Origin of the sequence: Lolliginicoccus suaedae, assembly GCF_008312885.1 — a bacterium.
Lineage (GTDB): Bacteria > Actinomycetota > Actinomycetes > Mycobacteriales > Mycobacteriaceae > Lolliginicoccus > Lolliginicoccus suaedae.
Genome location: NZ_VSSO01000003.1, coordinates 286,107 through 516,792, shown reverse-complemented (window position 1 = coordinate 516,792; position 230,686 = coordinate 286,107). Strand labels below are relative to the sequence as shown.

The following is a 230,686-nucleotide window of genomic DNA, read 5'->3' as shown; positions in this document are numbered from 1 at the left end:
CATCAGCTCGGGGCCGTCAATCTCCGCGGCCCCAACCAGTACCAGCTCACCGCGTCCCTGCTCGCCTGGGCGGCCGTCGTGGAGGCGCACGCGAGCACTCGTGCCGTTCATCGCCGCACCGGCGTGCTCGGCGCGATCCAGGCATTCGGCCTCGGGGCGATCCGCGACACCTGCCGGCACTACGGCCTCGACGACGAGGACGCTGGCCCCGGGGCGGAGGCGCCCGCACCACCACTGCTCATGGCTGATGGCGAGGAATAGTCGAGCGCTAGCGCGGGTAGGCGCACGGGCCGCACACCAGGCGCGCTAGCCTCGGGATGTGCGCCAACTGATGCGGAAGCAAGCATCCGGGCAGGATCTCACGGACCGCCCACTGCATGCCCTCGTGGGCGTGGTCCGCATGCCCAAGCTCGATCGCAGCCCCCTGGGCGCCATCACCTGGCGCATCGTTGGCGCGGCGATCGCCGTGGTGCTGACCTCGCTCGTCGTCTATGCCGACCGGGACGGCTACAGCAACTCCCTCGACACGCCCCTGACCTATCTCGACTGCCTCTACTACGCGACGGTCAGCCTCTCGACCACTGGCTACGGCGATATCGCGCCATTATCCCAGTTCGCGCGCGCCACCAACATCTTCCTCATCACCCCGCTGCGGGTGATGTTCTTCATCCTGCTCATCGGCACCACCCTGGAAGTCCTCACCGAGACTTCGCGACAGGCGTGGCGCATCCAACGCTGGAGGGAACGCGTGCGCAATCACATCATCGTTGTCGGATATGGCACCAAGGGCCGCACCGCGGTCGATGCGATGATCGGTGACGGCATCCCCGCCAGCGATATCGTGGTCGTCGACACCGAGAGCGCCGTGCTCGAAGCAGCATCCGCGCGCGGCCTGGTCACCGTGCATGGCTCCGCCACCCGCGCTGATGTGCTGCGGCTCGCGGGGGCGCCCCATGCTCGCTCCATCATCATCGCCACGAACCGCGACGATGCCTCCGTCCTCGCGACGCTCACCGCACGGGAGATCGCCCCGCGCGCGAAGATCATCGCCGCCATCCGGGAGTCCGAGAACACGCACCTGCTCAAGCAATCCGGTGCCGACTCGGTGGTCGTCTCCTCGGAGACAGCTGGCCGACTGCTCGGGATCGCCACCACCACCCCCACCGTCGTGGAGATGATCGAGGACCTGCTCACCCCCGAGCTCGGCTTCGCGATCGCCGAGCGCGCCGTCACCGACGAGGAGATCGGCAGCTCCCCGCGCTCGCTGAAGAACATCGTGCTCGGGGTCGTCCGCGCCGGGAAGCTGCACCGCGCCGACGAGGACATCGCCATGATCGAAGCCGGTGACCGGGTGCTGTTCCTGCGGCACGCGCACCACGAGGCACAGCGGGCCAGCGAGAAGCAGGACACTCGATGAGCTGGCGGGCCCTCGCCCTCGCTCACACCCCGCTGCTCTCCCGCGCCGGGCTCGAGCGGGCCGCCTGGCTGCGTGCCGACCCCGTAGCGCTGCGCGACGGCTGGTCGAGTGCCCTCGTCCTGCGCATGGACGACACCAACCGCGTCCCCATCGACAATGGCGCGCTTCATCTCCAGGCAGCCCTGTCCATCGCTGACGCGCCTCCGGCCGAAGCCGTGCTGATCGCCGTGCTCGATACCGGTGGCGCGCGCCACATCTGGGCCGTCCGGGAGAGCAGCCCGAGCGGGAGCCTCGCTGACCTGCGCTCCACCGGGGCGCTGCTCGACGCGCGAGATGCAGGGCTCTGCACCACGGCGCAAGCAGTCCTGAATTGGCACCGCCACGCACGGTTTTGTCCTCGCTGCGGCGGCACCACCGAACCAGTGCAGGCCGGATGGGCGCGCCGCTGCGTCTCCTGCGGCCGCGAGGACTATCCGCGCACCGACCCGGCCGCTATCTGCCTGGTCCACGACGGCGCCGATCACGTCCTGCTCGGTCGCCAGCCCGCATGGCCGGCGGGCCGCTACTCGCTGCTCGCAGGCTTCGTCGAAGCGGGCGAGTCCGCGGAGGCGTGCGTCGTGCGCGAGGTACGCGAGGAGATCGGGGTCACCGTCGACGACGTCCACTACCTCGGCAGCCAGCCCTGGCCGTTCCCGCGCTCCCTCATGCTGGGATTCCACGCCCGCGCCGACCGACGGGCCCCCGTCGTGCCCGACAGGGACGAGATCGAGGATGCCCGCTGGTTCCACCGCGACGACGTGCGCTTGGCGCTGGCCACAGACGACGACTGGACCACCACCAGACCCGGGCTGCCGTTCACCGCGCCCGGATCGATCTCCATCGCGCGCGGCATCCTCCAATCCTGGGTGCAGCACGAGTAGTCACGGTTCTCCGGAAAGTGAAGATCCAGCCACGTCCGGCGTGGCTGGATCTTCACGATTCGGGTCCGGGACTAGCTGTCGATCAGCGCCTTGACCTGTGCCAGCGACGGGTTGGTCGCGGTCTTGCCATTGGGGAAGCGAAGCGTGGGCACGACGTGGTTGCCGCCATTGATCGAGCCGACGAACTCCGCGGCCTCGGGCTCGAACTCGATGTCGACCTCGGTGAACGCGATGCCAGCCTCGCTCATCTGCTTCTTCAGGCGCAGGCAGAAGCCGCACCAGCTCGTGGTGTACATCGTGACGGTATTCGTAGAGGTCATACCGGCAGTGAACCACGATCCGGGCGGCGCGTATTCCCGCAGCGGCTTCGAAGTGTCAGGGATCGCTGCCATGATGGAGGCCATGTCTCGCCCAACCACCGCCGCGACCCTGCCGCAGGACGACCTTCTCGATGGCCTCGACCCGGAGCAGCGGGCCGCGGTCACCGCGCCCCGTGGACCACTGTGCGTTCTCGCTGGCGCTGGAACGGGCAAGACCCGCACGGTCACCCGCCGCATCGCCCACCTCATCAGCGCGGGGCACGTCTCCGCCGGGCAGGTCCTCGCCGTCACGTTCACCAGCCGCGCGGCAGGGGAGATGCGCACCCGGCTGCGGGAACTCAGTGCCTCCGGTGCCGCCGACCCCACCGCGGGGCTCGTGCAGGCCCGGACATTCCACGCGGCGTCGATGCGGCAGCTGAGGTACTTCTGGCCGCGCGTGATGGGCGAGGTGCCGTGGCAGCTGCTCGACCGCAAGTTCCCCGTCGTGCGGCAGGCGGCGCAGCGCGCGCGGGCCACCACTGATCCCGAGAGCGTGCGGGACTTCGCCGCCGAGATCGAGTGGGCGAAGGCATCGCTGATCGCCCCGGAGGACTATCCCGCGATCGTCGCTGGCCTCGACAGGCAGGTCCCCGCGCCCCCGGAGGTCGTTGCCGCGGTCTACGAGAACTATGAAGCCATCAAGTCCAGCGGCGACACCATGTACCTCGACTTCGATGACCTTCTGCTGTTCACCGCCGGGGCGCTCGAGGACAACGCCGTGGTCGCCGAGGAGTTCCGCGACCGCTACCGCTGCTTCCTCGTCGACGAGTACCAGGACGTCACGCCGCTGCAGCAGCGCGTGCTTGATGCCTGGCTCGGCGGGCGCGATGACCTGACCGTGGTGGGGGACGCCAACCAGACCATCTACTCGTTCACCGGCGCCTCGCCCCGCCACCTGCTCGACTTCACCCGCACCTATCCGGACGCGACGCTCGTGCGGCTGGTGCGTGACTACCGCTCCACCCCGCAGATCGTCGACCTGGCCAACACGGTCATCGGTCAGGCCACCGGCCGCATCGCGGGCATGCGCCTCGAGCTGATCGGCCAGCGCCCGGCCGGGCCCGCGCCGCAGTTCACCGAGTTCGATGACGAGCCCGCCGAGGCCAAGGACGTGGCCCGTCGCATCAGCAGTCTCCTCGCCAGCGGCACCCCGGCCTCCGAGATCGCGATCCTCTTCCGCATCAACGCCCAGTCGGAGGGCTACGAGCAGGCACTGACCGATGCGGGCATCCCGTTCCAGGTGCGCGGCGGCGAGGGATTCTTCCAGCGCGCCGAGATCGTGCAGGCCATGGCCGCGCTGCGGGCCGCCGCCGAGCGCGAGGACCTGCCCGAGGACGCGCCGCTGCCCACCCTCGTGCGCGCGATCCTCGCACCGCTCGGACGCACGCCCCAGCCGCCCTCTGGCCAGCAGGCCCGCGCCAAGTGGGAATCGCTTGTTGCCCTCGAGCGCCTCGCCGAGGAGATCCAGGGGCTTGGTGAGCCATTGAACCTCGTCACGCTCGTCCGTGAGCTCCAGTCCCGCGCCAGCTCGCGGCAACCACCCGTCGTCGACGGCGTCACGCTGGCTTCCCTGCACGCGGCGAAGGGCCTCGAATGGGACGCCGTGTTCCTCGTCGGCATCACCGAGGGAACGCTGCCGATCAGCCACGCGCTCGGTGAGCGCGGCAGCGGCGGCCTGCCCGAGGCGATCGAGGAGGAACGACGACTCTTCTACGTCGGCATCACCCGGGCCCGCGAGCACCTCGCCATTTCCTGGGCGCAGTCGCGCAGCGCGGGCGGCAGGCGCACCCGCAAGCCCTCCCGGTTCCTCGACACCCTGCTGCCCCAGCAGCGCGCAGCCACAGCCGCCAAGAAGCGCCCCGCGCGCAGCGTCACCGTCCCCGAGATGGACGAGGGACTGTTCGCCGCGCTGAAGGACTGGCGCCTCAACGCCGCGAAGGAGCAAGGCGTGCCCGCGTTCGTCGTGTTCACCGACGCCACGCTCTCCGCCATTGCTGCGGAACGCCCGGGCTCCGAGTCCGAGCTCGTGGCGCTGCCTGGGATCGGCCCCGCCAAGCTCGAGCGGTATGGCGCCGACGTGCTCGCCGTCGTCGCGAACTACTAGCCGGGGCGGGACCTGGTGCCGCGGCGGATCGGTGCCGCTGGTGCGGGAGCTGGTGCCGTCGGTGCCGCTACGGCTGGAGGTCCGCCAAATGCGATAGAAGCTGCCGGAACCCTGGCTCGATTTCTATCGCGTTTGCCAGTTTCCGGTGCTTCTGCCGCCGCGCATCACCGGGCCGACCGCCGCGCGAGGTCCAGCGGCAGTCCTGTGCTAGTCGCGTTATTGCAGGTCAAAAATGGGTTGTGCCGTCCGCGGCGCCATCGTAATGTTGAAGACACCACCGCGGCGCACACGCGTTCGCAGCGTGGAAACCCCATCCCGTCCTTGGGAAACCCGCACTGGGCCTCGAAGCCCCAGGCAGGACAACGGCAAGGCACGGAGAGCGAGAAGGAGACAACGACATGAACAGTGCCAGCATGCACGCGGTCAATGGCGCCAACGCCACCGCCGGTGTTGCAGCTCGCGCTATCGTCGCTGCCCTCCCGCCCCGTACCGAGGTACCCGTAGGAGCCCAGCACGTTCGGCGCGGCACGATCGACGCCGCCCGTGTGCGCACCGGTTTCCCAAGGTCCACAGAGCCGTTCTTCCTGCACCAACGCTAGCCAGACCAGCACTAGAGGTCACCCTAGCGGTGCGGGGGGCGCTCGAAGCCTCCCGAGCATGCTCGTCAGCGCAGCTCAGCGCGACGCTCCCCGGAGGCATCCGCCCCACCGGTTCCTGATGCGACCTTGGCATTCACTGGCCCTTTCACTGCCTCGAATACCAAGGACATCCCCATGCATACTCTTGTTGACGACCATTCCACTGATCTGCACCAGCTAGGCAAGCTGCTCACCATGGCTCGCCCCGCGCGGGCGCTTCCTTGCCACACCGCCGACCCCGACCTCTGGTTCGCGGCCGACCCGGCCGACCTCGAGCGGGCTAAAGCACTGTGCACCAGTTGCCCCATCAAGCAGCATTGCCTGCAAGCCGCCCTCGACAGGGAGGAACCGTGGGGCGTGTGGGGCGGTGAGATCCTCGACCAAGGTGCCATCATCGCCCGGAAACGGCCGCGCGGCCGACCCCGGAAGGCTGCCTGAGGACTTGCCTACGCCGAGCCTGCGAGCTCCGGAACCCGGTGCCGCATGATCGCGCCCATCGGCACGGAGGCCTCGAGCTGGCACAGGATCGCCACGGTGCTCACCAGCACCCGGTGGATCATCATGTACTGCGCGGGCATCGCGAATGCCCGCGCAGTACGAAATTCAGTACTGCGCCAGTCCGCGTACAGGCCGGACATGCCGCGCATCCAGTCACGGGTGAAATCGAACATCTCGTCGCGCAGCATGTTCAGCATGGGATCGAGGAAGCCCGCTAGATCCGCCGGATCCGGGCCGCGATCGGCCCGCAGGTACCCGGCATCGACCAGCGCATCGATCAAGCCGCGGAAGTCACTGGCCAGGCCCAGCTTGATCAAGCGAACCAGCTCGGGCGGGAAGCCACCCGGAGTGCGGATCACCGCGCCGAAATCCAATACGCCCAGGCGTCCATCCGGGCGAATCATGAAGTTCCCCGGATGCGCATCCACATGCAGCATTCCCGCCACTCCGGGGGAGGACAGCACGAAGTCCGCGAGCAAGCCCGCCGCGTGCGCCCGCTCCACCTCGCTGCCCCGCGCGATCACCCGGGACAGTGGCACGCCCTCCATCCACTCCGAGACCATCACCTTCGGCGAGCTCGCCACCACACGTGGCACCCGCACTCCCGCGCTGCTTGCATAGGACTCGGCGAACGCGCGCTGATTGTCGGCCTCGAGCCGGTAATCGAGCTCCTCGACGGTACGGTCGGTCAGCTCATCGACGAGCGCGCGCACATCAACACCAGGAGCGAAGGGCTTCATCAACGGCGCGAGCCGCCGGATCTGCCGCAAGTCCGAGCGCAATGCCTCATCAGCCCCCGGATACTGCACCTTCACCGCCACCTCGCGGCCGTCATGCCACGTCGCGCGATGCACCTGCCCAATGCTCGCCGAGGCCGCGGGCAAGTCCTGGAAATCCGTGAACCGCTCCGGCCAGCGCCTCCCGAGCTGCTCATCGAGGACGCGATGCACCTGCCGAGAGGAGAGCGGAGGAGCATCACGCTGCAATCGCGTCAACGCATCCCGGTATGGCCCTGCTAGCTCCTCGGGCACCGCGGCCTCGAACACGCTCAGCGCCTGGCCGATCTTCATCGCCCCGCCCTTGAGCTCGCCGAGGACGGCGAACAACTGCTCCGCTGCCTTCGCCGACATCTCCGCCGATACCTGGGCGCCGTCCTGGCCCGTCAACCGGCGCCCCCAGCCAGCGGCAGCCCGCCCGGCGTAGCCAAGCGGGAGACTGGCCAGGCGGGCCGAGCGCGCAGCACCACTACGAGGAATCTCAGACACACACCCATCATCCAGGAAACATCCGCGCCTGCCCATGAGCGCCACGGCATCATGTGGCATCCCAGCACCGGCAGAGCGGGTGGCGCGGCCATTGCCGCAGCGTCGTCGAGCCATCGCGCGGGTCGATCTCCACGGTGCTGCCGAGCACATCCAGATTGGGCCAGCGCATCGCTCGCGCATCTGTGGCCTCGCGACAGGCGTGCGCCACGGCGTCGATCTGCGCGAGCGCGTACCCGATGGTGGTGTGGAGGGTGGCTGGGCCTGCCGCCGCGGTGGTGCTAGCGAGCTGTGCGGCGACATAGGGCCAGGCCGGGTCCTTGTCGGTGCGGAAGAGGTCCGCGCACCGCGAGCAGCTCGTGTTGCCCGGCAGCACGAGCGGGCCGATCATTCCTTGCTGGTCGCGTGTGCGCACGAGAAGGTGCGGCAGCCCGGCGATGGCGAGCATGTCGGTGAGGCGGGGCGGGAACAATGGCTGGTCGGCCAGTATCACGAGTGCGGTGGCATCCTCTTCGATCAGGTGCTGCGCCCGATCGGGCTCGGGATAGCGGCGCACGCGAATGCCGAGCCGTGGCAGTGCCGTGCCCAGGGCGTCGGATAGTGGCCCATGCCCGACCACACTCATGCTGATCGGGGGCTGGTGGCTGTTCCGCTGCGAACGGGAGACAGCGATGCCGAGATCCGCTAGTGCCTCGAGGGCGGTGAGGAGAAGTTCCTGGGGCACTCCTGCTTTCCGGGCGCGGGCGAGCAGCTGGCTCAGCGGGCGGCTGCCATCGGCGAGGCGGAGCAGCCGCGCGACCACCTCGGGGGGCACGTCCGAGGGGATGACGATCGATGCAGCGGTGTCCGGGTTCCAGCCCACCTGCACCATCGGACCGGGTCGCACAAGGACGGGCCGCGCTGCGTCGATGACCGGGAACTGGTTCATGCCAGGGACCGGGGCCCCGATGCTGCCAGTGGCATCCGTGTGGCTTTCAGGCCCGGCAGGGGAGGGGCGGATCGCTGTCATGGTCAGCAAGGATTGCATGCCCGATACCTGCGAAAGCAGGGTTATCCACAGCCTTGTGGCAATGCCGTGAGTTGTCCACAAATTCTCTGAGACGGAACCACGCGCGGGGCGTGCCTGTGCCGGGAGCGCGCAGATCTATATCCTGTGTGTCATGAGTGACGGCGCGCAGCATGATCGCACGGCCGCAGGCGCACGGCCCTCCACGTCGAAGGCAGTCCGCGAGCAGCATTCCTCGCCCGAGCTGACGCTAGCAGCGGTGACCAGCCTCGACACCCAGGAAGCTCGCGATGACCACGGGAGACCTCCAGCATTGCAGGACGCCACGCCTGCGCCTCCAGCGGTGGAGGTGCGGCGTAGCACGCGCAGGCGCAAGACAGTGAGCGCGCGGCGCGAGGGCGATCGGATCATCGTCCTCGTGCCGAGCGGGCTATCGACGGCGGTGGAGTCCGAGCTCGTTGATCGGATGATCTCCAAGCTGGAGAAAGCCGATCAGCGGCGGGCGCTCGGCAATCACGGCGACGACAGCGAGCTCCACGATCGTGCAGTGCGACTATCGCAGCGGTGGCTCGGCGGGACGGCCGTGCCCCGGAGCGTGGTGTGGGTACCGGCGATGCGTACCCGCTGGGCGTCATGCACGCCTGACGATGCCACGATCCGGGTCAGCTCGCTGCTGCGGGCCGTTCCGGACTATGTGCTCGACTACGTCCTCGTGCACGAGCTCGCTCACCTCGTGGTCCCAGGTGGCCATCCGCCCGAGTTCTGGGAGCTGGTGGATCGCTACCCGCGCACCGAGCGCGCGATCGGATTCCTCGAGGCATACTCGCGCATGAGCAGCATGTCGACCGCGAGCGATACCGCCGTGGGCTAGGTGGTCGCGACGCAGGGGCCTTTCCTCGTGGAAAGGCCCCTGGGAGGCGAGAAGCGAGGCAGCTCGGCTGGTTCAGCCCCGGGGCTGCTCGCCGCCGTTCTCGTCGCTGCCACTGTCGTCGCCGCCACGGTTCTCGTCGCTGTCGCTTTCCCGGCCCTGCTCTTCCTGGCCCCGCTCTTTCCGGCCCTGAGCTTCGCGCTCGGAGCGTTCCCGCTCCTCGGTGCGCTGCAGCTCAGCGATTGGATCGTCGAACGCCGAGGTGTCGCCGCCGCCGACGGTGCGGTCGACGAATCCAGCAGGGTCGTTGAGATCGCTGGAGTCAGGCAGCAGGTCAGGGTGCGCCCACACGCCGTCGCGCTGCTCCAGGCTGCCGAAGGCGGCAAGCTGGGACCATAGCTGGGTTGCTTCCCGGATCCGGCGTGGCCGCAGCTCGAGGCCAACGAGGTTCGCGAACGTCTGCTCCGCTGGACCACCCGAGGCGCGGCGCCGGCGCAGTGTCTCGGCGAGCGCCGAGGTCGACGGGATCCGGTCATGCAGCGCGCTGGTGACGACAGCCTCGACCCATCCCTCGATGAGGGCGAGCATGGTCTCGAGACGGTCGAGCGCGGCCTTCTGCTCGGGCGTGGTCTGTGGCTCGAACACGCCCTGCGAGAGGAGGTTCTCGATCTCGGCGGGATTGGTCAGCGCGGACGGGTCGATGTTGCGCGCTGCTTCCTCGATGGCGCTGATATCGATGGTGATGCCGCGGGCGTATTCCTCGACGGCAGCGAGGATGCGGCTGCGCAGCCACGGCACATGGCTGTAGAGGCGCTGGTGGGCTGCTTCACGGGCCGCGAGGAACACGAGGACCTCGCGGTGCGGCACGTCGAGCCCCTCGCTGAAGCCAGCGATGGCCTCGGGCAGCAGCGCCGCGGTGCCGGCCGGGCCGAGCGGGATCCCGATATCGGTGGAGGACAGGACGGACTTCGCGAGGTGGCCGAGCCCCTGGCCGAGCTGTGAACCGAACGCCGCGCCGCCCATCTGCCGGACGATGCCCATCATGGGGCCGATCAGGTTCTTGGCCTCCTCCGGCATCGCGCCGACCCACATGCCCGACATCTGCTCGGCCACGGGGTCGCATAGCTGGGGCCAGGTGGGCAGTGTGTTGTCGAGCCAGTCCACGGGGGTCCAGGCAGCGGTGCGCTGGGCGCCCGATGGCAGCGTGGTGACGCCGTCGAGCCAGACATCCGCGAGCTTGACGGCTTCAGTGACCGCCTGCCGCTGCGACTCGCTCACCGGCGAGAACGAGCCCAAGTGCTGCCGCGCGACGTTCTGCGCGAGCGAATAGTTCACCGGGCTACCTTGCTCGCCGCCGCCCTGGCCCATGCTGCTGCCCATCCCGGAGAGCATCTGGCCGAACTGGCTGAGCATCTTGCCGAGCGACGCGGGATCGAAACCGCCAGCGCCGCCGAGGCCGAACTGGCTGAACGGATCACCAGCGGGCCCGCCGCCTGTCCCGCCCGTGTCGCCGCCCTGGCCGCGGCCGGAGCTGCCCGACCCGGACGAGCCGCTCTTGTCCTTGTCGCGGCGCTCGGGGTCGTCGTCGGGGTTGGAGAAGCCAAAGGGCGAGTCGGTCATGTTTCCACGGTACAAGGCACCGCGGGGCCTCCGCCGCCCCCGCTCGGGATTACCGTGACGCCCTGCGCGAACACCTGCGCCTCGGCCGCCCTAGGGCACGGTGCCAGCCGTGCGGCGCAGCGTGGAGGCGGATCGAGCCCGCGGCCCGCAGTGGTGTTGTTCACACTGCATCGCGGCGCCGGAGCGCGACACCGCGCGGACCCTCTACCCTGGGCAGGGTGAACCGCCGGATCGTGACGCTCATCGTAGCGCTGGTGCCCATCGTTGTCTTCGGACTCATCGGGGCCAACGCAACCGTTCCCTATGCAGCGATGGGGCCCGGGCCCACGATCAACGCGCTCGGGGATCTCGATGACAAGCCCATCATCGCGCTCGAGGGCGTGGAGTCCGACGAGACGGCCGGGAACTTCAACCTCACCACGGTGGCGGTGCGCACCGGGCTCACCTTGTTCGACGCGGTCGGGTTCTGGCTCAGTGGCCGCGATGGGATCGTGCCGATCGACGAGGTGATCCCACCTGGGCGCACCAACGATGAGATGCGCGAGATCAACAGGCTGGAGTTCGAGCGCTCGGAATCCACTGCGGAGGTCGCCGCGCTGCGCTACCTCGACTATCCGTTCGTCGTCACGGTCGCGGGATTCATCGAGGACAGTCCCTCGTCGAGCCTGCTCAAGGAGGGCGACATCCTCACCAGCGTCAACGGGGAGCCTGTGGTGTCGGCGGTGGACGTCCCGGACCAGCTCGCGGGGTTCGCGCCGGGCGAGCCCGTCACTGTCGGGTTCACACGCGATGGCGTCGCGGGCGAGGCGACGATCCCGCTGGGCTCGCACCCGGAGGAGGATAAAGGCATCCTGGGCATCTCGGTGGCCGACGAGCCCCTCGTCGACTTCGACGTGACCTTCAACGTCGATGGCGTGGGTGGCCCGTCTGCGGGCCTCATCCTCAGCCTGGCCCTGATCGACAAGCTCTCGCCGGGCGAGCTCAATGGTGGTCGCTTCATCGCCGGCACCGGCACCATCGATTCCGCGGGCAACGTCGGCCCGATCGGTGGCATCCGCTACAAGCTCATCGCGGCGAAGGAAGCCGGGGCGAGCGAGTTCCTCGTGCCCGCGGATAATTGCAGCGAGGCAAGCGCGCATGCTGTGGAGGGGCTCGAGCTCGTTCGGGTGGAGCGGCTCGCCGATGCAGTCGGTTTCCTCGAGGATCTCGAAGCTGGCCGGGACGTCCCCACCTGCTGACGCGCGAGCCCGGGACGCCAGTCGAGCGCGGTGCCGTGCAGGATCTGTCGCATTCCGTACAGTTGTGGGTGACTAGTGATCGCAATCGCGGCGCCTAGGCGCCGCCAGGAACGTATGGAGTTGCACTCGTGGGCATACGGCCCCCTTCAGGTGTACCGTCCTTGTCCCGCCGCAGCCGGATCCTGATCGTGCTGGCCGCCATCGGCGGCATCTTGCTCGCGGTGGGTCCCCGGTTCATCGACACCTATGTCGATTGGCTGTGGTTTGGCGAGGTCGGCTACCGCAATGTCTTCACGACCGTGCTGGTATCGAGGCTCGTGCTGTTCCTCGCTGTCGCCGTGATCGTGGGGCTCATCATCTTCGCCGCGCTCCTCGTGGCCTATCGCACCCGGCCGGACTTCGCGCCGAGCAATCCCAACGATCCCGTCGCGCGCTATCGCGCTTCGGTGAACTCCCGGCTCAAGCTGTTCGGCATCGGTATCCCCGTCGTGCTCGGCGCGATGGCGGGGCTTGTCGCGCAGGGCAACTGGACGACGGTGCAGTTGTTCCTCAACCGCCAGGAGTTCGGCATCGATGATCCCGAGTTCGGGCTCGATGTCGGCTTCTACGCTTTCTCGCTGCCGTTCTACCAGCTAGTGCTGAACTGGTTGTTCGTCGCCGCGGTCATGGCGTTCTTCCTCAACCTCGTCGCGCACTACATCTACGGCGGGCTGCGCCTCGACACCACTGATCGCAAGCTCACCAACGCTGCCCGCATCCAGCTCGCTGTGATCGCTGGCACGTTCGTGCTGCTCAAGGCAGTCGCCTACTGGTTCGATCGCTACACGCTGCTCTCGAGCAGCCGCAAGGAGCCCACCTTCACCGGCGCGGGCTTCACGGACATCAACGCGGTGCTTCCGGCCAAGCTGATCCTGCTCGCGATCGCCGTGATCTGCGCCCTTGCCTTCTTCGCCGCGATCGTGCTGCGCGACCTGCGCATCCCCGCCCTCGCGGCCGGGCTGCTGCTGCTGTCCTCGGTCGTGGTCGGCGCGATCTGGCCACTGCTGATGGAGCAGTTCTCCGTGCGGCCCAACGCGGTCGAGCGCGAGAGCCCCTACATCGAGCGCAACATCGACGCCACGCGCGATGCGTATGGCATCAATCCGGACCGCATCGACTACGTCGACTACTCCGGGGTGGGCACGCAATCGCCGACCGAGAGTCAGACGGATATCACGACGATCCAGAACATCCGCTTGCTGGATCCGAACGTCCTTTCTCGGACCTTCACGCAGCAGCAGCAGCTGAAGAACTTCTTCGGCTTCCCTGAGCAGCTCAGCATCGACCGGTACGAGATCGATGGCAAGCTGCAGGACTACATCGTCAGCGTGCGCGAGCTCAACCCCACCCAGCTAGCCGCGAACCAGCAGGACTGGATCAATAAGCACACCGTGTACACCCACGGCAACGGCTTCGTCGCGGCTCCTGCGAACCGGGTCAATGCAGCGGTGCGCGACGCCGAGAGCTCCGACAGCGGCTACCCGATCTACACCGTCAGCGATATCACCGCCGACGAGCGCGACAACCAGGTCATCCCGGTGGATCAGCCGCGCATCTACTTCGGCGAGCTCATCGCGCAGATGGATCCCGATTACGCCATCGTTGGACACAGTGACGGCGCGACCGCGCGCGAGTACGACACCGATGCCCTGCGCTACACCTACACCGGTGAGGGCGGCGTGCCCGTCGGCAACTGGGTCAACCGGCTCGCGTTCTTCGCGAAGTACTCCCAGCGCAACATCCTGTTCTCCGAGGTGATCGGACCGGACTCGAAGATCCTGTTCAAGCGGGATCCCCGGGACCGTGTCGAGGCCGTCGCGCCGTGGCTCACCCCTGATAGCAAGACCTACCCGGCCGTCATCGACGGGCGCATCAAGTGGGTAGTCGATGCATACACCACGCTGGACAACTACCCGTACGCGCAGCGCTCCACCCTCGACAGCCTCGTGCAGGACAGCCTCAGCGCGGATGCCGTCCGGCCCTTGCCGCCGAAGGAGGTCTCCTACATCCGCAACGCGGTCAAGGCCACCGTCGATGCGTATGACGGCTCCGTGACCCTGTACGAGTGGGACGAGGAGGATCCCGTCCTGCAGGCATGGATGGGAGTCTTCCCGGACACGGTGCGCGAGAACAGCGAGATCAGCGATGATCTGCGCGCGCACTTCCGCTACCCCGAGGACCTGTTCAAGGTGCAGCGCGAGATGCTCGCCAAGTATCACGTCGACGAGCCCATCGAGTTCTTCACCAACAACGCGTTCTGGTCCGTGCCCAGCGATCCCACCGTGGAGACCGGGCGCCCTGACCAGCCGCCGTACTACGTGCTCATGGGTGACCCGGGCGGCGGTGCCTCCTTCCGGCTGACCAGCCCGATGGTGGGCTTCAACCGCGAGCTCCTCGCCTCGCACATCTCGGTCAGCTCGGACCCCGGCAACTATGGACGGTTCACGATCCGCGAGCTGCCCACTGATACCCAGACGCAGGGCCCGCAGCAGGCGCAGAACGCCATGACATCGGATACCCGAGTTGCCTCGGACCGGACGCTGCTCGAGCGATCGAACAACCTGATCTACGGCAACCTGCTCACCCTGCCGATCGGCAATGGCGGCATCCTCTACGTCGAGCCGCTTTACACCGAGCGAAAGGTCAGTGGCAACACCGCGTTCCCGCAGCTCGCCCGCGTCATGGTCAGCTACCGGGGCCAGGACGGCCGCATCCGCATCGGATACGACTCCACCCTCGCGGCAGCGCTCGGCCAGGTGTTCGGTCCCGAGACCGCGGGCATCGCGACTGCTCCCGGTGGTGACGTGACGCGCAGCGAGACCGCGCTCGAGGCCGGCGAGGACCTCGAGGGCGACCTGCCTGCCGATCCGGAAGCGGGGAGCACGGAGGACGAGGGCACCGAGGAGCAGCTCATCGCACCACCACTGGATTCCGCGCCGGACGATGTGGTCGCCGAGCTCGACGCCGCGCTCGAGAACCTGCGCAACGCGCAGCGCGACGGCAACTTCAGCGACTTCGGTGCTGCGCTCGAGCGGCTCGACCAGGCCGTCGAGGCGTACCAGAACTCCGGAGGGAACTGATCGCACGACAATGATCCGCTAGCGCGGGGCACTGCGGCCACTGGTCGCGGTGCCCCGTTCTGGTGTGGTGGGGAAATAGGCGGCTCGAACGCATGATCCGACCCTGGCCGGAACGCGGTGCGATGACGGAAAAACGGCCCTGAACAGTGGTTTTCGCACCGATTTGCAATGGGTCGGAGCCTCCATGTAACGTTGCATTCACCAACGCGGGGTGGAGCAGCTCGGTAGCTCGCTGGGCTCATAACCCAGAGGTCGCAGGTTCGAATCCTGTCCCCGCTACTCAACGAAGACCCCCTCCCTACGGCATGCAAGTGCCCGGGGAGGGGGTCTTTCGCTTTTTGTGAGGCCACTCCGTTCTCACCGGTGACATGCAAGCGTGGGTGTTGACCGAGGTGTGCAGTTCTGTGGCAATGCCCCCACACTGTTGCCTGGACACGTCGTCCGTGTTCCCTGTGGTACGGTGCCGCGATCCAGGCATGGAGCGATAGAGAGGATGCTCATATGGGCCGCTACCCGCGGATTCCCTTCGACGATGCCATCGTCGTGCTCGCTGGCGTGCTGGACAGCGCCACGCGCACCCTTGTCGAGGAGCTCCACGAGCTCGGTGCGATCGTGTGGCTCGGTACCGACGATGTCGCGCATGCGGCAGCCATCGCGGACGAGCTGGGCCCCGGCGTCTTCGTGCACGAGGTGGATCTAGCATCCAGTCAGTCCTGGGAAGGCTTCCGGGGGCGCGTGCTCGACGTCCACGACCGCATCGATGCAGCTGTCCTGAACCCTCCCGTTCCCGCGCCGCGCAGCTTCCTCGAGGACACGGGCGACGCGGGCGATGTCGGCGCCGACGAGATGGTGCGGATCGTCACGCTGGGACTGCGTGCAATGGCTCGGGCCATGGCGCGGTCCGGCCGGGGGCACGTGGTCGCTCTAGCGCCGGTCAGTGGTATCTCGCTTGCTCCGGGCCAGGCGGCGAGCGGAGCGGGGGCGGCAGGAATCCTGGCGATGTGCCGATCGGTGCGGCTCGAGCTGCGTGCCGCCGGCGTGAGCGTCACCGCTTTGCTCGCGGCGAGCGGGCCGGAGGACGTCGCGCACGCTGTGCTGAGGTCCTGGGAGGCGCGACCAGCGCAGATGGTGGTGCCGCGCTACATGCGGGCGTGGGCGCTCGTGCAGCGATTGCTTCCTGATCCGCTCGTCATCGCCATCGCGCGCCGCTGGTCGGTCGCGCAGCCCCAGGGCGCGCTCGTGTGACCTGGCCCTTGTAGGCGGGGAGGTGTCACGGTTCACACACGATTCGCGTACTGTTATCACGAATCGGCAGCGCTCAGCAGCAATGTCCGTTATCGTTTCGTGATGGTTCGAGGTGAAGGGGGCACTCCTTGGCGGGCAGCGTGAACGATGGCCAGACCGATCCAGGTCCGGCCGATCCCGGGGCGGCAGGCACGAATCAGCGTGCCGCATCGGACGCAGGCATCGTGACGGCAACCGTTGCGGCACCACCCGCCCGAGCGCGGTTCCGGATCCCGACGACCGTTCTCGCGGTCGCCATCGCCCTCAGTTCCACCGCAGTAGCAGGGGTTCTCGCCGCCCAGGTATCCGGGAGCAGCGGCGGGGCGCAAGCCGTTGTGGCCCCACAGGAACCCACGCGCGGAGCAGTGAGCGCCGCGAGCGCTAGCGGACCGCTGCGGCCAGACCAGCCCGCCCCCGGCAACCACCAAGGTGCTGCGCCCGCCGCCCCCGCTGAGAATGCGGAAGGCGCGGAAGCGGCAGAGGCCCCTGCCGGCGAGCCGACCGAGGCTGCAGCTCCAGTCGAACCTCCAGCGCCGAACCAGGTTCCAGCTCCCGGCAATATCGCCCTGCCCGAAGCGGTAGCCAGGCCCTTCGCCATCGGCCCCACATACGGTGGCATCCTTTCCTCGGACTTCGGCCCGCGCTGGGGCGAGTTCCACTACGGCATCGACATCGCCGCTCCGCTCGGATCCGCGGTCCTCGCCGTCACCGATGGCGTCGTCCTCGAGGCCGGGCAGGCGCAAGGCTTCGGCCTCTGGGTGCGCGTCACCCAGGACGACGGAACCGTCGGTGTCTACGGCCACGTTGATCGCTATCTCGTCCAACCGGGCCAGCGGGTCCAGGCAGGCGACATGATCGCCACCGTCGGCAACCGCGGCCACTCCACCGGACCCCACCTGCACTACGAGGTGCGCAAGACCGATGGCACGCCCATGAGCCCCCGTCACTGGCTCGCCCAGCGCGGTGTCTGGCTGAACTAGCTCGGCCGGTGGCTGGTGCCCTGGCGGCGGCTGGGTCGCCGCAGGGCCGCCGGTGGCAAAAGCACCAGAAACTGCTAAACGCGATAGAAGTCCGACTGGGATTTCCCGCATCTTCTATCGCGTTTGCGGCCGAGGAGCGGCGCGCAGGCCCCACGCCAGGCCAAGCCCCGTTCAGCGCCGCTGGGGCTCCGGCAGTTCCAGCCCACGCTCGACCAGCACCTCGCGCAGCACGTCGGGGTAGTCGGTGATGATGCCGTCCACTCCGTCATCGAGGAGCTTGCGCATCGTCGCCGCATCGTTGACCGTCCACGGGATCACTTCGAGGCCTGCCCCATGGGCGCGATCCACGAGGTCTGCGGTCACGAAGGGCTCATAATCCTCGTCGGTCACTGCACCGTCCTGCGGGAAGCCGTGCACGGGGGAGATCGCTGCCGCGCCGATCGAGGCAGCAGCGGCCACCAGATCGCCGGCGAAGTCGTCGATATCGAGGCCCCCGAGCCACGGCGATGCCCCAGGCTGGTCGACCTCGAGGAAGTCCCCATTGGTGAGCGCGACCAGTGGCAGCTCGGGGAACTCCGCGCGCATCGCGGTGAGCGCGCCCCAATCGAAGCTCTGGATCATCACTTGATCGGCCATGCCGCTGGCGCGGACCTCGTCGGCGACCACCTCGACGAACTGCTCGCGCGGCGCTGTCTCCCCGGGCGCGGCCGCCTCCACCTTCGTCTCGATATTGAGCATCACGTCGGTGGCGCCATAGTCACGGACGAGCGCGAGCACATCGGCGAGCAGCGGCATGCGCTCGCCGGGCACCACCACTTGGCCCGTGCGGCCCGTGAGAGCGAGGCTGCCGCAATCGAGCGTCTGTACCTGCGCGAGGGTGAGGTCACGGATGTACTTGCCCACGTAGGGGAACTGGGGATCGTCGGCGCGAGCGGGCGCGGTGTCCTGGCACTTGCTGGGGGAGACCTGGCGGTCGTGGGTCACGACGGCCGCCCCGTCCGCGGTGATCTGCACGTCGAGCTCGAGAGTGCTCACACCTAGCTCGAGGGCGTTGGCGAACGCGGGGATCGTGGATTCCACCATGAGGCCGAGGCCGCCACGGTGCGCCTGGATGTCGAATCGCTCGGTGGGTGACCCGGACGCGGCTTCTGGCTCAGGCGTGGCGCCTGGCGAGTTGTCCGAGGCATCAGCGCACCCAGTGGCAGTTCCGGCAGCGAGCAGCAGGCTGGCAGCGATGAGGACGGGACGAGGCATCATGGTTGCTGATCCTGCGGGGTCGCTTCGTCGCCGGGATGAACGTGGCATGGCCCCGGAATGACGATTGCCCCGCCCCTGGTGCGGGGCGGGGCAATCCGGGCGTCACTACCGTTGCTGGTCCTCGATGGACTAGCGCTAGCGGGCGTGGCCCGCAGGGATCACTTCAGCTCGGCGGAGGACTTGCCGAGGAGGCGGCGAGCCACGATGAGCTGCTGGATCTGCTGGGTTCCCTCGAAGATGTCGAGGATCTTCGAGTCGCGCGACCACTTCTCGAGCAGCGGACGCTCGGAGTAGCCGAAGCTGCCGGCGAGCTCGACGGCGCGGAGGGTGACCGCGGTGCCGGTGCGGCCGGCCTTCGCCTTGGCCATGGAGGCCTCGAGCGAGTTGGGCTTCTTGTTGTCGGCCATCCAGGTTGCCTTCATCGACAGCTGGTAGGCGGCTTCCCAGTCGGACTCGAGGGTGAGGAACTCGGCCGCGGCGGCGTGCTGCGAGAACGCGGGGGCGTTGTAGTCGATCTCGACACCGGCTTCGCTGAGGATGCTGCGCAGCTCCTCGAGCGCGGCGCGGGCACAGCCGATGGCCATGCCAGCGACGAGCGGCCGGGTGTTGTCGAAGGTGGCCATGACGCCGCCGAAGCCCTTCTTGACGTCAACCTCGGGGCTGCCGAGGATGTGGTCGAAGGGGATGCGGCAGTTCTCGAGCATGATCGTCGCGGTGTCGGACGACCGGATGCCGAGCTTGTGCTCGAGTCGCGCGACGGTGATGCCGGGGGCGTCCTTGGGGACCACGAACGACTTGATGGCGGCGCGGCCCTTGGACTTGTCCACCGATGCCCACACCACGACGTGGGTGGAGCGTCCGCCGGCGGTGACGAAGATCTTCTCGCCGTTGAGGACCCACTCGTCGCCATCCTGGACGGCGGTGGCGGTGACGGCGGCCGAGTCGGAGCCGAAGCTGGGCTCGGTGATGGCCATGGAGGCCCATACCTTGCCGAACTGCTCGAGCTGCTCATCAGTGGCGACCGAGGCGATCGCGGAGTTGCCGAGGCCCTGGTAAGGGATCGACAGGGTGAGGCCGACGTCGCCCCAGCAGGTCTCGATGACGTTCATCAGGGCGGACATGTTGCCGCCGTTGATGTTGCCTTCCTTGGTGGGCTTCCCGTCGCGACCGAGGGTCGCGCCAGCCGCGCCGCGGCCAGCGTCGGCCATGCCCTCGACGAGGCTGGCCATGGTGTCGAGCTCGACGGGGCGCTCATGCTCGGCGAGGTCGTACTTGCGGGAGATGGGGCGGAAGATCTCCGCCGCTGCCTGGTGGGCCTGGTTGGAGGCCGCCACCAGCTTCTTGGGGAGTTCGAGATTGATCATGTTGAGTCTCCAGGCTTTTCAGGAGGGAACGGCTAGAGGACGACGACGCCTTCGGCGACACCGATGGCGCGCAGGTCGCGGTACCAGCGCTCGACGGGGTGCTCCTTCGTGAAGCCGTGGCCACCGAGGAGTTGGACGCCGTCCAGGCCGATCTGCATGCCCTTCTCGGCCGAGATGCGGCGGGCGAGGGCTGCCTCGCGGTCGAAGGAGAGGCCCTGCTCGGCGCGCGAAGCGCCGCGCCAGGTCACCAGGCGCATGCCCTCGAGCTCGATGCCGATGTTGGCGACCATGAATGCCACGGACTGGCGGTGGCTGATCGGCTCGCCGAAGGCGACGCGCTCGTTGACGTAGGGGATCACGTAGTCGAGGACGGCCTGGCTGGTGCCGCAGGCGAGCGAGGCCCAGCCGAGGCGGGACAGCTGGATGATGTCCTGGTAGTCCTTGGCGCGGCTGCTGGCATCGCCATCGCCGAGCAGTGCCGACTCGGGCACGACGACGTTGTCGAGGTTCAGGCGGCCGATGCCGGCGGCGCGCAGGCCCATGCTGGGATCTGCTTCGACGGTGAGGCCGGTCGCGTCGGACTCGACGATGAAGAACGCCGGCTTTCCGCCGAGGTCAGCGGCGACGAGGAACAGCTCGGCCGAGGAGGCGATCGGCACGAGGCTCTTCACGCCCTGCAGGGTGTAGCCGCCCGCTGCGCGGTTGGCCTTGGTCTGCAGATCGAACGGGTTGAACAGCGCGCGGGGCTCGTTCACGGCGACGACCGCGCCGGGAACGTTCTCGCCGGCGAACGAGGGCAGGAAGGTCTGCTGCTGCTCGTCGTTGCCGAACTGGGTGAGCGCGACAGCGAAGCCGCTGGGCGCGAGGATCGGCAGGGCGAGGCCCATGTCGCCGTGGGCGAGAGCCTCGGCGACGAGCGAGTTGGTGATCGCTCCCCGCTCGGAGGCAGCGCCCTCGAGCTCCTCGGGCACGTTGATGAGGGTGATGCCGAGCTCGGCGGAGCGGGCGATCAGGTCAGCGGGCGCAGCGGCTGCCGCGTCGGCGTCGTGGGCGGCCGGGCGCAGGATCTCTCCAGCGAAGTCCTTCACCGTGTCGACGATCATCTGCTGCTCGTCGCTCGGGGTGAGGTCGTAGAGGCCCTTCTTCTTGGCCTCGGAGTCGGGGAGCCGCTTGGGCTGCCCGCCGCCGGAGACCTTCTTGAAGGTCCGGGTGGCCGAGCCGAGGGTCTGGAAACCAGTCTTGGTGGCCTGGTACGCGACCCGATCGATCGGCTTGCGGAGGTTGTACTTCTCGGCGAGGCTCGACCCGGTCAGGGTGGTCAGCACGCGCATGGCGGTGCCGATAGCGTCACGCTTGACGGGGTTGAGGCCCACGGCGGAGGTGGAGCTTTGCGAGGCACCACCATTTGGGTTCTTCTTGCTCATGATCTCCAGCTATTCGTGAGAGAAGGGTCAGTGTGCTCGCTATCTTACCCATGAGTAAGTTATGTGCGCGAGGGGCTCGCCAATCTTGCCTGGACGTGTTGGCGAACTCACTTAAAGCTATCGAGTGTGACGGCGTGCAGGAGGCCGTTTGAGCCAACCGCGCTTCCGCCGTGCGGGCCAGGTGTCCCGTCGAGCGATGTGAAGGCCCCGCCAGCCTCGCGCAGCAGGATGTCGAGGGGGGCGAGGTCCCATAGGGACACCTCGGGCTCGGCGGCGATATCGACGGCGCCCTCGGCGACGAGGCAGTAGGAGTAGAAGTCGCCGAAGCCGCGCACGCGCCATACCGCATCGGTCAGGTCCAGGAGCTGCTCGCGGTTGCCGCGCTCCTTCCAGCCGCTGAGGCTCGAGAGCGAGAGGCTGGCCGAGGCGAGGTCGGCTACGGCGGACACCTGGATTCGGCGGGCGGGGCCGCCGAGCGCGGTCGCGTGGGCGCCCTGGCCGGAGCTTGCCCACCAGCGCCGCGACAACGCGGGCGCGCTGACCGCTCCGACCGTGGGGATGCCGTCCTCGAGCAGCGCGATGAGGGTCGCCCAGACCGGCACGCCGCGCACGAAGTTCTTGGTGCCGTCGATGGGGTCGATGATCCATTGGCGGCCGGCGAAGGTGGCGGTGCCGCCGAACTCCTCCCCGAGGATGGCATCGCCGGGGCGCTCGGTGGCGAGGGTGTCGCGAAGCGCGCGTTCCACGGCGAGGTCGGCGTCGGAGACAGGGGTGAGGTCGGGCTTGCTGTCGATGCGCAGGTCGAGGGCCCCGAACCGGTCGAGGGTGATCGTATCGGCCTGGTCGGCGAGAGCGAGGGCGAGGGCGAGATCGGCGGCGAGGTCGGTCATGGGGAGCACGCTACTCGCAGGGTCGCGCGGCCCGGGCTTGTGCATGAGGAATGAAAACCATTATCGTTAATGGGGTGAACGCAGCCCCCGCCATACCTGTCACCGTGCTCTCCGGCTTCCTCGGCGCCGGCAAGACCACCCTGCTCAATCATGTCCTCGCCAACCGGGAGGGCCGCAAGGTCGCCGTCATCGTCAACGACATGAGCGAGATCAACATCGACTCCCAGCTCATCGACGGCCCGATAGCGGGGGAGGCCCGCCTCGACCGCACCGAGGAACGCCTCGTCGAGCTCACCAACGGCTGCATCTGCTGCACCCTGCGCGAGGACCTCGTCGAATCCGTCGCCGCGCTCGCCCGCGCCCGGAAGTTCGACCACATCCTCATCGAGTCCACCGGCATCTCCGAGCCCATGCCCGTCGCCGCTACCTTCGAATGGACCTTCGAGGACGGGTTCCGGCTCGGCGATCTCGCGCGCATCGACACCATGGTCACCGTCGTCGACGTCTCCACGTTCCTCGGCGAGCTCGCGCGCGGCAACCGGCTCGCCGACCGCGGCCTCGCCGCCGGGGATGGTGATGAGCGCGGCATCTCCGACCTCCTCGTCGACCAGGTCGAGTTCGCCAACGTCATCGTGCTCAGCAAGACCGACCTCGTCACCGAAGGCGTCGCCGGCGTCGTGGAATCCACCATCCGCCACCTCAACCCCCGCGCCCGCATCCTGCGCGCCAGTCATGGCCGCGTCCCGCTCGCCGAGATCCTTGACACCGGCCTGTATGACCCCGGCGCCGCTGCCGAGGCCGACGGATGGGCCGAGGAGCTCGCCTCCGGCCACACGCCCGAGACGGAGGAGTACGGCATCAGCAGCGTCATCTTCCGGGCGGACCGACCCTTCCACCCCGAGCGGCTCGCCCGCGCCATCGACGGGCTCAAGGGGGTACTGCGCAGCAAGGGATTCTGCTGGCTCGCCAGCCGGTCGGAGCACGCGGCCGTCTGGTCACAGGCCGGGCCCAACCTCATCATCGAGCCAGCCCAGCCCTGGGACTCCGTGGACATCCCGCCCGGCCAGGAGATCGTGCTGATCGGGCTCAAGCTCGACCGCAACGATCCCCGCGAGCTCCTGCGGGCCGCGCTGCTCACCGATTCGGAGCTCGCGAGCGGTCCAGCAGCCTGGCGCGGATACCCCGACCCGCTGCCCGCCTGGGTGGCCCATGCGCACGCGCGATGAGCAGCATGCAGGGCATCCGCCGTGGGTTAGGTAGGCTGGGGGACTGTGCAACCTGACGTTTCCGCAGACATCGCTGACCTCGACACCACGCTGAAGACCGTCGAGGCGGTCGTCGACGTCGAGGAGCTGCAAACCCGCATCCGGGAGCTCGAGGACCAAGCCGCCTCGCCCGACCTCTGGGACAACCAGGAGCACGCCCAGCACGTCACCAGCCAGCTCGCCTACGCCCAGGGCGAGATGCGTCGCCTCTCCGGGCTCCGCCAGCGCCTCGACGACCTGCCCATCATGTACGAGCTCGCCGAGGCCGAGGAGGGCGACGCCGCCAGCGAGGCGCTCGCCGAGGCCGACGCCGAGCGGACAGCGCTGCGCGGGGACATCGAGCTGCTCGAGGTGCGCACCCTCCTCTCCGGCGAGTACGACCAGCGCGAGGCCCTCGTCAACATCCGCTCCGGCGCCGGGGGCATCGACGCCGCGGACTGGGCCGAGATGCTCATGCGCATGTACGTCCGCTGGGCCGAGAAGCACGACTACAAGGTCGAGGTCTACGACATCTCCTACGCCGAGGAAGCCGGCATCAAGAGCGCCACCTTCGCCGTCAAGGCCCCCTACATGTATGGGACCCTCTCGGTGGAGCAGGGCACCCACCGGCTCGTGCGCATCAGCCCCTTCGACAACCAGGGCCGCCGCCAGACCTCCTTCGCCGAGGTCGAGGTGCTGCCCGTCGTCGAGACCACCGACCACATCGAGATCCCCGACACCGAGCTGCGCGTCGACGTCTTCCGCTCCTCCGGCCCCGGTGGACAGTCCGTCAACACCACCGACTCCGCAGTGCGCCTCACCCACCTCCCGACCGGCATCGTCGTCTCCTGCCAGAACGAGAAGTCGCAGCTGCAGAACAAGGCCGCGGCGCTGCGCGTGCTCCAGGCCAAGCTGCTCGCCCGGAAGAAGCAGGAGGAGCGGGCCGAGCTCGACGCGCTGAAGTCCGACACCGGATCCTCCTGGGGCAACCAGATGCGCTCCTACGTGCTGCACCCCTACCAGATGGTCAAGGACCTGCGCACCGAGCTCGAGGTCAACAACCCCTCCACCGTCCTCGACGGAAACATCGACCGCTTCATCGAGTCGGGCATCCGCTGGCGCATGCGCGATACCTCCGCCGAGTAGCCACGCGTACGAGGGGTCCAGCGCTCCAAGGTGCCCCAGGAGCGCGCGGGACTATACACTCGGCGGCGTGATCACCCTGTCCGCTGTGTCGAAGCGTTACGGAAACGCGACACATGCCGCTCTCGACGGGGTCACCCTCGACATCGCCGAGGGCGACTTCGCCTTCCTCGTCGGGCCCTCCGGCTCCGGCAAATCCACTCTCGTCCGACTGCTGCTGCGTGACGAGAAGCCCACCGACGGCGATATCCACGTGGCCGGATACCACCTCAACACCATGCCCGGGCGCCAGGTGCCCAAGCTGCGCCAGCGCATCGGCTGCGTCTTCCAGGACTTCCGGCTGCTGCCCCGCAAGACCGCTGGCGAGAACATCGCCTTCGCCCTCACCGTCATCGGGCGCAAGCAGTCCGAGATCCGCAGCGCGGTCCCCGAAGCGCTCGCGCAGGTCGGGCTAGAGGGCAAGGCAGACCGACTCCCGCACGAGCTCTCCGGCGGCGAGCAGCAACGCGTGGCCCTCGCCCGCGCCATCGTCAACAAGCCGCGACTGCTCCTCGCCGACGAGCCCACCGGCAACCTCGACCCCGTCACCAGCCAGGACATCATGCTGCTGCTCGAACGCATCAACGCCACCGGCACCACCATCGTCATGGCCACCCACGACACCCACCTCGTCGACCGGGCACGCCGCCGCGTCATCGAGCTCGATAACGGGCGCATCGTCCGCGACCACGCCTCCAGCGCCTACCTGGCGGACCAAGCATGAACCTCGTATTCCTCGCCCGCGAAGCCATCACCGGCCTCGCCCGCAACATCACCATGACCGTCGCGATGATCCTCACCACCGCCATGTCCCTCGGACTGCTCGGCGGCGGCCTCCTCATCGCCGACATGACCACCCGCACCCAGCAGATCTACCTCGACAACGTCGAGGTCGAGATCTTCCTCACCGAGGACATCAGCGCCGCCGACCCCGACTGCGCCACCAGCATCTGCACCACCCTCGCCGACGACCTCGCCGCGTTCCCCGGAACCGACACCGTCACCTACATCAGCCGCGACGAAGCCGTCGAGATCTACCGGCAGACCTTCGCCGACGACCCCGAGATCCTCGAGCTCGTGCGTGCCGAAGCGCTGCCCGCATCGTTCCGCGTGCGCCTCGACGACCCCCGCCAGTTCGCGGCGATCTACGACGAGTTCCTCCTCTATCCCGGTGTCGAATCCATCCGCAACCAGGAAGAACTCGTCAAGCGGCTCTTCACCATCCTCGACGGGCTCCGCAACGGCGCGTTCGCCATCGCCGCCGTCGCCGGTGCCGCCGCGCTCCTGCTCATCGGCAACATGGTCCAGATCACCGCCTACACGCGGCGCGAGGAAGTCAGCATCATGCGCCTCGTCGGCGCGACCCGCTGGTACACCCAGGTGCCATTCATCCTCGAAGCATTGCTCGCGGCCCTCCTCGGCGCGGGCATCGCCATCGCGGGCCTCTTCGTCGCCAAGGGCGCGATCGTCGACGGCATGCTCGCCGCCGTCTACGAATCCAACATCATCGCGCCCATCACCACCGGATCCGTCGCCGCCGTCGCACCCGTTCTCCTTGGCCTCGCCGCCACGCTGGCTGCCGCGACCGGCTACGTCACTCTGCGGTTCTACGTGCGCGACTAGGAGAGTGGGCGTGGAGCGGGTGGGGCGAACTGGCGGAGCGCGGGACTCCGCGCAACACGGCGCAGGCGCTGGACAGCCGCCGGAACGGCCACCAGGCGCGAGGCCGAAGATCCGAGCAACCAACCTCCTGGCCTCAGGAAGCGAGCTAGATTGGAGTTCCTCGGTTCCACCCTGGTTCAACGATAAGTAGGTCATCGAGTTCATGTTTCCGGCATGATTCCGCAAACTCTGCAGCGCGTGAAACGTCATGCAAGTATTCCAAATACCGAGTCTCGTCGATACTGTAGTACTCCTCGTAGTCGACTAGCCCGTTGCTGACCGGAATGGCAAGATAATAGCCGCCAGTTTTGCTGTCGATTCCTATTGATACTCTCATTTCGATCGAGGTCTTCGTGTCAGTGAACCTGCTCATCTGATCGTCTCCCCTATCTGATCGTTGTTGTTGAAAAGTCGCCTGAGGTCAGGCCTCCGGCATCTAGAACTGCTTCGCGCCCTCCTCCTGGAAGCACGCCACCTGGTAACCATAGATCATTGGCCCCAGCCTCATTCCCAGAAGGAATTCTCAAGTCATGCTCACCTGGATGGTGGATATCGACCCGTACGAGCTTATTTTCTTCAAGAAATCCCTCCGGTAGGCCTAATTCGTGCTCAAGCTTTGCGGGATCTCCCTCGGATCGGGCCACCATTGCATCGAACTCATCCTTGGGCATAACAAATGCGGTTCCGTCCCGCTGCGCTATTCCATATTTGTCTAGATTGGAAGCTGTGGTGAACCGGGTGGCACCTTCTTCGAAGTGAGCAAGGTGCTGTTCTATGTACTGCGGCGGGAGGTAGTCCTCGGGCTTGGGGCGCTCGCCCTTCTCGATGGATCTGATGTGGTCAATCTCGCCCTGCGTGAGTGGAACGGCGGATTCTGGCCCGCTGTATTGGGGTGAAGCGGTCGAAGCATCGATCAGATCATCTGGAGCCTCTACTGAGGAATTCGGTGAAAGCGGGGGTTTTCCCTGGTCCTGCGTGTAGACAGGCCGCAGGGGAGTGGACAGCCCAGGCTTGATGTCGGGGTCGAGGTTGAGCAGGGACCTGTTGCCGTCTGGCCCGTTGAGGTGGCTGGCGCCGAGGTCGAGTCCGGCGGGCCGCACTGCGGGGTCGGGCCCGTTGTTCCCGATGTCGGGGATGAGCCCGTCCAGTGCCCCGAACGCGCCGGTTCGGATTGCCTGCTGGACGTTGAACCCGCCCCGTCCGCCTTGGAGGACCTGGATTCCTTGGATGATCCCATCGAATGCGGCGCTGGCGGCGACGCCGGCGGCAGCGTTGCGCAATGCGGCGAGGACCAGTTGCCGCAGGATCGTGCGAACCGCGATCTGGGTGGCAAGGATGGCGGCGCCGCTGCCGAGGAGGCTGCCGCCGAGGGTGGGGATCGCTGCTGCGGCGAGCGCAGCCAGTTCGACAGCGAGGAGCGTGAGCGCCCCGATGATGGCGATCTTGGCGTACTCCACTTCGGTGGCGAAGTCCTCACACGCTTCGGCGAGGTCGTCGAGCGCTGTCATCAGTTCGGTGAAGGTTCCGCCGTCGCCGAGGAACTGGTCGAGGTACTGCGCCATCTGGTCGTGGATGTCACCGGAGATCGTGCCCAGCGCGGCGGTGGTCGCGGATCGTGCGTCCCCTTCGATCTCGTCGAGTGCCGAGGTTGCGGTCCGCCACGCTTCGGCAATCCGGCGCAGCGATGATTCATCGGCCTCGGGCCAGTCCGCGCCTACCGCGATGGACCCGACCTCTTGCAGCCAGCCCGGGATCTGGATGCCCATCAGGACGTCCCGCCGAAGGTGGCCGCCGAGCCGTGATCGGTTTCATCGACCAGGTCAGCGGTGGATAGGGCCACTTCGTGGACTCCGTTCATCGCGTCCCTGATCGTTTCTGTGGCGCTTGCTGCTGCTTTCGCGGCGGGCGCGTACCCGGACCCGAAGGAGGTGCCGTTCTCGTCGCGGCCCCAGGACTCGCCTTCTGCCGCGAGAGCGTCGGTCAGCTGTCCCAGGATGTTGCTGATGCTGTCCGCTATGTCGGTGAATCGTGGCGCCACGGCGCGCAGCCGGTCGGGGTCAAGCTCGAGATTGCCGCTCACCGGAGCACGTCGCTGAAGTTCGGAGTGCCAGGCACGAGGTCGGACAGGTTCATGGGCACGTTCTGCGGGGCTGCACCGTGAAGGATCTCGTTGGCCTGCTCGCGTGCCCGCGCGGCTGCGGACTTGGCGGTCCGTGTGATCGCGGAGCCAAGCGTAGTGGTGTTTGCCCTGCTGAGCGCCCACGACGCGATGCGCACGTCGATGATGGCGCCTACGGCATCAACAACCACGGTCACCAGTTCGTCCTCGGAGCGTTGCTCCACCCGAATCTCGGCCACGAGCTGCTGGGCCGCGCGCAACCGCTAGGAGCTTTCCGCAAGCTCCACAGACATCGCATCAATGGTGTCCTGCAATGCTGCGCTGCGCGCCCGTAGCGCTTCGCGACCAGTTGGCGCTGCCATGGCTTCCCCCTTGCCTACTGCTGGCTTCGGAGGAATAGGACGCACGCAATCTGATACCGGTTCCGGCTGGTCCGAAAGTGTGAGGCACGCCACTGGGTGGTCAGCGGCGCCGGAACGATTCTGTCGTCGGGTCGAGATTGATGCGAACCACGCCGACCGGAGCGATCTTGGCAAAGTCGAGGCGGTCGTCGCGCAGCAGCGAGTTGTCGGTGATGAATGCGAGGTTCACCCAGAGGTCCTTCATATCGGGTGCTATCTGTTGCCCGGCGAAGCGGGAGCACATGACCACGGCGTACACCAGGATCACGGGGGTGCCGTCATCGTCGTGGCGCAGGAACTCGGGCTCGATCGTGGAGGCATCGAATCCCTCGGGCGGGCGGAAGATCGTGCGATTCTCCAGCAATGCCAGGCAGTAGTCCGGCCTGTCGGGCCCGGGCAGGACTTTCAGCAGCTCTGCGCGAGCGGGGATCTGTGCCGCGAGCTCAGGAGGAGCGGCCTCCACGTCGTCGAGAATCACTACTGGCACGGGTCCTCCCCCGGTCGATCCCCTCGTGGCAGGTCATGCCTTCACCGCTCACTCTAGTTCCGGCGCAGCGGCTCCCCGGGTTCTCTGGCGAATCCGGGTTGGCAGCAATCGACTTGCGCGGACCCGTATCGTTGAAGGGCTAGGCAGGGCCTGCCCGATCGCGGGGCGGGCATGCGCGAGAACGATCATGAAGGGACCATGAGGTGAAGGAGAAGGGCCGCAAGGTCATCGCGACCAACAAGAAGGCCCGCCACAACTACTCCATCCTCGATGTCTATGAGGCTGGAGTGGCCCTCCTGGGCACCGAGGTGAAGGCTCTCCGTGAGGGCAAGGCGTCACTCGTGGATGCGTTCGCCACCGTCGATGATGGCGAGGTGTGGCTTCGCGGGCTGCACATCCCCGAGTACAACCGGGGCACCTGGACCAACCATGAGCCGCGCCGCACCCGCAAGCTGCTGCTGCACAAGCGTGAGATCGAGCATCTGGTGGGCAAGACCCGCGAGGGCAACCTGACTCTCGTGCCGCTATCGATGTATTTCGTCGACGGGCGCGTGAAAGTGGAGCTTGCCCTGGCCCGCGGCAAGCAACTGCATGACAAGCGGCAGGACATGGCGCGGCGCACCGCGGAGCGGGAAGCCACCCGTGAGCTGGGACGACGCATCAAGGGCATGCGCGGATAGGTGTTTCGGCTCACCCCTGCGCGAGAACGTGGATGACACTGCCCGCGCTTGTCGTTACACTGGGGGAACCTGATCCCAGGGACTACGGGGCTGATCGGTTTCGACTGTGTACGTAGCGCTGGGGGAAGCGTGCCGGTGCAGGCAGGAGACCACCGTAAGCGTCGCTGCAAACCTATAAGCGCCGAGAACACTCAGCGCGACTTCGCTCTCGCTGCCTAAGCGATAGCAAGTCCGTCAGACCGGGAGCGCCCTCGGCCCGGACCCTGGCGTCGCAAGAGGGACAAACCTTACAGCCCGGTCACGGGGTTGTAGGGGACATCAAACAGTGACTGGGATCGTCATCACGACTTGTCCGCGAGATTGTGAGATCCGAGTAGAGGCATAGCGGACTGCGCACGGAGAAGCCCCAGCAAAATGGCACAGGACCCGGGTTCAATTCCCGGCAGCTCCACAGGTACGGAAGAAGGCCAGAGGCACCAAGCCTCTGGCCTTCTTCCTGTTCCGGGGGACCGTTCCCGGCCACTTGTGCCTGGCCCCAGAGGTTCCGCCCCGGGCCCGTTCTCATCACATTTCCCGCCCTTCCGGTTGCGGCGCTGCCCACCGCGGGCGAAGGTGAATCATTCGCCGCGCAACCACTGCCAGCGGGGGAGCGGGCACCACGGAAGGGGCAGGACCGTGCACTACGTCATCGGCATCATCGGGCTCATCGTGTTCCTCGCACTGGCCTGGGCCGCGAGCTATGACCGCCGCCTCGCACTGACCCGGCTCAAGTACGTCGGCATCATGCTCGTCATCCAGGTGCTCCTCGGACTGTTCCTGATCCGCACCAACGTCGGCCAAGCCATCATCGACGGCATCTCCACTGCCTTCTCCGCGCTCCTCGGCTACGCCTTCGAAGGCACGAGCTTCGTCTTCGGAGGCCTCGCCGGCGACCCCGACGCCACCAACGGCCTCACCCCGTCGTTCTTCATGGTCGTGCTCATGCCGATCGTCTTCATATCCGCGCTCATCGGCATCCTCGAATGGTCCCGCATCCTGCCCGTCTTCATCCGCTACCTCGGCCTCGCCGTCGGCAAGGTCAACGGCCTCGGCAAGCTCGAGTCCTATGGTGCCTCCGCCTCCGTGGTGCTCGGCCAGGCCGAGGTGTTCCTCTCCCTCAAGCACCAGATCACCCATCTCGGCGAGCGGCGCCTCTACACCCTCGCCGCGGCCGCCATGTCCACCGTCTCCGCCTCCATCATGGGCTCCTACATGGTTCTGCTCGACCCGCAGTACGTCGTCACCGCCATCGCCCTGAACTTCTTCGGCATCTTCATCGTCGTCTCCCTCATCAACCCCTACGACCTGCCTCCCGAGGAGGACGTCGCCATCTGGCCCGATGTGGAGCGCCGCACCTTCTTCGAGACGCTCACCGAGTACATCTGGGACGGCTTCCGCGTCGCCGTCACCGTCGCCGCCATGCTCATCGGCTTCGTCGCCCTCATCGCGCTCGTCAACGGTGCCTTCACGGGCGTCTTCGGCGTGACGTTCCAGGACGTGCTCGGCTACGTCTTCTCCCCGCTCGCCGTGCTCGCCGGAGTGCCCCTGAACGAGGCAGTCGACGCCGGCAGCCTCATGGCCACCAAGCTCGTCACCAACGAGTTCGTCGCCATGACGCAGATCGCTGCGGGCGACTATGAGCTGAGCGATCGCACCTACGCCATCGTCGCGGTATTCCTCGTCTCCTTCGCCAACTTCGCCTCCATCGGCATCATCGCCGGATCGGTCAAGAGCCTCGCCAGCGCCCAGGGCGACACCATCGCCCGGTTCGGCCTGCGCCTCGTCTACGGCGCCACCCTCGTCAGCTTCATCAGCGCCACCATCGTCGGCCTGCTCGTCTAGCGGCAACGGCTAGTGCTCGCGCCGGGCGGTTATTGATCCGAGAATCTGCTGGTTGATGTCATCGTCCGGAGAGGTGTGTCGCGGCGTGTCGCGTGACAATAGCCAGCAGATCTCACGCGGGGGCGTGGCCAGCAGTCCGCGGATCTGCTGCTTCGCGGTGCCGTCCCTGCACCCCGGGCCTAGCGAGGTTGCCAACCAGCTCCGAACTCGGGCACTGTAGCGTCGACGCGCCGCGCCACCACCGCGAAAGGACACCCGTGAGCTCCCGACGATCACGCCACAACCGATCACCCCGTACTGCGAGCTACACGCCGGAGAAGCCCTCAAACCGCGCCACCTACATCCTCGCGATCCTCGCGGTCATCCTCGCCACCGCTGGCGTCATCGGCATGATCCTCTGGCTGCAGCGCACCAGCACCCCCGTCGATGAGGGCTACGGACCTGTTCGCGACGCTGCGGTAGCCATCACCGAGGACGGCAGCGTACGACTCGGCGACCCCGCAGCGCCCGTGCAGCTCCAGCTCTTCGAGGACTACATGTGCCCCGGCTGCCGCGACTTCGCCCACCTCTACGGCGACCACATCGCCCGCCACATCGACGACGGCAACGTCACCATCGAGTACCGGCCCCTCAACTTCCTCGACACCGTCTCCAGCGACGGCACCTACTCCACCCGCGCCGCCGCGGCCGCAACCTGCGTCGCCCAGCACAGCACTGCCGCCGCCTACAGTGCCTACCACGCGGCCCTCTACGACAACCGGCCCGAGAACGGCAGCACACTCACCGACGACGAGCTCGCTCAGCTCGCGCGCGACAACGGCGCCGACCCAGCCACGATCGACTGCATCACCAGCGGCGAGCACCTCGACACCATCCGCGGCAACGTCGACACCAACCGCCAGGCCATGATCGACGCCGGCGGCGAAGGCACCCCCACCGTCGTCCACGACGACACCACCATCGACTTCCTCAACCGGCACTGGCTCGACAACCTCGTCGCGGACGCGGAGGCTGCTGCGGAGTAGGCGGGGCGCGGGCGCCACCTCCGAGCGACCCGCCCTGCGATTTGGCGAACAATCCGGCCGTGGTGTAACTTCGATCAGGCAGCGGAACTGCACATCACAGACCGCACGGGGCTATGGCGCAGCTGGTAGCGCACCACACTGGCAGTGTGGGGGTCAGGGGTTCGAGTCCCCTTAGCTCCACTTCACAACCTAATATTCGAGCCACTTCATCGATTCGGTGAGGTGGCTTGTTTCTTTGGGGGCGCCACTCGGGCGCGCCTCATGCCAACTGCGGTTCAATCTCGACGCGCATGCCATCCGTGCTCCCCTACAATTGGAGTACATCGAGCCTCGACGATCGGGGAGGCGTTCGGATGCCAGCGACCACGGATGCGCGGAACGCGGTTGTCGAGGCGCGCATCGCCGCCTCGGGCGGTGACTGGGCGCGTGCATTCGATCTCTTCTCCATCGCGGACGAGTCCGGTTGTCTCTCGCCGCCCGATCTGGTGCTTTTCGCTGATGTCGCGCAGGCGGCGGGACAGCTCGACACGACAATTGCAGTGTGGGAGCGCATTTATCGGCTGTGCAGCGCGGCGGGAGACACGGTTGGTGCCGGTGGAGCGGCTGCGCGGGTCGCCATGCACCTACTCTTCGACACAGCCATGATGGCCCCAGTGCGCGCGTGGCTGCGCAAGTCGGAGCAGCTCCTCGCCGCAGTCCCGGATTCGGCAGCGCATGCCTGGTGCGCGGTCGTTCGGTCCTACGAGCGGCTGATGGCAGGCGATATCGACGCGGCGCGCGGGGCGGCGGATCGAGCGGTGGCGATCGGCGACGAGTCCGACGTGGCTGCGGCAGCTATCGGGCGAATCGTCCAGAGCCGCGTGATGATCCTGACCGGCGAGGTAGAGGGCGGCCTCGGGTTGCTCGACGAGGTCGGTGTCGCAGTGCTCAGCGGGGAGCTTGATCCCCTCGCAACGGGTGTCGTGTACTGCGAGCTTGTGTGCGTGCTGCAGGGGCTGGCGCAGTACGATCTCGCCGAGCAGTGGACAGCGGCGATGGAACGCTGGTGCGCTACCGATGCGGTTGGCAGCCTGCACGGGCGGTGCCGTGTTCATCGTGCCGAGATCCTGCGGCTGCGGGGCGGGTACGAGCAGGCTGAAGCGGAGGTTCTCGCTGCGTGCGAGGAGCTGAGACCAGTATTGCGGCGAGAACTTGGCTGGCCACTGGTGGAGCTTGGCCAGATCCGCCTGCGCCGTGGCGATATCGCTGGTGCTCAGGACGCGTTCGCTGAGGCAGACAGCGTCGGCTGGGATGCCGCTTCCGGGCTCGCGCTCGTCCAGCTTGCTCGGGGCGCTGTGACCGCGGCCTCGGCGACCATCCGGGATGGCCTCGCGCATCCGCGCCGCGTTCCGTCGAAGGAGCGACCACCGCACAGTGCGCTCGAACGCGTTCCGTTGCTCGAGGTCGAGGTTCAGGTCGAGCTTGCGAATGGCGACACCGCCGCTGCTAGGGCCGCCGCCGCCGAGCTAGGCATCATCAGCAGCACGTTCCGGAGCAAAGCGCTGGCCGCGATCGCCGCCTACGCGGACGCCCAGGTGCGGCTAGCTGATCGAGACCTGGCAGGCGCGCTGGCCCGCTTCGCCGAGGCCGCCGACAGCTGGCAGGACATCGGCGCTCCCTATGAGGCTTCACTGGCGTATCGGGGACTCGCCGACGCGCATCGAGCGGCTGGCAACCTGGTACAGAGCCAGCGCGATCTCGACAATTCCCGCAGGCTATATGAGCAGCGCGCGTTCGAGAGCCCGCCGAGCGGGCGGGGCAAGCCATTGGTCCATGCCTCGCTCGCGAGGGAAGGCGAGTACTGGTCGGTCACCTTCGAGGAGAGAACGATTCGGGTCAAGGCTCTCCACGGGCTTGCTTACCTGGCTCGGCTCCTGGGCGAACCGGGCAGGGAGTTCCACGCCCTCGATCTCAGCAACTCCGGGGAGATCGGGGATGCTGGGAAGACCCTCGATGACGAAGCACGCACTGCCTACCGGCGCCGCCTCGCGGAGATCGACAGCGACATCGATGAAGCGAGCATGACGGGGGATCCGCAGCGTCAAGCACAAGCGGAAGCCGAGCGCGATTTCCTGGTTCGCGAACTATCTCGGGCTTTCGGAATCGGCGGCCGCCAACGACGATCGGGTTCCTTGTCCGAGCGTGCCCGTGTCCGCGTCACGCGGTCCATCAGGTCGGCGATCGCCCACGTCGCCGACCATCATCAAGCGCTCGGCGCGCATCTCAACCACGCGATCCGCACTGGCACATACTGCTCCTACTGCCCGGACCCTCAGCTCGTGGTGGTGTGGAGTATCCGTTCCCTCGACTGAATCGGATGCTCGGCGAGGAACCTGGACAGAGCGTGGGCAACCTGCTCGGGTTGTTGGATCTGTAGCAGGTGCCCTGCGCCGGAAATGCGTGCTTCCTGAATGTCGTGCACGTTCTCGCGCAAGAACCCGGCGACCTCGACCCACAACGGCAGCGTGTCGCTGCCCAGGACGGAGAGAACCGGTTGCGACAGCTGTGCGGCGCGCTCGGCGCTCAGTGACCATTCGGCCAGCGACGGTAGCTCGATTCCGAAGAAGGTGTCCGCGTCCTGCACCGATTGCTCGACGACGCCGGGAATGCGTTCGGCCAGGAGAGCATGGCACTCGGCCCAGTCCAGGCCACTGACGGTGCTCATGAACGCCGCGAACGCGCCAGCCGAATCGCCGCGGGCGTAGCTCTGCAGCACCGGCCCCGCGCCCTGCAGGAACTCCTGCCCACAGGGCAGTGACAGCAGTGACAGCTCCAGCAGTGTCACCGAGCGAACCTTGTCGGGCGCGCGAAGCGCGAGCTCAACGGCCACAGCGGCCCCGCTCGAATGGCCCGCGACGTGGGCGGCAGGGATACCAAGCTGTGCCAGCAATTCGCGGGCATCGTCAGCATGCTCGGCAATCGTGACCGGCTCTCCAGTGTGAGTACTGCCAGCCCAGCCCCGGCGGTGATAGTTGATCATCGTGTAGCGCGACGAAAGCGAGGGGATGTCCAGCAAGGGCCTGAACCCGTCGGCCAGCACCGGGCTGATGAGCAACAGTGGCTCGCCATCCTTCACCCCTGAAACCTCGTACTCGAGCTCGACCCCATTGACCTCAGCGATGCGCATGATTCCTCCTCGGTAGTGGAAAGTCCTCTCACTGATGAAGGCGTAACTCCCAGTGTTACGGGGGTAATGTAGGCGGGCTTCGGCCCTGCAGTGACCCAGATCGCTGTCGCGCAGGCGGTGTGATCCAGGAGGCGTCCGTGTTCACCTGCATTCCGGGGCAGCGCGTCGCGGTTCGCGCTAGGTTTGGATGATGGCTGGTGAAGCGGGTGCACAGGGTGGTGCGCAGGGTTCCGGGTACATGTCCTACGAGGAGTTCGCGCTGGCGTTCTTCCAGCGGGCGATCTCGCGGGAGCGGATCCTCGAGGCGGTGTCGAGCATCACTGGGGCGCCGATCGAGTTCGGCCCTATCGGCGCTGGCCCGGGGCGGATCGCGAAGGTCACGGCGCATGGAGTAGTGCGCGATCCGGAGGTGGAGCGGGTCTCGGATACCGAGCCGTTGCGCTTCGTGCTGAGTATCCCCGTGGACCTGCGGTTCGTGGTGCGCCTGACCGGAACGGTTCATCGCTTCCGGGCGGATGTGCAGGCTGACCTGCGATTGACCGCTCATGCCGCATCGCCGTTGCGGGTGGTGGTCGAGATCGATCCGCCATCGCGATCGGATGTGACGGTCGCGCTGCGCGCCGAGGGCGTGGCTTCGAGCGTGCTCCAGCTTGTCTCTGGCATGGAGGCGGAGGTGCAGCGCTTCGTGGCGCGGTATATCCGGCAGGAGATCCAGAAGCCGCACATCATGGCGGCGCGCGATGTGGATCTCGGGCCGATGATCGACGCCGCCGAGCTGTAGCTAGCGCGGCCCCGGCGAGCGGTGCCGCCACCGAGCTGCGGTTGTGTGACGTTCTGCACCCTCCGTCCGCCGAAACAGGGTGCAAAACCTCACTCTTCCGGAAGCCAGGCCGCAGCCAGCCGCGGACGCCCCGCCGCGGCTGGCCCGCCACTCCGCCGCGGATAGCCCCCGACCACCCCGAGACACAAGTGGCCCCCACCGCGAGGATGGGGGCCACTCGTGTCTAGCAGGTGACTAGGTCTGGGAGTCGTAGCCGAGGGAGATGTTCGGCATCTCGATCCCGCCGTCGGCGAGCTCGTCCCAGTGCTTGGCCATGTAGGCGGCGAGCCCGGCGAGGCCGAGCGCGCCCGCCGTGCCGATCAGGATCTGCGCGGCGCGGACCTTGCGGGACCGGCGTGGCTTGCTGGCCTTCGTGGCCTTGGGCGCGTTGTCGGCGTTGTCCTTGTTGGACTTGCGGAGCTGGCGCGCGGCGAGCAGGGATAGCTGCACGGGTGCGCTGGTGGCGACGGTTCCTGCCTGCTTCACCTTGTCAGTGAGCGTGGAGGAGTCGTCTTGGGTGCTGGTGTCGGGCTTGGTTTTGCCCAGGATTGCGGTCATTGTCTACCTCTCTGCGGACGGCAACGCTTCCAGCGTGCCACGACAGATATGGGTGTGGTGCCGGATTGGTGCGCTTCGCCCGGAGCAAGTTTCATGAATCCGGTCGATCGCTGGCTGGCCGCTAGCTCCCTGGCCGGGCCGGGTGCTGGGCGATGAAGTCACGGGTGGCGGCGGCAAGCTCGGCGGGGTGGGAGAACGGTGCCCAGTGGCCGGAATCGAGCGGGGTTCGGGTGAGCCGCGGGACGAATCGCGCGTAGTGGTCGTAGTGGCCGCGGAGGACTGCCCGATCGCGCTCGTTGATGATGGCTTGCACCGGGATGGTGACGGTGCGGGGCTCGGGTCGGCGGAGCGTGGGGGCGAGGTTGGCGCGGTAGCGGTTGACGCCGTTGGCCATGTCGTCCGCGAGGGTGTCGGCGGTGTGCACCTGGGCCGGGTCGAGGCCATCGAACTTGCCGAGGAAGCGGGGCCAGCGCTGGGAGAACCCGCGCCGGAGGACGAGCTCGGGGATCTTCGGGAGCTGGAACAGCCCGGTGTAGTAGGACGCGAGGAGTTGCTTGAGCGGTCCGGCGAGGTTGCGCGGGGTGGGCCGTGCGAGGTTCTCGTGCGCCCAGGACGCGAGGATGTCGAGGTTGGGACCCGAGGTGACGGTGAAGCTCGCGATGCGCTCGGCGGCCCTAGGCGATGCGGCCGCTTCCCATACTTCGACGCCGCCCCAGTCGTGGGCGAGCACATGCACTTTCTCGGTGGGGCTGACGGCATCGATGACTGCGTGGAAGTCGTCGGCCAGCAGGGGGAGCCGGTAGTCGGCGCGCCGTTCGGGGACGGTGGATGCCCCCGCGCCCCGGGTGTCATAGCTGATGACGCGGAATGTGTCGGCGAGCAGCGGTGCGACGTGGTGCCACAGCTCGTGGGTGTCGGGCCAGCCGTGGACCAGCACGAGTGTCTCGCCGCTGGGGTTGCCCTGCTCGAAGACGGCGAGGTCGATGTCGCCGTTGCGAACGGTGCTGCGGATTGGCGTGGTACTCAACGGTGGTCTCCGCTCGTGGATATGAGTGGGTGGCTGTGGCTAGGGGGCGGGGCGTTGCCAGGGCTTGGGCAGGAATCGGGTAGCGACCGTCGGTGGTCGCAGGATGATGGTGGGTCGCCGCAGGGTGCGCGCCCCCCATTCGCCAAGCACGACGCCGGCGGCGAGCGCGACGCCGATGGCGAACGCATTGCCGAGGTTGGTCAGGCCAGCCACCCGATCATCAGCGATGAGGTTGTAGAGGCCACGATAGACCGAGAGGCCGGGCAGCAGCGGGGTGATACCGGCGACAGCGACCACGAGCGGGGGAGTGAGAGCGCGCCGCGCCATGAGGCCACCGGCGAACCCAACGAGGATGGCGGCGGTGCCACCGGCGGCGACGTTGCCGGCTGATGCGCTGAGCGCCAGCAGGAACGTCAGCATTCCGGCACCTCCACCGAACGCGGCCGCGGTGAGGGCGCGGAGCTCGGCGTAGCTCGCGAGCGCGAAGAACATTGCGGCGGCAGCGGCCGCGGCGACCTGGACGGGCAACCGGATGAAGCCTTGCATGAAGCTGGCGTCGACCATGGGCAGCTCGATGCCGATCTGCTGGGTGATCTGCAGCGTCAGGGCCACCCCGGTGATGATGCCGCCGGTCATCATGACCACTTCGAGCAGGCGGGCGGATGCGGTGATCGGGGCGCCGGTGATGGCGTCCTGCACCGAGCCGACGAGGGAGAGCCCGGACAGCAGCACGACGATCCCGGTGGCGACGATCTGCGAGGGGAGCACGGTGATGCCGAGCACGTCCTGGAGCGAGTACATGACGGGCGCGGGGACCGTCGCGATCATGCCACCGACCACCTGCTGGTAGAACATCGGCAGTCCGAGCCGGTTGAGGTAGAGGTTGGTGCGATAGATCGCGATGGTGGTGAGGAACGATGCGAACGCCACGATGGGGCCCGCGCCGAGGAGGACAGCCACGGATGCGGCCATCCCCGCCCAGGCAGCGGTCGCCACCCAGCGGGGATAAGGGTGGGGCGCGGAAACGATCGTGTCGAGGATGCGGTGCGCCTGCGCGGGGGTGAGGAGCCGGTTGCGCATCTGCCGGATGAGGTGATCGACCGCGGCGAGCCGGGTGAAGTCGAGGGAGCGATGGTGCACCACGCGCATGGTGGTCGCTGGCGGCAGCGTGGGGCCGCGGTGCGCGGTGATGATGATCGAGTTGTAGGTGACATCGACCTCGCATTGCTCGAGGCCATAGGTCGACGCCACGAACTGGGTCTGCCATTGGGTGTCGATGGCACCGGTGCCGGAGTCGAGCAGCACGGAGCCCACGCGTACCGCGAGGTCGAGTGCTTCGGTGACGGCAGCGTCATCGGTGAGGTCGATGGGCTGCAGGGGGAGGATGGCTGGGGTCGCTGCGGTGTCGATGGTGGCGTGCGTGCCACCGGCTCCGCGGCCCAGTTTCCGCATCCAGTTCATTCTGGTGGGGATCCCCTTCCACGCGGGTGATCGCGTCTTGTGGTGTGCAGGTTCCATCATGTCTGGAACCCGGCCAAGAAGCTAAACCAATCTCTGGCGGGCTCGTATCCGGACATGCCCCGGCAACGGCTCGGGCAAAAGATGTCAGACCGGTAACGTACTGTGCACTCCGACTAGTCCCCGGTTCTCCGGGGAGGAGCAAGCACGGGACGATCGGTGGAGGTGCCAGGGTGGCTGAGCAGTTGACCTGCTTGGAGATCTGCGCGGGAGCAGGAGGCCAGTCACTGGGCCTGGAGCAGGCAGGGTTCGCGCATGAGCTCGCGGTGGAGCTCGAGCCGGAGCCGTGCGCCACGTTGCGCATGAACCGGCCAGGCTGGACCGTGCACGAGGGTGATGTGCGCGAGATCAAGGGCCGGGATTATCGCGGCATCGATCTGCTTGCCGGGGGAGTGCCGTGCCCGCCGTTCTCGATCGCCGGCCAGCAGCTTGGCGCGGACGATGAGCGTGATCTGTTCCCGGAGGCGCTGCGCCTGGTCGCGCAGGCCCGCCCGGCCGCGGTGATGCTGGAAAACGTGCGTGGCCTGTCCACAGCGCGCTTCGCGCCGTACCGGCAATCGATCCTCGAGAAGCTTGATTCCTTGGGCTATGACGCGGACTGGCAGGTACTGAACTCCTCCGAATTCGGCGTGGCGCAGCTGCGCCCCCGGTTCATCCTGGTGGCGGCGAAGCGTCGCTACATGAAGCGGTTCGAGTGGCCGGGCGCGAAGGGCACGCCGCCCACGGTGGGCGAGGCGCTGTACCCGATCATGGCGAGCAAGGGATGGCCCGGCGCGCAGCAGTGGGCGAAGCAAGCGAAGGGGATCGGGCCAACCATTGTTGGCGGATCCCGAAAGCACGGCGGCCCCGACCTCGGGCCGACCCGGGCGCGGGCTTCCTGGCTGGCGCTCGGCGTGGACGGCAAGGGAATCGCTGACTCGGTGCCCGGCGAGGACACCCCGGCCGACCATGTGCCAAGGCTCACCCTCGAAATGGTGGCCGCGTTGCAGGGCTTCCCGCCCGAGTGGCAGTTCTCCGGCCGCAAGACCGCGGCCTACCGGCAGATCGGCAACGCTTTCCCGCCGCCTGTCGCTGCCTCCATCGGTGCTTCCATCAAGCGGATGCTCGTCGCGAAGCCCGCGACACGTGTCCGCCGCCCCGCTGCTCCGAGGCATCTGCGCGCAGTCGGCTAGTGGCCTAGGACGCGCGCGAGTGTGGCAGCGCGGGCGCTGGCACGGAAGGGAGCTCCCCGGGCTGGGCCATCCGCCAGCGCTGCCGATCGAGCTCCACGGCTGGCAGACGGTCCTCGGGCCCGGCAGGCACCACCGCGAAGCTCACGAACTCGCCGGGACGCGGCACGACCGTCCCGAGGTCGGCTGCGATCTGCCGGTGAGCCTGGTAGTCACCGCCCGCGATGACGATTCCCTCGGCCTGCAACGTCGAGCGCGCTCCACCGTTGGCGCGGACCCTCTTCATGTAGTCGTCCTGCTCCGCCACGGTCGCCACTGTGTTCCTGCCGATGCGTCGGCCGGTGACGAGGCGGAACAACTCATTGACCCGGCGCTGCCCGGTCCGTGCCGCGAAGATCCGATCCACGATCTGCCGATCGACCCGCAGCAGCACGTTCGGGGGCAGCTCGGCATCGCGGAACAACCACACCACCGAGGCCACTCCTGCCGGTGTGAACGTCGTCTTCCCATCACGGTTGACACTCGTGCGGCACAAGCCGGGCATCGCCCGCGCCACCCCGAGGCTCCACGTGCCGTCCTCGTCGCTGGCGGTGCAGACCAGCACGAGCTGTCCCAGGGCTTCCGGCGGCAGCATCCAGCCACCCATGCGCTGCGAGAACTTGCAATCGACATCCAGGCCCTGGATGCGGTAGTCCAGCAGCGCCCCGTCCTCGAGCACGTCGCGGAACTCCCGCCGCAGATTGATCTCGATCAACGTGCCGAAATGCGTCTTCTCCGTCTTGTACAACTGGTCCCAGCGGTAGCGGCCCGTATGCTGCCCGTCGTACAACTGGTCGAACGTCGAGCGGAACACCGCGGCAAGCCGCTCGCCACCAGGGTCCGCGCCCCGCAGTGCCTCCACCACCACGTGGAGCGCCTCATCATCGGGCAGGACGACCGCGGGCCCCTGCCCGGGAGGCGCGAGATCCGAGGCGGCGAACAATGCCAGGCCGTCATCCTCGAGGCCCGCAGCGGGAATCGCCCCCGGAGCCGGTGCGGGCGAAGGGAGTGGCCATAATCCGTCGTTCACCCCCGACACTGTAGAGAACACCGCGACGCGGGCGAAACAGCCAGCAATACTGGACGTAGCGAAAGGAGCACTGCCCCGATGAAGCCTTCCCCGCTTGCCGCGAGCGAGCCCGCCGACCCGGATGACGCTGCCGGGAGCATGTATCTCCACACGGGCGGCGCGCGCATCCACTACGTGGTGCGCGGTGATGCTGCGGCTGAGCCGTTGGTGGTGCTGCACGGCAACGGCGAGGACCACACCACCCTCGAGGCGCAGATCGCTGCGTTCGCCCAGGAGTTCCGGGTGATCGCCATCGACACCCGCGGGCACGGTCGCTCCACCGCTGGATCAGCGCCCTGGGACTTTCCGCTGCTCGCGCGGGACACGTGCGCCGTCCTCGATGCGGAGGGCGCGCGCTCGGCCCGGTTCTTCGGCTACAGCGACGGCGGCAACATCATCCTGCAATTGCTTCTCGATCATCCGCAGCGTGTCCATTCCGCCGTGGTGGTCGGCGCGAACCTCGATCCGGCGGGCCTGCACCCCTGGGCACGCGCTTCGATGGTGGTGCAGAAGATGCTGCTCGGGGTGGTCTCGCGGAGGCTGCCGTGCGTGCGCCGGTCCGTCCGCAGGCTCGCGCTGATGACCGACCATCCGCGGATCGATCCAGTCCGCCTGCGACGCGCAGAGGTTCCCGTGCTCGTGATGGCGGGGGAGCGCGACGTCATCCGTGCAGGCCATACCGCGCTGATCGCACGGTCGCTCCCGGCCAGTGAGCTGCACATCCTCGCCGGTGCCGGGCATGACATCCCGATGGCGCGGGCAGGGGAATGCTCGCAACGAGCGCTGGAGTTCCTGCGCGCTGCCTGAGCCGGGGTCAGCGCCACCAGGTGTCGGCCGGGGTGACCGGCACCGTGCGCTTGTGCCGGGTGGCGAGGAACATGCCCTCGAGGCGCTCGGCGACCTGCTCGGAGACGTCCTTGCCCTCGAGATAGTCGTCGATCTCGTCGTAGGTCATGCCGAGGGCTGCCTCGTCGGGAAGAGCGGGCCTGCCGTCCTCGAGATCGGCGGTGGGGATCTTCGTCCAGATGCTGTCGGGGGATCCGAGGTGCTGGAGCAGTTGCCGTCCCTGGCGCTTGGTCAGCCCGGTCAGGGGAGTGAGGTCGACGCCTCCGTCGCCATGCTTGGTGAAGAATCCGGTGACGGCCTCGGCGGCGTGATCGGTGCCGACGACGAGCATCCCGAACTGCCCGGCGATGGCGTACTGGGCGATCATGCGCTCGCGAGCCTTGATGTTGCCGCGGACGAAGTCGCTGATCCCGTCGGCGCCGCCGGGCACCGCAGCGATGGCGGTGGAGCATTCGGCGCTGGAAGCGTCGGCTGCGGGCTTGATGTCGACGGTGATCGACTCGTCCGGCGCGATGAACGCGAGCGCGGTCTGGGCATCGTGCTCATCGGCCTGGGTCCCATGCGGGAGCCGGACCGCGACGAAGCGGGCATCGTGGCCGTTCGCGCGTAGTTGCTCGGCCGCGAGCTGGCACAGCTTGCCGGCCAGTGCGCTGTCCTGGCCGCCGCTGATGCCGAGGACGAAGCCGCGCGTGCTGGTGCTGATCGCGTAGTCGGCGAGGAAGGCGACGCGCCGCTCGATCTCGGTGGCGGGGTCGATGGCGGGGGCGACGTCGAGCTCGTCCTGGATGTGCTGCCGCAGATCGCTCATGGCACAACTCTAGTGCGCGCCGCGCTCGGCTTCAGGGCGCAGGTGGTCTCGCAACGCGCGGAGGGTGGAGAAGAACGTGTCGCGCTGCTCGGCGGGAATGCCGTCGAGGAAGCGCTTCTCGACGATCTCGAGGTGTCCGGGCAAGGTGTCGGTGAGGTGCGCGAGCCCGTCCGCGGTGAGGGCGGCGGTGGTGCCGCGGCGGTCGTCGGGGTTGGTCTCGCGGGCAACGAGGCCGCGGTTCTCGAGGCGGTCGACGAGGCGGGTGGCGCCACTGTTGGTGAGGCCTGCCTGCGCGGCGAGGTCGGACATGCGGAGCCGGTGATCCTGGTTGCGGCTGAGACGCAGGAGTGCTTCGAACTCGGCGGGGGCTAGCTGGTGGCTGGCGAGCTGTGCCGCGGTGTGGTCGGTGAGGGTGTTGTAGGTCTCCGCGAACAGGCCCATCAGGGTGATGCGGGGGTCGTGGAGGAGCTCGCGGTTGTCAGCCATGCTTCGATGCTAGGCCAGCAAGCCGCGAGTGTTATTGCTCCGGCAAAGAGATGTTGGCGGTGTCACATGACGAATTAAGTGATCGGCATATCTGCTGGACGAGGAATGACCAGGAACCGATGACCTCGTCGAACGTCTGGTTCTGGACGTGAACCTGGTGCAGCACAACGGGTGCGCTGATGACCGCGAGCAGCGACGTGGCGAGAATCGTCGGGCGGGGCACGGTGCCGAGCTGCCTCAGCAGGTGGGCGAGGTGCGCGTGATCGAGGTGGCGTGGCGGGGCGCCGAAAAGGTTCGCTGGGTCGCGGTCGGCGGCGCGCTGCAGCTCGCCGTGCTGGCGGAGGAACTCGATCCGGGCGGTGCCGAACGCCACGAGACGATGCTCGGCCGGGGCGCCGGGACCGAGCGGAGGGGGACCTGCGAGGAAGCCGTGCTGGAGCTCCCGCTCCTCGGTGTCGAGCAGCGCCTGCAGCAGTCCGGCGCGACTGCCGAAGCGGCGGAAGATGGTTCCCTTGCCCACGCCCGCGGCCTGCGCGAGGCAATCCATGGTGAGGCTGTCGGCTCCTCCCTTGGCGAGGAGCGTGCGCGCGCTATCGAGGATGCGCTGCCGGTTGCGCGCGGCATCGGAGCGTTCGCCCTCGGCCTCCTGGCCCGCGAGGGGCCGGGGCTCGGGCAGCAAGGGGAGTGCATCCACGCCGTCATGGTAACGGGGCGAGCGGAATGTGATTCGCGGCACACCTGGCGCCGGAGCGGAAGTAATCGGACTGCGGTCCGGTTGAAAGTTTCGAAAGGGGCCAGGCGATCCCGCCGCCAGCCACCACCCCCAGTTTCACGGAGGAAGCCATGACCGCATCGACCACCATTGCCGTCCTTGTCGGAAGCACCCGCACCGACTCGCTGAACCACCAGCTGGCCCGCCTCGCCGCGGACAACGCCCCCGGTTCCGTCACCGTCACCGTCGTGGACGGGCTCGCGTCCGTGCCCTTCTACTCCGAGGATCTCGACAGCCCCGCCAGCATCCCCGCCGCCGCTGCAGCTCTCCGTGAAGCAGTGGGCGCCGCCGATGCGGTACTTCTCGTCACCCCCGAGTACAATGGCACCTTGCCCGCTGTTCTGAAGAATGCCATTGACTGGGCCTCCCGACCCTTCGGCGAGGGAGCCATCAAGGACAAGCCCGTCGCCGTGGCGGGAATCTCGGCAGGACAGTACGGCGGGAAGTGGGCTCATGACGATGCCCGCAGGTCGGCCGGAGTGGCGGGCGCCCGAGTGGTCGAGAACCTTACCCTCTCCATCGGCGGTGCCTACCAGCGCTTCGCCGAGAACGGACCTGCGGACGATGCCGAGCTCGTGGACCAGATCCGCGAGGTCGTCGCGGAGCTCGCGAACGCGGTAGCGGTTGCGGCATAGCCGGGACCCTTCCGTGGCCGATATAGTGTCAGCCGACATCGCTAAGCGGAAGAGGGATCCCCATGAAGGTTCGTAAGTCATTGCGCGCGCTCAAGCAGAAGCCCGGCGCCCAGGTCGTCCGGCGGCGCGGCAAGGTGTACGTCATCAACAAGAAGGAGCCGCGCTTCAAGGCTCGCCAGGGCTGAGGCCACGTGAAGCACCTGGCTCGAGAAAGCCGGCTGTTGTTCACGTGTGACCCAACCACGCCTCGCCGAGCGCCCGCGTGCGGTAGACAAGGACCAGGAGTTCGCTGATCCCCGAAACCGCGCGCGGGCGCTTGAGCGAGGAGACCAAACGGTGAGTAGATTGCCCGGCGCCAAAGGTGCCTTCCCCGGGTTCGTGGCAACAACACCACGCGCCCAGCATTGCCTCACCGTGCTCATCCGCGGCGGCGAGTTCCGCAGCGGAGATTTTGTCGTACCCATCAGCGACGGTGGCCTCAAGATCAGCGGCGGAGTCACCGACGGGAAGTTCGTCCCACCATCCGACGGCAGCCACGGCATCTACGGCGAGTCGCTCGTGGTCCCCGGCGGAGTCACCGGCGTCAACGCCGTCTCCCGCTTCCTCGGCAACATGGGCACCGTCACCTCGCGCGTCGAGGCGGTCAAGCCACTGGTCATCAATGACCTCCTGGCCTTCGACCTGACGCTTTTCCTCCGCATCCACGTCCACAACCCCCTCGTGGGCGGTGACTGCTACATCGGCACCCATGCCAAGCCCCTGATCGTGCGCATGCAGCGCTTCGAGGGCGCCGAGAACATTCCCCGGCTCATGCGCAAGGGCATCCCCGGCAGCGTCATCGGCATCACCAACGTCAACGTCGCCGCCAAGGGCTTCCCCGTCCCGTCCGTGAGCGGAGCCGGCCCGATGGGCGCGTTCAATACCGTCGTCAATCTCCGCGCGAGCCTGCCCAACGCGGGAACCACCTCGAAGCTGTCCGTTCGCACCGAGGCCTTCCTCGCGCAGAACCCCGACTTCACCGGCGACTGAGCCGCGCTGCCTGGCGGGCTCGCGGCCCGCTCGCGCGTTGCCGGGGTGAGCCGCGCCCACCACCGTGAGTGTGCGAAAAACGACGCGAAAGTCGCGAGAAGCTGTCGTTTCTCGCACACTCGTGGGGCCAGTGGGGCAGGTGAGTTCAGGGGCGCGCGCCAGGTCCCGCCGCGAGCGCACCCTCGCCGGGACGCCCTAGCCCTGCTCGTCCCGCCGCGGCCGACCAGGCCGGTTGATCGGCCGCGCATCGCGCGGTTCCCGGCCCGCATCGCGCAGTGCCGCGCGCAATAGGTACTCGACCTGCGCGTTCGTGCTGCGCAACTCGTCCGCCGCCCACTTCGCTATCGCATCGTGAACGGCGGGATCGAGCCGCAGCAGGATCTTCTTCCGCTCCATGGCTACTGGTAGAGCGAGCCGGTGTTCACCACGGGCTGCGCGTCGCGATCCCCGCACAGCACCACGAGCAGGTTCGAGACCATGGCAGCCTTGCGCTCCTCGTCGAGCTCGACGACCGAATCCGCCTCGAGGCGGGCGAGCGCCTGCTGCACCATCGTGACCGCGCCCTCGACGATGAGCTGCCGGGCCGCGATGACCGCACCGGCCTGCTGGCGGCGCAACATGGCCTGGGCAATCTCCGGAGCGTAGGACAGCCGCGTGATGCGGGACTCGATGACCTCTACCCCGGCCGAGGTGACGCGCGCGGCGATCTCCTCGGCGAGCTTCGCGTTGATCGCGTCGGCGTTCTCCCGCAGCGAGAGCTGGCCCGATGAATCGTATGGATAGCTGCCGGCGATGTGCCGCACCGCGGCCTCGGTCTGGAACGCGACGAACTCGACGAAGTCATCGACCGCGAAGACTGCCCGGGCGGTGTCCTTGACCTGCCACACCACCACGGCGGAGATCTCGATGGGATTGCCGTCCACATCGTTGACCTTGGACTTCGTGGTCTCGTGATTGCGGATGCGCACCGACACCCGCTGCCGCTGCGTCAATGGATTGACCCAGCGCAGGCCCGGGATGCGCACCGATCCGCTGTAGTTGCCGCCGAGCACCTGCAGCACGCGCGCCTCGTTGGGCTCGACGAGCGTGAGGCCCACCAGCATGAAGATCGACGCGATGATGACGAGGATCCCGATGACCGCCAGCGCGATGCCTGGTGCCGCCGCATCCTGGCCGAGCGCCACGCCGCCGAGGAGCATCGCCACCCCGGCGAGGATGCCGACGATCCCGCCGCCGAGGATGGGCCAGCCGTTGAGGTTGAGGGCATCCCGCTCGCTGATGGACGGGGCTGGGATGACTGGGGTGCCCGCGGTGCTGTCGGGCGCCGTGCGTGATTCAGGCATGGAAGGCTCCTTTCCGAGCTGCTGATGCCAATATGATATCACTTTTCACAGCTTTGTGAAAAGTGTGAGCATGGCTGCCCGCTCGCGAGCCCCAGTCGCCGAGCCCCAGCCACGCGAGCCCCAGCACCCGAGCCCCAGCCTCAGGGCTCCTTGCGCACGATCGCGAGGATCTCGGGCCCGCGATCATCGAGCATGCGCGTCGCGAGGCGCCCACCGTAGAACCACGCGGCAGCGCCCGCTCCACCGCCGATCGGTACCGCCAGCCACGCCAGCCAGCCGCCCGGGGCGGTCAGCGCGAGCATCATCACGAACACTCCCACCACCAAAGCGATGGCAACGATCCCGGACAGCAGCGCGGAACCATTGAACGAGCCGCGCGTGGAGAACGGATTGCCCTGCTTCGCCGACGGCACCGGATACGGCGCGGCAACAGAGGCCACCACCACGATCGCGGAACCCATCCCGAGCGCGAGCAGCGAGGATCCCGCATCGAAGGCAAGCGCATCGATCCCGCGACCAAAGAACACGTAGCGCACGAGGATCGTGCCCAGCAGCACTGGAGCTGCCAGGATCAGCCACGCCAGTTGCTTGCCGCGCACGTCCACCCGCGCCCCGCCGGGTGAGACCAGTACCTGCCACAGCGATGGGCCGTCGAGGCCATAGAGGTTGAGCCAGGCGCTCACCAGCAGGATCGTCAGGATGAAACCGGCCATCGCTAGGTATCCCGCGAACGCCTCGGATATCGACGGACCGGCGAAGATCACCAGCAGGAAGACCGGCACGATCAGCATGAGCGCCTTGCGGCGCGGATCGCGCCACGAGAGAAGCAGTTCCTTGCGCGCCGCTGCCACGACAGGCGCCGACGCGCCGGAGAGCCGCGAGGAGCCATGCTTGGACGACTCCGCGCCACCCTGCTCGGGCCACCGCAGTTGTCGCGCGAACAGGGGAGCCCAGGCCGCGGCGAGCACGGTGATGAGCGCGGCGAGCGCCAGCACCATGCCCAGGGCCGGTCCCCAGTGTCCCGACTCGGCGAGCGCCGAGGCCGTGGTCGCCCAGCTGAACGGCATCGCGCGCAACGCTGTGCCCAGCCACGGGGGATCGCCATCGACGACGAGCGGAACGATCAGCTGCAGGCCCACGTAGAGCAACCACAGCACAGCGCCGAGAGCAACGGTGACGATCATCGCGGCATCGCGGGCCCGGCGGCTCGTCGCCGCTCCGGCGAGCAGCAGCATCACCAGGCGCGAGAGCCCCACGATGAACAAGGCCTGCAGCGCGACCGCTGGCACCGCGACCAATAGCGCGAGCGGGGCGTGGACCAGGGCATGCAGCGCCGGGGCCGCGAGGCCCACGATCGCCAGGGCTGCCGGGACCGTCAGCAGGGAAGTCGCGAGCATGGCTCGGGCGAGCGGCCTCGCGGGCAGTGGGAGCAGTGCGAAGTGCACGGGCCGCAGCCCGCCCCCGGAGATGCCGGCGACCATCGGCGCGAAGATCCACGCCAGGCCCCAGCCGATCGCGATCAGGGCAAGGAGGTCATGATCGGCGCCGGGGCGATCGAGCGAGACGAGTCCCACCGAGAGGGATGCCAGCGCGACCACTACCCCCAGGAACCCAGCCAGCACCTTCACCACGAGCGCGTTGCCGGTGAGCTGGTGGCGCGCCATCCTCCAGCGCATCGCCAGCACCGTCCGAGCCAGCCCAGCCTGGTCCAGCGCGGGTTGTCCCATGGTCGGCTGTCCGGGTGCAGGTCGTTCTAGCGCAGCCATTGCAGTTCTCCCTCATCATCGGTGCGGCCACCGACGAGGCGGACGAACGCATCCTCGAGGGAGTCCGCTCCGCGCACCTCGTCGAGGGAGCCGCGCGCGACGATCGAGCCCTCGGCCATGATCGCGACATGGCTGCACAACTGCTCGACCGTGGCCATCACGTGGCTGGAGAGGATGACGGTTCCCCCGCCGGCCACGTAGCGCTGCAGGATTCGCCGGATGGTCGCCGAGGACACGGGATCGACAGCCTCGAAGGGCTCGTCGAGCACAAGGAGCCGGGGGGCATGGAGCATCGCTGCGGCCAGGCCGATCTTCTTGGTCATCCCCGCGGAGAAGTCGGCGACGAGCTTGTCGCGCGCCTCGGCGAGCCCGAGCACGTCGAGCAGCTCGGTCGTCCGCTGATCAACGACTGCGGGAGCCATGCCGCGCAGGAGCCCCTGGTAGCGCAGCAGCTCGGCGCCGGTGAGGCGGTCGATGAGCGTGAGCCCGTCCGGGAGCACTCCCGTCAGCGATTTCGCTGCCACCGGGTCCCGCCAGGTGTCGTGGCCGAACACGCTCGCCCGCCCGATGTCGGGACGCAGCAGCCCCGTGCACATTGCCAGGGTGGTGGTCTTGCCCGCCCCGTTGGGACCGACGAGCCCGAAGAACGATCCCGCTGGAACGTCGAGAGTGATGGAGCGGACGGCTGGTTGCTGGCCGTAGGACTTGGCGAGCCCCGCGATCTCGAGGGCATGTGCGCCTGCCATGGGGAGGCCTCCCGGTATTCGTGACAGTGTGTGTTCCTCTGTGGATCCTCCCTGCCCGCGTACGGGTCCGCCACTCGAGGGCGATGCATGGGGCTTGGAACATCGATATGCTGATCATGCATCGAGCGATGTGATCCACGACATAGCATCGAGGGATGCTGGGCCAGGGCGGAGGCCGTGCCCTCGGCTGGTCGTCCCGAGTGGCCCACGTCTTGCTCAGCAGATCGAGAAGAGGAGAACGATGTTCGACAGCAGCGACGAAACACATGCCCGGCTCGAGCGCGCGCGGGCGGCGGAAGTGGTGCGCGGCCGCCATCACTGCGACTGGATCCCCGAGATCAAGAAAATGTCGGACGACGAGGCGCTTCCGCTGCTGCTGGAGATTATCTCCGCCGCCGAGGAATCCACCAAGATCGCTGGCTGGGCAATGCCCCGCATCTATACCCACATGGCTGCGGACATCTATGAGCGCCAGGGCCAGAAGGGCAAGGCCGTCGAGATCTGTGATCGTTATCTCGATCATGTGGAGAAGTTCCGCAAGCATGAGCCCGAGGGCGGCGATCGGGGAGTGGCAGAAATCATTGAAGTGCGCGATCAAATGAAATCCTGATGTGGTAGCGATCCGCTGACGGCCACGACCCGCGCAGTCCTGCGTTGCGAGCCCGCGACCGGTCGGCCGGAGGGCCAGCTGGCGCAGTGATCGCAGGGGTCGGCCAGGAAACCCGATGAGGCCCGCTGCATCGCATGGACGTTCATGCGATGCAGCGGGCCTGCTGCTGCGCGGGGGGCGTCGTACTGCAGCCCGCGGGCCGGGAAGGGCGCCTCATCGTGATTGCAGGTGCGCTTGCCGGCTGCCGCGGCAGCCCGCTGGGGCAAGTGGCCAGGTCACGCCTGGTGGCGCTCGCGGGGTGGCCCGTGGCACCGGGCAGGGGCCGAATGACACCCGTGTCATTCACCTCGTCGCAACATCTGGGACACCCGGCGTGGCGACACGCCAGCATTGGCCTTGGCGGGGGCTCGCGACCTGCGAATATCAGGATTGTCATTACAAGATATGCGATTCGCTTGCAGTGTCAGGCACTAGGTGTAGTGTCTACGACAGAGCAGCACCCCCAAGGGTGGCGGTCGGAGGGGAAGCCGATCGGAGGCCTCGAAAGGTGCCGCTCAGCCGGTCCTGGGCCGGCTTTTGTCCGCTGTAAGGCGGGCTGAGGACACTGGAGCGAGCGCCGATAGGCGCCGAGATGAAAGAGGTCGGCAGCAGATGAGCATCACTGTCTACACCAAGCCCGCATGCGTGCAGTGCAACGCGACCTACCGCGCCCTCGACAAGGAGGGCCTCGAGTACGAGGTCATCGACATCACCGAGGACGACAGCGCGCGTGACTTCGTGATGGCGCTCGGCTACCTCCAGGCCCCCATCGTCGTGGCGGGCGACAACCACTGGGCGGGCTTCCGTCCGGATCGGATCAAGGAGCTCTCCGCCGTCGCGGCTTGAGGCCAGCGCGCGGTGGGCATGCCCCGCGCAGCGCGCTGGGGAGCCAGCGCGAACTGGGTGCCGGGAGGCGCGCGGGAGGTCGGGCAATAATTACGTGGCGGTGAGAGCAATGGCAAATATTGTTTACTTCTCCAGCATTTCGGAGAATACGCACCGTTTCGTGAAGAAGCTCGGCCTTCCTGCTTTTCGGATACCCACTCACAGTGAAGGCGAAGTTCTTGAGGTCGACGACCCCTATGTGCTGATCCTCCCCACTTATGCGGGCGGAAAAGACGCGCAAGGTCGACACCTGGGGGCTGTGCCTAAGCCGGTTATTCGGTTTCTCAACAATCCGCATAACCGGGAACTTATCCGTGGCGTCATTGCTGCGGGAAACACCAACTTCGGCGATGCCTTCGGCGTCGCCGGGGACATCATCTCGACGAAGTGCAAGGTGCCCTACCTGTACCGGTTCGAGCTGATGGGCACAGCGGAGGACGTGCATCGCGTCCGCGAGGGATTGGAACAGTTTTGGCACCGACACTCACCACTCACATGAACCCGGCACCCGTGCGCCAGGACGAGCCAGAGCTCGACTACCACGCGCTCAACGCCATGCTGAACCTGTACAGCCCTGACGGCAAGATCCAGCTCGAGGCTGACACCGCCGCCGCGCGGCAGTACTTCCTGCAGCATGTCAACCAGAACACCGTGTTCTTCCACGACCTCGACGAGAAGCTCGACTACCTCGTCGAGAAGGACTACTACGAGCCCGAGGTCCTCGACCAGTACGACCGCGAGTTCGTCAAGTCGCTGTTCCAGCGCGCGTACAAGAAGAAGTTCCGGTTCCCGACGTTCGTCGGCGCGTTCAAGTACTACACCAGCTATACCCTCAAGACCTTCGACGGCAAGCGCTACCTCGAGCGCTTCGAGGACCGTGTCTGCATGGTCGCGCTCAGCCTCGCCGCGGGCGACACCGCGCTCGCCGAGCGACTCGTCGACGAGATGATCTCCGGCCGCTTCCAGCCCGCCACCCCCACCTTCCTCAACGCGGGCAAGAAGCAGCGCGGCGAGCCGGTGAGCTGCTTCCTCCTTCGCATCGAGGACAACATGGAGTCCATCGGGCGCTCCATCAACTCGGCGCTGCAGCTGTCCAAGCGCGGCGGGGGAGTGGCACTGCTGCTGTCCAACATCCGCGAGTATGGCGCGCCGATCAAGAAGATCGAGAACCAGTCGTCCGGCGTGATCCCGGTGATGAAGCTGCTCGAGGACTCGTTCTCCTACGCCAACCAGCTCGGCGCGCGGCAGGGCGCGGGCGCGGTCTACCTGCATGCCCACCACCCCGACATCTACCGCTTCCTCGACACCAAGCGCGAGAACGCGGACGAGAAGATCCGCATCAAGACGCTCTCCCTCGGCGTGGTGATCCCCGACATCACCTTCCACCTCGCGAAGAAGAACGAGGACATGTACCTGTTCTCGCCGTACGACGTCGAGCGTGTCTACGGGGTGCCCTTCGCGGACATCGACGTCACCGAGAAGTACTACGAGATGGTCGACGACCGGCGCATCCGCAAGACCAAGATCAAGGCGCGCGAGTTCTTCCAGACCATCGCGGAGCTGCAGTTCGAGTCCGGCTACCCGTACATCATGTTCGAGGACACCGTGAACCGGGCCAACCCGATCAAGGGCAAGATCACGCACTCCAACCTGTGCAGCGAGATCCTCCAGGTCAGCACGCCGAGCCGGTTCAACGACGACCTCTCCTACGCGGAGATCGGCAAGGACATCTCCTGCAACCTCGGCAGCCTCAACATCGCCAAGACGATGGACTCGCCCGATCTCGGCGCGACCGTCGAGACCGCGATCCGCGGGCTCACCGCCGTCTCCGACCAGACGCACATCAACTCGGTGCCGTCCATCGAGCATGGCAACAATGAGTCTCACGCGATCGGCCTCGGCCAGATGAACCTGCACGGCTACCTCGCCCGCGAGTACATCCAGTACGGGTCCGACGAGGGCATCGACTTCACCAACATCTACTTCTACACGGTGCTCTTCCACGCGCTGCGCGCCTCCAACCGCATCGCGATCGAGCGGGGCAGCTACTTCAAGGGCTTCCCGGAGTCCAAGTACGCCTCCGGCGAGTTCTTCGACAAGTACACCGAGCAGGAGTGGAAGCCCAAGAGCGCGCGGGTGCAGCAACTGTTCGAGAGCGCGGGCATCCACATCCCCACCCCGGATGACTGGCTCGAGCTCAAGGCATCGGTTCAGGAGCACGGCATCTACAACCAGAACCTGCAAGCAGTGCCGCCGACGGGATCGATCAGCTACATCAACCACTCCACGTCGTCGATCCACCCGATCGCCTCGAAGATCGAGATCCGCAAGGAAGGCAAGATCGGTCGCGTCTACTACCCGGCGCCCTACATGACCAACGACAACCTGGAGTACTTCCAGGATGCGTACGAGATCGGCTACGAGAAGATCATCGACACCTACGCGGCGGCTACCCAGCACGTGGACCAGGGCCTGTCGCTGACGCTGTTCTTCAAGGACACCGCCACCACGCGCGACCTGAACCGGGCGCAGATCTACGCCTGGCGCAAGGGCATCAAGACGCTCTACTACATCCGGCTCCGCCAGATGGCGCTCGAGGGCACCGAGGTCGAGGGCTGCGTGAGCTGCATGCTGTAGCGCTCCGCCAGAACTGTCGGAGTGATCCTGTAGACCTATCCGCGTGACCCCACGCCAAGGCTCGGGATCCCGGTCCCGCCCGCTGCCCGGGCTGCAACCCAGGCAGCGGGACCGGGACCACCGCACACGGAACGACCGCACAAATGAACAAGGCCCGGCTGCTGCAACAGCCGGGCCCCCGGCCCCAGCACGCGCCAGGACCCATTCAGAGAACACCAGGGTAAGCGAGCACGGCCCCGTCAGCAATACGACGGGGCCGGTATGGGGCATATCCATGCGAAAGGAATGCCAACCCGTGACCACCGCGATCACCCGGCCCGCAGCCGCGCACTACCTTGTCGGCCAGCATCCCAGTAGCCCGTACCGCAGCCCCGTCACCGGCCGCACCGACCGGGGCCCCGGGTTCCAGCGCCGCATCCCTATCGCGGGCACCGCCGAGTTCAAGGAACGCATGCAGCCGGTGCTCGACCGGCTCCGCCCCTACTGCTCCGGGCAGCCCGCAGACGACGCGGCCCGCTACCTCGAGCAAGCCTGGGCGAGCGCCACCAGCGAGGTTCTGCCGCAGGACCTGCGCTCCACGATGGCCGCGATCCTCGCCTGGGGCGAGCGCGTCGTACTGGTGTAGGGGACGGCAGGCTCACCGCAAACGCGATGGAAACCGCCGGGATCCTCGCGCGGCTTCTATCGCGCTTGGCGATTTCCCTTGCTTCTGCCCTGGCTCGGCCGCGCATTGCAATCTCCCTGCGCTCGCATACGATCGGACCCATGGCGCATGACGTGATCATCGTGGGGGCCGGGTTCGGCGGCATGGGTGCCGCGATCGAGCTGGACAAGATGGGTATCGACGACATCGTCATCCTCGAGCGCGAGGACGACCTGGGTGGCACATGGCACGTCAACCGCTACCCGGGCCTCGCCGTCGACATCGCGTCCGTCACCTACTCGTACTCGTTCGAGCCCAATCCGAACTGGTCGCGCCTGTACGCGCCAGGCTCGGAGCTCAAGGCATACGCGAGCCACGTCGCCGACAAGTACGGCCTGCGCCGACGCATGCGATTCGGAGCCGACGTGACCGGCGCCACCTGGGATCCGGACGAGGCCGAGTGGGAGGTCGCACTGGAGGGCGGCGAGACCCTGCGTGCGCGGTACCTGATCACCGCCACGGGGTTCCTCAGCCAGCCCAAGCTGCCCGACATCGAGGGCATCGAGGACTTCGCCGGCACGGTCATCCACAGCGCGAAGTGGGACGACGAGGTCGACCTCGCGGGGCGGCGGATCGGCGTGATCGGCACCGGCGCCACCGGTGTGCAGCTCGTGCCGGAGCTGGCCAAGGTCGCCCAGCACCTCACCGTGTTCCAGCGCACGCCGATCTGGGTGGTGCCGAAGGTGGATTTCTCGATACCCGCGCCCGTGCGTACGGTTTTCGGCGCGCTGCCGATCACCCAGCGCGCGGCCCGGTTCGCCAACTCGGTCGCGCTCGAGGCGCTCAACACCGTGGGCGTGCTCAACTACAAGCACGGCCACCGGTTCAATGATCTCGCCGCGTTGCTCGCCAAGGCACACATGTTCGCCCAGGTGCGTGAGCGCCGGACCCGCGCCGCGCTGACCCCGCGATACTCGTTCGGTTGCAAGCGGCCCACCTTCTCCAACACCTACTTCCCCGCCTTCGCGAGGCCCAATGTCACGCTGGAGCCCACGTCGATCCGCCGGGTGCTCCCGGGCGGTATCGAGATGGCCGACGGGACCGTGCACGAGATCGACACCCTCGTTCTAGCGACGGGCTTCTCGCTGTGGGAGAAGAACTTCCCCGCGATCGAGGTCACCGGCCGCGACGGCTGCAACCTGGGCGAGTTCTGGCGCGCGACTAGGTTCCAGGCGTACGAGGGCATGGCTGTGCCGAAGTTCCCCAACTTCTTCAGCCTGCACAGCCCCTACAGCTACACCGGGCTGTCGTACTTCTGGACCATCGAGACGCAGATGGTGCACCTGCGGCGCGTGTTCGAGGAGATCGATCGCCGTGCAGCGCGCACCGTCGAGATCACCGAGCAGGCCAACGCGGCATTCCTGGAGACCATGACGGGCCGCCTGGGCCGATCGGTGTTCCAGCTGGGCTCCTGCGAGGGCAGCCGCAGCTACTACTTCGACCCCCACGGCGAGGCGACCCTGCTGCGCCCCAGCTCAGTGCTCGGGGCGCAGCGCGACGCCCGGACCTTTCCCATCGACGACTACGCGTTCCACTGACCGAGCATCGCGAACTGCTCGGACAGCGCGCGGCAGTCACGCCCTAGTTGCTCGTGTAGAGGAACTCCTGGTAGTCGCTGAGGCGCGAATCGACCGTTCCCTCGACCAGGCCCGTCCAGAGACCATTGGCTGCTTCCTGATCGAGGTAGACCACGCTCTGGGTGCCCTCGAAGCCCGTGCCGGTATAGGGAGCGGTGAGGAATGCCAAGGAACTGGTATCGATGTCGCGGAGCTGCCAGGCGAGCTGGAGCATCCGCGTGGTGGTGAGCGTGTCATCGAGGGAGACTGATTGCTGCACCGCATCGATGAAGCTCCGCGCCGTGGTGAAATCGATCAGCGATACGTCGTCCTTGATGGTGCGGAGCATGCCCGCGAGGTAGGACTGCTGGAGCTGTACCCGATCGAAATCACCGCGCGGCAGGTTCTCGCGCTGCCGGACGTAGGCGAGGGCTGTCTCGCCGTCCATGCGCTGGGGCCCGGCACGGAACTCGCGGCCGTGGTAGGTCGAATCGAAGGGCACGGTGACGGTCACGCCGCCCAGCGCATCGGTGATGGTCTCGAAGCCGATGAAGTCCACGATGGCGAAGTGATCGAGGCGGACGCCGGTGAGCTGCTCGACGGTCTGGATGAGCAAGGCCGGGCCGCCGAGCGCGTAGGCAGCGTTGATCTTGTTCATGCCGTGCCCGGGCACATCGACCCAGCTGTCACGCGGGATGCTGACCAGATGCGTGCGGTCGCTGCTCCCGTCGACCCTGGCGAGCATGATCGTATCCGTGCGGGCGCTTCCCTCGCTCGCGGTGGCAGCCTCGCCGGTGGTCGGTCCTGCTGCACGCGCATCGGTTCCCATGATGAGGAAGAACGTGGCCGGGTCTCCGCCGGAACCGCCGGGTGGCCGGGAGTCCTCGTCGAGGTCAGCAAATACACCGTCGATGCGGTCGAAGCCGCCGAGCACGCGGTCGAGAGCGAGCCGTGCGATGAGCGCACCGGCGAGCATCGACACGATCAGGGTGATGGCGAGGATCGCTAGTCCCTTGCGCGACCGGATCATCGCCCGCTCGGGGCGTCGGGGGCGAGGGATGGTGCGGAAGCCATGGGTTGTGCCTATCTCCGTGCGGGGGAGGGGATCGGCACTCAGTATTGCATCAGAGTGTGGGTGTTTTGGGGGAATCCGTGGTGCTTGGCGCAAGCATGCCGAGAACGATATCCACCTTGGCCGCGATCTCCTCCGCGATCCTGCGGTGCGTCGCGGGGCCCTGCCGGAATGGATCGAGGATGTCGGGCGCATCCACCGCCTGGGGCACGCGGGTCCGCGCGATGGCGAGCTCGCGGATCGTCCGGACGCTCACCTGCGAGGCGATGAGCGCTGCCTCGGAGAGGGTGAACGTGCGGAGGGTCGCGGCGGGGGCGGTGGCGAGGACGCGGTCGCGGTGCGCGCGCTCCATCACCAGGATCAGGTCCGCGTTCCTCGCGTCCGTAGTGGTCAGCGCACGGGCAGCAAAGCCATCCGAGGTGCCGCCGAGGGCTGCGAGAGCCTCCGCAGCGTCGGGATCCATGGGGTAGCCGACCAAGGCGTGCGTGCCGACGCTCGTGGCTTCGATCGCCGTGCCGTGCTGCTCGGCCCAGTGGCTCGCGTAGCGCTCGGCGAGGGGGGATCGGCAGATGTTCCCGGTACAGACGAACAACACCCGCATGGTGCTGATCGTACGCGGTGGGGCGCGCCGCGGGGCTGCCGGTGGCGAGCGGGGCTGGGAAAGTCTCTGAATGTGGCGTTCCTGCCACTGGATCTGTGCCTAGGATCGTCTGGTTCGTCCGGTAAAACCCCGAGTCATTGAACGCCCGTGCCTTTGAACCCCTGTGCCTGGATCGCTGGGCCGCGAGACGTCAGGAACCCCGAACATGGCAAACCGCATGGCGAAGGCGCTCGCATCGCGCGTGCTCTCGCGGTTCCTCGGCGCGCTGCTCCAGGCGCTCGCGTTCTTCGTCATCGCGAGGCAGGTCGGCGCGACAGACTTCGGCTGGTTCGCCCAGGGCATGGCAGCGGGCTACGTCGGCGCGGCCCTCGCGGGCCTGGGCCTGGCCAACCGCGTGCTCACCGTCAACGGCCATGACGACCCCACTGGCGTGGCGGGTGCCTTCCTCCACGTCCGGACCGCCACCATCCCGATCGGCGCGGCCCTCGCCGCCGGGGGCATCGCGCTGCTCGGATTGCCGTTCAGCATGATCGTCATGCTCGGCGCGGCGGTCGCGGTGCTCGACAACTATGTCGATTTCCTCCAGTCCGCGCTCGCCGGCCTCACCCGCGACGGCAGGGCTGTCATCGTGATCCTCGCGCAGCGCGCCCTGCCGCTCGCGGTGCTGCTCGCAGCACTGGCCGTGGAGCCCGGGATGATCATCGCTGCCTTCGTCGCGGGCACCGCGCTGAGCGGAGTGGTGGGACTCGTCCTCGCGGCCGCATCCACGACCAGGCCAGCGACGTATCGCGTGGTCCGGGAGAGGGCGATGGGCTTCTGGTTCTCAGGGATCGCTTCGAGCCTGCCGCAGCTGCAGCCAGCGGTAGCAGGCGTGGTGCTCGGGCCCGCTGTCGCCGGTGTGTACGCGGTGGCGGTGCGGGTGACCAGCCCGCTGGCGATCGTCCCGATCGGCATCCAGACGATCCTGGTGCCGCGCATCTCGACCGCGGACCAGGCGCGGGTGCGCGCGGTGACGAAGCAGGCCTACATCGCCTCGGCCTTGTACGCGGTACTGCTCGCGGGGCTCGCCCTGCCGCTGGGCTGGGCTGTGGGCCGGGCCCTGGGCGAAGGATTCGATCATGTTGTCTCGCTCGTGGCAGCCTTCACCGTGATGTCGGGTGCCGCCGCCCTCGCGCAGGTCAACTATGGCCGGCTCATCGCGCGCCACCGGGCCGGGCTCGGCGCCACGATCGTGATCGTCACGACCATCCTCAATCTCGGCTTCCTGTGGCTCATCGGCGACCTCGCCGGGGCAGCCTGGCTGTGGACGGTCCCGTTGATCGGCAGCGTCCTGGGGGTCGCTGCCTTTAGCATCGCCGATGCCCGCACCGCGCCCACCGACCAAGGAGCAACCGATCGTGGCTGATCTCGCCGCCCACCTGTCCGCCGACCTGGCCCGCTACGCCGATGGGCACCGGCTCTCGCTGCCGCGGGCGCTGAAGGTCCTGCTGGCCAATCCGGGCGCGCGGGCATCGCTGCTGCTGCGCTTGCAGGAGAGCTCCGCGCTGTCGAAGTCGGGAGGCTGGCGCAAGCTGCTGCGGCAGGTGACGCTGCTGCTGACCGGGGCGGACTTCGTGCCGGGGTGCCGCATCGGCCCGGGGCTGATGATGCAGCACCCCAACGGCATCGTGATCAGCGGCCGCGCGATCATCGGCGCGGGCGCCACCATCCTGCAGCAGGTCACCGTGGGGGAGGCGATCGGCTCGGACGGAGCGGCGCCGCGAGCACCGAGAATCGGCGATGGCGTGCTGCTTGGTGCGGGCTGCAAGGTGCTCGGCGGGGTCGAGGTCGGGGATGGGGCCGCGGTCGGCGCGAACGCCGTGGTGCTGCAGGCGGTACCTGCTGGCGCGGTCGCGGTGGGCGTGCCCGCTCGGATCATCCCGGCTCGGCGCGGCGCGGGGGCGTAGCGGCTGCAGCCCCGGCCTCCGGCGCAAACGCGATAGAAGCCGCAGAGAAAACCACCGGATTTCTATCGCGTTTACCAGCTTCCAGTGCTTTTGCGGCAAATCCACAAGCCCGCCGCCGCAACGGCGCGGCACAACTACCCGAGGAGCTTGTCGCGGAAGTCGCGGGCACCGTCGCTGTCGAGGATGGGCGGCGCGGGCTCGTCCAGCATCGCTGCCATGGTGGCGCGCAGCGATTCCACGTCGAGGGGGCACCAGCGCGCACCGGTGCCGATGATGGCGACGTCATCGCGCAGGGAGCGTGCCCCGGCGGCGAGGACGCGGGTGCCCGCGCGGGTGGCCTTGGAGAGGATGCCGCTCGACCCCTCGTTGGAGTGGGCGAGCACGACGCAATCGACGGCGGCCACGGCGGCGTCGACCTGCTCGTTCTCGAGGAAGTCATCCACCACGGCTACGCGGGCGCCGGATTCGCGGGCCGTGGTGATGGCGCGGGCGAGCGAATCCGCGATGTCGCTGCTGATCCGCCCGGCGATGAGCAGTCCGGTGCGGCGGTGGTCGAGATGGGCGAGGGCATCGAGCACGAGGTCGACGTTCTTGCGGCCGGTGATGGCACCGATCACGCCGAACCAGAAGCGGTCGTTGTCGAGGCCGGCGAGCGCGCGGAGATCGGCGATGGCGGTGTCGCTGGCGTCGATGATGGCGGGGTCGCTGACCTCGTGCGCGCCGGCGGGGCGAAGGGCGCTCGCGAGGGTGTAGATGGCGGTTCCGGGACGCTTGCGCAGCACGGCCATGATGGTGCGCTTCACCACGGATGCGACCGTCGAGCGGGCTCCTCCCTGGCTGCCGGGGCGCATGACGAGCAGGGTGGCGGGCACGGGGAGGCGGCGCCAGCCGTGGCGGAGGAACCCGGGCAGCAGGGTGTCGGCGTCAGGCACCACGATGCGATCGCAGCGGTGCTCGCGCGCGGCACCGAGGATGCCCGCGACGGTGATCGCGGGATCGGTGACGACGTCGATCGTGTCCTCGATGGGCGCGAGGTGGATGCGGTACTCGGTGGAGGCGGGCGCGTCCGGGTGCAGGAGCACCGTGGCCCGACCGCCCTGCTCGTGAGCGGCCGTGGCGAGCAGCGCGATGTACATCAGCCGGTGGCCGTGGTGGGTGCGCTCGACGAGCAGGGGGCGCGGTGGGGGTGCCATGGTGTTCTGGTCAGATCTTCCCGGCGGCGCGGAGCTGCTCGATCTCGTCGATCAGGGTGTGCATGGCCTCGAGGTGGTCGCGCTCGTCCTGCTCGGTGGGGAACCTGCGCCCTACCTCGCGGGCGGGGCTGCCAGCGACGACGGCGAAGGGTGGCACGTCCTTGATGACGACGGAGCCCGCGGCGACGACGGCCCCATCGCCGATGGTGACGCCGCTGAGCACGGTCGATCCAGCTCCGATGTAGACGTCGATGCCGATGGTGAGGATGTCGTCGGGGGTGAGGTCGCGGTCGCCGATCCAGGGTGTGGCGGGGACGGGCATGCCCACTGCATCGAGGGCGTGGTCGCGGCGGCCGACGATGACGGTGTGGTGGGAGATGCCGCTGAAGGAGCCGATGGTGCCGTTGACCTCGATGCGCGTATCGGGGCCGATCTTGACGAAGTGCCCGATCTCGAGGCTGTGGGTGGCGAAGATGGTGCAGCCGCGGCTCGGCCAGAACTGGTGGCCATGGGTGACCTTGCCGGAGATGGCGGAGCGGCGGATCATCGCGCGCATCCGTTGCTGGAGCGCGGCGGGGAGGCGGGATTGCCGCTTGAGGATGGCCTCGAACCGCTCGACCGTCATGGGGGCCACTGCGGGCCTGGAACCGGGGGTGCTCATCGGGGGTCTGCTCCTCGCAGTGCGGCGATGACGCCAGTGGCCATCGCTTCGGCGGAGTAATTGTCGTGGACGTAGGCGCGGAGATCCTCGCCGTTGATCTGGTCGGGATTGTCGTGAGCGCGGACGAGCGCGGTGGCGAGGCCATCGTCGGTGGTGGCGTCGTAGTAGAGGACGCCACCGGTGCGGTCGAGCTCGATCTCGGGGGCGTGCAGCTCGTTCTCCGAGACCACGATCGGGACGCCGAACCCGAGGCTCTGGGTGATGGAGAGGCCCGCGTAGCCGGGGGAGACGCTGCAGATGGTCTCCGCGTAGAGGGCGCGCAGCGCGGCGGCGTCGTACACGCCGGGGAGGAACTCGGTGGCGGCGGTGATGCCGAGGTCGGCGGCGAGCTTGGCGAGCGCGGGCTTCTCCGGGCCGTCGCCGACGATGGTGAGGGTGGCGCCGCGGTCGGCGAGCCCGGATCGCGCGAACCCGGTGAGCAGGCGGTCGATGGATTTCTCGGCGACGAGGCGGCCGACATAGAGGATGCGGTGGCGTCGCGCGGTCGTGTCGATCGGGGCGAGGTCGGCTTGCCGGTAGAGGGCGTTGGGCGCGACCCAGACCGGCTGGCCGGGCAGCTCGGACTTCGCGAAGTCCACGCTGGCGTAGTCGTAGATGATGGTGCCGTGCGCGAGGCGGCGCATCACTTTCCGCACCCGGGCGGTTGGGGAGCTGCGACCGGCGCGGGGGAACAGGTGCCCCCAGGCGACGGTGCGGCGGCGCAGCAGCCGACGGGCGGCGAGGAAGAACCAGGCGCTGAGGTCGCGCGGGTTGAGATCAACAACGAGCACCTCGGCGGAGATCGCCTCGCTGAAGTGGCCCCATTGCCACAGCACCTTCCGGCCGAGCAGGAAGTGGTTGCGCACCGTGACGAGATTGGGGGACGCGGTGCCGGTGCGCACGGTCTCGGTGATGTGGGCGTCGCCGGCCCAGTGGGTGACGGTATCGCCGAGCTGCTCGTCGATGACGTCGACGCAGGCCTGCCGGTACCGGGGTACCACGGGCAGGTAGATGCCGTGCTTGACGCGCGCGGGGCGGGCCATGGTGTGCCTCCAGTGGCTAGGGGCTGCGGGCTGGAACCGGGGTCTACGCCTTCTCGGCGGGATCGTCGAGTATGGAGCCGACGATGCGTGCGGGCACGCCCATCACGATGGCGTTGTCGGGCACATCCTTGGTGAGGACGGCTCCGGCGCCGATGATGGCGTTGTCGCCGACCCGGATGCCGGGCAGCACGGTGACGTTGGAGCCAAGGAACACGTTCCTGCCGATCACCACGGGCGCCTTGGAATGGGTCTCCCGGTAGAGCAAGCCCTTGCGCGTGGCGCGGGCATCATGCGACTGGGAGGTGATGACGGTGGTGGCGCCGATCATGGTGTCCTCGCCGATGGAGACGCCGCCGCCGCCCCAGATGTGCACGAAGTCACCGATGACGGCGTTGGCACCGAGCGATACCTGGTCGGCGTTGTAGATGATCGAGCTCGGGCCGATCTGGGCGCCGGGGCCGAACTCCTTGAGGGTGCGCGACCACCGGAAATCGCTCAGCCGCCTGCGGGCAGCGCGGGGCAGCCGCAGGAGCAGGGAGAGCAGGGCGTGGAGGGGGGTGAGCATGTCTGGGTTCTCCGGCTCGAGGTGGGAATGCGAACCTTCTGGCTGTGGGTAAACGTACTACGCGCCAGCAGTGTTGTTGACGATTTGCACGTTTGGTCCCGGTTGGTAGATCGCGGCGTCGACGCTCGCGAAGTCGCGGAAGTGGTTCTCCCGGATGATCATGTCGCTCTTGGGCAGGAGGACCCCGAGGTACTGGGTGTCGCTGTAGGGGATCGTGTTCTGCTCGATGACGACCCCGGCGTGCTGGCCGCTGGACTGGTCCTGGATGCCGAAGCCAGCGTTGCCGTCGATGAGGCAGTTGGCCACCGTCGCCTGGGAGGACTCGTCGTTGACGATGACCCCGGCCTCGCCGTTGCCGCGGATGGTCGCGCCGAAGATGCTGCAGCCAGCGGCGAGCCCGATCCCGGCCCGGCCTGCCCCCGTGAACGATCCGCCGGTGATGCGAGCGTTGGAGGCCTCCCCGGGGGCGAGGCGGGCGGCGACGTTGCCCGCGGAGGTCGAGCTGCACTGGGCGAGGGCGACGTTGCGGTTGCGGACCTGGAAGCCCGCGGCGTTCGTGCCACCACCGTGGGTGGAGCAGCCGTCGAAGGTGATGTCGTAGCCGTAGGGGTGGGTGTCCCAGACGGCGAGGCTGTCGGCCCCGGCCCAGCCGGAGCCGCGCACCACGAGGTGGCGGGGATCGCCCCACTGCTCGTTGGCGCCGCCGGAGGAGCCGGGACGCTCGTCGGCGAGGGTGGTGAACAGGTGCCGGCACCCGCCACCGTTGACCTCGGCGGTGGCGTGGGCGCTGGCGCCAGCGACGGCGACGCCGTAGCCGAACTGGTCGTAGTAGCGCGGGAGGGTATCGACCTGCGCGCGGATCGTGGAGTGCATCGAGTTGAGGATGAGCACGCCGCCCCCGGCCTCGAGAAGCGACACATCAACGGTGGGGCGGATGGCCTCGCGGACGAGCACACCACGGATTGGCTGGGCGTGGGCGTCGGTGGCGGTGATGCGGATGCCCTCGATGGTGAAGTCGCGGACCGGCTGGATGATGAATGCCCGGGCGCCTGCTGCCACGGGGTAGTTCCAGATCAATGGTTCGTCGAGGTAGGCGAATGGTCCGCGAACCCGGTCCACCTGGTGCATCTCGAAGGCCCAGCCCTGCTGGCTGGTGCCAGTGGTAGCGGGGCCGGTGGTCTGTACTCGTGCCTCGATGGCCAGCACGGTTCCGGCGGCGACGGAGCCGCGGAGCTCGCCCGGGATGCGGATGCGGGAGCTGCCGCTGCCATGGTCCTCGTCGAGGGGGGCCTTGGTGCCGCTGGTGATGCCGCTGGCGTTGAGCAGCGCGCGGGCGGGGATCGCTGAGGCCACGGTGAGGGTGGTGCCTACTCCGATGAGCGAGCGGCCCCGGAGGTGGACCGCGGAGTGGCAGAGGTAGTCGCCCGGGTCTCCTGGCGGCAGCTCGACGGTGGGGATGCCGTCGGCAGCGGCAGCATCGATCGCGTCCTGGATCACGACGGAGGCGTCCGGTGCGGCGAGAAGTGTGGCTCGGTCGACGATGTAGCGATTGTCCAGGCTGGAGAGCAGGGTGATCCCGCCGGGCCGCGCGGAGAGCAGTCGGGGCCTCGGGCCGGTGACCGCGGGAGAATCGAACGCGTGGGGCGCGATCACGGCCGCGGCAAGGGACGCGCCACCGAGGCGGAGGAAGGAACGTCGGCTGGGTGTTCTGCTGACCACGTCGCGGCCTTTCGGTTACTTGTCGGGTTTCGACTTGGACCGTAGGCGGGATGAAGGGCGACCTGGGGATTCGAAGCGGCATGGTGATGAGGTCGACGCCGCGTTGAGACTTTCATCGTGTCTCGATCGATGGTCGATCAACTGTGGGTATTTCCCACTACTCGGGCCAGATCACGCGTACAGCCTCAATGTGACGCAACTCACATTATTTACGGCAATCTGAAACGTCGCCGCTTCCGAAAAGGGCGGTTCCGCTTGCCTGTCAGCGGTTTCGCGCGAAAGCGACCATTCGGACTTCTGGGCTCCGTGGCGGCAGGACTATTTCTTGCATGCTGACGCTTTGTTGAACTATTGACAGCCTTTGCTACCGTTTTCAATAACGCAAACCGGGCAAGCCTGGCACCCCTGGCCAGGGGTGCCCGGGAACCGCGGATCGCTGAGCCTGCCCTCGGGCAACGGTCGTGCATGCCACGGCGAGACAGCCAGCCAGCACCAGCCCGTCCACCGCTGCGCGTGGACACCGGGATGCAGGTGCCGGCACGAGATCAGCATGAACTTCCTACGGACGGACATCCATGACGGTTATCAAGGGTTCCTTCCCCGTGGGGGCGGCCTCCCGCTCCACGGAAAGACCGTTCCCGGAGCCGAAGGCGACGAGTACTCCCCGCCCGACGGCCGCCGCCCCCAGCGTCCCTAGCCCGGGCCCCGCGGCCCCGCCACTCCCGCAAAGCAGGCACTGGTCCTTCTGGTTCCGCGCTCTCCTCCGCTTCACCGATACCTTCGTCGTCGTCGCGGCAGTGGCGATCGCCCAGATCGTGCGCTTCGGCGTGCAGGGCGGGCCCGTCTACCCGGTTCCCAACATCCTCGGCTATACCGCTGTCTCGATCTTCCTCGTGCTCGCCTGGAGCGCGGCCCTCGCCATGCTCGGCGCCCGGGACGTTCGCATCATCGGAACCGGTGGCGAGGAATACCAGCGCATCGTCCAATCGACCATCATGGTCTTCGGCCTCATCGCGATCATCGCGCTGCTCCTGCGGCTCGAGATCGCCCGCGGCTACCTTGCCATCGCGCTCCCGCTCGGACTGATCGGGCTGCTCGCCTCCAGGTGGCTGGCGCGGCGCTGGCTGAGCAGCGCCCGCGCCCACGGGCACTGCTCGACCACCGTCATCGTCCTCGGCGGCGGGCAGGCCGCGCTGGACATGATGACCGGTTTCCGCAGCCAGCCAGCGCTGGGCTACCGCGTGGCCGGCGTCTGCATCCCTGACTACAAGGGATCCGCCGACCAGCGGGTCACCGTCGGTGGCGAATCCATCCCCATCCTCGGGGACCAGGACGCCGTCATCGAGGCAGTGCGCTCCACCCGGGCCAACACGGTCGCGGTCACCGCTACCGAGCAGATCGGCCCCGAGCGGCTCCGGGACCTCGCCTGGAAGCTGCAGGAGCATGGCGTCGACCTTGTCGTCCATCCCGGCGTGATCGACGTCGCCGGCCCCCGGCTGAAGATCAGGCCTGTCGCGGGCATGCCACTCCTGCATGTCGAGGAGCCGCAGTACGAGGGCGCTATCCGCATCAAGAAGGCCCTCTTCGACCGCGTCGGCGCGCTGGCCGCGCTCGTCGTGTTCGCGCCAGTGATGATCGTTGTCGCGCTCGCCATCAAGCTGCACGACCGGGGTCCTGTCTTCTACCACCAGCTGCGCGTCGGCAAGGCCGGCGAGGACCTCCGCATGTGGAAGTTCCGCTCGATGGTCCCCAACGCGGACAAGCTGCTCGAGCAGACCCGCGCCGCGTGCGGCAAGGAGGACGATGCGTTCTTCAAGGCCGAGAACGACCCCCGCATCACCCCGATCGGACGGTTCATCCGGCGCACCAGCATCGATGAGCTGCCCCAGCTGTTCAACGTCCTGCGCGGCGAGATGAGCCTCGTCGGCCCGCGCCCGCTCGTCAAGGGCGAGGGCGCGCACATCCCCGGCTACGTCGAGCGGCGCATCCTCGTTCGCCCCGGCATGACGGGACTGTGGCAGGTCTCCGGCCGCTCCGGGCTGTCCGACGAGGACCGGGTACGGCTCGACCTCTCCTACGTGGAGAACTGGTCGATGATGCAGGACATCGTCATCATGTGGCGCACGGTGCGCACGGTGCTCAACGGTGACGGCGCGTACTAGCCCGAAGCAGTCCCAGGGACGGCCCGGTCGCCGCTAGGCTCGCGAGGTGGCAGGCAACGATGCGCGAGCGAACCACGTCGCGGGCCGCCGAGCAGTCCTCGGCGGTCTCGCGGCCGGTGGACTAGCCCTCCTCGCTGCGGGCCAGCCCAGCTTCTCGCCCTGGCAGGCACTGGCGCGCTCGCCGGATCGCTACCGGATCCCGCGACGAGCACTGCTCGCCGCTGATGACGCCGCGTCCCTCATCCAGCTCGTGGTCACCGCGGCGCGGCAGGACGGGGCCAGCATTGTCGAGCTTCCGCCCGGCGACCCGGGCGAGTACCTGTGCCGCAGCCCGATCGAGACCCACGGCATCCGGCTGGCGGGTGATCGCACCACGCTGACGGTCGCCGCCGACATGCGCGCGCTGCTCACGGCCACCGGATCACGCGGGCCGGAGCACCGCATGCTCGCTGATCATCGCGCTGGCAGTAGCACCCTCGTGGTGCCGCCAGCGATGGCCGAGGGCATGCGGCAGGGCGATCTCGTTGGTATCGAGAGCCGCAGCATCGTCACCGGACCGCGCACCGTGGGCACCAGCCAGGAAGGCCTCGCCGCGGAGTACCACCGGATTGTGGGCCGCTCGGGTGCCACGCTGGCACTAGATACCCCGCTGGCCTGGGATCACATCCGCGAGGAGGGGGCGCGCGCGTTCCGGGTCGCACCGGTGCGCCAGCCCGTGCTCGAGGGCATGACGGTCACCGCCACGAGCCCTACCGAGCTCTCCTGCCGCGCGGTGCTGCTGCGCGACACCCTGCACGGGGTGATCGATGTTGATGCCGGGCAGGCCGCGGGTGGGATCCACGTGCTCAATAGCATGCATGCCCAGGTGCGATCCACGGTGTGGTCGCTGCCCAACCGCGGCGACCACCGGGGCTACGGGGTGGCCATCAGCGGAACGAGCGCCCATGTCGACGTCGAGCTCAGCGGGGGAGGCTGCCGCCATCTGTTCACCACTCTCGCTGATGAGCGCGAGGCCGCCGGTGGTCGCCGGGAGCAATGGGGCGGCCCCCGCGAGGTGCGCGTCACCGGCCGCGGAACAGGCGATGCACGGAGCCTCGCGATCTGGGACACCCACCCCTACGGGCAGCGGATCCTGTTCGACCGGTGCGAGGCAGTGGGCGGGGGGAGCGAGGCACCCGGGTTCCAGGTGCGGTCGGCCGATACGATCCTCGACCGCTGCTCCAGCACCGGCAGCGGCGATACCGCCTGCAAGCTGCAAGCCGGGGTCGCGCGGGGCGCCCAGGTGCGCGACAGCGTGCTGGAATCGGCCGCGCGCCACGGACTGGGGCTCTGCGAGGAAGCCGTGGTGACGCGCTGCGTGGTGCGAGGCAACGGCTCGGCGGGGATCGTCATCGTCGATGATTGCTCGGGCGCGGTCGTCTCCGATTGCGAGATCGTGGACAACGCCTTCGGGGTCCACGATCAATCCAGTGGCGGCAATCGTGGCGTCGTGGTGCAGCGTTGCACCATCGATCGTGGCGAGCGGCAGGATATCGGCATGCTCACACCCCGCGGCGGCCTCTCGATCACCGATACGGCGTTCCGCGGCTATGCCACGCTGGCGGACGCAGTGCGGGAGCCGGGGCCGGGCGTGCGCATCACCCGCAGCACCCTGGAATGAGCCTGCGACCTGGGAGAGCCAGGCCGGCCAGCGATGCCCAGGACCCGATGCGCTCAGCGGCTCAGATGAATAACAACGTCCAGAGCAGGAAGATCACCGCTCCGAGGACAAGCCCCAGCACGATTGTTCCCGCGACCGCGGCGGGGGAGAAGGTGCTCTGGGCGCGATGCCGCGCGCGACGCCGCTTCCGGCGTGACTTCGAGGCGGTCCGGATCTCCACGATCTCCTTGCCCGCGGCGAGCGGGTGGGTCGATGTCGCTGGAGCGCGTCCGGGAAGGACGAGGCGAGAGTCGGGGCCTGTCCCCAGAGCAGGCGCGTCCGCTCGGGCCTGCTGCTGGGGCGGAGCTGCTGGACCGGGCGCTGGCGGTCCTGGGTGCTCCTGCTCCCGGGGCGGTGCTGGCGACTCGCTCGCAGCACCATCGGCACGGGTGGTGGCAAGCGCTGCTACAGGCGGCGCTGCTGGTGGCGTGGGCGGCGCTGGAGGCGCGGGCGGACGTGGTGGGGTCCACGGGGACAGGAAGTGCAGTGCCCCGAGCGCGGCAGCGGTGCGGTGATCGTGAGGCACCACCACATCGCCGGAGAAGTGCTCCCTGGCGCGCTCGGCCATCGGATCGAAGAACACTCCGGTGCCGAACAGGCACACCACGTCGGGCGTGCTGCCGGACTTCTCGAGCAGCGCATCGATGCGGGTCAGCGCGATGGTGATCTGATCGTCGATGAGCTGGTCGAGCTCGGCCCTCGACACTGAAATGGTGGTGTCGCCCTGGGTGTGCTCGGCGATGTCCTGGTCGTCGAGCTCCGCCCGAAGCTGGGCGGCCCTAGCCGTGCTGATGCGCAGGTAGGGGGCTTTCTCGAGGAGGATCTCCCGGACGTGCTCGTCGATGGCAGTGGTGGTGAGCTGCGAATCGAGCGACATGGTCACCCGCTTGCCCGTGAAGCCGTCGTAGAGCGCCGTGGCGCACCCGTCATCGGTAGCCATGATCATCAGCGCGCGGGGGGCGCCGCGCACGTCGGTATGCATGCGGGCGTAGGCCCACATAGCCTCGTCCACGCGGACGAACTGGAAGGCCGTGACGCCGTGCGCGGAGAGCACCGTGTTGATGGTCTGCTCCTGCCCGCTGGTCATGCAGGCGATGATCACCCGTCCCACGGTGGCGTTGCGCGTCGCGGCGCGGATCCGCATGATCCCGATCAGCGACGAGACGATATCGCCGAGATCGTGCGCGTTGTCACGGCTGAGAGCGCGGTGGCGGTACTCGGTCTCCTCGTCGACGCCGACGAGCGCGGAGTGAACACCGTCGGTGCTGACCACGATGCCCAGGTTCTCCTGCGCTGTCATTGCGTGCCTCCGTGGGGGTAGGTGGTGCGGGGTCCTCTTCTGGTATCGGTTCAGCGCGTCAAAATGTCACATATCCAACCGACATGCATGTCGGCCATTCTCCCTACTTCGTCGAATCGTTGGTCCTATATGCCCGACTTTGCTGTGGGAGCGAGGTATCGGACTCGTAGTAGTAGGAGTACTCATAGCCCGAGGTGGCGTTCTGCGGGATCATCGTCAGCACGGTCCCGAGGATCGTCGCGCCCACCTTGTCGAGGTCGATCAGCGCCCGCCTCAGCTCCTCCCGCTTGGTCTTGCCGTGCCGCACCACCATCAGCGCGCCGTCGCTCATCTTCGCGAGCACGGCCGCATCACTGACCGGGAGCAACGGGGGAGCGTCGATCACCACGTAGTCGAACTGCCCGCGCAGCTCATCAATGATGTTGCGGGCGTGGCTGGAGCTGAGCAGCTCGCTCGGGTTCGGGGGGATCGAGCCGGAACCGATCACGAACACCCCGTTCACCGAGGTGGGCTGGAGCACTTCCTCGAGCGAGGCTTGTCCGGCGAGGACGGTCGTGAAGCCCACCGCTTGGACGAGGCCCAGGTACTTGGTGATGCGCGGGCGCCGCAGGTCCCCCTCGAGCAGGCACACCGAGTGCCCGGCCTCGGCCAGCACGAGGGCGATGTTCGCGGCGGTGGTGGTCTTGCCCTCGCCCGGCAGGCAGCTCGTGATCGTGATGACCTGCGGGGCGTCGTCGATATTGAGGAACTTGAGGTTCGTGCGCAGCGAGCGGTACGCCTCCGCGCCGGTGGACCGGGTGTCGGCGAAGTTGATCGCCGGATACTTCTCCCGGTCCTTCTCGAACGGCAGCGTCCCCACGAGGGCGATCTCGCCGACCTCCTCCAGCGTCTGGCGGTCCTTGATCGTGTTGTCGAGGCGATCGCGCAGCACCGCCAGCCCGATGCCGACCAGCAGGCCCACCGCGAACCCCAGCGCGATGTTCGCCAGCCGCTGGGGCGCGACCGGCTCGTCCGCGATAGTGGCTGCCTCGACGACAGTGACGCGCGCGGGCGGCGGCCCGCCCTCCTCCGGGGACTCGAGCTCCGCGACCATCGCGGTGAACTCGGAGGCCAGCGAGTTGGCGATATCGCGCGCGAGCTCCGGATCCTCGTCACGCACAGTGATATCGATCAGCACCGTCTCCGGCGCCGAGGTCGCGGTGACCCGGTTGGCGAAGTAGGAGGGGTCGACATCGAGATCCAGCTCGTCGATGGTGCGGCGGGCCAGCGTCTCGCCCATGATGAGCTGGCGGTACGAGCTCACCCGCTCCTGGGAGAACCGACCGCCCTGGTACACCTCGGCGGCGCTCGAGACCCCGGAGGTCGAGACGAACAACTGGGATGTCGATGCATAGATCGAGGGGCTCAGCACGGAGAAGATGATCGCGGCGAGCGTCGTCGCTGCGGTCGACGCGGCAACGATGCGCCAGCGTGTCTTGAGAATCCGCAGGAAATCCTGGAGCTCCATGGTCCAAACCCTCCGAGCCGTCGTGACAGCGAGAACTAGTGATTGATGATTGTGTGGCGGCAGGCGGCGTGGATCATGCCCGCGCCTCGGCCCGGTGCTCCCGGTACCAGGCCACCGCGTCCGCGATGCCCTCGCGCAGCGGGATCCTGGGCGCCCATCCGGAGCCCTCGAGCAGGCTGACGTCGAGCAGCTTCCTGGGCGTGCCGTCGGGCTTGGACGTGTCCCAGGTGATATCCCCGGAGTAGCCGACGGCCTCGGCCACGAGGTGCGCGATCTCCTTGATCGTGGCGTCCTTGCCGGTCCCGACGTTGACCTGCGTCGGGCCGTCGTAGTGCTCGAGGAGATGGAGCACTGCGGTTGCGAGATCATCGACGTGCAGGAACTCGCGCCGCGGCGTGCCCGTGCCCCAGTTCTGCACCGTCGTCGTGCCGCTCTCGCGCGCTTCCTCGTAGCGGCGGATCAGCGCCGGAAGCACATGCGAGCCAGTGGGGGAGAAGTTGTCGCCCGGCCCATAGAGGTTCGTCGGCATCGCCGAGATCCACGGCAGGCCATGCTGGCGCCGGACGGCCTGGACCTGCATGATCCCGGCGATCTTCGCGATGGCATACGCATCATTGGTCTCCTCGAGGTGCCCAGTGAGCAGGTACTCCTCCTTGATGGGCTGCGGCGCGAGCTTCGGATAGATGCACGACGAGCCGAGGAACTCGAGCCGCTCCACCCGCTGCATGACCGCCGCGTCCATCACATTGACCTGGATCTGCATGTTCTCCGACAGGAAGTCCGCCGGATACGTGTCATTGGCCAGGATGCCGCCCACCTTCGCCGCGGCGAGCACGACGTACCGGGGCCGTGCCTCGGCGAAGAAGTCGAGCACCGCCCCGCGATCGCGCAGGTCGAGCTCGGCGGAGGTCCGGCCGATCAGGTTGGTGAAGCCCGCGGCCTCGAGCGCCCGCCACACCGCGGAGCCGACCATGCCACGGTGCCCGGCCACATAGAACGGGGCATCGCGATCAAGGGGACCTGGGGTGAAATCAAGCGTGCTCATGCGCCATGCTCCATCCGGGCAGCTCGGGCTGGTCGATCCAGTGGCTGCCCTCGTGCTTGAGTGCCTCGATATCGGCATCGACCATGATGCGCGCGAGCTCCGGGGTGTGCACGCGCGGCGTCCACCCGAGGACGCGCTGCGCCTTGCTCGCATCGCCGACGAGCGCATCGACCTCGGTGGGGCGCAGGTAGCGCTCATCGAAGCGCACATGGTCCTCCCAGTTCAGCCCCGCGTGGGTGAACGCCTCGACGAGGAAGTCCCGCACCGTGTGGTTGCCGCCCGTGGCGAGCACGAAGTCATCGGGCTCATCGGCCTGGAGCATGCGCCACATGCCCTCGACGTACTCGGGCGCGTACCCCCAGTCGCGGACGGCGTCGAGGTTGCCCATGTAGATGAACTTCTCGCGCCCGTCCGCGATGCGCGCGACGGCCCGGGTGATCTTGCGGGTCACGAAGGTCTCGCCGCGGCGCGGGGACTCATGGTTGAACAGGATCCCGTTGACCGCGTACAACCCATAGGCCTCGCGGTAGTTCTTCGTCACCCAGTAGGCATAGACCTTCGCCGCGCCGTACGGCGACCGGGGATAGAACAGCGTGTCCTCGTTCTGCGGGGGCGGCGAGGCACCGAACATCTCCGAGCTCGATGCCTGGTAGTAGCGGCAGTCGACGCCCGCGAGCCGCACGGCCTCGAGCAGCCGGATCGCCCCGATGCCCGTGGTGTCGCCCGTGTGCTCCGGCTCGTCGAAGCTCACCCGCACGTGCGACTGCGCCGCCAGGTTGTACACCTCATCGGGATTGATGCTCGACAACAGCGTGACCAGGCGCGCGCCATCGCTGAGGTCGCCGTAGTGCAGGAACATGCGTGCATCCGGATCGTGCGGATCCCGATACAGGTGATCGATCCGGGAGGTGTTGAACGTGGAGGCACGCCGGATCAGGCCATGCACCTCATAGCCCTTGCCCAGCAACAGCTCGGCGAGGTACGAGCCATCCTGGCCCGTGATTCCGGTGATGAGCGCGCGCTTGGTCATTCTGCTCCTCGCAGGTGGGGGACGGTCGACCCGGATCGGTCGGGGTGGCCAGGGCGGCGCCGGGCGACGAGATCGCGCAGCCAGCCCTCGTACTGGTCGATGGCATGCTCCTGCGACAGCTCCCGGCGGCAGAATTCCTGGCCCGCCTGCCCGAGGCTGCTGGCCCGGCGAGGATCGTCAGCGAGCTCGACGATCGTGCTGGCAAGGGCTGCGGGGTCGGTGGGATCGACCTGGATGCCAGCGCCCGATGAGCGGATCTCGTCGGCGGTGACGCTGGCTGCATCGGTCGCGGCGACGACGGGACGGCCAGTGGTGAAGTAGGACGTGAGCTTGCTGGGCACCGCCATGTCCGACAGGCCCGGTAGCTCGTTGAGCACGAGCACATCGGCGGCCGCCATGGCGAGCCGGAACCCGCGCTCCGGCAGGGGGCGGACGAACGTGACGTTGGGCAGTCCCTCGGCGAGCTGCTCGAGGCGGGGGCGCTGGTTGCCATCGCCGAGCAGTACGAAGCGTAGTCGCGGCGCGGTCCGCAGCGCGCCGCGCGCGGCCTCGATGATGTTGTCGAGGCCCTGCTTGGCGCCCATGTTGCCGGCATGGAGCGCGATGATCTCGTCAGGGTCCCAGCCCAGCTCGGCGCGGGCCTCCGCGCGGGGCGGCAGCTCCATCGGCACCAGGTGCGTCCAGTTGCGGATCACCCGCACCCGGTCCTGCTCCACGCCCAGATCCCGCACCATGTGATCGCGCATGCGCCGGTGGATCGCGGCGACCCCGTCGGCCGCGCGCAGCGTCCGGCCCTCGATGGCGCCGAGCGCGCGAGCAGCGCGCCCGCCCCCGGTGCCCGTCTCCCGCGCGCCGAGCCCGTAGAGGTCCTGCACCCAGACGCCGATGGCGGGCCGGCGTGGCGTCGCCCGAGCCCGGGCGACATTCACGGCCGTGGCGAGCAGGGCCGGGCTGACGCAGAGGATCACATCGGGACGGTGCCAGCGGCCCAGGCTCGAGGCGATTCCAAAGCTGGCCTCCATGCGGGCCCGGTCGAGGGGGGAGAGCGGATCAGGCATGTGCGGCCGGAAGCGCTCCACGGTCACATCGTCGAGGTGCTCGGTAATCCGGCGGCCGGAGTAGCCCTCGGTGATCTGCCACGCGGGATAGTGCGGATAGCCGGTGCGAACGGTGACATGATGACCACGTGCGGCGAGCGCGGCGGCGAGGCCCGAGGTGTAGGGGCCGTTGCCAGACTGCTCGGGGGCGTAGTGCAGCCCGAGCATCAGGATGCGCAGTGGGTCGTCGGTCACACGACGACAATAGCGTGGCGATGTGGGTCTTTTGCCCTCTTTAGTTGAAGCGAGGAGCAACCGTCGCGCGGTCCAGCGAAAGTGTTGGCGTACAACAAGTTTGATATACAGCTATTCCGGCAAACGTAGCAAAGCGGCCACAGTGCACCGTGGATCGCGGTATCCTCCCGGGAAACCGGCAAGCCGCGTCGTGCGAGGAGAGTCCCCCGTGCCTGAACGAATCCTCGCCGCCCCGCCCATCAAGGACCCGGGCAAGCGAAGGCCGCGCCGCATCATCGGCCTCCTCGCCAACGTCCCTATCCTCGGCATGGGAACCCCCCTGGCGGTGATCCCCGTGACGGTCCTGGCGCTGATGCAGACCCGCCTGCCCCGGCACCGTCTCGCCCGCATGTGCATCTTCGCCGCAGTGATCGGCTTCGTCGCCCTCGCCTCATCAGCGGTCTGGCACGACACACGGTTCCCCATCGTCGCCCTGCAGCACTTCCTGGTCTTCGCCGTCATGGTCGTCGGTCTCAGTGGCATCGTGCGCACCTCCGACGAGGCCGTGCACCTGCTCGCCTGGCTCTCCCTGGGGACGGTCGCCTACTACGTCATCATCGGCAACGCCCGTACCGCGGAGAGCATCGAGTCCCTGTGGAAGTTCGGCATCGCGTTCCCCGCCACGATGCTCGTGCTCTACGTCCTGCGAAGGCTCAACGTCTCCCGCTACGCCGTCACCTTCGCCCTCGTCGGGTTCGGCATCTACGGCATGTACCTCAACAGCCGTGCCTACGCCCTGATCTGCTTCGGCGTCGCGCTCTTCGACTTCCTCCGCAGCAGCCGCAAGGGGCTCACCCGGACCCGCGTATGGGTCGGCGTCCTCGGGCTGCTCGGCTTCGGCACGATCATGCCGAGCCTCATCCTCTCCGGAGTATTCGGCGAATCCGTGCGCCTCAAGACCCTCGCGCAGAGCGACGGCGGGGGATTCGCGCTGCTCGACGGCCGCACCGAGCCGCCGCTGGCCATCGCCGCGATCCTCGAGCGCCCCATCCTCGGCTGGGGCAGCGAGCAAGCCCTCACCTGGAACACCATCTACGCCGGCGTGCGCCTGGCCGAATACCTCGGCATGTCGAGCCCCGACGACTACATGAAGTACTGGATCCGCCCGGGCGGGCGCATCTCGATCCACTCGATCTTCTTCGAGAGCTGGATCCAGGGCGGCGTCCTGGCAGTGCTGTTCCCCATCGCGCTGCTCGTCACCCTGGCGCTCGGCTTCATCCGCATGCGTGGCCAATACTCCATCGTCGTCATGCTGGTCTGCGCCCAGTCGTTCTGGGACATCCTCTTCTCGCCCTGGGTCGCCAACAAGTCCATCTACCTCGCGGTGATCGTGCTCGCGGTGACGCTGCCGCTCACTCCGGAGAAGGATGACAAGCCCGAGCCTGCCCCCGCGCACCGGGCGGCCCGCCTGTCGCGGCTCCAGAGGTCCGCAAGCCCGGCGGAATCCGCCGCCACGGAGGGCTCCGTCGAGCCGGAGAGATCCGGATAGCACGAGGCGGCGGGTTTCCGGGCGCGAAACCTTCCGCGCCCAACGGTGGGGGGATACGGTGGAACCATCGGTGCCGTACATGCACGATTGCCAGTCGCGGCATCGAGCCGAGCAGCTACACCGATTGGAGCCATCCCATGCCATCAACGCTTTCGCGCAAGACACTGATCGTCTCCGCTGCCGCGGCCGGCGCCCTCGCCCTCGCCCCTGCCGCCGCCTCGGCCCAGCCGCTGGCGCTCGACCCGGCCCCGGTCGTCACCGGTGGCGACCTGAGCATCGACGTAGCGGTCACCGTGCCCGGCGGAACCGGCTTCCCGAAGAACTGCGATGTCACCGTGGAGAGCCAGGACATGCCTGGCGCGATGATGACCCTGGCCGGAAGCGACATCGGTGGGGAGACCCTCGAGTTCACCTTCGCGCCCCTGATCCCGGGCAGCTACACCGTGGAGACCTACTGCGTGAACACCAACCCGGACCAGGATCCGCCGCGCGAGTGGTCCGACACCCAGACCGGGATCGCCGTGACCGCGCCCACCGACCCCCAGGCGATCATCGATCTGCTGATCACCTACCTCAGCTAGAGCTCATCCGCCGGGACGTCGCGCAGCCTGTCGAGCTGGCGGCGCTCCCGCTTGGTGGGCCTGCCCGCGCCACGATCCCGCCGCGGCACCGAGGCGAGAACCTCCCGCGGCGGGGGAGCCGGGCTGCGATCGAGGTAGGCGCGCTGCGCCACCGGGGCGCCCACCCGTTTCGCGAGGGGCACCACTACCTCGAGGACGCGCAGCGTCCCGTGGTTCCACACCCGCACCTCATCGCCAGGCCCGATGAGCTGCGCCGCCTTCGCCGAGGACCCGTTCACCCGCACGTGGCCGCCCCGGCAGGCCGTTGCGGCCTGGGAGCGGGTCTTGGTGATCCGCACCGCCCATAGCCATGCGTCCACGCGGACGCGGGTGCTTCCGTGCTCGCTCATGCCACCAGGATAGGGGCGCGGGGACGCGTGGCGGGAGGAGCGCGCCTCGTTGAGCGAAGCCAGGCACAGGGGTAGTCTTCGCGGGTAGCCTCGATGGTCCGGCCGCCCGCTCCACGCGGGAACCGTGACGCCAGTTGGTTCGAGGTTCAAGTCTTATTGGGAGTAGAGGATCATGACGGCTCTTTCTGACGCGCACAGCCCTGCTGGTGGTGCTCCGATCAAGCTCGTGAGCCGGGTCTCGGCCATCAACTGGAACCGCGTGCCCGATGAGAAGGACGCCGAGGTGTGGGATCGCCTCACCGGCAACTTCTGGCTGCCGGAGAAGGTGCCGGTCTCCAACGACATCCCGTCCTGGGGCACGCTCACCGAGTTCGAGAAGCAACTGACGATGCGGGTCTTCACCGGCCTCACGCTGCTCGACACCATCCAGGGCACGGTCGGCGCGGTATCGCTGATCCCCGATGCGTTGACGCCGCACGAGGAAGCGGTGCTGACCAACGTCGCGTTCATGGAGTCCGTGCACGCGAAGAGCTACTCGCAGATCTTCTCCACCCTGTGCTCCACCCGCGACATCGATGATGCCTTCCGCTGGTCGGAGGAGAACGTCAACTTGCAGCGCAAGGCGCGGATCGTCATGGACTACTACCGTGGCGATGATCCGCTGAAGCGCAAGGTCGCCTCCACGCTGCTCGAGTCGTTCCTCTTCTACTCCGGCTTCTACCTGCCCATGTACTGGTCCTCGCGGGCCAAGCTCACCAACACCGCGGACATGATCCGGCTGATCATCCGTGACGAGGCCGTGCATGGCTACTACATCGGCTACAAGTATCAGCGTGGCCTCGAGCTCGTCAGCCCCGAGCGTCGCCAGGAGCTCAAGGACTACACCTTCGAGCTGCTGTTCGAGCTGTATGACAACGAGGTCGAGTACACCCAGGATCTCTACGACGGTGTCGGGCTCACCGAGGATGTCAAGAAGTTCCTGCGCTACAACGCCAACAAGGCGCTGATGAACCTGGGCTACGAGCCGCTGTTCCCGAAGGACGAGACGGATGTGAACCCGGCGATCCTCTCGGCTCTGTCGCCCAACGCCGACGAGAACCACGATTTCTTCTCCGGCTCCGGCAGCTCCTACGTCATCGGCAAGGCGGTCAACACCGAGGACGACGACTGGGACTTCTAGCCCCGGCTTGATGCCCGCGCGGAAGTAGGATCCGACGGTGACCGCAATCCTGCTGATCGCTGCGCTGATCGTCGTGTTCGGCCTGGTCTCGGGGCGGTTGCGCGGCAGCCCCGTGACTGCCCCGATCTTCTTTGTCGCCGCGGGCCTGGCCATGGGTGCCACCGGCATCGGGGCCATCGACGAGGCAGCGGATCACGAGGCCATCCGGGTGCTCGCCGAGGCCACCCTCGTCCTGGTGCTGTTCACCGACGCCGCGCGTATCAATCTCGCGGTGCTGCGCCGCGAGTACTCACTGCCGTTGCGCCTGCTGGGCATCGGGCTGCCCCTGATGATCCTGCTGGGCACCGGCGCGGCCATGCTGCTGTTCGACGAGTTCAGCCTGTGGCAGGCAGCGCTCCTCGCAGCAGTCCTCGCGCCCACCGATGCCGCGCTCGGCGCTGCCGTCGTCAGCGACGAGGAGGTCCCGGTACGCATCCGCCAGACCCTCAACGTCGAGAGCGGGCTCAACGACGGGATCGTGCTGCCGGTGGTGCTGGTGCTCGTGGCGCTGGCCGGGCTGAGCAACGAGGATGCCACCACGTCGGGCACCACGACGGACTGGGCGCAGTTCGCTGCCGCGCAGGTCGGCTGGGGAGTGCTCGCGGGGATCGTCATCGGTGCGAGCGGTGGCTGGATGCTGCAGCGCGCGTCGGCCGCCGGATGGGTCACCTCCACCTACCAGCGGCTCGCCGTCGTGGGGCTGGCCGCGGCCACCTATGCCGGGGCCGAGTCCCTTGGCGGCAACGGGTTCATCGCCGCGTTCATGGCCGGGCTCGCCTTCGGCACCGTGGCGCGCCGCGAGTGCCGGCACGTCGATGATTTCGCGTCCCGCGAGGGCGAGCTGCTCACCATCATCACCTTCACCGTGTTCGCCGCGGTCGTCGCGGGCGATCAGCTCGCCGATGTCGAGTGGCGGGCCTTCGCGCTCGCGACGGCGAGCCTGCTCCTCGTCCGCCCGCTGGCGGTGGCGATCGCTCTCGCCGGCACGGGCTTGCGCCTCGAATCGGTGCTGTTCCTGGGCTGGTTCGGGCCGCGCGGGCTCGCCTCGATCCTCTTCGCGCTGCTCGTCGTGGAGCAGGCGGGCGTGGCCAACTCGGCAACGATCCTGCTCATCGCCACCACCACCGTGATGCTGAGCGTGCTCGCCCACGGGCTTTCCGCCGCGCCCTGGGCCCGTGCGTTTGGTGCCCGGGCCAGCAAGCTCGATGCCGCCGCCCCCGAGCAGAAGGACATGGGCGAGCATTATCTGCCGTCGCGGCACCGGTGGAGCATCCACGTCCCGCCCCGGAACAACCAGCACTAGGGGCACGCGCAACAGGGCTGCCGGCTACCGCGCGTCCTCGAACCACGCCTGCGGGCCGGTCGACAGCGCGAGCGTGATGCGCTCCCGGGAGGTCGCCGCGAGATCAGTGGGCAGGCGATCGGGCGGGAACCAGCCGATATCGGTGTTCTCCCCATCGGCCGGGCGGGGGTTCCCGGAGATGTGCCGGGCCGCGAAGCAAATATCGATGTACTGGGCCTGGTCGCCGTTCGGGTAGGCGATGACGGGACTGGTGGTGACGCTGGTGATGCGCTCGAGGGCGATCTCGATGTCGGCTTCCTCGGCAACCTCGCGGGCGATCGCGGGGCCGGGCGATTCGCCGGGCTCGAGGATGCCGGAGATCACCGCCCACTCGCCGCTATCGGCGCGGCGGGCGAGCAGGATCTCCCCGTGCTCGTTGCGCACCACAGCACTGACGCCGGTCAACCACAGCAGCGAGGTGCCCACGTGCTGCCGGAGCTGGAGGATGAACTCGGGGATGGCCACGGAGAACACCTTAGTTTGCCGTCCGCTGCTGCGATTCCGATACTGTGGTGCCGTGCCTGCGCCAACCGCCATCCCCACGCCCTACGAGGATCTGCTCCGTGACGTCCTCGAGCATGGAGTCGCCAAGAGCGATCGCACCGGAACGGGAACGCGCAGCGTGTTCGGCCGCCAGATCCGCTACGACCTCAAAGCGGGGTTCCCGCTCATCACCACCAAGCGGGTGCATTTCCGCTCCGTCGCCTACGAGCTGCTGTGGTTCCTCCGCGGCGATGCGAACGTCGGCTGGCTGCAGGAGCACGGCGTGAGCATCTGGGACGAATGGGCAAGCGATAACGGTGACCTCGGGCCCGTGTACGGCGTGCAGTGGCGCTCCTGGCCGGCCGCGGATGGCCGTCACATCGACCAGATCTCCCGGGTGATGGAGTCCCTGCGGCACAATCCTGATTCCCGGCGCCATATCGTCTCGGCCTGGAACGTCGGCGAGCTCGAGGACATGGCGCTCCCGCCCTGCCACGCCTTCTTCCAGTTCCACGTGGCCGACGGTGCGTTGTCCTGCCAGTTGTACCAGCGCTCGGCGGACATGTTCCTCGGCGTGCCGTTCAACATTGCCAGCTATGCGCTGCTCACCGAGATGGTCGCCCACCAGCTCGGCCTCGAGCCCGGCGAGTTCGTCTGGACCGGCGGCGACTGCCACATCTACGACAACCACGTCGAGCAAGTGCGCACCCAGCTCGCCCGGGATCCCTTCCCGTACCCGCGGCTGCGATTCGCCCGCAAGCCCGCCACGCTCTTCGACTACGAGTTCGACGACTTCATCATCGACGACTACCAGCACCATCCGGGCATCAAGGCACCGATCGCGGTCTAGGGGAGCAGCATGCGGTTGATCTGGGCTCAAGCACGCAACGGCGCGATCGGGGCCGGTGGCACCATCCCCTGGCACATCCCGGAGGACATGCGGCACTTCCGCGAGCTGACCCAGGGGCACCCCGTCATCATGGGGCGCCGCACCTGGGACTCCCTGCCGGAGCGATTCCGGCCACTGCCGGGGCGCGCGAACATCGTGCTCACCCGCGACCCAGCATGGTCGGACGAGGGGGCGCGGACCGCCAGCTCCCTCGAGGAGGCCACCAGCCTCTACCCCGATGCATGGATCATGGGCGGCTCGCAGATCTACGCGCAGGCCCTCGAGCAGGCCAGCGTGCTCGGGGTCGCTGCACTGCACGTCACCGAGGTCGATCTCGATGCCGAGGGTGATGCGTTCGCGCCCTCGATCGGTCCCGAGTGGCGCCCGGTGGCTACCGAGCCCACCGAGGGATGGGCCATCTCGCGCACGGGCATCCGGTACCGGTTCCTGGAATACGCGCGCAGCCAGCCCGTCGGCTAGCCCTGTGGCGTCCTGTGGCACCGACTCCGAGGGGCAGCAACCTGGAGCGATGCACCCACGGGTACCGGCGCCGGGACGCTCGTCCGGCGCCATTTACGACAAAGAGTAGGACCGGTGCACACACTCGGATCCCGACGGTCTAGGATTCTCTGGTAGCGACAGCCAATAGTCCCTCGCCCGATAGAGCCCGGGTCGTGGACGCCGCAGTCAGGAGGATCAGTGACCGCCGTTGCGCCCAAGCCAGTCCTAGACAGGCCGTATCCGCCCAGGCAGGGGCCGAAGGGCTCCCTGATCTATGACATCTTCACGACGACCGATCACAAGCTGATCGGTCTGATGTACCTCACCACGTCGTTCTTCTTCTTCCTCGTGGGCGGGGTCATGGCGCTGCTGATGCGCGCCGAGCTCGCTATCCCGGGGCTGCAGTTCCTGTCGAACGAGCAGTTCAACCAGCTGTTCACCATGCACGGCACGGTGATGCTGCTGCTCTACGCGACGCCCATCGTCTTCGGCTTCGCCAACTACATCCTGCCGCTGCAGATCGGCTCGCCCGACGTGGCGTTCCCGCGCCTCAACGCGTTCGGGTACTGGCTGTACACCTTCGGTGCGCTCATCGTCGTGAGCGGGTTCTTCACCCCAGGTGGCGCCGCCGACTTCGGCTGGACCGCCTACACCCCGCTGTCGAACTCGCTGCACTCGCCCGGCCCCGGCGGTGACCTGTGGATCGCCGGCCTCGCCGTCGGTGGCCTCGGCACCATCCTGGGTGCTGTCAACATGATCACCACGGTCATCTGCCTGCGCGCGCCCGGCATGACGATGTTCCGCATGCCGATCTTCACCTGGAACATCCTCGTCACCAGCGTGCTGATCCTGCTCGCCTTCCCGCTGCTCACCGCGGCCCTCGCTGGCCTGCTCGCCGACCGGCAGCTGGGGGCGAACATCTACGACCCGGCCAATGGCGGTGTGCTCCTCTGGCAGCACTTGTTCTGGTTCTTCGGCCATCCAGAGGTGTACATCATCGCGTTGCCATTCTTTGGCATCGTCTCCGAGATCTTCCCGGTCTTCTCCCGCAAGCCGATCTTCGGCTACACCGGCCTGATCTACGCCACCCTCGCCATCGCGGCACTGTCCATCGCCGTGTGGGCGCACCACATGTACGCCACCGGCGCGGTGCTCCTGCCGTTCTTCAGCTTCATGACGTTCCTCATCGCGGTGCCCACCGGTGTGAAGTTCTTCAACTGGATCGGCACGATGTGGAAGGGGCATCTGACGTTCGAGACGCCCATGCTGTTCAGCGTCGGCTTCCTCGTCACCTTCCTCTTCGGCGGCCTCTCCGGCGTGCTGCTCGCCAGCCCGCCCATGGACTTCCACGTCTCCGACAGCTACTTCGTCGTCGCGCACTTCCACTACGTGCTCTTCGGCACCATCGTGTTCGCCACCTACGCCGGCATCTACTTCTGGTTCCCGAAGATGACCGGGCGCATGCTCGACGAGCGCCTCGGCAAGTGGCACTTCTGGACGACCTTCATCGGTTTCCACACCACGTTCCTCGTGCAGCACTGGGTCGGCAACGAGGGCATGCCCCGCCGCTACGCCGACTACCTGCCCGGCGACGGGTTCACCACCCTCAACACCATCTCCACCGTGGGCGCGTTCATCCTCGGAGCCTCGACGCTGCCGTTCATCTGGAACGTCTTCAAGAGCGCCCGATACGGCGATGTCGTCACCGTCGATGACCCGTGGGGCTACGGCAACTCCCTGGAGTGGGCCACCACCTGCCCGCCGCCGCGCCACAACTTCACCGAGCTGCCCCGCATCCGGTCCGAGCGCCCCGCCTTCGAGCTGCACTACCCGCACATGATCGAGCGGATGCGCGACGAGGCCCACGTCGGCCCCGGCCACGGCCACAAGGCCAACGAGCTCATCGAGGCCGATCGCCACGCCCCGCCGCCCTACCGTCCGAATGCGACACCCGAGGACAAGTAGCACCTCGCACCAGAACGGCCCTGCCTGCACAGCCCGCTGGCAGGGCCGTTGCGGTGCAACACCGCTAGGCTTCACGCAAGGGGCGCGCGCAGCGCTGAAAGGGGAGAAGACCGTGACCACGCCGGAAACCACAGTCCTGATCACCGTTACGGGGCGGGACAAGCCCGGCGTTACCTCCGTGCTCTTCGGCGCGCTCTCGCGGCACGACACGAACCTCCTTGACGTCGAGCAAGTGGTCATCCGAGGTCGGCTCACGCTCGGGGTGCTCCTCACCACCCCCGGTGACGCCGAAGCCCTCCAGGACGAGGTCGAGCAAGCAATGGCGTCCATTGGATTCGACGTCGACGTCGAGATCGGCGCCGACCGCGCCGAGCGACGCAGCCTCTCCACCCACGCGATCGTGGTGCTCGGCAGCCCCGTCACCGCCCGCGCCTTCAAGGTCATTGCCCGCGAGCTCGCCGGCATCGGCGTCAACATCGACACCATCCGTGGGGTCGCTGACTATCCACTCACCGGTCTCGAGCTGCACGTCTCCACCCCCAGCGGCACCGCCGAGGACGACACCAACCTCCGGCACCATCTCGCCGAGCTCTCCGCCGCCGAAGGCGTCGACATCGCCGTCGAGCGTGGCGGCCTAGCCCGCCGCGCCAAGCGGCTCATCGTCTTCGACGTGGACTCCACCCTCATCCAGGGCGAGGTCATCGAGATGCTCGCCGCCCACGCCGGGCGGGAAGCCGAGGTCCGCGCCGTCACCGAGCAAGCCATGCGTGGCGAGATCGACTTCACCGAATCGCTGCACCGGCGCGTTGCCGCGCTCGCCGGGCTCGACGCCAGCGTCATCGAGGCCGTCTCTCAGCAGCTCGAGCTCACCCCGGGCGCCCGCACCACTATCCGCACCCTGCGCCGTCTCGGATTCCGCTGCGGCGTCGTCTCCGGCGGGTTCCGGCAGGTCATCCAGCCGCTCGCCGACGAGCTCGAGCTTGATTTCGTCGAGGCCAACACCCTCGAGATCGTCGACGGCATCCTCACCGGGCGCGTCGTCGGCCACGTCGTCGACCGCGCCGCCAAGGCCGTCGCGCTGCAGACCTTCGCCGACCAGCGGGGCGTGCCCATCGAGCAGACCGTTGCCGTGGGCGACGGCGCCAACGACATCGACATGATCGAGGCCGCCGGGCTCGGCATCGCGTTCAACGCCAAGCCCGCGCTCCAGCAGGTCGCCGACGCCTCGCTCACCCACCCCTACCTCGACGCCATCCTGTTCATCCTGGGCATCACCCGCGACGAGATCGAGCATGCCGACGCCGCCGAGGGGATCGGTCGGCGCGTCCCCATCGCATGACCGCCCCCAGCCTCCCTGACGCGGGATTCATCGAGCGCCATGCAGCGCTCGCCGAGCACTGCCACCCACGCGCGCGCCACGCCGACCATCCAGACCCCGCGGATCCTGCCGATGTGCGGGCCATGCAGATGGTGCTGCATATCCCGCGTGCCGACCCGCCAGCCCGGCACGACCTGCTCGCCGCCGCTGCGGCGTCTGCCCTCGCCGTCTGCCTCCACCCCAGCACCAGCCCGGGAGAGCCCTGGCATGCTCCGCTCCACGCCTGGATGGGAGCGCGGATCCGCAAGGTAGCCCGGCGAGCCCGCGGTGCCGCGTGGCATGCCGTCCAGGAAGTACCGGGCGTCACCAGCACCGCCGGGACCGCGGACGTCCGCGCTTTCGTTCCGGGCCGCATCGGTGATCTCGACCCGCGCATCAAAAAGCTGCAGATCAGCGGCACCGATATTCCGCCCGCAACCGGTGACCCCGATCCTGGCTCGCCAGCTCTGCCCGTGCTCGCGATCAACACCTCGCTCGGCATGACCGTCGGCAAGGCCGCCGCCCAGGCAGGGCACGCCAGCATGCTCCTCGCTGCCACCCTCACCGCCGAGCAAGCATGGGAATGGTCGCGGGCCGACTATGCCTGCACGATCGTCGAAGCGGCGCCCGCGCAGTGGTCCGGGCTGGTGGGCGAGGCGCGGGACGGCCACGGCATTGTCGTGCGGGACGCGGGGTTCACCGAGATCGCACCCGGCTCGGCCACCGTCATCGCGCGCTGGCCTGGTTAGGGCACAGCGAGCGCGGTGGCTGGCCGCTGTGCCCGTCGATGTCGGCCGCGCCGGGCCGCCTTCCGCAAACGCGATAGAAGCCGCCGGGATCCCGGCTCGATTTCTATCGCGTTTGGCGATTTCCGGTGCTTGTGCAGGGGTGCGGAGCCCCGGGGGAGCCCGGTTCGAGAGCAATGCCATGCCGGTCTGCTCCTACCCGGGGATGACCGCAAGATCCATCCCGAGGCTGACGAAACCGCCCCCGCGCGCCGATAGTGTCTAGGGCATGACAACAACGCTGATCCTTGCTCAAGCAACCCAGGTCGACTCCGGCTACGCGGTGAGCATCGGGCTGGTAATCCTTCTCGCGGTCGTGGCGATCGCCGCGCTCGTGCTGTTCATCGCCGCCCTCGTCAGCGTGCTGTCGTCCACCGTGCTCAGTGGCGTGGGCAAGATCGTGTGGATCCTGCTGATCTTCGTGTTCCCGCTGCTCGGCCCGCTGCTGTGGTTCTTCCTCGGCCGCAACGTGCGCATCTAGGCCTCTTTGGCGGCGGGCTGCTGGCCCGTCGGCCGCGCGTCAGCAGCAAGCGCCGTTCGCTGGCCCGTGGGCCCGTCGGCCGCAAACGCGATAGAAGCTGCGTAAATCCCAGGTCGGCTTCTATCGCGTTTGACCGTTTCCCGTGCTTTTGCGGAACCAGCCGCCGACTCGCGCGGCTACTACCCCCAGCCCCAGCCCCTAGCCGCGCGAGTCGCGGATGCGGGCGAGCGCCCCGAGCGCCACGCCGCGATCCATGGTGGACCAGTAGGGCGGCAGGGTGGAGCGCAGGAATCCGCCATAGCGGGCGGTGGCGAAGCGCGGATCGAGGATAGCGATGACGCCCTTGTCATCGACAGAGCGCAGCAGGCGCCCGGCGCCCTGGGCGAGGAGCAGCGCGGCGTGGGACGCGGCGACGGTCATGAAGCCGTTGCCGCCGCGGGACTCGATGGCGCGCTGCCGGGCCCGCCGCAGCGGATCGTCGGGGCGCGGGAACGGGATGCGATCCATGATGACTAGCGACAGGGACGGGCCGGGCACGTCGACGCCCTGCCAGAGGGAGAGGGTGCCGAACAGCGAGGTCTCCTCGTTGTCGGCGAACTCGCGGACGAGTTGGCCGGTGGAGTTCTCGCCCTGGCACAGCACGGGCGTGTTGATTCGCTCGCGGACCTTCTCGGTGGCCTCGCGGGCGGCGCGCATGGACGAGAACAGGCCGAGGGTGCGTCCGCCGCTCGCGGTGATGAGGTCGACGATCTCGTCGATGTAGGCGGGTGGTAGTCCGTCGCGGCCGGGGGCGGGCAGGTGGCTGGCGACGTACAGGATGCCGGATCGGCCGTGGTCGAAGGGGGAGCCGGCGTCGAGGCTGGACCAGCGCAGCGTCTGGACGTCGCTGGGTGCTTCTTTTCCGTTGGCCAGCGCGGGGTCGGCGTCGCGGGTGGTCTCGCCGGGGGTGTTGCTGGTGATGGGCAGTCCCCAGGTGCGGGCGAGGGCGTCGAAGGCGCCGCCGATGGCGAGGGTGGCGGAGGTGAGGATGACGGTGGCGTTGGCGAAGAGGCTGGAGCGGAGCAGCCCGGCGACGGAGAGCGGCGCGACGTGGAGGATGGCCCCGCGGCGGTCATCGGCGGTGATCCAGACGACGTCGCGGCGCTTGGCGGCGTCGGGCTCGCCGAAGTTCTCGAGGATGCGGACGACGGTGTCGTGGATCTCGTCGAGGGCGGAGAGCGCGGCGGCGCGGGCGCCGAGGGCCTCGGGCTCGGCGTTGCCGGCGGAACGGAGGGGGCCGATGGCGGTGCGGGCGTTCCAGGCGGCGTCGCGCACTGCGGCGAGCGCATACTCGGTGCCGTGCGGGAGGGTCTCCCACAGCCCGGCGGGGATGCTGTCGAGGACGTCGCCGAGGTTGTCGGAGGCGGAGTGCAACTGGTCGGAGTCGCGCTCGTCGATGAGCTTGGCGCACTTGCGGACGGCCGCGACGATGGTGCGGGCGGTCAGCTCGGCGGCGGCTGCTCCGGTGACGCGGTCGACGAGCTCGTGGGCCTCGTCGATGACGACCACATCGTGGTCGGGGAGGATCTGCGCGTCGGAGAGGGCACCGATGGCGAGGAGCGCGTGGTTGGTGACGACGACGTCGACGTGCGCGGCCTGGGCGCGGGCGCGCTCGGCGAAGCAGTCCTCGCCGATGGGGCAGCGGGCGGCGCCGAGGCATTCGCGGGAGGTGACGCTGACCTGCCGCCATGCCTGGTCCATCACGCCGGGAGTGATTTCCTCGCGGTCGCCGATGCTGGTGGTCTCGGCCCAGTCGTGGATGCGGCGCACGTCGCGGCCGAGGCGGGAGACGGCGAACGCGTCGAACAGCTCATCCGGCTCGTCGTCGGGCTCGTCGGGGGTGTTGTGGAGCTTGTTGAGGCACAGGTAGTTGTTGCGACCCTTGAGGATCGCGAACTCGGGCGTGCGGCCGAGGTGCGGGGCGAGCGCTTCGACGAGGCGGGGCAGGTCGCGGTCGATGAGCTGCTTCTGCAGGGCGATGGTGGCGGTGGAGACGATGGCGGTCTTGCCGGTCCGTACCGCGTGCTCGATGACGGGGACGAGGTAGGCGAGCGATTTGCCGGTGCCGGTGCCGGCCTGCACGGCGAGGTGCTCACCGATGTCGATGGCGTGGGCGACGGCGCTGGACATGCGCACCTGGCCGTCCCGCTCGGTCCCGCCGAGCGCGGTGACGGCATGGTGCAGCAGGGTGGGAGTGGAGGTGGTCGCCGGTTGGGGCACGCACCGAGGGTACCCGTGGCGGGGGCTGGTCGCTAAAGCCCTCGATGGCGAGCCGGTCTCGCGGCGCTCAGCCCGGCACCCCGGCCGCGGCGCCCGGTCGTCCGTCGAGGGCCACGCCTTCACCGCGCAGCTGCTCGAGCGCGTTCTCGATGCTGCTCGGTGCTACTCCGACGGTGTAGTCGAGCAGGACGGTGGTGCCGAAGCCCTCGCGGGCGGCGTCGAGGGCAGTGGCGCGCACGCAGTGGTCGGTGGCGATGCCGACGATGTCGACGCTGGTGATGCCGCGGGAGCGGAGCCAGTCGGCGAGGGTGGTGCCGTCGGCGCTGGCCCCCTCGAAGCCGGAGTAGGCGGCGGTGTAGGCGCCCTTGGAGAACACTTCCTCCACGCCGTGGAGATCGAGGCTGGGGTGGAACTCGGCGCCGCTGGTGCCCACCTTGCAGTGCACGGGCCAGGTGTCGACGAAGTCGGGCTCGCTGGAGAAGTGCGCGCCGGGGTCGATGTGGTAGTCGCGGGTGGCAACGATCGTGTCGTACCGGTCGGCGGTGTCGGCGATGAGCGCGGAGATCTCGGCCGCGGTCGCGGAGCCACCCTCGACGGCGAGGGAGCCGCCTTCGCAGAAGTCGTTCTGGACGTCGACGACGATCAGCGCGCGATGCTCGGGGGCCGGGGCGTCCTGGCGGTTCGTCATCGTTGGTCCTCCTCGGTCAGGAACCGGGTGGGGATGGCGGGCTCGCCGCGGGAGAGCGCGAGCCCCTCCCACGGCAGGGACCGCAATCCCTTCCGGGTGTTCTCGCGTGCTTCCTCCAGTGTGGCGCGCGCGGCGGTGCGCTCGCCACCCTCGATGAGCGCCTGAGTGACGGTCCTTGAGTGCGGCACGGGCGGCGGGGCCAGCGTGGCGGGGTGGAGGACTTCCTCGACGAGCGTGCCGGTGGGGCGCGCGATGCGCAGCGCGGACTTGGCGCCGCCAATGGTCTCCTTGTTGCTGCTGCGCTTGGCCACGGGCACGCCATCGACCTCGACGAGCTTGTACACCATGCCCGCGGTGGGCGCTCCGGAGCCAGTGACGAGCGAGGTGCCGACGCCGTAGGAGTCGACGGGATCAGCGCGCAAGGCGGCGATGGCATGCTCGTCGAGGTCCCCGGAGACGACGATCTTGGTGCTGGTGGCGCCAAGCTCATCGAGCTGCGCGCGGACCTGGCGGGCGAGCGGCCCGAGGTCGCCCGAATCGATGCGCACCGCGGCGAGGCCGGTCCCCGCGATGTCGATGGCGGTGCGGACGCCCTCGGTGATGTCGTAGGTGTCCACGAGCAACGTGGTGCCGGTGCCGAGGGCGTCCACCTGGGCCCGGAAGGCGGCGGCCTCGTCCGGGCCTTCCGCGGTGGTGTGGACCATGGTGAAGGCGTGCGCGCTCGTCCCGGCGCTGGGCACGCCGTGGCGGCGGGCCGCCTCGAGGTTGGACGTGGCGGTGAACCCGGCGATGTAGGCGGCGCGGGCGGCGTCCACGGCAGCGTCCTCGTGGGTGCGGCGGGACCCCATCTCGATGATCGGGCGCCCGTCGGCGGCAGTGACCATGCGGGCGGCGGCGGAGGCGATGGCGCTGTCGTGATTGAGGATGGACAGGGTGATCGTCTCGAGCAGCACGCACTCGGCGAAGGTGCCGGTTACCGAGAGGACGGGGGAGCCGGGGAAGTACAGCTCGCCCTCCGGATAGCCGGTGATGGTGCCGCGGAACTGGTAGTCGCGCAGCCAGTCGACGGTGCCGGCGTCGAGGAACCGCGATACGGAGGCGAGATCGTCGTCGGTGAACCGGAACGCCTGCACGGCATCGAGGACGCGCTCGGTGCCGGCGACGATGCCGTAGCGGCGGCCCTCGGGGAGCTTGCGCGCGAATACCTCGAAGGTGCAGCGGCGGTGGGCGGTGCCATCGCGCAGCGCGGCAGCGAGCATGGTGAGCTCGTACTGGTCGGTGCGCAGTGCTGTGGAGGCGAGCGGCATGGTCACGTCCTCCACCGTAGTGCGATTGCTGCCGCGGCGGCAGCCCAGCGGCAGCACCGGAGCGGAGTGGTCGTCGTCCGGGAGGTGGGATTGTTGGCCGGTCGCCTAGTGGGGCCCGCGGGGGTCGTCGTACCCTGGTCGTATGCCTGTTCCGATGGAGACCGAGCCCCAGGCCACACCGGGTGGGCTCGTCGAGGAGAGCACGGACGAGTCGAGCCAGCGTCCGTGGGTGACCATCGTGTGGGACGATCCGGTGAACCTGATGCAATACGTCACCTATGTGCTGCAGAAGATCTTCGGGTATAGCCGCCAGAAGGCGACCGAGCTGATGATGAAGGTCCACACCGAGGGCAAGGCCGTTGTTTCCTCCGGAACGCGGGAGAAGGTCGAGGCGGATGTGCGCAAGCTGCACGCCGCTGGGCTGTGGGCCACGATGCAGCACGAGTCGTAGGGTCGCGCGTGGTCGCGTGCCGAGCCGTCGAGAATCGAAGGAAGTCGATATCCAGTGCAGTCCTGGTCCCGGAAGAACACGCTGAGCGGGGTCCGAATCCGGTCGCAGGTGGATCCGCACGAGGCGAAGGTGCTGCGGTCGGTGATCCATTCCGTGGTGGCGATGCTCGACGAGCGGGAATCGGATGGCCCCCACGACGAGCTCGAGGAGCTCACGGGCATGCGCTCGGGCAACAGCGCGCCCCCCACCAATGCCGTCGTCGCCCGGCTGCTGCCGGACTTCTGCCGCCACGATCCCGACCATAAGGACGAGGATCTCGATGCGGCGGGCGTCGCTGAGCTCAATGGCGCGCTGCGCAGCCTCAACGAGCCGGAGATCATCGACGACAAGAAGGCCGCCGCGAAGGCGCTGCTCGACACGCTGCCCGCCGAGGGCGGCAAGATCTCGCTCACTACAGCGCAGGCCGAGGGGTGGATCGCCGCGATCAACGATGCGCGCCTCGCGCTCGGCACGGTGCTCGACGTGCATGACGACATGGCCGAGGAGTTCGATCCGGAGGATCCGCGCGCACCCCAGCTCGGCGTGTACCACTGGCTGACCTGGATGCAGGATGCGCTGATCATCGCGCTGGCCGGGCAGCACTAGATGGATCCGCGCCCAGCGACGCCGGGGCCGCGCAACAGCATCACCGACGTCGCGGGCGTGCTGGTAGGGCAGTGGACGCGCCTCGAGGATGCCGCGCTGGGATCGGGCTGGGCCACGGGCACCACGGTCGTCCTTGCTCCCGATGGCGCTACGGCCAGCGTCGATGTGCGCGGGGGTGGACCCGGCACCAGGGAAACCGATCTGCTGGCGCCGCACAACACGGTGCAGCATGTGCATGGCATCGTGCTCGCTGGTGGCAGCGCGTACGGCCTCGCCGCGGCCGATGGCGTGATGCAGTGGCTCGAGCAGCAGGGCCACGGGCTGCGGATGGGCGGCGACGGGGCGGTGGTGCCGATCGTGCCCGCGGCGGTGATCTTCGACCTGCCCGTGGGCGGCTGGGCGAACCGCCCCGGAGCGGAATCAGGCCGGGCGGCCGCAGCGGCCGCCGGGCTGGACGTGGCGACCGGCTCGGTGGGCGCGGGCACCGGCGCGCGGGCGGGCGCGCTCAAGGGCGGTGTCGGCACGGCGAGCGTTCGCCTCGGTCCTGGTCCTGCGGAGGGGCTCACGGTGGGCGCGCTGGTGGTGGCGAACCCGGTGGGCTCGGTGATCGATCCGGAAACGGGACTGCCCTGGGGGCTCGCGGCCGGGATCGGGGACGAGTTCGCGGCGCCGCGCCCCACCGCTGAGCAGATCGCCGCGCTGCGCGAGCTCGGGGCGAAGGGCACGGTGCTCAACACCACCATCGGTGTGGTCGCCACCGACGCCATTCTCGACAAGGCGGGGTGCCACCGGCTGGCCGTGGCTGGGCATGCCGGGCTCGCTCGGGCGATCCGGCCCTCGCACTCGCCTCTCGATGGCGACACGATCTTCGCGGTGGCGACGGGGACCGCGGAGGCCCCGCCCGGCGTGACAGCGGCGCCGCCCGCAGGTATACCGGGAGGAACAGCCGTGCTCGCGGAGCTGGCCGCCGCCGCGGCGTCGTGCGTGGAGCGTGCCATCGTGCATGCCGTGCTCGCGGCGACCCCGGTCGCGGGCATCCCCGCCTACACCACGATGGTGGCGGGAGCGGCGCACGAGACCGGAGGGGACCATGACCTACAGCCATAGCGCGCCCATGCCGAGCAAGCCAGTGACATCCCCATGGCTGCGCGCGGCCACCGCCAGTGGCGGATTCGTGGCCCTGCTCTTCGTCATCGAATTGATCGACACGCTGCTGAACCAGCGCTTCAACCGGGCCGGGATCCGCCCGCTGGACTCGGACGGGCTCAGCGGCATCCTCGTGGCGCCCCTGATCCACTACGACTGGGCGCACCTGATCGCGAACTCCGTGCCGCTGCTGGTGCTCGGCTTCCTGGTGTTCCTGAGCGCGCTGCGCCGGGCCATCACCGCGACCGCGATCATCTGGCTCGTCGGCGGGGCAGGGACCTGGCTCATCGGTGGCTCCGGCGTGCACATCGGGGCCTCGATCATCGTCTTCGGCTGGCTGGCCTTCCTCGTCGCACAGGGTTTCTTCAGCCGCAACGCGGTGCAGATCGCCGTCGGGGTAGCCGTGGTATTCCTCTACGGGGGCCTGTTCTGGGGCGTGCTGCCCGGGCAGCCGAACGTCTCCTGGCAGGGGCACCTTTTCGGCGCCATCGGCGGGCTGGTGGCCGCCTGGTACGTCACCTCCCGCGAGCGCGAGCAACGGCGCGCCACTCGACAGCGGCCGATGCCGCGCGATGGAATGACGTGGTGAACGCCAGCGGATCGCCGAAGCCACGTATAGCCGGATCGCCCATCGTTGATGCGCCGGGCCCCGAGTCCCCGATCGGGATCTTCGACTCGGGCGTCGGCGGCCTCACCGTCGCCCGCGCCATCATCGACCTGCTGCCCGACGAGAACGTCATCTACATCGGCGACACCGCCAACGGCCCCTACGGGCCGCTGAGCATCCCGGAGGTGCGCGCGCACTCCACGGTGATCGCCGACGACCTCGTCGAGCGCGGCGCGAAAGTCCTCGTCATCGCCTGCAACACCGCCTCGGCGGCCTACCTGCGCGACGCGCGGGAACGCTACTCGATACCCGTCGTGGAGGTGATCCTGCCAGCGGTGCGGCGCGCGGTGAAGGCCACCCACAACGGGCGCATCGGTGTGATCGGCACGCAGGCCACCATCTCGTCGCGCGCCTACGAGGACGGGTTCGCCGCCGCCCGCGACATCGACGTCAGCGCCGTCGCGTGCCCCCGCTTCGTGGATTTCGTGGAGCGCGGGATCACCAGCGGCCGCCAGGTGATGCAGCTCGCCCAGGGGTACCTCGAGCCCTTGCAGCGCGACGGCGTCGACACCGTGATCCTCGGGTGCACCCACTATCCGCTGCTCTCGGGCGTGATCCAGCTCGCGATGGGCGACGACGTGACGCTCGTATCGAGCGCGGAGGAGACCGCCAAGGATGTCTTCCGCGTGCTCACCGAGCGCGACCTGCTGCGTCCCCACACCAGCCCGCCACCGCGCCGCGAGTTCCTCGCCACCGGCGATCCCGAGCGCTTCAGCCGGCTAGCCGCCCGCTTCCTCGGTCCGTCGATCCCCGTGGTGCAGCACATCTAGGCGAAAGCACTGCGGCACAACGATTTCCATATCTCCTTGCTCCGGCAAGGAAAGTGTCCGGATGCTCATATTGCGATTTCGACACGTAACGGAATAGTGGGGATTCGGCGATCAACGCGTCACGACTTGGCGTAGTTCTCGCTTCGGCCTGCAGAAAACGCCAGAGAAGCCAAATGTGAATTGGTGCGGCATGGCAGCATTAGAGGCATGCGCATTACCGTTCTTGGATGCTCCGGGAGCGTCACGGGCCCGAGCTCGCCGGCGTCGGGGTATCTCATCACGGCAGAAGACACCACGCCACTCGTGCTCGACTTCGGTGGCGGGGTGCTCGGTGCGCTGCAGAGGTATATCGATCCGGGCGAGGCGAACCTGATGCTCTCGCACCTGCACGCCGATCACTGCCTCGACATCCCCGGCCTGCTCGTGTGGCGGCGCTACCATCCCGAGCCGCCATCCGGGCGCGCGCTCGTCTACGGGCCCACCGACACCGCGGTGCGGATCGGTGCCGCGTCCTCCGAGGTCGGCGGCCACATCGACGACCTCTCGGACGTGCTCGATGTGCGCGTCTGGGGCGACGGCGAGGCAGTGCAGTTCGGCAGCCTCACGGTGCTACCGAGACGGGTGTACCACCCTCCGGAGTCCTACGGGTTCCGCATCACCGCGCCGGACGGATCGGTGCTCGCCGTCAGCGGTGACACCGGCGTGTGCGACCAGGTGCGCGAGCTCGCCGCCGGGGCAGACCTCTTCCTGTGCGAGGCATCCTGGACCGATTCGCCCGACCGGCCGAAGGGCGTCCACCTCTCGGGCACGGAGGCCGGCAAGCTGGCCCGCGAGGCCGGGGTCGGCGCGCTGCTGCTCACCCACATCCCGCCGTGGACCTCCGCCGATGAAGTATTCGCGGAGGCGAAGGCCGAGTTCGACGGCCCGATCCACGTCGTCAAGCCGGATGACCAGTTCGATGTCGCGCAGGCCCGCCTCATCGAGGAATCGATGACCTGACCTGATGCCCGCGCAGCGTCGCGCGTGAACTACCGGTGGGGAAGCCGCTAGTCTCGAAGGCGTGAGCAGACGAGCAGATGGCAGAGCAGACGACGAACTACGCCCGATCCGGATCACCCGGGGGTTCACCGACCATCCCGCGGGCTCGGTGCTCGTGGAGTTCGGCAAGACCCGCGTCATGTGCACCGCCAGCATCATCGAGGGCGTGCCCCGGTGGAAGGAAGGCAACGGCGAGGGCTGGCTGACCGCCGAGTACGCGATGCTGCCCGCAGCGACGCACTCCCGCAGCGGCCGCGAATCCGTGCGCGGCAAGGTCGGGGGCCGCACCCAGGAGATCAGCAGGCTCATCGGACGGTCCCTGAGGGCCTGCATCGACCTGAAGGCCATCGGCCCGCGCACCATCACCATCGACTGCGACGTGCTGCAGGCCGACGGTGGCACCCGCACCGCCGCGATCACCGGTGCCTTCGTGGCGCTGCATGACGCGATCACCTACCTCGGTGCTGCGGACGCGTTGATCGATCCGAAGCCGCTGTCGTGCTCCATCGCAGCGGTGAGCGTGGGCGTCATCGACGGCCGGGTGCGCCTCGACCTGCCCTACGAGGAGGATTCCCGCGCCGAGGTCGATCTCAACGTCGTCGCCACCGATGCGGGCACGTTCGTGGAGATCCAGGGCACCGGCGAGGGCGCCACGTTCCCGCGATCCACCCTGGACGCGCTGCTCGATCTCGCGCTGAAGGGCTGCGCCGAGCTCGTCCAGATCCAGCGGGAAGCACTCTCCGCCCCCTACCCGGGCGAGCTGCCGCTGCCGAGCCCGAACGCCGCGAAGAAGAAGGCTTTCGGCCACAAATGAGCACCCCCAAGACGCTGCTGGTGGCGAGCCGCAACGCCAAGAAGCTCGCCGAGCTGCAACGCATGCTCGATGCCGCCGGGATCACGGGTGTGGCACTGGTGAGCCTGCGGGACGTGCCGGACTTCCCCGAAGCACCGGAGACCGGGGAGACGTTCGAGCAGAACGCGCTCGCCAAGGCCCGCGATGCGGTCGCCGCCACGGGCCTCGCCTGCGTGGCGGATGATTCCGGGCTGGAGATCGACGCCCTGCACGGCATGCCTGGCGTGCTCTCGGCACGGTGGAGCGGCACCCACGGCGACGATGCCGCCAACACCGCCCTCGTGCTGGCCCAGTTGCGGGATGTCCCCGACGAGCGGCGCTCCGCGGCGTTCGTCTCGGCCTGCGCGCTGGTGCTGCCTGATGGCACCGAGACCGTGGAGCGCGGCACATGGCGCGGAGCCATCGCGCACGAGGCCCGGGGCGAGGGTGGCTTCGGCTACGACCCGGTGTTCATCCCGCTCATAGGGGAGGATCCAGTGCATCCCGTGCTGGCGGATCGCACCGCCGCCGAGCTGTCCCCGCAGGAGAAGGACGCGGTGTCGCACCGTGGCCGGGCACTGGTGCAGCTGCTGCCGTCCATCGCGGCGTGGGCCGCGTCCTGACGATCAGTCGATGAGGCCGTGGATGGTGCGGCGCTAGCTACTCGCCCTCGTCCACGGTCTCGTCCACCGGGCTGTTCCCTGGGTTGCCCTCGGCAGGCTCCTCGGGCACGCGCGGCTCGATGCGCAGCGAGCCATCGATCTCCTGCACGGTCGGCGCGATGGCCTCCGCATCGCGGGACAGCGAGCTCACCCGCAACTGCACCACGTAGGTGGAGCCGTCGATCTCGGCCACGGCCGTGCGCTCCACCACCGCCATGTAGCCATGCTCCTCATCGCGGAACTCTCCCGAGACCGCATACGACGGGAAATCACCCACCATCGTGTCCGCGTCATCAAGGGCGATCTCGAAATCAGTCAGGTTCCGCAGCGCGCCATCGGCATGCTCGAGGATGTCCTCAGCAGGCACCACACGGTCGAGGCGCTGCACGGTGAGGATGGCCGTCGGCAGCGGGCCCGGATCAGCCTCGTAGAACCACTTGGTTCCCAGCGCCACGAAATGCGCTTGCGGATAGATCGCCGGATCAGCCGGCTCCCAGCCCTCCGGGACGTCGAACGCCACGATCGGCCCCGACTCGCTGCCCGGCGGCAGGGGAGTGCGGCCAATGCCTTGCTCGCCGAGAAAATCGTTGATCGTGGTGGCGGACTCCGGTTCCTCCGAAGGCTCTGGCATGGGCGCCGTGGGGGTCGCGGGCGGGATCGACACGGCCACCGTCGTCGGCGGGGCATCGCTCGGGACAGGGTCCTCGCTAGCGCACCCGGCGACGGCCAGGGCGCCCGCAACCACGATCACTGTCCCGGAGCGACGGATCATCATGCTCTCTTGAATATCCCGCCGCCACCGCGATGTCAAAGGCACCATCCGCGACGAGTCACAATCGTTGCCCCGCCCGGGTCTTGCGCGTCACCTTGTGCTCGACGATGAACGACAGGAACGGGATCGTGCCCGCGAGCAGCACACCCAGCGTCGGCAGCGGGCGCCAGCGCGCCTTCACCGCCAGATCCAGCGTCACCAGCAGGAACACGAAATACACCCAGCCATGCACCACCGGGATGATCGCCGCCCACCCCGGCATGTCCAGCTCCAGGATGTACTTCGCGATCATCTCCACCGTCAGCACCAGCAACCAGATGCCCGTGGTGATCGCCAGCACCCGGTAACGGGTCAACGCTGGGCCGATGCGATTCGGCAACGTGCTCGTCGGAGCAGTCACTCCGCGTTCCTTTCGTCAGAATTCCGGGGCTGCTCCCCGGCAAGCTCGGCAAGCAAGCGGTTGTACTCGCGCAACTGCGGATCATCCTCATCCGGCCGCGACGCGGCGCGCGGACGCTGCGGCAACAGATCCTCCGGGATCTCACGCGGCTCCCCGGCCCGCGGATCCACCTCCCCGCGCTCGAGGCGCACGAAACGGAGATACGCATACACGAAGAACCCCGCGAACAACGGCCACTGCAACGCATACCCCAGGTTCTGCGCCGAGCCCGACATCGAGTCATAGCGCTGCCACTGCCACCACCCCAGCCCCAGGCACGCGGCAGCAGCGAGCACCACGAACACGATCAACGCGACGCGATGCGAACGAGAAGGAGAAGTGCCAGCCACACCACCACGGTACCGGCAACCACGCTGTGGGCACGCTCACGCAGGGGCGGGGGAGGCGGGAGCCCACCGCCAGGCCTGGTGCGTGGCGCGGTCGTGGGCGCAGGCGAGCAAGGACCACCTCGGTCCATTCCACGCGAAGATCGCGACCTGCCCGAATCGCAGCCCGAGCTGACGCGCCTCCTGATCGGTGAGGCCGAAGACCGCCCGGCTCTCCTCTGAGTGGTGCCCATTGCGGCTTGCACCCTCCGCTCGGATCGCGTGCAGGCCCTTCGCGCGCAGCTCCTGGTCCAGCACGGCCATGCGCGCGAGGATGTCGCCACGAGTGGGCTTAGGACTGCTTGGATCGGTTTCGGGCTGGATCGCGGTGATCACGTGCAACGGACCCGCGGGCGGATGCTCGCCACCCGGACCTTCGGTGAGCGGCTCGACGGTGCCTACGAGGGGACCGTCGTAGAACCTCACGACGGTGTCCAGGTAGTACTTCCACGGATCGTCCCTGGCTGCCAGCTCGGCCAGCTTGTCCGCCGGGGTCCACGCGAGATCAGAGTGATGGGGCATCGGAGTCCTTGCTGCCAGACGCGGTCGCGTCGATGGTCATGGGTTCCCCTTTCAATGGGTGCTCCTGTGGCAGGCCCGCATACCAGTCTCGGCCACTCTTGAAGCTCTCCCTGCGGTGTCCGCAGAAGCCTATGAAACGAAACTCAACCTCGCCGGAAACGGGGCACATTGTTTCGTTCCATAGGCTTTCGACAGTCAGCCCCTGGTTCGTGCAGCCACCGCGCCCGCCGCGATGGTGAGCCGGTGCAGATCGACGAGCTCGTCGGCGGTGAGGCGGGTGCCGATGTAGCCGCCCGCGAGGACGAACGCGACCGGGAGGGATTCCCGCGCGCAGAACTCGAACACGAGGCGCTCACGCTCGGCGAGGATGTCGCTGGTGATCCCCCGGAGCCCGCCGATGCTGCAGTTCTCGTGCGGATCCATGCCCGCGTTGTAGAGCAGCAGATCGGGCCGGAGCCTTTTCAGCTGTTCGAGCGCGTGCTCGACGCGGCCGAGGTAGAGGTCGGCGCGGTCGACCATCCACAGCGTCGAGTTGCCGGTGTCGGGGTAGGAGTCGAACGAGGACACCGACACGTCCAGCTGCGTGATCCGTGGGTTCCCGCCGATGATGGAGGCGGTTCCGCCGCCGCAGTGAGCATCGAGGTCGAGGATCGCTACCGTTGCCGCTCCCTCGCGAAGTGCCGCCCCGGCCGCGACCGCGAGGCCGTTGACGCTGCAGAAGCCACTGCCCGTATCGCGGCGGGCATGGTGCAGCCCGGACGACAGCGAGCCTGCGGATCCTTCCTCCAGCGCTGTCAGCGCGGCCGCGACCACCCCGCCGGTCGATGCGAAGATGGACGTCCACAGTCCCGGATCCCAGGTAAGGCCCTGTGATTCGGCGACCACGCGGGGCCGCCCGGTGCGGAGCGCGTCGATGTAGCCGGGGTCGTGCGCGCCCTCCAGGTCGGCGGGAGTGATCGGGGCTGGCGTTGCGATCCGTGCTCCGTCGATGGGGCGGGATGCGAGTGAATCGGCGATCCATCCGGATTTCGCGACGGTGTCGAAGCTTTCCTCGGAGGCGATGTAGCGGGCCGAGTAGAAGACTTTCATGGGGTGCCTTTCGCGTTGTGCGGGCATGGCGAAGGTGCGCGTGCTGGAAGGATTTAGGTGCTGGCAGGTTTGGGTCGGCCAGCTGTGGGTGGCTGAAGGGCGCCTAGCGCCGGTTCTTCAGGTAGTCGCAGGGGTTCCAGATGCTGGGGTCGGCGATGTTGAAGTAGGCGTGGCCACCTTCGGGGCTGCGGACCTCGAGGATTCCCCAGCGCGTTTTCCACCATGCTTGACCGTCGGAGAGGAACAGCGCGGCCGCGACGGCGTCCGGATTGTGGTTGCGGAAGCGGAAAGTCTCATCGTCCTTCGTGATGACAATCTGGTCGTCCTCGTCGACGGTGGCTTGCACCTCGACGGGATGCTTGTCCTCGAACGCCTTGCGCGCGTGGATCCAGTGCACGACGTGCCCGCTCTGGTACAAGCTGCATCCGGGTACGCCGCTGCCGATGCGGACGACAGCGACCTCCTTGGCCGGGGTGCCGGGGGTCTCCGAGGTTCCAGCGGATTCGGGTGTGCCGTCGGGTTCAGGTGTGGCGTGGAAATCGTCAGACATCGAGAACTCCTCGATCCAGGGCCCAAAGGGGCCAGCTCCTGCCGCGCGCCGGTCGACGCGAGGCCGCTTCCTCATCCGAGCCACCCGTGAGCATGGGGTTGGCGTGCAGCCCAGTCGGGGCTTTGCGGCTGCATCTCGTGAAGCATTCGTCAGTGTACGGAGGAGGTCTGACAAAAAATTCTGGGAGGGCCAAGCAGTCGTGCTTGAACAGGAAAAACCTGTGACCGGGGGAGCGCTGGCGACACGTCAGCGGACGCGTACCAGCATTCTCGGTCGCAGCGGATAGGCTCGCTGCCGTGCGACGACTCCTGCGACGAACCATCCTGCTCGGAATCCTGGGGCTCGTCCTCATCATCGCGGCATCGAGCGCATGGGTGCAGTGGCAGAGCCGCTCACGCATCGAGACCGGCACCGCGCAGGAATGGGTGATCGTCCTCGGCGACCGCGTGCGCGACGGCGAACCGTCGGACTACCTGCGCGAGCGCCTCGACACCGCAATCGGCATCATGCAGGAGGATCGCGCCACGCAAGTGCTCATCTCCGGGCACGCCGCCTCGAAGAAGGGCAACGAGGTCGCCGCCATGCACGACTACCTCATCGAGCAAGGAATCGACGCGGAAGCGATCACCGAGGACCGTCACGGCGTGACCACTTACAACACCTGCGCCCGCGCCCACGACGTGTTCGGCATCGACAACGCCATCGTCGTCACCCAGGACTTCCACCTGCGGCGAGCCGTCGCGCTCTGCCAAGGCCAAAGCATCGACACCGTCGGCGCGGAAGCCACCTCCGACGCCCGTGCTTACCTCACCGTGCGCAACTGGTTCCGCGAGATCGTGCTCTCCCGGCCCAAGGCACTTCTCGATAGCACCGTCGATCCCGGGCCGCGGACTCGCGAGCGGTGAGTGGGGCGGCGCTTCCCTAGCGGCCAGCTACCCCCGAATCTGCGAGCGTAAGTCAACAGATGTCCGATTCTGGGGCGTGATTTGGTGACTTTCGTTCGCAGACTTCCGTTGGCGGCTGGTGAGCCAGGCCCATCGATCGCCCCCGCCCCGCAAAAGCACCGGCAACTACCAAACGCGATAGAAATCGCGCCGCGTTCGAGCCGGTTTTTATCGCGTTTGCGGGGCGGGGGCGCGAGGCACGGCCGTAAACAGGCCAGCCAGGCCGTCAACCAGGCCAATCCAGCCACCCACCACCGATCTTGTGCGCGAGGGGGGACTTGAACCCCCACGTCCTAGGACACTGGAACCTAAATCCAGCGCGTCTGCCAATTCCGCCACTCGCGCGCGCAGGGCATAGCGTACGGCGTGGCGTGGACTGTCCGCTACTTGGTACTGCGCGGCCCCTCTGCCCCACGCCGCCAAAGTAACGATTCAATAACGCACACCACGCCGTCGAGGACCCCAGCCAGGCCCGTTTATAAGCCCTGAACAGCAAAAACACCAAAACATGAGTGGTTACTCATGATTAACCGTATTGGCTACCGGTCAGTAGCTTGCGCCGCGCCGAAAAAACATGAGGAAAACCTCACGAATGTGTGTCACCCTGGGCTCAGGCCGCATCGAGCCGCGCACCCACGGAGTGCCGCCGGACCCTCGTGCTCAGCCACCTTGACCTTCCCCAGCACACCCCGCACCGGAGCAGCACATGACCTTGAGCGATCACCCCTACGCCCGCGAAGCCGCCACGGCCCACCGCCACCCAGGCCGCACGATGGTCGATGACTTCCGGGCCGGCACCCGCTACGCGATCGCGTTCGGCGGGCAAGGCTCCGACTGGCTCCCTGCCCTCGCCGAGCTCGCCCATGACTCCGGCGCCACCGCCGAGCTCGCCGAGCTCGTGGAGCAGGCCAACACGCTGATCACGCCGCTCGCCGATGACCTGCTCGCCATCCGCCCTGCTTTCGCCCCCATCGCGTGGCTGCCCGGAGCAAACCCGTCGGCAGCGCCCAGCCAGAACCACAACGCGCAAGGACCCACCGCGCAGGAGGCCAGGGGAGCGGCATTGTCTCTGCCGGGAATCCTGCTCGTGCAGCTCGCCACGCTGCGCCTGCTCGCCCTCGAGGGCCTCGACACCCGCGCGATCCCGCCCGTTGCCACCGCCGGGCATTCCCAGGGCGCCCTCGCCGCGGAGGCCGTGCGCCACCACGGCGAGCGCGACGCCGAGATACTCGCGATCGCCCAGCTCATCGGTGCCGCAGCCACCCTCGTAGGCCGCCGCCGCGGACTGCGCGGGCACGGCGAGCATCCCGCCATGGTGTCGATCTCCCGCGTCGATCCCGCCTTCATCGCCAGCGTCGTGGCCGAGCTCGCTGAGGGCCTGCACCCGGCCCAGGCGCCCGTAGTCTCGCTGCGCAACGGTCGCCGCCGCTGCGTGGTGTCCGGCCCGCCCGCCCAGCTCGACCGCCTGCGCCGCCGCCTCGCCGCCATCACCGCCGAGCAGCGCGCCGAGCGCGATGCCCGCACCCGTGGTGGTGCGATCCTTGATCCTGCCGTCGAGCCCGTGCATGCCGAGGTTGCGTTCCACCACCCGGTGATGGCCGAAGCTGTTGACCTCGTGACCGACTGGGCCGCCGACTGCGACCTCGACACCGATCTCGCCCGCAGCCTCGCCACCATCGCGCTCGTTGACCCCGTCGACTGGGTGCGCGACATCGAAGCCCTCGGCGAGGCGGGTGCCACCTGGATCCTCGACATCACCCCCGGTGATGGCCTTGCTCGGATGACCAGCTCCATCACCCGCGGACTCGGCGTCGAGGTCATTGCCGCGAGCACCCGGGGCGGGCACCGCAACCTCTTCACCCCCGGTGCCGCGCCCCGCCCCGCGCCCGCGTGGAGCACCTTCGCACCAGCCCCCATCCGGCTGCCCGATGGCCGCAACGCCGTGGAGACGCGCTTCACCCGCCTGACCGGTCGCTCACCGATCATCCTCGCCGGGATGACCCCCACCACGGTGGACACCGCGATCGTCGCGGCAGCCGCCAACGCCGGGCACTGGTCCGAGCTTGCCGGGGGAGGGCAGGTCACCGCCGAGATCCTGCAGGACCGCATCACCGAGCTCGCCGCCGCCCTCGAGCCGGGCCGCGCCGCGCAGTTCAACGCCCTCTACCTCGACCCGTACCTGTGGAAGCTGCAAGTGGGCGCGCGCCGCCTCCTGCAGAAGCACCGCGAAGCCGGGGCGCCCATCGACGGCATCACCATCACCGCAGGCATCCCCGAGCTCGATGAGGCACTGGGGCTGATCCGCGACCTCACCGCGTCGGGCATCACCCACATCGCGTTCAAGCCTGGCACCACCGCACAGATCCGCGCCGTCATCCGTATTGCCGCCGAGGTCCCCGAGCAGCCACTGATCGTGCAGATCGAGGGCGGCAAGGCCGGCGGGCACCACTCGTGGGAAGACCTCGACGACCTGCTCATCGACACCTACGCCGAGCTGCGCGCCCGGCCCAACATCGTGATCGCCGTCGGCGGTGGCATCGGCACCCCGGAGCGGGCCGCCGAATACCTCACCGGCACGTGGTCGCGCGTCCACGGCTTCCCGGCCATGCCGATCGACGCCGTCCTCATCGGCACCGCGGCCATGGCAGCGCGCGAGGCCACCACCTCGCCCGACGTCAAGCGCCTCCTCGTCAACACCTCCGGCACCGAGCAGTGGATCGGCGCTGGCCGTTCCACCTCCGGCATGGCATCGGGCCGCAGCCAGCTCGGCGCGGACATCCACGAGATCGACAACGCCGCGTCCCGCTGCGGACGACTCCTCGACACTGTCGCCGGGGATGCGGCCGCCGTCACCGCTCGCCGCGACGAGATCATCACCGCCCTCGCCGCCACCGCCAAGCCCTACTTCGGCGATCTCGCCACCATGACCTACCAGCAGTGGCTCGAGCGATACATCGAGCTCACCGTCGGCAACACCGCGCCCCGCTGGGACCTCGGCACCGACCTCGGCGCGGCCTGCGATGAGTCGTGGCGCTCGGTGTGGACCGACCCCACCTGGAAGGACCGCTTCGCGGCGATGCTGCGCCGGGCCGAGGCCCGCCTGAACCCGCAGGACCGTGGCAGGTTCGCCTCCCGCCTCGCCGACCCCACCGCCCCCGCATCCGCCTCGACGAGCGCCCAGCCGTCGCGCCTCGAATGGCCGCACGCCACCATCGGCGCGCTGCTCCAGGCATACCCGGGCGCCGCCAGCACCGCCCTGCACCCCGGCGACGTGCCGTTCTTCCTGCACCTGTGCCGGCAGCCCGGCAAGCCGGTGCCGTTCGTGCCGATCATCGACGCGGACGTGCGCCGCTGGTGGCGCTCGGATTCGCTGTGGCAGGCCCACGATCCCCGCTACACCGCTGACCAGGTGTGCGTCATCCCCGGCCCGGTCTCGGTCGCGGGCATCACCGCCGCGGATGAGCCCATCGCGGACATTCTCGGCCGCTTCGAGACGGCCACGTTCGCGGCCCTGCGTGCCCCGGCCACGCCTGCCATCAGCCGCCGCCGCGTGCCGCACCCGTCCCCGCTGGGCGTCCTGCTCGCTGCCCCCGACGTCGCGTGGGGCAACCGTCGCATCGCGAACCCGCTGCGCCGACTCGCCCCAGCGCACCAGTGGCGACTGCTCGATGAGGGCATCGCCACCGAGCCAATGTCCGGCGCCACCGCTCGCCTCGTCGATGACCGCACCATCGTCCTCGATGTGCCCATGAGCCGCCGCGCGCCGGCCGGGCTGGCGCTGCGCTTCACCATCCCGGCGTCGTGCATCGACGGTGGCGTGCCGCTCGTCACCCGCCAGGACACCGTCTCCGGGATGCGGAGCTTGCTGCGCCTCGCCGGGGGAGGACCGGAGCTGCCGCCCGCGCCGCGCGGCACCGCCAGCCTTGGCGCGTCCCTGGTGCCCGAGGTGTTCGCCGACCATGCCTCCGTCACCGCGCTCGATCTCGGCGCGCACCGCGTGCCCACCAGTGCCCCTGATGCGCTCGTCGGGGCCTGCTGGCCAGCGATCTTCGCGGTCCTCGGTACCGCCCGCACGCCTGGTGGTGACCCGGTCATCGAGGGGTTGCTCGACCTCGTGCATCTCGACCACCACCTCGAGCTCGTCGCCGAGCCGCCCTCCGAGCCGACGTCGATCCAGGTGACCGCCACGCTCCGGTCCGTCACCGACACCACCGTGGGGCGTGTCATCGACGTCGAGGCGCGCATCGACACTGTGCCCGCGCGCGGCGTCCACCGCATCCCGCTCGCCACGCTGCGGGAGCGCTTCGCCATCCGCCACCGCACCGGGGCTGCGCCGCTCGATCCTGCCAGCCCCGTCACCGCTCAGGGCGTCACCGCGGGCGAGACCACCACCACGCCCCGCACGGTGCTGCGCCGAGCCACGCTCACCGCCCCGCGTGACATGAGCGCTTTCGCCCGCATCAGCGGCGACCACAATCCCATCCACACCAGCCCCGCTGCTGCCGCGCTCGCCGGTCTTGACGGGCCCATCGTGCACGGCATGTGGCTCTCCGCCGCCGTGCAGCACCTTCTCGGCGCCGAGGATCTCGGCAGCGAGCACCGCGACATCCCACGCGTCTCCGCCTGGACGGCCCGGTTCCTCGCCCCCGTCGCCCCCGGCAGCTCCCTCGACGTCACCATCGAGCGCACCGGCACTAGCAACGGCGCCACCCTCGTCGAGGCCACCTGCCGTGCCGACGGAACCCCCGTCCTCATCGCCACCGCACGGCTGCAGCCGCCCCGCACCGTCTACGCCTTCCCCGGCCAGGGCATCCAGCACAAGGGCATGGGCATGGCCGCGATGGCCACATCGCCCGCCGCCCGCGCCGTCTGGGAGCGGGCCGACGCCCACACCCGCGAGGCGCTCGGCTTCTCCGTCCTCGCCGTGGTGCGCGACAACCCCACCCGGCTGCGTGCCCGTGGAATCGAGCACCACCACCCCGACGGGGTCCTCTACCTCACCCAGTTCACCCAGGTGGCCATGGCCACCCTCGCCGTCGCGCAGGTAGCCAGCCTCCGGGAGGCCGGGGTGCTCGTCGACGACGCCCTCTTCTGCGGCCACTCCGTCGGTGAGTACACCGCGCTCGCTGCCATCGCCGAGGTGCTGCCGCTCGAAGTGGTCCTCGACGTGGTGTTCCGCCGCGGCTCCGCGATGCATGCCCTCGTCCCGCGCGACGCAGCCGGACGCAGCGACTACCGCCTCGCCGCGATCCGCCCAGCCCAGGCAGGCATCGCCGATGATGACGTCGCCGCGTTCATCGCCCGCACCGCCACCGAGACGGGCGAGTTCCTGCAGGTCGTCAACTACAACCTGCGGGGCAGCCAGTACGCCATCGCCGGCACCGTCGCCGGGCTCGAGGCTCTCGAGCAGCGCATCGACGAGCGTCGTGCCCAGCACGGCGGCAAGCGCGCGTTCATCCTCGTCCCTGGCATCGACGTGCCCTTCCACTCCGATGTGCTGCGCCCCGGCGTGCCCGAGTTCCGGCAGCACCTCGACGAGCTCGTGCCCCACGGCATCGACCCCGCCGTGCTCATCGGCCGCTACATCCCCAACCTGGTGCCGCGCCTGTTCAGCCTCAACCGTGGCTTCATCGCCGAGATCGCTGAACTCGTCGACAGCGAGCCCCTCGACCGCGCCCTCGACGACTACGAGAACGCGCTCGCCGACCCGTCCGCGCTGTGCCGCACCGTGCTCATCGAGCTGCTCGCCTGGCAGTTCGCGAGCCCCGTCCGCTGGATCGAGACCCAGGACCTGCTGTTCAGCGACGACCTCGGCCTCGAGCGGTTCATCGAGATCGGGGTCGGCGCCGCGCCCACTCTCGCCAACCTCGCCACCGGAACCCTGCGGGCCAGCGACCAGCACCCGACGCCGCGCGTGTGGAACTGCGAGCGCGACGCCGCCCTCGTCCTCGCGCAGGACGCCCCCGATACGACGGACGAGCCTGTCGAGACTGAAGCAGCTGAGGCTCCCCAGCCCGCGTCGCAGCAGCCCGTCGCCCAGCCCACCGTCCAGCCCTCCGGCTCGGTTTCCGCTACCCAGGACGCCCCGGACCTGCCCTACACCGCCGGTGACGCCGCCGTCGCGCTGATCGCGCTGTGGACCAAGACCCGGCCCGACCAGATCACCCCCGCCGACACCATCGAGGCCCTCTGCGACGGCGTCTCCTCCCGCCGCAACCAGGTGCTGCTCGACCTCGGCGCGGAACTCGGACTCGGCGCAATCGACGGCGCCGCCGAGGCCGCCATCCCGGCCCTGCGCGGCACCGTCGAGCGGCTCGCCCGCTCCTACAAGCCCCTCGGGCCTGTCCTCGCCGACGCCGTCACCGACAACCTGCGCCGCGCCCTCGGCCCCACCGGCAAGCGCCCCTCCCACATCGCCGACCACGTCACCGGGACCTGGCAGCTCGGCCCCGGCTGGGTGCACCACGTCTCGGCGGAGCTTGCCCTCGCCACCCGCGAGGGAAGCAGCGCCCGCAGCGGCGATCTGGCCACCATTGACGCCACCACCGCCGACGCGATGGTCGACGCCGCGATCACCGCGGTCGCCAGCCGAGCAGGGCTCACCGTCGCCCGCCCCGCTGCTACCAGCAGCACCGCAGTCGATCCGGCAGCGGCGGCCGCGCTCACCGAGGCCCTCACCGGCCCCGACGGCGTGCTCGCCACCACCGCCCGGCACCTCCTCGCGAAGCTCGGCCACGACACCGCCACCGCCCAGGCAACGGACGACGACAGCGCTGCCAGTGACCGAGCCCTCCTCGATCTCATGGCCCGCGAGCTCGGCACCGACTGGCCCCGCATCGTCGCGCCCGCCTTCGACTCCGCCCGCGCCGTGCAGCTCGACGACCGCTGGGCCAGCGCCCGCGAGGACCTCGCCCGCATGTGGCAGGACGGCGCGCAGGCCAGCGGCCGGTTCGACGGAGCAGGGGAGGCCGTGGCACGGCAAGCCCACTGGTGGGCCACCCAGGCGCGGCAGCACGAGCGCCCCGCCCTCGCTGAGGCCTACCTGCGCATCGCCCATCAAGCAACCATGAGCACCAAGGGCGCATGGTCCGGGGAGATCGCCGTCGTCACCGGAGCCAGCGCGGGATCCATCGCCGCCGCCGTCACCGCCGAGCTCCTTTCCGGAGGCGCCACCGTCATCGCCACCACCTCGCGCCTCGATGACACCCGGCTGCGCTTCTACCGCGACCTCTACCAGCAGCACGCCCGTCCCGGCGCAAACCTGTGGATCGTGCCCGCCAACCTCGCCTCCTACAGCGACGTTGACGCGCTCATCGACTGGATCGGCACCGAGCAGCGCGCCACCGTCGGCGCGACCACCACCCTCGTCAAGCCTGCCCTGGTGCCCACACTGCTGTTCCCGTTCGCCGCGCCCCCCGTCCACGGCTCCCTCGCCGACGCCGGACCGCGCGCCGAGACCCAGGCCCGCGTGCTGCTGTGGTCGGTGGAGCGGCTCATCGCCGGGCTCGGCACCCTCGGCGCCACCACCGACATCGACGGGCGCCTCCATGTGGTGCTGCCGGGCTCCCCGAACCGTGGCATCTTCGGCGGCGACGGTGCCTACGGCGAGGCCAAGGCCGCCCTCGATGCGATCGTCGCGAAATGGCGCTCCGAGCGGTCCTGGTCGCAGCGCATCACTCTCGTCCATGCGCTGATCGGCTGGGTTCGCGGCACCGGCCTCATGGCGCAGAACGATCCGCTCGTCGACGCCGTCGAGGACGCCGGGGTGCGCACTTGGTCTGCTACCGGCATGGCCCGCGCGCTGCTCGACGCCTGCACCACGGAAGCGCGCGAGCAAGCCCGGTCCGCCGTGCTCGCCCGCGACCTCACCGGCGGTCTCGCCGACGCTGACCTCGACCTCGCCGAGCTCGCCCGCGCTGCGGCCGACTCATCTGCCGAAGGGTCGATGACTGCGGAGGCTGTGGAACCTGACCACCTCATCGCCGCGCTCCCGCCCGCCCCCAGCGCACCCGCCCTCCAGCGACCGACGTGGGGCACCGTTGGCCTCGACCCCGCCGACATGATCGTCATCGTCGGCACCGGCGAGCTCGGCCCCTACGGCTCATCCCGCACCCGCCACCAGATGGAGGTCACCGGCGAGCTCTCCGCCGCCGGAGTCGTCGAGCTCGCGTGGAGCACCGGCCTGATCACCTGGGAGGACGACCCCCAGCCCGGTTGGACCGACACCGCCACCGGCGACCACGTCCCCGAGGAGGAGATCGCCGACCGCTACCACGACACCATCCTCGCCCATTGCGGCATCCGCACCTACGAGGACGACGGTGCCCTCCAGGACGGCAGCATCCCGCTGCTCGTCTCCGTCTACCTCGACGAGGACCTGCCCTTCACCGTCGGCGCCCGAGCCCAGGCCGAGGCCTTCCGCGACGCCGACCCCGCCCACACCACCATCACCGAGCTGCCCAGCGGCGAATGGCGCGTCACCCGCAAGGCCGGCACCGAGATCCGCGTGCCCCGCCGAGCACGACTCACCCGCAGCGTCGGCGCGCAGATCCCCACCGGCTTCGACCCCACCCGCTGGGGCATCCCCGCCGACATGGTCGCCGCCCTCGACCGCGTCGCCGTATGGAACCTCATCACCACCGTCGATGCGTTCCTCGGCTCCGGGTTCACCCCCGCCGAGCTGCTCCGCTGGGTGCACCCCGCCGACGTCGCCAACACCCAGGGCGTCGGCATCGGCGGAATGCAATCCATGCGATCCCTCTACGTCGACGCGCTGCTCGGCGAGCCCCGGCCCAACGACATCCTCCAGGAGGCGCTGCCCAACGTCATCGCCGCGCACGTCGTGCAGTCCTACATCGGCAGCTACGGCGACATGCTGCACCCCGTCGCCGCCTGCGCCACCGCCGCCGTCTCCGTCTCCGAGGCTGCCGACAAGATCCGCCTCGGCCGCGCCAGCATCGTCGTCGCTGGTGGCTTCGACGACCTCGGCCCGGAAGGCATCACCGGCTTCGGCGACATGAACGCCACCGCCCGCACCAGCGACATGCTCGCCAAGGGCATAGATCCAGGCCGCTTCTCCCGCGCCAACGACCGCCGCCGCGGCGGATTCGTCGAGGCACACGGCGGCGGCACCCTCATCCTCGCCCGTGGCGACATCGCCGCCGACCTCGGACTGCCCGTGCACGGGGTCATCGCCTGGGCCGGGACGTTCGCCGACGGCATCCACACCTCCATCCCCGCGCCCGGCATCGGAGCCACCAGCGCCGCCCGTGGCCGAACCAGCTCCGAGCTGCACCGCGCCCTCGCCAAGCACGGTCTCGCCCCCGATGACATCGCGGTGATCTCCAAGCACGACACCTCCACCCACGCCAACGACCCCAACGAGGCCGAGCTGCACGAGACCATCGCCAGCGCGCTCGGGCGAGACCCCGGCAACCCGATGTTCGTCATCTCCCAGAAGACCCTCACCGGTCACGCCAAGGGCGGTGCCGCAGCCTTCCAGATGATCGGGCTCTGCCAGGTCCTCCGCGGCGGAGCGATACCACCCAACCGCAGCCTCGACTGCGTCGACGACGTCCTCGCCGAGCACGGCCGACTCGTCTGGCCGCGACAGACCCTCCAGCTCGGCGACACCATGCCGCTGCGTGCCGGGCTCGTCACCAGCCTCGGCTTCGGGCACGTCTCCGCGCTCGTCGCCATCGCGCATCCCGAGGCGTTCCTCCAGGCCCTCGGAGCAGCCGCCGACGACTACCTCGACCGGGCCACCCAGCGCCAGCTCGACGGGCAGCGCAGGCTCCTCGCCGCCCAGTGCGGGCAAGCCACCCTCTACACCCGGCCCGCTGACCGGCGCATCCCCGGCGACTCCCGCGCCCACGAGACCGCCATGCTGCTCGACCCCGCCGCGCGCATCGGCGGTAGTGCAGGTGATCGGTCCCGCGCAGGCGGGCAGTCTCGGGCAGGTGAGCGGCGATGAGCACCACCGCTGTGCGGGGCATCGGCTTCGACCTCGTCGATGTGCCCGCCTTCGCCGAGCAGCTCGCCCGCCCCGGCACCACCATGCTGGGCAACTTCACCCCGGCCGAGCGACGGCACGCCGCTGGTGGCACGGCGGGAGTGGAAACTTCTCCCGCCCTGAGCGGAGAAAGTTTCCACTCGCGGGCGGTTGGTGGAAGCTCGGGTGGCTCGGGGCCCGCGAGCGGCGCGGACAGCCATGCCCGCCACCTCGCGGCGCGGTGGGCGGCGAAGGAAGCACTCATCAAGGCATGGTCGGGGTCCCGCTTCGGTCGGCCCCGCTTGCTCGAAGCCGTTGACTACCGGGACATCGAGGTCGTCACCGATCACGATGGGCGCCCGCGCATCGTCCTGCACGGGCCCATCGCCGAGCACCTGCGCGGCGCCACCATCCACGTCTCGCTCACCCACGACGGTGACACCGCCGGCGCGTTCGTCATCATCGAGGGGTAGGAGGGCGGCGGGGGCGCTGGTGCGCCCTCGCCGCCCTCGGTTGTGCGAGGTTTTGCACCCTCCAAGCGCGCGCGGAGGGTGCATTCGGTAACACTTCCGAAGCGCGGCCACCAGCCCCGCCAGCCGAAACCACCCGCCAGCCGAAACCACCCGACAGCGCCGGGCCGCCAGCGCACCGCCACCTACCGCCGGGTGCGGTGGCGGATCTCGCGCTCGGTGGCCTTGAGGTAGGCGTTGAGCATGCGCTTGAGCTCGATGATCGCCTCGGGGTGTGATTGCCCGTCGCGGACGGCGAAGTTGAGCATGGAGTAGACCATGTGCACGCAGACTTCGGCGATCTTCTGGATGTACTCGGCGCTGGCGGTGGGCACCAGCGGCGCGATCACCTTGGCGGCCTGCTGGGCAAGGGTGCGCTCGTAGATGACGGCGGTGGCGCGGGTGGCCGGAGTCGATTGCACGGCGTGCCACACAGCGCGGCGGGAGGGGTCGTGCAGCCAGAGATTGGCGAGGTGATCGAGGAACCGATCGAGGAGCTGCTGCCATTGCAGCGCTGGCACTTCCTCGGCGAAGGCGGCGAGCTCGCGCTGGACGGCGACGAGGTCGTGGCGGTCGAGCTCGCAGACGATGACGTACTTGTTGGCGAAGAACTGGTAGAGGGTGCCGATGGGCACGGCGGCGCGCTGCGCCACCTCCTCGCAGGTGAAGGATTCGAATCCGACCTCGACGAGGAGCTCGCGGGCGGCGGCGAGAATGGCCTCGAACTTGCGGCGGCTGCGTTCCTGGGCGGGGCGGCGCCGGGGGAGCAGTTCCTCGGGCGCGCCGGTGGGCTCGGGGATCGTCGCGATCGCCCGAGCGCCGCCGGTGTGCTTGCTCGCTGCTGCCTCCACGCCCCGAAGGATATAGGGGTTGGCAATCTCGCGCGGCAGCGTCATGGGTGCAGGGCTGCGCTGGGCGTCATACTCCGAGGTCGCGGCGGAGCTTGGCGACATGCCCGGTGGCGCGGACGTTGTACTGCGCGGCGGCGATGGTGCCTTCCTCGTCGACGAGGAAGGTGGAGCGGATGACGCCCTGGACGGTCTTGCCGTACATCTTCTTCTCCCCGAAGGCGCCCCATGCGGCGAGGGTCTCCTTGGTGGGATCGGAGAGCAGCGGGAAGGTGAGGCCTTGCTCGTCGCGGAATTTGGCGAGCTTGGCGGGCTTGTCGGGGGAGACGCCGAGGACGTCGATGCCCTGGCCCTCGAGCTCGGCGAGGTTGTCGCGGAAGTCGCAGGCCTGCTTGGTGCAGCCGGGAGTGCTGGCGGCAGGGTAGAAGTACACGATGACCTTGCGGCCCGCGTAGTCGCTGAGGGATACGGTCTTGCCATCGGCGTCGGGCAGCTCGAGGTGGGGGGCGGTGTCGCCCACGGTCAGCCGGGTGTTCTCGCTCATGCCTTGCAACACTAGGCGACGCGCGCGGCTGGCGTCATGCGGGCCTGCCTGGGTGTTTTTCGGCGGTGCGTCCGCCATGATCGGGACTGGTGTTCTAACGTAGGTGCCGACAGACTTTCCAGCTGATGGAGGACACGTGTCCAGAAACCCCGAAAGCATTGAGCGTGACATTGAACGTGCTCGGGAGCAGCTTGCGAGCACGCTTGACGAGTTGGTGGTGCGGGCTGATCCGCGTCGTGCCATGGACACCGTGAAGGCGCGCGTGGTGGCGAAGTCGGAGGAGCCGGAGGTGCGGATGGCGGTTGCCGGAGTGGGCGTGCTGTTCGTGCTGTTCGTGCTGTGGCGGATCTTCCGCTGATACGAGTGTTCACCAAGCGGGCAGCCGGATGGTTGCCCGCTTGTCGTCTTTCCGGGGGTTCCGGGGACTTTCCACGGGTTCCGGGCGATGGCCTGGCCGGGAGTGTCGGGCAGCGCCGTCGTGCTTGGGCTGGGGCTAGCGGGAGCGCCAGTGCTGGACGCCGAGGGCGATGAGGCGGAGCTGCTTCTCGCCGCGCTGGAGGATGTCGCGCTCCTCGGCGGGGTTGCGGCGGTCGGCGCGCAGCAGGTGGTCGATGAAGTCGAGGATGGTGGCGGTGATGAGGTCAGCGACCCATTCGATGTCGTCGAAGTCCCAGTCGCGCATGGCGGGGGCCCGGCTGAGGTCGGCGGCGAGCTCGCGGCCGAAGATGCGGATCTCGGTAGCGATGGCGCGCCGGATCTCGGGAGCCCCTCCGTAGCGTTCCTGGGTGAGGAAGCGGAATTCCCGCTCGTGGTCGCGCACCTGGCGGACCACGATGGTCAGCGAGGCCTCGATGGCGAGCGCGTCGGTGTGGCGGCGGGCGTCGCGGAGGATCTGGCGCAGGGCCTTGGCGCTCATCTCGACGAGGTTGACGCCGAGGTGCTCCATGGAATCGAAATGCCGGTAGAAGGCGGTGGGGACGATGCCGACGGCACGGGTGACCTCCCGCAAGGACACGCTCGAGAAGCTGCGGTCATCGAGTAGTTCCAATGTCCCGTCGAGGAGTGCCTGGCGGGTCCGTTCCTTGCGTTCGGTTCTGCTTCCGGGCCCTGTCACGAGGATAAGTCTAGGGTGAGCGGCGGCGGTGCACGCATGAGCACTGTCATGTGGATCACGCGGGCAGCTGTTGACAGTGGGGGAGAACCACCCCCAGACTATTGGGTGTACAGACGTTCACTGAAAGTTCGGGCTTGGGTTCGTGTACGGAACCGGGCCTAAGGTTCAGCAACGATGAGGAGATCCCTGTGACCACATCGATTACGCCGCGGGCCCTTCCCACCCGACCTAACCCGCCGCGCTTCGGCAAGAAGCCCGCGCTGCCCAAGGGCCGCCCGTCGCTCGTCAAGCTCTTCGAGGCCCTGGCCACCCCCCACGCGGTGGACCGCTACCTGGAGCTCGTCAACCCCATGGTGACCGTGCGCGACCTGCGCGCGAGGATCACCAAGGTCGAGCGGCACACCAAGGACACCGTCACCCTCGAGCTGCGCCCCACCCGCCAGTGGAAGGGCTTCGAGGCCGGTCAGTTCGTGCAGATCGGCGTGGTCGTCAACGGCGTCCGCCACACCCGTTGCTTCTCGCCGGCCAACTCGGTGCACCGCCCCGACGGTCGCCTCGAGCTGACGATCAAGGCGCACGCCGACGGCTTCGTCTCCCGCTACCTGCGCGAGAACGCCAAGCCCGGCCTGATCGTCGATCTCGCCCAGGCCAACGGCGTGTTCAAGCTCCCGGCCAAGCGCCCCGAGAAGATCCTGCTGCTCAGTGGCGGCAGTGGCATCACCCCGGTGCTGTCGATGCTGCGCACCCTCGTCGACGAGGGCCACCAGGGCGACATCACCTTCCTGCACTACTGCGACACCATCAACGACGTTCCCCACGCCGACGCGCTGCGCGATATCGCCGCCAAGCACAGCAACGTCACCCTGCTCATCGCGTCCACCCTCCCCGGTGGTGGCGGTGACCTCCAGGGATTCTTCGGTACCGAGCACGTGGACATCGCGGCGCCCTGGTTCGCCGACGCCGAGACGTTCCTGTGCGGCCCGCCGCCGATGATGAACGCCATCCGCGCCTACTACGACGAGCGCGGCCTCGGCGAGATCCTGCACACCGAGGAGTTCCAGGTGGCCGGCAGCGTGGCCGCCGACACCGAGGACGCCACCGGCACCATCGCGTTCTCCAGCAGCAACGTGCAGCGCGACAACTCCGGCACCTCGCTGCTCGAGGAGGCCGAGTCCGCCGGGCTGAGCCCCGAGTACGGCTGCCGGATGGGCATCTGCTTCACCTGCACCGCCGTCAAGAAGTCCGGCTGCACCAAGAGCCTGCTCACCGGCGAGATCAACGATCTCCCCGACGAGCCGATCCAGCTGTGCGTCTCGCAGGCTGTCGGCGACGTAGACATCGACATCTAGGCACGACCGGGGCCTCCGCGCAGGCCCCTCCACCCCACGCGAAACCCCAGGACAACACCCGTGACGGTGCCCCCATGCCAAGAACGGGAAACCAGAAGGAGACACATCATGGCTGTCATCAACCTCCCCGTCACCCCGCCCGCGATTCCCGGCCGCGCGCTGCGCCGCAAGGCCACCTCCACCCTCGCGAAGGCGCCCATCGCCGGACGCGCCTTCCGCCCGGCCGCCGAGCGTGCCACCGATGAGCCGGTGCGCCTGACGCCGGAGCAGGTCGAGGAGTTCGGCCGCGAGCTCGAGGCACTGCGCGCCCGCATCGTCGCCGACCTCGGCGACAAGGATCGCGACTACATCTACAACCTCATCAAGGTCCAGCGTGGCCTCGAGGTCGCCGGCCGCGGCCTGATGTACGTCCTTCCAGCATGGCCTCTCGCCGTCGCCTCCCTCGGGGTGGCGAAGATCCTCGACAACATGGAGATCGGCCACAACGTCATGCACGGCCAGTACGACTGGATGAAGGAGCGCGGCCTCAACTCCCGCGTCTTCGAGTGGGACAACGTGTGCCCCGCCGACCAGTGGCGCCACTCGCACAACTACATGCACCACACCTTCACCAACATCCTCGACATGGACCGCGACATCGGCTACGGCATCCTGCGCATGGACAAGGACCAGAAGTGGCACCCCTACTTCCTCGGCAACCCGGTCTACGCGTTCCTGCTGATGGTGCTCTTCGAGTGGGGCGTGATGCTCCATGACCTCCACGCCGAGGAGTTCATCAAGGGCCAGCGCGACATGGGCGAGGTCAAGAAGCTCGCCAAGGGCTGGCTCGGCAAGGCAGGGCCGCAGGCGCTCAAGGACTACGTGATCTTCCCGGCGCTCACCGGGCCACTGTTCCCGACCACGCTCGTCGGCAACGCCGCGGCGAACCTGATCCGCAACGTGTGGGCCTACAGCATCATCTTCTGCGGCCACTTCCCCTCCGGCGTGCAAGTGTTCACCCAGGAGGAGACCGCCAACGAGACGAAGGCGGAGTGGTACCTGCGCCAGATGCTCGGCTCGGCCAACATCACCGGCGGCAAGCTGTTCCACATCATGTCGGGCAACCTGTCGCACCAGATCGAGCACCACCTCTTCCCCGACATCCCGGCGTTCCGGTACCCCGAGATGGCGCCCGAGGTGGAGCGCATCGCCACCAAGTTCGGCCTTCCCTACAACAAGGGTGGCTTCACCAAGCAGATCGGCTCCGTGTGGGGCAAGATCTTCAAGCTCGCCCTCCCGGACTCGCTGGTCAGCCACGATGAGCCCGCTGGCGTGATCATCGAGCGCAAGGCCGAGGAGGCAAAGCAGCCCGCAGCGTGATCCGCGCGGACGCATGAGACAAGGCCCGGGCAGGGCAATCCCCGCCCGGGCCTTGCTGCGTGCTAGGGCGCGGAATCCCTGCTACTTGCCCAGTACGGGCACGTCCTCATGGTCGGTGAGCCACACGTGCGCGAGTTCCTCCAGCTCCCCCGCGTGATGCAGCTTCCGCAGCGCCAGCGACGCGCATTCGGTGAAATCGCTGTCCTTCTCCAGCACGAGGCCGAGGAACTCGGTGACCTCGTTGGGCGCGGGGAAGCGGCCCACGACCACACCGTCCGCGAGCTGGTCGTTCGCGATGCGCACCGCGGTCGGCAGATCCGCCACGAGCGTCTCGATCTCCCCGGCCGCGAGCGCGGTGGCCGCGTCGGCAACGCTGGGGTAGCCGACCGGTTTGGTGTCGGGCTCGATGGAATGCGTCGCCGAGTACATGCTCGTCGAGCCCGCGTCCGCCCCGATCGTCAGGTCCTGCAGGTCGTCGAGCGTCGATGCGTCCGCGGCGGGGGTGCCCTCGATCGCCACCACGGCCTGGGCCACGGCATAGTAGGGCTCGGAGAAATCGACATTCTCGCGGCGCTCGCCCATGATGCTGAACTGGTTGATCGCGAAGTCGAACGTCTTGGGCCCTGGCTCGAGCGCCTCGTCGAACGGGACCCGCACGAACTCTGTCGCTGCGGGGGAGTAGCCGAGCGTATCGGCGACCGCGCGTGCGATGGCAGCCTCGAACCCTTGCCCGCTAGCGGGATCGTTGTCGATGATCCACGGCGGGAAGGCAGGGTCATCGACCGCGATGGTCAAGGCCTCGGCAGCCACGGTCCGTCCGCCGCCGGGACCGCAGCGTGCCGGGATGCCACCCGCATCCTCTCTCGGCAGGCGCAGCGAGCCCTGGGGGGTCTGCGCGAACTCCTCCTCCGGCTCCGGGGCGCTGGACCCGCACGAGGCAGCAACAAGGGCAAGGGCGGCGAGCGGCGCGGCGGCTAGGCGGCGCGAGGGTATCAGCATCGATCACGATTCCTCGACGGGTGCGTCCATGATGGACCCATTATGCGGCAAGGCAACTCGGTCGCGGGGCAACCGGAGAGGAACGTTCGCGGAACCGGGCCGCGGCGCGCGCGGCTGGCCAGCGGGAACCGCGCAAAGCGGTCACTTAGGACAGTGGCGGGATCTCCTCGTCCACGGCCAGCCATTCCGCGGCCAGCCGCTCGAGCGTGCCGTCGTCATACATCTGGTCCAGCGCTATGGTGGCGCACTGGGTGAACGGGCCGCCCTTCTCGAGCACGAGCCCATAGAACTCGGTGACCGAGTTGGGGGCGGGGAACTTCCCCACGACCACGCCGTTGTCGATCATGTTCTCCGCGATCTGCACCGCGGTGGGAAGATCGGCCACGAGCGCGTCGATGTCGCCATCGCGCAGCGCCTCCACGGCATCGTCGAATCGCCCGAAGATCTCGGCATCGTCGGGCCCGATCACCGTCTCGACGGCGAACGCGCTGCTCGAATGCTTGTATGCCCCGACCCGGAGGTCCTCGAGGTCCGCAAGGCTCGACGCGTCCGCGGCTTCCGAGCCCTCCAGAGCCACGACCGCCTGCTCCACGGCGTAGTAGGGGGCCGAGAAATCGATGTTCTTCCGGCGCTCGCCCATGATGGTGTACTGGTTGATCGCGAAGTCGAAGTCCTTCGGGCCGCTCTCCAGTGCCTTGCCGAACGACACCCGGGTGAAGGCAACGCTGCTCTCGTCGTAGCCGAGGCGCTCGGCGACCGTCCAGGCGACCGCGGGCTCGAAGCCTTGCTGGTTCATCGGATCGTTGTCGATGACCCAGGGCGCGAAGGCAGGATCATCCACCGCCACGGTGAGCACGCCGGGAACGACGGTGTTCCCGCCGCCCGGGCCGCATTGCGCGGGGAGCGCCAGTGGTGCCTCGTCCGGAAGCTGCAGCGAGCCTGTCGGCACCGCGAGATCCTCGGCCGGATCTGAGGGGCTGCCGCAGGAACTAGCAAGCACGGCAGCGATCGCCACCGGGACGACGATACGAAATCCACGACCTAGCATCATCGCGCCTGGGATCCTCTCGATGGAAATAGGGCAAATCCGATTATGGACCATCGCGGGGCATCCGGAGGCGCAAGCGGCTGACTGGCGCGGAGGCGATGGCGGTGCCCGGCTTGCGGTAGATGCGATGTTCTGGCAGGCAGTGGGCCCATTGCGGCTGATTTGATCACACATTGTTATGTGGAGTGACCTTGTTCATAGCTGCCTGCTGATTCGATGGGAACTCGGATAGTCTCTAGCAGGCTGGTCGACGATGATCACCGCGTACGACGTGCGCGCGGGCAAGCGAGGGGAGGGCATCATTATGGTGGCTTTGCCGCTGCTGGGGACACCCAGGGCAGTACGAAGCATTCCTGCCCGTAGCCTCTCCGTGGCCCAGTCCCTCGTGGAAACGGTGCCCATCCCCGTGCTCCGCAAGCGCCAGCCGCGCGGCGCCCGCCCTGCCGATGACACCGTCCGCCTCACTCTCGCGCAGGTCGAGGAGCTCGGCCGCGCCCTCGACGAGATCCGCGCCCGCCACCTCGCCGACATCGGCGACCGCGACCGCCGCTACATCTACAACCTCATCAAGGCCCAGCGGGCGCTCGAGATCACCGGCCGCGGCCTGTTCTACCTCGGCTTCATCCCGCCGGTCTGGCTCGCCGCCGTCGCCGCGCTCTCGCTGTCGAAGATCATCGACAACCTCGAGATCGGCCACAACGTCATGCACGGCCAGTACGACTTCATGCACGAGCGTGGCTTCAACTCCCGCGTCTTCGAGTGGGACATGGCCGTCCAGTCCGACCTGTGGCGCTACTCGCACAACTACCGGCACCACACCTTCACCAACGTCATCGACCAGGACCGCGACATCGGCTTCGGTGTCATGCGCATGGACGAGGACCGCCCCTGGCACCCCTTCTTCCTCCTTAACCCCATCCTCGGCGCCCTCATCGTCACGTGGTTCGAATGGCTCACCGCGCTGCACGTCCTCGAGCTCGACCACGCCGTGCTCGGCGAGGAGACCGACACCAAGGCCAGCAAGGTCATCGCGCACTGGTGGGAGAAGATCCTGCCCCAGGCGATGAAGGACTACGTGTTCTTCCCCGCGCTCACCGGGCCACTCTTCCCGCTCACCTTCGCCGGCAACGCCACCGCGAGCATCATCCGCAACCTATGGGTCGGCAACCTCGTGTTCTGCGGCCACTTCCCGGCCGGCGCCCAGACCTTCACCGAGGAAGAGATCGCCGGGGAAACGCGCGGCGAGTGGTACCTGCGCCAGCTGCTCGGCTCCGCGAACTTCACCGGATCCAAGCTCCTGCACATCCTCTCCGGCAGCACCGGCCACCAGGTCGAGCACCACCTCTTCCCGGACATCCCGTCCTGCCGCCTGCCCGAGATCGCCGTCGAGGTGCAAGCCCTCTGCGCGAAGTACAACCTGCCCTACAACACCGGATCCCTGCCCTCGCAGCTGCTTTCCGCCTGGGTCCGCATCTGCAAGCTCTCCCTGCCCAAATCCATCGTCGGCACGGAGAAGATCCGCACTGTTATCGTGGAGCGAGACACCACAGCTTCGGCCTAGCGCCCGCCAAGCCGGAGGAGCGTGGCGCCCAGGCCGCACACCCAGCCCGGAAGAAGGAACCATGGTCGGCAAGCTGGAACAGCGCAAGGACATTGCCCAGCAACTCGTCGAATCCGCCGCCACGCACGTCGGCCGCATCACCGTCATCATTACCGGCGCGGTCGCTGGCGTGGCACGTGAGATCGGCGACTGGATCACCGACGGCTTCGAGATGGCCGAGGCCGCGAAGAAGGCCGGCGAGGATGAGCCCCGGCGCATCGAGCAGCCCGCGCCGCGCGAGATCCTCGACGCCGACCACGACGAGGAGTAGCCGGGGCCGCCCGCCGGCGGGTTCGCCCAGCCCCGCCCGCCGGCGAGTGTGCGATCTGCGACAGGTTTTGCGCTCCGAGCTGTCGTATTTCGCACTCTGAGCGACGGAAGTGGCAAGGGGTCGGCCTCGCGAGGCAGCAGCAGGCCCTCAGCACCCGCCAGCCGCGCGCAGCGCCGCACGCACCTCCTCGACGACGAGATCAGGGCGCCGCATCATCGGACCAGTGATCCGCACGACTCGCCAGCCCGCGCGCAGGAGGCGGTTGCCCCGCTCCGCATCGCGGCGCGCTTGCTCGGGATCGGTGAAGTGATGCGATCCCTCGTACTCCACCGCGACTTTCCACCGCGGCCAGGCAAGGTCGGTGCGCCCGATGAACCTGCCGCGCGCATCCCGCACCACGTACTGCGTGACTGCCCTCGGGAGCCCTGCGCGCAGGAGCAGCAGTCGCAGCTCGGTCTCGCGCGGTGATTCAGCGCCAGGGTCCACGAGCCCCGCTAGTGCCCGCAATCGCGCGGCCCCGGGTGTCGCGCGCAGCGTGCTCGCGAGGCCGAGCAGGTTCGCCGGTGCGAGGTCGGTGGCGCGGCAGAGCGCATCGATGTGCTGGATCGCGCTCTCGGTCTCGTGGCGCCGCGCGAGGTCGAACGCGGTCCGGGCAGGGCTTGTCACTTGCATCCCGAGCCGCTCGGTGATGTGGCAGGGGTGGATGCGGTCGCGGTGCGCCACGAGGCCGCGAACCCGCACGATCCTGTCCACCGCCACCTCGGCGGGAGCATCGCTAGGAAGCCAGCGGGTGCCATGCGCGGCAGCGGCCGAGAGGCCGGATAGCACGCATGCACCGTCCGCCCACAGCCATGCCGCGTGGGCCTTCGCCAGCGCCGTGACGGGCGCCGCGGGATCGAGATACACGCCGGGTAGCAGCCGGGTGTAGTGGCGCTGCGCGGTGCGTGTCGGGATGCCTCGGTGGGCGGGCTTGAACGGTTGCACGTGACATTGGACGCGCGCGTGCGCCGTTTGGATCCGTTCCGGGCGAGATTCCCCGCGAGTGTGCGAAAAACGACAGGTCTCGTGCGTGGAGCTGTCGCTTTTCGCACACTCGTTCAGCCAACCAGCCAACCAGCCAACCAGAGCGCTACATCTTCACGCCGATGTACTTCATCTCGAGGAACTCGTCGATGCCAGTGAGCCCGCCCTCGCGGCCGAGGCCGGATTCCTTCACGCCGCCGAAGGGAGCGGCGGGGTTGGAGACGACGCCCTGGTTGATGCCGACCATGCCGGCCTGGAGAGCCTCGCTGACCCGCAGCCCGCGGCGCAGGCCCTCGGTGTAGATGTAGGCCACCAGTCCGAAGGGGGTGTCGTTGGCGCGGCGGATGACCTCTTCCTCGGTGTCGAAGACGCTGATCGCGGCGACGGGGCCGAAGATCTCGGTGTGGGTCATGTCGGCGTCGTCGGGAACCCCGGTGAGGACTGTTGCGGGGTAGAAGTAGCCGTCGCGGTTGAGGCGCTCGCCGCCGAGCAGGACGTCGGCGCCGCGGCGGGTGGCGTCGTCGACGAGGGACTCGACCTTCTGGATGGCGTCCTGGTCGATCAGCGGTCCAACGATGAGCCCGCTCTCGACGCCGCGAGCGGGGGTGTACTTGCTGAGCTCCTCGACGAGCTTGTGGGTGAAGTCGTTCGCGATGTCGCGGTGGACGTAGATGCGGTTGGCGGCGGTGCAGGCCTGGCCGATGTTGCGCATCTTGGCGGCGATGGCACCGGTGACGGCCTCGTCGAGGTCAGCATCGTCGAACACGATGAAGGGCGCGTTGCCGCCGAGCTCCATGGAGGTCCGCATGACGGTCTTGGCGCACTGGCCGAGGAGGATCTTGCCGACCTCGGTCGAGCCGGTGAAGGACAGCTTGCGGCTGCGGGGGTCGTGGATCAGCGGCGGCATGACCTTGGACGGTTCTGTGGTGAGAATGACGTTGACGCTGCCCGCGGGTGCTCCGGCGCGCTGGAGGATCTCAGCGAGGGCGAGCATGGAAAGGGGGGTGGCCTCGGCGGGCTTGATGATGCTGGTGCAGCCGGCGGCGAGGGCGGGCCCGATCTTGCGGGTGCCCATGGCCATGGGGAAGTTCCAGGGCGTGATGAGCAGGGAAGGCCCGACGGGCTCGCGGCGCACGATGAAGCGTGCTCCACCGGCGGGCGCGTCCATGTAGCCGCCATTGATGCGGACGGCTTCCTCGGAGAACCAGCGGAAGAACTCGGCGGCGTAGGCGATCTCGCCCTTGGCCTCGGCGAGCGGCTTGCCCATCTCGAGGGTCATGATCAGCGCGAGGCGTTCTTGCTCGGCCATGAGGATGTCGTAGGCGCGGCGGAGGATCTCGCTGCGCTCGCGCGGAGGCATCGCGGCGAGGCCGGGCTGGGCCTTGTCGGCGGCATCGAGGGCTGCCATGGCCTCGTCCGGGCTCGCGTCGGCGACCTCGCACAGGGTGGCGCCGGTCGAGGGGTCGGTCACTGCCATGGTGCGGTTGGTCTCGACGAATTCTCCGCCGATGAAGAGTCCGGTGGGGACGGAGGCGATCGCGTCGCGCTCGTCCTGGGGCGTGGGGGCCATCGCATCTCCTTGCGGGCATTGCCTACAGTTCCGCAGTCATGGTATGCCTATTGTCAACAATCCGACAATAGGATGACCCCTTCAAGGATGGAGCTGACCGTGACCCGGCTATCGCCACTTCTCAAGCAAGCCACCCCCGTCACCGTCGAGCGCGGCGAGGGCAGCTACCTCTACGGCACCGATGGCCGTCAGTACCTCGACTTCACCGCCGGGATCGGCGTCACCAGCACCGGTCACTGCCACCCCCGCGTCGTGGAGGCTGCCCAGAAGCAGGTCGCGTCCCTCATCCACGGCCAATACACCACCGTCATGCACAAGCCGATGATCGAGCTCATCGGCAAGCTCGGCGAGGTGCTGCCGCCCAGCCTCGACTCGGTCTTCTTCGCCAACTCCGGCAGCGAGGCCGTCGAGGCCGCCCTCCGCCTCGCCCGCCAGGCCACCGGTCGCCCCAACGTCATCGTCTTCCACGGCGGCTTCCACGGCCGCACCGTCGCCGCGGCCTCCATGACCACCTCCGGCACCCGATTCAGCGCCGGGTTCAGCCCGCTCATGGCCGGGGTGCACGTCGCGCCGTTCCCCACCGCCTACCGCTGGGGCTGGACCGAGGAGGAAGCCACTGCCTTCGCCCTGCGCGAGCTCGACTTCCTCTTCGCCACCATCAGCGCCCCCAACGAGACCGCCGCGTTCATCATCGAGCCCGTCCTCGGCGAGGGCGGCTACATCCCCGCCAACACCACCTTCATGCAGGGCCTGCGCGAGCGCGCCGACAAGCACGGCATCCTGCTCGTCATCGATGAGATCCAGACGGGCTTCGGCCGCACCGGCAAGTACTTCGGCCACCAGCACTTCGGCGTCACCCCGGACATCGTCACCCTCGCCAAGGGCATCGCCAGCGGCTTCCCGATCTCCGGCATCGCCGCCTCCGAGGAACTCATGTCCAAGGCCTGGCCCGGCTCGCAGGGCGGCACCTATGGCGGCAACGCTGTTGCCTGCGCCGCTGCCTGCGCCACCCTCGACGTCATCCGCGACGAGGGCCTCGTCGAGAACGCCGCAGCTCGCGGCACCCAGCTCCTCGACGGCGTGACCAGACTCAAGACCGAGGCCGTGGGGCAGACGCGCGGGCTCGGGCTGCTCGTCGGCAACGAGTTCGTCGACGCCGACGGCAACCCCGATGGCGCCACCGCGGCTGCCGCGCAGAAGCTCGCCGCCAGCAAGGGCCTGCTCCTGCTGATGTGCGGCGCCTACATGAACACCGTGCGCATGATCCCGCCGCTCGTGGTCACCGAGCAGCAGGTCGATGACGCGCTCGGCACCTGGAAGGAAGTCCTCGCCGAGATCTAGCCCGCGGGCGCGGCAACCCCGGTCACGTACAGTGCTGCTCATGCGCTCGCCGATCCCCGACTACATGCTCGAAGTCCTCGACGACTGCCGCGGCGCGGACGGTGGCAGCGTCGCCGACTACATCCCTGAGCTCGCCCGCGCTGACCCCGAGCGGCTCGCGCTGGCCATCGCCACCCCCGAAGGCGCGATGTACAGCGCCGGGGACGACGAGGTCGAGTTCTCCATCCAGTCGATCTCGAAGCCGTTCGCGTATGCCCTCGCGCTCCACGACAACACCCTCGAGCCGGTGCTCGAGAAGATCGGGGTGGAGCCATCCGGCGACGCCTTCAACGAGATCTCGCTGGAGGAGGAGACGGGTCGGCCGCGCAATCCCATGATCAACGCGGGAGCGATCGCCACCCACTCGTTGATCCGAGGTTCCGGCTGGGAGGATCGGGCCGAACGCTTCCGGCGCCGCATGAGCCTCCTCGCGAACCGGGAGCTCGCCTTCGACGACGCGGTATTCGAGTCGGAGATGGACACCGCGCACCGCAACCTCGCGATCGGCTACATGCTGCGCACGGTAGGCATCCTCGAGACCGATCCGATCGACATCGTGCGCGGCTACATCCGCCAATGCTCGCTCAACGTCACCACTCGTGATCTCGCGACGATGGCCGCCACCCTCGCTAACGGGGGCGTGCAGCCAGAGACGGGGCGACGAGTGTTCGGCGACCTGACGGTGCGGCAAGTGTTGTCCGTGATGATGACGTGTGGCATGTATGACGCGGCGGGGGACTGGGTGACAACGGTCGGCATTCCGGCCAAGTCCGGAGTGGCAGGAGGCGTGATCGGCGTGCTGCCCGGGCAGGTGGGCATCGCCGCGTTCTCGCCCCGGCTTGATTCCCACGGCAACAGCACTCGCGCGGTGCGGGTGTTCGAGCGGCTGAGCACCGACATGGGCATGCATTTGATGGAGGTGCCGCCGGTGGGGCAGGCGGTCCTGCGCGGAGTGTCGGACCGTGATGGGGTGGCGGTGTTCCGGCTGCAGGGCTCGATCCGGTTCTCCGGCGCGGAAGCGGTGCTGCGGGAGATCGCGGCGCACGAGGTGATCGACGATGGCGTCGTGCTGGACATGAGCAGGGTGAGCGGGGTCAGTGACGTGGCGCGGCGAATGATTCTCGAGGCTGTGCGCCGCCTGGTGCAGCATGACGGGAAGACGGTGCTGCTGGTCGATCCCGATGCGATGCTGGGGGAGCCCGACGCGGGCGAGGGCGTGCGTCCCGATGTGCATCGCGATCTGGATGAGGCGCTCGCGTCGGTGCGCGCGCGGTAGATGACGCCATCAGTGGCCCTGGCCTGGATACGATGGTGCCCGTCGTGCGCGGATCGAGGAGCGGTGTTTGATGAGCAGTGACACGCTGGTGGTGATCGCTGCTGCCGAGGCCGTGATCATCCTTGCCCTGGTGTTGCTGCTGGTGCGCAGCTCCCGGCAGGTGTCGGGCCTGCGGGACGAGTTGCGGAACCACACGGCACGGAGGCTGTTCGCCGGAAGCCGGGACGCAGTGAAGACTGTCTGGAACACGGCCAATCTCGTGCGCACCAAGGGCTTCGGCGCGGCCGTGCGCTCCTCGGTCGAGGACCTCGCGGGATGGGCGCAGGTGGAGCGGCCCGATCTGGCCCGAATGACCGTCGATGGACGCGTGGTAATCCTGTTCTCTGACATCGAGGGCTCCACCACGTTGAACGAGCAGCTCGGCGACCAGGCGTGGGTGCGCCTGCTGGCCAAGCATGATCGGCTGATCCGGCAGGCGGTCTCGCGGCATCACGGGTATGTCATCAAGAGCCAGGGCGATGGCTTCATGGTGGCGTTCAAGTCCCCGGACGATGCGGTGCTGTGCGCGGCGACGATCCAGGACCAGCTCGGGCGCGTGGGCTGGGCATCGCGAGGCGGGGTGCGGGTGCGCATCGGGATCCATTCGGGACGCTCGGTGCGCCGCGGCGATGACTTGTTCGGCCGCAATGTAGCGATGGCGGCGCGGGTGGCGAGCCAGGCCGGTGGTGGTGAGACGCTGATCTCGGAATCGGTGCGCAAGCGCCTCGATCCGGCAGTTCCCATCGTTCTCGAGGGGCATCGCGAGGCCGAGCTCAAGGGCTTCGAGGGCACCCACGTGCTGCACCTGGTGCGTTCGGGCTAGGGCGCGGGCCGCGTTTTCCCGAGGCGCGCGGACCACTCCGCGAGTGTGCGCTCTCGGCCTCCCGTCGCGCGGACCACTCCGCGAGTGTGCGAGAAACGACACGTTCTGGCGGGTGGATTCAGGTGGTCGTCGCAACACCAGGTGGATCCGGTTCCTCGGACAGCATCCTAGCGAGGGCCTCGGCAGGGGTGGCCCAGCGCAGCCGCTTGCGGGGCCGGTCATTGAGCTCGGCGGCGACCATGTCGAGGTAGCCCGGCCCCCACCGCGACAGGTCCGAGCCCTTGGCGAAGTACTGGCGCAGCAGCCCGTTGGTGGGGGCACCTCCCTGCACGCCAGTGCTTGGGGGAGTCTCGTTGCTGCCCCGCTGCCACGGCGAGTGCGGATCGCAGAAGTAGATGTCGAGCCCCGTCGCCCCAGCGATGCGGGCATGGTCGGACATCTCGCTGCCCTGGTCCCAGGCCAGCGAGCGGCGCAGCTGCCCGGGCAGCCCGCCCATCTTCGCGATCATCGCGTCCGCGACGGTGCCCGCGGCGTGGTCGCCGGGCAGGTGCAGCAGCAGCACGAACCCGGTGGCCCGCTCGACCAGCGTGCCGATCGCCGAGCCCGACGCGACCGACCCGAGGATCAGATCGCCCTCCCAGTCGCCCGGAGCGGCCCGGTCCTCGACCTCGGCGGGCCGCTCAGCGATGTTGACCATGCCCGGGATCCGGCCGCGCCGCTGCCCGGCCCCGCGGCGTGGCCTGCGTACCGCCCGCCCGGTGCGCAGGCTGCGGGCGAGCTCGCGCTTGAGCGCGCCACGGCCCTGCACGTAGATGGCCTGATAGATCGTCTCGTGCGACACCCACATCTCCGGATCGTCGGGGAAGTCCTCGCGCAGCCGCCCGGCGATCTGCTCCGGGCTGTGCTTGCGCTTGAGCCGGTCCTGCACCTCGCGGCGCAGCGGCAGGCAGGCCGCGAGCCGGGCCGGCTTGGGCCTGCGGGCCCTGCCGTCGGCATCGGCCTGCGCGGTCGAGGCCCGGTAGGGGATGCGGTGCCGGTCAGCGGGCGAGCGCCGGTGGGTGACCCGGCGCAGCTCCCGGCTGATCGTGCTCGGGGCCCGGCCGAGCCGCCGGGCGATCTCGCGGACCCCGTGGTCGCGCGCGGCGAGCAGCGCGATCTCCTCGCGCTCGGCGAAGCCCAGCGACCGCGCCCGCTGGCCCGCCGTGGCTGGTGGCATCACTCCGCCACGGTCCCAGAACCATGCTCGCCCCTTCACCCGGGACACGCCAGCGGCAGCGGCGGCGTCCTCGATTCCCCGGCCCTCGCGGATGCTGGCCCAGAACCGATTCTCGTGCTCGGCGGGCACCCGTGGACGGCCGCGACGTGCATCCATGCGCAACACCTCTTCTGCTAGAAGGTGTTGCGACCACCCCTTGAACCCAAGGCGGAAATGCTGTCGTTAATCGCACACTCGCGGCGGCCCGGCGGCCCGGCGGCCCGGCGGCCCGGCGCTCAGAGCCCGGAATCGCGGCAGGCACCAAATGACGACGCTACGCGGGCATCTCGCCGACGGTGGTGGACATGTCGACGAGGCCGAGGGTCTCGCCCTGCGGCGACTGCACGAAGCTCATCCGGCCGTAGGGGCTGTCCGATGGCGGCATGAGAATGGTGGCGCCGAGGCTGGTAGCAGCCTCGACGGCCTTGTCGCAGTCCTCGACGGCGAAGTAGACCTGCCACATCGGCGGCACCTCGGCGGGAGCCATGTCGTTGAGCATCATTCCGGCGACACCCTCCCCATCGATCTCGGCGACGAAGTACGTCATGCCCTCGTCCATGCCGAGATCCTTGTAGGTGTAGCCGAAGAGCTTCGCGTAGAAATCCTTCGCACCGTCGATGTCGCGGGTCTGCAACTCGTTCCAGCACATGCCACCGGGCTCGTTGACCAGCGCGGCTCCCGCATGGTTTATCGGCTGCCACAGGCCGACGAACGCTCCCGTCGGATCAACGATGATCGCCATGCGGCCCTCGGACATCACGTCCATGGGCGCCACCGGGACCTGTCCACCGTTGGCGGTGACGGCTTCGGCGATCGCGTCCACGTCGTCGGTAGCCAGATAGGTCGTCCATGCCGACGGCATCTGTTCCATGCCCTCTGGCTTCCCCATGATTCCCGCGGCGACGTGCCCGTTCTTGCGCGCGATGAGGTAGCCACCAGTCTCGGGCGCTGTCTCCTCGAAGTCCCAGCCCATCACGGCTCCGTAGAACTCCCTGGCGCGCGGCACGTCATCGACCGCGCAGTCGGCCCAGCACGGGGTTCCAGCCGGCCAGCCTCTATCCCGGATCGTCATGATTCCTCCTCGTCAAGCGTGCGTGCGGGAGAGGGTGCGGCGGGAAGCTCTCCCTGTGATGCACGTTACGCAGGCGGTCCGACAAGAATCCCTGGATGGGTTACGGCCGCGCGACGGCTTGGCGAAGAATCGGGTCCTGCGCTTTGCCTCGACCGCCGGCTCGAGCCCGGGAGCGGCGGCAGCCCGCATCACGCCTTGTCACGCGGCCCAGTGTCGAGCGGCCCAGTGTCGAGTGCCCCAGTGTCGAGCGCCCCACTGTCGAGCGGCCCAGTGAGGTAGCGCTGCAGGGTAGGCGCGATTTTGCGGATCACCTCTGCGGCAGGAGCGCTGGCTATCGGCTCGATGCGCACGAGGTAGCGAGTGACGGCGAGGCCGAGCAGTTGCGAGAGCGCGAGGTTGGCGCGGAGGCGCCGCTCCTGCTCGTCGCCATCGAGAGCGGTGATGAGGACGGGGACGAGCTGATGGTTGACGAACTCGCGGATCGCGATGGTCATGCCGTCCTGGGCCAGCACCGCGCGCAGGGTGTGCGCGAGGCCTGTTCCGGCGGGGGAGTCCCACACGCTGACGAAAACCTGGGCGAGGCGGTGACCGAGCTCCGCGGAGGGGCCATCGACAATGCCTTCCACGATGTCGACGGGGTTGACCGGGGCACGCATCGCCGCGATGAACAGCTCCTGCTTGCTGCCGAAGTGATGGTGGATGAGCGCCGGATCGACCTTCGCGCGGGCAGCGATGCGGCGGATGCTGGCCTTGTCGAACCCGTCCTCGGCGAACAGTGCACGTGCTGCGTCGAGGATGCTCTCGCGGGTCTCTGCGGGGTCGCCAGGTCGGCGTCCCCGCTGGCTGGGTGGCGGTTGCTCGGGCATGCTGTCCTTCCTGGTCACGGTGCGCGGAGGCGCAGGGTCACGGCGTGCGTCGGCGCAGGGTGGCTGCGGCGAGCGCGAGGGCGAGCGCGACGACCCCGGCCACGATGCCGATGTCGGTCCAGATCTCGGCGGTGGCGGGGGAGGGCGAGGCGATCTCCTGGAGCGCGCTGACGCCGTAGGTCAGCGGGAGCACGTCGCTAATGTGCTGGAGCACGATATTCATCTCCGCGCGGGGCACGAACAGCCCGCACAGCAGGATCTGCGGGAAAGCGATCAGCGGCATGAACTGCACGGATTGGAACTCAGTGCGGGCGAAAGCGCTGGTGAAAAGGCCGATCGAGACGCCGAGGAGGGCATTGACGATGGCCACGATCGCGACGAGCGCGGTGCCAGCGGTGGGGCGGACGTCGAACGCGAAGTAAGCGACGGTGATGGTGACGGCGGCCTGGGCGGTGGCGGCGAGGCCGAACGCGAGGCCGTAGCCGAAGAGCAGGTCGAGCTTGTGCAGCGGGGAAGCCATGAGGCGCTCGAGCGTGCCGGAGGTGCGTTCTCGCAGCATGGCGATGCTGGTGATGAGGAACATGACGGTGAACGGCAGGATGCCGAGCATGATCGTGGCAATGCCCTGGAACAGCATGGCGTTGTCCTCGTACATGAAGTAGAGGATGGTCAGCAGGAAGCTGGGCAGCAGCAGGATCATCGCGATGGTGCGGTGGTCGCGGCCGAGCTGGCGCAGGACCCTGCGGGTGGTGGCGAGCAGGATGCGGATGTTCATGGTGGCCTCCGGGCGTGCGGGCGGTGGCGTGGCGCGGGGGATTCAGCCGCGGTGGGCGAGGGCGAGGAAGGCATCCTCGAGGTCGTCCTGGCTGGTGGCGCGCCGGATGGCGGCGGGCGTGTCATCGGCGATGAGGTGGCCGTCGCGCAGGAAGAGCAGCCGGTCGCAGCGGCGGGCCTCGTCCATGACGTGGCTGGCGACGAGGATGGTGGTCCCCTCCTCGGCGAGCTGGTGGAACATGCTCCAGAGGTCCTCGCGGAGCACTGGGTCGAGGCCGACGGTGGGCTCGTCGAGCACGAGGATGCGGGGGGTACCGACGAGCGCGCAGGCGAGGGTGACGCGGGTGCGCTGGCCGCCGGAGAGGTCGCGGACGGTCCTGGTCCCGGGCAGGTGATCGAGGTGGACGGCGTCGATGGCTTGCTGCACGTCGTTGTGGCTGCATCCGTAGAGCGACGCGAAGTACTGGACATTCTCGGCGATGGTGAGGTCGTCGTAGACGCTGGCGTCCTGGGTGACGTAGCGGACGGTGCCGCGCAGCGACGGTGAGCCAGCGGTGTCCCCGAGGACGGTGATGGTGCCCGACTTGATGATCTGCACGCCGACGAGGGCGCGGATGAGCGTGGTCTTGCCGCTGCCGCTGGGGCCGAGCAGCCCAGCAACGGTGCCCTCCGGGACGGCGAAGCCGAGCGAGTGGAGGACGGGGTGCTTCCCGCGGTGGACGGTGAGGCCGTCGACCGTGATGGCGGTTGTGGTCATGGCGCGCATCCTTATTTCAACGGTGTTGAAATAAGGATAGCGCGGTGGTCCGCGCGCAGGCAATGGGTGCCGCGCAATGCACTACCTAACGCGTCTACGGTTGCGTAACCACGCCCCCGTCGCCAAAAGTGTGAACCGTGCCGCCAGATCCCGGTGGCGCGGACGACTTGATCGAGACGAAGGAACAACCGGTGGGCCATTACCGCAGCAACGTGCGCGACCTCGAGTTCAACCTGTTCGAATCGCTCCGGCTCGGCGATGTGCTCGCCACCGGCACCTTCGGCGATCTCGATAGCGACACCGTCCGCGAGATCCTCACCGAGGCCGCGCGGCTCGCCGAGGGGCCCATCGCTGACCCCTTCGCCGATGCCGACCGCAACCCGCCCGTCTTCGACCCGTCCACCCATAGCGTCGAGCTGCCTGCGAGCCTCGTCAAGGCCATCAAGACCTGGCACGAGGCCGAGTACTTCCGTATCGGCCTCGACCCCGCGATCGGCGGAGAGCCCGCTCCCTCCATGCTCGGCTGGGCCATCAAGGAACTCATCCTCGGTGCCCAGCCCACCGCCTACATGTATCTCGCCGGGCCCAAGGGGGCTGACATCTTCCACGGCATCGGCAACGAGCAGCAGAAGCGCTGGGCGAAGCTCGCCGTGGACCGCAACTGGGGCGCCACCATGGTGCTGACCGAGCCTGATGCTGGCTCCGACGTTGGCTCGGGCCGCACCAAGGCCACCGAGCAGCCCGACGGCACCTGGCACATCGACGGCGTCAAGCGCTTCATCACCTCCGCCGACTCGGGCGACCTCTTCGAGAACATCATGCACATGGTGCTCGCGCGGCCCGAGGGCGCGGGCCCCGGCACCAAGGGTCTCTCGCTGTTCCTCGTGCCCAAGTACCACTTCGACCCCGAGACCGGCGAGCCCGGTGAGCGCAACGGCGTCTTCGTCACCGGCGTCGAGCACAAGATGGGCATCAAGGCCTCCGCCACCTGCGAGCTGACGTTCGGCCAGCACGGCACCCCCGCCGTCGGCTGGCTCGTCGGCGACGTGCATGACGGAATCGCCCAGATGTTCCGCGTCATCGAGGAAGCTCGCATGATGGTCGGCACCAAGGCCATCGCGACGCTCTCCACCGGCTACCTCAACGCCCTCGACTACGCCAAGCAGCGCGAGCAGGGCGCCGACATGACCCAGATGACCAACAAGGACGCCCCGCGCGTCACCATCACCCACCACCCCGACGTGCGTCGCTCGCTGATGCTGCAGAAGTGCTACGCCGAGGGGCTGCGTGCCGTGTACCTCTACACCGCAGCCCACCAGGACCCCGCCGTCGCCGAGATAGTCTCCGGCGCCGACGAGCAGATGGCCGCGCGCGTCAACGACTTCCTCCTGCCCATCGTCAAGGGCGTCGGCTCCGAGCGCGCCTACCAGTTGCTGTCCGAATCGCTCCAGGTGCTCGGTGGCTCCGGCTTCCTGCAGGACTACCCCGTCGAGCAGTACATTCGCGACGCCAAGATCGACTCCCTCTACGAGGGCACCACCGCCATCCAGTCGCAGGACTTCTTCTTCCGCAAGATCGCCCGCGACCAGGGCGTCGCCGTCGGTCACATCGCCGGGCAGATCACAGCGTTCCTTGACAGCCCCGAAGCCGACGAGCGCCTCGCTCAGGGGCGCGACCAGCTGCGCGCTGCCCTCGAGGACGTGCAGGCGATGCTCGGCGTCATGTTCGGTCACCTCATGGGAGCCAAGGACGAGCCCGGCAACCTCTACACCATCGGGCTCGGCTCGGTGCGGCTGCTCATGGCGGTCGGCGACCTCATCATCGGCTGGCAACTGCTCCGCCACGCCGAGATCGCCCACGCCGCGATCGACTCCGGCGCGCGCGATACCGCCTTCTACCAGGGCAAGATCGCGAGCGCGCGATTCTTCGCCGCCAACGTGCTCCCGATGATCTCGGCCACCCGCTCGGTGCTCGCGAGCCTCGACAACTCGATCATGGAGCTCGACGAGGCCGCGTTCTAGCCGACTGCCCTGGACGCCCCTGCCTCTAACCTCGCGCGTACTCCGCGTGCAGGTGATGGGTCAGGGGCGTCTCGGCATGCGCCATCCACATGTCGAACACCAGGCGATCTCCGTCGAGCACCAGCTTGCGACGTACATCATGGACGGGCTTTGCCTCCACCGACCGCTCGATGCGCACCGGATGGAACTCCAGCACGCCTTCGTGCCAGCGCGTCGCATGGATCTCGGTGAACCCGGTCGGCTGGCTCAGCAACCACTCGATGCTGCCCGACGGGGTGCGACGCAGGTAGCCGCACTCGGTGTGCATGGGTTGCTCGGTCCGCAGGTTCCAGGTGCGGGAGCGATAGAACAGGAACGGCTTGCCACCCGACGGCACGAGCTCGATCTCCTCGCGATAGTCGAACTCCTCGATGGTGGGGTAGTGGCCATGGCCGGTGCCATGCCATGTCCCAGCGAGGGCGGCGAGCTCGTGAAGCGGATCGGTGGGGCTGGTCATCGTCATCTCCCAGGGGCTGGTCGGGGGCCTGCCTCGAGGGTATCGACTCGACCGGGTGGTGCGGGCGGGGTGCGGCGGTTCGGTGCGCGGTCAGTCTGGTTCGGGCCGCGGTTCGCCCCGCTCGAGCCTGCGCGAACCCGCTCGAACCCGCTCGAACCCGCGAGAGTGCGAAAAACGACAGCTCCCGTAAGGAAACGTGTCGTTTTTCGCACAATCATCCGCGTGAAGAGCCCGCACCCGCGCTAGGGACCCGCGCCCGCGCGCTAGGCCCCCGGACCCCTACACCGACAGGACGTGCTCGGCGTAGCGGGCGACGGCGAGCACGAGGTCGTCGGAGTGGCGGGGGCCGACGATCTGCAGGCCGACGGGCAGCCCAGCCTTGGTGGTGCCGACGGGGATGCTGATGGCGGGCTGCTGGGTCATGTTGAACGGATAGCTGAACTGGGTCCACTGCGCCCAGGACTTCATCCCGCTGTCCGGGGGCACGTCGTGGCCGGCCTCGAAGGCGGTGATCGGCATGGTCGGGGTGATGAGCAGGTTGTGGATGTTGTGGAAGTTACCCATCGTGATGCCGAGCTGGGCGGCGACGGCGCGCGCCTCGAGGTACTCGACCGCGCTGTAGCTGTTGCCGGCGTCCCAGACCTTGCCGAGCTCGGGGTCGACCTTGTCGCGCGATCCCTCGGGGAACCCGGCGAGCAGGGCGGCGGCACCGGCGGCCCAGAGCAGCTCGAACGCCTCGAGGGGGTCGCTGAACCCAGGATCGGTCTCGGTGACGGGCAGCCCGGCCTCGTCGAGCTGGCGCACAGCGGCATCGACGAGGCTGGCGACCTCGGGGTCGACGGTGATGTAGCCGAGGTTCTTGGAGTAGGCGACGCCGAGCCCGCGGACGTCGCGGTTCATCTGTCCGCGATAGGTGGTGAAGGTGGGTCCGAGGTAGGTGGGGTCGCGGGGGTCGGGCAGGGACATGATGTCCATCAGCAGGGCGGTGTCCTCCACCGTGCGGGTCATCGGTCCGCCGTGCGCGAGCGGCCCGAACGGGCTCGCGGGGTACATCGGGATGCGCCCGTGGGTGGGCTTGAAGCCGACGATGCCGCAGAACGAGGCCGGGATGCGGATGCTGCCCCCGCCATCGGTGCCGACGGAGCAGGGGCCGAGGCCCGCGGCGACCGCGGCGGCGCTGCCCCCGGAGGAGCCTCCGGCTGTCTTGCTCGGGTCGGCGGGGTTGCGGGTGATGCCGGTCAGGGGGCTATCGGTGGTGGCCTTCCAGGCGATCTCGGGCGTGGTGGTCTTGCCGACGAAGACCATGCCGTCCTCGCGCAGGCGCGCGGTGATGGGGCTGTCGGTGATCCATTCCTGGTCGGGGTCGATGCACTGCGAGCCGCGCAGGGTGGGCCAGCCCTTGGTGAGGAAGATGTCCTTGATGGAGATGGGCACGCCGTCGAGCAGGCCCTTGACGTGTCCGCGGCGGTAGCGCTCCTCGGACTGCTTGGCCTGCTTGAGGGCACGCTCGCTGTCGACGAGGCAGAACGAGTTGATCTCTGGGTCGCGCGCGTCGATGGCGTCGAGCACGGCCTGCGTGGCCTCCACCGGGGAGAGCGAGCCCGCGGTGTAGGCGGTGACAAGCTCGGTGGCGGTCAGCTCTGTGGGGTTCATGCGTGCTCCTTAGCCCGGGACGTAACCACGTTCTTTGTCAACGATATTCAGAAGCTCGGCTCCGCGCGTCCAGCGCTGGAAGTTCTCGACGAACAGGCTGGTGAGGTCATCGCGCCACCCGACGACATCGCCGGCGTTGTGCGGGGTGATCATTACGTTGTGGAGCTCCCAGAGCGGGTGGTCGGTCGGTGGCGGCTCGGGATCGGTGACGTCGAGCGCGGCTCCGGCGATGGTGCCGTCGCGCAGCGCGGCGACGAGGTCGTCGGTGACGGTGAGGTCGCCGCGGCCGACGTTGATGAAGCGGGTGGTGGGCTTCATGGCGGCGAACATCTCCGCGTTGAACATGTGGCGGGTCTGCGGGGTGCTCGGCGCGATGGAGACGACGTAGTCGGCGGTGGCGAGCGCGGCGGGGAGGTCCTCCTGCGCGATGATGGTGCCGAGGTCGGGGTCATTGTCGCGGGCGCGTCGGCCGGAACCTGTGACCTTCATCCCAGCGGCGCGCAGGAGGCGCCCGATGGCCCGGCCGATGGGGCCGGTGCCGACGACGATGACATGCTTGCCGGCGATGCGCTCGGACTCGCGGTGCTGCCATTCGCGCTCCTGCTGCAGGCGCAGGGAGCCGGGGAAGTCCTTCGCGAAGGAGAGGATCTGCCCGAGGACGTACTCGGCGATGTGCGGGTCGAAGATGCCGCGCGAGTTGGTGACCACGACGTTGCTGGCAGAGAGATCGTCGAACATGAAGCGCTCGACGCCCGCGGAGGCGATGTGGATCCATTCGAGGGCGTCGGCCTCGGGCCAGGCCTCGGGCACGGCATGGCTGAAGAAGTCGTAGGCGAAGAGGATGCGCGCGCCAGGGAGGTTCTCGGGGAGTTCCTCGGCGGTGGTGTAGCGGAGGGTGGCGTGCTCACGGACTGGGGCGAGGAGGTCCTCGTCGGGCCGGGTGTCGCCGTGGAGGACCGTGATGATGGGGTTCTCGGTCACGTTGACACCGTATGAGGCACTCGTATGATTGTCAACAATCTGCTTAAATGCAGAAGGAACACCACCGAGTGAAGGCGAGGGCCCGTGTTGGAACTCAACCTCCCCGACTTCGAAGGCCCCATCGCGCAGCGCGGGGTCGGCATCATCGCGCCCTTCGACATGGCCCTCGAGCGCGAGCTCTGGCGCTGGCTGCCCCTCGAGGTCAGCCTCCACCAGGCGCGCACGCCCTACGAGGACGTTGAGGTCAGCTGCGCCATGGCCGAGCTCGTCTCCGACACCAAGCTCATCAAGGCCGCTACCCGCGACATCATGCATGTCGAGCCCGAGGTCGTCGCCTACATGTGCACCTCCGGCAGCTTCGTCAACGGCGTCAAGCACGAGCGGATGCTCCGCGAAGCCATGCTCGAGGCAGGCGCCCCCGACGCCATCACCACCAGCGGAGCACTCGCCGAGGCGCTCGAGCACCTCAACCTGCGCCGCATCTCCGTCATCACCCCGTACGACGCCCCCCTCACCGAGCGGCTCCACGACTTCCTCGGAGAGCTCGGCGTCGATGTCCTCAAGTCCGACCACCTCGGCCTCGGCGGCGGCATCTGGAAGGTCAACTACCGCACCATCGCCGAGCGCATCGTCCAGGCCGACACCCCGGAGTCCGAGGCCATCTTCGTCAGCTGCACCAATCTGCCCACCTACGACCTCATAGAGCCGCTCGAGAACCACCTCAACAAGCCCATCCTCACCGCCAACCAGCTGTCCATGTGGGCCTGCCTCGGCCACATGAAGCTACCCATGATGGGGCCCGGCAAATGGCTCCGCGACGTATTCCAGGGAGAGTGAATGAGCACCACCACCGCCGCCACCGCGCTCGGCTTCATCTACCCGGACCACGCCGCCGAGGACGACTACCCGCTCGCCGAGAACCTGCTCCGCGAGGCTGGGGCCGACGTCGCGCTGCGGGTCGAGCACATCTACGGCACTGATCTGCACGCCGTCCCGGAGCTGCTCGATCTCGGCAGCCCGGACAAGCTCGCCCACGGTGCCAGCCTGCTGGCCGATGCCCAGCCTGCTGCGGTCATCTGGGCCTGCACATCCGGCAGCTTCGTCTACGGGCCCGACGGTGCTCCAGGCCAGGTCGAGGGGCTCGCGCAGGCAGCAGGAACGGCAGCGTCGTCGACCAGCTACGCGTTCGTCCATGCGGCCCGGTCGCTCGGGATCACCAGGGTCGCGGTCGCCGCGAGCTATCCCGATGATGTCGCTCGGTTGTTCGTGGAATTCCTCGCTGCGGCGGGCATCGAGGTGGTGCGCATGTCCAGCGCGGGTATCGATACCGCCGCCGAGGTTGGTACCCTCGCCCCCGACCAGGTCCTGGATCTCGCTACGTCCAACGACCACGCCGATGCCCAGGCCCTGCTGATCCCGGACACGGCGATGCACACCATTGGAGTGCTGCCCCGCCTCGAGTCCACGCTCGGCAAGCCCGTCCTCACCGCCAACCAGGTGACCATCTGGGAAGCACTGCGCCTGGCCGGGATCACGGCGGTGCAGCCCGCGCTCGGAACGCTGTTCCAGGAAAGGCCCCACCATGACGATGTTCGATCTTGAACCCGTCGCCCGGCAATCCACGGCGGAACTGATCGCCGACCGGCTCCGCATCGCCATCATGAGGGGCGCGCTCGCACCAGGCGCGCAGCTCGGCGAGGCAGACCTCGCCGCCTCGTTCGATGTCTCCCGCGGCCCCGTCCGCGAGGCCATGCAACGACTCGTCTCCGAGGGGCTGCTGCACAGCATCCGCCACCGCGGCATCTTCGTCATCGAGCTGACGATGGACGACATCGAGGATGTGTACTTCGCGCGCGCGGCCATCGAGAGGGGCGCGCTGTGCCGCATCCTCGACGGTCGGCGCGAGGCCACCCACGCCGCGCTCGGACCGGCGGTGGAGATGATGCGATCGGCCGCCGACCGGGGCGATGCGGCCGCTGTATCGGACGCCGACCAGCAGTTCCACGAGGTCCTCGTGCAGAGCTCCGCCAGCCCGCGGCTCGTGCGTGCCGCCCGGACCCTGCTCATCGAGACCCGCATGTGCCTCGGCGCGCTGCAAACAACCTATGCCGATGTCCATGAGCAGGTCACGGAGCATTCTTGCCTGCGCGACGCCATCGGGGCCGGGCCGCCGGAGATCGCGTACCAGTTGCTCGCCCACCACATGGCGGATGCCGTGACGCGGCTGCGCCTCCAGCGAGCCAGCGTCAGCGAGACGTCGGCATAGCGACGAGGGACGCCGCGCAGCTCGTGCCATCGAGGAACGCGCCATCGTCGCTCGTGCCCGGGCAGCGCAGCTGCACGCCGGGATCGATATAGGCCTGATGCCGGTCGAACGGTGACATCCCGTCGGCACCGGTGACATTGCCCGCGTCCGCCGGATCGCTGGCCGGGTCGCAGACCGAATCACCAGGGATGCACACCGAGATCACCCGCGGGTTGCTGGCCATCCAGCCGTCCTGCCCGAAGCCGCTCAGCGGAACCATGCGGAAGATGCCCTCGCCCCGCTCGGCGCCCGCCGTGATCGTCGATTGCGCTGCCGAGCGGCTCGGATCGCCGAACAGCACGATCCGCGTCACCAGTCCGAACGCGTCCGTGCCCTGTCCCTGCTCGGTGGCCAGGGCGGTGTTGATGACATCGGCGCCCTGCGAGACGCCCGCCACCACCACTTCGGTGCCACTGTCTCCGCATGCCGCGCTGATCTGCTCGAGGGCGCCTCGCAGGTTCGCCGCGCCCGCATCCACCGAATCCCGGTACACCATCGGGTAGAGCAACAGTCCCTCGCCCACCCGCACCGCCGGATAGTCGATTCCGAAGCCAGCGGGCACGGACTCGCCCGACCGTGCCCGGTAGGTGCCGAAGGACTCGAAGAACGCGTGCACGGTTGGCCCCATGCCGAGCCCCTCGGTGCCCTCCGGGTACACGACGCTTCCCGGCGCAGTGGTGGCGGCCGCGCCCTTCGGCGGCTCGTTCGACCCGCGCACCCCGAGCACATAGGTATCGGCGCACGACTCGCCGATCATCGCGTCGAGTTGCTGCCCGGGGGCTGTTGGTTCTGGCTCATCGTCGCTGACCTGCGCCGCGGCCGAGGGGCTGGCTGCCATCATCGCGCCGATAGCAAGCACGGCGGTCCGTGTGGCGCAGCGCCGGATCCGGCCGCGCGGCGGTGTGGCCTCGGTCCGCGGGCCGCGCCAGTCAGTGATGGGGAGCATTGCGCCCCATTATCCAGGAGGCTACCGGGGATGATGCTGAGGATTCTCCGAGAATTCCGACTCCCGGACTAGCACAGGTCCGCTAGCACAGGTCCGCTAGCGCAGGCCCGGCAGCAGGCTCGTCCAGCGGGTGCCACTCGGCTCTGCCCGATCTGGCAACGACTCGTCCGGGGCGGCGAGCGCGGTGGGAATCGCGAGATAGGTCGGGCTCGAGCGGCCTGGCAGGGTATGCCGATCGATGACCTTCCAGTGGTTCGATTCCGTCGACGATGCGGCGGCGATCGCGCTGCCGGAGGCGACGACCCCGGCCGATTGCCACCGCGCGTGCTCCCCGAGCAGCGCCGCCTCGTTCACCGGGTCGCCTACCACCATGTACTTCGCCCGGTCCGCGGAGCCGATGATCGCGGCGATGACGTGGCCATAGGAGATGCCGATGCCCGCGCGCGGCGAGAAATGGCCGAGCCTGTCCGTGAGCCGTCGCGCGGTGGCCAGCGCGCTGCCCGCCGGATCCTCGAGAGAATCGGGCGCGCCGAAGATGACCAGGGCCGCGTCGCCGGAGAACTTGTTGACGAACCCGCCGCCCTGCCGGGCTTCCTCGACCACGATGGCGAAGATCTCGTCGAGCAGCGCGACCACCTCCTCCGGCGGCCGATGCTCGGCCACGCTGGTAGGCCCCGCCAGATCGATGCACATCGCAGCTACGGCGTGATGGGTCCGGTGCTGACTAGCTGGTGATTCCAGCACATGCCGGGCCAGCTGCTGGCCGAGGTGGCGATCGAACAGGTCCCGCAGGCGGGTGCGCTCGCGCAGCCCGCGCGACATGGAATTGAACCCCGTCTGCAGGTCGCCGAGCTCGGTGCCATCGAAGACAGGGACCTGCGCCTCGAGGTCGCCGGACTCGATCCGGGCCATGCCGTCGCGCACTACTCTCACCGAGGCGACCACCGAGGCTGCGGCCAGCACCGCGAGCAAGGAACCGAACACCAGCACGACCCCGCCAGTCGCCAGGATCGCGAACGCCAGCGTGCCGCGGTCGAGATCGTCGTGCAGCAATGCCTCGGCAGCGATCACCATGAGGGAGACCACCGGTACCGCGGTGCCGACGATCCAGCCGAGGAGGAACCGCAAGCTGATCCTGCCCGTGGTCTTCCTCGCAGCCGGGTTCGCCGCGAGCGCCTTGGCCACGGTGGGGCGCAGCGCGAACTCGCTGAGCAGGTACACCATCACGCTCACCACCACGCTCGTCCCGCCGGCGGTCAGCGCGACCCGGATGCCGACAGAGCCGTCGACCGAGCCGTACCCGAGCGCGAACAGGACCGTGCCGAGGATCCAGAGCGCGGCCTGGATCACGGTCAGGCGCCACGGCATCGCGAGCGCGGATCGCTGCTGGGCATCATTCGGCACCGTGCCCTCGATCGCCCACCGCAGCTCGCGGGTGGCCCGCTGCGTCGCGAACAGGCCGCCCACGAGGAACGCCGCGATCAAGTACGTCGGCACCGCGATGAAGTTCAGCTCCGCGAAGCGCGGAGCGAATACCATCGGGCCGGGCACCACCAGCGTCAGGTAGGCGATCACGCTCGCTACCCCCACGCCGTTGGCGACGAGCAGGAGCGCTGTGAGCAGCAATTGGATGCGCAGCCGGTCGCGCGGATGCTCGGCAGGATCCCCAAGGAGCCACGATCCGGGCACGACGGACGGGGGAGTGTTCATGAAGCGCGGAGCATTCTGATCGGGTGATCCTTCGCGATAGGGCGGAAGTGTCGTCACCTTGATTGTCGCTAGCGAGGGCCAGAAAGTTTCATCCGCAAGTAAAGGATGCGCTGAGGTGTTCGCCATGTCGGGGCGAGGGAGTGAGCGGGGTCACTGCGAGGCTGGAGGGGGATGAGTGCCCCCGACAGGAATCGAACCTGTGGCCTGGACTTTAGGAGAGTCCCGCTCTATCCGACTGAGCTACGAGGGCGTGCGCGGCGCGCGGGAAAGAGTGTACCGCGAGGGCGGGCGGGCTCGCACGCGCGACCCGGAGCGCTGGTGTCGACGGGGGAAGCGGCCGTGTGTCCGTTTCCGCGCGGCCCGAGCGGTGTTACACCACGTGAACAAGTGTCCCGCCTAGTAGTGCATCGGCGATTGTGACAACGAACCTTGTCGCATAAGTGCTCGTCATTTCGGGTTTCCGTTGTCTAGACTCAGCAGGGCGTGAACACAGTGGCGCATATCGTCAACGCTGGGTGAAGAACCGGGCCAGAGAGGCCCAGAGGGACAGTTGGGGATAGAAGTGAGCAACTTGCAATCGATGAATCCTGTGCGACCGACCGTGGACATGCTGCGTCGCAACGAGATCTGCTCGCGCATCCTGGACGCTGCGGAGGAGTGCCTGATGCAGTCTGGCTTCCGCGCCCGGGTGCACGCCGCGATCGCCAAGCGCGCTGGCCTGTCACGACCCACCGTCTACAAGTACTTCGGCGACCAGACCGCCATCATCGAGGCCCTGTTCGAGCGTGAGGTCAATAGCTTCCTCAATCGGTTGCGCCCGGTCATCGAGGGTGGCACCCACGCGAAGGCGCGGCTTGTCGACAGTGTCGTCTTCGTCGTGAGCTATGCCCGCGAGCATGAGCTGCTGCAGAAGTCGCTCAAGGAGGATCCGCAGGTCGTGACGCACCTGCTGACCTCGCAGGGGCAGCCCCTCATCGAGCGGGTCGCCGCGTTCATGTCGCCGTACTTCACGCGCGGCGACGCGGCCGAGATGGATGAGCGTGCCCTCGTTCCGATGGCGGAGTGGATCTACCGCGTCGTCACCTCGTTGATCACCACGCCCGGCGTTGTCGATACCGAGAGCCCCGAGAAGCTGCGCGTGTTCGTCACCGAGCTGATGGAGCTGCCGAGCCTCAGTGGCGCGCTCGAGGCACGCCCGGTTCGCGAGCCCGGAGCAGCCACGCTCGGGTAGCCGCGGGACGGCTTCACGCCAGGCCTGGACCGTCTGGCAGGGTGATCGCCATGCGGACACTACTTGTCATCGGTATCGGCGCGGGGGATCCTGGGCAGCTCACCCTCCAGGCCATCGACGCGATCAAGCGGGCCGATGTATTCCTCATCGTCGACAAGGGCGAGGCCAAGCGCGACCTCGTGGACCTGCGGCGCGCCCTGCTCGCCACGCACCGTCCCGACGCGGGCTACGAGGTCGTCGAGCTCGAGGATCCGCCGCGCGACCGGGCCCCCGATGATTACGAGCATGCTGTTCTGGACTGGCATGCCCGCCGAGCGGCGCTTTTCGCCGACACCATCGCCGCGACGGTGCCCGAGCACGGCACGGGTGCCTTCCTCGTGTGGGGCGACCCCACCCTCTATGACAGCATCCTGCGCATTCTTGAGCAGGTGCAGCACGACGCCCGCGTCCCTCTCGCCGTGGAGGTCGTTCCTGGCATCACCAGCGTCCAGGCGCTCGCCGCGCGGCACCGCATCCCTCTCAATCGCATCGGGGAGGCGATCCACATCACCACGGGCCGCCAGCTCTCGCAGGGATTGCCGCCGGGGGTCGCCAACGCGATCGTCATGCTCGACGCGCGCCACAGCTACGCCGCCCTCGAGGAGCGCGAGCCCGGCGCCTGGCACATCTGGTGGGGCGCCAACCTTGGCACCCGCTCCGAGCAGCTCGTCTCCGGACCTATCGCCGAGGCTGCACCGGCGATCGCGCGGGCCCGCGAGGCCGCTCGGGATGCTGCGGGCTGGGTGATGGACACCTACCTCGTGCGGCGGGACGAACCAGCAGCCCTGCCAAGCTAGAACAGGGCAGAGGGACCGCCGGGGATGCCCAGTCCTGGTTCGTTGCTGTCCCAGCTCTGCGGCACGAGCCCCCACTTCTCCAGTTCCTTGATGACCAGCGAGCGCAGGCCCCGCGAGGTGGGGAAGCGCACCGGGTCCACGCCGTTGACGGCCAGGGTGTAGTGGTCGCCATTGCGCAGCAAGCAGGCGTCGATCACCAGCCGCCCGGCGAGCGCTTCCTCGGCGGGGAACCTCGGGTGGGCGGCCCGCGCCGCGCTGGAGGCCACCGGATACTTGCCGAGATGGGTGAGCGACTCGGGCAGCGTGCCGACGTGCGACGCGACTGCTTCGGTGATCGAGCTCGAGCTCGTTAGCTTGGTGGCCACCCGATCAGGGACGATGTTGAGCGTGGCGAGCGGGAACCCGGCTGGGCGCGCCGCCTCGGGGATCGTGCTCGCGGAGGTCCGCTGGAACGCCTCGCGGGCCTGGTCCCGCAGCAGGAACAGCTCGCCGTAGCGGCTGCCGCGAGGCGCCCACGTGATGGTCGACAACGTCAGTGCATTGGACCGCATCGGTGCGCCGGTGGCTTCGTCGCCAGAGGTATCGAACGGCATGCCGATCGTCACTGGCTCGTGGAGGCCCTTCGCGCCACTGCTGTACATGAGGTTCGACACGACGCACACCAGCAGGCTGTTGGGCGTTCCGTTGGAGCGGGCCGCGACCGCATCCCACTCGCTGGCCATCACGTCGATGATGGTCGTCGCCTCCCGCCAATGGGCCGGCAGCTGGCCCGATCCAGCGATGGTGGCGGCCCGCTTGCGGCGCAGCACGTCCACCCGGTTGCGGCGCATGTGCCGGACGATCTCATCGCGATTGGTGCCCTGCACGAAGATCGCGTAGAAGGCAAGCAGCGATCCGATGAGGAACTGCCAGTACTGGGTGGCAGCATCGCGCAGCTCGTTGCCGAGCGACCGGCGCCGCACGAGGCCCGCGCGACTCTCCTGCTTTCCCGTGACAGCAGCGTCGAGGGCAGCGATGAGGCCACGAGCGTCGGTCAGGGCATGCGAGCACACCAGCGAGATGATCGTGCCACCATCGTCGATGCGGGCCACACTGAGCTCCCAGCCAATGCCATGCTCGGGATTGAGCCGGGTGAGGGTGCGCTCATCGGCCCACTCGATGACCCGGTCGCGCGGGATGGCATGGCGCGTGTAGTGGATGGGCGCGATGCTCGAGCCCAGAGCCCAGTAGTGACGAGCACCTGGGACGAGGGGCTTGATGACGCGCCGATTGAGCGGCCCGCTGGCCAGCCGGCGATGCAGCTGCGACAAGGTGGTCTCGTCGACTGTCTCGTCGAACATCCAGATCCCCTGCATGACCACCGGCATGCCGTGGCCGCGGTGGGTCCGCAGGAAATGCATATCGACGAGGCTCAGGTAGGTGCCTCCGTCACCGGCGAGCGCCATCAGCGGCCGCGCCAGGACCGGTAGCGGGCGATCAGGGCCTCGGTGGAGCCATCGATATCGCTGCCGTGCGTGTCCGCGGTGGCGCCAGTGATGCGTGGCAGAAGCTCCTTGGCCTGGGTCTTGCCAAGCTCGACGCCCCACTGATCGAACGGATTGATGCCGCACACGGTGCCCTGGACCAGTACCTGGTGCTCGTAGAGGGCGATGAGCTGCCCGAGCACTGATGGAGTGAGCCGGGGCGCGAGGATGGTGGTGCTGGGCCGGTTGCCGGGCATGACCTTGTGCGGGACCAGGCTCGGCTCGGTGCCATCGGCGGAGATCTCCTCGGCGGTGCGCCCGAGCGCGAGCACCTGCGACTGCGCGAGGAAGTTTGCCATGAGCAGGTCATGCATGCTGGATCCGTCATCGGTGAGCAGGTCGTCGGTGGGCTCGGCGAAGCCGATGAAGTCGGCGGGCACGAGCCGGGTGCCCTGGTGGAGCAACTGGTAGAACGCGTGCTGCCCGTTGGTGCCGGGCTCGCCCCAGTAGATCTCCCCGGTGCTGCCGTCGACCGCGGTGCCGTCGAGGCGCACTGATTTCCCGTTGGACTCCATGGTGAGCTGCTGCAGGTAGGCAGGGAAGCGGGCGAGATCGTTGGAGTAGGGGAGCACCACGCGGGACTGCGCGCCGAGGAACTCGCTATTCATCACGCCGAGCATCCCGAGCACGACGGGAGCGTTGCGCGCCAGAGGGGCCTCGCGGAAGTGCTGATCTATCAGGTGCATGCCGGCCAGGAACTCGCCGAACCGCTCGCGGCCGATGCGCAGCATGAGCGATAGCCCGATAGCCGAGCCCACCGAGTAGCGGCCGCCCACCCAGTCCCAGAAGCCGAACATGTTGGTGGTGTCGATGCCGAACGCGGCCACCTTCTCGGCGTTCGTGGAGACCGCCACGAAATGCCGCGCCACCGCCGAGTCGTCGCCGCCGAGCCCCTCGATGAGCCAGCGCCGGGCGACCTGCGCGTTCGACAGGGTCTCGAGCGTGGAGAAGGTTTTCGACGCGATGATGAACAAGGTCCGGGCGGGGTCGATCCTCGCGAGCACCGTGGTGAGGTCCGCGGGGTCGACGTTGGAGACGAAGTACGCGGTGATCCCAGCGTCGGAATAGTGGCGCAAGGCCTCGCTGGCCATCGCGGGACCGAGGTCGGATCCGCCGATGCCGATATTGACGACAGTGGTGAGGCGCTCGCCCGTGGCGCCGCGATGCTCGCCGGAGCGCACCCGATCGGTGAAGCCCCCCATGCGGTCGAGCACCTCATGCACCTCGGCGACCACATCGGTGCCGTCGACGATCAGGCTCGCGGAGCGGGGCAGGCGCAATGCGGTATGCAGCACGGCGCGGTCCTCGGTGGTGTTGATCCGCTCGCCGCGGAACATCGCGTCGCGCTGGCCGGTGACGCCCGCCGCGTCCGCGACGGAGGACAGCAGGGACAGCCCAGTCGCGTCGACGCGCTGCTTCGCGTAATCGATGTGCAGGTCGCCCGCGCTGATCCGCATGGTCGCGGCGCGATCCGGCTCGGCGGCGAACAGCTCGCGCAGCGTGCGCGCCCGCACGGTGGGCATGTGGCTCGCCAGCGCGTTCCACTGAGGGGTGCCACGCACTGGCCGTGGCGCGCGCGGGATGGAAACGTCCTGCTCTTCGGGGGTGTGCGTCACCGTGCGCTCCTCGGGGTCTCGTCTGGTCCCGTGCGATCGAGCCTAGACGGTGCGCGACGAGGCTTCAGCGCAACGTGGCTAGCGATCCCGGCCGAGGCGTCCGCGGCCGAGCCGCAGCAGCAGCATCGCGAGGGTGTGGCCCTCGGGGCCGAGCTCGCTGAACCTCTCGATGACCCGCATCTCGCGGTTGTGCACGAGCCGGGGCCCTCCGGAGGCCATCCGCACCTGCCCGATGATGCGGGAGACCTCCGTGCGCCGCTTGATGGCACGGAGGATCTGCGCGTCGAGATCATCGATCTCCTTGCGCAGCTCGTCGATATCGGGCGCGGTGCCCTCGACGGTCGGCTCGCTCGACCCATTCATCGGTGGAGTGTGGTCGGGCGGTGGCATCGTCAACGTCTATCCCCTGTCCTGGCGTCTGTCGAGCTGCCCGGGCTCGTGGCCCGGCGCTCGCGTAGCCCTTTGATTCTGCCACGTCGTTCGCCCGGTTCTCCCCGATCGTGGCGCGGCGGGCGCGCGTGGTGGGCGTTGTCGGTGCACGGCCTTATCCTGGTTGGGTCCGCGACGAGCAGCACGGCATGGGGTGAGGAACATTCTTTCTGGTACAGGCCAGCACGGGTGGGGCAGCAGCGCGACCGGGTCGGCTGGGCAATGGCCCGCCGGGGCGATGCCCTCCACGCCTATGACGCAGCCGGGAGCGGGCGGCGATGCGGTGGGGCAGAGCGCGGTGGGGCAGATCCTCGAGGGCCTCAACCCCGCGCAGCATGAGGCCGTCGTCCATGCGGGCACGCCCCTGTTGATCGTGGCGGGCGCTGGCTCGGGCAAGACGGCGGTGCTGACCCGGCGCATCGCCTACCTCCTCGCGCACCGGGGCGCGCGGCCCTCGGAGATCCTCGCGATCACCTTCACCAACAAGGCTGCTGCCGAGATGCGCGAGCGCGTCGCGGCGCGCATCGGGCCCGTGGGGGCCAGCATGTGGGTGGCGACGTTCCACTCCACCTGCGTGCGCATCTTGCGGTCCCAGGCCGGGCTGGTCGATGGGCTCAATACCAACTTCTCCATCTACGACGCTGATGATTCGCGCCGGCTGCTCGGCATGATCGCCAAGGATCTCGAGCTCGACGTGCGCCGATTCACCCCCCGCTCCCTGGCCGGGCAGATCTCCAACCTCAAGAACGAGCTGATCGATCCCGCTCGTGCTGCCGATGATGCCGAGAGCGCTCCGGGCGAGCTGCCGCGTGTGGTGGCCCGCGTCTACGGCATCTACCAGCGGCGCCTGCGCGAGGCGAACGCGGTGGACTTCGACGATCTGATCAGCGAGACGGTGCGGCTGCTCCAGCAGTACCCCGATGTCGCCGCCTACTATCACCGGCGGTTCCGGCACATCCTCGTCGACGAGTACCAGGACACCAACCACGCGCAGTACGTGCTCGTGCGCGAGCTGTGCGGGGCCGGCACCAACAAGACGGACGGCATCGCCTCTGCTGAGCTGTGCGTGGTGGGCGACGCCGACCAGTCGATCTATGCCTTCCGGGGCGCGACGATCCGCAACATCATCGAGTTCGAGCGCGACTTCACGGATGCGACGACCATCCTGCTCGAGCAGAACTATCGCTCCACCCAGAACATCCTGACCGCCGCGAACTCGGTGATCGCCCGCAACGAGGGGCGGCGGCCCAAGAAGCTGTGGACCGATGCCGGGGCGGGCGAGCTGATCGTCGGCTACGTCGCCGACAACGAGCATGACGAGGCCACGTTCGTCGTTTCCGAGATCGACCAGCTCACCGATGCTGGTGAGCTCGACTACTCCGATATCGCCATCTTCTACCGCACCAACAATTCCTCCCGCGCCCTCGAGGAGATCCTCATCCGGCACGGAATGCCGTACAAGGTCGTGGGCAGCGTGCGGTTCTACGAGCGCAAGGAAGTCCGCGACATCGTCGCCTACCTGCGGGTGCTGGCCAACCCGGATGACACGGTGAGCCTGCGGCGGATCATCAACACGCCGCGCCGCGGCATCGGTGATCGTGCCGTGGCGTGCGTCTCGGTGCATGCCGAGCAGCGGGGGGTCGGCTTCGGCGCCGCTCTTGGCGAGGCGGCTGCGGGCAAGGTCGCCCTGCTCGGCACGCGGGCCCAGCGAGCGATCGGCGGGTTCGTGGAACTGCTCGATGAGCTGCGGGCTCCGCTCGCCGCCGATCGTGATGGCTCCGGCGATGGACCTGCCAGCGGCGACGATCTGGACCTAGGTCGGCTCGTCGAGATGATCCTGGACCGCACCGGCTACCGGGCCGAGCTCGAGGCCAGCAACGATCCCCAGGACGGGGCCCGGCTCGACAACCTCAACGAGCTCGTCAGCGTGGCCGCCGAGTACAGCCACGAGTCGATGCGGCTGCGCGCCGAGGGCGTCACCGCCGCCGAGGGCGAGCCCGAGCCCGGCACCCTGGCAGCATTCCTCGAGCGGGTATCGCTGGTCGCGGATTCCGACCAGATCCCCGAGTCCGATTCCGGTGTCGTCACGCTCATGACGCTGCACACCGCGAAGGGGCTCGAGTTCCCGGTCGTGTTCGTCACGGGGTGGGAGGACGGCCAGTTCCCGCACATGCGCTCGCTGGGCAACAATGATGAGCTCTCCGAGGAGCGGCGCCTCGCCTATGTCGGCATCACCCGCGCGAAGCAGCGCCTGTACCTGACGCGGGCGGTCACCCGGTCCGCGTGGGGGCAGCCCACCGCGAACCCCGAGTCCCGGTTCCTCCAGGAGATCCCCGAGCAGCTGATCGACTGGCGGCGCCTGGCTCCGAGCCCTGCCAGCCAGTTCGGCAGCGCCCAGCTCGGAGCCAGCCACTTCGGGGCCGGGCAGTTCGGCGGGAGCCAGGGAGGCTGGGGGCAGCGCGGGGCAGGCCAGGGCGGCTGGTCCTCGCGCGGTGGAACGGACAAGCCGACCGAGGCGGCTCCGTCCCTGCCCCGGGCGCGGCAACGGCGCCCCATGCTCGAGCTCTCCGTCGGCGACCGCGTCAGTCATGACTCGTTCGGTCTCGGTACCGTCGTCAGCACCGAGGGCAACGGTGCGATGACCCGGGCGACCATTGACTTCCGTGGCGCCGGGACGATGACGCTGATGCTCGCCGGCGGCGTGCCCATGGTGAAGCTCTAGCTCGTGGCGAAGCTCTAGGCCTGCGCGCAGCGCGAGGGGCGCGTGCCCCGGGAATGGCACGCGCCCCTTGTGCTGCTCTGAATGCTAGGTCATGCCTAGCGGATGTCTCAGCTGTTGCCGAAGACGTTGACGCCCTTGCTGGAGAGCCAGCCGATGGGATCGATCTTCTGGTCGCCGTTGATCCACACCTCGAAGTGCACGTGCGGGCCGGTGGAGAAGCCGCGGTTGCCCATCGTGGCGATCTGCTGGCCGGCCTCGACGCGCTGGCCGACCGACACGGTGTTGGTGTCGTTGTGGCCGTAGACGGTGACGGTGCCGTCATCGTGGCGGACACGGACCCACAGCCCGAAGCCCGCGGCAGGACCGGAGTCAATGACCTCGCCACCAGCGACGGCGACGATCGGGGTGCCGATCGGTCCGGCGATATCGATGCCACCGTGGAGGGTGCCCCAGCGCTGGCCGAAGGTGGAGGTCAGCACGCCGATGGCGGGCAGCTGGAACAGCGGCTGGCGCAGCGCGGCCTCGCGGGCGGCACGCTCATCGCTGAAGCGCTGCGCGGTGGCGAGCTGCTGGGCGAAGGCGGAGGGATCGAGTGCCCGGTTGACGTTGAGCACCTGCACGGTGCCGGCGGGGGCACTGGCCTCGGCGGCCACGAGGTCGATGTTGTCGTTCGCGGCGCTCGAGGCGGCGAAGGTGATGTCGTTCGCCCCGGCCGTGGTGTCGGAGAGAAGCACGGCCTGCCCGCCGATCACGGAGGCGCCGATGGTGACGATCGCGAGGGCCATCCGGCCCTTGGGGGAACGCTTCTGGGCATGGGTGTTCAGTGTGGTGCGCAGCATGGGGTATCCAGAAAGGGGTGCGAATCCCTCGGGTCGGTTCCGCCACGGTCTCGCTCAAGACCGCGGTGTCATCCCGGTTGATGACGCCAGCGGCGGTGATGCTTGCCGCTGGTGCACGTTCTCTGTTCTCTTCCGCGGGGCCTTGTGCCTGTCGGGGCGCCCCGTGGTCGTGATCAGATCGTGACTTTCACTGATGAAAAGGTAACGAAACGGTTGCGACGCTTGCAAGCATTTGCGGCCTGCGGGGGCTCTATTGAGAGCGCACTCACAGCGCTGCGTCGCAAAAGCCCAGTTTGCGGCAGTGCAGGGGATATTTAGCCAAGCAAATGGTCCCACTATTTGGAACGCAGTTGGCTGCTAGCTAGCACTCGGGACGATATCGGCACCTAGCGTGGTCGCCGCCCCGCTTGCCGCCCCGCACCCCCTCGCGAGTGTGCGAATAACGACTGCCTCCGCGCTGAAGCTCGTCGCTTTTCGCACACTCGTCGCTCCGCGCACCTACTGCCCGTGGCGTGCCCCCGCCCCCTGCGCCAGCAAGCGCCTCACGATGACCCCCCGCCCCTGGTGAACCCGGCCGGGGCCCCTGATCGACCACCGAAAAACGCCATAACGTCACGATTCGTGGACCCGCGCGATAGGTTGGATTCGCCTAGGGCGTGACGTAGCGCACGTCCGGGCCATGCCTGTGCCACGCGCGCACATGGCCTGGACTAAGGTCCGACTTGGCTCGCCCCAACCCGGGTGAGCGTCACAGTAAATGAGACGGTGAGCACATGGATCTCTTCGAATACCAAGCGAAAGAGCTTTTCGCGAAGCACGGAGTCCCCACCACACCGGGGCGCGTCGCGGACACAGCTGAGGAAGCCGAGCAGGTCGCCGCGGAAATCGGCAAACAGGTCGTGGTCAAGGCCCAGGTGAAGGTCGGCGGCCGTGGCAAGGCCGGTGGCGTCAAGCTTGCTACCGACGCCGCTGATGCCCGCGCCAAGGCCGAGGACATCCTCGGTCTCGATATCAAGGGCCACATTGTCAAGAAGCTCCTCGTCGCCGAGGCCAGCGACATCGCCGAGGAGTACTACATCTCCTTCCTTCTCGACCGCACCAACCGCACCTTCCTCGCGATGTGCTCGAAGGAAGGCGGCGTGGAGATCGAGCAGGTCGCCGTCGAGAACCCCGACGCTCTCGCCAAGGTGCCCGTGGACGCCACCGAGGGCGTCAGCCTCGAGTTCGCCCGCCAGATCGCCGAGCAGGGCAAGCTGCCCGCCGAGGTCCTGGACGCGGCCGCGGAGACCATCGCCAAGCTGTGGGAGACCTTCGTCGCCGAGGACGCGCTCCTCGTCGAGGTCAACCCGCTCGTGCGTACCCCCGATGACCAGATCCTCGCCCTCGACGGCAAGGTCACCCTCGATACCAACGCCGACTTCCGGCAGCCCGACCACGAGCAGTTCGTCGACGCCGACGCCGCGGACCCCCTCGAGGCCAAGGCCAAGGAGAAGGGCCTCAACTACGTCAAGCTCGAGGGCGAGGTCGGCATCATCGGCAACGGTGCCGGACTAGTCATGTCCACCCTCGACGTCGTTGCCTACGCCGGCGAGGACTTCGGTGGCGTCAAGCCCGCCAACTTCCTCGACATCGGTGGCGGCGCCTCGGCCGAGGTCATGGCCAACGGTCTCGACGTCATCCTCGGCGACCCGAGCGTCAAGAGCGTGTTCGTCAACGTCTTCGGTGGCATCACCGCCTGCGACGCGGTCGCCAACGGCATCGTCAAGGCCCTCGAGATCCTCGGTGACGAGGCGAACAAGCCGCTCGTGGTGCGCCTCGACGGAAACAATGTCGAAGAGGGTCGACGTATCCTCGACGAGGCCGCGCACCCACTCGTGCAGCAGGTCGACACCATGGATGGCGCGGCAGCCAAGGCCGCCGAGCTCGCTGCAGCGGCAAAGTAAAGGGGAACGAAGACAATGGCTATTTTCCTTACCAAGGACAGCAAGGTCATCGTCCAGGGCATCACCGGGGCGGAAGGCACCAAGCACACCCGCCGCATGGTTGCCTCGGGCACCAACATCGTCGGCGGCGTCAACCCGCGCAAGGCCGGTAGCGACGTCGACGGCATCCCCGTCTTCGCCTCCGTCAAGGAAGCGATGGAGAAGACCGGCGCGGACGTCAGCGTCCTGTTCGTGCCCCCGGCCTTCACGAAGGCTGCCGTCATCGAGGCCATCGACGCGGAGATCCCCCTCGCGGTGGTCATCACCGAGGGCGTGCCGGTGCACGATTCCACCGAGTTCTGGGCCTACAACCAGAAGAAGGGCGGCAAGACCCGCATCATCGGGCCGAACTGCCCCGGCATCATCAGCCCCGAGCAGTCCAATGCCGGCATCATCCCCGCCAACATCACCGGTGCCGGCAAGATCGGTCTCGTGTCGAAGTCCGGCACCCTGACCTACCAGATGATGTTCGAGCTCGCCGACTTCGGCTTCACCACCTGCGTCGGCATCGGTGGCGACCCCGTCATCGGCACCACCCACATCGACTGCATCCAGGCATTCGAGGATGATCCCGACACCGAGCTGATCGTGATGATCGGTGAGATCGGTGGCGACGCCGAGGAGCGCGCAGCCGACTACATCAAGGCCAACATCACCAAGCCCGTCGTCGGCTACGTCGCCGGGTTCACCGCACCCGAGGGCAAGACGATGGGCCACGCCGGCGCCATCGTCTCCGGCTCCTCCGGCACCGCGCAGGCCAAGAAGGACGCCCTTGAGGCCGCGGGCGTGAAGGTCGGCAAGACGCCGTCCGCCACCGCGGAGCTCGCGCGCGCGATCCTCGAGAACAAGTGACCCTCTAGCGCTGGGTCCTCGGACGCCGCGGTACTGCGACTCGCAGGCCGCGGCGTCCGTGCGTTCGCGGTCGGCGTGGTGATGCCCCCGGCGAGTGTGCGGCCTGCCCCGGCGAGTGTGCGAGAAGCGACAGCTCTCGGCCTCGAGTCTGTCGTTTCTCGCACACTCGTGACCAGGCAGCGGCGCGCCTTTCCCCGTCCGCGCCGGTGAGGTGCCACTCTCGATACCGATGACCGATCTGCAGACACGAGCCCGCGCATCCCGGCAGGATGGCCGCGACAACGAGATGAGCGACATCGCGCGCTCACTCATGAAGGCAGCATTCGTGCCCACCGGGGCAGCGGTGGGTGCCATCACCGTCACGATCGTGGCGCTGCTGCTGGCCTCCAGCAGCGACCTCACCGGTGCGTTCGCCGCCATAGGCGCGTCCTGGCTGGCTATCCATCAGGTGGTGCTGCCGATCAGTGGCGTGCACCTCGGCGTTCTGCCGCTCCTGCTCACCTTCGCGATGCTCGCGATCACATTCCATTTCGTGAGGCGCGCCAGGGGAGTGGCCACGACCACCCGCGAGATGACGCAGCTCATCGCCGCCGCCACCGGCATCCCCGTCGTCATGACCATCATCTCCCTGGCTGTCATCAAGGATGCCTCGACCGTCCTGAAGATCGACACCCCCAACGTGCTGGTCTCGCTGCTTCTCACGGTCATGCTGCACGGCGGAGCCGCCACCGCGGCGCTGCACCCCCTGGTCCGGGAGCGCATCGCCGAGCGATTCACGCCGCCGGAGTGGGTGGCCGTCGCGCTCGAGGCAGCACGCCGGGGCGCGCTCGTGCTGGTGGCGAGCAGCGCAGCGATCACGGTCGCGCTGCTCGTGCTCTCCGCATCGACCGTGCTCGAGCAGCTCCTCGCGTACAACGGCGCCGGTGCCTTCCTCGGCCTCGGCGCGCTCTCGCTGATCTACCTGGGCAACGTCATCGTGGGCGTCGCGTCCGTCGCGGTCGGCGGCAGCGTGCAGCTCGGGGCAGCATCCGCATCACTGTTCGCGACGGAGCCCGCTGCGCTTCCCGGCCTTCCAGTCCTCGCGATCATGCCCGACGGGCCCGCCGAAGCGTGGTGGCCGATCGCGCTGGTCATCCCGGCAGCGGTCGCTGTCGTCACCGGCAAGACCGTGACCCGCTACCACCTCGAGACCCGCGACCAGGTGGCCACCGTACTCGCAGCAGCGATCCTGCAGGCCGGGGGCCTCCTGCTGCTCGCGCTGCTCGCGGGCGGCCCCCTCGGCGCGCTCGGTAGCGCGTCCTACTCGCCGTGGGTCTCCAGTGGCCTGCTTCTCGCCTGGATCGCGATTCTTGGCACCATCGTCGCCACCGGCACCGCGCGGGTGGCTGATCGCCACGAGCGCCGCGAGCGCCGGGAGGAGATCGAGCGCGCCATCGCTGAAGCCCTCGAGGACGAGGCGGCCGGGAGCGCCGAGGCAGAGAAAGCCGATGCAGAGAAGGCCGAGGAATCCGAGCAGGCGGTGGACAAGGCCCAGGATGAGCCGGAGGCAGCGAAGCAGGACCCGGAGACGCCGACGACCTCGCGGTCGCCCCGCGCTGCCATCGCCACCGCGGGCAAGCTGCTCCCCTCGATACCGGGACGAGGTGGCCGCCGGAAGAAGACCGCGCCGACCGAGTCCGCCGATGTTTCCGGGGCGGGATCCACGGGCCCGGCGAAGGAAGCGGATGCGTCCACCGATGGGGCGAGCGGCGAGAAGGGCCCGGCCAGTGGCGCGGACGCCGAGAAGGGCCCTGCAGAGAAGGCGAACGCCGATCCGGCCACCGCCAGCAGGGACGAGCCCGCCAGTAGCACCACCCAGAGGGATGGAAAGAAGGACTCCACGCGCGGGCGGGGCCGTGCCCGCCGGAAGGCGCAATAGCACAGTCCCGGACCCGATGGCGGGGTTCCCGATGCCAGCCACTAGGCTATGTCGCGTCGGTCGGCCCAGCAGGGTCGATGTGCTCGCCTGAACCAGGAGATCCGCGCTGAACCGCCTCGATCATTCCCGGAGCCACCACGGCACCGAGGATGCACCAGCCCGCATCGTCGTGCTCGCCTCGGGCAGCGGCACCCTGTTCCAGGCCCTGCTCGATGCTGCGACGAATGATTTTCCGGCCCGGATCGTCGCCCTCGTCACCGATCGCGAATGCGTCGCCGAGGAACGCGCCCGGCAACGCGGCATCCCCGTGGTCCGCATCGAGCCCGCGGAGCATTCGTCCCGTGAGGCGTGGAACACCGCGCTCGCCGCAGCCGTCAGCGAGCAGGAGCCTGACCTGGTGGTCACTGCAGGATTCATGCGGATCCTCGGCACAGGTTTCCTCCGCGCAGCCACCACCAGCATCGTCAACAGCCACCCGGCGCTGCTGCCCTCGTTCCCCGGGGCCCATGCGGTGCGCGATGCCCTGGCCCACGGCGTGCGGGTCACCGGCACCACGGTCCATCTCGTCGACGACGGTGTCGATACCGGTCCGATCCTGGCGCAGGAAGCAGTGCCCATCAAGCCTGGGGACACCGAGCCTGAACTGCACGAACGAATCAAGGAAGTCGAGCGGCGCCTCCTCATCGAGGTGGTAGCCGATGTGGTGACCCGAGGAGTGGTCATCGATGGACGGAAGGCCATGATCCCGTGAGCAACAGCACCCCACCCACCATTCCCCTCAAGCGCGCCCTCGTCAGCGTCTATGACAAGACGGGCCTCGAGGACCTTGCCCGCGGGCTTGCCGAGGCAGGCGTGGAGATCGTCTCCACCGGCTCGACCGCCAAGCGCATTGCCGACGCGGGAGTCGCCGTCACCCCGGTGGAGGAGCTCACCGGCTTCCCCGAGACCCTCGACGGTCGCGTCAAGACCCTGCACCCGCGCGTGCACGCCGGGATCCTCGCCGATACCCGCAAGGAGGAGCATCTCGAGCAGCTCGACACCCTCGGCGTCGAAGCGTTCCAGCTCGTGGTGGTCAATCTCTACCCGTTCACCCAGACCGTGGCCTCCGGCGCCACGGAGGACGAGTGCGTCGAGCAGATCGACATTGGTGGGCCCTCGATGGTGCGCGCCGCCGCGAAGAATCACCCTTCCGTCGCGGTCGTTGTCGATCCCGCCAAGTACGGGCAGGTCCTCGAGGCCGCTCGCGGCGGCGGATTCAGCCTCGACCAGCGCATCGCGCTGGCCGCCGAGGCATTCCAGCACACCGCCATGTATGACGTCGCCGTGGCGAGCTGGATGACCAGCGTCCGTGCCCGCGCCACCGCCGACAGCCCGTTCCCCGCGTGGGCCGGGGCCACCTGGGGCCGCAGTTCCGTCCTGCGCTATGGCGAGAACCCGCACCAGGCAGCAGCGCTCTACACCTCCCCGGCGGGAGGGGGCATCGCCTCGGCCGAGCAGTACCACGGCAAGGAGATGTCGTACAACAACTACACCGACACTGATGCGGCATGGCGTGCAGCGCACGACCACGATGCGCCGTGCGTGGCGATCATCAAGCATGCCAACCCCTGCGGCATCGCCATCTCGAGCCTCTCCGGCAGCGGAGCGATCGCTGAGGCACACCGCCGCGCGCACGCGTGCGACCCCGTGAGCGCCTTCGGCGGCGTCATCGCCGCCAACCGCGAGATCACCGTCGAGATGGCCGAGCAGGTCGCGGAGATCTTCACCGAGGTGATCGTCGCGCCCTCCTACGAGGAGGGAGCAGTGGATGTGCTCAGCCGCAAGAAAAACATCCGCATCCTGCGGGCAACAGCGCCCGAGCCGCGGGGCACCGAGCTGCGCGCCATCTCCGGCGGGATCCTGCTGCAGGACCGCGATGTGCTCGACGCCGAGGGTGACGATCCCGCGAACTGGACGCTCGCTGTTGGCGAGGCCGCCGACGAGGCCACCCTCGCCGACCTCGCGTTCGCCTGGCGCGCCTGCCGGGCAGTGAAGTCCAACGCCATCCTCCTCGCCCACGAGGGCGGCACCGTGGGGGTGGGCATGGGTCAGGTCAACCGCGTCGATGCCGCGCGCCTCGCGGTCTCCCGCGCGGGCGAGCGGGCACAGGGCAGCGTCGGAGCCTCCGATGCATTCTTCCCGTTCCCCGACGGCTTGCAGGTGCTGCTCGATGCCGGTGTGCGCGCCGTGGTGCAGCCCGGTGGTTCCGTTCGTGACTCCGAGGTCATCGCTGCCGCGAAGGAAGCCGGGGTCACCCTTTACCTGACGGGGGCCCGTCACTTCGCCCACTAGCTGGTCACGAGCACGCCCGCCACGATCATCCAGCGTGGCTGGCGTTGCCGTTCCCGCGGCAAGGGCTGGCGCGGCGAAGGATGCAACGCTAGAGGAGCACCGCGCACGCCGCGATCACCGGCAGCGACAGCACAGTCGTCACGATCGCCGAATCGCGCGCGAGGACCACCCCGCGGCCATACCAGCTCGCGAAGACGAACACGTTCTGCGCGGTGGGCAGAGCCGCGAGCACCACCACCACGAGCAGCTGCTCGCCGTCGAGCCCCAGCAGCCACCCCCCGATCACCCACGCGAGCAACGGCTGCACGACCACCTTGATCGTCGAGGCGAGCAGCACATCGCGGCGCGGGCTGGTGCCACGACGCAGGGCGCGCGTGCCATGCAGCGAGATCCCGAACGCGATGAGCGCGCCCGGCACGGACATGCCACCCACGAGATCCACGGGCTGATCGACGACCTCGGGAAGGCTGATGCCGGAGAGGGCCACGAGCATTCCCAGCCCGGCCCCGATCAAGATTGGATTCCGCAAGGGTGCCACGACGATGCCGACGAGGGAGCGTCGCTGGTGCGGGTCCCGCGTGATGATCTCCAGGATGGCAAGAGCGATCGGGCCGAGGAAGACCACCTGGAACAGCAGCACGGGCGCGATGACAGCCGCATCGCCGAGCACGTACACCGCGAGCGGCAGGCCCAGGTTGACGGAATTGACGTACGAGGAGGCGAGCGCGCCCATGATGCTCTCCGCGACCCGTCGGCGCAGCCACGCCCGCGCGAGCACGAAGTACAGCAGGGCCGCGAGCGAGGCAGAGGCCGCAGCGACGACCAGGCCGGGGGAGAAGACCACCGATAGCTCAGCGTGGGCGAGAGTGTGGAAGAGCATCGCCGGTGTCGCTACGAGGAAGACGAGCCGGGCGAGGACCTGCTCGCCGCCCGCGCCCAGAGCGCCCGTGCGTCCGAGCATGTAGCCCACCCCGATGATGCCGAGGATGACCGCGAAGCCGACCACCACTCCAGACATCGGCGCTCCGTCCTCCCTGGCCGCTGCGAGGCTTCCCTCGCCGCTGTGGCACGCGTGTGGTGCCATGCTAGGCGGGTGGCGCGGGGTGCCGTTATGGCGTGGATCTCTCCTTCAGCGTCCCGGAGGCCCAGCAGCTCGCCGGGTGGCTTCGGGGCGCGGGGGTTCGCCGGGTGACTTCGGGGGGCAGCAGCCACCCATCCAGTGGTCTCCTGCCACCGTTGGAGAGTTGCTGCCACCCTCAATGCGCGATGCCACCGAAATATCGGTGGCATCGTGGTACAACCGTGGCCGCAGCCAGGTTTGGGTGGCATCGTCCGTCCCGCACCGCCGAGCGGAACCGCCGCCCGAAACGGCCAAGCCACGGGAAGGACCGGAAAAGCACGACTAGCCCCGGCAGCATCGATCGGTGCTGCGGGGGCTAGAGCTGTGCTGCTTGGCCTGTTGCGGCTAGCGGCTGGAGAAGGGGAGAAGCGCCATCTCGCGCGCGTTCTTCACGGCGATTGCAACCTGGCGCTGCTGCTGTGGCGTCAAGCCCGTCACTCGGCGTGAGCGGATCTTGCCACGGTCGGAGATGAAGGTGCGAAGCAGGTTGACGTCCTTGTAGTCAACGTGCTCGATACCGGCTGAGATCAGCGGGTTCTTCTTCGTCTTGCGACCCTGGTCTCCGCCCTTCTTCTTTACTGGTGCGGTGCTCTTCTTGCCCATTTACCCTTCGTTCCTCAACGTTTGTCGTTTACCAGCTGGACTTGCTGACACCGGGGAGCTCGCCGCGGTGTGCCATCTCGCGCACGCGGACTCGGGAGAGTCCGAACTTGCGGAAGTAGGCGCGCGGGCGACCATCAACGGCGTCGCGGTTGCGCACCCGGATCGGGCTGGCATTGCGGGGCTGGCGCTGCAGCTCGGCGACAGCATCCATGCGATCCTCATCGGAGGTCGCGGGGCTGCTGATGATCCGCTTGAGCTCGTTGCGGCGCGTCGCGTACTTGGCGACGATGACCTTGCGCTGCTCGTTGCGGGCGATCTTGGACTTCTTGGCCATCAGCGCTCCTCGCGGAAGTCGACGTGCTTGCGTACGACGGGGTCGAACTTGCGCAGCACGATGCGGTCTGGGTTGTTGCGGCGGTTCTTGCGGGTCACGTACGTGAAGCCAGTGCCAGCCGTCGACTTCAGCTTGATGATGGGGCGCACGTCATTTCGCGCCATGGTGTTCCCTTCCTAGATTCGATAGCGGGGTGGTGCTAGACCTTGTCGCCACGTGCACGGATCGCGGCGACAACAGCCTCGATGCCATCCCGATCGATGGTCTTGATGCCCTTGGTGGAAACCTGGAGCGTGACGTACCGGCCTTCGCTGGGCAGGAAGTACCGGCGACGCTGGATGTTCGGGTTCCAGCGACGCGAGGTGCGCTGGTGCGAGTGGGATACGGACTTCCCAAAGCCCGGCTTGCGCCCAGTTACTTGGCAGTGCGCCGACATGGCTACAGACCTCTCGTAAGTGACGTTCATTTTCGACAAAGCCGACGGGACACGGTACCTTTCCGGTAAGGATTCTGACAACCATTACCGATAAGGAGCATCCAGTGACCGATCAGCGCACACCCGTCGTGCTGGTCTGCGGATGGCAAGAAGATGCTAGTCCCATTGCACGCGCATTTCAACGCGAGGGTACCTCAATCGTCCACTATGACCTCGCCGAGGTCAAAACGGGCGTCGTCTGCAGGGCATTGACCACCACTGATGGTGTCAGGCACCGCACGCGAACAACCTTGCTGGCGGCTGCTCCGGGCCAGGCATCCGACGCGATCCGCGAGGATGTCCTGCCCCTGCTGCGTCGGCTGGCTAGCCGGAGCCGTGTAGGTCGGATAATACTCCTCGTCCCCCCACTCCTCGACATCGAGGACCTGCGCCAGGTCATCAGCACCTCGGCCATCACGGGGATGCTCGGCCATCGCGACGGCCCGCTCCTCGACGATGTCCGGATCCAGGCGGTGCTCAGCGTCCTCGGCACCTCGACCTGGTTCGCGGACGCCACGAGCGCCGAGACCCTCGCCGAGCGCGGCATCGACGGTTCCTCGCACGAGCGCTCGGTCGCCAGCACCGTGACCAACTGGGCGCGCGCCGCCGATGGGATCATCGCTCTGCGGGACAGCCAGGGCGATCCCGCGCTGGACCATGATCCGCGGCTCGCCGCCGTGCTGGACCGGATTGCCCCCGGCATCCCCATAGCCTGGCAGGGCAGCGACCTCCTCCCGGACCCCCGCGACCTGCTCGCCCTCCTCCCCGCGGACGCGACCAGCCCGGCCTTCCCTGGAATCCACGACCCCTTGCTGGCGTCGCGGCCACCGCTCGAGGCCGACCACGGCATCGGGTGGCTCGAGTTCGATGCCGCGCGGCCATTCCACCCCCAGCGGCTCCACGAGGCGCTCGACCTCATCCTCGACGGCACCATCCACGCGCGCGGCCGCGTGTGGCTCGCCACAGCTCCAGACGCGGTGCTCTGGCTCGACGCGGCCGGGGGAGGGCTGACGATCAGTGCCGCGGACCGATGGCTCTCCGCGATGAGCGCCGACGAGCACGACGCCCAGCCGCCCGAGCGCACGGCGATGGCAGCAGCGCGATGGAATCCCGGGCACGGCGACCGCCATACCGCGCTGGTCCTGCTCGTCCATGACGGCCATCCCGAGCGCATCCGAGGCGCGCTCGAGGACGCGCTGCTCACCGATCCCGAGCTCGCCGCGGGCCACGAGCTGTGGCGAACGTGGGAAGACCCCTTCGGAGAATGGCACGAGGACCCCTGTGCTGATTTCCCGGGAACCGGCGCCCACATGGGCGCAATTGACATCGACACAAGGAAAGAAGGAGACTAGTGCAACCAGCCATTCATCCTGAGTATCATCCGGTTGTCTTCCAGGACGCCAACACCGGATCCATGTTCCTCACGCGGTCCACCGCTACGAGTGAGCGGACAGTGAGCTGGCAAGACGGAAACGAGTATCCGCTCATCGTCGTCGATGTGACCGCCGAGTCGCACCCGTTCTGGACGGGAGCGCAGCGTATCCTCGACACGGCCGGCCGGGTAGAGAAGTTCCGTCAGCGTTATGGCAACCGTGCCCGACCCGCGGGCGCTCGCAGGAACGCGGGCGGCAAACGAGAGGAGCTTGATAGCAATGGCAGTACCCAAGCGTAGGAAGTCGCGCGCGCGGACCCACCACCGCCGCTCGCAGTGGAAGGCCACTGCGGTCGACCTGGTGCCCGTGACCGTGGGTGGCGTGGCGACCCGGGTGCCGAGCCGCATCGTCAACGCCGTCCGTCGCGGACTGATCGACCCCGACAAGCTCTGACCAAGAGCCATCTCGGGCTAGAAGCTTCGGTGTAGGGCCCGCGCAGCATCGCTGCGCGGGCCCTACGCTGTGCTTGTGCTGCTGACCATCCTGGATCTCTCCGGCATCGCTGCGTTCGCGGCATCCGGTGCGCTCGTCGGCGTCGCCAAGCGGCTCGATGTGTTCGGCATCTGCCTGGTAGGCGTGACCACGGGCATCGGTGGCGGCATCATCCGCGATGTGCTCCTGGGCATTCATCCGCCGTCCTCGCTGCAGACCTGGCCGGCGTTCGCGACGGCACTGTCCGCGAGCATGCTGGGGCTGCTGCTCCATCCCGAGCTGCAACGCCTGCGCGCGGGCGTCCTGCTGCTCGACGCCGTGGGGGTCGGGGTGTTCGCGACCGGCGGCGCGGCCATCGCGCTGGAGGCAGGAGCCGGACCGCTCGCCGCGATCGTGGTGGGGACCGCGACCGCCATCGGCGGCGGGGTGATCCGCGACGTGCTGGTCAACGAGATGCCCCTGCTGCTGCACCGCGATCTGTACGCCGTGCCCGCGCTGCTCGGCGCCGCACTGATCGTCGCGGCCGATTGGCTGACCATCCCCGGCACCCCCGCGCTCGCGGCGGGCGTGGTGCTCGCTGCCGGGCTGCGGCTCGCCGCGCTGCGCTGGGGCTGGAACCTTCCCGCTGCCCCGCGCGCCCCGGAGGCGCCGGGCTAGGAGCGCCCGAGACAGTGCGGCCACTCTTACACATTGTTCAGGTGGGCAGTACACACTAGTGGGCATGCGGATACTCGTTGTCGATGATGATCGGGCGGTGCGGGAGTCGCTGCGGCGGTCGCTCTCCTTCAACGGCTACACGGTGGACCTCGCCGTCGACGGCGTCGATGCGCTCGAGCAAGTCTCAGCGACTGCTCCGGACGCGATCGTGCTCGATGTGATGATGCCCCGGCTCGACGGCCTCGAGGTGTGCCGTCGGCTGCGAAGCCAGGGCGACGATCGCCCCATCCTGGTGCTCACCGCGCGTGATTCGGTGTCCGAGCGCGTGATGGGCCTCGATGCGGGGGCCGACGACTACCTGCCGAAGCCGTTCGCGCTCGAGGAACTGCTCGCGAGGCTCCGTGCGCTGCTGCGGCGCCGCGGCGCGGCGGACGCCGATGATGGTGCTGGCGAGGCGATGGAGTTCGCGGGGCTCACCATGGACCCGGTCACCCGGGAGGTCACCCGCGATGAGCGGCAGATCAGCCTCACCCGCACCGAGTTCTCGCTGCTCGAGATGCTGATGGCCAACCCCCGGCGCGTCCTGACCCGCGCCCGCATCCTCGAGGAGGTGTGGGGCTATGACTTCCCGACGAGCGGGAACGCCCTCGAGGTGTATATCGGCTATCTCCGCCGCAAGACCGAGTCGGAAGGGGAGCCGCGGATCATCCACACGGTCCGTGGCGTGGGCTACGTGCTGCGGGAGACGCCCCCGTGAGGACAGAGGGGTGGCTGCACCCCTCGAGACGTATCGGCCGCACGATGTCCCTGCGCACCCGCGTCACCCTGCTCGCCGCGTTCGTGGTGACCATCGCGGTGGCGCTGATGGCGGGCGCGGCGTTCAGCGTGGTTGCCCGCGCGCTCTACAGCGATGTGGATGACCAGTTGCGCAAGCGTGTCGATCTGATCGTCGCCTCGCACCTGCCCGAGCGGTTCGGCAGCGATGCGGTTACCGCGGCGTCGCTGTTCTCCGACACCCTCTCGGGCACCCTGATCTATCCCGATAACACCGCTGCGCCCATGTCGCCACTGATCGAGCTCGGCGAGCCTGAGTTCGCGGTGATCCGCGGCGAGCAGGAATCGTCGCTGCGCACCATCGGCAACCGGCGCGTCATCGCGCAGCGCTCCAACCAGGGTGCCACCCTCGTCCTCGCCCAGGACCTCGCCCCCACCCAGGAGGTCCTCGACCGGCTCGCCCTCGTGCTGCTGATCGTCGGTGGGTGCGGAGTGATCCTCGCCATTGTCGCCGGCACCGGCGTGGGGCGGACCGGACTGCGCCCGGTAGCGAGGCTGACGGCGGCGGCCCAGCGCGTGGCGCGCACCGACGATCTCACGCCCATCCCCGTCACCGGTGATGACGAGCTGGCCCGGTTGACCGAGGCATTCAACTCGATGCTGCTCGCCCTGCGCGAATCCCGCGAGCGGCAGGCCCGGCTGGTCGCCGACGCCGGGCACGAGCTGCGCACCCCGCTGACCTCGCTGCGCACCAACACCGAGCTGCTGATCGCAGCGAGCAGGCAGGGAGCACCCGCGCTGGACCCCGAGGACATGGAGGGCCTGCAGGAGGATGTGCTCGCCCAGATCGAGGAACTGTCCACACTGGTCGGCGATCTCGTGGACCTCGCGCGGGAGGACTCGACCGAGCCCGGAATGGAACGGGTGGATCTCGCGGAGATCGCCGACCGGGCCATCGAGCGCGTGCGCCGGCGCCGCACCGACGTGGACATCGAGGCATCCACCCTCGGCTGGTGGGTGTGGGGCGATGCCGGCGGGCTGACCCGAGCGTTGCTCAACGTCCTGGACAACGCGGCGAAGTGGAGTCCTCCGGAGGGCCGGATCTCGCTACGGATGCAGCCAGGGCGCGGGCGGAACGTGGACGTGACCATCGAGGACGAGGGTCCAGGAATCCCGCTGGAGGAGAGGGCATTGGTGTTCGAGCGCTTCTACCGCTCCGACGCGTCACGATCCATGCCAGGCTCGGGCCTCGGGCTCGCGATCGTCTACCACGTGGTCCACCGCCACGGCGGGAAGGTCACCATCGACGATGCCGAAGGCGGCGGTGCACGAGTGACGCTGAGCATCCCCGGCGAACCGGTCGGCCAGTGATGTTGCTCTCGTGGCACAATTATCGGTCCAGTCTCAGGAAGCTCTCAGAGCGCCGATGCACCGTGTGGAGAGAGGATCCGACCGGCCACGCCCCCGAGGTGGTCGACTGGAACATGAGGAGCTGATGTCATGACCTACGGAGCTGATGGCACCCCGCCAGGGAGCGATCCATCCGGCCGCGATCCCCGGCACGGACTGGGAAACCCGCCACGGAACTATCCAGCGATGGGCATGGAGCCACCGCCGGGTGGCCAGGGCGGCCCGCCGCCGGGTGCCACTGTGCCGCCGCCGGGCTATCCACAAGCTGGTCCGCCCGTGCCTGGCAACCCCCAGCCAGGATCCCCGCAGTCCGGCGCCGAGCAGCGGCCCCGGTCGCGAGCACCGTGGTTCCTCGTCGGAGCGCTCGTGCTGGCCCTCGCCAGCGGACTCGTTGGCGGCCTGGTGGGCGCGGGGATCGCCGGCCGCGACGGGACCAGCGCGCAACCAACACAGTTCAGCGGCCAGCTACCATCCGTCTCGGACCCGGAGGAGGAAGCACCGCGAGGCTCGGTCCAGTGGGCCGCGGAGCGCGTGCTTCCCTCGGTGGTCAAGATCGATGTGGATACCGCCGCATCCTCGGGCAGCGGCTCCGGCGTGATCCTCAGCAGCGACGGCGTGATCCTGACCAACAATCACGTCGTGGCAGGCTCGGATGGCAGCGTCGAGGTCGCCTTCAATGATGGATCGGCCGCCCAGGGGCGGGTCATCGCCGGGGATGCCCAATTCGATATCGCCGTCGTGCAGGTCGAGGGCCGCACCGATCTCACTCCGGTCGAGATCGGCAGCTCGAGCGCGCTGAGCGTGGGGCAGCCCGTCGTGGCGATAGGCTCGCCGCTCGGCTTGTCCTCCACCGTGACCACTGGAATCGTCAGCGCCCTCAACCGCCCGGTGTACGCGGGCGGCGAGACCGCGGAGGAGACGTCGGTGATCGACGCCATCCAGACCGACGCCGCGATCAACCCGGGCAACTCGGGTGGTGCCCTGGTGAACCTCAATGGTGAGCTCGTGGGCGTGAACACGGCGATCGCGACGCTGGGCCGCGCGGGCATGGGCCAGGGCGGATCGATCGGACTGGGCTTCTCCATCCCCATCGACCAGGCCAAGCGGGTCGCCGAGGAACTGCTCGCTACCGGCGAGGTGCGCAAGGCGACCCTCGGCGTGCTGGTGGACATGCGCGACCCGGAGCGGGGCGCGCTGGTCACCGAGGTCGTTCCGGATGGCGCGGCCGAGCAGGCGGGCATCCCGCCGGGAGCAGTTGTCGTAGGCCTGGATGATCGGCCCATCGCGACCGCGACGGCCCTGATCGCGGCGGTTCGGTCGCAGGTGCCGGGCGATGTCGTGGAGATCTCGTGGATTCCGCCCGGGGGCGGCGCGTTGCAGCGCGCTCAGGTCGAGCTGCGGGAAGGATGACGGTGCGCAACACGACTGTGGGTGACACTGTCGACGATTCCCGTTCCGTGGCGGTGGTCGCGGGCATTACGGTAAGAGGTATGGAGATGCAGACATCGCCGCAGGGCCGGGCGCTCGTGGTCATTGTTGATGACGGGCACACATCGGGCGAGCCCCCTGAATCGATCGGTCCGCTGGTGCGGGAGCTGCTCACGGAGAACGGGTTCCATGTCGACGCGATCGTCGCGGTGCAGCCCGATGAGGTGCAGATCCGCAACGCGCTCAATACAGCGGTTATCGGCGGGATCGACCTGGTCATCTCGATCGGTGGCACGGGCAGCACCGCGCGGGATGTCACTCCCGAGGCGACCGCTGGGGTCCTGGACCGGGAGATTCCCGGCATCGCTGAGGCGTTGCGGGCCTCGGGGCGAGCGGATGGCGTGCAGGATGCGGCCCTGTCGCGGGGCCGGGCCGGGGTCTCGGGCAGCACCGTGGTGGTCAACTTCGCGTCCTCGCGGGCAGCGGTGCGTGATTCGATGGCCACGATCGGGCCGCTGGTGACGCATGTGCTTGCCGAGCAGTCGGATTTCGACAGCGAGGTCGCGTACCGGTGACCGAGCCCGAGGATCCGCGCGAGCGTGCGCGGCGGCGCGCCCGGCTCGATGCGGTGTTCGGTGATGTACTCCCCGAGGAGCGGGCCTCGACCGGCACGCCATCCGGGGCGGACGACTCGCAGCTCGAGCAGTGGTTGCGGGAGAACAAGCCGCCGCATCATTGAGCTGGGTCACTGAGCTGGCGCGTTCGCTCACCAGTGCAGGCCACTAGCAATCAGGCCCCGTCCTCCATGTGTTTCGGAGGGCGGGGCCTGTGCTGTGGGCGGGGTGGTCAGGCTCGCGGGGTCCGGTCCTGCAGGAGGTCGCGGATCTCGGTGAGCAGCTGGATATCGGTGATGCCCGCTTCCTCGTCCGCGACCTGCTCCTTGATGAGCCGCTTCTTGGCGTGGGTGAACGGCACGATCAGCACGAAGTACACGACCGCGGCGAGGATGACGAAGTTGATGACCGAGGTGATCACCGCGCCCACGTCGATGAACGTGGCCTCGATCCCCGGACGGATGGAGAACCCGAGCCCGTTGACATCGGTGTCCGCGCCGATGGCGGCGATGAGCGGATTGATGATGTTCTCGGTGAATGCTGTGACGATAGCGGTGAACGCGGTACCGATCACGACCGCGACAGCGAGGTCGAGCACGTTGCCCCGCATCAGGAAATCGCGGAAACCTTTAAGCATGGGGACTCCAAGTGTGTGCAGTGAGGTGCCGGAAAGTTCTCGGCTGGAAAGAATCCTAGTGCCGGATGCTGGCGGTGAGCCTCTTGATCGGCTCGTGCCTACCGGAGTGTCACGGTCACGATTCCCTGCGCGGCATGAGCGGCCACGGCCACGGCATCGGTGGGGCCGAGGGCGAGCACGGCGAGCGCTCCGCCCGCGTCACCGGCGCTGCTGGTGAACAGGACCGCGGCATCCGTGGCGAGCACGCTCGCGGGCTGCGTTGATCCGGGCGGCACCGCTACGACATCGACCCGGTCCCCGGGCTGGAGGAGACTCGTCACGGCAGGGTCGGAGAGGCGCACGGGAACCGCGCGGGCGCCGGTCGCGTGGCTGGTCTCGTCGACGATCCGCGGTGTCAGCAACCGTGCGTCGGTGATGATCTCGCCCGCTCGGATCGGGGTGGCGGCCCGGGAGTCGAAAGCCTCGTCCGGCGTGACGAGCGATGATGCCGCCAGGCTGGTCGCATCCACGGCACGCAGGGCCACGTTGGCGCTGGTGAACTCCTCGCCCGCTGAGATGCCGCGCAGAGCGATCGTTGCCAGGGTGTGGTCGGGACCACGCTGGAGGAACACGATTACGGCGAGCACGAGGAGCAAGAGGGCTGTGGCTTGCCGTGCCCGATGCAGCTGGCGGGGCGGGAGGGTGCAGCAGCGTGCCGCCTTGTCGAGCAGGCTGGGGGAGAGGTCGTTCGGGGGCACGCGATCTCCTGGGGCTGCAAGCGGACGTGGCATGCCCCGACCAGAGAGTAATTCGTGGTCAGGGCATGCGGCACGAGGTCGATCGCAGTCTAGGGAGCGTTGCGAGCCTGCCGGGCCGGTGCGCGTGATCCTGTGGACAACCCTGGGTCCATCCACAGGTGCGTTGCCGGGCAGGCGATCATGCTAGGAGGTGGAGCTGCTTTCCGAGCCGCTGCTCTTGGCCGAGCTCGTGGTCGAGCTGCTGCTCGAGGCCGCGGATGCGGTCGTCGAGCTCGCGGCGTTGCGGCTATCGGTGCGGTAGAAGCCGCTTCCCTTGAACACGATGCCCACGGAGTTGAACAGCTTGCGGAGCTTGCCGTCGCAGCGGTCGCACTCGGTCAGCGCGTCATCGGTGAACGACTGGACGATGTCGAACTGGTGATCGCACGCGGTGCAGGCGTAGGAGTAGGTGGGCATCGGGGACCTCCATGAGGACAGGATCAGCTTTTAGCACTCTATCGCGCGGAGTGCTAGGAGTGGTAGCGGGCCGCATCATCCTCGCGGCAATGAGGCCCCTCCAGTGTCCTCAACGCCCACTGGCAGCCGTATATGCCCGCCCTCCGGAGTGATGGCTCCATCCATCCGCACGTCATGCGCATCGGCGGGAAGGCGCGCCACCAGTTCGCTGTCGCGCACCACGGCCACCAGCGGCGGCCGCCGGTCGAGCGGCCCTAGCGCGCGGTCGTAGAACCCGGCGCCACGGCCCAGCCGGGTGCCGGTGCGGTCGACAGCCAGCGCCGGCACGAGGACCACGCCGCACTCTTGCACCGCGCTCGGCCCGAGCAATGGGCCTTCGGGCTCGAGGAGCCCGTACCGGGCTTCCCGGAATCTGGCCGCGCCGCCGAACGGTGCCCAATCGAGCATTCTGCCCGGGCGCATCACTGGCAGGATGACCGGGAACCCAGCAGCGGCGAGAGCCTCGAGCATCAGCACCGAGCCCGGCTCCGTCCCCGAGGGGACATACGCGGCGACCACTCTGCCGGGGGCGAGGGCCCGCGCCACCGCTACGGCGTGGACCGCGAGCTGCTCCGCCTCAGTGGCATGCGCGGCCCGCGACAGGGTTGCGCGCTCGTGAACGAAAAACGTACGCCAAGCGGCCTTGTCGTGTTGGTTCCGCGGATCAGGGCGAAACCCCGGAGGATCGGTGTTAGTACAATCACCAAGCATGGATTACCTCGGTATTGATCTCGCACACTTCTTGCGAGCCGGCGTTTTCCCGTGCGCGGAGCGACTGCTCGATCCACGATGGGCATGACAACAGAATCTTCACGACCTGGCAGTGTGAAGCACGACCAGGCTAATACGCGAGAAGAACAACGAGGTTGAAGATGAGTGACGTCGGTGCGAGTCCCGCGAAGCCGTTTCGCACGGCGATCGTTCCCGCGGCGGGGCTCGGAACGCGCTTCCTGCCCGTGACCAAGACGGTCCCCAAGGAACTGCTCCCCCTCGTGGACACGCCCGCGATCGAGCTCGTGGCGAGCGAGGCCGCCGAAGCCGGCGCCGAGCGGCTGGTCATCGTCACCTCCGAGGGCAAGCAGGGCGTGATGGCCCACTTCATCAAGCACGACGTCCTCGAGGGCACCCTCGAGGCCCGCGGCAAGCACGCGCTGCTCGACAAGGTCCGCCGGGCCCCCGCCCTGCTCGATGTGCAGGCGGTCGTCCAGGAGAAGCCCCTCGGGCTCGGTCACGCCATCGGCTGCGCAGAGGCTGTCCTCGACGACGACGAGGACGACATCGCCATCCTCCTGCCCGATGACCTCGTGCTGCCCACCGGTGTGCTGACCAAGATGGCCGCGGTGCGCGCCCGGCATGGTGGCAGCGTCATCTGCGCCATCGAGGTCGAGGCCAGCCAGGTCAGCTCCTACGGCATCTTCGACGTCGTCCCCACGGGCAACGAGGACGAGGCCGACACCGTCCTGAGGGTCACCGCGATGGTCGAGAAGCCCGCGCGGGAGGATGCCCCCTCGAACCTCGCCGCAGCGGGCCGCTACCTGCTCGACCGGGCCATCTTCGACGCGCTGCGCCGCATCACCCCTGGCGCGGGAGGCGAGCTGCAACTGACCGATGCCATCGTGAAGCTTGTTGACGAGGGCCACCCCGTGCACGTGTATGTTCACACGGGAAGCCGACACGATCTCGGAAATCCCGGCGGCTTCATCAAGGCTGCGGTTGACTTTGCTCTCGACGATGAAGAGTATGGTCCGCCGTTGACGCAATGGCTGACCGAGAGGCTTGGCCTCCCTTCCCTGCCAGGCCTCGTTCCTACCTCGGACGAGGACCCGGGCCCGGAAGGGGACTGACGGGAAGGAAGGGGTCCATGCGCACGGTCGAGGAGCAGCACGCTCGTATCGCGGAGGCGGCCGTGGAGCTGGAGCCACAACGCGTCAGCATCGTTGACGCGCGCGGGCTAGTGTGCGCGGAGGAAGTGACGGCCCGCAGGCCCCTGCCCGGGTTCGATCAGGCCGCCGTCGCCGGATACGCGGTCCGCAGCATCGATGTAGCCGACGCCGGGCCCGACCACAAGGGGCAGTTCGGCCAGCCAGCCGATCTCGCGCTGCCCGTGGTCGGCGAGATCCGCGCCGGAGCCCGGCAGATCCCGCGGCTCCAGCCCCAGCAGGCGGTCCGCGTCGAGGCCGGGGCGCCACTGCCCGCGCTCGCTGACGCTGTCGTTCCGCTCGACGGCACCAATGGCGACCGCGCCAAGGTCGCCATCTTTCACCCCATCAAGCCCGGCACCAACATCCGCGAGGCTGGCGACGACGTGCGCGTGGGCGATGTGGCGGTCGCCGAGGGCACCCTCGTCTCCGCGGCGCACGTAGCGCTGCTCGCCTCCGTCGGCCGCACCGATGTCCTCGTCCGTTCCCGGCCCCGCATCACCATCATCGCGGTGGGCCCGGAGCTCGTGGATATCGCCTTCGTCCCCGACATGGGCCAGGTATACGACGTCAACTCCTACGCCCTCGCCGCGGCAGCCACCGAGGCCGGTGCCATCGCCAACCGCGTGGGCATCATCGACCCCTACGCCGATGCCGTGCGCTCCGCCATCGCCGAGCACCTGCCGCGCACCGACATCCTCATCATCACCGGGGGAGTGGGTGGCCGTGCCTCCGATACCGTCCAGGAGGCGCTCCTCGATTTCGGCAATATCGAGATCAGTCGCGTCGGCATGCACCCTGGCGGCGTGCAGGGCTTCGGGATGCTCGGCGACCGCAAGGTGCCCACCTTCCTGCTCTCCGAGCTGCCCACCAGCGTGCTCGTCGTCTTCGAGGTCATGGTGCGGCCACTGGTCCGCACGATGCTCGGGCGCCCCGACCCCTACCGGCGGCGCGTGCAGGCCCGCACCGTCAACGACTTCACCTCCGAGCCTGGCGTGATCGGCTACGTGCGCGGCAAGCTCATGCGCGACGGTCGCGGGAAGTACCACGTGCGTGCCCTCGGCGCTGTAGACGGCGCCAACCGGATCACGCACCTCGCGGACGCGAACTGCCTCATCGAGGTCGGCCCGGGCACCACTCACGTCGGGGCGGGGGAGACCGTGCCCGTCGCGTTCCTGGCGCAGCGCGGGTGACGCACCCGGGCTGGCCGGCCGTAGTCGGTCCCATCACCACGGCCGCGGGCACGATCGTCCTGCGGCCGGTCCGGCTCCGCGACGCCTCGCACTGGAGCCGGCATCGCCTCGAGGACGAGAGCTACCTCCGACCGTGGGAGCCCACCGGCGAGGGAGGCTGGATCCCTCGCCACCGGGCGGGCAACTGGCCCGCGGTCTGCATGACCCTGCGGTCCGCCGCGCGCAAGGGCACGATGATGCCGTTCGCCATCGAGGTCAATGGGGAGTTCGCCGGCCAGCTCACCGTCGGGAACATCGTTCGCGGCCCCCTGAGCTCGGCCTGGATCGGCTACTGGGTAGCGCGATCGATGGCGGGCCAGGGGATCGCTACGGCCGCGCTCGCGCTCGGCGTGGACCACAGCTTCACCGCCAGCCACCTGCATCGGCTCGAGGCGACGGTGCGGCCCGAGAACCATGCCAGCCGAACCGTCCTGCGCAACGTTGGCTTCCGCGAGGAAGGCCTGCTGCGCCGGTACCTGCACGTCGATGGCGACTGGCGCGACCACACCCTCGTCGCGCTGCTCGCCGATGAGCTGCCCGACAGCGCTGCCTCGCGCATCGTCCGCATGGGCAAGGCATCATGGTGAACTCTTAGAATCGTCGCCCGGCGCGTCGCGCGTTACCCAACGGTGATCCCACCTAGCCTGTCTGCGAGGCGTCAAGCACTGTTGGCGCAAGCATCCTGAGCTCGGCAGCAAGAAGGGAGCCCGTGTTCATGCCGAATTCGTTCCTCTGGTTGGGACTCGTGGCACTCTCGATCTTCGTGCTTGTTCCCATGATGGTGAACACGCGCGAACCAGTCTTCCGGGCCGGCGACCGTGCCTTCGCCACCAGGGTCCTGCATTATGGCGGGGCACGACCACGCACCGAGAGTGCCGCCGCGGACGGGCCCCTCACGGGTGGCGCCATGCGGGCACACATCGAGCTGAACACCAATCCCGGGGAGGATCGGATGGCAATGCGCGATACGAGCAGTCACGGCGGGGCAGCGGCCGGGCCGTCCGAGGAGGAGCTCGCGCGCCGTCGCGGCCGCGGCGGCTTCGACCCCGAGGCGGATGCGCTAGCGAGCGCCGCGCGATACCGGTTGCGCCAGCGCATCGTCATCGCGCTGGGCGCGACAGTGGTGCTCTCCGCTGTGCTGGCGCTCACCTTCCTGGGGCCGGCCTGGTACATCACCATCGCCGGAATCCTCGCGCTCGGCGGCTACCTGATGTACCTGCGCACGCAGGTGCGCATCGAGCAGGACATCCGCGAGCGCCGCATGGCCCGCCTGCGCGGCGAGCGCACCGTGCGGGATCCGCATGCTGATCCGAACGGGCTCGACCCGCGCGATGCCGACTACGTCGCTTACGACGACGAGGATCCCGAGTTCGACGCCGTCGGTGACTACGACGATCCCGGCTACCAGTACCACCCGGGCCAAGCGCGCTAGCCCACGCACGGCAGAAGCATGGCTGTGATCCAGGCCAATGTTTCTCCGTCAGCGTGATTCGACACACAAGCATTACGGCACGGTCACCGCTGAGCGATATGCCGGAAACACGGCGCGCGAACACTGGAATGCATGGAATGGGAACGCATCAGTGACAGCGGACAGATCTGGCGCGTGCGCGTGCAGCTCGTGGACCGGCCAGGAACGCTCTCGGCACTCACCGCGCGCCTCTCCACGCAGGAGTGCAACCTCCTCGCCGTGACGGTGCTGCCGGTATCCGGCAGCGACACCTCGGAGGGGAACGTCGTCGACGATTTCGTCCTCCGCGCCCCCACCAGCATGACCGCGGACCACCTGCGCGAGCTCATCGAATCAGACTTCGTCACCTGCTGCGGGCTAACCACCGGCAGCGTCAACGACCTCGTCGACCCCGAGACCACCCTGCTGCGCCTCACCCGCGCCGCCCTCGCTGGAAAAATCACCACGAGCGAGGCGATCCGGCGGCTGCTCGCTGCCGACAACATGGAACCCGCCGCAGGCGCCGCGCGAACCCCCGGCCAGGCGACCCTCGACGCGACTGGCCACATCGCCACCATCACCGCCGCAGGAAGCAGCGCGCGCTACACCCGCGCCTGGGCGCCCTACGTCGACGGCGAGCTCGCCCGGGTCGAGGCCCTGCTCGAGCTCGTCGCGCCAGCCCCCGAAGAACCAGCCCCGGCAGAACCAGCCCCGGCAGAACCCGCCCCGGAAGCACCTGCCGCCACCGAACCTGCACCGGAAGCACCGCCGGCCACCACGCCCGCCACGCCGCAGGTCCGCCAGCTCTCCAGCCTCGACGTCCAGTTCCTCAACGCCGAGACCCCCACGACCGTCATCCACGTCGGCGGACTCACCATCCTCGACCCCAGCGATCTGCCCGGCAGGCTTCTCACCGCGCCCGCGCTGCGCGAGGTCATCGCCAGCCGCCTCCACCTCGTGCCACCGCTGCGCTGGACGCTGCGCACCGTTCCCCTCGGCATCGATCTGCCCTACTGGGACGATCAGCAGCTCGTGGACCTGCACTACCACGTCCGCGCCATCGACCTGCGCCACGAGGGCAACGGCGGCACCAGCGACCACGCTCTGCGCGAGCTTGTCGCCCGTCTCGACGCCACGCACCTCGACCGCAGCAAGCCCCTGTGGGAGGCATACCTCATCTCCGGCCTCGACGGTGGCCGCCAGGCCCTCTACACCAAGGTGCACCACGCCGTCATCGACGGAGTATCCGGAGCCGAGGTCATGGCCGCCGTCATGGACCTCACCCCGGAACCGTTCGCCGTGCCGCCGAGCACCACCCACGGGCCCGAGTACCTCGCGCCCCGCGCGCTCCGGCTGCTCGGCCACACCGTTCGCCGTGCCGCCACCAAGCCCGCGCGCCTCGCCCGCGCCGCGCGCTCCATCGCCCCCCATATCGCCGACGTGCCCGGCATCATGGCACTGCCCGGTGCTGATCGAATCGCCCGGAGAGCCAGCCGCAGCACCACGAGCACCCAGCCCGAGCGGCCCGGCGCACCGCCCATGACACCGTTCAACCAGCGCATCACCGCGCGCCGCAGCATCGCCACCACCAGCATTCCCCTCGCTGACATCAAGACCGCGAAGAACGCCTGGGGCTGCACCGTCAACGACATCGTCATGGCGGTCTGCACTAGCGCGATCCGTCGCTGGCTCGACGACAACGACGCCCTGCCCAGCAAACCGATCGTCGCCTCGATGCCCGTCTCCGTCCGCACCGCCGAGCAGCACGGCACCGCCGGGAACCAGATCGGCTTCATGCCCACGATCCTGCCCACCCACGAGCCCGACCCTGCCCAGCGCATCGCTGGCCTCACCCACAGCATCGCCGCGGCCAAACTGCGCTTCGCTGACGCGCCCGCCACGCTGCTTCACGATGCGACCGAGGCACTGCCGCAGCTTCTCCACGGCATCGCCTCCCGCGCGGTGTTCGCCACCGCGGGCATCGCCGCGCCGCCGTTCAACCTGCTCATCTCCAACGTCCCCGGCCCCCAGATGCCGCTCTACGTAGCCGGTGCCAAGGTGCTGCACAACTACCCCGTATCCGTCATCTCCGACTTCACCGGCGGGCTCAACATCACCGTCATGTCCTACAACGGCAACATCGACTTCGGGCTCGTCACCTGCCCCGACCTCATCCCGGACCTAGACGTGCTCGCGAGCCACCTCCACGACGCCATGACCGAGATCCTCCAGCTCGCGGAGGTCGACGCATCGGGGGAGCCGGCGGCGCGCGCATGACGCAGAGAGAGCAGTGCTGGGTGCAGCGCGTCGATTTCCACACCCGGCGCAACGGCTGCTAAAGTTCCACACGACACATCCTGGGGCTATAGCGCAGTTGGTAGCGCGTCTCGTTCGCATCGAGAAGGTCGGGGGTTCGATTCCCCCTAGCTCCACCAGTGTCAATACAGGCCAGGGCCGTTCCGGTGATCTCCGGGGCGGCCCTGGCTTGTTTTTGGTGCAGGCGGTGGTTCCGGGGCCTTCCGGGTGAATCTGCTAGCTAATGTCACTCGACACGCCGCGACACGTTCCCGCCTGCGTGACATTAGCTAGCAGATTTTAGGGAAGGGCTTGCCCCGACGACCTAGTGCGCCAAGCGACGCGACCCAGCGGAACAGGTAGCGTCGACGATATGGGCCAAGCGCAGAATGCCTCGGAACCGTCGCTGCCAGCACGGCCGACGGGATTGCGCAGGCTCGCGTTCCGGCTGCCGATCCTGCTGTACAAGCTCCGGCTTGGTTTCATTCTCGGGGAGAGGTTCATGCTGCTGCGCCATATGGGGCGCAAGTCCGGGCAGCTCCATGAAACGGTCGTCGAGGTCGTGGCTCGCGACCCGGCCGAGGGCTCGTGGACCGTCGCGGCAGCTTTCGGACCGAAGACCGATTGGTACCGCAACCTGAGGAAGCATCCAGCAACGACGGTGCAGGTGGGTGGTCGTGAGTTTCGTGTGATGGCGGCATTCCCCGACGCGGAGATCGGCGGTGAGATCATGGTTCGCTACGCCCATGCCCACCCTGCGGCCGCGAAGCGGATCGCTGCTTTCCTGGGGCATGCAGTCGATGGAGGCCCCGACGACTATCGGAACCTCGGGCAAGCGATCCCCTTCGCTGTGCTCACAGCCATGTAGCGAGGCTTGCGGATCGCGTAGGACCAAGCGCTACAGTACGGAAGTGCGAGCGGCGCCGGTGAAATCATCAGAGCGGGTCTTCCGCTTCCTCGCGCTGGGCATGGGCGCGCCCGTGACGCTCGCCGTCCTCGCCTCGAACCCACCACTGGCGACGCAGCTGTCCCTCGCTCGTTCCTGGTGGGCGACCCTCGCGGTGATCGTGCTGCTCGTCGTCCCCGCCGTGCTCGCGGCTGGATCGTTCATCCTCCCCGTCCTGGTGCTGCGCCGCGCCGCATCGGTCCTGGTGACCGGTCAGCTGGTGGTGCTCGCCACGGTACCGCTCGGATTCGAGAGGGGCGTGCTCGACTATCCGGTGGACTGGCCGCTCGCGGCGTCGGCGACCCCGGTCGTGATCGCCGCAGCGACACTGTCCTGGCGGCCCGTGATACTGCTCGCCTACGTGCCCGCCACCGCCGCTGGCCTGGTGCTCACAACATGGTGGCTTGTGGCGGATCCGCCGTGGCAATGGTTCGCGCGGCTGGGCGTCGCCATTCCGCTATTCGGTCTGGTGCTCGCCGCGTTGTCGCTCAGTGCGCTCCGCGCCGCACGGCTCCTCGACCGCAATACCGGGATCGCCCGGCGGGAGGCCGCGGCGGCGAGCCACGCGAGGGAAACCGCTGCGGAACGGGATCGCGTCGACGCGCTCGTCCACGACACAGTCCTGTCGGCGCTGCTCACCGGCGGCCGTGAATCCGCCCCCGGCATCGTCCGCAATGCGGCACGGATCGCTCTTGACGGCCTCGACCGGCTTGCTGACCCGGGCTCCCATGGCGAGCTAGCGACTCAGGATTTCCTGGCCCGGATCCGCGCGGTCACCGAGGGAGCGGACGCTCCGATCGCCTTCGGCGCCACCGTAGCCTCACACCAGGCAGTGCTCTCCAGGGACATCGCCCGCACGCTCGTTGACGTCGTGCACGAAGCAGTGCGCAACAGCATCCGGCACGCGGGACCGGATGCGCAGCGCTCCGTCGATGTGGCGATCCATGATGATTCCGTGGCCATCACGGTGACCGATGATGGAGTCGGGTTCGACCTCAAGAATGTTTCCGCACGACGTCTCGGGATCGAGTACGGGATCCGGCGGCGCATCGCGGGCATCCCCGGCGCGGCAGCGCACCTCGAATCCACCCCGGGCTCCGGCACCCGGCTCGAGATCCATTCACCGACGTTGTCCCAGGCCCCGGCGAGCGCCGATCCGGCAGGGCCACCACCGGAACAGACCACTGCTACGCACCTGCTCGGACTGCGAACCCCGATCGCCGCAGGGCTTGGCGCGATCATCGTGCTCAACGAGGCAGCCCAGCCATTCAGCCTCATCGAGGCCCGCAACCTAGTGCTCTACCTGACCGCGCTCCTCGCGCTGGCCGCATCCACGGCGGCCATACTCGTGCCGAAGCGCGACCCGCTGCCACAGCGCCCCGCCCTCGCGGCCGCGAGTCTCGTTATCATTGCCGCAGCAGCATGCGCCGCAGGATTCCCCGGCGGCGGTGCCACCACCGACAAGCACCTGTGGGCATGGCCGATCATTACCCTCGCCCTGTGCGTCATGGTCATCCGTGGCCGATTCCTGATCGCCTGGGCCGCAGCCATCTCCGTGGCCGCCATGCTCGCGGCGGGGCACCTCGACACTGGTGGCGTCTACATCATCCGACTGCAATGGAACATGCTGCCGCTCGCCCTGTTCACCCTGGTCGCGCTGGCACTGCGCCGCCAGGCCCGCCGCATCAACGACGCCCACCACCAAGCAGTCGAGTTCTCCGCAGCTCAAGCCCGAGCACAGGCCCGGATCGACGAGCGAGACCAGCAATCCGCCTACCTCGCGGCCACCGCCCGACCACTCCTGCAGCGAATGCGCGAGGCCGGACGACTGTCGGCAGCCGAGCAGGAGGGCGCGCTCCAGGTCGAGGCCACATTGCGTGACCGCATCCGCGGGCGCATCCTCGCGAGCGCGGGGATCCTCGAAGCGGCGAGCGCGGCGCGGGAGCGGGGAGCGGAGGTGAACCTGCTCGATGATGGCGCGCTCGATACCGCTGGCCCCGACACGGTCGCGCGAGTGCAGGAGGCAGCGCTCGCCGAGCTCGAGCGCGCATCCGGCGGTCGGCTCACCGTGCGCGTGCTGCCACCCGGACGGCATGCGGTGTGCACGATCGTCCACGACGACGGGGTCGAGGTGCGCCGGACAGAAGTGCCCTATGCTGCCACGCGATCGAGCGAGCGGCTGGTGCGGGCGTAGCGCGCGTGGTCGAGACCTGCATCCCCGGCAGTCGAGGTGCGAGACTGGGAGTCGTGAATAGTGGGCCTCGTGAATAGTGCTAGCCGAGCCACGGCCTGGTGGCGTTCCCGCACGCCGGTGGAGCGCATCACCGTCTACATGGTGTGGCCGTGGTACTTGATCCTCTGGCTGCTGCCGCTGCTCTGGCTGGCCACGGCGTGGCCCGTGGCGCCTAGGCGGGCCTGGCTGCTCTCCGCATTAGTCATGGTGGCGCTGCTCGTCGTCGCAACGGTGGTGTTCCAGGGTGCGATGCGGCAGCGAACCCATCCCGAGCCGACGGTGACGCCCGCGCCGTGGCGGTGGGCAATGGTGCTGCTCGTCGTGGCCGCCGTGTACTTCGCGGTGCTGGCGGTGGTGGGCGAGGGCGATGAGGACTGGGTGCTCGCGCATTTCTGGAGCGGAATCTTCGTCGTTGCCATCGCGCTGGGACCACTTGTGCGGCAACGCCTGCTCGGAGTGGTGGCCCTAGCGGGCGCGGGAGCGGCCCTCGTGGTGGCGGGAACGGTTGGCCTCGCGATCGCCGCGGCGGTGCTGGCGCTGGTGATGGTGCTGCTAGTGCATTCGACGCTGTGGCCGATCGATGTGATGCGGCAGCTCGAGGAATCCCGTGCGCGGGAGGCGGCGCTGTCGGTGGCTGAGGAGCGGCTGCGGTTCTCCCGGGACGTGCATGACGTGGTGGGGCGCGCCCTATCGACGATCGCCATCAAGTCGGAACTGGCGGCGAAGCTCGCGGATCGGGGCGATCCAGCGTCGGCGGCGCAGATGCGCGAGGTGGAGGGCATCGCGCATGAATCATTGCGGAGCGTGCGGGAGCTCGTCCGCGGCTATCGGACGATCGATCTCGACCAGGAGGTGCGTGGTGCGCGCGAGCTACTAGAGTCCGCCGGTATCGCGACGACCGTGGAGGGCGGATCGCACGATGTGGCGGGACCTGCACGGGAATCCGCCGCGTGGGTAGTGCGCGAGGCGGTGACGAACATCCTGCGGCACTCGCGCGCGAGCACCTGCCTGATCGTCATCGGGGCGGAAGGCGTGGCCATCACCAACGATGGCGCGGGCGCAGTGTCGCGGGCCTCCGAAGGGGTCGGGTTGACGGGGCTGCGCGAGCGACTGGCCACCGTGGGTGGCGAACTGTCCATCCGGCGCAGCGAGGATGAGTTCACCGTCGCGGTCCGGTACGCCGACGCCGGTCAACCGAGGGAGGCGCGATGACCAGCAACGAGCGCGTCATCACGGTACTGCTCGCCGATGACGAGAACCTGATCCGCAGTGCCCTCGCCGCGATGCTGTCGCTCGAGGACGATCTCGAGATCATCGCCGAGGCCGCCGACGGGACCGAGGCGCTGGCCAAGGCCAAGGCGCTGAGCCCGGATGTCGCCGTGCTCGACCTGCAGATGCCCGGGCTCGACGGTGTGGAGCTTGCCGAGCGGCTTGCCCGGGAAGTACCAGCCTGCCGGACCATCATCGTCACCAGCCACGCCCGCCCCGGCTACCTCAAGCGGGCCCTCGCCGTGGGAGCGCGGGGGTTCCTCCCGAAGACCGCCACCGGAGCCACCCTGGCCGACGTCATCCGCCGCGTCGCCGATGGTGGACGCTATGTGGACCCAGATCTTGCCGCGGATGCCATCAGCGCCGGCGACAGCCCGCTGACTCCGCGCGAAGCCGATGTGCTGGAGGCCGCGGCGGACGGTGCGCCGATAGAGGAAGTGGCCCGCCGCGTCTCGCTCGCGGCGGGCACCACCCGCAACTACCTGTCCTCGGCGGTGACGAAGCTCGGTGCGCGGAACCGTTTCGATGCCTGCACCATCGCCCGCCAGCGCGGCTGGATCTAGGAGCTACGCGCGCGGCTCCCACCGCCACGTTGCCCGTGCAAGCCACAGGCCCACACCGATCCACACCACCGTCGACAGCACATCCACCAGGACGATCGGCATGCCCAGCGTGGCCGGAGCAGCGGCGAGATCCGCGCCCATGCCACGGGCCAGCAGGTCCGCGACGCCGGAGAACGGTGCCAGCAGCAACCACGATCGTGCCTCGGCCCCGATCAGCGGCTGCAACGCCATCATCGGGAACGCCACGCTCACCAGCAGCACCGGGATCGTGGTGAACTGCACCGACGCCGCGCTCGTCGAGAACGCGCCCGTTGCGATGCCACCAATGATGCTCAGCATCACCACCCCCACCAGGCCCGCCAGCAGCAGAACCCAGCTCTCGGGCGCTGGTGCGCCCAGCAGCGTGAAGGCACCCAGCACGAGCGCGCCCACGACCATCCCGATCACCAAGTACGGCGCGGCGAGCGCCAGCACCATCTGCACCGGCGACAGCTCTGTGGTGCGCAACGCCTTGAACACGTGGGACTCGCGGCGCACCGCGATCACGATCGCCAGCGCCGAGGCCACCGACATCGTCACCAGCACCGGCGTGGTGGACGCGACCATCGTGCCCCACACCGCGCGATCATCGGACTCCACGACCGTCGCCAGCAGGACCGCCATCACCGGGCCGAACGCCAGCATCGCCAGCACCATCCGCTGCCGGAACGTGTAGCGGACCTCGAACAGTGACATCCGGGCAACCCGCTTCGCCGGGCTCAGTGGGGCTATTGTTTGCGCGCTCATGCCTGACCTCCTGCGATCTGATGGAAAACCTCATCGAGCGAAGCCGGATTGGCGCGGATCAGCCCTAGCTCCACCCCCGCCTCGTCGGCCTGCTGCAACAACCACAGCATCGACCGCTGCTGGTCCGCTGCCTCCACCACTACCGTCGGCTTGCCGCGCTGATCGCCGACCGTGATCGACACCCCCGCAGGCGGCCGCGGCCACCACCCCGGCGGTGCGGACACCACCTCCGCCACCACCCGCGCCGGACGGCTCGCCAGCACCTCCTCCAGCGTCCCCTCCACGGCGAGAACACCCTCATGCACGATGCCGACCCGATCAGCGAGCTGCTCCGCCTCCTCCAGGTAATGCGTCGTCAACAGCACCGTCGAGCCCGCCGCCTTCAGATCACCAATGACCTGCCACATGCGCTTGCGCGATTCCGGATCCAGGCCCGTCGTCGGCTCATCCAGGATGATCAGCTCCGGGCTGCCCCACATCGCCAGCGCCAGATCCAGCCGGCGCCGCTCGCCACCCGACAAGCTCTGCACCGCAGTGCTCGTCTTGTGCGCGAGATCCACCCGCTCGAGCACCCGTGCGGCATCATCGCGACGCGACGACAAGCCCGCATGCAGGTTCACCGTCTCCCGCACCGAGATCTCGCCGAAGTGACCACCCTGCTGCAGCACCACACCAGTCCCGCGCCGCACCACATCAGGCTGCTCCCGCGGATCGCGCCCGAACACCCGGACAGATCCACCCGATCGTTGCCGGAACCCCTGCACCGTCTCGAGAGTGGTCGTCTTGCCCGCGCCATTCGTGCCCAGCAGCGCGAAGCACTCGCCCCGCACCGCCCCGAACGAAACACCGCGGACCGCCAGGAAGTCGCCATACCGGCACTCCAGCGAATCCACCTCCACAACCAGTTCATTGCTCATGACTCTTATGGTCTTCGGTTCTCAGGTCTCGCAGTAGAGCAGCGCATCACGAGAAAATGGGAGGAATGCATGGGGTGGGCATGACAGGTGTCATGGGGGTGGGGGTTGGGCTCCGGGGGCTGCCGGCGGGGTGTGCCGTGTGCGGATTTGCTAGCTGATGTCACGCGACACGCCGCGACACGAGGTGCCCAGCGTGACATTGGCTAGCAGATGGTGTGGGGCAGGTGAGCACAGAGCCGGAAGGGCGCTTCGGATGTGGCGCATCCCACAGTGGAGTGGTGGAACCATCGTCGCTCGGGTTGCGTCCTACTTCCCAAGGCGAGGGCTGGCAACGATGGGGGACGGGCATGCGGGGAGTTGTGGCGGGAGCGGGCTTGGTGCTGGCGGCGGGATTGCTGGCGGGCTGCGGCCTGCCGGTGGCTACTGAGGGCGCTGGGGAGGCGACGACCGTCCCTGCGACCCCGCCCGCGCAGGTGCGCCCGCCGGCGTTGTTCGACCCGTGCACCGATATCCCCGACGAGGCGCTCGAGGCGGTCGGTGTGGAGCGGGACTCGCAGTACATGAGCATCTATGGCAATCCCAAGATCTCCGGCGAGCACTGGGATGATCACCGCGAGTGCGCCTGGCGGGGCGAGGACCATCGCATCTTCATCGTCTCGGAGATGCGCTCGCTCGATGAGGTGCGCCAGCGCCCCATCGCCTCGGTCGTCACCGACGTGGTGATCAATGGCCGTGCCGGGGTACGCAGCAATCTCGAGTCGTGCGGGGCGTTCCTGTGCGCGGAGATCGCGCTGCCCACGGGGGAGGGAACGGTGTGGGTGAACCTCCGGCTCGCGCCCCGGGCAGACCCCTCGTTGCACGCCAACGAGGAGGTCATCCGCTACACGACGATCCTCGAGCCCTACCTGCCCGCCCGCTAGCCACCCGCCGACCCGCCAGGGAGAACCACCACGATGTCGTCACCGATCACCACCGCCGGGGGCCTGCTCGACCTCGACCCGACCACCCTCGACCGCGCCATCGCCGCCTGCGAGCAACTCGCGACCGAGCTCGCCCGGAACAGGGATGGCGTGATCCGCACGTTTCCCTCGGCCAGCCTGCGGCTGGGCACCCTGCCCTCCGGCCAGGCCCTGGCCACAGCCTACGGATCCCTGTGGGACGGCGGTGACTCCTCGCTCGATGGCATTGTGACCTCCCACATCGCCATCGCCGAGGCGATGGCCACGACCCTGGCCTCGGCGCGCGAACAGCTGGGCGGGACCGATGCCGAAGCCGCCGCCGCGCTCGCCACGCTCGAGTCGCTATCGAAGCAGGGCGGCACTGGCGCGGTGCTCGCCAAGAGTTTGCTGCCAGCAACCGAACCGGCGGGCGCCGGGGTGGTGGGCACTGGGCTGCTCGGGTCGCTGGAGGCGATAGCGAAGCAGGGCGGCACCGGGGCGGTGCTGGCGAAGGGCCTGCTCGGTGCCGCGGCAGCGGTGTTCAACCTCAGCCCCCGCTCGCCCGGCTACCACGCGCTGCCGGTGGTGGTGTCGGAGCCGTTCGCGGTCATGGGGCATGCCGAGATCGCCGCGGCCGCCACCGCGCTGGCGGGCGACATCGAAGGGCTGATGAACTTCGCGGACTCGTGGAGGGAGGCCGGAATCGCGCTCACCGACGCCGCCGAGGACGCGGCGGCGGGCCTGCGGGTGCTCCCAGGCGGGTTGTCCGGCGAGCTGGCCGATCGGATGATAGCCGCGATCGAGGACCACCTGGTCAGCCTGGTCACGCTGGGGTCGGTGGCCGACGAGATCGGCGGCAAGCTCGACACCACGGTGCAGGGATTGTCGGACGCCGCTCGGGCGGTGCCGGAGATGCCCGTGGCCAGCGCTGCGGATGTGGCGGACCCGAGCGGAGCATCGCAAGCGCGGCTCGCCGCGGAGCAGAAGGCGGCGCTGGAGCTGGCGCGGGATGCGATGGAGCTGCGCTACCGGCCGGTGGTCCATGATGCGGCGGACCGCGTGCCGCTGCTGCCACCACCAGACGTGCCTACTAGCGACAACGGCATCGCGCCGCAGGGCATCGGGGCGACGGCGAGCAGCGGCACGGGCGCCGGCACGGGGAAGCCAGGGCATGGCGGAGCCGGAAGCGGAGCACCTGGCAGTGGCCAGGCCGCCATCCCTCCGGGTAGCAGCCTGGCAGCCGGTGCGGGCCAGGGCGCCGCCGATCAAGCCAATCTAGGCCAGCACGACCAGCCGGGCACTCTCCCGGCCGGGACGCAGCCCGCGAGCGTGGCCACGGTCGGTGGCGAAGCGAGCACAGCCCCGAGGGCGGGCACCGGTGCAGGTCCAGGTATGGGCGCGGGAGCGGGAGTGGGCCCTGGTGGCCAGCCCGGCGCCGCCGCCCCGGGCAGCCTGTATGCGCCAGGCGGCGCGCTGGCCGGTGGAGCCGGCCGCAGTGGCGTTGCTGGTGGCCCGCCGGGAGGAAGCGGACGCCCGCTCAGCAGCAACGGCGGGGCGCCCAGGCTTCCCGGAGGAGCCATCCCTCCAGCCACTGGCGCCGCGACCACCGCACCCAGCAATCCAGGCGCCAGTTCCCGTCCGATTATGGGCGGCATGGCGCCGATGGCACCCATGGCCGGCGGAGGCGCCGCTGCGGGCCAGGGGCACACCCCGGCGTCGTACCTGACGTCCAAGCGCAATGGCCGAGCCCTGATCGGGGACCTGCCACGCACGCCGCGAGGAATTATCAGCGGGTCCGACGAGATTTACGAGGATTAGCCCTGGGCCTGATCTCCAACCGTCAAACGCCTATGAAACGCAACAAATCGAGCTCGCAGTTGGAGCAAATTGTTGAGTCTCATAGGCCTTCGCCATGAACCCAGCGCCACCAGCTGCGAAAACTGTCCAGCCGACAAGCAGTGACAGATGCCACAAGCCCTGTCGGAACCAACCGCGGATCCAGCGCGTCCAATCTCTTGAGCCAAACAAGGGGATTTAAGCAGGGGGGATAGATTGTGACCGCGCCGATGCATGGGGAGGATCGTCGTCCCGCTGCCGCTGAGGGCAGTGCGGGCGTGCTGCACGTCGAGCCGGAGTTCCTGCGGCTGGTGGCTGGCAGGTTCCGTGACCACGCGACCACGGTCGAGGGCCTCGATCCAGCTGCTGGGCTTGGTGCTCTCGCGGCGGACCTGCCCGGGTCATCGAGCGCGGCGTCCGTGCCGTTTGCCGCGGCGGTGATCGATCAGGCGATCCAGGTCGTCGCGGATAGGGCGCGCGCGTTGGGCGATCTGGCGCACGGCACGGCGGAGGACTATGACCTCACCGAGGACCGCTTCACCGCGGATCTCGGCGCGTTCGGTGGTGGCTCATGATCACGCGTACCGCAGTGATGCAGTGGCGCACGGACTCGATCACCAAGCACGCCGAGGCGATCGACAACACCGGTGGCGCGCTCTTCAGCAGCGGCAAGGCCACGAACGAGGAGTTCGCGCAGCTCACCGAGACATGGGCGGGGGATGCCAGTACTGCGGCGGGGGAGCGCGCGGGCAGCGAATGGCAGCAGACCCGCACGATCGCCACGATGATCGAGGACGTCGCCGAGGACATCAAGCGCGCGCATTTCACGCTCGGTTCGACATGCGCGGCCCTGCAGGATCTCGTCCGCGAGATCGGCGCGCAGTCCGCGACGGTCACTGATTCCTGGGAGGTCCAGGCGCTCGCGGATGTCGATGAGGGTGTGGTCATCGCCTGGCAGACCCGGATCAACCATCTCGTCGGTGATCTCACGGCCCAGGACAATGCCCTCGCGGCACGGCTCGATGCGTTCACCGACGAGTTCGGCCGCGCTATACCGCACAACTCGGGACATGAGCCAGGCGCCGGTGCGAGGCTTGGGGATGCGCTCGCGGAAGCCATCACCACCAACATCCCCTACGACAGCATCTATGGGCGCATCCCCACCGAGCTTGCTCAGAGCATTGGCGAGCACCTCGAGGACGTGGGTCTCACGCCCCGGCAGCTGGAGGCTCTCGCAGCGGGCGAACCTGTCGCGGCTTCGCCTGACCAACTGATGTTCATGAACAAATTCGTCGAGCACGCGGGCATGAATGGTCTCCTCGCGCTCAGCAGGCACTACGCCGATGAGGGAACCGAGGAAAGCGCAGCGCACCAGACCGCGCTGGCGAACGCTGTCCTGGCAGTGTCGAACGAGAACATCGGCACCGGAATCGCAGGCCGTGAAGTTCGCGGACCAGGAGGATTCGAGCAGATCCCGGACGATCTGCACGAGCTCATCCATTGGAACCGCGATGCGGACCGCTATCCCGGCACGAGCGAGATGACGGCGCTCCGAGACTTTGCCGACCTTCTCGAAGCCTCGGACGCCACATATCCGCCCGGCGAGGAACTCGGCGCCCACCTCGTTGACCGGGCCGCGGACTTCCATGCGCTCGGATACGAGGCCGAGCATCATGTCCTCGAACCGAGGACAACCCCCTATCCGATGCGCGGCGAATACGACGGGATAGCGCAGACCTTCACCGAGATCGGCACCCGCAACGAGGACTCCTCCGCCGCGATCCTCACCGGCACTTACAGCGATGGGCACGAACTACCCGGATACGACCGCGATACCGCCGTCGGCTGGCTCCTCCTCGAAGGCGGCGAGCCAGCGGAAAAGCTGATCGACTGGATCCAGGACGACGCGACATCACCCAACCTGGATACAGCGCAACGAGCAGGGGAAGCGGCATTCGGCCTCGCGAGCGCCATCTCTTCGGACGACTCCGGAATCAACGGCAACAACCACAACGCATTCCTCAACCTGCCCGACCGCGACGGGCAATCCCTCGGCCAGCACGACCCGAGCATGACGCGCGCGATAGCGAATGCATTGACGCCGTACATCGCAGATATCGGGCTGATCGAACGCGGATTGCTCACCACCCGGGGATTCTCGGACATGGTCGAGGAGGACTCCATGCGGCTGTTCTCCGTCATCGACAGCAACTCAGAAGTGGCAGAGGACTGGAACAGTAGCGTCTACACGGCCATCGAGGAGATCGAGGATCGCTACGTCGCCAGCATGCTCTACGAGGATCAGTCCTTGATCTCGCTCGGAGGCGTGGTCGGCAGGCTCCAGGAGTACGTCGTCGAGGGATACCTAACAGAGGTCGATGACCGCAACGCCGACCGGCAGGAAGCCGTGGACGCGCAGCGCGCCGCGATCGAGCGTACGGGCACTGTCACGGGCTCGGTATTGTCGTTCCTGCCGCACGCCGGGCCTGCCATGGGCGGGGCTACCGGCCTTCTGGCCGAGGGCTATTCCAGCCACAGCGTGCCCAACGTCGAGCCGATGGATATCGAGACCGGGGCGCGCTCGAAGCATGTCGACGCGCGCCACTACTACAACCTCCTCGTGTCGCTCGATGCGCGCGGAGCGCTGGAGGCGGACGAGCGTATCGATAAGTATCGCGGTGACGATGGAGCATTCCTGCCCTACGATGATGCTCTATTCGTGGACAACGCACGGTCGAGCGAGTCAGCAAAAGCTGATAAATTTGAGGAAAATATCTACTCTGCCCTCGACGGTCAGGGTCATGAAGTTAGCGAATTCATTGGCAAGATCAGAACCACGAAAGATGATCTCGAGGTGCCGAAATGAAAGTGCAGATCAATATGCGTTGGTCAGGAATAGCTTGTGCGACTCTATCCACCCTGTTGCTAGCCACTGCTTGCGCCGAGGGGCCACCGCCGGCCGAGGTGGCGTTCGATCGCACGTGCATCTCGTACCCAGACGATTTCACTTTATTGACCTACAATCTAGTTTTGTACGCGCAGGAGACTGAAGGACTCAGTCAGTTCAACAGCGACCTTGCTAGCTATCTGGATGAATCGGGAAATCTCTTGCCGCTAGAGGAAGCGCTCGTGCGGAATAACCATCCGCAGGGCGGGACGCGTGGCTACGAGAAGATCGATGAAACCATGGTGCACTACCTGACCTCCGTGGGCTTCCACGACCGTCCGCTGCGATACGGGTTTGCCGAGGCGATGCAGGACACCCGTGACGGCGAGCAACTGCTCACCGATGACTATCTTCTGTATGCGATCGCGGCAGTCAACGAGGAGTTCCTCGCCAAGCGACCGAATGCCCTGTTCGCCCTGCTGCCGTCCTCGCCGGTCCTGGATCCGTTCCGTAGCGAGGACGGGCTGATGCCGTACGAGGATGCGCTCGCGCTGGTGAATCCCACCGATGATCCGGCGATCGGGCATACGACGCTGACCCGCATCCTGATGGAGTACTTCGTGACCCACGATATCCCCGTGCATCTGGTCATCGATACGTATCGGGACGTGACCAGTGACTGCATCGTCGAGCAGGTGGCGGAGTAGGTGGTGTGACGCACCAAAGTGGCACTGCTACGAGATGTTCAAGGATTAGAATATCCAGAATGCAAATGGTCCTGGTTGGCAGTCCGGCCTTCGTGCACTAGATCAACCAGAGGAGCAGCCTACCTTTCTATTCCGGCGTGGTCAGGCTGGGCAAGAGCTTGTTCGGTCGCCAAGCCTGCTCTCAGCCAGGTCTTAGGCTCCCCCCGAGGCGCAGTCTTGGTGCGATCCGCAACGGCGAGCACCCGCGTGTCCAGCAGAAGTTGACTGCTGCGATCCACCGTTCGCCCCCACCGCACGTTCCGGGATCTTCGAAGTCCTCGCGGACCCTCGCGCACACCTGGCAACCAGGACTTTGACTAGGATTTGGGCTAGGACAGCCATACATGTCTAAGTTGTGCGTATCATGGTCTACGCTGCGTTGCACAGCAACTTCGGCAACCTTGCGCCCATCCGACGTCATGGAGGCTGCAAGCAGTTGCGTGCGTGGGAAGGATACTAGATGCCGAGTCGTCGGATTGACAGCGCACACTCCGCGTCGCCTCGACGGAAGGGGAGGGGAATATCGAAAGGGATGTTCGTCACTACCGAATCGAATCCTTTCGGCCCGGGTTCCGCTATTCGGCAAGGTGCAACTAACAATGAAATAATCGTCGCTTATTTCGACACCCCCGAGCGCCACGACAGTAATCCAATCGAATTGGCTGTAGCTAGGGATCGACAACTCAAGGCCGCGGACTTGCCCCCCGAGACTCGCGTGTTCTGGCGCGAGGAAAATGGTGATTTCCCTGCATGGCGTTCGGGCCGGATTGATTATATTGCCGATGACCGTTACGCAGCTGTAAAATCGGTTAACGGCCAGTTGGTGATGCGCAAAATTGCAGATCTGCATATTCGTTGGAAAGCAAATCTAGACGATCCATTGGGTTTTGCTGCTGCGGGAGTCTTTGAGTCTCCTTACAACTCAGAGATTCGTTCGCCATTCCTGCGAAGTGTGCTCCTGCAACGCAAGGAGGCGCGGGGGATGGCAGGACTTCTTTCGACCCCAGTCGAGTTGTATCCGCACCAGTTGGACGCTGCGCGCAAGGTATTGAGCGATCACACGCAGCGGTACCTACTTGCGGACGAGGTGGGACTCGGAAAGACCATTGAAACTATTCTAATTCTGCGACAACTACTTCTCGACTTACCGCAGTTGCATGTACAGTTCATTCTCCCCGACCACATTGTTGAGCAGTGGCGAAGCGAGGTGGAACAGAAACTTCGCCGACGCGACTTCCCTGATGCGGTATTCTCCTTTGGAACTTTCAGTACTTCAGCAGATTGGCGTGTCGCTGACATCGTTGTTGTCGATGAGGCGCACAATCTTGCTAAAGACGCTACATCGGACGACGAATGTCGACGAGGTCGCCATCGTGCGCTGAGTGAGATTGTGCATTCATCACCACGGTTGCTGCTTCTTTCCGCTACACCCGTATTGCACCATGAATCCACTTTCCTTGCGATGCTCAATTTGCTTGATCCTCAAGCGTACCGTCTCGAAGGCATCGAGGAGTTGCGCAGACGGGTGAGTTCCCGGCAAGCGCTAGGTCGTGGACTCCTGCGCCTTACCTCAAGGACACCGAGTTTCCTTCTCGGTGGTATTGCGCGGGACCTTGGCAAAGTGATTGCCGGCGACTTGGATCTGGAATCGCTACTTAATGAAATAGTGTTGGAGATTGATGAGGCGAAGCGGGGGCATCTCATACATCGTTTCCGTCGCTTAGTAACCGATCGATATCAGGTGCATCGGCGCATGATTCGATCACGTCGCACGCCAGCACTGCGCGAGGAGTTCCCACTGTCGGCACGAACGGGGGCGAGTAGCCTCGATCTGACCGACGAGTTGCTTTTATGGTCAGGAGTAACCAACTACATCGAGGAGTGTCGGAATTCTCTGCTCGTTGCTGTCGAGCAGGGCGAACTGGAGTCAGCGAGCGCGGCGCAACTAATCGGAGAAATTGTTGCGCAGTGCCTCGATGCCACTGAGCTTGCCAGAATCGCAGAAGCGTCGGGCGGCGTGCTCGAAGCACCGACGGATCATCACCTATGTGCCGGGGAGGTGATCGCAGCGGTGGCTGACGCTCTCACGTATGAGGTGTCCGCGACAGATCGAATTGTCGTCTTCACGAGTTCCTCGCGTGGCGCAGCAAGTATGCGACGCGCCCTAGAGGACTACGCTGTTGCCCCAAACGATATCAGATTGGTGGACGGGGCAACCTCGCCGACGGAGATCCAACAGTCGGTGGAGGATCTTCGAGCATCTCGATGCCACTGGCTGATAGCAGATGGTACTGCGCACGAAGGGTTGAACCTCCAGTTTGCCACCGTGCTGGTTCACGTTGGTTTGCCATTTGAAGTCAATGAACTTGAGCAACGCATCGGCCGTGTCGACAGGTGGAAGCGCACACCATCGCCGTGGAGAAGTATTGTTGTCGAACCTCCACATGGTGTGGGGCATCGTTGGGGGGTCGTCGTCGCCGATGGGTTTGACGTGCACAATCAGTCGGTAGCAGGCCTTCAGAGGGCAGTGGAAGAGATCTCTGTTTGGGTTTGGAAGAGACTACTAGATCCGTATGATGACATTTCAAGTATTAGCGAGCGTGTGCGTGAGGAACTTGAGAGAGAGAAACGAGCAGTCGAGGAGCAAGATGCAATTGATTCAGCTTCGATTGATAGCGAAGAACTAGGTTTCTCCGCCAGGTTGAGAGACTTTGATAGAGCCTTAGATTCGGAGATCGGCGACATCGTCGATAGCCTGATGGCCACCTGTCCTGGGGCGATATCATCTGGTGTCCCTGGAAATCTGCGATTCGTTCGGGAAAAGGTCGCTGAATCGGCCAACACCTACCGTCTCGGCAACCGTGACCGTAAAGAACAGATGCCTCTAGTTCCCTGGCATCGGATCCTTCGAGATTTTCAGGTTCCCCTACAGCAGTCGTGGACTGGGGTTCGCGCCGTGGCCTCCAGTGAGGGGATCGGTCTCCTGCGAACGGGCTCACTGCTCATGGATGCCCTCGAGGACTATCTCCGTCACGACGATCGCGGTCGGTCGTGGGGCATGTGGCGTTGGTCCTCCGCCTATTCCGGACCGAACACCATGTGGCTGCGGTTCGACCTTCATGTTGAGGCACGACGCGTCGACCTGTCTGGACACCAGTTGGGTCACCTCGATGCCAATGCGGTACAACGTAGAGTGGACACAGCATTGCCTCCTCTCGTACAAACTACCTGGCGTGATATTTTCGGCGATGCACCTGATGAGGGAGTTTTGGCATTGCTCGGATTGCCCTACACCAAGCCGGACTCGGCACGCTCCGGACGGGGTGACTTCAACCTGTCGCATCGGCGTATCCATGCAGCCGTGGAGATTCTACCTGAGGGGGTCTGGGCAGAGGAGCTACGCAAGGCTGAACAGTCCGTCCAACAATCGTTCCTCGCCAGCGCCGAGGTAGTTGAAATGAAACTCAGGGCCCGTCGCGAACTGGAATCGAGCCACGACGTCAGGATCCAGGCGCTTGAAGCCAGGGCCCGCGCGACACCGGGGGATGCTGCCGCAGTACGAGACGAAATACAGTTGGAAGATGCGCTGCGACCTCTTCTCGAGGACGCAGTGTGTCACCCTGAGATCATCGTTGACTCATTCGGTATGATTGTGCTTTCAGAGGAGAACCCATTCGACCGTGGCAGGGACGAAGCTTGAGGGACGACCTGTATGGATTGCGCGCGGCGCTCGCGGGAGCCGAAGCAAATGGCTTCTCCGGGCCGCGCAGGCGACTCCTCGACGCGGTCATTCACGCGCCCCACTCGGCTGGACCACGCGACATCGCAGCGCTTGCACGCCAGGTTCTGATCGCAGCAGGCGGACGTGCCGATCACCGGATGCACCTGGACGTCCCAGAATCTATCGGGCTAGCAGATGCCGCGCGCGACGCGAAGCTATCGAGTTCACAAATGGGCACGAAATCACTTCGGCTCACCTCGCCCGCTTCGTGGGAGCCGGCGTGGCTAGAGGGTAGTTCGGCCGCAGTTGACCTCGCTGCAGCGGCTCCTGGCAGGCTTCATTTGCCGGGCCGCGACCCCGCAAGCACCTTGAGTCGAGACTTCAGCGAGGTCGAGGCTGATCCTGCTTTCGAGCGCGTGACGAATTTCTCTAGAAACCGGTCTGCCGCGCAGCGCGATGCGCTACGTGCTGTAGCGCTAGCCCCTCCTGGTTCAGTGACGCATGTTGTCCTGCCCACCGGGGAGGGCAAATCGGTCGTCGGCTACATCCATGCACTGCTCCATTCAGACGGTTTGACTGTCATGGTGGTCCCCACAGTCGCGATTGCTTTGGATCAAGAGCACTCCGTACGCAAGGTAGCCCCTACAATTCCAACTCCCGTAGCTTGGCACAGTGGACTAGACAGTTCCGATCGCACCTTGATTAGACAGCGGATCAGAGACGGCAAGCAGAGATTGCTAGTGACATCACCGGAGTCCTTGGTGGGCCTGGAGTTTCCACTCGCACAGGCCGCTGCTAGCGGGCTGATCCGTGCCTTTGTTGTAGATGAAGCTCACCTTGTATATGAGTGGGGGCTCGACTTTCGGCCAGAGTTCCAGCAACTAGCCACGGTTAGAGATCAATTGGTTAACGAAGCTGAACGAAACGGCCATTCACCCCCAATCACAGTGCTCCAGACTGCCACACTGGCACAGTATGGCCTGCAACTGAACGATTTGTTATTCGGTCGGTCAGCGGATGATAGATTCGCTGCTTCACCGAACTTGCGCACTGAAATTCGCTATCTTCGTAGCATGGGCCCCGACAAGGCCACCCGTGATGAGCGAATTCGAGAAGCGATTCGGATTCTTCCCAGGCCGCTAGTGGTGTATGCCTCGCGCAAGCAGGACGCTCGTGAAGTCTATGAACTTCTCAGATCGGATGGCCATCGACGTATCCGATTGTTCACGGGGGATACTGGCACCGCCGACCGCGAAGAAATCCTGCGTGAATGGCGTGGCGGCCCACACGCTACTACTGCTGATATTGTGGTCGGTACGTCCGCATTCGGTTTGGGAGTGGACCAACAAGACGTTAGGGCGGTCGTCCACATTGGAACGCCCACCTCCGTGAGTGCCTACTATCAGGAGGTTGGCCGTGCCGGGCGCGACGGCCACGCAGCAGTAGCAGTAGCGATCCTTGCCCTCGAATCCCATCGACGTGACTCCAGAGTGGGAGACCCAACTCTCATTGGCAGGGAAAAGGCGTGGAATCGATGGTCGGCGATGAAGGCAACAATGGATGCGGGACCCCCGAGATCGGTCAGTCGAAGTGCGATTCCACACCACGGACGATGGAACTCCGATAAGAACGAACTGTGGAACATGAACACTTTGGTGCTAATGGCACGCGCAGGCCTGATTCGTTTCGCAAATCACCCTATTCCTCCAGTCACACTCAGTGAATCTGATTGGGAGGCCCGCCGGTCTAGGGTAGCAATCGAGTTTGCGACGGACAACTTCGACGAAGTTGCAATGGATAGTAGACTTCACCAGTTGAGAGACTCCATATACAAACTTCGGGGCAATGATCTCGCGGCAGTTATGTCGCTGACATCCGGTAGCAAATGCTTCGGCAAACTGTTTGCCGAATGTTACACCTATGTCCAGTCAATGCGAGGGACTGTAGTGGCTCGGTCGAACCCAGCGCCTGTGTGTAGCGGTTGTCCCGGGTGTGGGCGAGACGGGTTGACCTCGCCGGGCACGATCCAACTGCCGATGGCCAAGTATGAGATCGGAGGAACCCTGTCCGCACCAGCCATGCAGAAGTTCGCGCACAAGTCCGCATTGATCGTCCACGCAGAACCTGAGTGGTTTACTCGCCGTAGACTGCGTGAACTTGTTGGGCGACTAATCGACACAGGTGTCTCTCAAGTAATTGCCCAAAGCAGCTATGAAGTCGTGCGCTCTGCACTCGCCAAAAAGCGGTATGTCGCCCTGGATAGAGAACTTCCCAATCGGCCGTACCCATTCGTCGCGCCAGCGCTAATAGTCTCCATCGACGGCGCGGTCCAGCAACGATGGTTGACAGTCCCCGGTCCGCCACGAATAGTCTTGCTTGCGACCGGAACACAATCGCCAGAGCGCCCGGAGTATCTGGCGCATCAGTGGTGGAATCCCTCCGTTACCGCGCAGAACATAATGGAGTCGCTCTAGTGGCACTACTCAATCCGCCCCAGACTCTTCCCCACGCGATCCGTGTGGTGGTAGAAGCAATCCATTCATCCAAGGATCCCCAATCACCAGAAGACCTAGCGCGCTTGCTCTTTCCAGCATCCGCTGAATTGGTATCTGGTGACAAGCGCCTCACGACCATATCGATGGCCAAAGTTCTGGGATTCGTGGGTACCGATCCTGCCGTAGGCTCCTTGTCTATTACCGAACGTGGTCAGAACGCAATCAAGAACGCGAAAAGTAAGGGATGGGAGTCTATTCTTCGCGATGCGACACTGGAAGTCGCACCAGCCGAACTGTCGTTCCAACGACATGGAGAATCGGACGACGCGTGGACCATGGGCAGTCGGGATTTCCTCCGCGCAGTTACATGGTTTCTCGCGCAGTCAGCTTATGGTCCTGAATATACCTGGAACCGCGTGCAGTACTTGCAGCAGGATCAGTTTGGAGGCGATCGGGAGGACTGGCCGATCATGAACGACACCCGCTATGGAGCATTTAGGCGATGGATTCTTGCGACAGGTCTGGCTTCGGAATGGCCAAATGGCCTGCGGCCAATTCCTATCAATGCAGTTCGCGACACTCTCCCGATGATCTCCATTCGATCGTCAAGCAGGGACTTCATCCAGGAGTTGAGCCGCTTGCTTCCGTTCCTCTGGGGAGGGACGTATCGAGAAGGATTACTCAGAAGGATTGGATCTGACCCCGATCCTGACGTAGTTGCAAGTGGCATCGATAGTGGTGTTGCTATCACCCTACTGGCCCTTGAGGCGGAAGGCGCTATTTACCTAGAGGATTTGGCAGATGCAACTAGGAAACTGGTCCTATGCCCGTCAGCGCAGGGAAAAATAACCGTGAGCCACGTAGGGGTCAATAAATGAGTTGGTTGAAAGAAGTTGGCGCTCAGCAGAATATCTGTTGGTCTCCAGAGGATGCACTGCGTATTATTCCTGTGGAAGCCGAGGCGGTGCCGGATTGGGCCTTTCAGAACACGCACGTACCACTCGTGCTGCACGAGGTTAGCCCTAGATTTCCGTCGATCAAGAAGTCCCCTAATGTAGTTTCAGAAGATAGTGTTCTGACACGAATCAAGGAGATACGCGGTACTGACATCGTGCCAATTCTAGGTGAGTCCGGCGCAGGCAAGTCGCACCTCGTACGTTGGTTGCGCAATGAACTCAATAGGAATCCTACTCAAAACACCACAGTCATCTTTATTCCTAAGCATCGGACATCGCTCTACGGTGTTGTCAACATTGTGCTACAGGAATTCTCGGATGAAGACTTCGCCCAAGAGTTTGCGGACCGACTTCGGAATGCTCAGGATACCGCCGCTACCGACAAAGAAATGCGGCGGCGGATTCGCGATGAGATCGCATTGGGAGTTGAGTACCATTCATCTCGCACAGAAGTTTCGGATGAACTTGTCGCTCATCGTGTATGGCTGTCGGAACAATTGCCCCACTTGTTGCGCGACCCACACTTCGCTCAGCAGTACCTAGCTGATGGTGCCGCAATTGCGCGACTGGTTGAGGAAAAGCGTCGTGGCCGTGCTTCGGATGATTCATTGGAAGAATCGTTTCAGTTTCATGAGACTGACATTTCTGTTTCTCTCGAAGATGCAAAGATGGCCTCGAATGCAGCAAAGGGGTTGGCTGAGCAACTTGCAGCCGGGGGCGGAAGCCATGGCGACTCTGCGGACGAACTGCTTACCCTCGCCGTTAGAATGGTGAACGATCAATTGCCGTCGGCCCTCAAAAGCGTCTTTGGCATCGGCAGTGAGGATCTCAAAGATCTCTTCCTCAGCATCCGCAAGGCTCTGCATGGTCGAAGCAATCTGTTGCTCTTAGTCGAGGACTTCTCCATCTTCCAGGGCCTTCAAGGTGGACTCATTGATGCGGTGACTCTCCACAGTACTGACGTCGAGCAATTATGCGATCTACTGACAGTAATTGCAGTGACCACTGGGTACTACGATAGTGATATCCCTGAGACTCTCAAGACACGATCCAGTCTGGCTTTCGCAGTGAGTCCGAATCAGGGATATGCTGCGGAAAAGTTCATCTCAACCTACTTACGGTCGATTAGAATTGGTGCATCGGAGTTAGAGGCGGCAAGTAGGGAGAATCGCACTGTAGAGTCGGCATGTTTGCGGTGCCCAGTCCAGGAACGCTGCCACGAGGGATTTGGTGAGGTTCATGGTGAGGGCCTCTTCCCGTTCAACCGGACTTCCATCGCCCGTGCAATAGAAGCTGTGACGCCTAGCGGGTTCAATGCCCGAGAGACCTTGAAGCGAGTTCTTCAGCCAGTTCTTGTAGATGACAGCGATTCGCTTGAGAGCGAGCAGTTTCCATCCAGTGCGTTTGCTGATCGGTTCTCCCGCGGAGCTGGCGCTCTGTCCGTAGCGGACCGGGCTGAACTCGAAAGATCGGTCAATGGGGACAGGCGATTGAGGCTAGCTGAATTCTACGCTGAACCACCCTCCGGGTTTGACTTACACCCGGCAGTGCACGATGCGTTTGGTCTTCCACCGCGCGGTCGTATCAGCGATCAGACTGCAAGCAGTTCCAGGAGAGGATCTGGACGTAGCGATCGTGCTGATTTGGTAGGGAAGCGCCAGGGTAGTGAGACGGAACTCACCCTGCCTCCACTCGTCCAAGCAGTGGAACGGTGGAACAATGGTGGACTTAGCCAAAGTAATCGCAATGATCTGCGCAAGCTGATTTATAAGGCGGTTATTGCACGAATCTCGTTCGAAAATGGAACGTACAGGGCCTCTGAATGGACGCGTCTCTCGAGGAACGGCGAACGAATTCCGAAGCCATGCTTCATCGGCGAAACAAATATTTGGGTAGGCGAAAAAAATGTTCCTGCTCCCGGGGACGTGATATTGTATATCGATGGTAGCGACGCTACGGCGGTTGAAGCTGTTCAAACGTTGGCGTGGATGGATTTCGTTGAAGATCTCCGATCAATTCCAGGATATGGAGGTCGACTCGCTAGGCTTAACGTTGAGATCGATTCGTGGGCACAATCAATAAGTGAACAGTTGCGCCTGGGTACGCGGGTAGATGATGACCTTGCGGCAACTGTTAAGGCATTGGAGTTTGGGTCTGCATTCCTGGGTAGGCTTGCGCCTAGGAAAGGTGGTCATTCAGTTTCCGATCGCCTGGCCGCCATTTTCGAGAAGCGTTCAGTTTCTGGGCGCAATGAAGACTTGGCTAGAGAGACGGCGAGTGTTGTGGCTTCCTGTGATTCATTGTTAAAGATTCTGAATCGTAGAACTGGATTTGCCCAGGGAGGCACCGGAGATGTTTCGATGGTCGACATCGCAGCAATCAGGGTAGGGCTGAATCGGAGGCGTTCCCCTGTGAAAGAATCTTTGGGAAGCGATGTCCGTAAACATGTCGATAGTATCGAAAAACTTTCAGGTTCGATATCTCGAATGAAGGCTGCGTATGTCGAGTTTCTGCCCGAACTCGGACGTCTCGGCGGAGAGTTACCTGAGATTCTGGCTACCGATTTGGTCGAAATTCTTTCGGGTCCCGGTGCGGAGGTTTCACCCGATTACGCCCGACGGGTGGCAATAACTGGAAATGCGGTGGAGCCTCGTGATATTCAGGCGGTCGAGAGAATAGTTGCATTGTTTGATTGTTGGGACGAACTGGATGACATCACAAGGGCTTCGTTAATTGGCGGTGAATGGTACGGGATTTCGGTTAGAATAAATCAGTTTCTTGCATCTGTGGACCAGGCTATTGTTGCAGCCACGCCACGCAGCGACACGGCTTATGATAGTGCGGGTGAAGTAGCGATTGGTGAGAAATGGCGTTCCACGATTGGCAATCTCAGATCTCTTCTGTCCGGGAGTAAAGTTCAGTGACTGATCAGACAATACGCGGGCGCATGCAGAGCCTCCAGATAGCTTTGTCCGGGGCGGAGAAGCGGACGAACCATGATCATTTGATGGGTATGGCTCGGAGACGTGCCAACGAACTCGAAAAGGCCGTTGCGTCGATTGACGTTTCGTATAGAGCCATACACGCGATTTCCCTCGCAGGGGTTCGTGTCATCCGTCCTGAACCAGGTAGCCTACCTGCTATCGCTAAATCCACGCTTGATGAGGCGATCCAGAGGCCACTTTCAGCGGGTGATGATGCGGCAGAGGCTTTGGTGGCTTCCGCCCAGAAGTACGCATCAGCATGCGTACGCGCAGCACAACAGGCGTGGTCCGAGTTCAAAGCGGAGAATGCTCCATCACCTAGTGACACTGAATTGCTCCGTCTGGCAGAACCAGACAACCCTGGACTTAGTCAGCAACATTCCCTTGCTCTTGCTGATCTGGATGTACTTGGAGCAGTGGGGGTTCCTCTGGTTGAACATGTTAAAAAGTGGCAGGAGGCGGTAGGGCAACTGAACATCATCGCGGAGAAAGTGAGCGTATTCGCCCAGTCTCCAGCGGTTATTGACTTTCTTAGGCGCGCAAATGTGAGGTCTGGTGCGCCCCTGAGTTCACTCGATCATCCAGACGTCCGACAGTTTCTCGCGCACGGCCAACGCGATGCTCGGTTTGTCGTTATTGTAAAGCGGAGCCTTTCCTAGAATGCTGAGCACAGAACAGTTGGCACATCTCTTGGACCTAATCGAAAGGGCTGAAGACCCCCTGTTGAGTTGGGGCGTCGTAGATGGTGGCCTGACTGAAGGCGAATTGTACGAACTCGTGGAGGATTGGATTCGCGTCTCGGACGTCTCTCTAGACGCAGACGATGTCGTAGATGCACTCGTGGAACGTCGGTTGGTTCACACGTACATCGACCGGGGTAGCGAATACTTCCGCAGTCGAATCGGAGAGTCGGTCCGACTGATATCGAGGCTGCGTCAGATGTTTCTGTCCTCTGACGCTGTTTCTAGTCGTACTTGGGAGGGTGCGGCCACCCTGGTAGGTGGGTTTCGTTACATGCGGCGTCCTAGGAACTACCCGGATAGGGCGATAGATCCGCGATCGATGCTGGAGGAGATTTGGCCCCGGGACTGTATCCGCAAAAAGATTGCAGAATCGCTCACTGAGGGAATCAACCTTTCTGGCTTCCAAGATCGCGCGACGAAACAAATCCTTGCCGCGATCGAGACGCGTCGATCAAGTGGGGTGATTATCGGGGCTGGAACGGGCAGTGGAAAGACTCTCGCGTTTTACTTGCCTGCGATGGCGTTTATGGGTGATAAGGCGTCGTCGGAGCATTGGACTAAGGTGCTAGGTGTCTATCCAAGGGTCGAATTGTTGAAGGACCAGCTGCAATCGGCAGTTGAACAGTCTCAACGGATCGCCTCGGTACTTGCTGCGGAGGGCAGGCGACCGTTGCGTGTCGGAGTGCTATTCGGCGACGTGCCACATAGCTTTGAGGTTTTGAAGGGGCAGTATGGGCGGTGGACTGCGCGAGGTATGAACTTTGTCTGTCCATACCTTAGGTGTCCGCGCGCACAGTCAGAGGGTGGGCATTGCCGGGGCGAGTTGGTGCTCAAACCTGAGAGCATGGGGTCTGCGATGCCCTGGTTGGAGTGCGCAACGTGCGCGTTCCGTCTTTCTAGTGAAGAGTTCGCATTGACGCGGGATCAGTTGCGTGCTTGTCCCCCAGACTTATTGTTTACATCTGCTGAGATGCTGAATCGCGCGCTCCTAAACCCTGCTCTCGCGCCAGTTGTGGGCATTGAAGTGCTGCGAGGTCCCGAATTGGTTCTGCTCGACGAAGTGCACACTTATGGCGGTACTAGCGGTGCGATGACAGCGATGGTACTGCGGCGATGGAGGAACCGCGTTCGGTCACGACCTGTGTTCGTCGGACTGTCGGCCACTTTGACCGACGCCGGGCCGTTCTTCGCCGATCTCGTCGGCATCGACCGGAATAGGGTCGTGGATATCCATCCCACCGAGCAGGAACTTGTCCCCGAAGGAGCCGAGTACCATATTGCGGTAAGGTCCGATCCGACTTCCGGCGCAGGCACCTTGTCGACGACGATTCAGACAGCAATACTCGTATCGAGGGTGATGGATCCATTAGGCACGTGGCCTTCCGCGGGACTCTACGGGAACAAGGTGTTCTGCTTTACCGACAATCTTGACGTGACGAACAGGTTGTATTTCGATCTTCTCGATGCAGAAGGGCAGCGTGCACGCGCGCGCGGCGCCGACATGCCCATCAAACTCTCGTTGGCGCACCTTCGCTCCCCGGAACATGGTGAGAATTTGCTCCGACGGCAACTGGGTCAGGTGTGGGACCTCTCAGCGGAACTGGGCCACGACCTTTCCCGCAACGGTCGACTGGGCATCGGTCGCACTTCCAGTCAGGATTCCGGAGTGAACCCGAGCAAGTCGGTAATTGTAGCGTCTTCTTCGTTGGAAGTGGGGTTTGACGATCCCTCGGTAGGCGCTGTCATCCAGCACAAGAATCCCCGCGACGCTGCATCCTTCATCCAGCGGAGAGGCCGGGCCGGACGCCTACGGGGCATGCGCCCTCTCACCGTGGTGGTTTTGTCCGACTATGGATCGGACAGGTTGGCGTACGAGCAATGGGACCGACTGTTCGCACCTATCCTCCCAGCACGTCGTTTGCCCGTCCGCAACATCTCGGTACTGAGGATCCAAGCTGCTCTGTCCACCCTTGAGTGGGTTTTGGAGGAGGTAGGGTCTACCCAGAGTGGACTTTGGGAGGACCTTTCAAGAGAGCCTAGAAGCGGCAGTGCGAGAAGGGTTCAGCAGTCCGTCGCCATCCTCGTAGAGAAAATCTTCACGGAACCGAACCTGCAGGCCGAGTTGCGAGCGCATCTTTGCCGTTCCCTGCAAATTGGCGAGCCAGTTGCTGACGAACTGCTCTGGCACCCTCCCCGTTCGATCTTGCTGGCCGCCTTGCCCGCATTGCTCCGCAGATTGCAGACGAACTGGACCGTTGTGAATTCGGAGGGCGACGTCGGGAACCTGTCCGCTAGACATCCTTTGCCTGAGTTCATCCCACCGAACCTATTCACTGATCTCAACTTGCCAGAAGTCGAAGTGCATCTTCCCGTTGGGCCACCTGTTAACAAGGAGTTTCGCACTGAGTTCATGGACCTGGTTCAATGTGTCCGCGAGTTCACCCCGGGGCGGGTGTCTCGCAGATTCACTATCGAAAGCGCACTCGACCGCCATTGGATTGAACCCTCGGAGACTCTTGATGTGGGCGTTGTCGCAAGCCTGTGGCGATGTGAGGGGACAATCACCGTGGAATCTCCCTCGGGGACTACAGACGTACCTCTGCTGCGCCCCGTCTCGCTGCTAACCTCACAGCCACCAGTCGATATCAAAGACTCCAGCAACGCCTCTCCGATTTGGTACAGCCAATTCGTGCCTTCAGGCGGCGGAGTGCACGTCAGCGCAGCATCTTCGGACGCGGTCGGCCGATACGTAGCCGCATTTACGCTGCACCTGCACCGTGACCACTCGGAGGTTGAGGTGCGGCGAGGATCAGTAGGTTCGAATGCCAATGTCTCCTATGACGGCGGCAGGGAACTTAGAATCCGCACGACTTTCACTCACGAGGGCGCTGGCGTGGCGATCGGTTCCGCGACAGAAGTGGACGCGATTAGGGCCGACCTTGTTGAAGTCAACTGCCCGGATGCCTGGTCTGGCGCGCATGGACCCGGTTTGCGGAGCGCTTGGTTTTACCACCTAGTGATCAGCGACGAGACGCTTCTAAGCGTGGCTAACGTATTCCAACTGATTTGGCTTCATGATGTTCTAATAGGCGCTCTTGCGAGTCAGGCGCTTTGTACATCTTCCTCCCTCGAGGAGGCGTGGAAGGTGGTCGAGTATGATTTGCACGAGCGGCTTGGGGAGTTTCTTGACTTGCTGGTTGCGAGACCTGGGCTGGCGACTACAAGTGGCCCAGTCGTCGGTGACGGTGCCCCGCAACGACTACGCGATAATCTACGGCATTTGATTGCTGATCCAATCGTACTCAATCGTCTCCGAGAAACTGTCGCAGCGCTGTGGGAGTTACCTCGCCCCGCCGCACATGAGTGGCTCTCCCGTAGGCTTCGGCAGACTGTCGGTGAAACGATGCTTGCCGCAGCGGCGAAAGTTTCCCCTGCGCATTCCTTCGACGACGCCATCGTCGAAATTGAGCCGGGCTTCGACGAGGAACAACCGAGGGTAGGACAGGTGTGGCTCACGGAAACGACAATCGGTGGTGGGGGGTTTCTCGAGTCGGTGGCCGATGAACTCAGCTCGGATCCATCACGGTTCCAGCGGCTGATGCGAGCTAGTTTGCGGCCAGGTCCTACTGAACGGGTTGGAACTGTACTCGAACGCGTGCTTGACGCTGCAATCAACACCCCCGCGATGGCACAAAGCTTCGAAGCATGCCGGACAGCGAACTCCCATCGCCAGCGACATCGCGCCTTGATCGGACTCTGCGCCGCTATGGGCGAGCAGGGTATTCACCCGATGCCTGAATCGGTCTCATCCGTGGTGAATCGACTGCTGCTGCCAGGGTCGGACGCAGTGGCTGACCGAGTGACGTTCGAATCATTGCAGCGATGGAAGAACTTGGAAGCCAGACTTGGTATCGAAGTCGAGCAACGGGTGTGGACGGTACTTGATGCTACGCGGGACGGGGTGATTGACTGGCCTTTGCTCGATCATCTGCGATTGGTACTCTGGCCGCGGGGTTGGAGGATTCGCGCGGATTCCATCAGCAGTCGTAATCAGTTCGCAGAAGGTGTCCCGGCTGCGCCGGAGGTGCTGGAGTCGATGTTGGCAAGCAAAGGCCCCGCTATTGTCGATCTCGACAGCAGGTGCGAATCCGCTGCTGCCGCAGTAGCAGAGTTGCAGAGCGCTGGCATGGTCGACGTGCGGGTAGCGCCCGGACTACGCGGCCTACTCGCTGACTTCCTAGCTTCATCTATCGTCGTCGCAGTCGACGCTGGCTTCTTGCAGTTGTACCCACGGGTAGCGCGGGTGCGCATGGAATCATCAGGACACATTATTGCGAGTTTCGACATTCCGGAGGTGCTCTGATGCCTGAACGCACGATTTCAACGAGTGGTCTCGGGTCAGAACCTAAGTTAGACCAGGAGATACACAAACTCTTCGTTTCTGAACTCGTCGCTCCGTCCAAGGTGCTCTGGATTGCCTCAGCATGGCTGAGTGACATCCCTGTAGTCGACAATAGGGGCGGTGAGCTTTCCGATATTGCACCTGAATTGCCCACTCGAACCTTGCGGCTAACTGAGGTACTCGGCCACCAGGTTGCGGGCGGAGCAGTTGTGCATATCGTGATGAGGAAAGATACTCATAACGCTACTGTACTAGCGAGACTTCAGGAGATTAGGAGCCAACCTCTAGCAGGGGTGCTGATGCTCGGCCAACTGCCCAACCTGCACGAAAAGATTCTGCTCACCGACCGGTTAAAGGTCAGTGGATCGATGAACCTGACATATAACGGTCGCCTGCGAAACACTGAATTGGTCCACTTTACAAATGACCAAGATGCAATTGAAAGGCAGCGTATCGACCTTGATCGGCGATATTCGGGAGAGTTGTCGTGAGCGACCCTCTGGAACGATTCTTTGGAACTGGGAACGACATTGATCTGCTTTCGTTGAAACCCGAGTTCCGGACGAAGCTTGATGCGGCAATTGACCGGTGGCAGAACTCGACTAGAGTGGCTTTCCTGCCTCGCGCCATCGGTGAACGCCTATACTGGTATGGCCGTGCGGATAAGCAAGCAGCACGGAGGGAGCTCGAGTGGTTGCTTGGTCACTGGGTCGGTGCTAGCTACAGCGACATTGAGCGTAGGAGAGGCATTCTCGACCTGACAGATCCCTTCGACATATGGCTAGAGACCGAGTATCCGGGCCGGGTGGTCAGGTTTGAGGTCTGGCCGCGTCGCTCCCGCGCATCTCGCGATTCAGTTCGGGGCCTGCTCGGTAATCTAGTGGCGTTGCTCGATATACGGCCACCGCGGCCCGAGCACTCAACCCAACGGGTCTCCGAACTCGTCGATGACCTCAACTTTGCGGCTGCGGCCAACAACCAGTGGCTAACCCAACGCATACTCGACGCAATTGATGAACGTCGACTCCTGGATACCACAAACCTGCTGTTTCTCCGTGTTCGGACGCTTGCGATGCTGCAACAGTGGGAGGAGTTGGCCTCCCCTGACTTGTTGGCGCAACTCTCCAGACTGCGCCTGCCCTCAGGCGTCGTTGATGCAATCGGAACAGCGGCTTACCAGGTCTTTCTTCGAAACCACGACGTAGGTGCGGTTGAGCTTCTTGCCGCTGCTTCGACGTTGCCGCAGGAATTGAATGCCATCATGCGGCAGAACCACAAGTCGTGCGAACCGACAACCTTGATTGTGCAGGGACTCGTCCTCCGGGATCAGCCATCGCTAGCTGCGCGCTTGCTGAAACCGCGGGCGGAATTCCATCCGCTCGTCAGAGATCTCCTTGAGAATATTTCACCGCTGACGCCTGGCACGGAACCCGAACGGACGTCGAGTTCCGCTCAGGTCTCGACAGACGCCAGCGAGGATCTCCTGCGCCGCTTGAGAGGTGCGCTCGAGGTGAACGATCATGCAGGTGTGCTAGCAATTGTTGAGAGCGCTACTGATGAGATAGACATGTGGATGCTCCGTGAGGCCGTTCTGGCTGCCGACGCACTCCAGGACGCCGAATCTGCCGGACGGGCAATTAGACTAATAGAGCGCAGACACGGCGGACCAGTAGACATTTCGTGGCCCCGGCGAAACTTCGAATCCACAGTGGCTTCTCTCCTGCTTCGATCTTCCGGAGAGACTCCTAATTCGTGGGATTCATGGATCGAATTCGCCGAGGCCGACGACGAACGCGCGAGTGGAGATTTCGACCCTAGCGACTGGGCGCAAACTAGTCCTGAGCGCTTGATTGCAGCGCTAAACACAATCCCTACTGCGACTGTCGAACCATACCTTGGCAGGATTTACTCTGCGCATCAAGATTCATGCAACGTGGAACAACGCTCTGAACTTGCGCATTGCATGTTGGTTCATATGGCTCTCTCAACGAGGTTGCGAACTGAATCACGGGATGTGATTGAGTGGGTGATCAACGATGCCCTGGAACTTTCTGGACGAGATGGTTTCAAGAATCTGCTTCAAACAGTTTTTGATCTGCTAGAATCGCATCTAGGAGCGAGCAGTGTGGGGTGGGCCGTCGATGTCTTCAGCGACATCGCAGAAGCCGCTACCGGAACTGGCCGTCAGGAGGCCGCCGCGTTCGGCCACCGCTTTGTTGAGATGATCCGCCCTTTGTTCGAGAGCCTATCACTTTCGCAGTTTGAAGTATTGAGTAGTTCGCTGAAAACTCTTGGTTCCGCAGTTCCTGATGATCTCCAGATCAAAAACTCGCAAAGAGTCGGTTCGCCACCCTACGAGAGTCTCCGGGGAAAGCAGATCCTTATCTACTCGCTACGCGAAAGGCCGGCTCGTCGCGCCGCCGCAACGTTGCGAGGCCTAGGAGGCGGGACGTTCGTGGAAGTTTCGACCGAGCAGGGGGGCACGCCTCGTCTACGGCAGGTAGCAAGAAACGCGGATATTATTGTCGTCGTCACTGCAGCAGCGAAACATGCCGCAACTACATTCATTGAAGACAATAGCGGATCTGGTCCTGTCGTGTATGCAAACTCTGTCGGTACGAGTTCCATCCTCCAGGCGTTATCCGACCATTGCGAGAGAGTTGCGGTTCCCGCTAGTCTCGATGTGTGGATCCGTACGGATTAGTCAAATAGATATTGCAGATGCAGCTGTATTTGATGCTGGATTTGGACCAGTATTGCCATGCAAGGGCTAGCCTTGGCTTGACGAGAAAAATTGCTTGGCGGCCAGGTGGAGCAATTCGGCAGAATATCAAAACTGCCGAACGCGAGACTGTTTTTCTGAGTCAGTATTCTGGAGATATTTGATCGGTACTACCGCTCTAACAATCGTTATCGGCGTGCGCATCGAGCATCGTAGGCCTCACTGCGTGATTCGCCACATGGCCCGTAGGAGATCATAAACTGATCTGCTACGGGTCGCATGATTCAGCAGTGGCGTTTCCTCGGAGGTTCCCACCTCGCACATGATCGACGGGTGCGAGGCGTCGGTCAAGCTTGCTCGACAATTAGGGTGTCGCTCTCGAGGTGCGGTATTCGTTCAACGCACAATCCATCCCCACCGTTGGGCCTGATGATCATGGACCAACCAGCTAGCGAGCGCGGACTCGACGTAGAAGAGCGCTGGTGAGGAGTTTTACATCGTTCGGGGTGTTCTGAAGGCTGTTCCATCGGCGCTGGTCATCTGGCCCTAGGTCCCAGGTTCCCTCGGTCCAAGCTGCGATGTCTCGGATGGTCGCGAGACTTCTGTCAATACGAATGTTGTTGAACTTCTCCGGAGCAATCCCTTCCGTTAGATGGTCCATAACATACCCGAGCGCTTGTATGCCAACGCCGTGCGTGAGGCGAGACTTTCGTGGAGGCATCAACCACTCGACTGGCCAGGTGGATTCGACCATCTTCCAGAATGCAGTGAGATGTACTACCATGCGATCGACATCACCTGAACCGTCGCGCGGATCCCTGTATTGATACAGCGCTCCGTCATAGAGGCTATTCTCGATCATCTTGAGAACTGTGTTGTCTTTGATGTCTCCATGTGGAGATGTCGGCATAGCAATCTTATTGTAGAAGGGACCCTCTGGGTCGCGGTTTAGTCGGATCATCACTTCTGCGGGAAGTTTCCTGCGCGCGTATTGGGGTGGCAATGCGCCAATTGAGTCAGGCAGAAGTTCGTGAATTAGCCCCTTTGGTAGGGGCTTGGTATTGTTGACCAAGATAAACTGTGATCTTTGTTCGTCGTCCGAGTTTGCGATGAAACCCACGACGGCGACAGGAAACTCTGCGACATCGGCATCCCGGATTGCTGCACTACGTTGCTGGCCGTCTACGACGAGTGCTGGCTTGTCCTCTTCGGCTAGGGTTTCATCAACAGGTATAACCAGTTCACCTGGAATTGAGTAGCCTGCTGCTCCAGACGCGATAGCGGGCTCAAAAGTGACGCGCGAATCAAACGCAACCACGATGGAGTTTGGTAGCATTGCATCCGTTGACTCGACGTACCGGCGAATCGCGCGGATGTGGCTAAGCACCTCGGGACGTTGATAGCCGGTTAGGGATCCGCCATCGTTGCGATGGATCCTTGAAACTGTTGCGAACTCGTGGATTCGCTTTCCATCGATCGCGAAGCAATAGATCCGTCGGGATCCCTGTGCGACTTCAAGGGCGGGAACTCGGATTACATATTTGTCTGCCATGCCGTCCTTTCTAGCGCACGACGCAGGGTCGGGCGCACAATCATGTCACACCTGGGGACTCTTTGGCCAACTCGGCCTGTCGTCCTCTGGTCGCACTCGGTGGCATAGACGACCCCTGTATTGGCCTCGCTGACCTTGGAACATTCCATGTCGCCATCAGGTGGATCAACATCCTGGTCACCGTGTCTCGTCCTGCTCCAGCCTTGCCATCCTGGAGGCAAGCACCGCCAGGTTATGGAAGCCGCGACGCTTGTTGCGTTCTGTACCACGGAAGATGATCATCTCGATCCCGTGCTGCTCGCACAGTCCGCACGGGCAGTCCTTCCACGGAGCTGCCTCTAGTGTTCGTCTATACTGGGTGGCGTAGGACTTGGCGACACCTATGAGGCTCTCGTACTCGAGAACGGATTCGAGGGCTTGCTCGAGCGTGGCAGAACCGGAATCAAAGGCACGCAGGGAGCGCAATGCGTTTCGTTCGGCATCCAGTGCCTTCCGCTGGGAAATGTGCCCCGCAAGGATGGCTCGCTTGAGTTTTAAGTTGGCGTCAACCTGTGGAACTCGAACCGCCGCATACTTCATGTCAGCGGTGTGAAAGTTGTCGCGGTCGTCCATGAATGCTTGCCGAAAAGCGGAAGTGCTATCAAAGCTGGTAACTCCGAGTTGAGCGAACGTTTCCATTGAATCAATTCGCGTGATGCCTAGCAGGTGGAGTTCGGTCGAAGGTGATCGAATCTCCTGGATCGCGCACAAGCAATCCAGGATATCTGGCGTTTTCAGCGGAACCATTCCGCCCAGCGCAATTCGTTGGTAGCCCATGTCTTGCAACCTTCGGACGCTGTCGGCGTAGCTCGCGCGGTTCCATCCCTGTGCTGCGCCTACCGGGGTTATCGCACTGCCTCGTCGTTCTGATGCGCGAATGAAGGACTCGGCGTACTCCAAGGAAATGCGTTTGCGGATGATCCAATCTTGCTTAGGTGGTTCGCTGCTATCTCTCTGGAATCCGAGAATGATGTGATCGATGCTGACGCCCTCATCGAAACCGCAGTGCTCATAGAAGTCGAGCACCTCATCGACAGAGTACGGTGGTGTTGGTTCGTTGGCGTAGTTAAAGGCCCCGCAGTCTCCCAAGGTAGAGACGCCTTCTGGAAGCCGAAAGAACCTACGCACGCCGAGTCGGTAAAGCCGTTGTCTCTGCGACATGGTATACTTTCCGGCACCCCGAACCGAACCGTCGACGATTGCCTTCGAAACGAGAACACCACCGTATGCGGGAGCTGAGAGCGCTTCGTGCGCGTATAGATCGTCGCGTTGCCTGACTCTCAGTGGAGAGTACTCATCATTTGAGAAGTCGTATGTGGGGCTTACTAGATCCTGGCTATCTGGGAAGTAGAACTTCACTATTGCCCCACTCGTGATTCAACGTAGGTTCTTGCGATGAGATTCGATAGGGCGGAGATGTGCCTAGGTGTATTCTGCACCTCGTTCCATGGTAGTCCGAGGACTTCCCAAGTTCCCTCGGTCCATCGGCAAACGCGTGCGACTCGCGAGACCTCAGTGCGGACTGCCTCTGCAGCAGTTTCACTCTGGAGGTCGGTGTGCACCATTACTCGATCCATGAGTCGACCCATTGATCTGATTCCCACCCCTCCCATCAGGCGTGACTGGCTTGGGGGGAGTCCCCATGCGTGCGGGAATACTTCCCTGACTCCCGACCAGTAGGTTATCAGCACGTTCCGTATTCCGACGGTGTCGGTGCTACCGGTCGCAATGTTTCGGTATGGAAATAGTACACCGGAGGGCGACTCGAGTGATTCCCTGATTGCTTCGACTAAGCTTGTGTCAGTCACTATAGCATTCCTGCGATTGTTACCTTCGGTCGACGCACGCTTTATTAGTCCGTAGAATGGCGAGTCTTTTTCGTGATTGAGCATGTCAACAAGTGCAGATGGGAGTTTTCGTGTCGACATTCGTGACGATGGTGCGGTCGCAACTTCGGGTAGCAACTCTGTTACCAAGTTGGTCGGCAGTGGTGCGACAGTGTTGACTCGCAGAAACTGGTCACGTTGAATCTCAAGTGTGGGCGCTACGAACCCTGCAATCGGCACTGGCATCGACTTGTTTCGAGTCCTTGCTAGCGCAAGACTGCGTTGCTGCCCGTCGACAATCCATGCGGGTTTCGGGGAACTGGGATCGGCAGGGAGTGAAATCTCAAGCGTTCCTGCGGTTGACATTCCGTCCGTCGTCATCGGGCCGCGACTGGCGCGAAATCGAATATCATCTGGCAGTGCCATTATGAGTCCGTTCGGGAACAGGACTGAGCCAGAATCTAGGTAGTCTAGAATCTGTTTCACGTGTATTCGCCGTTCTGGTCTTTGGTAGCCGATTAGCTTCCCCGCCGCGTCTCGCGAGATCCTTGCGACGTCGGCCACCCTATCGATCTCTTCTGCTGCAAGTGCAAAAAGGTAGAGTGGCATATCGGGGTGTTGCATGATTCTGAGCGCGCGCCTTTCAATCTTATTGACGTTGTTTCGCACTATGCGCAACTTTCTGCAGTTTGTACAATTCCCTGAAGCGACCTTGTTCACAGGCGAAGCCAGAGTCCCGTAGGCGACGTAGCGCGCGGGTTGCGCTCAAGGATTGATCTGCGGCAAGCATTTCGTTGATCAAGCTTGATATTAGTGTGTCGTCTGTTCGAGTTCGATTGTATATCTCCTCGCGGCGTACTGAGTGGGCCCATTGCTTCCAGTGCCGCTCAGAATCCGGGTCGTGAAGAGGCACCAGCTGCGTGGGCGACAATCGTGTAACTGATAGCCATGAACGTGCGATTCGTAGAGTGACACTGGTCGTTGTGCCTCCGAGAGCGGGCCGCAGTGATCGGTCACTTGGGATTCTGGGGATTCCAACTACTTCTCCAGCACCGCCGATCATGAGCAAGTCGCCCCCTCGTTCGCCAAGTGCGGATAGGTCGTCGTGCATAGCCTTGGCGTAACTTTCGGACAGGACCAGGAGGCCTCGGTGTCCTGTTGCCGCCGCGAGTGTCCCGGTACCTAGGGCACTGGTGATTTGCTTCCACCATGCCCGCGCATGAGACGTGTTGGTGGCAACGGAGTCGACGTGGTTCATTGCAAAGGTGGCGGAGTAGGGTACTGCAAGCGACTCAATGTGCTGTAGCCCAAGGCCGGCGGACGCAACGAGAACCTGTACGTCGTATCCTTTTGAGGCGGCTTCCTGTGCGAGCAACTTGGCCTGTGCCCAAGCCTCGCCTTGGTACATCTTGTGCAGTTCGACACGGGCAAGGGCTGGTTGTGATCTCACCCGGTCGATCCACTCTGCTGCGCGCGCCGCGGAGTGGGCGATCGGCGTGTCGAGCGTCCTGACCTGCATGTGGGCAGCGGGGGATGGCGTCTTGCGCTCGGTACAGGTGACGACCACTGTCAGCTTGGGCACGAACCCACGATAGCAACTGCGCAACTGAGTCGGTCTCGCGTGGCGAGAAAACTGTAAGGATGTTGGACCTTCTGCTGGGCGCGGTTTGCGCTAGAGTGTGGCGCAGGGCAACACGAGCGCAGGAGGACCGATGCCTACACCCGCAGTAGTGCTGCTCAGCGGCGGCCTTGACTCTACGACCGTGCTGGCTATGGCCAAGGACGAGGGGTACGACGTCTACGCCCTCTCCTTCAGTTACGGCCAACGGCATTCGCTTGAGTTGGATGCCGCGCGCCGCGTGGCCAAAAGCTTTGGGGTCGTGCGCCACGTAGTTGCAGATATCGATCTGCGAGCCTTTGGTGGATCTGCGCTTACCGCCGACATTGGTGTCCCGAAACGGCACTCAGTAGAAGGCGTGTCGGGCGAGAATGAAATACCGGTAACCTACGTCCCTGCTCGAAACACAATTTTCCTATCATTCGCATTGGCTTATGCGGAAACAGTGGGCGCTGGGGATATTTTTCTTGGCGTGAATGCAGTCGATTACTCAGGATACCCAGACTGTCGGCCTGAGTACATTTCGGCTTTCGAAGCGATGGCTAAACTGGCGACGCGCGCGGGCGTCCAAGGGGGGAGGGTGGAGATTCATACGCCACTAATCAGCATGTCCAAAGCCGAAATCGTGAGGGCCGGAACGAAGCTGGGTATCGACTACGGGCTAACCCTGTCTTGCTATGACCCAGATTCGGAGGGGCATCCATGTGGGCAATGTGATTCTTGCTTGCTGCGATTGAAGGGATTCGCAGACGCAGGACTGTCCGACCCACTCGAATATCAGGTGAACTGAATCCAGATGTCATATAAGATCAAAGAAATTTTCTACACCCTGCAGGGTGAGGGTGCGCATGCAGGTCGCCCTGCGGTATTCTGCCGATTCTCAGCCTGCAACCTGTGGACTGGTCATGAGCGAGACCGGGCCCGCGCAATATGCAAGTTCTGTGACACAGACTTCGTTGGCACCAATGGTATTAACGGGGGGAAGTTCTCGACTGCCGACGAACTAGCCGCGGCCATTGCGCACCAGTGGCCTCAGGCCTGTCATTTAAACCGCATGGTCGTTTTGACGGGGGGAGAACCCTTGCTTCAGGTTGACGAGTCTTTGACTACTGCGCTGCACAAGATTGGGTTCTACGTTGCAGTCGAAACAAATGGAACTAGGCCAGTTCCTAGGGGGATCGATTGGGTGTGCGTTAGTCCAAAGCAGGGTGCAGAGTTGATTGTTCACCAAGGCGACGAACTAAAGCTTGTGTATCCGCAAGCTGGAGACGACCCTACTTGGTACGAGAAGCTTGACTTCGGAACGTTCAGGCTCCAGCCTATGGATGGTGAATCGGTTCAGGAGAATACCGCTGCGGCGGTTCGTTACTGCCTTGAAAATCCGCGATGGCAACTCAGTCTACAAACGCATAAACTACTAGGAATTCCGTGACTGGCATGATTGAGATATTTAAAGAGTTTGATTTTGAAGCTGCACATCGCCTGCCCAATGTGCCGGAGGGGCACAAGTGTGCACGCTTGCATGGTCACTCGTATCGTTTCACGGTTCATGTCGCAGGGCAGCCCGATCCTGAGCTAGGCTGGGTCGTTGATTTTGCGGAGGTGAAGCGAGTTGTTGCGCCCATTGTTCGGGAGCTTGATCACTACTTTCTGAATGATATCGAGGGCCTTGAGAACCCGACAAGTGAGAATCTCGCGATGTGGCTTTGGCATCGAATTGAACCGCTACTTGAAGGACTGTCTGCAGTGACTGTTCGGGAGACTTGCACTTCCGGGTGCACCTATCGTGGTTAGTGACTGCAGGCCACTGTTCTCCAGTCGCGCTTCGGACTGTTCAGGCATTCTCCATCGTCGGTAATCGTGCCGACTCCGCATGCTTCCCAATTGGTGTCTCTTGGGCTGCGCCCCGTCGGGCTTGGACGTCCTGAACCCCGCCTGAAGCGATGGATAGCTTTCGGGCGGCGAGTGTCCACCATCCGTGGTCTAGCTATCCCTGGTAGTCCGTTGGCGCCGGGTGGGCAGGTCGACACACTGTTTGATGATCGCGAGGGGAGCAGAACAGCGGCCTCGGAGTTTTCATCCGCTCACTGGTCGGCCTCGACCGCGCCGCCGCCAAGGACGCATTCGGCAACTATCTCGACGACACCACGTTCACGGTGGACCAGGTGCGCTTCGTCGAGCTGATCGTCAACGAGCTGACCGCGAACGGCATCATGGACCCTGGTCGGCTCTTCGAGTCGCCCTACGCCGATCAAGGTCGCCCCGACACCATCTTCCCCGATGACGATGTCTACGCGATCGTCGAGATTCTCCAGGACGTCAAGAAGCATGCGCTTGTCGAGGCTGTAGCGTGAGGGCCCCTCGACAACTATGCTCGCCGCGCCTGGCTAGCGCGCACCACTCATACCTGATGCGCGAGCCCGATCGCTACCCGCAGTGAAGTCTTGTATCCCTCGGTGAGTCGCTGCTTGCCGTAGATCTTGAGGGTTTCCCGCATGAGGGTTTCGGAATCGATGGCGTCGAAGCCGCCGTGTTCGTGGGCGATCCGCGCGATGACGGTGGCTAGTTCGAGTGGTGGTATCTCGTCGAATTCGTTGCGCGGACCGATCTCTCTGAGCTTGACCTCGGGTTGGCCCTCGACCCGGTAGGTCAGCAGCTTGGGGTACTTCTGGAGCAGCGGATCGTCGGTGATGACGAGTTTCCGCACAGCCATGGCGTGCATTGCCTGGTTCAGCGCTTCGCGGTTGGGCTTGGTGACGCGCTGTCCGCCTGCGGCGAGCACGTAGGCGCGGTGGATGCGGCTGCCGACGACGGGCCCTTCCGTGCGGATGATCGCGGTGATTCCTTCGATGCGATCCTGCAAAGTCGCTTGCTGGGCGTTGATGAGCGTGCCGAGGTACTCCTCGTAGGTCTCCAGATGATGTCCGCTGGAGGACTGAGAGTTTGTGGGCGCTGGGGTCGCAGGCGTTGCTACGGGTTGTGGCATCGCACTTTTCGGTGGCGCGCTGGAAGTCACTACAACGGGAGTCGCATCGACGTGCTCCGGTGCGGCTGGCTCAGGCACAGATGCGGTTGGATCAGGAGCAAATGGGGCCACCTCAGCGACTGGCTCGACCACTGGCGCGGCAATCTCGTCGGCTGGCTCGTCCACCGTCGCAGCCTCGTCGACAACATCAATGCCCGCTTCCGCGCTCACGGCCTTCTCGATCCTGTCGAGCACCGCGTCGGGGTCGATGAGCCACTCCGGCAGCCAGACGCGCACCACGTGTGGCCAGCCCATGATCGAGGTGAGCAGCGTGGGTGCGCCGTCGCGGTCCGCCACGGTGGGTCGCTTCGCCCAGGCTGGGTTATCGAGGAGAATGGCCGCTTCCCACTTCTCGGAGCCGATACGACGTGCAGCGAGATCGACTTTGAAACCGGACATTCCATGGTTGTGCGCTACCTCGATGCCGCGCAGCTCGAGCTCGCGCTCAAGGTCCTTGCCGAGCTCGCTGGCCACGCCATCCTGTGAACTGTCCGAATCGATGGTGCCGCCGAGGCTTGCGTACTCGATGTATTCGCGCAGGTGCCGCATGCCGACGGCGTGGGTGCGCCTGAGATCGATATCCTGCGGGTCGAACGAGCTGAAGAGGATGACTTTCTTGCGCGCGCGGGTGATCGCGACGTTGAGACGGCGTTCGCCGCCTTGTCGGATAAGGGGGCCAAAGTTGAGGGGCAGGATCCCCGTCTTGGGATCCTTGGAGAATGCCAGCGAGAACAGCACGATGTCTCGCTCGTCGCCTTGAACGTTCTCCAGGTTCTTCACGAATAATGCTTCGCCGTCGGTGCGCGCGAGCGCGGCTTGGATATTCGAGTTCGTGCTTTCCTCGAGCAGGTTGAGCAGCAGGTCCCGCTGCTGCACATTGAATGTCACGACACCGATGGACGCCGGGCCGTCGGCGAGCAGCTCCGTGATCGTGCTGACGATGGCTTCGGCCTCGATCTTGTTGGTGCGGGTGCCGCCCGTGCCTCGGTCGAACTCACCGTGCACGTTCTGCCACGAGATACCGGTATGTCCGCTGCGGCCAGGGGAGGGTAGCGAGGCGAGGCGTTGCTCGTAGTAGTGGGAGTTGGAGAACGCGATGAGGGATTCATCGGCACTGCGGTAGTGCCAGGAGAGCCATTCCTGCGGCAGGCCGGACTCGATGCATTCGGTGAGGATGCTGTCGAGGTCCTCGGGCACCGTGGTGGCGTTGTCGGCCTCGTCCTCGGTAGTGCTGGCTTGCATCACGCTGGTAGGCGGCATTTGCCTGGAGTCGCCCACGACGACGACGGACTGTGCCCGGCCCATGGCGCCGACGGCCTCTTGCACCCGGATCTGGGAGGCCTCGTCGAATACGACGATGTCGAACTGCACGGCTGTGGGGTCGATGAAGCTGGCGACGGAGGCGGGGCTCATCAGGAAGCACGGTGTCAGGGAGAGGATCTCCGCCGGGTACTTGGCGAGCAGCTCGCGGAAGCTCATGCCGCCGCGCTTGCGCTCGAGCTGGCGGACGAGCTCCCCGGTGGTCTTGTCGTGCAGGTCGATGCTGGGTCGCCGATTGATGACGGCTTGGCCGACGGTGTACGGGAGGATCTCGCGCAGTTCCCGGTTGAGGTCGGTGTAGGCGCTGATGTGCGCTTCATGCACTTGCCGGTCGAAGTACGTGAGCTCGCTGGAATTGCGGCGCTCGGTGATGGCGGTATGCGCGAGCCCACGCAGGTACGCGATCTCAATGTCTGCTGCGTCGAGGTCGCCATCGAGCACCTGGTCCGCGAAGCTATCGAGCCCCAGCCCGCGCAGCTGATCGATGTGCGCGAGCACGCGTCCCCACCGCTGCACGGGAAGCAGCCCGGTGCCGTGGAGCTGCTCTGCCCACGTGCTGCCGTCGCGGTGCCAGGCATCGACCCAGTGCAGTTCTCCGCGCCATCCCTCGATCTCGGTGCTCGTGGCCGAGAGGGCTTCCAGCCACTGCGTCCATGCGTCGGCGATGTGTCGCAGCTCGGCGACGGGTGCCGGGTGCGAGCGCATCCACTGCCATAGATCGGGATGCTCGGTGTGGAGGCTGGTGGAGGCCTGGCCGCGTTCGCGAGCCTGCTTGAGCTGGGCCACGGCGTCCCTATCGGTGGGAAACCACCCGTTGGGCGCGTGGGCAACACGTTCGCTGAGTTGCCGTGCTTCTTCGCGGGCCGTCTGCGCTGCGGCGAACGCGCCAAGCACCGATGCCTCGTCGAGCTTCAGCGCCCCCGGCACAAACTTGTTGAGCTGGTCAGCGAGGGCCGTCCGGCGCTTCTTCTTGCCGAGCAGGCCGCTATCGGCCGCAATGGCCGCCTCGCTGAAGCCATCGAAATCGGCGTCGACGAACAACCGGTCACTGAAGTAGCGCAATGCGTCGTTGTGCCGTTCGCGGAACTGCGCGACCGTGGCGATCGAATCCTCGGAGATGATTCTGCCCGGTTCCGGTAGCTGGCCCGCCGCCGAGAGAGCCGCGCACGCCGCGATAGCTCTCAGTTCCACCGGGGAGCGCAGTCCGCGCAAATGCTGCTCCAAGGCAGGCGGGAGTGATCCAAGGACCGCGCGCGCGGATTCCAATTCCTCGGCTGCGGCGAGGAACCGGTGCGGCTCGGTGGAAGCGTCGATCGTGCGGAGACCGCTGATGCGCCACGGGTGCTCCGCACGGAGCGAGGCGGATGATGCCGCAGTGGTGAGTTCGCGGGCGATCTCCGTGGCCTGGTCCTGCTGCTCCTTGCTGAGCCTGAAGAATGATCCCGGAATGGTGGCAGTGATGCCGTCGCCGAGCTCCTGCCGGTACTCGTAGGCGGACCATAGCGAATGCTCGCCGCTATTGATGCCGTGCACGCGTGCCGGGTACTGCGAGAGCATCGAGACCGGCTTGCGCTGCCGGGCCTTCAAGGTATCCAGCTTGGCTGCGCTGCCTACTGGCGAGTGGGTGAGGGCGGCGCGGAGCTGGGCCTTGATGGTGGTGGGCGACTGCTTGCGCCCGTGCAGGTCCAGGCAGAAGTCTGCGAGGCCCACCGCATCGAGGCGCCGCTTGACGACCTCCAGCGCTGCCTGCTTCTCCGCGACGAACAGAACTTTCTTGCCGTTGCGAACGGCATGGGAGATCAAGTTCGCGATCGTCTGGGACTTTCCCGTCCCAGGAGGGCCTTCGAGGACGAACGAGTGGCCGCGGATCGCGATGTCGATGGCGCGCATCTGCGAGCCGTCGGCCGGGATGGGCAGCTGGAGGTCCAGCTCGTTGATCGTGTCGCCGACTGGCGGACCCATGGGGTCGGTGAATGTGTCGCCCGGGTGCTCGACCAGGTGCTTGACCACGGGGTTGCGCATGAACACCGGCCAGTGATCGACGAGATCCCGCCACATCTGGAACGTCGCGAACTGCAGCAGGCGCACGCTGGCTGTCTCCTCGATCCGAAACGGCAACTGGTTGTCCACCAGCGCCTTGCGGATCGCATGCAACGATTTGTGGATATCGATGCCGGAGTCATCAGTGATCGGCTCCTCCAGTTCCGGGATGCGCACGTTGTGCTTCACCCGCAGCCAGTGCACCAGGCAGTGGTTCGACGACGCGATCTCGTCACCGTCGATCGTGATCGCGAACGGACGATTGCCGTTGCCACCCTGGATTCGTACCGGCAACAGGAACAGCGGTGCGTGGGCCTCGCCCGAGTCACCTTGGTGCACGAGCGACCCAAGCGTCAGGTAGAGGTAGTTGCTGCCCGTCTCTTGCAACATGGTTTCAGCCTCGCGCCGCAGCTCCCGCATGCGACGGACATAGGCGGTGGACGCGACGCGGACGAAGGCCTTCCGATGCTTGCGCAACTCGTCGTTGATGATCGAGGGGTCGAGATCCTCGACCGTGCGTACACCCTGCATCTCATTGACGCCGCTGACCTGGTCATGGGCCAGGAGCTCCACTGGCTTGCCATCGTGGATCTGGTCATCGAGCACCGCGAGCAACCCTGAGGGCACGGCGATCTCGGCGGCCTTGCCGCGCTTGGGAAGCTTGAGCAGGGGATTGCGGAGACTCAGGTCGAGCAGCGCGCGGCGCCACTTGGCGATCCGGTCGGGGGCGCCGTCGTCCTCCGCGATCCGCCGTTGCAGGTTGTCCTCCTCGCCGAGGATCTTGGCGAGGCTCGCGGGCAGCGTGAGCGCGGCAGTCGTGGCACTTGACTGCTCACCGGTCTGTTCCTCCACGTTCGGCGAAGGGGCCGACGCCTGCTGGGTAGGGAACGGGCGGATGCTGCTGCGGTGAGCGAAGTGGATATCGACAAGCCCGTTGAACCGATCCACCTGGTCGAGCTGCTTCATCGCTTCGAGGTGGGCATCACCGAAGCTCTTCGACGTGGAACCACCGGTGAGGCATGTGGTCTCCACCGGCACGACGCGGCCGGACTGGGTGAGCGTATGGATGTAGTTCCGGTCGCGCACAGTGACCTCGGGCAGCCGATCCTCGAGGGAATGAAAACCGGCGAAGGCATGATCATCGAGAATGAAGATGACGGGGCGGATGCCTGCGGCTTCCAAGCAGGCCGCGTAGGTGACCGAGAGGTCGATGCAGTTGCCGATCCTGTCCGCCAGCACCGCCGTGGAGGTGCGGACCTTCTGCCCGGTGCTCTCGAACGAGGCTGGCAGGACGACGTAGGTAATGCTCCGCGAGCGCAGGGCCTCGAAGATCGCTGCGGCACTCAGCGCGACCCGCTCCGGGCCTTCCTGGTACCCGACGAGTGCACCGGTACCGGTCTTCCGCTCCAGGATCTCGCTCGCCTCGCGCAGCACCGCCGGAACCACTGGGGAGTTCGGCTGGACGAACGCTCCGATCGACTCGAACACCGACGGATGGCCGATCCACTCGTTGTGCGCAAGCACCCTCGAATCAACGCTGAACGAGAGGCTCATGCCGCCTGCGCAGTTGATGTCGATCTGGTAGGAGATCGGGTACGCCTCGTCGTTGTCCCGCAGCGCCTGCGCTGGTAGCCGGAAATCGTGGAAGTCGTCCCAGGAGTGCGCGGACTCCGCCCGCAGTTGGGCCAGGGAGCCGTGCCACGGGGCTGCCAGCACTCCGGAAGGGCCATGTACCGCCACTGTCGCGGAGACGTCGCGCAGGTCCTCATCGGTGAGGTTCTCCACTCGGAGCAGTTGCACCATCGGCACGCTGTTGTGGACCAGCGCGAAGAACAAGGCTGGTGGTACCTCGATGTCGGCACGGAGGACTTCGTTGGTGAAGCTCTTGGTGTCAAAGCCGAATACCGCCATTTGTCCTCCAACAAATCACACTGCGTCCCCTACGCTGGCAAAGCCTGGGAAGGCCAGAACCACGCGTCTCACCCTAGTACGTGGACGACGCTCCAAGAGCGCCGATCCCGCCACGCCCAAGCCCGCCACCCCCGGTGTTTGAAACCCACCACTACGGGAAGCCTCCTGGGACCCGACAACGAGGAGGTGCTCGCTGATGGCGAGGTATCGAATTCTTGATCCGGCTGGCGAGGTCTCGGACAAGGCGGATTTCACGAATGCCGAGGAGGCCGTGGAGTGGTTCCGCAATCATGAGCCGCGCGACGGCGAGCTGGGCTGGCGGGTCGAGGTCCAGCATGATGATGGCGAGTGGCACTATTTCGAGGATTCCGAGGAGTCTGGTGTCTGACTTCTCTGCCGCTAGCGTCGCGCTCGGGCCACACTGGTAGTCATGAAGGTCTTTCCGAGTGATTGGTCCCGGGCGCTGGCGATCGTGGCTCATCCGGATGATGTCGAGTACGGGGCGGCCGCGGCTATTGCGCGTTGGGTGCGCGAGGGCAAATCGGTCGGCTATGTGATGATCACGAGCGGCGAGCAGGGCATCGAGGGCATGGATCCCGAAGTGTGCGGGCCGTTGCGCGAGAAGGAGCAGATAGCGAGCGCGGCGCGGGTCGGTGTGTCGAATGTGCAGTTCCTGCGGTACCCGGATTTTGTCCTGGAGGATTCACCGGAGCTGCGTTCTGACCTGGTCGCGGTGATGCGAGAGCATCAGGCGGAGCTGATCGTGACGTTGAATTTCCGCGACCGCTGGCCGGGTGGGGACTATCCGAACTCGTCGGATCATGTGAATGCGGGCTCGGCGGTGGTGGCTGCTGCGCAGGAGGCGGGTGGTGTGCGCTGGGTTGCAGCGTGCACATCGCCCGTTTCGACGCATGGCGTGGATGTCAGTGACTTCGTGCATGAGGCGGTCGCGTCGTTGCAGGAGCATCGGGAGTATTTGCGGGGCCTGGGTCCGGATGATCGGTCGTTGGAGATGCTGCAGGAGATCCTCACCCACGGCGGCGTGCAGTTGGGTTGCGAGTCTGCCGTGGTGTTCGAGCTGATCCCCGTTGGCGGTGAATCCGCCGCTTCCTAGGGCCGCGACCCCTATTCGACGTGTTTTTCCTCGCGGGCGGTCACCTCGTCAGTGGGGATGATGATGAAATCGCGGTCGTCGGCGGTGAGGATCTTGAGGAAGCCGGGGGAGGTTTCCATCACGTAGCCATCCTCGGTGCGGTCGGTGAGCGTGATGTGCTCGAGCGGCACCCAGGGGGTGCGGACGATCGCGGCGAGCATGAGCACGAGGAGCCCGGTGATGAGCCACGCGCGGTGGAGGATGAGCGTTCCCGCGCGGTGGAGCCGACCATGTTGCTGCGCGCGGTGCAGCACCAGCAGGAGAAGCGTGACGGCAGCGGTGATCGCGAGCAACCACCATTGCTGGTAGGTCGCTAGCAGCGAGGCGTAGGCGGTGGTGATGACGGCGATCAGCACGAGCGCGCTGCCGCGGTGCACGGAATCGCTCGGCCACAGCAACCGGAGCAGGGGGAGCGGGGCGATCAGCGCGAGCCCGATGCCAGTGAAGAGAGGCTCGCCCATGAGTGTTCCGACGAGTATGCCGAAGCCTTCATTGAGATCCACGGTGTGGATGACAGCGAACGCGACGTTCCAGTCGTAGCCGCACACGGCCAGCAGTCGCAGCAGCAGGAACAGGAACAATGCTCCGGTTCCGGTGATCAGCGCGCCCGAGGTGGATTCCCGCGAGGTCTCGATGCTGGGCATGGCCAGGATCGTAGTTCACCGCGCCCACCTGCGCGGCGCTGATCGTCAAGCCGCGCCATGCCCGCGGCGTGGCGGATCAGCCAGGGCAGATGCACTTGCGGTGCAGGGTGTGCTCGCGGGTGGCGCGGCAATACCGCGAGGCGATCGCATCATGGGTGGTGTCCGAGTGGCCGCACATGTCGCACGTGTCGGGCAGGGCTGCGGCAGCTAGTTCCGTGTCCGTGGCGTGGGCTTTGGTGGGGGCGAGCATGTAGCTCATGAGAAGCTTCCTGACTGCCTGGGCCGGATGTCCGATCAGGCGTATCACGCGCATCCCGCACGAGCCGGTGCCCGATGCGTGAAATGGGTGCGCCCCTCAACCCTACGCTGCGGGTGGCTGCGGTCGTGGCCGTTGGCCTGGCAACCTCCGGAGGCGGCGGGAATCTGCGAGCGAAAGTCACCCTAAACCGTGCAAACCGGGCAGTTCTGGTGACAGTCGTTCGCAGATCCCGAGGGAGGCCGGGAGGGCGTCCGGGGTGCGTCTGTCGTGAGTCCACAGGCCCTAGCGACGGTCCGTCCACCAGCGTGCCGGCAACTGGTGGTCCTGTGGATGGGGGCTCGGCCAGTCCTCTGGCGACGGCTCGACCGGGCCACGGCGAGGATCGTGCTTCCACCACCGGATCGGCTCTGCGCGAATGGGATTGGCCGCCAGCAGACCCGCGAACCTCGACGCCAGCTCGTCGGGGTTGCAGCGCGCATGCCGCCAGGTGTATCGGCACAGGTCGATCGAGAGTGCGTGCCGCAAGAACCATTCCCGTTCCTGCTGGTCAGCGATAATACGTGCAGCATCGGGACGATCGTTGTACTTCATGGCGCCGTCGGCCTCGAACCCGGCCCAGTGGTATGGCCACAATCCATCGAGCCGGAACCGTGGCTTGGTATCGCCGACCCATGCGTTCGGAACCGGAACGGGCAAGCCGCCCGCGTATGCCGCGAACCGGCCGAATGACTCGAGCGGCGACTCCGACAGCCCGGACGCATGGGCCACCACCCAGCGGGCCCGCTCGATCCCCGCTCGTCCCCGGAAGCTCTCGATGCAGTCGTCAAGCTGCCCGCCTTGGCGCACGGCATGATCTGCCACCGCGAGTGCATCGGGCATTCGTGACGACAGTGCGATCGTGCACGCGGCATGCCCAACCGTGGTCGCGGGCACGCCATCGTAGTGCCGCAGCCAGTTCTCGGGAATCGGTTCCACTCGCGTGCGGCCATACGCGCACCTCGTAGACCCGGTCAACGACTTCCCCGGACGCACGACCAGCGGCAACCGGGGCGGCCTCCCCATCGTGGGCAATCCATTCACGGTCGCTGCTGACCACCCGGCCAAGTAGGCCCCCGGCAGGCCCGATCCGACGAATGCTCGCGATGCCAGCGCGAACTGCTCCCAATCCGATAGACCGTGGTAGACCGCAGGATCGACGTATGCGCCCTGCGCGATGCGGGCGAGGAGCCCTCGCGAGCACAACCTCTGCGCGTGCTGGCGCGAGATGCCCTGTCCGGCGCGGATCAATCCGTCGTTCGCCGCGAGCAGGTCTTGTACCGCTTGGGGCAGTTGCTCGATTCGCCAGGTGTTCCGAGGGGGTGGCATGGCCATGCAGCCTGCCGGGATCCGGTTGCGCGTGCATCGTCCTGCAAGGTTTCTGTGGACAGTCCATCGCTTGTGGATAACTGGGTAGATGCAACCAGGCCCCGCTGCTGCAGCCGAAATCTGCGAGCAAAAGTCCCCGAAAACCGTGCAAACCGGGCAGTTCTGGTGACTTTCACTCGCAGATTCGCCAGGCCGAAGAGCCCCGAGCCCCGAGCCCCGCCCCCTACTTCGAGTCCAGGTCGCGGCGGCGGAATCCGGCGATCCCGGCGGCGGCGAGGGCGGCGGCGATCGCGGTGAGGGCGATCAGTGGTGTCCATTCGAGCTCGGCGGCGGGCAGGTCGGGAATGTAGCCGAAGGGGGAGTAGCGGTGGGTCCATTCGGGGAAGCCGAGGATGCCGCCGAGGTAGACGACGATGATGCCGTAGACGGGGACGATCCAGCCGAGGGCGAGGAGGCGCGGGGCGAGGCCGTAGAGGGCTGCGGCGACGCCGACGGCGACCCAGATGGCGGGGATGTGGGCGAGGGCGGCGCCGAGGACTTTGGTGAGGAAGCCGAGGTCGCCGGTGACGAGGGCGCCGGAGCCACCCATGCCGATGGCGGTGATGATGGCGAGGAGGGCGCTGGAGCCGAGGGCGATGGTGAGGTGGCTGGCCATCCAGTGCTGGCGGGAGACGCCGGTGGCGAGGATGGGCTCGGCGCGGCCCGCGGTTTCCTCGCTGCGCATGCGGTTGACGGCAAGGACGGCCTGGGCGGAGATGACGATGGACAGGAATGTGATGAGCATGGCGACGTAGGAGTCGACGAGGGTGGAGCCGGGGATCTGGGCGATGATGTCGCCGAGGGCGGCGATCTGCTCGATCATGTCCTCGATGCCGTCGATGAGCATGCCGTAGGACGCTCCGAAGAGCAGCATGCCGATGGTCCAGGCGATGAGCGAGGCGCGGTGGAGCCGGTTGGCGAGGCCGAAGGGCGTGCCGAGGAGTGGGCTTGCGGTGGCGGCTCCGCGGCGGGCGGCGCGCAGGCCTGCGCCGACGTCGCGCTGGGTGCTGAGCCGGTAGCCGATGGCGATGAGGGCGGCGGCAACGGCGAGCGCGAGCAGGAGCGGCCACCAGCGCTGGTCGGTGGCGTAGGGGCGGGATGCCTGGCCCCAGTAGAGGGGGGAGAGCCAGCTGCTGCTGTTCTCGCCTATGTCGCCGAAGGCGCGCAGCACGTAGGCGATGCCGAGGGTGGCAAGCGCCAGGCCGGTGGCGCCGCGTCCGAACTCGGTGATCTGGACGGTGATGGCGGTGATGCCGGCAAAGACGATTCCCGCGGCGGCGATGCTGAGGCCGTAGAGGAGCGACCCGGCGGGGGTGATGCCTTCGAGGCCAGTGGCGGCGAGTCCTGCGGCGGTGAGCAGCCCGGCGATGAGGCTGGTGCCGGTGACGATGATAAGCGCGGCGGTGAGGGTGGCGTGGCGGCCGACGACGCTGGAGCGGACGAGCTCGGCGCGGCCTGCTTCCTCCTCCGCACGGGTGTGGCGCACGAGCTGCAGGATGCTCATGAGCCCGAAGATGAGCGCTGTCATGACGGTCATCTGGTGGCCGATCATGATGCCGAAGTGGTAGTCGGCGGGCTGGTAGTTGCGACCGACCATGCCGATCATGGCGGGCAGCTCGGCGAGGCGGGCGACGGTGTCGCGGTCGGCGGCGGTGGGGTAGGTCTGCTCGAAGCTCGAGACGCTGGAGAGGGTGAAGAGGGTGAGCCCGGCGATCCAGAGGGGCAGGCGGATGCGGTCGCGGCGCAGCGCGAGGCGGGTGAGCGTCCAGGTCCCGGTGAGGGGGTGGCTGGTTCCCGCGGGGGCGTGGGTGGTCATGCCGTGGCTCCGTTGGTGAGCTCGTTCTGGTAGTGCTGCAGCATGAGTTCCTCGAGCGTGGGCGGGTGGCTGGTGATGCCGCGGATGCCGAGGGTGGCGAGCTCGCGCATGACGGTGTCGAGGTGGTTGCCGTCGACGGAGAAGCGGATGCGTCCGTGCTGCTCGGTGAGGTCGTGGACGCCGTCGAGGCGGGCGAGCCCGGTAGCGGGCTGGTCGGTGGTCACCTCGACGGTGGTGCGGGTGAGGTGGCGCATGTCGTCGAGGGTTCCGGTCTGCACGATCTTGCCCTGGCGGATGATGCTGATGCGGTCGCAGAGCTTCTCGACCTGGGCCAGGATGTGGCTGGAGAGCAGGACGGTGGTGCCGCGACCGGTGGCTTCGTGGATGAAGTCCTGGAAGACGGTCTCCATGAGGGGGTCGAGGCCTGCGGTGGGCTCGTCGAGGAGGAGCAGATCGACGTCGGAGGCGAGGGCGGAGATGATGGCGACTTTCTGCCGATTGCCCTTGGAGTAGGTGCGGCCCTTCTTGGTGGGGTCGAGGTCGAATCGCTCGATGAGTTCGGCACGGCGCGCGGTGTTGATGCCGCCGCGGAGGCGGGCGAGCAGGTCGATGGCCTCGCCGCCAGTGAGGTTGGGCCACAGCTCGACATCGCCGGGGACGTAGGCGAGGCGGCGGTGGAGGGTGACGGCGTCGCGCCAGGGGTCGCTGCCGAGCAGGGTGATGGTGCCGGAATCAGCCCGCTGGAGGCCGAGGAGGATGCGGATGGTGGTGGATTTCCCGGCTCCGTTGGGGCCGAGGAAGCCGTGTACCTCGCCGGGCTCCACATGGAGGTCGAGGTGGTCGAGGGCGCGGACGGTGCCGAAGGTCTTGACGACATCTCGCATGTCGATTGCCGCAGTCATGCCCTCGATACTACAGAGATTTCACGAAAGTGTGAATAGTATGAATCTTGTTACGATGGTGCGACGAGGGGCTAGCAGGACGAAGCGAGCAACGGTTCGAGCGAGGAGCAGGCATGGACGAGGCGGACAACCACGAGGCAGTGCTGCGCTTCACCGAGAAGCTCGCCATCCTGCTCAGCGAGTCCGGCATGCCCCGCATGTCGGCCCGAGTATTCGCCTACGTCCTCGCCGATGATGCGGACACCTACACCGCGCGCGATCTCGCGGAGGGCCTGCGGGTGAGCCCGGCAGCGATCTCCGGGGCGGTGCGCCAGCTCGTGCAGGCCGGGTTGCTCGCGCGCGGCCGCGAGCCAGGGGAGCGCTCGGACTTCTACCGGATCGACGGCGACGATGTGTGGGGCACGATCATGGCGCAGCGCAAGCCGTTCCTCGAGCGCTACATCGAGCTGCTCACCGAGGGGGCCCGCGAGATCGGAGCCAACCGGGCCGGCGGGCGGCGGCTCGAGGAGACCATTGAGTTCTACCGCTTCATGGATGAGGAGCTCGGCCACACGCTCGAGCGCTGGAAGGACCGCCGCGCCCGCTGGGTGGCCGACGGCGGGTAGGCCTGCGGGCGCCGGGTAGCGGCCCACGCGGACCTGGGCGCAACAGCGCAAACGCGATAGAAACGCCGGGAGATCCCGGTCAGCTTCTATCGCGTTTGCCTGTTTCCAGTGCTTTTACCGCCGCGAGCCGCCACCACGAGGCGCCGCCCGCCGCTGAGCAACCGCCCCGGCTCTCAGGCGAGGGTGAGGAACAGCTTCTCGAGCTCGTCCTCGGAGAGCGGCTTGGCGGTGCCGTTCTCGGCGTTGCCCTCGTTGACGAGGCATTCGCGCAGGCTCGTGGCGACGATCTTGAAGCCGGCGCGGTCGAGGGCGCGGGAGACAGCAGCGAGCTGGGTCACCACGTCGCGGCAGTCGCGGCCGTTCTCGATCATCGAGATGACGCCGGCGAGCTGGCCGTGGGCGCGGCGGAGGCGATTGAGGATCAGGGCGGCGCTGGGGTCTGCGGGGTCCATCGCGGCCTCCTTCGTTGTGCGGGATCCTTGACTGTACCGGATCGGATACCCCCCAGGGTACGCCGTCTAGGCGATTCGGGCGATCCGCCATGACTGTTCTTGACGTGGATCACACGACTGGCGCCCACATACCCCTGTGGGTATATAGTCGAGGTCTTGGAAATTACCCATAGGGGTATCAACGGCGATGCCCGGAACTGCAGAAAGGTGACCCACCGTGACGGTCCGCACCGAGGACACGACGCCCGAGAAGGGCGCCGCGCCTCCCGATGCCCGCCCGGCGCCATCCATCCCCCGAAGCGGCCCCCTCGGCCGCCTCGGCATCACCATGACCCACCGCGCGAGCACCGTTCTCGTCGCGTGGGTCATCCTCATCGGCGCGCTCGGCGCGTTCGCTCCCGCCGTGTTCACTTCCCTCGCCGGGGCTGGCTGGCAGGCCAACGATTCGCAGTCCGTCCAGGCCCGCGAGCTCGCCAACGAGCACTTCGGCGGCAACTCGGCATCCGCGCTGCAGGTCGTCATCAACGCCCCCGGCAAGAACATCACCGACGAGGACGTCCAGGCCGTCATCACCGAGGTCACCAACACTCTCGCTAGTGATGAGCGCTTCGCTGACATCATCCCGCCGCAGCCCGGGATGACGATCTCGCCCGACGGCAGCACCGGCATCCTCATCGCCGGCGCCAACGCCAGCACCGATGACATGGTCAAGGCCGTCGATGATCGCCTCGACGAGCTGACGGCCCTGTCCGGCAACGGGATCGAGATCTACCCCACCGGCTCGAGCGCGCTGTGGAGCGACTTCAACCACGCCAACCATGACGCGATGATCAAGGCCGAGATGATGTCCTGGCCGGTCACGCTGACCATCATGATCATCGCGTTCGGCTCCGTCGTCGCCGCGGGCCTGCCCCTGCTGCTCACCCTCGCGGGGCTCGTCGCTTCCGCGGGCGCTCTCGTCCTGCTGAACATGGCCACCCCCATCTCGGTGTGGGCGATGAACTTCGCGATGATGTTCGCCCTCGCGCTCGGCATCGACTACGCGCTGTTCATCGTCGCGAGGTTCCGCGATGCCCTCAAGCGCACCGCCGACGCGCGCATCGCTGTCGCCGAGACGATGGACACCGCGGGCAAGGCTGTGCTGCTCTCCGGCATCACCGTGCTCATCAGTCTCTCCGCGGTGCTGCTCGTCGAGGCTCCGGCGGTGCGGACGATGGCAGTCGGCATCATGCTCGCGGTGTCGTTCGTGCTGCTCGCTACCTTGACCCTGCTGCCAGCGGTGATGGGCAAGCTCGGCAACCGCGTCAATGCCCTCGCGCTGCCGCACGCCCGGAAGCAGGAGCATCGCTCGCCGCT

203 protein-coding genes, 5 tRNA genes, 1 other RNA gene, 1 pseudogene and 1 riboswitch (2 of these 211 only partly in view) are annotated in these 230,686 nt (G+C 66.8%); of the genes and pseudogenes, 118 read left to right on the top strand and 92 right to left on the bottom strand.

The genetic code is table 11. The features are described from left to right. From FXO18_RS11520 to nudC, 3 genes are all read left to right on the top strand, one after another. Positions 1 to 261, top strand: partial view of a saccharopine dehydrogenase NADP-binding domain-containing protein gene (locus FXO18_RS11520; RefSeq protein WP_149361228.1) — the final stretch only. The gene continues 924 nt to the left of window position 1, outside the view; only the last 261 of its 1,185 coding nucleotides appear in the window; the start codon falls outside the window, past its left edge; its stop codon occupies positions 259 to 261. Positions 262 to 331: 70 nt separating this feature from the next. Next, the gene (locus FXO18_RS11515) at positions 332 to 1,417 is read left to right on the top strand and encodes a potassium channel family protein (protein ID WP_149361332.1); all 1,086 of its coding nucleotides are present in this window, start codon (positions 332 to 334) and stop codon (positions 1,415 to 1,417) included. Next, on the top strand, positions 1,414 to 2,337 hold the full coding sequence (nudC, locus tag FXO18_RS11510; protein ID WP_149361227.1) for an NAD(+) diphosphatase: 924 nt from the start codon (positions 1,414 to 1,416) through the stop codon (positions 2,335 to 2,337). Before FXO18_RS11515 ends, nudC begins: the two co-directional genes overlap by 4 nt. A 71-nt stretch (positions 2,338 to 2,408) precedes the next feature. Here the strand turns inward: nudC and FXO18_RS11505 are convergent, their stop codons facing one another. Next, positions 2,409 to 2,657, bottom strand: coding sequence for a mycoredoxin (locus tag FXO18_RS11505; protein WP_149361226.1), 249 nt, complete (start codon positions 2,655 to 2,657; stop codon positions 2,409 to 2,411). Between the two features lie 82 nt (positions 2,658 to 2,739). Between FXO18_RS11505 and FXO18_RS11500 the strand changes: the two genes are divergently transcribed. Both FXO18_RS11500 and FXO18_RS11495 read left to right on the top strand, forming a co-directional pair. Beyond that, entirely contained in the window at positions 2,740 to 4,800 is a 2,061-nt protein-coding gene (locus tag FXO18_RS11500) for an ATP-dependent helicase (protein WP_149361225.1), read from the top strand. Between the two features lie 833 nt (positions 4,801 to 5,633). Beyond that, positions 5,634 to 5,876, top strand: coding sequence for a WhiB family transcriptional regulator (locus FXO18_RS11495; RefSeq protein ID WP_187774336.1), 243 nt, complete (start codon positions 5,634 to 5,636; stop codon positions 5,874 to 5,876). An 8-nt stretch (positions 5,877 to 5,884) separates the two neighbouring features. On the opposite strand, the gene FXO18_RS11490 is transcribed toward FXO18_RS11495, so the two are convergent. Then, positions 5,885 to 7,201 carry an ABC1 kinase family protein gene (locus FXO18_RS11490; RefSeq protein WP_223114704.1) on the bottom strand — a complete coding sequence of 439 codons (1,317 nt, stop codon included), beginning with the start codon at positions 7,199 to 7,201 and terminating at the stop codon, positions 5,885 to 5,887. Positions 7,202 to 7,250: 49 nt separating this feature from the next. Further along, positions 7,251 to 8,225: a cyclodehydratase gene (locus tag FXO18_RS11485; protein WP_149361223.1), complete on the bottom strand. Its 975-nt coding sequence runs from the start codon at positions 8,223 to 8,225 to the stop codon at positions 7,251 to 7,253. Positions 8,226 to 8,358: 133 nt separating this feature from the next. Between FXO18_RS11485 and FXO18_RS11480 the strand changes: the two genes are divergently transcribed. Continuing rightward, positions 8,359 to 9,075, top strand: a complete 717-nt coding sequence (locus FXO18_RS11480; RefSeq protein WP_187774326.1) for a M48 family metallopeptidase — start codon at positions 8,359 to 8,361, stop codon at positions 9,073 to 9,075. 72 nt (positions 9,076 to 9,147) lie between these two features. Here the strand turns inward: FXO18_RS11480 and FXO18_RS11475 are convergent, their stop codons facing one another. Further along, the gene (locus tag FXO18_RS11475) at positions 9,148 to 10,692 is read right to left on the bottom strand and encodes a zinc-dependent metalloprotease (RefSeq protein WP_149361222.1); all 1,545 of its coding nucleotides are present in this window, start codon (positions 10,690 to 10,692) and stop codon (positions 9,148 to 9,150) included. Positions 10,693 to 10,910: 218 nt separating this feature from the next. Here FXO18_RS11475 and FXO18_RS11470 point away from each other — a divergent pair, with 218 nt between their 5' ends. The 5 genes from FXO18_RS11470 to FXO18_RS11450 all read left to right on the top strand — a co-directional run bounded on the left by FXO18_RS11470 (position 10,911) and on the right by FXO18_RS11450 (position 17,313). Further along, positions 10,911 to 11,930, top strand: coding sequence for a YlbL family protein (locus FXO18_RS11470; protein WP_149361221.1), 1,020 nt, complete (start codon positions 10,911 to 10,913; stop codon positions 11,928 to 11,930). A gap of 128 nt (positions 11,931 to 12,058) precedes the next feature. After that, the gene (locus tag FXO18_RS11465; protein ID WP_149361220.1) at positions 12,059 to 15,049 is read left to right on the top strand and encodes a UPF0182 family protein; all 2,991 of its coding nucleotides are present in this window, start codon (positions 12,059 to 12,061) and stop codon (positions 15,047 to 15,049) included. A 205-nt stretch (positions 15,050 to 15,254) separates the two neighbouring features. Next, positions 15,255 to 15,328 (top strand) — tRNA-Met (locus tag FXO18_RS11460). A 222-nt stretch (positions 15,329 to 15,550) separates the two neighbouring features. Then, positions 15,551 to 16,294 (top strand): SDR family NAD(P)-dependent oxidoreductase, encoded by a 744-nt coding sequence (locus tag FXO18_RS11455; protein WP_149361219.1) that lies wholly within the window; start codon positions 15,551 to 15,553, stop codon positions 16,292 to 16,294. Between the two features lie 224 nt (positions 16,295 to 16,518). Further along, on the top strand, positions 16,519 to 17,313 hold the full coding sequence (locus tag FXO18_RS11450) for a M23 family metallopeptidase (RefSeq protein WP_187774325.1): 795 nt from the start codon (positions 16,519 to 16,521) through the stop codon (positions 17,311 to 17,313). 171 nt (positions 17,314 to 17,484) lie between these two features. Here FXO18_RS11450 and FXO18_RS11445 read toward each other — a convergent pair whose 3' ends face one another. The 4 genes from FXO18_RS11445 to hisN form a co-directional block, all read right to left on the bottom strand. Further along, entirely contained in the window at positions 17,485 to 18,570 is a 1,086-nt protein-coding gene (locus FXO18_RS11445; RefSeq protein WP_223114702.1) for a glycerophosphodiester phosphodiesterase family protein, read from the bottom strand. Positions 18,571 to 18,728: 158 nt separating this feature from the next. After that, positions 18,729 to 19,934: an acyl-CoA dehydrogenase family protein gene (locus tag FXO18_RS11440; protein WP_149361218.1), complete on the bottom strand. Its 1,206-nt coding sequence runs from the start codon at positions 19,932 to 19,934 to the stop codon at positions 18,729 to 18,731. A gap of 32 nt (positions 19,935 to 19,966) precedes the next feature. Continuing rightward, the gene (locus FXO18_RS11435; RefSeq protein WP_149361217.1) at positions 19,967 to 21,358 is read right to left on the bottom strand and encodes an acyl-CoA dehydrogenase family protein; all 1,392 of its coding nucleotides are present in this window, start codon (positions 21,356 to 21,358) and stop codon (positions 19,967 to 19,969) included. A gap of 107 nt (positions 21,359 to 21,465) precedes the next feature. Further along, positions 21,466 to 22,248, bottom strand: a complete 783-nt coding sequence (gene hisN / locus FXO18_RS11430) for a histidinol-phosphatase (RefSeq protein WP_149361216.1) — start codon at positions 22,246 to 22,248, stop codon at positions 21,466 to 21,468. Positions 22,249 to 22,298: 50 nt separating this feature from the next. Here hisN and FXO18_RS11425 point away from each other — a divergent pair, with 50 nt between their 5' ends. The 4 genes from FXO18_RS11425 (at position 22,299) to ftsX (ending at position 26,297) form a co-directional block, all read left to right on the top strand. After that, the gene (locus FXO18_RS11425) at positions 22,299 to 23,474 is read left to right on the top strand and encodes a GTP-binding protein (RefSeq protein WP_149361215.1); all 1,176 of its coding nucleotides are present in this window, start codon (positions 22,299 to 22,301) and stop codon (positions 23,472 to 23,474) included. A gap of 45 nt (positions 23,475 to 23,519) precedes the next feature. Continuing rightward, the gene (gene prfB / locus FXO18_RS11420) at positions 23,520 to 24,638 is read left to right on the top strand and encodes a peptide chain release factor 2 (protein WP_149361214.1); all 1,119 of its coding nucleotides are present in this window, start codon (positions 23,520 to 23,522) and stop codon (positions 24,636 to 24,638) included. A gap of 67 nt (positions 24,639 to 24,705) precedes the next feature. Then, positions 24,706 to 25,398: a cell division ATP-binding protein FtsE gene (gene ftsE, locus FXO18_RS11415; protein WP_149361213.1), complete on the top strand. Its 693-nt coding sequence runs from the start codon at positions 24,706 to 24,708 to the stop codon at positions 25,396 to 25,398. Further along, positions 25,395 to 26,297 carry a permease-like cell division protein FtsX gene (gene ftsX, locus FXO18_RS11410; RefSeq protein WP_149361212.1) on the top strand — a complete coding sequence of 301 codons (903 nt, stop codon included), beginning with the start codon at positions 25,395 to 25,397 and terminating at the stop codon, positions 26,295 to 26,297. Before ftsE ends, ftsX begins: the two co-directional genes overlap by 4 nt. Before the next feature lie 145 nt (positions 26,298 to 26,442). Here the strand turns inward: ftsX and FXO18_RS16100 are convergent, their stop codons facing one another. The 5 genes from FXO18_RS16100 to FXO18_RS11385 form a co-directional block, all read right to left on the bottom strand. Continuing rightward, positions 26,443 to 26,673, bottom strand: a complete 231-nt coding sequence (locus tag FXO18_RS16100) for a hypothetical protein (RefSeq protein ID WP_235900634.1) — start codon at positions 26,671 to 26,673, stop codon at positions 26,443 to 26,445. Positions 26,674 to 26,722: 49 nt separating this feature from the next. Next, positions 26,723 to 28,102, bottom strand: coding sequence for a WXG100-like domain-containing protein (locus FXO18_RS11400; protein WP_149361210.1), 1,380 nt, complete (start codon positions 28,100 to 28,102; stop codon positions 26,723 to 26,725). After that, entirely contained in the window at positions 28,102 to 28,416 is a 315-nt protein-coding gene (locus FXO18_RS11395) for a WXG100 family type VII secretion target (RefSeq protein WP_149361209.1), read from the bottom strand. The genes FXO18_RS11400 and FXO18_RS11395 overlap by 1 nt, the downstream gene beginning before the upstream one ends. Then, entirely contained in the window at positions 28,413 to 28,715 is a 303-nt protein-coding gene (locus FXO18_RS11390) for a YbaB/EbfC family nucleoid-associated protein (protein ID WP_149361208.1), read from the bottom strand. Before FXO18_RS11390 ends, FXO18_RS11395 begins: the two co-directional genes overlap by 4 nt. A gap of 202 nt (positions 28,716 to 28,917) precedes the next feature. After that, on the bottom strand, positions 28,918 to 29,343 hold the full coding sequence (locus tag FXO18_RS11385; RefSeq protein ID WP_149361207.1) for a hypothetical protein: 426 nt from the start codon (positions 29,341 to 29,343) through the stop codon (positions 28,918 to 28,920). Positions 29,344 to 29,546: 203 nt separating this feature from the next. On the opposite strand from FXO18_RS11385, the gene smpB reads away from it, so the two are divergent. The 6 genes from smpB to FXO18_RS11355 all read left to right on the top strand — a co-directional run bounded on the left by smpB (position 29,547) and on the right by FXO18_RS11355 (position 35,280). Beyond that, positions 29,547 to 30,023, top strand: coding sequence for an SsrA-binding protein SmpB (smpB, locus tag FXO18_RS11380; RefSeq protein ID WP_149361206.1), 477 nt, complete (start codon positions 29,547 to 29,549; stop codon positions 30,021 to 30,023). An 86-nt stretch (positions 30,024 to 30,109) separates the two neighbouring features. Beyond that, positions 30,110 to 30,477, top strand: a transfer-messenger RNA (tmRNA) gene (gene ssrA, locus FXO18_RS11375). Positions 30,478 to 30,698: 221 nt separating this feature from the next. Beyond that, positions 30,699 to 31,904, top strand: coding sequence for a NupC/NupG family nucleoside CNT transporter (locus FXO18_RS11370; RefSeq protein ID WP_149361205.1), 1,206 nt, complete (start codon positions 30,699 to 30,701; stop codon positions 31,902 to 31,904). Positions 31,905 to 32,161: 257 nt separating this feature from the next. Beyond that, the gene (locus FXO18_RS11365; protein ID WP_149361204.1) at positions 32,162 to 32,929 is read left to right on the top strand and encodes a DsbA family protein; all 768 of its coding nucleotides are present in this window, start codon (positions 32,162 to 32,164) and stop codon (positions 32,927 to 32,929) included. Positions 32,930 to 33,036: 107 nt separating this feature from the next. Further along, positions 33,037 to 33,109, top strand: a tRNA-Ala gene (locus FXO18_RS11360). Positions 33,110 to 33,282: 173 nt separating this feature from the next. Next, complete coding sequence (locus FXO18_RS11355) at positions 33,283 to 35,280, top strand: hypothetical protein (protein WP_223114696.1); 1,998 nt, start codon at positions 33,283 to 33,285, stop codon at positions 35,278 to 35,280. Here the strand turns inward: FXO18_RS11355 and FXO18_RS11350 are convergent. Next, positions 35,241 to 36,095: an alpha/beta fold hydrolase gene (locus FXO18_RS11350; RefSeq protein ID WP_149361203.1), complete on the bottom strand. Its 855-nt coding sequence runs from the start codon at positions 36,093 to 36,095 to the stop codon at positions 35,241 to 35,243. The genes FXO18_RS11355 and FXO18_RS11350 overlap by 40 nt on opposite strands. Before the next feature lie 238 nt (positions 36,096 to 36,333). On the opposite strand from FXO18_RS11350, the gene FXO18_RS11345 reads away from it, so the two are divergent. Further along, positions 36,334 to 36,876, top strand: coding sequence for a hypothetical protein (locus FXO18_RS11345; protein WP_149361202.1), 543 nt, complete (start codon positions 36,334 to 36,336; stop codon positions 36,874 to 36,876). A 234-nt stretch (positions 36,877 to 37,110) separates the two neighbouring features. Here the strand turns inward: FXO18_RS11345 and FXO18_RS11340 are convergent, their stop codons facing one another. The 3 genes from FXO18_RS11340 to FXO18_RS11330 all read right to left on the bottom strand — a co-directional run bounded on the left by FXO18_RS11340 (position 37,111) and on the right by FXO18_RS11330 (position 39,952). After that, positions 37,111 to 37,473, bottom strand: coding sequence for a hypothetical protein (locus FXO18_RS11340; protein ID WP_149361201.1), 363 nt, complete (start codon positions 37,471 to 37,473; stop codon positions 37,111 to 37,113). A gap of 121 nt (positions 37,474 to 37,594) precedes the next feature. Beyond that, positions 37,595 to 38,500: an alpha/beta fold hydrolase gene (locus FXO18_RS11335; RefSeq protein ID WP_149361200.1), complete on the bottom strand. Its 906-nt coding sequence runs from the start codon at positions 38,498 to 38,500 to the stop codon at positions 37,595 to 37,597. Positions 38,501 to 38,539: 39 nt separating this feature from the next. Then, a complete protein-coding gene (locus FXO18_RS11330; protein ID WP_407936466.1) occupies positions 38,540 to 39,952 on the bottom strand; it encodes a threonine/serine exporter family protein in 1,413 nt (470 codons plus the stop codon). A gap of 239 nt (positions 39,953 to 40,191) precedes the next feature. Between FXO18_RS11330 and FXO18_RS11325 the strand changes: the two genes are divergently transcribed. Continuing rightward, on the top strand, positions 40,192 to 41,190 hold the full coding sequence (locus FXO18_RS11325) for a DNA cytosine methyltransferase (protein ID WP_235900617.1): 999 nt from the start codon (positions 40,192 to 40,194) through the stop codon (positions 41,188 to 41,190). 4 nt (positions 41,191 to 41,194) lie between these two features. Here FXO18_RS11325 and FXO18_RS11320 read toward each other — a convergent pair whose 3' ends face one another. Beyond that, positions 41,195 to 42,256, bottom strand: a complete 1,062-nt coding sequence (locus FXO18_RS11320) for a NaeI family type II restriction endonuclease (protein WP_235900616.1) — start codon at positions 42,254 to 42,256, stop codon at positions 41,195 to 41,197. Between the two features lie 78 nt (positions 42,257 to 42,334). Here FXO18_RS11320 and FXO18_RS11315 point away from each other — a divergent pair, with 78 nt between their 5' ends. After that, complete coding sequence (locus FXO18_RS11315) at positions 42,335 to 43,102, top strand: alpha/beta fold hydrolase (RefSeq protein WP_149361198.1); 768 nt, start codon at positions 42,335 to 42,337, stop codon at positions 43,100 to 43,102. 7 nt (positions 43,103 to 43,109) lie between these two features. Here the strand turns inward: FXO18_RS11315 and nadE are convergent, their stop codons facing one another. Genes nadE through FXO18_RS11300 form a run of 3 tightly spaced genes read right to left on the bottom strand, consistent with a single transcriptional unit; the run spans position 43,110 to position 45,129 of the window. Next, positions 43,110 to 43,949 (bottom strand): ammonia-dependent NAD(+) synthetase, encoded by an 840-nt coding sequence (gene nadE, locus FXO18_RS11310; protein WP_149361197.1) that lies wholly within the window; start codon positions 43,947 to 43,949, stop codon positions 43,110 to 43,112. Positions 43,950 to 43,958: 9 nt separating this feature from the next. After that, complete coding sequence (locus FXO18_RS11305) at positions 43,959 to 44,435, bottom strand: MarR family winged helix-turn-helix transcriptional regulator (protein WP_149361196.1); 477 nt, start codon at positions 44,433 to 44,435, stop codon at positions 43,959 to 43,961. 31 nt (positions 44,436 to 44,466) lie between these two features. Continuing rightward, complete coding sequence (locus tag FXO18_RS11300; RefSeq protein ID WP_223114689.1) at positions 44,467 to 45,129, bottom strand: TetR/AcrR family transcriptional regulator; 663 nt, start codon at positions 45,127 to 45,129, stop codon at positions 44,467 to 44,469. 149 nt (positions 45,130 to 45,278) lie between these two features. Here FXO18_RS11300 and FXO18_RS11295 point away from each other — a divergent pair, with 149 nt between their 5' ends. The 3 genes from FXO18_RS11295 to FXO18_RS11285 all read left to right on the top strand — a co-directional run bounded on the left by FXO18_RS11295 (position 45,279) and on the right by FXO18_RS11285 (position 46,871). After that, complete coding sequence (locus tag FXO18_RS11295) at positions 45,279 to 45,842, top strand: NADPH-dependent FMN reductase (protein ID WP_149361195.1); 564 nt, start codon at positions 45,279 to 45,281, stop codon at positions 45,840 to 45,842. A 62-nt stretch (positions 45,843 to 45,904) separates the two neighbouring features. Further along, positions 45,905 to 46,027: a type B 50S ribosomal protein L36 gene (gene ykgO / locus FXO18_RS11290; protein ID WP_149361194.1), complete on the top strand. Its 123-nt coding sequence runs from the start codon at positions 45,905 to 45,907 to the stop codon at positions 46,025 to 46,027. A 151-nt stretch (positions 46,028 to 46,178) separates the two neighbouring features. Next, positions 46,179 to 46,871: a hypothetical protein gene (locus tag FXO18_RS11285; protein WP_187774323.1), complete on the top strand. Its 693-nt coding sequence runs from the start codon at positions 46,179 to 46,181 to the stop codon at positions 46,869 to 46,871. Between the two features lie 195 nt (positions 46,872 to 47,066). Here the strand turns inward: FXO18_RS11285 and FXO18_RS11280 are convergent, their stop codons facing one another. The 4 genes from FXO18_RS11280 to FXO18_RS11265 form a co-directional block, all read right to left on the bottom strand. After that, the gene (locus FXO18_RS11280; protein ID WP_149361192.1) at positions 47,067 to 47,267 is read right to left on the bottom strand and encodes a hypothetical protein; all 201 of its coding nucleotides are present in this window, start codon (positions 47,265 to 47,267) and stop codon (positions 47,067 to 47,069) included. Positions 47,268 to 47,269: 2 nt separating this feature from the next. After that, on the bottom strand, positions 47,270 to 48,214 hold the full coding sequence (locus tag FXO18_RS11275; RefSeq protein ID WP_187774322.1) for an SPFH domain-containing protein: 945 nt from the start codon (positions 48,212 to 48,214) through the stop codon (positions 47,270 to 47,272). Positions 48,215 to 48,354: 140 nt separating this feature from the next. Then, the gene (locus FXO18_RS11270) at positions 48,355 to 49,890 is read right to left on the bottom strand and encodes a hypothetical protein (protein WP_223114682.1); all 1,536 of its coding nucleotides are present in this window, start codon (positions 49,888 to 49,890) and stop codon (positions 48,355 to 48,357) included. Between the two features lie 77 nt (positions 49,891 to 49,967). Beyond that, positions 49,968 to 50,726: an ABC transporter ATP-binding protein gene (locus tag FXO18_RS11265; RefSeq protein ID WP_149361190.1), complete on the bottom strand. Its 759-nt coding sequence runs from the start codon at positions 50,724 to 50,726 to the stop codon at positions 49,968 to 49,970. Positions 50,727 to 50,967: 241 nt separating this feature from the next. On the opposite strand from FXO18_RS11265, the gene FXO18_RS11260 reads away from it, so the two are divergent. From FXO18_RS11260 to FXO18_RS11235, 6 genes are all read left to right on the top strand, one after another. Beyond that, positions 50,968 to 51,336 (top strand): hypothetical protein, encoded by a 369-nt coding sequence (locus FXO18_RS11260; protein WP_149361189.1) that lies wholly within the window; start codon positions 50,968 to 50,970, stop codon positions 51,334 to 51,336. Between the two features lie 651 nt (positions 51,337 to 51,987). After that, positions 51,988 to 52,221, top strand: coding sequence for a glutaredoxin-like protein NrdH (gene nrdH, locus FXO18_RS11255; RefSeq protein ID WP_149361188.1), 234 nt, complete (start codon positions 51,988 to 51,990; stop codon positions 52,219 to 52,221). A gap of 109 nt (positions 52,222 to 52,330) precedes the next feature. Further along, a complete protein-coding gene (gene nrdI, locus FXO18_RS11250; RefSeq protein ID WP_149361187.1) occupies positions 52,331 to 52,759 on the top strand; it encodes a class Ib ribonucleoside-diphosphate reductase assembly flavoprotein NrdI in 429 nt (142 codons plus the stop codon). Then, positions 52,756 to 54,897, top strand: coding sequence for a class 1b ribonucleoside-diphosphate reductase subunit alpha (gene nrdE / locus FXO18_RS11245; protein WP_149361186.1), 2,142 nt, complete (start codon positions 52,756 to 52,758; stop codon positions 54,895 to 54,897). Before nrdI ends, nrdE begins: the two co-directional genes overlap by 4 nt. Before the next feature lie 295 nt (positions 54,898 to 55,192). After that, the gene (locus FXO18_RS11240) at positions 55,193 to 55,522 is read left to right on the top strand and encodes a hypothetical protein (protein ID WP_149361185.1); all 330 of its coding nucleotides are present in this window, start codon (positions 55,193 to 55,195) and stop codon (positions 55,520 to 55,522) included. 140 nt (positions 55,523 to 55,662) lie between these two features. Next, on the top strand, positions 55,663 to 57,138 hold the full coding sequence (locus FXO18_RS11235) for a flavin-containing monooxygenase (protein ID WP_149361184.1): 1,476 nt from the start codon (positions 55,663 to 55,665) through the stop codon (positions 57,136 to 57,138). 43 nt (positions 57,139 to 57,181) lie between these two features. Here the strand turns inward: FXO18_RS11235 and FXO18_RS11230 are convergent, their stop codons facing one another. Next, entirely contained in the window at positions 57,182 to 58,186 is a 1,005-nt protein-coding gene (locus FXO18_RS11230; protein WP_187774321.1) for an LCP family protein, read from the bottom strand. Between the two features lie 94 nt (positions 58,187 to 58,280). Further along, positions 58,281 to 58,829 carry an arsenate reductase/protein-tyrosine-phosphatase family protein gene (locus FXO18_RS11225; RefSeq protein ID WP_149361182.1) on the bottom strand — a complete coding sequence of 183 codons (549 nt, stop codon included), beginning with the start codon at positions 58,827 to 58,829 and terminating at the stop codon, positions 58,281 to 58,283. A 205-nt stretch (positions 58,830 to 59,034) separates the two neighbouring features. Here FXO18_RS11225 and FXO18_RS11220 point away from each other — a divergent pair, with 205 nt between their 5' ends. Both FXO18_RS11220 and FXO18_RS11215 read left to right on the top strand, forming a co-directional pair. Next, on the top strand, positions 59,035 to 60,234 hold the full coding sequence (locus tag FXO18_RS11220) for a hypothetical protein (RefSeq protein ID WP_149361181.1): 1,200 nt from the start codon (positions 59,035 to 59,037) through the stop codon (positions 60,232 to 60,234). Beyond that, positions 60,227 to 60,775, top strand: coding sequence for a serine O-acetyltransferase (locus FXO18_RS11215; protein ID WP_187774320.1), 549 nt, complete (start codon positions 60,227 to 60,229; stop codon positions 60,773 to 60,775). Before FXO18_RS11220 ends, FXO18_RS11215 begins: the two co-directional genes overlap by 8 nt. A gap of 134 nt (positions 60,776 to 60,909) precedes the next feature. On the opposite strand, the gene FXO18_RS11210 is transcribed toward FXO18_RS11215, so the two are convergent. Genes FXO18_RS11210 through FXO18_RS11190 form a run of 5 tightly spaced genes read right to left on the bottom strand, consistent with a single transcriptional unit; the run spans position 60,910 to position 65,995 of the window. Continuing rightward, on the bottom strand, positions 60,910 to 61,968 hold the full coding sequence (locus FXO18_RS11210) for a glycosyltransferase (protein WP_149361179.1): 1,059 nt from the start codon (positions 61,966 to 61,968) through the stop codon (positions 60,910 to 60,912). Between the two features lie 10 nt (positions 61,969 to 61,978). Next, entirely contained in the window at positions 61,979 to 62,629 is a 651-nt protein-coding gene (locus tag FXO18_RS16220; protein ID WP_328593430.1) for a DapH/DapD/GlmU-related protein, read from the bottom strand. Then, complete coding sequence (locus tag FXO18_RS11200; RefSeq protein WP_149361178.1) at positions 62,626 to 63,711, bottom strand: glycosyltransferase family 4 protein; 1,086 nt, start codon at positions 63,709 to 63,711, stop codon at positions 62,626 to 62,628. The genes FXO18_RS16220 and FXO18_RS11200 overlap by 4 nt, the downstream gene beginning before the upstream one ends. A gap of 43 nt (positions 63,712 to 63,754) precedes the next feature. Next, complete coding sequence (locus FXO18_RS11195) at positions 63,755 to 64,276, bottom strand: acyltransferase (RefSeq protein ID WP_149361177.1); 522 nt, start codon at positions 64,274 to 64,276, stop codon at positions 63,755 to 63,757. Between the two features lie 57 nt (positions 64,277 to 64,333). Further along, the gene (locus FXO18_RS11190; protein WP_149361176.1) at positions 64,334 to 65,995 is read right to left on the bottom strand and encodes a right-handed parallel beta-helix repeat-containing protein; all 1,662 of its coding nucleotides are present in this window, start codon (positions 65,993 to 65,995) and stop codon (positions 64,334 to 64,336) included. Between the two features lie 575 nt (positions 65,996 to 66,570). Here FXO18_RS11190 and FXO18_RS11185 point away from each other — a divergent pair. Together FXO18_RS11185 and FXO18_RS11180 are read left to right on the top strand one after the other, a co-directional pair. Beyond that, positions 66,571 to 68,157 carry a sugar transferase gene (locus tag FXO18_RS11185; protein WP_149361175.1) on the top strand — a complete coding sequence of 529 codons (1,587 nt, stop codon included), beginning with the start codon at positions 66,571 to 66,573 and terminating at the stop codon, positions 68,155 to 68,157. Between the two features lie 46 nt (positions 68,158 to 68,203). After that, positions 68,204 to 69,817 carry a right-handed parallel beta-helix repeat-containing protein gene (locus tag FXO18_RS11180; protein ID WP_149361174.1) on the top strand — a complete coding sequence of 538 codons (1,614 nt, stop codon included), beginning with the start codon at positions 68,204 to 68,206 and terminating at the stop codon, positions 69,815 to 69,817. Positions 69,818 to 69,878: 61 nt separating this feature from the next. Here the strand turns inward: FXO18_RS11180 and FXO18_RS11175 are convergent, their stop codons facing one another. The 5 genes from FXO18_RS11175 to FXO18_RS11155 form a co-directional block, all read right to left on the bottom strand. Continuing rightward, entirely contained in the window at positions 69,879 to 71,156 is a 1,278-nt protein-coding gene (locus FXO18_RS11175; RefSeq protein ID WP_149361173.1) for a hypothetical protein, read from the bottom strand. Positions 71,157 to 71,259: 103 nt separating this feature from the next. After that, complete coding sequence (locus FXO18_RS11170; protein ID WP_149361172.1) at positions 71,260 to 72,663, bottom strand: polysaccharide biosynthesis tyrosine autokinase; 1,404 nt, start codon at positions 72,661 to 72,663, stop codon at positions 71,260 to 71,262. Between the two features lie 73 nt (positions 72,664 to 72,736). Further along, a complete protein-coding gene (locus FXO18_RS11165; RefSeq protein ID WP_149361171.1) occupies positions 72,737 to 73,708 on the bottom strand; it encodes a GDP-L-fucose synthase family protein in 972 nt (323 codons plus the stop codon). Next, positions 73,695 to 74,738 (bottom strand): GDP-mannose 4,6-dehydratase, encoded by a 1,044-nt coding sequence (gene gmd, locus FXO18_RS11160; RefSeq protein ID WP_149361170.1) that lies wholly within the window; start codon positions 74,736 to 74,738, stop codon positions 73,695 to 73,697. The genes FXO18_RS11165 and gmd overlap by 14 nt, the downstream gene beginning before the upstream one ends. After that, positions 74,735 to 76,030, bottom strand: coding sequence for a glycosyltransferase family 4 protein (locus FXO18_RS11155; protein ID WP_235900615.1), 1,296 nt, complete (start codon positions 76,028 to 76,030; stop codon positions 74,735 to 74,737). Before FXO18_RS11155 ends, gmd begins: the two co-directional genes overlap by 4 nt. Positions 76,031 to 76,238: 208 nt before the next feature. Here FXO18_RS11155 and FXO18_RS11150 point away from each other — a divergent pair, with 208 nt between their 5' ends. Together FXO18_RS11150 and FXO18_RS11145 are read left to right on the top strand one after the other, a co-directional pair. Beyond that, positions 76,239 to 77,558 (top strand): O-antigen ligase family protein, encoded by a 1,320-nt coding sequence (locus tag FXO18_RS11150; RefSeq protein ID WP_149361169.1) that lies wholly within the window; start codon positions 76,239 to 76,241, stop codon positions 77,556 to 77,558. A gap of 137 nt (positions 77,559 to 77,695) precedes the next feature. Continuing rightward, positions 77,696 to 78,139 carry a hypothetical protein gene (locus tag FXO18_RS11145; RefSeq protein ID WP_149361168.1) on the top strand — a complete coding sequence of 148 codons (444 nt, stop codon included), beginning with the start codon at positions 77,696 to 77,698 and terminating at the stop codon, positions 78,137 to 78,139. Here the strand turns inward: FXO18_RS11145 and FXO18_RS11140 are convergent. Further along, positions 78,136 to 78,528, bottom strand: coding sequence for an RNA-binding S4 domain-containing protein (locus FXO18_RS11140; RefSeq protein WP_149361167.1), 393 nt, complete (start codon positions 78,526 to 78,528; stop codon positions 78,136 to 78,138). The two genes, FXO18_RS11145 and FXO18_RS11140, sit on opposite strands and share 4 nt — an antisense overlap. A 172-nt stretch (positions 78,529 to 78,700) precedes the next feature. On the opposite strand from FXO18_RS11140, the gene nrdF reads away from it, so the two are divergent. Both nrdF and FXO18_RS11130 read left to right on the top strand, forming a co-directional pair. After that, complete coding sequence (nrdF, locus tag FXO18_RS11135) at positions 78,701 to 79,708, top strand: class 1b ribonucleoside-diphosphate reductase subunit beta (protein WP_149361166.1); 1,008 nt, start codon at positions 78,701 to 78,703, stop codon at positions 79,706 to 79,708. 37 nt (positions 79,709 to 79,745) lie between these two features. Then, positions 79,746 to 81,050 carry a cation:proton antiporter gene (locus tag FXO18_RS11130; RefSeq protein WP_149361165.1) on the top strand — a complete coding sequence of 435 codons (1,305 nt, stop codon included), beginning with the start codon at positions 79,746 to 79,748 and terminating at the stop codon, positions 81,048 to 81,050. Between the two features lie 24 nt (positions 81,051 to 81,074). Here FXO18_RS11130 and FXO18_RS11125 read toward each other — a convergent pair whose 3' ends face one another. After that, positions 81,075 to 81,554 carry an NUDIX hydrolase gene (locus FXO18_RS11125; protein ID WP_149361164.1) on the bottom strand — a complete coding sequence of 160 codons (480 nt, stop codon included), beginning with the start codon at positions 81,552 to 81,554 and terminating at the stop codon, positions 81,075 to 81,077. 52 nt (positions 81,555 to 81,606) lie between these two features. On the opposite strand from FXO18_RS11125, the gene FXO18_RS11120 reads away from it, so the two are divergent. The 6 genes from FXO18_RS11120 (at position 81,607) to FXO18_RS11095 (ending at position 87,550) form a co-directional block, all read left to right on the top strand. After that, positions 81,607 to 82,422, top strand: coding sequence for a thymidylate synthase (locus FXO18_RS11120; protein WP_235900614.1), 816 nt, complete (start codon positions 81,607 to 81,609; stop codon positions 82,420 to 82,422). Between the two features lie 9 nt (positions 82,423 to 82,431). Next, the gene (locus tag FXO18_RS11115) at positions 82,432 to 82,941 is read left to right on the top strand and encodes a dihydrofolate reductase (RefSeq protein ID WP_149361162.1); all 510 of its coding nucleotides are present in this window, start codon (positions 82,432 to 82,434) and stop codon (positions 82,939 to 82,941) included. A 219-nt stretch (positions 82,942 to 83,160) separates the two neighbouring features. Then, the gene (gene ctaD, locus FXO18_RS11110; protein WP_149361161.1) at positions 83,161 to 84,927 is read left to right on the top strand and encodes an aa3-type cytochrome oxidase subunit I; all 1,767 of its coding nucleotides are present in this window, start codon (positions 83,161 to 83,163) and stop codon (positions 84,925 to 84,927) included. Between the two features lie 112 nt (positions 84,928 to 85,039). Further along, a complete protein-coding gene (serB, locus tag FXO18_RS11105) occupies positions 85,040 to 86,266 on the top strand; it encodes a phosphoserine phosphatase SerB (RefSeq protein ID WP_187774319.1) in 1,227 nt (408 codons plus the stop codon). Next, complete coding sequence (locus tag FXO18_RS11100) at positions 86,263 to 87,033, top strand: aminoacyl-tRNA hydrolase (protein ID WP_149361159.1); 771 nt, start codon at positions 86,263 to 86,265, stop codon at positions 87,031 to 87,033. Before serB ends, FXO18_RS11100 begins: the two co-directional genes overlap by 4 nt. A 265-nt stretch (positions 87,034 to 87,298) precedes the next feature. Further along, positions 87,299 to 87,550 (top strand): PLDc N-terminal domain-containing protein, encoded by a 252-nt coding sequence (locus tag FXO18_RS11095; protein WP_149361158.1) that lies wholly within the window; start codon positions 87,299 to 87,301, stop codon positions 87,548 to 87,550. Positions 87,551 to 87,748: 198 nt separating this feature from the next. Here the strand turns inward: FXO18_RS11095 and FXO18_RS11090 are convergent, their stop codons facing one another. From FXO18_RS11090 to FXO18_RS11080, 3 genes are all read right to left on the bottom strand, one after another. Then, positions 87,749 to 89,809 carry an ATP-dependent DNA helicase gene (locus FXO18_RS11090; RefSeq protein WP_187774318.1) on the bottom strand — a complete coding sequence of 687 codons (2,061 nt, stop codon included), beginning with the start codon at positions 89,807 to 89,809 and terminating at the stop codon, positions 87,749 to 87,751. 67 nt (positions 89,810 to 89,876) lie between these two features. After that, entirely contained in the window at positions 89,877 to 90,497 is a 621-nt protein-coding gene (locus tag FXO18_RS11085; RefSeq protein ID WP_149361157.1) for a nicotinamidase, read from the bottom strand. After that, positions 90,494 to 91,804, bottom strand: coding sequence for a nicotinate phosphoribosyltransferase (locus FXO18_RS11080; protein WP_149361319.1), 1,311 nt, complete (start codon positions 91,802 to 91,804; stop codon positions 90,494 to 90,496). The genes FXO18_RS11085 and FXO18_RS11080 overlap by 4 nt, the downstream gene beginning before the upstream one ends. A gap of 154 nt (positions 91,805 to 91,958) precedes the next feature. Here FXO18_RS11080 and clpS point away from each other — a divergent pair, with 154 nt between their 5' ends. The 8 genes from clpS (at position 91,959) to rdgB (ending at position 97,976) form a co-directional block, all read left to right on the top strand. Then, entirely contained in the window at positions 91,959 to 92,255 is a 297-nt protein-coding gene (clpS, locus tag FXO18_RS11075; RefSeq protein WP_149361318.1) for an ATP-dependent Clp protease adapter ClpS, read from the top strand. A 54-nt stretch (positions 92,256 to 92,309) separates the two neighbouring features. Beyond that, complete coding sequence (gene aosR / locus FXO18_RS11070) at positions 92,310 to 92,900, top strand: oxidative stress transcriptional regulator AosR (protein WP_149361156.1); 591 nt, start codon at positions 92,310 to 92,312, stop codon at positions 92,898 to 92,900. Further along, positions 92,901 to 94,007: a P1 family peptidase gene (locus FXO18_RS11065; protein WP_149361155.1), complete on the top strand. Its 1,107-nt coding sequence runs from the start codon at positions 92,901 to 92,903 to the stop codon at positions 94,005 to 94,007. Next, entirely contained in the window at positions 93,991 to 94,635 is a 645-nt protein-coding gene (locus tag FXO18_RS11060; protein ID WP_149361154.1) for a rhomboid family intramembrane serine protease, read from the top strand. Before FXO18_RS11065 ends, FXO18_RS11060 begins: the two co-directional genes overlap by 17 nt. A gap of 41 nt (positions 94,636 to 94,676) precedes the next feature. Then, a complete protein-coding gene (murI, locus tag FXO18_RS11055) occupies positions 94,677 to 95,483 on the top strand; it encodes a glutamate racemase (RefSeq protein ID WP_149361317.1) in 807 nt (268 codons plus the stop codon). A gap of 207 nt (positions 95,484 to 95,690) precedes the next feature. Then, positions 95,691 to 96,482 (top strand): cyclic nucleotide-degrading phosphodiesterase, encoded by a 792-nt coding sequence (locus FXO18_RS11050; RefSeq protein ID WP_149361153.1) that lies wholly within the window; start codon positions 95,691 to 95,693, stop codon positions 96,480 to 96,482. Between the two features lie 61 nt (positions 96,483 to 96,543). Beyond that, the gene (gene rph, locus FXO18_RS11045; protein WP_149361152.1) at positions 96,544 to 97,335 is read left to right on the top strand and encodes a ribonuclease PH; all 792 of its coding nucleotides are present in this window, start codon (positions 96,544 to 96,546) and stop codon (positions 97,333 to 97,335) included. After that, complete coding sequence (gene rdgB, locus FXO18_RS11040; protein WP_149361151.1) at positions 97,332 to 97,976, top strand: RdgB/HAM1 family non-canonical purine NTP pyrophosphatase; 645 nt, start codon at positions 97,332 to 97,334, stop codon at positions 97,974 to 97,976. The genes rph and rdgB overlap by 4 nt, the downstream gene beginning before the upstream one ends. Positions 97,977 to 98,013: 37 nt before the next feature. Here rdgB and FXO18_RS11035 read toward each other — a convergent pair whose 3' ends face one another. The 6 genes from FXO18_RS11035 to FXO18_RS11010 all read right to left on the bottom strand — a co-directional run bounded on the left by FXO18_RS11035 (position 98,014) and on the right by FXO18_RS11010 (position 101,773). Then, a complete protein-coding gene (locus FXO18_RS11035; RefSeq protein WP_187774316.1) occupies positions 98,014 to 98,790 on the bottom strand; it encodes an LpqN/LpqT family lipoprotein in 777 nt (258 codons plus the stop codon). 55 nt (positions 98,791 to 98,845) lie between these two features. Then, positions 98,846 to 99,166 carry a DUF3817 domain-containing protein gene (locus tag FXO18_RS11030; protein ID WP_235900613.1) on the bottom strand — a complete coding sequence of 107 codons (321 nt, stop codon included), beginning with the start codon at positions 99,164 to 99,166 and terminating at the stop codon, positions 98,846 to 98,848. Between the two features lie 17 nt (positions 99,167 to 99,183). Next, positions 99,184 to 99,576 carry a transcriptional regulator gene (locus FXO18_RS11025; protein WP_149361148.1) on the bottom strand — a complete coding sequence of 131 codons (393 nt, stop codon included), beginning with the start codon at positions 99,574 to 99,576 and terminating at the stop codon, positions 99,184 to 99,186. 36 nt (positions 99,577 to 99,612) lie between these two features. Next, complete coding sequence (locus FXO18_RS11020; RefSeq protein WP_149361147.1) at positions 99,613 to 100,134, bottom strand: DUF3293 domain-containing protein; 522 nt, start codon at positions 100,132 to 100,134, stop codon at positions 99,613 to 99,615. 195 nt (positions 100,135 to 100,329) lie between these two features. Beyond that, positions 100,330 to 101,223 carry an arginase family protein gene (locus tag FXO18_RS11015; protein ID WP_149361146.1) on the bottom strand — a complete coding sequence of 298 codons (894 nt, stop codon included), beginning with the start codon at positions 101,221 to 101,223 and terminating at the stop codon, positions 100,330 to 100,332. Between the two features lie 103 nt (positions 101,224 to 101,326). Beyond that, positions 101,327 to 101,773: a hypothetical protein gene (locus FXO18_RS11010; protein ID WP_149361145.1), complete on the bottom strand. Its 447-nt coding sequence runs from the start codon at positions 101,771 to 101,773 to the stop codon at positions 101,327 to 101,329. A gap of 29 nt (positions 101,774 to 101,802) precedes the next feature. Continuing rightward, positions 101,803 to 101,916, bottom strand: a riboswitch (SAM riboswitch). 153 nt (positions 101,917 to 102,069) lie between these two features. On the opposite strand from FXO18_RS11010, the gene FXO18_RS11005 reads away from it, so the two are divergent. Then, complete coding sequence (locus FXO18_RS11005; protein WP_235900612.1) at positions 102,070 to 102,678, top strand: SanA/YdcF family protein; 609 nt, start codon at positions 102,070 to 102,072, stop codon at positions 102,676 to 102,678. 302 nt (positions 102,679 to 102,980) lie between these two features. On the opposite strand, the gene FXO18_RS11000 is transcribed toward FXO18_RS11005, so the two are convergent. Beyond that, positions 102,981 to 103,062 (bottom strand) — tRNA-Leu (locus tag FXO18_RS11000). A 361-nt stretch (positions 103,063 to 103,423) separates the two neighbouring features. On the opposite strand from FXO18_RS11000, the gene FXO18_RS10995 reads away from it, so the two are divergent. Continuing rightward, on the top strand, positions 103,424 to 112,690 hold the full coding sequence (locus FXO18_RS10995) for a fatty acid synthase subunit beta domain-containing protein (protein WP_407936465.1): 9,267 nt from the start codon (positions 103,424 to 103,426) through the stop codon (positions 112,688 to 112,690). Then, positions 112,687 to 113,181 (top strand): holo-ACP synthase, encoded by a 495-nt coding sequence (locus tag FXO18_RS10990; RefSeq protein ID WP_149361144.1) that lies wholly within the window; start codon positions 112,687 to 112,689, stop codon positions 113,179 to 113,181. Before FXO18_RS10995 ends, FXO18_RS10990 begins: the two co-directional genes overlap by 4 nt. Before the next feature lie 182 nt (positions 113,182 to 113,363). On the opposite strand, the gene FXO18_RS10985 is transcribed toward FXO18_RS10990, so the two are convergent. After that, positions 113,364 to 114,068 (bottom strand): TetR family transcriptional regulator, encoded by a 705-nt coding sequence (locus FXO18_RS10985; RefSeq protein WP_407936464.1) that lies wholly within the window; start codon positions 114,066 to 114,068, stop codon positions 113,364 to 113,366. Between the two features lie 67 nt (positions 114,069 to 114,135). Next, positions 114,136 to 114,609, bottom strand: coding sequence for a thioredoxin-dependent thiol peroxidase (gene bcp, locus FXO18_RS10980; protein ID WP_149361142.1), 474 nt, complete (start codon positions 114,607 to 114,609; stop codon positions 114,136 to 114,138). A gap of 136 nt (positions 114,610 to 114,745) precedes the next feature. Between bcp and FXO18_RS10975 the strand changes: the two genes are divergently transcribed. Continuing rightward, positions 114,746 to 114,967: a DUF3618 domain-containing protein gene (locus FXO18_RS10975; protein WP_149361141.1), complete on the top strand. Its 222-nt coding sequence runs from the start codon at positions 114,746 to 114,748 to the stop codon at positions 114,965 to 114,967. Between the two features lie 135 nt (positions 114,968 to 115,102). Here FXO18_RS10975 and FXO18_RS10970 read toward each other — a convergent pair whose 3' ends face one another. Continuing rightward, positions 115,103 to 115,723 (bottom strand): TetR family transcriptional regulator, encoded by a 621-nt coding sequence (locus FXO18_RS10970; RefSeq protein ID WP_149361140.1) that lies wholly within the window; start codon positions 115,721 to 115,723, stop codon positions 115,103 to 115,105. Between the two features lie 260 nt (positions 115,724 to 115,983). On the opposite strand from FXO18_RS10970, the gene FXO18_RS10965 reads away from it, so the two are divergent. Together FXO18_RS10965 and FXO18_RS10960 are read left to right on the top strand one after the other, a co-directional pair. Continuing rightward, on the top strand, positions 115,984 to 117,072 hold the full coding sequence (locus FXO18_RS10965) for a ferredoxin reductase (RefSeq protein ID WP_235900632.1): 1,089 nt from the start codon (positions 115,984 to 115,986) through the stop codon (positions 117,070 to 117,072). Positions 117,073 to 117,180: 108 nt separating this feature from the next. Next, on the top strand, positions 117,181 to 118,431 hold the full coding sequence (locus FXO18_RS10960) for a fatty acid desaturase family protein (protein ID WP_149361139.1): 1,251 nt from the start codon (positions 117,181 to 117,183) through the stop codon (positions 118,429 to 118,431). 81 nt (positions 118,432 to 118,512) lie between these two features. Here the strand turns inward: FXO18_RS10960 and FXO18_RS10955 are convergent, their stop codons facing one another. Both FXO18_RS10955 and FXO18_RS10950 read right to left on the bottom strand, forming a co-directional pair. Then, positions 118,513 to 119,430: an ABC transporter substrate-binding protein gene (locus FXO18_RS10955; protein ID WP_149361138.1), complete on the bottom strand. Its 918-nt coding sequence runs from the start codon at positions 119,428 to 119,430 to the stop codon at positions 118,513 to 118,515. A gap of 145 nt (positions 119,431 to 119,575) precedes the next feature. Further along, complete coding sequence (locus FXO18_RS10950) at positions 119,576 to 120,481, bottom strand: ABC transporter substrate-binding protein (protein WP_235900611.1); 906 nt, start codon at positions 120,479 to 120,481, stop codon at positions 119,576 to 119,578. 250 nt (positions 120,482 to 120,731) lie between these two features. On the opposite strand from FXO18_RS10950, the gene FXO18_RS10945 reads away from it, so the two are divergent. Continuing rightward, positions 120,732 to 122,039: a fatty acid desaturase family protein gene (locus FXO18_RS10945; RefSeq protein WP_235900610.1), complete on the top strand. Its 1,308-nt coding sequence runs from the start codon at positions 120,732 to 120,734 to the stop codon at positions 122,037 to 122,039. Between the two features lie 61 nt (positions 122,040 to 122,100). Beyond that, entirely contained in the window at positions 122,101 to 122,349 is a 249-nt protein-coding gene (locus FXO18_RS10940; protein ID WP_149361137.1) for a hypothetical protein, read from the top strand. A 147-nt stretch (positions 122,350 to 122,496) separates the two neighbouring features. On the opposite strand, the gene FXO18_RS10935 is transcribed toward FXO18_RS10940, so the two are convergent. After that, on the bottom strand, positions 122,497 to 123,333 hold the full coding sequence (locus FXO18_RS10935) for a hypothetical protein (RefSeq protein ID WP_149361136.1): 837 nt from the start codon (positions 123,331 to 123,333) through the stop codon (positions 122,497 to 122,499). A gap of 145 nt (positions 123,334 to 123,478) precedes the next feature. Then, positions 123,479 to 124,942 carry an NAD-dependent succinate-semialdehyde dehydrogenase gene (locus FXO18_RS10930; protein ID WP_149361135.1) on the bottom strand — a complete coding sequence of 488 codons (1,464 nt, stop codon included), beginning with the start codon at positions 124,940 to 124,942 and terminating at the stop codon, positions 123,479 to 123,481. A 72-nt stretch (positions 124,943 to 125,014) separates the two neighbouring features. Between FXO18_RS10930 and FXO18_RS10925 the strand changes: the two genes are divergently transcribed. The 3 genes from FXO18_RS10925 (at position 125,015) to FXO18_RS10915 (ending at position 128,460) form a co-directional block, all read left to right on the top strand. Then, the gene (locus tag FXO18_RS10925; RefSeq protein WP_223114679.1) at positions 125,015 to 126,283 is read left to right on the top strand and encodes an aspartate aminotransferase family protein; all 1,269 of its coding nucleotides are present in this window, start codon (positions 125,015 to 125,017) and stop codon (positions 126,281 to 126,283) included. Positions 126,284 to 126,323: 40 nt separating this feature from the next. Next, positions 126,324 to 127,598 carry a glutaminase gene (locus FXO18_RS10920; RefSeq protein WP_149361134.1) on the top strand — a complete coding sequence of 425 codons (1,275 nt, stop codon included), beginning with the start codon at positions 126,324 to 126,326 and terminating at the stop codon, positions 127,596 to 127,598. A gap of 70 nt (positions 127,599 to 127,668) precedes the next feature. Then, entirely contained in the window at positions 127,669 to 128,460 is a 792-nt protein-coding gene (locus FXO18_RS10915; protein ID WP_149361133.1) for an adenylate/guanylate cyclase domain-containing protein, read from the top strand. Between the two features lie 118 nt (positions 128,461 to 128,578). Here the strand turns inward: FXO18_RS10915 and FXO18_RS10910 are convergent, their stop codons facing one another. From FXO18_RS10910 to FXO18_RS10890, 5 genes are all read right to left on the bottom strand, one after another. After that, positions 128,579 to 129,832 (bottom strand): IS30 family transposase, encoded by a 1,254-nt coding sequence (locus FXO18_RS10910; protein ID WP_407936463.1) that lies wholly within the window; start codon positions 129,830 to 129,832, stop codon positions 128,579 to 128,581. A gap of 157 nt (positions 129,833 to 129,989) precedes the next feature. Continuing rightward, positions 129,990 to 130,787 carry a VOC family protein gene (locus FXO18_RS10905; RefSeq protein ID WP_149361132.1) on the bottom strand — a complete coding sequence of 266 codons (798 nt, stop codon included), beginning with the start codon at positions 130,785 to 130,787 and terminating at the stop codon, positions 129,990 to 129,992. Between the two features lie 188 nt (positions 130,788 to 130,975). Beyond that, complete coding sequence (locus FXO18_RS10900) at positions 130,976 to 131,653, bottom strand: TetR/AcrR family transcriptional regulator (protein WP_149361131.1); 678 nt, start codon at positions 131,651 to 131,653, stop codon at positions 130,976 to 130,978. A gap of 37 nt (positions 131,654 to 131,690) precedes the next feature. Further along, positions 131,691 to 132,428 carry an ABC transporter permease gene (locus tag FXO18_RS10895; RefSeq protein WP_149361130.1) on the bottom strand — a complete coding sequence of 246 codons (738 nt, stop codon included), beginning with the start codon at positions 132,426 to 132,428 and terminating at the stop codon, positions 131,691 to 131,693. 42 nt (positions 132,429 to 132,470) lie between these two features. Continuing rightward, positions 132,471 to 133,184 (bottom strand): ABC transporter ATP-binding protein, encoded by a 714-nt coding sequence (locus tag FXO18_RS10890; RefSeq protein WP_149361129.1) that lies wholly within the window; start codon positions 133,182 to 133,184, stop codon positions 132,471 to 132,473. 191 nt (positions 133,185 to 133,375) lie between these two features. Between FXO18_RS10890 and FXO18_RS10885 the strand changes: the two genes are divergently transcribed. After that, positions 133,376 to 135,205 (top strand): acyl-CoA dehydrogenase, encoded by a 1,830-nt coding sequence (locus FXO18_RS10885; RefSeq protein ID WP_149361309.1) that lies wholly within the window; start codon positions 133,376 to 133,378, stop codon positions 135,203 to 135,205. A gap of 25 nt (positions 135,206 to 135,230) precedes the next feature. Here the strand turns inward: FXO18_RS10885 and FXO18_RS10880 are convergent, their stop codons facing one another. The 3 genes from FXO18_RS10880 to FXO18_RS10870 all read right to left on the bottom strand — a co-directional run bounded on the left by FXO18_RS10880 (position 135,231) and on the right by FXO18_RS10870 (position 138,335). Further along, the gene (locus FXO18_RS10880) at positions 135,231 to 135,701 is read right to left on the bottom strand and encodes an FABP family protein (RefSeq protein ID WP_235900609.1); all 471 of its coding nucleotides are present in this window, start codon (positions 135,699 to 135,701) and stop codon (positions 135,231 to 135,233) included. Between the two features lie 279 nt (positions 135,702 to 135,980). Then, positions 135,981 to 137,354, bottom strand: coding sequence for an amidase (locus tag FXO18_RS10875; RefSeq protein ID WP_149361127.1), 1,374 nt, complete (start codon positions 137,352 to 137,354; stop codon positions 135,981 to 135,983). 9 nt (positions 137,355 to 137,363) lie between these two features. After that, positions 137,364 to 138,335 carry a D-2-hydroxyacid dehydrogenase gene (locus FXO18_RS10870; RefSeq protein WP_149361126.1) on the bottom strand — a complete coding sequence of 324 codons (972 nt, stop codon included), beginning with the start codon at positions 138,333 to 138,335 and terminating at the stop codon, positions 137,364 to 137,366. A gap of 87 nt (positions 138,336 to 138,422) precedes the next feature. Here FXO18_RS10870 and FXO18_RS10865 point away from each other — a divergent pair, with 87 nt between their 5' ends. Genes FXO18_RS10865 through FXO18_RS10855 form a run of 3 tightly spaced genes read left to right on the top strand, consistent with a single transcriptional unit; the run spans position 138,423 to position 140,601 of the window. Next, positions 138,423 to 139,172, top strand: a complete 750-nt coding sequence (locus tag FXO18_RS10865; protein WP_149361308.1) for a maleate cis-trans isomerase family protein — start codon at positions 138,423 to 138,425, stop codon at positions 139,170 to 139,172. Then, complete coding sequence (locus FXO18_RS10860; protein ID WP_149361125.1) at positions 139,173 to 139,937, top strand: maleate cis-trans isomerase family protein; 765 nt, start codon at positions 139,173 to 139,175, stop codon at positions 139,935 to 139,937. Further along, positions 139,918 to 140,601 carry a GntR family transcriptional regulator gene (locus FXO18_RS10855; RefSeq protein WP_149361124.1) on the top strand — a complete coding sequence of 228 codons (684 nt, stop codon included), beginning with the start codon at positions 139,918 to 139,920 and terminating at the stop codon, positions 140,599 to 140,601. Before FXO18_RS10860 ends, FXO18_RS10855 begins: the two co-directional genes overlap by 20 nt. On the opposite strand, the gene FXO18_RS10850 is transcribed toward FXO18_RS10855, so the two are convergent. The 3 genes from FXO18_RS10850 to FXO18_RS10840 all read right to left on the bottom strand — a co-directional run bounded on the left by FXO18_RS10850 (position 140,582) and on the right by FXO18_RS10840 (position 143,546). Next, complete coding sequence (locus FXO18_RS10850) at positions 140,582 to 141,586, bottom strand: cutinase family protein (protein ID WP_149361123.1); 1,005 nt, start codon at positions 141,584 to 141,586, stop codon at positions 140,582 to 140,584. The two genes, FXO18_RS10855 and FXO18_RS10850, sit on opposite strands and share 20 nt — an antisense overlap. Positions 141,587 to 141,682: 96 nt before the next feature. Beyond that, on the bottom strand, positions 141,683 to 143,296 hold the full coding sequence (locus FXO18_RS10845; protein WP_187774314.1) for an adenylate/guanylate cyclase domain-containing protein: 1,614 nt from the start codon (positions 143,294 to 143,296) through the stop codon (positions 141,683 to 141,685). A gap of 176 nt (positions 143,297 to 143,472) precedes the next feature. Continuing rightward, positions 143,473 to 143,546 (bottom strand) — tRNA-Arg (locus FXO18_RS10840). 312 nt (positions 143,547 to 143,858) lie between these two features. On the opposite strand from FXO18_RS10840, the gene FXO18_RS10835 reads away from it, so the two are divergent. Beyond that, a complete protein-coding gene (locus FXO18_RS10835) occupies positions 143,859 to 144,527 on the top strand; it encodes a TetR/AcrR family transcriptional regulator (protein WP_149361121.1) in 669 nt (222 codons plus the stop codon). Between the two features lie 50 nt (positions 144,528 to 144,577). Next, positions 144,578 to 145,363 (top strand): precorrin-6A synthase (deacetylating), encoded by a 786-nt coding sequence (gene cobF / locus FXO18_RS10830; RefSeq protein ID WP_149361120.1) that lies wholly within the window; start codon positions 144,578 to 144,580, stop codon positions 145,361 to 145,363. Here the strand turns inward: cobF and FXO18_RS10825 are convergent. From FXO18_RS10825 to FXO18_RS10815, 3 genes are all read right to left on the bottom strand, one after another. Then, positions 145,360 to 146,808, bottom strand: a complete 1,449-nt coding sequence (locus FXO18_RS10825) for a hypothetical protein (RefSeq protein ID WP_149361119.1) — start codon at positions 146,806 to 146,808, stop codon at positions 145,360 to 145,362. The genes cobF and FXO18_RS10825 overlap by 4 nt on opposite strands. Next, complete coding sequence (pgi, locus tag FXO18_RS10820; RefSeq protein ID WP_268884961.1) at positions 146,808 to 148,448, bottom strand: glucose-6-phosphate isomerase; 1,641 nt, start codon at positions 148,446 to 148,448, stop codon at positions 146,808 to 146,810. The genes FXO18_RS10825 and pgi overlap by 1 nt, the downstream gene beginning before the upstream one ends. 132 nt (positions 148,449 to 148,580) lie before the next feature. Continuing rightward, positions 148,581 to 148,865, bottom strand: coding sequence for a chorismate mutase (locus tag FXO18_RS10815; protein WP_149361118.1), 285 nt, complete (start codon positions 148,863 to 148,865; stop codon positions 148,581 to 148,583). Positions 148,866 to 149,184: 319 nt separating this feature from the next. On the opposite strand from FXO18_RS10815, the gene pcrA reads away from it, so the two are divergent. Then, a complete protein-coding gene (pcrA, locus tag FXO18_RS10810) occupies positions 149,185 to 151,653 on the top strand; it encodes a DNA helicase PcrA (protein WP_149361117.1) in 2,469 nt (822 codons plus the stop codon). Between the two features lie 107 nt (positions 151,654 to 151,760). Here the strand turns inward: pcrA and FXO18_RS10805 are convergent, their stop codons facing one another. Beyond that, on the bottom strand, positions 151,761 to 152,492 hold the full coding sequence (locus tag FXO18_RS10805; protein ID WP_149361116.1) for a M23 family metallopeptidase: 732 nt from the start codon (positions 152,490 to 152,492) through the stop codon (positions 151,761 to 151,763). A gap of 773 nt (positions 152,493 to 153,265) precedes the next feature. Here FXO18_RS10805 and sucC point away from each other — a divergent pair. The 5 genes from sucC to purH all read left to right on the top strand — a co-directional run bounded on the left by sucC (position 153,266) and on the right by purH (position 159,575). Beyond that, complete coding sequence (sucC, locus tag FXO18_RS10800; protein WP_149361115.1) at positions 153,266 to 154,435, top strand: ADP-forming succinate--CoA ligase subunit beta; 1,170 nt, start codon at positions 153,266 to 153,268, stop codon at positions 154,433 to 154,435. Between the two features lie 15 nt (positions 154,436 to 154,450). After that, positions 154,451 to 155,326 carry a succinate--CoA ligase subunit alpha gene (gene sucD / locus FXO18_RS10795; protein WP_149361114.1) on the top strand — a complete coding sequence of 292 codons (876 nt, stop codon included), beginning with the start codon at positions 154,451 to 154,453 and terminating at the stop codon, positions 155,324 to 155,326. A 229-nt stretch (positions 155,327 to 155,555) separates the two neighbouring features. Then, a complete protein-coding gene (locus tag FXO18_RS10790) occupies positions 155,556 to 157,244 on the top strand; it encodes a cell division protein PerM (protein ID WP_149361113.1) in 1,689 nt (562 codons plus the stop codon). A 169-nt stretch (positions 157,245 to 157,413) separates the two neighbouring features. Continuing rightward, complete coding sequence (purN, locus tag FXO18_RS10785; RefSeq protein ID WP_407936461.1) at positions 157,414 to 157,995, top strand: phosphoribosylglycinamide formyltransferase; 582 nt, start codon at positions 157,414 to 157,416, stop codon at positions 157,993 to 157,995. Continuing rightward, a complete protein-coding gene (purH, locus tag FXO18_RS10780) occupies positions 157,992 to 159,575 on the top strand; it encodes a bifunctional phosphoribosylaminoimidazolecarboxamide formyltransferase/IMP cyclohydrolase (protein ID WP_235900608.1) in 1,584 nt (527 codons plus the stop codon). Before purN ends, purH begins: the two co-directional genes overlap by 4 nt. 88 nt (positions 159,576 to 159,663) lie before the next feature. On the opposite strand, the gene FXO18_RS10775 is transcribed toward purH, so the two are convergent. From FXO18_RS10775 to rpmB, 5 genes are all read right to left on the bottom strand, one after another. Continuing rightward, entirely contained in the window at positions 159,664 to 160,593 is a 930-nt protein-coding gene (locus FXO18_RS10775) for an AEC family transporter (RefSeq protein WP_149361111.1), read from the bottom strand. 447 nt (positions 160,594 to 161,040) lie between these two features. After that, entirely contained in the window at positions 161,041 to 161,298 is a 258-nt protein-coding gene (gene rpsR / locus FXO18_RS10770) for a 30S ribosomal protein S18 (RefSeq protein WP_149361110.1), read from the bottom strand. 28 nt (positions 161,299 to 161,326) lie between these two features. Next, a complete protein-coding gene (rpsN, locus tag FXO18_RS10765; protein ID WP_149361109.1) occupies positions 161,327 to 161,632 on the bottom strand; it encodes a 30S ribosomal protein S14 in 306 nt (101 codons plus the stop codon). After that, the gene (rpmG, locus tag FXO18_RS10760; RefSeq protein ID WP_149361108.1) at positions 161,632 to 161,796 is read right to left on the bottom strand and encodes a 50S ribosomal protein L33; all 165 of its coding nucleotides are present in this window, start codon (positions 161,794 to 161,796) and stop codon (positions 161,632 to 161,634) included. The genes rpsN and rpmG overlap by 1 nt, the downstream gene beginning before the upstream one ends. Before the next feature lie 35 nt (positions 161,797 to 161,831). Continuing rightward, complete coding sequence (gene rpmB / locus FXO18_RS10755) at positions 161,832 to 162,068, bottom strand: 50S ribosomal protein L28 (RefSeq protein ID WP_149361107.1); 237 nt, start codon at positions 162,066 to 162,068, stop codon at positions 161,832 to 161,834. A 104-nt stretch (positions 162,069 to 162,172) separates the two neighbouring features. Between rpmB and mrf the strand changes: the two genes are divergently transcribed. The 9 genes from mrf (at position 162,173) to FXO18_RS15960 (ending at position 168,980) form a co-directional block, all read left to right on the top strand. After that, the gene (gene mrf / locus FXO18_RS10750) at positions 162,173 to 163,459 is read left to right on the top strand and encodes a ribosome hibernation factor-recruiting GTPase MRF (protein WP_149361106.1); all 1,287 of its coding nucleotides are present in this window, start codon (positions 162,173 to 162,175) and stop codon (positions 163,457 to 163,459) included. After that, on the top strand, positions 163,459 to 163,779 hold the full coding sequence (locus tag FXO18_RS10745) for a type B 50S ribosomal protein L31 (RefSeq protein ID WP_149361105.1): 321 nt from the start codon (positions 163,459 to 163,461) through the stop codon (positions 163,777 to 163,779). The genes mrf and FXO18_RS10745 overlap by 1 nt, the downstream gene beginning before the upstream one ends. Next, complete coding sequence (gene rpmF, locus FXO18_RS10740) at positions 163,760 to 163,933, top strand: 50S ribosomal protein L32 (protein ID WP_149361104.1); 174 nt, start codon at positions 163,760 to 163,762, stop codon at positions 163,931 to 163,933. Before FXO18_RS10745 ends, rpmF begins: the two co-directional genes overlap by 20 nt. A 75-nt stretch (positions 163,934 to 164,008) precedes the next feature. Then, positions 164,009 to 164,629 carry a trimeric intracellular cation channel family protein gene (locus FXO18_RS10735; RefSeq protein ID WP_149361103.1) on the top strand — a complete coding sequence of 207 codons (621 nt, stop codon included), beginning with the start codon at positions 164,009 to 164,011 and terminating at the stop codon, positions 164,627 to 164,629. A 64-nt stretch (positions 164,630 to 164,693) separates the two neighbouring features. After that, positions 164,694 to 165,386, top strand: a complete 693-nt coding sequence (locus tag FXO18_RS10730; RefSeq protein WP_149361102.1) for a response regulator transcription factor — start codon at positions 164,694 to 164,696, stop codon at positions 165,384 to 165,386. Positions 165,387 to 165,430: 44 nt separating this feature from the next. Beyond that, complete coding sequence (locus tag FXO18_RS10725) at positions 165,431 to 166,774, top strand: sensor histidine kinase (RefSeq protein WP_149361101.1); 1,344 nt, start codon at positions 165,431 to 165,433, stop codon at positions 166,772 to 166,774. 129 nt (positions 166,775 to 166,903) lie between these two features. Next, entirely contained in the window at positions 166,904 to 168,223 is a 1,320-nt protein-coding gene (locus FXO18_RS10720) for a S1C family serine protease (RefSeq protein WP_235900605.1), read from the top strand. A gap of 80 nt (positions 168,224 to 168,303) precedes the next feature. Continuing rightward, complete coding sequence (locus FXO18_RS10715; protein ID WP_149361304.1) at positions 168,304 to 168,816, top strand: MogA/MoaB family molybdenum cofactor biosynthesis protein; 513 nt, start codon at positions 168,304 to 168,306, stop codon at positions 168,814 to 168,816. Beyond that, positions 168,813 to 168,980, top strand: coding sequence for a hypothetical protein (locus FXO18_RS15960; RefSeq protein ID WP_187774313.1), 168 nt, complete (start codon positions 168,813 to 168,815; stop codon positions 168,978 to 168,980). The genes FXO18_RS10715 and FXO18_RS15960 overlap by 4 nt, the downstream gene beginning before the upstream one ends. A gap of 107 nt (positions 168,981 to 169,087) precedes the next feature. Here FXO18_RS15960 and mscL read toward each other — a convergent pair whose 3' ends face one another. The 4 genes from mscL to FXO18_RS10695 form a co-directional block, all read right to left on the bottom strand. After that, positions 169,088 to 169,492 (bottom strand): large conductance mechanosensitive channel protein MscL, encoded by a 405-nt coding sequence (gene mscL, locus FXO18_RS10710; protein WP_149361100.1) that lies wholly within the window; start codon positions 169,490 to 169,492, stop codon positions 169,088 to 169,090. Between the two features lie 98 nt (positions 169,493 to 169,590). After that, positions 169,591 to 170,229: an SAF domain-containing protein gene (locus FXO18_RS10705; protein WP_187774312.1), complete on the bottom strand. Its 639-nt coding sequence runs from the start codon at positions 170,227 to 170,229 to the stop codon at positions 169,591 to 169,593. 183 nt (positions 170,230 to 170,412) lie between these two features. Continuing rightward, positions 170,413 to 170,685 (bottom strand): FmdB family zinc ribbon protein, encoded by a 273-nt coding sequence (locus FXO18_RS10700; protein ID WP_149361098.1) that lies wholly within the window; start codon positions 170,683 to 170,685, stop codon positions 170,413 to 170,415. A 75-nt stretch (positions 170,686 to 170,760) separates the two neighbouring features. Beyond that, positions 170,761 to 171,435 (bottom strand): 5-formyltetrahydrofolate cyclo-ligase, encoded by a 675-nt coding sequence (locus tag FXO18_RS10695; RefSeq protein ID WP_149361097.1) that lies wholly within the window; start codon positions 171,433 to 171,435, stop codon positions 170,761 to 170,763. 161 nt (positions 171,436 to 171,596) lie between these two features. On the opposite strand from FXO18_RS10695, the gene FXO18_RS10690 reads away from it, so the two are divergent. From FXO18_RS10690 to FXO18_RS10645, 10 genes are all read left to right on the top strand, one after another. Beyond that, positions 171,597 to 172,568: a UTP--glucose-1-phosphate uridylyltransferase gene (locus FXO18_RS10690; RefSeq protein ID WP_149361096.1), complete on the top strand. Its 972-nt coding sequence runs from the start codon at positions 171,597 to 171,599 to the stop codon at positions 172,566 to 172,568. A 17-nt stretch (positions 172,569 to 172,585) separates the two neighbouring features. Continuing rightward, positions 172,586 to 173,836 carry a molybdotransferase-like divisome protein Glp gene (gene glp, locus FXO18_RS10685; protein ID WP_149361095.1) on the top strand — a complete coding sequence of 417 codons (1,251 nt, stop codon included), beginning with the start codon at positions 172,586 to 172,588 and terminating at the stop codon, positions 173,834 to 173,836. Then, complete coding sequence (locus FXO18_RS10680; RefSeq protein ID WP_149361094.1) at positions 173,833 to 174,462, top strand: GNAT family N-acetyltransferase; 630 nt, start codon at positions 173,833 to 173,835, stop codon at positions 174,460 to 174,462. Before glp ends, FXO18_RS10680 begins: the two co-directional genes overlap by 4 nt. A 158-nt stretch (positions 174,463 to 174,620) precedes the next feature. Further along, positions 174,621 to 175,307 (top strand): gephyrin-like molybdotransferase receptor GlpR, encoded by a 687-nt coding sequence (locus FXO18_RS10675; RefSeq protein WP_223114677.1) that lies wholly within the window; start codon positions 174,621 to 174,623, stop codon positions 175,305 to 175,307. 132 nt (positions 175,308 to 175,439) lie between these two features. Further along, on the top strand, positions 175,440 to 177,602 hold the full coding sequence (locus FXO18_RS10670) for a WS/DGAT/MGAT family O-acyltransferase (protein ID WP_149361092.1): 2,163 nt from the start codon (positions 175,440 to 175,442) through the stop codon (positions 177,600 to 177,602). An 82-nt stretch (positions 177,603 to 177,684) separates the two neighbouring features. Continuing rightward, positions 177,685 to 177,760: transfer RNA gene (locus tag FXO18_RS10665), tRNA-Ala, on the top strand. A gap of 233 nt (positions 177,761 to 177,993) precedes the next feature. Further along, positions 177,994 to 178,488, top strand: coding sequence for a nitroreductase family deazaflavin-dependent oxidoreductase (locus FXO18_RS10660; protein WP_149361091.1), 495 nt, complete (start codon positions 177,994 to 177,996; stop codon positions 178,486 to 178,488). Between the two features lie 58 nt (positions 178,489 to 178,546). Continuing rightward, on the top strand, positions 178,547 to 180,760 hold the full coding sequence (locus FXO18_RS10655) for a sensor histidine kinase (protein WP_149361090.1): 2,214 nt from the start codon (positions 178,547 to 178,549) through the stop codon (positions 180,758 to 180,760). Between the two features lie 69 nt (positions 180,761 to 180,829). Beyond that, on the top strand, positions 180,830 to 182,011 hold the full coding sequence (locus FXO18_RS10650; RefSeq protein WP_149361089.1) for a sensor histidine kinase: 1,182 nt from the start codon (positions 180,830 to 180,832) through the stop codon (positions 182,009 to 182,011). After that, positions 182,008 to 182,631, top strand: coding sequence for a response regulator transcription factor (locus FXO18_RS10645; protein ID WP_149361088.1), 624 nt, complete (start codon positions 182,008 to 182,010; stop codon positions 182,629 to 182,631). The genes FXO18_RS10650 and FXO18_RS10645 overlap by 4 nt, the downstream gene beginning before the upstream one ends. A 3-nt stretch (positions 182,632 to 182,634) precedes the next feature. On the opposite strand, the gene FXO18_RS10640 is transcribed toward FXO18_RS10645, so the two are convergent. Both FXO18_RS10640 and FXO18_RS10635 read right to left on the bottom strand, forming a co-directional pair. Next, positions 182,635 to 183,417: an ABC transporter permease gene (locus FXO18_RS10640; RefSeq protein WP_149361087.1), complete on the bottom strand. Its 783-nt coding sequence runs from the start codon at positions 183,415 to 183,417 to the stop codon at positions 182,635 to 182,637. Further along, positions 183,414 to 184,334 (bottom strand): ABC transporter ATP-binding protein, encoded by a 921-nt coding sequence (locus FXO18_RS10635; RefSeq protein WP_149361086.1) that lies wholly within the window; start codon positions 184,332 to 184,334, stop codon positions 183,414 to 183,416. The genes FXO18_RS10640 and FXO18_RS10635 overlap by 4 nt, the downstream gene beginning before the upstream one ends. Before the next feature lie 347 nt (positions 184,335 to 184,681). Here FXO18_RS10635 and FXO18_RS10630 point away from each other — a divergent pair, with 347 nt between their 5' ends. The 13 genes from FXO18_RS10630 to dpdD all read left to right on the top strand — a co-directional run bounded on the left by FXO18_RS10630 (position 184,682) and on the right by dpdD (position 208,746). Continuing rightward, positions 184,682 to 185,254: a DUF3558 family protein gene (locus FXO18_RS10630; protein ID WP_149361085.1), complete on the top strand. Its 573-nt coding sequence runs from the start codon at positions 184,682 to 184,684 to the stop codon at positions 185,252 to 185,254. Between the two features lie 33 nt (positions 185,255 to 185,287). After that, entirely contained in the window at positions 185,288 to 187,090 is a 1,803-nt protein-coding gene (locus tag FXO18_RS10625; protein WP_149361084.1) for a hypothetical protein, read from the top strand. Between the two features lie 236 nt (positions 187,091 to 187,326). After that, positions 187,327 to 187,683 (top strand): hypothetical protein, encoded by a 357-nt coding sequence (locus FXO18_RS10620; protein ID WP_149361083.1) that lies wholly within the window; start codon positions 187,327 to 187,329, stop codon positions 187,681 to 187,683. Beyond that, entirely contained in the window at positions 187,680 to 189,974 is a 2,295-nt protein-coding gene (locus FXO18_RS10615; RefSeq protein ID WP_149361082.1) for a TPR repeat region-containing protein, read from the top strand. The genes FXO18_RS10620 and FXO18_RS10615 overlap by 4 nt, the downstream gene beginning before the upstream one ends. A 263-nt stretch (positions 189,975 to 190,237) precedes the next feature. Then, positions 190,238 to 190,702: a hypothetical protein gene (locus FXO18_RS10610; protein ID WP_149361081.1), complete on the top strand. Its 465-nt coding sequence runs from the start codon at positions 190,238 to 190,240 to the stop codon at positions 190,700 to 190,702. A 571-nt stretch (positions 190,703 to 191,273) separates the two neighbouring features. Continuing rightward, entirely contained in the window at positions 191,274 to 194,441 is a 3,168-nt protein-coding gene (dpdE, locus tag FXO18_RS10605) for a protein DpdE (RefSeq protein ID WP_187774311.1), read from the top strand. Then, positions 194,438 to 196,936 carry a protein DpdF gene (gene dpdF, locus FXO18_RS16255; protein ID WP_149361079.1) on the top strand — a complete coding sequence of 833 codons (2,499 nt, stop codon included), beginning with the start codon at positions 194,438 to 194,440 and terminating at the stop codon, positions 196,934 to 196,936. The genes dpdE and dpdF overlap by 4 nt, the downstream gene beginning before the upstream one ends. Then, the gene (dpdG, locus tag FXO18_RS10595; protein WP_149361078.1) at positions 196,936 to 197,835 is read left to right on the top strand and encodes a protein DpdG; all 900 of its coding nucleotides are present in this window, start codon (positions 196,936 to 196,938) and stop codon (positions 197,833 to 197,835) included. Before dpdF ends, dpdG begins: the two co-directional genes overlap by 1 nt. Further along, positions 197,832 to 200,837, top strand: coding sequence for a protein DpdH (dpdH, locus tag FXO18_RS10590; protein WP_149361077.1), 3,006 nt, complete (start codon positions 197,832 to 197,834; stop codon positions 200,835 to 200,837). Before dpdG ends, dpdH begins: the two co-directional genes overlap by 4 nt. Beyond that, positions 200,834 to 201,556 carry a hypothetical protein gene (locus FXO18_RS10585; protein ID WP_149361076.1) on the top strand — a complete coding sequence of 241 codons (723 nt, stop codon included), beginning with the start codon at positions 200,834 to 200,836 and terminating at the stop codon, positions 201,554 to 201,556. The genes dpdH and FXO18_RS10585 overlap by 4 nt, the downstream gene beginning before the upstream one ends. Position 201,557: 1 nt before the next feature. After that, positions 201,558 to 206,003, top strand: a complete 4,446-nt coding sequence (gene dpdJ / locus FXO18_RS10580; RefSeq protein ID WP_149361075.1) for a protein DpdJ — start codon at positions 201,558 to 201,560, stop codon at positions 206,001 to 206,003. Further along, entirely contained in the window at positions 206,003 to 206,533 is a 531-nt protein-coding gene (gene dpdK, locus FXO18_RS10575; protein WP_149361074.1) for a phospholipase D-like domain-containing protein DpdK, read from the top strand. The genes dpdJ and dpdK overlap by 1 nt, the downstream gene beginning before the upstream one ends. Next, complete coding sequence (gene dpdD, locus FXO18_RS10570; RefSeq protein WP_149361073.1) at positions 206,530 to 208,746, top strand: protein DpdD; 2,217 nt, start codon at positions 206,530 to 206,532, stop codon at positions 208,744 to 208,746. The genes dpdK and dpdD overlap by 4 nt, the downstream gene beginning before the upstream one ends. A gap of 466 nt (positions 208,747 to 209,212) precedes the next feature. On the opposite strand, the gene dbpB (FXO18_RS10565) is transcribed toward dpdD, so the two are convergent. From dbpB (FXO18_RS10565) to dbpB (FXO18_RS10555), 3 genes are all read right to left on the bottom strand, one after another. Next, positions 209,213 to 210,316, bottom strand: a complete 1,104-nt coding sequence (gene dbpB / locus FXO18_RS10565) for a DGQHR domain-containing protein DpdB (protein ID WP_149361072.1) — start codon at positions 210,314 to 210,316, stop codon at positions 209,213 to 209,215. Positions 210,317 to 210,493: 177 nt separating this feature from the next. Further along, positions 210,494 to 211,714: a tRNA-guanine transglycosylase DpdA gene (dpdA, locus tag FXO18_RS10560; protein WP_149361071.1), complete on the bottom strand. Its 1,221-nt coding sequence runs from the start codon at positions 211,712 to 211,714 to the stop codon at positions 210,494 to 210,496. Next, complete coding sequence (gene dbpB, locus FXO18_RS10555; RefSeq protein ID WP_268884935.1) at positions 211,714 to 212,850, bottom strand: DGQHR domain-containing protein DpdB; 1,137 nt, start codon at positions 212,848 to 212,850, stop codon at positions 211,714 to 211,716. Before dbpB (FXO18_RS10555) ends, dpdA begins: the two co-directional genes overlap by 1 nt. 1,043 nt (positions 212,851 to 213,893) lie before the next feature. Between dbpB (FXO18_RS10555) and queC the strand changes: the two genes are divergently transcribed. From queC to FXO18_RS10535, 4 genes and pseudogenes are all read left to right on the top strand, one after another. Then, positions 213,894 to 214,589, top strand: a complete 696-nt coding sequence (gene queC, locus FXO18_RS10550) for a 7-cyano-7-deazaguanine synthase QueC (protein ID WP_149361070.1) — start codon at positions 213,894 to 213,896, stop codon at positions 214,587 to 214,589. Between the two features lie 6 nt (positions 214,590 to 214,595). Next, the gene (queE, locus tag FXO18_RS10545; protein WP_149361069.1) at positions 214,596 to 215,231 is read left to right on the top strand and encodes a 7-carboxy-7-deazaguanine synthase; all 636 of its coding nucleotides are present in this window, start codon (positions 214,596 to 214,598) and stop codon (positions 215,229 to 215,231) included. A gap of 5 nt (positions 215,232 to 215,236) precedes the next feature. Then, positions 215,237 to 215,593 carry a 6-carboxytetrahydropterin synthase QueD gene (gene queD / locus FXO18_RS10540; RefSeq protein ID WP_223114718.1) on the top strand — a complete coding sequence of 119 codons (357 nt, stop codon included), beginning with the start codon at positions 215,237 to 215,239 and terminating at the stop codon, positions 215,591 to 215,593. A gap of 281 nt (positions 215,594 to 215,874) precedes the next feature. Further along, positions 215,875 to 216,153: pseudogene (locus FXO18_RS10535) on the top strand (type I restriction-modification enzyme R subunit C-terminal domain-containing protein); the annotation flags it as partial. Between the two features lie 47 nt (positions 216,154 to 216,200). Here the strand turns inward: FXO18_RS10535 and FXO18_RS10530 are convergent. Beyond that, positions 216,201 to 222,095: a DUF4011 domain-containing protein gene (locus FXO18_RS10530; protein WP_149361067.1), complete on the bottom strand. Its 5,895-nt coding sequence runs from the start codon at positions 222,093 to 222,095 to the stop codon at positions 216,201 to 216,203. 196 nt (positions 222,096 to 222,291) lie between these two features. On the opposite strand from FXO18_RS10530, the gene FXO18_RS10525 reads away from it, so the two are divergent. Both FXO18_RS10525 and FXO18_RS10520 read left to right on the top strand, forming a co-directional pair. Then, on the top strand, positions 222,292 to 222,483 hold the full coding sequence (locus tag FXO18_RS10525; RefSeq protein ID WP_149361066.1) for a hypothetical protein: 192 nt from the start codon (positions 222,292 to 222,294) through the stop codon (positions 222,481 to 222,483). Between the two features lie 42 nt (positions 222,484 to 222,525). After that, positions 222,526 to 223,209: a PIG-L deacetylase family protein gene (locus FXO18_RS10520; RefSeq protein WP_149361065.1), complete on the top strand. Its 684-nt coding sequence runs from the start codon at positions 222,526 to 222,528 to the stop codon at positions 223,207 to 223,209. Positions 223,210 to 223,220: 11 nt separating this feature from the next. Here FXO18_RS10520 and FXO18_RS10515 read toward each other — a convergent pair whose 3' ends face one another. The 5 genes from FXO18_RS10515 to FXO18_RS10495 all read right to left on the bottom strand — a co-directional run bounded on the left by FXO18_RS10515 (position 223,221) and on the right by FXO18_RS10495 (position 228,273). After that, positions 223,221 to 223,892, bottom strand: a complete 672-nt coding sequence (locus FXO18_RS10515) for a hypothetical protein (protein WP_149361064.1) — start codon at positions 223,890 to 223,892, stop codon at positions 223,221 to 223,223. Between the two features lie 76 nt (positions 223,893 to 223,968). Beyond that, complete coding sequence (locus FXO18_RS10510; RefSeq protein WP_149361063.1) at positions 223,969 to 224,151, bottom strand: RGCVC family protein; 183 nt, start codon at positions 224,149 to 224,151, stop codon at positions 223,969 to 223,971. Between the two features lie 282 nt (positions 224,152 to 224,433). After that, on the bottom strand, positions 224,434 to 225,516 hold the full coding sequence (locus FXO18_RS10505; protein WP_149361062.1) for a type IV toxin-antitoxin system AbiEi family antitoxin domain-containing protein: 1,083 nt from the start codon (positions 225,514 to 225,516) through the stop codon (positions 224,434 to 224,436). 223 nt (positions 225,517 to 225,739) lie between these two features. Then, positions 225,740 to 227,371 (bottom strand): ABC transporter permease, encoded by a 1,632-nt coding sequence (locus FXO18_RS10500; protein WP_149361061.1) that lies wholly within the window; start codon positions 227,369 to 227,371, stop codon positions 225,740 to 225,742. Next, on the bottom strand, positions 227,368 to 228,273 hold the full coding sequence (locus FXO18_RS10495; protein WP_149361060.1) for an ABC transporter ATP-binding protein: 906 nt from the start codon (positions 228,271 to 228,273) through the stop codon (positions 227,368 to 227,370). The genes FXO18_RS10500 and FXO18_RS10495 overlap by 4 nt, the downstream gene beginning before the upstream one ends. A gap of 113 nt (positions 228,274 to 228,386) precedes the next feature. Here FXO18_RS10495 and FXO18_RS10490 point away from each other — a divergent pair, with 113 nt between their 5' ends. Then, a complete protein-coding gene (locus FXO18_RS10490; RefSeq protein ID WP_149361059.1) occupies positions 228,387 to 228,878 on the top strand; it encodes a GbsR/MarR family transcriptional regulator in 492 nt (163 codons plus the stop codon). A 173-nt stretch (positions 228,879 to 229,051) separates the two neighbouring features. Here the strand turns inward: FXO18_RS10490 and FXO18_RS10485 are convergent, their stop codons facing one another. Next, a complete protein-coding gene (locus FXO18_RS10485) occupies positions 229,052 to 229,330 on the bottom strand; it encodes a metal-sensitive transcriptional regulator (RefSeq protein ID WP_149361058.1) in 279 nt (92 codons plus the stop codon). Between the two features lie 328 nt (positions 229,331 to 229,658). On the opposite strand from FXO18_RS10485, the gene FXO18_RS10480 reads away from it, so the two are divergent. Then, a protein-coding gene (locus FXO18_RS10480; protein ID WP_149361301.1) for an MMPL family transporter crosses the window boundary here: on the top strand, positions 229,659 to 230,686 show its start. Its footprint extends 1,045 nt past the window's final position; the window shows 1,028 of its 2,073 coding nt (coding positions 1-1,028); its start codon is at positions 229,659 to 229,661; its stop codon lies beyond the right edge, outside the window.

Bases quoted from the DNA above. Each gene is read 5' to 3' on its own strand.
- FXO18_RS10510 (WP_149361063.1), bottom strand. From the start codon at position 224,151: ATGAGCTACATGCTCGCCCCCACCAAAGCCCACGCCACGGACACGGAA.
- FXO18_RS10915 (WP_149361133.1), top strand. From the start codon at position 127,669: ATGAGCAGTGACACGCTGGTGGTGATCGCTGCTGCCGAGGCCGTGATC.
- FXO18_RS10895 (WP_149361130.1), bottom strand. From the start codon at position 132,428: ATGAACATCCGCATCCTGCTCGCCACCACCCGCAGGGTCCTGCGCCAG.
- FXO18_RS11270 (WP_223114682.1), bottom strand. From the start codon at position 49,890: ATGCGCTGGAGGATGGCGCGCCACCAGCTCACCGGCAACGCGCTCGTG.
- FXO18_RS11050 (WP_149361153.1), top strand. From the start codon at position 95,691: ATGCGCATTACCGTTCTTGGATGCTCCGGGAGCGTCACGGGCCCGAGC.
- FXO18_RS10805 (WP_149361116.1), bottom strand. From the start codon at position 152,492: ATGCTGCGCACCACACTGAACACCCATGCCCAGAAGCGTTCCCCCAAG.
- dpdE (WP_187774311.1), top strand. From the start codon at position 191,274: ATGTTCGTCACTACCGAATCGAATCCTTTCGGCCCGGGTTCCGCTATT.
- FXO18_RS11515 (WP_149361332.1), top strand. From the start codon at position 332: ATGCGGAAGCAAGCATCCGGGCAGGATCTCACGGACCGCCCACTGCAT.
- FXO18_RS11165 (WP_149361171.1), bottom strand. From the start codon at position 73,708: ATGAGCACGCTTGATTTCACCCCAGGTCCCCTTGATCGCGATGCCCCG.
- FXO18_RS11480 (WP_187774326.1), top strand. From the start codon at position 8,359: ATGAGTGACGGCGCGCAGCATGATCGCACGGCCGCAGGCGCACGGCCC.
- FXO18_RS11485 (WP_149361223.1), bottom strand. From the start codon at position 8,225: ATGCAATCCTTGCTGACCATGACAGCGATCCGCCCCTCCCCTGCCGGG.
- FXO18_RS10630 (WP_149361085.1), top strand. From the start codon at position 184,682: ATGCGGGGAGTTGTGGCGGGAGCGGGCTTGGTGCTGGCGGCGGGATTG.
- FXO18_RS11185 (WP_149361175.1), top strand. From the start codon at position 66,571: ATGACGGTTATCAAGGGTTCCTTCCCCGTGGGGGCGGCCTCCCGCTCC.
- nudC (WP_149361227.1), top strand. From the start codon at position 1,414: ATGAGCTGGCGGGCCCTCGCCCTCGCTCACACCCCGCTGCTCTCCCGC.
- FXO18_RS11350 (WP_149361203.1), bottom strand. From the start codon at position 36,095: ATGCGCATCGCTGAGGTCAATGGGGTCGAGCTCGAGTACGAGGTTTCA.
- FXO18_RS11195 (WP_149361177.1), bottom strand. From the start codon at position 64,276: ATGCTCACCCCCCTCCACGCCCTGCTCTCCCTGCTCCTGCGGCTGCCC.
- FXO18_RS10920 (WP_149361134.1), top strand. From the start codon at position 126,324: ATGCGCTCGCCGATCCCCGACTACATGCTCGAAGTCCTCGACGACTGC.
- dpdJ (WP_149361075.1), top strand. From the start codon at position 201,558: ATGCTGAGCACAGAACAGTTGGCACATCTCTTGGACCTAATCGAAAGG.
- FXO18_RS11275 (WP_187774322.1), bottom strand. From the start codon at position 48,214: ATGCCTGAATCACGCACGGCGCCCGACAGCACCGCGGGCACCCCAGTC.
- FXO18_RS10490 (WP_149361059.1), top strand. From the start codon at position 228,387: ATGGACGAGGCGGACAACCACGAGGCAGTGCTGCGCTTCACCGAGAAG.
- FXO18_RS10880 (WP_235900609.1), bottom strand. From the start codon at position 135,701: ATGACCAGCCCCACCGATCCGCTTCACGAGCTCGCCGCCCTCGCTGGG.
- FXO18_RS10485 (WP_149361058.1), bottom strand. From the start codon at position 229,330: ATGGACCCCGCAGACCCCAGCGCCGCCCTGATCCTCAATCGCCTCCGC.
- FXO18_RS11060 (WP_149361154.1), top strand. From the start codon at position 93,991: ATGACCTACAGCCATAGCGCGCCCATGCCGAGCAAGCCAGTGACATCC.
- gmd (WP_149361170.1), bottom strand. From the start codon at position 74,738: ATGACCAAGCGCGCGCTCATCACCGGAATCACGGGCCAGGATGGCTCG.
- FXO18_RS10930 (WP_149361135.1), bottom strand. From the start codon at position 124,942: ATGGCCCCCACGCCCCAGGACGAGCGCGACGCGATCGCCTCCGTCCCC.
- FXO18_RS11175 (WP_149361173.1), bottom strand. From the start codon at position 71,156: ATGACAGCGCAGGAGAACCTGGGCATCGTGGTCAGCACCGACGGTGTT.
- FXO18_RS11280 (WP_149361192.1), bottom strand. From the start codon at position 47,267: ATGGAGCGGAAGAAGATCCTGCTGCGGCTCGATCCCGCCGTTCACGAT.
- FXO18_RS10725 (WP_149361101.1), top strand. From the start codon at position 165,431: ATGTCCCTGCGCACCCGCGTCACCCTGCTCGCCGCGTTCGTGGTGACC.
- nrdE (WP_149361186.1), top strand. From the start codon at position 52,756: ATGAACCCGGCACCCGTGCGCCAGGACGAGCCAGAGCTCGACTACCAC.
- FXO18_RS11265 (WP_149361190.1), bottom strand. From the start codon at position 50,726: ATGGCAGGCGCACATGCCCTCGAGATCGCGGGGCTCGCCAAGTCCTAC.
- FXO18_RS11020 (WP_149361147.1), bottom strand. From the start codon at position 100,134: ATGCCCCATCACTCTGATCTCGCGTGGACCCCGGCGGACAAGCTGGCC.
- FXO18_RS10890 (WP_149361129.1), bottom strand. From the start codon at position 133,184: ATGACCACAACCGCCATCACGGTCGACGGCCTCACCGTCCACCGCGGG.
- ykgO (WP_149361194.1), top strand. From the start codon at position 45,905: ATGAAGGTTCGTAAGTCATTGCGCGCGCTCAAGCAGAAGCCCGGCGCC.
- FXO18_RS11345 (WP_149361202.1), top strand. From the start codon at position 36,334: ATGTCCTACGAGGAGTTCGCGCTGGCGTTCTTCCAGCGGGCGATCTCG.
- FXO18_RS11140 (WP_149361167.1), bottom strand. From the start codon at position 78,528: ATGAGCGAGCACGGAAGCACCCGCGTCCGCGTGGACGCATGGCTATGG.
- nadE (WP_149361197.1), bottom strand. From the start codon at position 43,949: ATGAGCGATCTGCGGCAGCACATCCAGGACGAGCTCGACGTCGCCCCC.
- FXO18_RS11095 (WP_149361158.1), top strand. From the start codon at position 87,299: ATGACAACAACGCTGATCCTTGCTCAAGCAACCCAGGTCGACTCCGGC.
- FXO18_RS11035 (WP_187774316.1), bottom strand. From the start codon at position 98,790: ATGATGATCCGTCGCTCCGGGACAGTGATCGTGGTTGCGGGCGCCCTG.
- FXO18_RS10905 (WP_149361132.1), bottom strand. From the start codon at position 130,787: ATGACGATCCGGGATAGAGGCTGGCCGGCTGGAACCCCGTGCTGGGCC.
- bcp (WP_149361142.1), bottom strand. From the start codon at position 114,609: ATGAGCGAGAACACCCGGCTGACCGTGGGCGACACCGCCCCCCACCTC.
- FXO18_RS10495 (WP_149361060.1), bottom strand. From the start codon at position 228,273: ATGACTGCGGCAATCGACATGCGAGATGTCGTCAAGACCTTCGGCACC.
- FXO18_RS11305 (WP_149361196.1), bottom strand. From the start codon at position 44,435: ATGGCTGACAACCGCGAGCTCCTCCACGACCCCCGCATCACCCTGATG.
- ftsX (WP_149361212.1), top strand. From the start codon at position 25,395: ATGAACCTCGTATTCCTCGCCCGCGAAGCCATCACCGGCCTCGCCCGC.
- FXO18_RS10815 (WP_149361118.1), bottom strand. From the start codon at position 148,865: ATGAATGGGTCGAGCGAGCCGACCGTCGAGGGCACCGCGCCCGATATC.
- dpdK (WP_149361074.1), top strand. From the start codon at position 206,003: ATGCCTGAACGCACGATTTCAACGAGTGGTCTCGGGTCAGAACCTAAG.
- FXO18_RS11425 (WP_149361215.1), top strand. From the start codon at position 22,299: ATGAAAACCATTATCGTTAATGGGGTGAACGCAGCCCCCGCCATACCT.
- FXO18_RS11260 (WP_149361189.1), top strand. From the start codon at position 50,968: ATGTTCGACAGCAGCGACGAAACACATGCCCGGCTCGAGCGCGCGCGG.
- rpsR (WP_149361110.1), bottom strand. From the start codon at position 161,298: ATGGGCAAGAAGAGCACCGCACCAGTAAAGAAGAAGGGCGGAGACCAG.
- FXO18_RS10690 (WP_149361096.1), top strand. From the start codon at position 171,597: ATGAGTGACGTCGGTGCGAGTCCCGCGAAGCCGTTTCGCACGGCGATC.
- FXO18_RS11080 (WP_149361319.1), bottom strand. From the start codon at position 91,804: ATGCCGCTCGCCTCCACAGCACTGCGCACCGACCAGTACGAGCTCACC.
- FXO18_RS11435 (WP_149361217.1), bottom strand. From the start codon at position 21,358: ATGAGCAAGAAGAACCCAAATGGTGGTGCCTCGCAAAGCTCCACCTCC.
- sucD (WP_149361114.1), top strand. From the start codon at position 154,451: ATGGCTATTTTCCTTACCAAGGACAGCAAGGTCATCGTCCAGGGCATC.
- FXO18_RS10720 (WP_235900605.1), top strand. From the start codon at position 166,904: ATGACCTACGGAGCTGATGGCACCCCGCCAGGGAGCGATCCATCCGGC.
- FXO18_RS10635 (WP_149361086.1), bottom strand. From the start codon at position 184,334: ATGAGCAATGAACTGGTTGTGGAGGTGGATTCGCTGGAGTGCCGGTAT.
- queE (WP_149361069.1), top strand. From the start codon at position 214,596: ATGTCATATAAGATCAAAGAAATTTTCTACACCCTGCAGGGTGAGGGT.
- FXO18_RS11115 (WP_149361162.1), top strand. From the start codon at position 82,432: ATGCGGTTGATCTGGGCTCAAGCACGCAACGGCGCGATCGGGGCCGGT.
- nrdI (WP_149361187.1), top strand. From the start codon at position 52,331: ATGGCAAATATTGTTTACTTCTCCAGCATTTCGGAGAATACGCACCGT.
- FXO18_RS11065 (WP_149361155.1), top strand. From the start codon at position 92,901: ATGGATCCGCGCCCAGCGACGCCGGGGCCGCGCAACAGCATCACCGAC.
- FXO18_RS11315 (WP_149361198.1), top strand. From the start codon at position 42,335: ATGAAGCCTTCCCCGCTTGCCGCGAGCGAGCCCGCCGACCCGGATGAC.
- FXO18_RS10855 (WP_149361124.1), top strand. From the start codon at position 139,918: ATGACGATGTTCGATCTTGAACCCGTCGCCCGGCAATCCACGGCGGAA.
- FXO18_RS11085 (WP_149361157.1), bottom strand. From the start codon at position 90,497: ATGACGAACCGCCAGGACGCCCCGGCCCCCGAGCATCGCGCGCTGATC.
- FXO18_RS10825 (WP_149361119.1), bottom strand. From the start codon at position 146,808: ATGGCGCTCGCCGGTGACGGAGGCACCTACCTGAGCCTCGTCGATATG.
- dpdH (WP_149361077.1), top strand. From the start codon at position 197,832: ATGAGTTGGTTGAAAGAAGTTGGCGCTCAGCAGAATATCTGTTGGTCT.
- FXO18_RS10945 (WP_235900610.1), top strand. From the start codon at position 120,732: ATGATCACCGCGTACGACGTGCGCGCGGGCAAGCGAGGGGAGGGCATC.
- dbpB (WP_149361072.1), bottom strand. From the start codon at position 210,316: ATGGCAGACAAATATGTAATCCGAGTTCCCGCCCTTGAAGTCGCACAG.
- FXO18_RS16100 (WP_235900634.1), bottom strand. From the start codon at position 26,673: ATGAGAGTATCAATAGGAATCGACAGCAAAACTGGCGGCTATTATCTT.
- FXO18_RS10700 (WP_149361098.1), bottom strand. From the start codon at position 170,685: ATGCCCACCTACTCCTACGCCTGCACCGCGTGCGATCACCAGTTCGAC.
- FXO18_RS10995 (WP_407936465.1), top strand. From the start codon at position 103,424: ATGACCTTGAGCGATCACCCCTACGCCCGCGAAGCCGCCACGGCCCAC.
- glp (WP_149361095.1), top strand. From the start codon at position 172,586: ATGCGCACGGTCGAGGAGCAGCACGCTCGTATCGCGGAGGCGGCCGTG.
- FXO18_RS11225 (WP_149361182.1), bottom strand. From the start codon at position 58,829: ATGCGGGTGTTGTTCGTCTGTACCGGGAACATCTGCCGATCCCCCCTC.
- FXO18_RS11330 (WP_407936466.1), bottom strand. From the start codon at position 39,952: ATGCGGAAACTGGGCCGCGGAGCCGGTGGCACGCACGCCACCATCGAC.
- rpmF (WP_149361104.1), top strand. From the start codon at position 163,760: ATGGCAGTACCCAAGCGTAGGAAGTCGCGCGCGCGGACCCACCACCGC.
- FXO18_RS10645 (WP_149361088.1), top strand. From the start codon at position 182,008: ATGACCAGCAACGAGCGCGTCATCACGGTACTGCTCGCCGATGACGAG.
- mscL (WP_149361100.1), bottom strand. From the start codon at position 169,492: ATGCTTAAAGGTTTCCGCGATTTCCTGATGCGGGGCAACGTGCTCGAC.
- FXO18_RS11200 (WP_149361178.1), bottom strand. From the start codon at position 63,711: ATGGCCCGCCCCGCGCGCGTCAAGCACGGCATCTACCTGCCCGTGGTA.
- FXO18_RS11455 (WP_149361219.1), top strand. From the start codon at position 15,551: ATGGGCCGCTACCCGCGGATTCCCTTCGACGATGCCATCGTCGTGCTC.
- FXO18_RS11230 (WP_187774321.1), bottom strand. From the start codon at position 58,186: ATGATCCGGTCGCGCAAGGGACTAGCGATCCTCGCCATCACCCTGATC.
- FXO18_RS11145 (WP_149361168.1), top strand. From the start codon at position 77,696: ATGCCATCAACGCTTTCGCGCAAGACACTGATCGTCTCCGCTGCCGCG.
- rpsN (WP_149361109.1), bottom strand. From the start codon at position 161,632: ATGGCCAAGAAGTCCAAGATCGCCCGCAACGAGCAGCGCAAGGTCATC.
- FXO18_RS10715 (WP_149361304.1), top strand. From the start codon at position 168,304: ATGGAGATGCAGACATCGCCGCAGGGCCGGGCGCTCGTGGTCATTGTT.
- FXO18_RS10670 (WP_149361092.1), top strand. From the start codon at position 175,440: ATGGAATGGGAACGCATCAGTGACAGCGGACAGATCTGGCGCGTGCGC.
- FXO18_RS10990 (WP_149361144.1), top strand. From the start codon at position 112,687: ATGAGCACCACCGCTGTGCGGGGCATCGGCTTCGACCTCGTCGATGTG.
- FXO18_RS10660 (WP_149361091.1), top strand. From the start codon at position 177,994: ATGGGCCAAGCGCAGAATGCCTCGGAACCGTCGCTGCCAGCACGGCCG.
- FXO18_RS11010 (WP_149361145.1), bottom strand. From the start codon at position 101,773: ATGTCTGACGATTTCCACGCCACACCTGAACCCGACGGCACACCCGAA.
- FXO18_RS10695 (WP_149361097.1), bottom strand. From the start codon at position 171,435: ATGCTTGGTGATTGTACTAACACCGATCCTCCGGGGTTTCGCCCTGAT.
- queD (WP_223114718.1), top strand. From the start codon at position 215,237: ATGATTGAGATATTTAAAGAGTTTGATTTTGAAGCTGCACATCGCCTG.
- FXO18_RS11475 (WP_149361222.1), bottom strand. From the start codon at position 10,692: ATGACCGACTCGCCCTTTGGCTTCTCCAACCCCGACGACGACCCCGAG.
- FXO18_RS11015 (WP_149361146.1), bottom strand. From the start codon at position 101,223: ATGAAAGTCTTCTACTCGGCCCGCTACATCGCCTCCGAGGAAAGCTTC.
- queC (WP_149361070.1), top strand. From the start codon at position 213,894: ATGCCTACACCCGCAGTAGTGCTGCTCAGCGGCGGCCTTGACTCTACG.
- FXO18_RS10910 (WP_407936463.1), bottom strand. From the start codon at position 129,832: ATGGATGCACGTCGCGGCCGTCCACGGGTGCCCGCCGAGCACGAGAAT.
- FXO18_RS11500 (WP_149361225.1), top strand. From the start codon at position 2,740: ATGTCTCGCCCAACCACCGCCGCGACCCTGCCGCAGGACGACCTTCTC.
- FXO18_RS11170 (WP_149361172.1), bottom strand. From the start codon at position 72,663: ATGGAGCTCCAGGATTTCCTGCGGATTCTCAAGACACGCTGGCGCATC.
- FXO18_RS11100 (WP_149361159.1), top strand. From the start codon at position 86,263: ATGACCGCCCCCAGCCTCCCTGACGCGGGATTCATCGAGCGCCATGCA.
- FXO18_RS10530 (WP_149361067.1), bottom strand. From the start codon at position 222,095: ATGGCGGTATTCGGCTTTGACACCAAGAGCTTCACCAACGAAGTCCTC.
- FXO18_RS10625 (WP_149361084.1), top strand. From the start codon at position 185,288: ATGTCGTCACCGATCACCACCGCCGGGGGCCTGCTCGACCTCGACCCG.
- FXO18_RS10875 (WP_149361127.1), bottom strand. From the start codon at position 137,354: ATGAACCCCACAGAGCTGACCGCCACCGAGCTTGTCACCGCCTACACC.
- FXO18_RS10860 (WP_149361125.1), top strand. From the start codon at position 139,173: ATGAGCACCACCACCGCCGCCACCGCGCTCGGCTTCATCTACCCGGAC.
- clpS (WP_149361318.1), top strand. From the start codon at position 91,959: ATGGAGACCGAGCCCCAGGCCACACCGGGTGGGCTCGTCGAGGAGAGC.
- FXO18_RS10845 (WP_187774314.1), bottom strand. From the start codon at position 143,296: ATGAACACTCCCCCGTCCGTCGTGCCCGGATCGTGGCTCCTTGGGGAT.
- FXO18_RS10950 (WP_235900611.1), bottom strand. From the start codon at position 120,481: ATGATGCTAGGTCGTGGATTTCGTATCGTCGTCCCGGTGGCGATCGCT.
- FXO18_RS11400 (WP_149361210.1), bottom strand. From the start codon at position 28,102: ATGGGCATCCAGATCCCGGGCTGGCTGCAAGAGGTCGGGTCCATCGCG.
- hisN (WP_149361216.1), bottom strand. From the start codon at position 22,248: ATGACCGACCTCGCCGCCGATCTCGCCCTCGCCCTCGCTCTCGCCGAC.
- FXO18_RS10730 (WP_149361102.1), top strand. From the start codon at position 164,694: ATGCGGATACTCGTTGTCGATGATGATCGGGCGGTGCGGGAGTCGCTG.
- FXO18_RS10850 (WP_149361123.1), bottom strand. From the start codon at position 141,586: ATGCTCCCCATCACTGACTGGCGCGGCCCGCGGACCGAGGCCACACCG.
- FXO18_RS11505 (WP_149361226.1), bottom strand. From the start codon at position 2,657: ATGACCTCTACGAATACCGTCACGATGTACACCACGAGCTGGTGCGGC.
- FXO18_RS10925 (WP_223114679.1), top strand. From the start codon at position 125,015: ATGACCCCTTCAAGGATGGAGCTGACCGTGACCCGGCTATCGCCACTT.
- FXO18_RS10515 (WP_149361064.1), bottom strand. From the start codon at position 223,892: ATGCCCAGCATCGAGACCTCGCGGGAATCCACCTCGGGCGCGCTGATC.
- FXO18_RS11440 (WP_149361218.1), bottom strand. From the start codon at position 19,934: ATGATCAATCTCGAACTCCCCAAGAAGCTGGTGGCGGCCTCCAACCAG.
- FXO18_RS11340 (WP_149361201.1), bottom strand. From the start codon at position 37,473: ATGACCGCAATCCTGGGCAAAACCAAGCCCGACACCAGCACCCAAGAC.
- FXO18_RS10520 (WP_149361065.1), top strand. From the start codon at position 222,526: ATGAAGGTCTTTCCGAGTGATTGGTCCCGGGCGCTGGCGATCGTGGCT.
- FXO18_RS10525 (WP_149361066.1), top strand. From the start codon at position 222,292: ATGGCGAGGTATCGAATTCTTGATCCGGCTGGCGAGGTCTCGGACAAG.
- FXO18_RS11295 (WP_149361195.1), top strand. From the start codon at position 45,279: ATGACCGCATCGACCACCATTGCCGTCCTTGTCGGAAGCACCCGCACC.
- pcrA (WP_149361117.1), top strand. From the start codon at position 149,185: ATGACGCAGCCGGGAGCGGGCGGCGATGCGGTGGGGCAGAGCGCGGTG.
- FXO18_RS10505 (WP_149361062.1), bottom strand. From the start codon at position 225,516: ATGCCACCCCCTCGGAACACCTGGCGAATCGAGCAACTGCCCCAAGCG.
- rdgB (WP_149361151.1), top strand. From the start codon at position 97,332: ATGAGCACCCCCAAGACGCTGCTGGTGGCGAGCCGCAACGCCAAGAAG.
- FXO18_RS10615 (WP_149361082.1), top strand. From the start codon at position 187,680: ATGATCACGCGTACCGCAGTGATGCAGTGGCGCACGGACTCGATCACC.
- sucC (WP_149361115.1), top strand. From the start codon at position 153,266: ATGGATCTCTTCGAATACCAAGCGAAAGAGCTTTTCGCGAAGCACGGA.
- FXO18_RS10900 (WP_149361131.1), bottom strand. From the start codon at position 131,653: ATGCCCGAGCAACCGCCACCCAGCCAGCGGGGACGCCGACCTGGCGAC.
- rpmB (WP_149361107.1), bottom strand. From the start codon at position 162,068: ATGTCGGCGCACTGCCAAGTAACTGGGCGCAAGCCGGGCTTTGGGAAG.
- FXO18_RS10640 (WP_149361087.1), bottom strand. From the start codon at position 183,417: ATGAGCGCGCAAACAATAGCCCCACTGAGCCCGGCGAAGCGGGTTGCC.
- nrdH (WP_149361188.1), top strand. From the start codon at position 51,988: ATGAGCATCACTGTCTACACCAAGCCCGCATGCGTGCAGTGCAACGCG.
- FXO18_RS11355 (WP_223114696.1), top strand. From the start codon at position 33,283: ATGCCAGCGACCACGGATGCGCGGAACGCGGTTGTCGAGGCGCGCATC.
- FXO18_RS10790 (WP_149361113.1), top strand. From the start codon at position 155,556: ATGACCGATCTGCAGACACGAGCCCGCGCATCCCGGCAGGATGGCCGC.
- FXO18_RS11445 (WP_223114702.1), bottom strand. From the start codon at position 18,570: ATGATGCCTCGTCCCGTCCTCATCGCTGCCAGCCTGCTGCTCGCTGCC.
- FXO18_RS11220 (WP_149361181.1), top strand. From the start codon at position 59,035: ATGGCAAACCGCATGGCGAAGGCGCTCGCATCGCGCGTGCTCTCGCGG.
- FXO18_RS10775 (WP_149361111.1), bottom strand. From the start codon at position 160,593: ATGTCTGGAGTGGTGGTCGGCTTCGCGGTCATCCTCGGCATCATCGGG.
- FXO18_RS10955 (WP_149361138.1), bottom strand. From the start codon at position 119,430: ATGCTGATACCCTCGCGCCGCCTAGCCGCCGCGCCGCTCGCCGCCCTT.
- FXO18_RS10960 (WP_149361139.1), top strand. From the start codon at position 117,181: ATGGCTGTCATCAACCTCCCCGTCACCCCGCCCGCGATTCCCGGCCGC.
- FXO18_RS11235 (WP_149361184.1), top strand. From the start codon at position 55,663: ATGGCGCATGACGTGATCATCGTGGGGGCCGGGTTCGGCGGCATGGGT.
- FXO18_RS10500 (WP_149361061.1), bottom strand. From the start codon at position 227,371: ATGACCACCCACGCCCCCGCGGGAACCAGCCACCCCCTCACCGGGACC.
- rpmG (WP_149361108.1), bottom strand. From the start codon at position 161,796: ATGGCGCGAAATGACGTGCGCCCCATCATCAAGCTGAAGTCGACGGCT.
- FXO18_RS11495 (WP_187774336.1), top strand. From the start codon at position 5,634: ATGGCTCGCCCCGCGCGGGCGCTTCCTTGCCACACCGCCGACCCCGAC.
- nrdF (WP_149361166.1), top strand. From the start codon at position 78,701: ATGACGGCTCTTTCTGACGCGCACAGCCCTGCTGGTGGTGCTCCGATC.
- FXO18_RS11210 (WP_149361179.1), bottom strand. From the start codon at position 61,968: ATGGCACCCCCACCGCGCCCCCTGCTCGTCGAGCGCACCCACCACGGC.
- FXO18_RS16220 (WP_328593430.1), bottom strand. From the start codon at position 62,629: ATGAGCACCCCCGGTTCCAGGCCCGCAGTGGCCCCCATGACGGTCGAG.
- FXO18_RS10940 (WP_149361137.1), top strand. From the start codon at position 122,101: ATGGTCGGCAAGCTGGAACAGCGCAAGGACATTGCCCAGCAACTCGTC.
- cobF (WP_149361120.1), top strand. From the start codon at position 144,578: ATGCGGACACTACTTGTCATCGGTATCGGCGCGGGGGATCCTGGGCAG.